Annotated in this window: 202 protein-coding genes and 3 tRNA genes (2 of these 205 cut by a window edge); 89 read left to right on the forward strand and 116 right to left on the reverse strand. The window is 44.2% G+C overall.

The features are described from left to right. The 3 genes from B7P33_RS02525 to B7P33_RS02535 form a co-directional block, all read left to right on the forward strand. On the forward strand, nt 1-401 hold the 3' portion of the coding sequence (locus tag B7P33_RS02525; protein ID WP_172435833.1) for a helix-turn-helix domain-containing protein. 313 nt of this gene lie to the left of the window's left edge; 401 of the gene's 714 nt are visible here — the last part of the coding sequence; its start codon lies off the left edge, out of view; the stop codon is at nt 399-401. A 99-nt stretch (nt 402-500) separates the two neighbouring features. After that, nucleotides 501-1,130 (forward strand): NAD(P)H-dependent oxidoreductase, encoded by a 630-nt coding sequence (locus B7P33_RS02530; protein ID WP_097440378.1) that lies wholly within the window; start codon nt 501-503, stop codon nt 1,128-1,130. A gap of 265 nt (nt 1,131-1,395) precedes the next feature. Continuing rightward, nucleotides 1,396-2,040 (forward strand): SanA/YdcF family protein, encoded by a 645-nt coding sequence (locus tag B7P33_RS02535; protein ID WP_097440379.1) that lies wholly within the window; start codon nt 1,396-1,398, stop codon nt 2,038-2,040. Between the two features lie 273 nt (nt 2,041-2,313). Here the strand turns inward: B7P33_RS02535 and B7P33_RS02540 are convergent, their stop codons facing one another. Then, nucleotides 2,314-3,381, reverse strand: a complete 1,068-nt coding sequence (locus B7P33_RS02540) for a Cj0069 family protein (protein ID WP_097440380.1) — start codon at nt 3,379-3,381, stop codon at nt 2,314-2,316. Between the two features lie 208 nt (nt 3,382-3,589). Further along, complete coding sequence (locus B7P33_RS02545) at nt 3,590-5,548, reverse strand: glycoside hydrolase family 3 protein (RefSeq protein ID WP_097440381.1); 1,959 nt, start codon at nt 5,546-5,548, stop codon at nt 3,590-3,592. Between the two features lie 63 nt (nt 5,549-5,611). On the opposite strand from B7P33_RS02545, the gene B7P33_RS02550 reads away from it, so the two are divergent. The 9 genes from B7P33_RS02550 (at nt 5,612) to B7P33_RS02590 (ending at nt 13,647) form a co-directional block, all read left to right on the forward strand. Further along, nucleotides 5,612-6,388 carry an NUDIX hydrolase gene (locus B7P33_RS02550; RefSeq protein ID WP_097440382.1) on the forward strand — a complete coding sequence of 259 codons (777 nt, stop codon included), beginning with the start codon at nt 5,612-5,614 and terminating at the stop codon, nt 6,386-6,388. 99 nt (nt 6,389-6,487) lie between these two features. Beyond that, complete coding sequence (locus B7P33_RS02555) at nt 6,488-7,003, forward strand: GNAT family N-acetyltransferase (protein WP_097440383.1); 516 nt, start codon at nt 6,488-6,490, stop codon at nt 7,001-7,003. A gap of 74 nt (nt 7,004-7,077) precedes the next feature. Beyond that, nucleotides 7,078-7,917: a glycosyltransferase family 2 protein gene (locus tag B7P33_RS02560; protein WP_097440384.1), complete on the forward strand. Its 840-nt coding sequence runs from the start codon at nt 7,078-7,080 to the stop codon at nt 7,915-7,917. Continuing rightward, the gene (locus B7P33_RS02565) at nt 7,907-8,467 is read left to right on the forward strand and encodes an L-threonylcarbamoyladenylate synthase (RefSeq protein WP_394341517.1); all 561 of its coding nucleotides are present in this window, start codon (nt 7,907-7,909) and stop codon (nt 8,465-8,467) included. The genes B7P33_RS02560 and B7P33_RS02565 overlap by 11 nt, the downstream gene beginning before the upstream one ends. Nucleotides 8,468-8,471: 4 nt before the next feature. Continuing rightward, the gene (locus B7P33_RS02570; protein WP_097440386.1) at nt 8,472-9,893 is read left to right on the forward strand and encodes a CCA tRNA nucleotidyltransferase; all 1,422 of its coding nucleotides are present in this window, start codon (nt 8,472-8,474) and stop codon (nt 9,891-9,893) included. A gap of 108 nt (nt 9,894-10,001) precedes the next feature. After that, on the forward strand, nt 10,002-10,967 hold the full coding sequence (locus B7P33_RS02575) for a glycoside hydrolase family 43 protein (protein WP_216359346.1): 966 nt from the start codon (nt 10,002-10,004) through the stop codon (nt 10,965-10,967). A 51-nt stretch (nt 10,968-11,018) separates the two neighbouring features. After that, nucleotides 11,019-12,041 carry a COX15/CtaA family protein gene (locus B7P33_RS02580; protein WP_097440388.1) on the forward strand — a complete coding sequence of 341 codons (1,023 nt, stop codon included), beginning with the start codon at nt 11,019-11,021 and terminating at the stop codon, nt 12,039-12,041. 19 nt (nt 12,042-12,060) lie between these two features. Further along, nucleotides 12,061-12,552 carry an IS1096 element passenger TnpR family protein gene (locus B7P33_RS02585; protein ID WP_097440389.1) on the forward strand — a complete coding sequence of 164 codons (492 nt, stop codon included), beginning with the start codon at nt 12,061-12,063 and terminating at the stop codon, nt 12,550-12,552. 36 nt (nt 12,553-12,588) lie between these two features. Next, nucleotides 12,589-13,647, forward strand: coding sequence for a nucleoid-associated protein (locus B7P33_RS02590; protein WP_097440390.1), 1,059 nt, complete (start codon nt 12,589-12,591; stop codon nt 13,645-13,647). Between the two features lie 277 nt (nt 13,648-13,924). On the opposite strand, the gene B7P33_RS02595 is transcribed toward B7P33_RS02590, so the two are convergent. Beyond that, entirely contained in the window at nt 13,925-15,007 is a 1,083-nt protein-coding gene (locus tag B7P33_RS02595) for a hypothetical protein (RefSeq protein ID WP_097440391.1), read from the reverse strand. Between the two features lie 77 nt (nt 15,008-15,084). Here B7P33_RS02595 and B7P33_RS02600 point away from each other — a divergent pair, with 77 nt between their 5' ends. From B7P33_RS02600 to B7P33_RS02620, 5 genes are all read left to right on the forward strand, one after another. Then, complete coding sequence (locus B7P33_RS02600) at nt 15,085-15,987, forward strand: ABC transporter ATP-binding protein (RefSeq protein ID WP_097440392.1); 903 nt, start codon at nt 15,085-15,087, stop codon at nt 15,985-15,987. A gap of 10 nt (nt 15,988-15,997) precedes the next feature. Next, entirely contained in the window at nt 15,998-16,831 is an 834-nt protein-coding gene (locus tag B7P33_RS02605) for an ABC transporter permease (RefSeq protein ID WP_097440393.1), read from the forward strand. A gap of 76 nt (nt 16,832-16,907) precedes the next feature. Then, nucleotides 16,908-19,301, forward strand: coding sequence for a T9SS type B sorting domain-containing protein (locus B7P33_RS02610; protein ID WP_097440394.1), 2,394 nt, complete (start codon nt 16,908-16,910; stop codon nt 19,299-19,301). Between the two features lie 137 nt (nt 19,302-19,438). After that, entirely contained in the window at nt 19,439-21,436 is a 1,998-nt protein-coding gene (uvrB, locus tag B7P33_RS02615; RefSeq protein WP_097440395.1) for an excinuclease ABC subunit UvrB, read from the forward strand. 127 nt (nt 21,437-21,563) lie between these two features. Further along, the gene (locus tag B7P33_RS02620; RefSeq protein WP_172435834.1) at nt 21,564-22,679 is read left to right on the forward strand and encodes a glycosyltransferase family 4 protein; all 1,116 of its coding nucleotides are present in this window, start codon (nt 21,564-21,566) and stop codon (nt 22,677-22,679) included. Nucleotides 22,680-22,846: 167 nt separating this feature from the next. Here the strand turns inward: B7P33_RS02620 and B7P33_RS02625 are convergent, their stop codons facing one another. The 4 genes from B7P33_RS02625 to sucC all read right to left on the reverse strand — a co-directional run bounded on the left by B7P33_RS02625 (nt 22,847) and on the right by sucC (nt 25,867). Next, nucleotides 22,847-23,260, reverse strand: coding sequence for an Hsp20/alpha crystallin family protein (locus B7P33_RS02625; RefSeq protein WP_097440397.1), 414 nt, complete (start codon nt 23,258-23,260; stop codon nt 22,847-22,849). Between the two features lie 111 nt (nt 23,261-23,371). Beyond that, nucleotides 23,372-23,773 carry a hypothetical protein gene (locus B7P33_RS02630; RefSeq protein ID WP_097440398.1) on the reverse strand — a complete coding sequence of 134 codons (402 nt, stop codon included), beginning with the start codon at nt 23,771-23,773 and terminating at the stop codon, nt 23,372-23,374. A 152-nt stretch (nt 23,774-23,925) separates the two neighbouring features. Further along, the gene (locus tag B7P33_RS02635) at nt 23,926-24,270 is read right to left on the reverse strand and encodes a hypothetical protein (protein WP_097440399.1); all 345 of its coding nucleotides are present in this window, start codon (nt 24,268-24,270) and stop codon (nt 23,926-23,928) included. Between the two features lie 403 nt (nt 24,271-24,673). Beyond that, nucleotides 24,674-25,867 carry an ADP-forming succinate--CoA ligase subunit beta gene (gene sucC / locus B7P33_RS02640; protein ID WP_097440400.1) on the reverse strand — a complete coding sequence of 398 codons (1,194 nt, stop codon included), beginning with the start codon at nt 25,865-25,867 and terminating at the stop codon, nt 24,674-24,676. A 310-nt stretch (nt 25,868-26,177) separates the two neighbouring features. Between sucC and lysA the strand changes: the two genes are divergently transcribed. Both lysA and B7P33_RS02650 read left to right on the forward strand, forming a co-directional pair. Then, nucleotides 26,178-27,416 (forward strand): diaminopimelate decarboxylase, encoded by a 1,239-nt coding sequence (gene lysA, locus B7P33_RS02645; RefSeq protein ID WP_097440765.1) that lies wholly within the window; start codon nt 26,178-26,180, stop codon nt 27,414-27,416. 153 nt (nt 27,417-27,569) lie between these two features. Further along, nucleotides 27,570-28,094, forward strand: a complete 525-nt coding sequence (locus tag B7P33_RS02650; protein ID WP_097440401.1) for a thioredoxin family protein — start codon at nt 27,570-27,572, stop codon at nt 28,092-28,094. A 107-nt stretch (nt 28,095-28,201) separates the two neighbouring features. Here B7P33_RS02650 and guaB read toward each other — a convergent pair whose 3' ends face one another. The 6 genes from guaB to B7P33_RS02680 all read right to left on the reverse strand — a co-directional run bounded on the left by guaB (nt 28,202) and on the right by B7P33_RS02680 (nt 33,903). After that, on the reverse strand, nt 28,202-29,674 hold the full coding sequence (gene guaB / locus B7P33_RS02655; RefSeq protein WP_097440402.1) for an IMP dehydrogenase: 1,473 nt from the start codon (nt 29,672-29,674) through the stop codon (nt 28,202-28,204). Nucleotides 29,675-29,738: 64 nt separating this feature from the next. Then, the gene (locus B7P33_RS02660; RefSeq protein WP_097440403.1) at nt 29,739-30,239 is read right to left on the reverse strand and encodes a hypothetical protein; all 501 of its coding nucleotides are present in this window, start codon (nt 30,237-30,239) and stop codon (nt 29,739-29,741) included. Continuing rightward, entirely contained in the window at nt 30,240-30,776 is a 537-nt protein-coding gene (locus B7P33_RS02665; protein WP_245871613.1) for an FMN-binding protein, read from the reverse strand. An 88-nt stretch (nt 30,777-30,864) separates the two neighbouring features. After that, complete coding sequence (locus B7P33_RS02670; protein ID WP_097440405.1) at nt 30,865-32,043, reverse strand: hypothetical protein; 1,179 nt, start codon at nt 32,041-32,043, stop codon at nt 30,865-30,867. Between the two features lie 345 nt (nt 32,044-32,388). Then, nucleotides 32,389-33,264, reverse strand: coding sequence for a hydroxymethylglutaryl-CoA lyase (locus B7P33_RS02675; RefSeq protein ID WP_097440406.1), 876 nt, complete (start codon nt 33,262-33,264; stop codon nt 32,389-32,391). Nucleotides 33,265-33,279: 15 nt separating this feature from the next. After that, entirely contained in the window at nt 33,280-33,903 is a 624-nt protein-coding gene (locus B7P33_RS02680; protein WP_097440407.1) for a LysE family translocator, read from the reverse strand. Nucleotides 33,904-33,977: 74 nt separating this feature from the next. Here B7P33_RS02680 and B7P33_RS02685 point away from each other — a divergent pair, with 74 nt between their 5' ends. Beyond that, complete coding sequence (locus B7P33_RS02685; protein WP_097440408.1) at nt 33,978-34,355, forward strand: Dabb family protein; 378 nt, start codon at nt 33,978-33,980, stop codon at nt 34,353-34,355. Nucleotides 34,356-34,457: 102 nt separating this feature from the next. Here the strand turns inward: B7P33_RS02685 and B7P33_RS02690 are convergent, their stop codons facing one another. Both B7P33_RS02690 and B7P33_RS02695 read right to left on the reverse strand, forming a co-directional pair. Further along, nucleotides 34,458-35,477, reverse strand: coding sequence for a quinone-dependent dihydroorotate dehydrogenase (locus B7P33_RS02690; RefSeq protein WP_097440409.1), 1,020 nt, complete (start codon nt 35,475-35,477; stop codon nt 34,458-34,460). 51 nt (nt 35,478-35,528) lie between these two features. After that, nucleotides 35,529-35,948, reverse strand: a complete 420-nt coding sequence (locus B7P33_RS02695; protein WP_097440410.1) for a hypothetical protein — start codon at nt 35,946-35,948, stop codon at nt 35,529-35,531. Nucleotides 35,949-36,007: 59 nt separating this feature from the next. Here B7P33_RS02695 and pepT point away from each other — a divergent pair, with 59 nt between their 5' ends. Then, a complete protein-coding gene (gene pepT, locus B7P33_RS02700) occupies nt 36,008-37,243 on the forward strand; it encodes a peptidase T (protein ID WP_097440411.1) in 1,236 nt (411 codons plus the stop codon). Continuing rightward, complete coding sequence (locus B7P33_RS02705; RefSeq protein WP_097440412.1) at nt 37,236-37,838, forward strand: YdeI/OmpD-associated family protein; 603 nt, start codon at nt 37,236-37,238, stop codon at nt 37,836-37,838. The genes pepT and B7P33_RS02705 overlap by 8 nt, the downstream gene beginning before the upstream one ends. Nucleotides 37,839-37,916: 78 nt before the next feature. Here the strand turns inward: B7P33_RS02705 and yajC are convergent, their stop codons facing one another. From yajC to nusB, 3 genes are all read right to left on the reverse strand, one after another. Beyond that, nucleotides 37,917-38,207, reverse strand: coding sequence for a preprotein translocase subunit YajC (gene yajC, locus B7P33_RS02710; protein ID WP_097440413.1), 291 nt, complete (start codon nt 38,205-38,207; stop codon nt 37,917-37,919). A 4-nt stretch (nt 38,208-38,211) separates the two neighbouring features. Next, nucleotides 38,212-38,703 (reverse strand): DUF1573 domain-containing protein, encoded by a 492-nt coding sequence (locus tag B7P33_RS02715; RefSeq protein WP_097440766.1) that lies wholly within the window; start codon nt 38,701-38,703, stop codon nt 38,212-38,214. Nucleotides 38,704-38,806: 103 nt separating this feature from the next. Further along, complete coding sequence (nusB, locus tag B7P33_RS02720; RefSeq protein ID WP_097440414.1) at nt 38,807-39,754, reverse strand: transcription antitermination factor NusB; 948 nt, start codon at nt 39,752-39,754, stop codon at nt 38,807-38,809. Between the two features lie 113 nt (nt 39,755-39,867). Here nusB and B7P33_RS02725 point away from each other — a divergent pair, with 113 nt between their 5' ends. The 3 genes from B7P33_RS02725 (at nt 39,868) to B7P33_RS02735 (ending at nt 44,697) form a co-directional block, all read left to right on the forward strand. Beyond that, the gene (locus B7P33_RS02725) at nt 39,868-41,631 is read left to right on the forward strand and encodes an ABC transporter ATP-binding protein (protein WP_097440415.1); all 1,764 of its coding nucleotides are present in this window, start codon (nt 39,868-39,870) and stop codon (nt 41,629-41,631) included. Nucleotides 41,632-41,703: 72 nt separating this feature from the next. Next, the gene (locus tag B7P33_RS02730) at nt 41,704-42,081 is read left to right on the forward strand and encodes a PUR family DNA/RNA-binding protein (RefSeq protein WP_097440416.1); all 378 of its coding nucleotides are present in this window, start codon (nt 41,704-41,706) and stop codon (nt 42,079-42,081) included. A gap of 84 nt (nt 42,082-42,165) precedes the next feature. After that, nucleotides 42,166-44,697, forward strand: a complete 2,532-nt coding sequence (locus B7P33_RS02735) for a M14 family zinc carboxypeptidase (protein ID WP_097440417.1) — start codon at nt 42,166-42,168, stop codon at nt 44,695-44,697. 27 nt (nt 44,698-44,724) lie between these two features. Here B7P33_RS02735 and B7P33_RS02740 read toward each other — a convergent pair whose 3' ends face one another. Continuing rightward, complete coding sequence (locus tag B7P33_RS02740; protein WP_172435835.1) at nt 44,725-45,768, reverse strand: 1-acyl-sn-glycerol-3-phosphate acyltransferase; 1,044 nt, start codon at nt 45,766-45,768, stop codon at nt 44,725-44,727. After that, the gene (locus B7P33_RS02745; protein ID WP_245871615.1) at nt 45,765-46,682 is read right to left on the reverse strand and encodes a bile acid:sodium symporter family protein; all 918 of its coding nucleotides are present in this window, start codon (nt 46,680-46,682) and stop codon (nt 45,765-45,767) included. The genes B7P33_RS02740 and B7P33_RS02745 overlap by 4 nt, the downstream gene beginning before the upstream one ends. Nucleotides 46,683-46,807: 125 nt before the next feature. Between B7P33_RS02745 and B7P33_RS02750 the strand changes: the two genes are divergently transcribed. Further along, nucleotides 46,808-47,368 carry a thioredoxin family protein gene (locus B7P33_RS02750; protein WP_097440419.1) on the forward strand — a complete coding sequence of 187 codons (561 nt, stop codon included), beginning with the start codon at nt 46,808-46,810 and terminating at the stop codon, nt 47,366-47,368. Nucleotides 47,369-47,380: 12 nt separating this feature from the next. Here the strand turns inward: B7P33_RS02750 and B7P33_RS02755 are convergent, their stop codons facing one another. The 6 genes from B7P33_RS02755 to B7P33_RS02780 form a co-directional block, all read right to left on the reverse strand. Continuing rightward, entirely contained in the window at nt 47,381-47,917 is a 537-nt protein-coding gene (locus tag B7P33_RS02755) for a YfiT family bacillithiol transferase (protein ID WP_097440768.1), read from the reverse strand. A gap of 687 nt (nt 47,918-48,604) precedes the next feature. Next, nucleotides 48,605-49,537 carry a peptidylprolyl isomerase gene (locus B7P33_RS02760; protein ID WP_097440420.1) on the reverse strand — a complete coding sequence of 311 codons (933 nt, stop codon included), beginning with the start codon at nt 49,535-49,537 and terminating at the stop codon, nt 48,605-48,607. A gap of 46 nt (nt 49,538-49,583) precedes the next feature. Next, nucleotides 49,584-50,654, reverse strand: a complete 1,071-nt coding sequence (locus tag B7P33_RS02765) for a BamA/TamA family outer membrane protein (RefSeq protein WP_097440421.1) — start codon at nt 50,652-50,654, stop codon at nt 49,584-49,586. A gap of 59 nt (nt 50,655-50,713) precedes the next feature. After that, a complete protein-coding gene (locus B7P33_RS02770; RefSeq protein ID WP_097440422.1) occupies nt 50,714-51,169 on the reverse strand; it encodes a GbsR/MarR family transcriptional regulator in 456 nt (151 codons plus the stop codon). 65 nt (nt 51,170-51,234) lie between these two features. Next, a complete protein-coding gene (locus tag B7P33_RS02775; protein WP_097440423.1) occupies nt 51,235-52,629 on the reverse strand; it encodes a M20/M25/M40 family metallo-hydrolase in 1,395 nt (464 codons plus the stop codon). Nucleotide 52,630: 1 nt separating this feature from the next. Then, on the reverse strand, nt 52,631-53,509 hold the full coding sequence (locus B7P33_RS02780) for a PPK2 family polyphosphate kinase (RefSeq protein ID WP_097440424.1): 879 nt from the start codon (nt 53,507-53,509) through the stop codon (nt 52,631-52,633). Nucleotides 53,510-53,781: 272 nt separating this feature from the next. Between B7P33_RS02780 and B7P33_RS02785 the strand changes: the two genes are divergently transcribed. Beyond that, nucleotides 53,782-54,480, forward strand: a complete 699-nt coding sequence (locus B7P33_RS02785; RefSeq protein WP_097440425.1) for a hypothetical protein — start codon at nt 53,782-53,784, stop codon at nt 54,478-54,480. 13 nt (nt 54,481-54,493) lie between these two features. On the opposite strand, the gene B7P33_RS02790 is transcribed toward B7P33_RS02785, so the two are convergent. The 9 genes from B7P33_RS02790 to B7P33_RS02830 form a co-directional block, all read right to left on the reverse strand. Further along, on the reverse strand, nt 54,494-55,657 hold the full coding sequence (locus B7P33_RS02790) for a sigma-54-dependent transcriptional regulator (RefSeq protein ID WP_097440426.1): 1,164 nt from the start codon (nt 55,655-55,657) through the stop codon (nt 54,494-54,496). Between the two features lie 96 nt (nt 55,658-55,753). Beyond that, nucleotides 55,754-57,091, reverse strand: coding sequence for an ABC transporter permease (locus B7P33_RS02795; protein ID WP_097440427.1), 1,338 nt, complete (start codon nt 57,089-57,091; stop codon nt 55,754-55,756). Further along, nucleotides 57,084-58,016 carry an ABC transporter ATP-binding protein gene (locus B7P33_RS02800; RefSeq protein ID WP_097440769.1) on the reverse strand — a complete coding sequence of 311 codons (933 nt, stop codon included), beginning with the start codon at nt 58,014-58,016 and terminating at the stop codon, nt 57,084-57,086. The genes B7P33_RS02795 and B7P33_RS02800 overlap by 8 nt, the downstream gene beginning before the upstream one ends. Before the next feature lie 177 nt (nt 58,017-58,193). Further along, nucleotides 58,194-59,318: a molecular chaperone DnaJ gene (gene dnaJ, locus B7P33_RS02805; RefSeq protein WP_097440428.1), complete on the reverse strand. Its 1,125-nt coding sequence runs from the start codon at nt 59,316-59,318 to the stop codon at nt 58,194-58,196. A 19-nt stretch (nt 59,319-59,337) separates the two neighbouring features. Beyond that, nucleotides 59,338-59,901, reverse strand: a complete 564-nt coding sequence (locus tag B7P33_RS02810) for a nucleotide exchange factor GrpE (protein WP_172435836.1) — start codon at nt 59,899-59,901, stop codon at nt 59,338-59,340. A 182-nt stretch (nt 59,902-60,083) separates the two neighbouring features. After that, nucleotides 60,084-60,992 (reverse strand): TIGR01777 family oxidoreductase, encoded by a 909-nt coding sequence (locus B7P33_RS02815; protein WP_097440430.1) that lies wholly within the window; start codon nt 60,990-60,992, stop codon nt 60,084-60,086. A 72-nt stretch (nt 60,993-61,064) separates the two neighbouring features. Then, complete coding sequence (mnmD, locus tag B7P33_RS02820; RefSeq protein WP_097440431.1) at nt 61,065-61,736, reverse strand: tRNA (5-methylaminomethyl-2-thiouridine)(34)-methyltransferase MnmC2; 672 nt, start codon at nt 61,734-61,736, stop codon at nt 61,065-61,067. Then, nucleotides 61,733-62,188, reverse strand: coding sequence for a hypothetical protein (locus B7P33_RS02825; RefSeq protein ID WP_097440432.1), 456 nt, complete (start codon nt 62,186-62,188; stop codon nt 61,733-61,735). Before B7P33_RS02825 ends, mnmD begins: the two co-directional genes overlap by 4 nt. A gap of 38 nt (nt 62,189-62,226) precedes the next feature. Next, the gene (locus B7P33_RS02830; RefSeq protein WP_097440433.1) at nt 62,227-62,754 is read right to left on the reverse strand and encodes a DUF4920 domain-containing protein; all 528 of its coding nucleotides are present in this window, start codon (nt 62,752-62,754) and stop codon (nt 62,227-62,229) included. A 106-nt stretch (nt 62,755-62,860) separates the two neighbouring features. On the opposite strand from B7P33_RS02830, the gene B7P33_RS02835 reads away from it, so the two are divergent. Beyond that, nucleotides 62,861-63,928, forward strand: a complete 1,068-nt coding sequence (locus B7P33_RS02835; RefSeq protein WP_097440770.1) for a branched-chain amino acid aminotransferase — start codon at nt 62,861-62,863, stop codon at nt 63,926-63,928. An 83-nt stretch (nt 63,929-64,011) separates the two neighbouring features. Here the strand turns inward: B7P33_RS02835 and B7P33_RS02840 are convergent, their stop codons facing one another. Then, nucleotides 64,012-64,401, reverse strand: a complete 390-nt coding sequence (locus B7P33_RS02840) for a pyrophosphohydrolase domain-containing protein (protein ID WP_097440434.1) — start codon at nt 64,399-64,401, stop codon at nt 64,012-64,014. Between the two features lie 59 nt (nt 64,402-64,460). On the opposite strand from B7P33_RS02840, the gene B7P33_RS02845 reads away from it, so the two are divergent. The 5 genes from B7P33_RS02845 to B7P33_RS02870 all read left to right on the forward strand — a co-directional run bounded on the left by B7P33_RS02845 (nt 64,461) and on the right by B7P33_RS02870 (nt 68,668). After that, complete coding sequence (locus B7P33_RS02845; protein ID WP_097440435.1) at nt 64,461-64,649, forward strand: hypothetical protein; 189 nt, start codon at nt 64,461-64,463, stop codon at nt 64,647-64,649. A 111-nt stretch (nt 64,650-64,760) separates the two neighbouring features. Further along, on the forward strand, nt 64,761-64,940 hold the full coding sequence (locus B7P33_RS02850; RefSeq protein ID WP_097440436.1) for a hypothetical protein: 180 nt from the start codon (nt 64,761-64,763) through the stop codon (nt 64,938-64,940). Between the two features lie 873 nt (nt 64,941-65,813). Further along, a complete protein-coding gene (locus tag B7P33_RS02860; RefSeq protein ID WP_097440771.1) occupies nt 65,814-66,152 on the forward strand; it encodes a P-II family nitrogen regulator in 339 nt (112 codons plus the stop codon). Nucleotides 66,153-66,170: 18 nt separating this feature from the next. Then, nucleotides 66,171-67,415 carry an ammonium transporter gene (locus B7P33_RS02865; RefSeq protein ID WP_097440438.1) on the forward strand — a complete coding sequence of 415 codons (1,245 nt, stop codon included), beginning with the start codon at nt 66,171-66,173 and terminating at the stop codon, nt 67,413-67,415. Nucleotides 67,416-67,546: 131 nt separating this feature from the next. Next, on the forward strand, nt 67,547-68,668 hold the full coding sequence (locus tag B7P33_RS02870; RefSeq protein WP_097440439.1) for an outer membrane beta-barrel protein: 1,122 nt from the start codon (nt 67,547-67,549) through the stop codon (nt 68,666-68,668). A gap of 200 nt (nt 68,669-68,868) precedes the next feature. Here the strand turns inward: B7P33_RS02870 and B7P33_RS02875 are convergent, their stop codons facing one another. Next, complete coding sequence (locus B7P33_RS02875) at nt 68,869-69,516, reverse strand: DUF1684 domain-containing protein (RefSeq protein WP_097440440.1); 648 nt, start codon at nt 69,514-69,516, stop codon at nt 68,869-68,871. A 222-nt stretch (nt 69,517-69,738) separates the two neighbouring features. Here B7P33_RS02875 and B7P33_RS02880 point away from each other — a divergent pair, with 222 nt between their 5' ends. Both B7P33_RS02880 and B7P33_RS02885 read left to right on the forward strand, forming a co-directional pair. Beyond that, the gene (locus B7P33_RS02880; RefSeq protein ID WP_097440441.1) at nt 69,739-70,962 is read left to right on the forward strand and encodes an MFS transporter; all 1,224 of its coding nucleotides are present in this window, start codon (nt 69,739-69,741) and stop codon (nt 70,960-70,962) included. Beyond that, nucleotides 70,959-71,711 carry a DJ-1/PfpI family protein gene (locus B7P33_RS02885; RefSeq protein ID WP_394341515.1) on the forward strand — a complete coding sequence of 251 codons (753 nt, stop codon included), beginning with the start codon at nt 70,959-70,961 and terminating at the stop codon, nt 71,709-71,711. The genes B7P33_RS02880 and B7P33_RS02885 overlap by 4 nt, the downstream gene beginning before the upstream one ends. A 3-nt stretch (nt 71,712-71,714) precedes the next feature. On the opposite strand, the gene B7P33_RS02890 is transcribed toward B7P33_RS02885, so the two are convergent. From B7P33_RS02890 to B7P33_RS02900, 3 genes are all read right to left on the reverse strand, one after another. Next, nucleotides 71,715-73,100, reverse strand: coding sequence for a hypothetical protein (locus B7P33_RS02890; protein WP_141402374.1), 1,386 nt, complete (start codon nt 73,098-73,100; stop codon nt 71,715-71,717). Between the two features lie 105 nt (nt 73,101-73,205). Further along, nucleotides 73,206-74,027: a mechanosensitive ion channel family protein gene (locus tag B7P33_RS02895; RefSeq protein WP_097440443.1), complete on the reverse strand. Its 822-nt coding sequence runs from the start codon at nt 74,025-74,027 to the stop codon at nt 73,206-73,208. Between the two features lie 58 nt (nt 74,028-74,085). Next, a complete protein-coding gene (locus tag B7P33_RS02900) occupies nt 74,086-74,529 on the reverse strand; it encodes an Lrp/AsnC family transcriptional regulator (protein WP_097440444.1) in 444 nt (147 codons plus the stop codon). A gap of 117 nt (nt 74,530-74,646) precedes the next feature. Here B7P33_RS02900 and B7P33_RS02905 point away from each other — a divergent pair, with 117 nt between their 5' ends. After that, nucleotides 74,647-75,033, forward strand: coding sequence for a hypothetical protein (locus B7P33_RS02905; protein WP_097440445.1), 387 nt, complete (start codon nt 74,647-74,649; stop codon nt 75,031-75,033). Nucleotides 75,034-75,039: 6 nt separating this feature from the next. On the opposite strand, the gene B7P33_RS02910 is transcribed toward B7P33_RS02905, so the two are convergent. Continuing rightward, nucleotides 75,040-78,486 (reverse strand): methylmalonyl-CoA mutase family protein, encoded by a 3,447-nt coding sequence (locus B7P33_RS02910; protein WP_097440446.1) that lies wholly within the window; start codon nt 78,484-78,486, stop codon nt 75,040-75,042. A gap of 143 nt (nt 78,487-78,629) precedes the next feature. Here B7P33_RS02910 and purU point away from each other — a divergent pair, with 143 nt between their 5' ends. After that, nucleotides 78,630-79,478, forward strand: coding sequence for a formyltetrahydrofolate deformylase (gene purU / locus B7P33_RS02915; RefSeq protein ID WP_097440447.1), 849 nt, complete (start codon nt 78,630-78,632; stop codon nt 79,476-79,478). Nucleotides 79,479-79,511: 33 nt separating this feature from the next. Here the strand turns inward: purU and B7P33_RS02920 are convergent, their stop codons facing one another. After that, nucleotides 79,512-79,910, reverse strand: a complete 399-nt coding sequence (locus tag B7P33_RS02920; protein WP_097440448.1) for an acyl-CoA thioesterase — start codon at nt 79,908-79,910, stop codon at nt 79,512-79,514. Nucleotides 79,911-80,259: 349 nt separating this feature from the next. On the opposite strand from B7P33_RS02920, the gene B7P33_RS02925 reads away from it, so the two are divergent. After that, entirely contained in the window at nt 80,260-80,970 is a 711-nt protein-coding gene (locus tag B7P33_RS02925) for a DUF4197 domain-containing protein (RefSeq protein WP_097440449.1), read from the forward strand. Nucleotides 80,971-81,362: 392 nt separating this feature from the next. Here B7P33_RS02925 and B7P33_RS02930 read toward each other — a convergent pair whose 3' ends face one another. Continuing rightward, on the reverse strand, nt 81,363-82,748 hold the full coding sequence (locus B7P33_RS02930) for a TlpA family protein disulfide reductase (protein WP_097440450.1): 1,386 nt from the start codon (nt 82,746-82,748) through the stop codon (nt 81,363-81,365). A gap of 51 nt (nt 82,749-82,799) precedes the next feature. After that, nucleotides 82,800-83,585, reverse strand: coding sequence for an alpha/beta fold hydrolase (locus tag B7P33_RS02935; protein WP_097440451.1), 786 nt, complete (start codon nt 83,583-83,585; stop codon nt 82,800-82,802). Nucleotides 83,586-83,980: 395 nt separating this feature from the next. On the opposite strand from B7P33_RS02935, the gene B7P33_RS02940 reads away from it, so the two are divergent. Beyond that, nucleotides 83,981-84,175, forward strand: a complete 195-nt coding sequence (locus tag B7P33_RS02940) for a hypothetical protein (protein WP_097440452.1) — start codon at nt 83,981-83,983, stop codon at nt 84,173-84,175. A 12-nt stretch (nt 84,176-84,187) separates the two neighbouring features. Here B7P33_RS02940 and pyrF read toward each other — a convergent pair whose 3' ends face one another. Next, a complete protein-coding gene (gene pyrF, locus B7P33_RS02945) occupies nt 84,188-85,003 on the reverse strand; it encodes an orotidine-5'-phosphate decarboxylase (protein WP_097440453.1) in 816 nt (271 codons plus the stop codon). Nucleotides 85,004-85,009: 6 nt separating this feature from the next. Next, nucleotides 85,010-86,086: a peptide chain release factor 1 gene (prfA, locus tag B7P33_RS02950; protein ID WP_097440454.1), complete on the reverse strand. Its 1,077-nt coding sequence runs from the start codon at nt 86,084-86,086 to the stop codon at nt 85,010-85,012. Nucleotides 86,087-86,543: 457 nt separating this feature from the next. Here prfA and B7P33_RS02955 point away from each other — a divergent pair, with 457 nt between their 5' ends. Next, entirely contained in the window at nt 86,544-87,191 is a 648-nt protein-coding gene (locus tag B7P33_RS02955; RefSeq protein ID WP_097440455.1) for an ATP-binding cassette domain-containing protein, read from the forward strand. Here the strand turns inward: B7P33_RS02955 and B7P33_RS02960 are convergent. The 17 genes from B7P33_RS02960 to B7P33_RS03040 all read right to left on the reverse strand — a co-directional run bounded on the left by B7P33_RS02960 (nt 87,188) and on the right by B7P33_RS03040 (nt 109,857). Further along, entirely contained in the window at nt 87,188-88,447 is a 1,260-nt protein-coding gene (locus tag B7P33_RS02960; protein ID WP_097440456.1) for a MutS-related protein, read from the reverse strand. The genes B7P33_RS02955 and B7P33_RS02960 overlap by 4 nt on opposite strands. 203 nt (nt 88,448-88,650) lie before the next feature. After that, on the reverse strand, nt 88,651-89,973 hold the full coding sequence (locus B7P33_RS02965; RefSeq protein ID WP_097440457.1) for a DUF3570 domain-containing protein: 1,323 nt from the start codon (nt 89,971-89,973) through the stop codon (nt 88,651-88,653). Further along, nucleotides 89,936-90,145 carry a DUF4266 domain-containing protein gene (locus tag B7P33_RS02970; RefSeq protein ID WP_097440458.1) on the reverse strand — a complete coding sequence of 70 codons (210 nt, stop codon included), beginning with the start codon at nt 90,143-90,145 and terminating at the stop codon, nt 89,936-89,938. Before B7P33_RS02970 ends, B7P33_RS02965 begins: the two co-directional genes overlap by 38 nt. A gap of 9 nt (nt 90,146-90,154) precedes the next feature. Then, nucleotides 90,155-91,150 carry an FAD:protein FMN transferase gene (locus tag B7P33_RS02975; protein WP_097440459.1) on the reverse strand — a complete coding sequence of 332 codons (996 nt, stop codon included), beginning with the start codon at nt 91,148-91,150 and terminating at the stop codon, nt 90,155-90,157. Beyond that, nucleotides 91,147-91,584 carry a thioredoxin family protein gene (locus tag B7P33_RS02980; RefSeq protein ID WP_097440460.1) on the reverse strand — a complete coding sequence of 146 codons (438 nt, stop codon included), beginning with the start codon at nt 91,582-91,584 and terminating at the stop codon, nt 91,147-91,149. Before B7P33_RS02980 ends, B7P33_RS02975 begins: the two co-directional genes overlap by 4 nt. Before the next feature lies 1 nt (nt 91,585). Further along, nucleotides 91,586-92,023: a QcrA and Rieske domain-containing protein gene (locus tag B7P33_RS02985; protein ID WP_097440461.1), complete on the reverse strand. Its 438-nt coding sequence runs from the start codon at nt 92,021-92,023 to the stop codon at nt 91,586-91,588. A gap of 98 nt (nt 92,024-92,121) precedes the next feature. Next, the gene (locus tag B7P33_RS02990) at nt 92,122-93,300 is read right to left on the reverse strand and encodes an AIR synthase related protein (RefSeq protein WP_097440773.1); all 1,179 of its coding nucleotides are present in this window, start codon (nt 93,298-93,300) and stop codon (nt 92,122-92,124) included. A 190-nt stretch (nt 93,301-93,490) separates the two neighbouring features. Beyond that, nucleotides 93,491-94,966, reverse strand: coding sequence for a carboxypeptidase regulatory-like domain-containing protein (locus B7P33_RS02995; protein WP_172435837.1), 1,476 nt, complete (start codon nt 94,964-94,966; stop codon nt 93,491-93,493). A gap of 40 nt (nt 94,967-95,006) precedes the next feature. Next, a complete protein-coding gene (locus tag B7P33_RS03000; protein WP_097440463.1) occupies nt 95,007-96,392 on the reverse strand; it encodes a CsgG/HfaB family protein in 1,386 nt (461 codons plus the stop codon). Nucleotides 96,393-96,398: 6 nt separating this feature from the next. After that, nucleotides 96,399-96,797 carry a curli production assembly/transport component CsgF gene (locus B7P33_RS03005; protein WP_097440464.1) on the reverse strand — a complete coding sequence of 133 codons (399 nt, stop codon included), beginning with the start codon at nt 96,795-96,797 and terminating at the stop codon, nt 96,399-96,401. 39 nt (nt 96,798-96,836) lie between these two features. Beyond that, complete coding sequence (locus tag B7P33_RS03010; protein ID WP_141402375.1) at nt 96,837-97,604, reverse strand: CsgE family curli-type amyloid fiber assembly protein; 768 nt, start codon at nt 97,602-97,604, stop codon at nt 96,837-96,839. 3 nt (nt 97,605-97,607) lie between these two features. After that, entirely contained in the window at nt 97,608-98,090 is a 483-nt protein-coding gene (locus B7P33_RS03015; RefSeq protein WP_141402376.1) for a hypothetical protein, read from the reverse strand. A 56-nt stretch (nt 98,091-98,146) separates the two neighbouring features. Further along, the gene (locus B7P33_RS03020; RefSeq protein WP_097440467.1) at nt 98,147-98,956 is read right to left on the reverse strand and encodes a hypothetical protein; all 810 of its coding nucleotides are present in this window, start codon (nt 98,954-98,956) and stop codon (nt 98,147-98,149) included. 581 nt (nt 98,957-99,537) lie between these two features. Continuing rightward, nucleotides 99,538-104,205: a glycosyl hydrolase family 18 protein gene (locus tag B7P33_RS03025; protein WP_097440468.1), complete on the reverse strand. Its 4,668-nt coding sequence runs from the start codon at nt 104,203-104,205 to the stop codon at nt 99,538-99,540. Between the two features lie 213 nt (nt 104,206-104,418). Next, nucleotides 104,419-105,909, reverse strand: a complete 1,491-nt coding sequence (locus tag B7P33_RS03030; protein WP_097440469.1) for a S10 family peptidase — start codon at nt 105,907-105,909, stop codon at nt 104,419-104,421. 108 nt (nt 105,910-106,017) lie between these two features. Beyond that, entirely contained in the window at nt 106,018-107,487 is a 1,470-nt protein-coding gene (locus tag B7P33_RS03035; protein ID WP_141402377.1) for an alkaline phosphatase D family protein, read from the reverse strand. A gap of 183 nt (nt 107,488-107,670) precedes the next feature. Beyond that, nucleotides 107,671-109,857, reverse strand: coding sequence for a glutamine synthetase III family protein (locus tag B7P33_RS03040; protein WP_097440471.1), 2,187 nt, complete (start codon nt 109,855-109,857; stop codon nt 107,671-107,673). A gap of 190 nt (nt 109,858-110,047) precedes the next feature. On the opposite strand from B7P33_RS03040, the gene B7P33_RS03045 reads away from it, so the two are divergent. After that, complete coding sequence (locus tag B7P33_RS03045; RefSeq protein WP_097440472.1) at nt 110,048-111,058, forward strand: glutamine synthetase beta-grasp domain-containing protein; 1,011 nt, start codon at nt 110,048-110,050, stop codon at nt 111,056-111,058. A 57-nt stretch (nt 111,059-111,115) separates the two neighbouring features. Here the strand turns inward: B7P33_RS03045 and B7P33_RS03050 are convergent, their stop codons facing one another. The 3 genes from B7P33_RS03050 to B7P33_RS03060 all read right to left on the reverse strand — a co-directional run bounded on the left by B7P33_RS03050 (nt 111,116) and on the right by B7P33_RS03060 (nt 114,073). Continuing rightward, a complete protein-coding gene (locus tag B7P33_RS03050; RefSeq protein WP_097440473.1) occupies nt 111,116-112,108 on the reverse strand; it encodes a WG repeat-containing protein in 993 nt (330 codons plus the stop codon). Nucleotides 112,109-112,243: 135 nt separating this feature from the next. Continuing rightward, entirely contained in the window at nt 112,244-113,029 is a 786-nt protein-coding gene (locus B7P33_RS03055; RefSeq protein ID WP_141402378.1) for a hypothetical protein, read from the reverse strand. A 105-nt stretch (nt 113,030-113,134) separates the two neighbouring features. Next, nucleotides 113,135-114,073 (reverse strand): calcium/sodium antiporter, encoded by a 939-nt coding sequence (locus B7P33_RS03060; RefSeq protein ID WP_097440475.1) that lies wholly within the window; start codon nt 114,071-114,073, stop codon nt 113,135-113,137. A gap of 425 nt (nt 114,074-114,498) precedes the next feature. Here B7P33_RS03060 and B7P33_RS03065 point away from each other — a divergent pair, with 425 nt between their 5' ends. The 4 genes from B7P33_RS03065 (at nt 114,499) to B7P33_RS03080 (ending at nt 118,812) form a co-directional block, all read left to right on the forward strand. Next, complete coding sequence (locus B7P33_RS03065) at nt 114,499-115,827, forward strand: SPFH domain-containing protein (RefSeq protein WP_097440476.1); 1,329 nt, start codon at nt 114,499-114,501, stop codon at nt 115,825-115,827. Between the two features lie 216 nt (nt 115,828-116,043). Continuing rightward, a complete protein-coding gene (locus B7P33_RS03070) occupies nt 116,044-116,403 on the forward strand; it encodes a BlaI/MecI/CopY family transcriptional regulator (protein ID WP_097440774.1) in 360 nt (119 codons plus the stop codon). Between the two features lies 1 nt (nt 116,404). Beyond that, entirely contained in the window at nt 116,405-118,381 is a 1,977-nt protein-coding gene (locus B7P33_RS03075; RefSeq protein ID WP_097440477.1) for a M56 family metallopeptidase, read from the forward strand. A 272-nt stretch (nt 118,382-118,653) separates the two neighbouring features. After that, entirely contained in the window at nt 118,654-118,812 is a 159-nt protein-coding gene (locus B7P33_RS03080; protein ID WP_097440478.1) for an SsrA-binding protein, read from the forward strand. On the opposite strand, the gene B7P33_RS03085 is transcribed toward B7P33_RS03080, so the two are convergent. Continuing rightward, the gene (locus tag B7P33_RS03085) at nt 118,806-119,318 is read right to left on the reverse strand and encodes an adenine phosphoribosyltransferase (RefSeq protein WP_097440479.1); all 513 of its coding nucleotides are present in this window, start codon (nt 119,316-119,318) and stop codon (nt 118,806-118,808) included. The genes B7P33_RS03080 and B7P33_RS03085 overlap by 7 nt on opposite strands. Before the next feature lie 167 nt (nt 119,319-119,485). Between B7P33_RS03085 and B7P33_RS03090 the strand changes: the two genes are divergently transcribed. Beyond that, nucleotides 119,486-119,559: transfer RNA gene (locus tag B7P33_RS03090), tRNA-Arg, on the forward strand. A 415-nt stretch (nt 119,560-119,974) separates the two neighbouring features. On the opposite strand, the gene B7P33_RS03095 is transcribed toward B7P33_RS03090, so the two are convergent. From B7P33_RS03095 to B7P33_RS03120, 6 genes are all read right to left on the reverse strand, one after another. Then, nucleotides 119,975-120,535, reverse strand: coding sequence for a helix-turn-helix domain-containing protein (locus tag B7P33_RS03095; protein WP_097440480.1), 561 nt, complete (start codon nt 120,533-120,535; stop codon nt 119,975-119,977). 96 nt (nt 120,536-120,631) lie between these two features. Further along, on the reverse strand, nt 120,632-121,075 hold the full coding sequence (locus B7P33_RS03100) for a heavy-metal-associated domain-containing protein (protein WP_097440481.1): 444 nt from the start codon (nt 121,073-121,075) through the stop codon (nt 120,632-120,634). A 19-nt stretch (nt 121,076-121,094) separates the two neighbouring features. Beyond that, nucleotides 121,095-122,867 (reverse strand): efflux RND transporter periplasmic adaptor subunit, encoded by a 1,773-nt coding sequence (locus B7P33_RS03105; RefSeq protein ID WP_097440482.1) that lies wholly within the window; start codon nt 122,865-122,867, stop codon nt 121,095-121,097. Between the two features lie 2 nt (nt 122,868-122,869). Next, entirely contained in the window at nt 122,870-124,060 is a 1,191-nt protein-coding gene (locus B7P33_RS03110) for a TolC family protein (RefSeq protein ID WP_097440775.1), read from the reverse strand. A 34-nt stretch (nt 124,061-124,094) separates the two neighbouring features. After that, complete coding sequence (locus B7P33_RS03115; protein WP_097440483.1) at nt 124,095-127,808, reverse strand: efflux RND transporter permease subunit; 3,714 nt, start codon at nt 127,806-127,808, stop codon at nt 124,095-124,097. Between the two features lie 106 nt (nt 127,809-127,914). Beyond that, nucleotides 127,915-128,331 carry an HYC_CC_PP family protein gene (locus tag B7P33_RS03120; RefSeq protein WP_449441370.1) on the reverse strand — a complete coding sequence of 139 codons (417 nt, stop codon included), beginning with the start codon at nt 128,329-128,331 and terminating at the stop codon, nt 127,915-127,917. Nucleotides 128,332-128,940: 609 nt separating this feature from the next. Between B7P33_RS03120 and B7P33_RS03125 the strand changes: the two genes are divergently transcribed. From B7P33_RS03125 to B7P33_RS03140, 4 genes are all read left to right on the forward strand, one after another. Then, nucleotides 128,941-129,261, forward strand: a complete 321-nt coding sequence (locus B7P33_RS03125) for a hypothetical protein (protein ID WP_141402379.1) — start codon at nt 128,941-128,943, stop codon at nt 129,259-129,261. Nucleotides 129,262-129,640: 379 nt separating this feature from the next. After that, on the forward strand, nt 129,641-131,239 hold the full coding sequence (locus B7P33_RS03130; protein ID WP_097440485.1) for a SulP family inorganic anion transporter: 1,599 nt from the start codon (nt 129,641-129,643) through the stop codon (nt 131,237-131,239). Further along, a complete protein-coding gene (locus B7P33_RS03135) occupies nt 131,239-132,093 on the forward strand; it encodes a universal stress protein (RefSeq protein ID WP_097440486.1) in 855 nt (284 codons plus the stop codon). The genes B7P33_RS03130 and B7P33_RS03135 overlap by 1 nt, the downstream gene beginning before the upstream one ends. A 23-nt stretch (nt 132,094-132,116) precedes the next feature. Then, on the forward strand, nt 132,117-132,743 hold the full coding sequence (locus tag B7P33_RS03140) for a carbonic anhydrase family protein (RefSeq protein WP_097440487.1): 627 nt from the start codon (nt 132,117-132,119) through the stop codon (nt 132,741-132,743). A 204-nt stretch (nt 132,744-132,947) separates the two neighbouring features. Here B7P33_RS03140 and B7P33_RS03145 read toward each other — a convergent pair whose 3' ends face one another. The 6 genes from B7P33_RS03145 to pflB form a co-directional block, all read right to left on the reverse strand. Then, entirely contained in the window at nt 132,948-134,930 is a 1,983-nt protein-coding gene (locus B7P33_RS03145; protein WP_172435839.1) for an SGNH/GDSL hydrolase family protein, read from the reverse strand. After that, nucleotides 134,923-136,338: a sialate O-acetylesterase gene (locus B7P33_RS03150; RefSeq protein ID WP_245871617.1), complete on the reverse strand. Its 1,416-nt coding sequence runs from the start codon at nt 136,336-136,338 to the stop codon at nt 134,923-134,925. The genes B7P33_RS03145 and B7P33_RS03150 overlap by 8 nt, the downstream gene beginning before the upstream one ends. A gap of 326 nt (nt 136,339-136,664) precedes the next feature. Next, nucleotides 136,665-138,650, reverse strand: coding sequence for a hypothetical protein (locus B7P33_RS03155; protein WP_141402380.1), 1,986 nt, complete (start codon nt 138,648-138,650; stop codon nt 136,665-136,667). A 57-nt stretch (nt 138,651-138,707) separates the two neighbouring features. Then, on the reverse strand, nt 138,708-139,967 hold the full coding sequence (locus B7P33_RS03160) for an L-lactate MFS transporter (RefSeq protein ID WP_245871621.1): 1,260 nt from the start codon (nt 139,965-139,967) through the stop codon (nt 138,708-138,710). A 20-nt stretch (nt 139,968-139,987) separates the two neighbouring features. Beyond that, nucleotides 139,988-140,743: a pyruvate formate-lyase-activating protein gene (gene pflA, locus B7P33_RS03165; protein WP_245871623.1), complete on the reverse strand. Its 756-nt coding sequence runs from the start codon at nt 140,741-140,743 to the stop codon at nt 139,988-139,990. Nucleotides 140,744-140,804: 61 nt separating this feature from the next. Continuing rightward, nucleotides 140,805-143,030 carry a formate C-acetyltransferase gene (gene pflB / locus B7P33_RS03170; RefSeq protein ID WP_097440492.1) on the reverse strand — a complete coding sequence of 742 codons (2,226 nt, stop codon included), beginning with the start codon at nt 143,028-143,030 and terminating at the stop codon, nt 140,805-140,807. Nucleotides 143,031-143,375: 345 nt separating this feature from the next. On the opposite strand from pflB, the gene B7P33_RS03175 reads away from it, so the two are divergent. Both B7P33_RS03175 and B7P33_RS03180 read left to right on the forward strand, forming a co-directional pair. Next, nucleotides 143,376-144,638 carry a hypothetical protein gene (locus B7P33_RS03175; protein WP_097440493.1) on the forward strand — a complete coding sequence of 421 codons (1,263 nt, stop codon included), beginning with the start codon at nt 143,376-143,378 and terminating at the stop codon, nt 144,636-144,638. After that, complete coding sequence (locus B7P33_RS03180) at nt 144,635-145,291, forward strand: hypothetical protein (RefSeq protein WP_097440494.1); 657 nt, start codon at nt 144,635-144,637, stop codon at nt 145,289-145,291. The genes B7P33_RS03175 and B7P33_RS03180 overlap by 4 nt, the downstream gene beginning before the upstream one ends. A gap of 2 nt (nt 145,292-145,293) precedes the next feature. On the opposite strand, the gene B7P33_RS03185 is transcribed toward B7P33_RS03180, so the two are convergent. From B7P33_RS03185 to B7P33_RS03220, 9 genes are all read right to left on the reverse strand, one after another. Further along, a complete protein-coding gene (locus B7P33_RS03185) occupies nt 145,294-146,055 on the reverse strand; it encodes a response regulator transcription factor (protein WP_097440495.1) in 762 nt (253 codons plus the stop codon). 61 nt (nt 146,056-146,116) lie between these two features. Next, the gene (locus B7P33_RS03190) at nt 146,117-147,229 is read right to left on the reverse strand and encodes a BamA/TamA family outer membrane protein (protein WP_097440496.1); all 1,113 of its coding nucleotides are present in this window, start codon (nt 147,227-147,229) and stop codon (nt 146,117-146,119) included. A gap of 110 nt (nt 147,230-147,339) precedes the next feature. Continuing rightward, nucleotides 147,340-148,845, reverse strand: a complete 1,506-nt coding sequence (locus tag B7P33_RS03195; protein ID WP_245871625.1) for a sulfatase family protein — start codon at nt 148,843-148,845, stop codon at nt 147,340-147,342. A gap of 127 nt (nt 148,846-148,972) precedes the next feature. Next, nucleotides 148,973-149,128 carry a hypothetical protein gene (locus tag B7P33_RS19305; RefSeq protein ID WP_172435840.1) on the reverse strand — a complete coding sequence of 52 codons (156 nt, stop codon included), beginning with the start codon at nt 149,126-149,128 and terminating at the stop codon, nt 148,973-148,975. Between the two features lie 236 nt (nt 149,129-149,364). Then, the gene (locus B7P33_RS03200; RefSeq protein ID WP_097440778.1) at nt 149,365-149,655 is read right to left on the reverse strand and encodes an ATP-dependent Clp protease adaptor ClpS; all 291 of its coding nucleotides are present in this window, start codon (nt 149,653-149,655) and stop codon (nt 149,365-149,367) included. A gap of 4 nt (nt 149,656-149,659) precedes the next feature. Further along, entirely contained in the window at nt 149,660-150,499 is an 840-nt protein-coding gene (prmA, locus tag B7P33_RS03205; RefSeq protein WP_097440498.1) for a 50S ribosomal protein L11 methyltransferase, read from the reverse strand. Nucleotides 150,500-150,505: 6 nt separating this feature from the next. Further along, nucleotides 150,506-151,255 (reverse strand): triose-phosphate isomerase, encoded by a 750-nt coding sequence (tpiA, locus tag B7P33_RS03210; RefSeq protein ID WP_097440499.1) that lies wholly within the window; start codon nt 151,253-151,255, stop codon nt 150,506-150,508. 6 nt (nt 151,256-151,261) lie between these two features. Then, the gene (locus tag B7P33_RS03215) at nt 151,262-152,353 is read right to left on the reverse strand and encodes a BT_3928 family protein (RefSeq protein ID WP_097440500.1); all 1,092 of its coding nucleotides are present in this window, start codon (nt 152,351-152,353) and stop codon (nt 151,262-151,264) included. Beyond that, a complete protein-coding gene (locus B7P33_RS03220; protein WP_097440501.1) occupies nt 152,350-152,907 on the reverse strand; it encodes a DUF1599 domain-containing protein in 558 nt (185 codons plus the stop codon). Before B7P33_RS03220 ends, B7P33_RS03215 begins: the two co-directional genes overlap by 4 nt. Before the next feature lie 111 nt (nt 152,908-153,018). Between B7P33_RS03220 and folP the strand changes: the two genes are divergently transcribed. Beyond that, nucleotides 153,019-153,843: a dihydropteroate synthase gene (folP, locus tag B7P33_RS03225; protein ID WP_097440502.1), complete on the forward strand. Its 825-nt coding sequence runs from the start codon at nt 153,019-153,021 to the stop codon at nt 153,841-153,843. Between the two features lie 302 nt (nt 153,844-154,145). Further along, nucleotides 154,146-154,937: a diadenylate cyclase CdaA gene (gene cdaA, locus B7P33_RS03230; protein WP_097440503.1), complete on the forward strand. Its 792-nt coding sequence runs from the start codon at nt 154,146-154,148 to the stop codon at nt 154,935-154,937. Nucleotides 154,938-154,996: 59 nt separating this feature from the next. Here the strand turns inward: cdaA and B7P33_RS03235 are convergent, their stop codons facing one another. Together B7P33_RS03235 and truA are read right to left on the reverse strand one after the other, a co-directional pair. Then, complete coding sequence (locus B7P33_RS03235) at nt 154,997-156,763, reverse strand: ABC transporter ATP-binding protein (RefSeq protein ID WP_097440504.1); 1,767 nt, start codon at nt 156,761-156,763, stop codon at nt 154,997-154,999. Then, a complete protein-coding gene (truA, locus tag B7P33_RS03240) occupies nt 156,753-157,514 on the reverse strand; it encodes a tRNA pseudouridine(38-40) synthase TruA (protein ID WP_097440505.1) in 762 nt (253 codons plus the stop codon). The genes B7P33_RS03235 and truA overlap by 11 nt, the downstream gene beginning before the upstream one ends. A gap of 175 nt (nt 157,515-157,689) precedes the next feature. Between truA and B7P33_RS03245 the strand changes: the two genes are divergently transcribed. Then, complete coding sequence (locus tag B7P33_RS03245; RefSeq protein ID WP_097440506.1) at nt 157,690-158,196, forward strand: metallophosphoesterase family protein; 507 nt, start codon at nt 157,690-157,692, stop codon at nt 158,194-158,196. A 498-nt stretch (nt 158,197-158,694) separates the two neighbouring features. On the opposite strand, the gene B7P33_RS03250 is transcribed toward B7P33_RS03245, so the two are convergent. Next, nucleotides 158,695-159,102, reverse strand: a complete 408-nt coding sequence (locus B7P33_RS03250; RefSeq protein ID WP_097440507.1) for a DUF4293 domain-containing protein — start codon at nt 159,100-159,102, stop codon at nt 158,695-158,697. A 177-nt stretch (nt 159,103-159,279) separates the two neighbouring features. Between B7P33_RS03250 and rho the strand changes: the two genes are divergently transcribed. Further along, nucleotides 159,280-161,001 carry a transcription termination factor Rho gene (rho, locus tag B7P33_RS03255; protein WP_097440508.1) on the forward strand — a complete coding sequence of 574 codons (1,722 nt, stop codon included), beginning with the start codon at nt 159,280-159,282 and terminating at the stop codon, nt 160,999-161,001. A 110-nt stretch (nt 161,002-161,111) separates the two neighbouring features. Continuing rightward, nucleotides 161,112-162,209: an SGNH/GDSL hydrolase family protein gene (locus tag B7P33_RS03260; protein ID WP_097440509.1), complete on the forward strand. Its 1,098-nt coding sequence runs from the start codon at nt 161,112-161,114 to the stop codon at nt 162,207-162,209. Nucleotides 162,210-162,369: 160 nt separating this feature from the next. Here B7P33_RS03260 and rpsT read toward each other — a convergent pair whose 3' ends face one another. The 4 genes from rpsT to proS all read right to left on the reverse strand — a co-directional run bounded on the left by rpsT (nt 162,370) and on the right by proS (nt 164,397). After that, on the reverse strand, nt 162,370-162,621 hold the full coding sequence (gene rpsT / locus B7P33_RS03265) for a 30S ribosomal protein S20 (RefSeq protein ID WP_097440510.1): 252 nt from the start codon (nt 162,619-162,621) through the stop codon (nt 162,370-162,372). A gap of 47 nt (nt 162,622-162,668) precedes the next feature. Continuing rightward, nucleotides 162,669-162,740: transfer RNA gene (locus B7P33_RS03270), tRNA-Glu, on the reverse strand. Between the two features lie 35 nt (nt 162,741-162,775). Then, nucleotides 162,776-162,847 (reverse strand) — tRNA-Glu (locus tag B7P33_RS03275). A gap of 74 nt (nt 162,848-162,921) precedes the next feature. Continuing rightward, complete coding sequence (gene proS / locus B7P33_RS03280) at nt 162,922-164,397, reverse strand: proline--tRNA ligase (protein ID WP_097440511.1); 1,476 nt, start codon at nt 164,395-164,397, stop codon at nt 162,922-162,924. A 95-nt stretch (nt 164,398-164,492) separates the two neighbouring features. Here proS and B7P33_RS19215 point away from each other — a divergent pair, with 95 nt between their 5' ends. Both B7P33_RS19215 and B7P33_RS03295 read left to right on the forward strand, forming a co-directional pair. Beyond that, nucleotides 164,493-165,833: a hypothetical protein gene (locus B7P33_RS19215; protein WP_141402381.1), complete on the forward strand. Its 1,341-nt coding sequence runs from the start codon at nt 164,493-164,495 to the stop codon at nt 165,831-165,833. A gap of 181 nt (nt 165,834-166,014) precedes the next feature. Further along, nucleotides 166,015-167,520, forward strand: coding sequence for an OmpP1/FadL family transporter (locus tag B7P33_RS03295; protein ID WP_097440514.1), 1,506 nt, complete (start codon nt 166,015-166,017; stop codon nt 167,518-167,520). 95 nt (nt 167,521-167,615) lie between these two features. Here B7P33_RS03295 and B7P33_RS03300 read toward each other — a convergent pair whose 3' ends face one another. Beyond that, the gene (locus B7P33_RS03300; RefSeq protein WP_097440779.1) at nt 167,616-169,022 is read right to left on the reverse strand and encodes a T9SS type B sorting domain-containing protein; all 1,407 of its coding nucleotides are present in this window, start codon (nt 169,020-169,022) and stop codon (nt 167,616-167,618) included. A gap of 265 nt (nt 169,023-169,287) precedes the next feature. On the opposite strand from B7P33_RS03300, the gene folE reads away from it, so the two are divergent. The 7 genes from folE (at nt 169,288) to B7P33_RS03335 (ending at nt 175,216) form a co-directional block, all read left to right on the forward strand. Next, on the forward strand, nt 169,288-169,968 hold the full coding sequence (gene folE, locus B7P33_RS03305) for a GTP cyclohydrolase I FolE (RefSeq protein ID WP_097440515.1): 681 nt from the start codon (nt 169,288-169,290) through the stop codon (nt 169,966-169,968). A gap of 12 nt (nt 169,969-169,980) precedes the next feature. Continuing rightward, nucleotides 169,981-171,465, forward strand: coding sequence for a cysteine--tRNA ligase (gene cysS, locus B7P33_RS03310; protein WP_097440516.1), 1,485 nt, complete (start codon nt 169,981-169,983; stop codon nt 171,463-171,465). A gap of 9 nt (nt 171,466-171,474) precedes the next feature. After that, nucleotides 171,475-171,696 carry a membrane protein insertion efficiency factor YidD gene (gene yidD, locus B7P33_RS03315; protein WP_097440517.1) on the forward strand — a complete coding sequence of 74 codons (222 nt, stop codon included), beginning with the start codon at nt 171,475-171,477 and terminating at the stop codon, nt 171,694-171,696. A 216-nt stretch (nt 171,697-171,912) separates the two neighbouring features. Beyond that, nucleotides 171,913-172,440, forward strand: coding sequence for a hypothetical protein (locus B7P33_RS03320; protein WP_097440518.1), 528 nt, complete (start codon nt 171,913-171,915; stop codon nt 172,438-172,440). A 105-nt stretch (nt 172,441-172,545) separates the two neighbouring features. Next, entirely contained in the window at nt 172,546-173,517 is a 972-nt protein-coding gene (gene lgt, locus B7P33_RS03325) for a prolipoprotein diacylglyceryl transferase (protein WP_097440519.1), read from the forward strand. A 1-nt stretch (nt 173,518) separates the two neighbouring features. Next, complete coding sequence (locus B7P33_RS03330; RefSeq protein ID WP_097440520.1) at nt 173,519-174,001, forward strand: DUF192 domain-containing protein; 483 nt, start codon at nt 173,519-173,521, stop codon at nt 173,999-174,001. 3 nt (nt 174,002-174,004) lie between these two features. After that, on the forward strand, nt 174,005-175,216 hold the full coding sequence (locus B7P33_RS03335) for an ATP-binding cassette domain-containing protein (protein ID WP_097440521.1): 1,212 nt from the start codon (nt 174,005-174,007) through the stop codon (nt 175,214-175,216). 4 nt (nt 175,217-175,220) lie between these two features. Here the strand turns inward: B7P33_RS03335 and B7P33_RS03340 are convergent, their stop codons facing one another. The 3 genes from B7P33_RS03340 to B7P33_RS03350 all read right to left on the reverse strand — a co-directional run bounded on the left by B7P33_RS03340 (nt 175,221) and on the right by B7P33_RS03350 (nt 179,574). Then, nucleotides 175,221-175,835 (reverse strand): hypothetical protein, encoded by a 615-nt coding sequence (locus B7P33_RS03340; RefSeq protein ID WP_097440522.1) that lies wholly within the window; start codon nt 175,833-175,835, stop codon nt 175,221-175,223. Nucleotides 175,836-175,905: 70 nt separating this feature from the next. Then, nucleotides 175,906-178,866, reverse strand: coding sequence for a protein translocase subunit SecDF (secDF, locus tag B7P33_RS03345; protein ID WP_097440523.1), 2,961 nt, complete (start codon nt 178,864-178,866; stop codon nt 175,906-175,908). 102 nt (nt 178,867-178,968) lie between these two features. Beyond that, complete coding sequence (locus tag B7P33_RS03350) at nt 178,969-179,574, reverse strand: hypothetical protein (protein WP_097440524.1); 606 nt, start codon at nt 179,572-179,574, stop codon at nt 178,969-178,971. Between the two features lie 58 nt (nt 179,575-179,632). Here B7P33_RS03350 and B7P33_RS19720 point away from each other — a divergent pair, with 58 nt between their 5' ends. After that, nucleotides 179,633-179,761 carry a hypothetical protein gene (locus tag B7P33_RS19720; protein WP_262508014.1) on the forward strand — a complete coding sequence of 43 codons (129 nt, stop codon included), beginning with the start codon at nt 179,633-179,635 and terminating at the stop codon, nt 179,759-179,761. A 396-nt stretch (nt 179,762-180,157) separates the two neighbouring features. Here B7P33_RS19720 and B7P33_RS03355 read toward each other — a convergent pair whose 3' ends face one another. Continuing rightward, nucleotides 180,158-181,084, reverse strand: a complete 927-nt coding sequence (locus B7P33_RS03355; RefSeq protein WP_097440780.1) for a malate dehydrogenase — start codon at nt 181,082-181,084, stop codon at nt 180,158-180,160. A 311-nt stretch (nt 181,085-181,395) separates the two neighbouring features. On the opposite strand from B7P33_RS03355, the gene B7P33_RS03360 reads away from it, so the two are divergent. The 5 genes from B7P33_RS03360 (at nt 181,396) to B7P33_RS03380 (ending at nt 186,586) form a co-directional block, all read left to right on the forward strand. Beyond that, nucleotides 181,396-181,752 (forward strand): hypothetical protein, encoded by a 357-nt coding sequence (locus tag B7P33_RS03360; protein ID WP_141402382.1) that lies wholly within the window; start codon nt 181,396-181,398, stop codon nt 181,750-181,752. Nucleotides 181,753-181,990: 238 nt separating this feature from the next. Then, nucleotides 181,991-182,584: a 3-keto-disaccharide hydrolase gene (locus B7P33_RS03365; RefSeq protein ID WP_097440526.1), complete on the forward strand. Its 594-nt coding sequence runs from the start codon at nt 181,991-181,993 to the stop codon at nt 182,582-182,584. Nucleotides 182,585-182,621: 37 nt separating this feature from the next. Further along, a complete protein-coding gene (locus B7P33_RS03370) occupies nt 182,622-183,998 on the forward strand; it encodes a Gfo/Idh/MocA family protein (protein ID WP_097440527.1) in 1,377 nt (458 codons plus the stop codon). Between the two features lie 154 nt (nt 183,999-184,152). Further along, nucleotides 184,153-185,544 (forward strand): arylsulfatase, encoded by a 1,392-nt coding sequence (locus B7P33_RS03375; protein WP_097440528.1) that lies wholly within the window; start codon nt 184,153-184,155, stop codon nt 185,542-185,544. Nucleotides 185,545-185,548: 4 nt separating this feature from the next. Continuing rightward, on the forward strand, nt 185,549-186,586 hold the full coding sequence (locus B7P33_RS03380; RefSeq protein WP_097440529.1) for a Gfo/Idh/MocA family protein: 1,038 nt from the start codon (nt 185,549-185,551) through the stop codon (nt 186,584-186,586). Nucleotides 186,587-186,747: 161 nt separating this feature from the next. On the opposite strand, the gene gyrB is transcribed toward B7P33_RS03380, so the two are convergent. Further along, on the reverse strand, nt 186,748-188,685 hold the full coding sequence (gene gyrB, locus B7P33_RS03385) for a DNA topoisomerase (ATP-hydrolyzing) subunit B (RefSeq protein WP_097440530.1): 1,938 nt from the start codon (nt 188,683-188,685) through the stop codon (nt 186,748-186,750). A 210-nt stretch (nt 188,686-188,895) separates the two neighbouring features. Then, nucleotides 188,896-189,759 carry a glycerophosphodiester phosphodiesterase family protein gene (locus B7P33_RS03390; RefSeq protein ID WP_097440531.1) on the reverse strand — a complete coding sequence of 288 codons (864 nt, stop codon included), beginning with the start codon at nt 189,757-189,759 and terminating at the stop codon, nt 188,896-188,898. Nucleotides 189,760-190,029: 270 nt separating this feature from the next. Here B7P33_RS03390 and B7P33_RS03395 point away from each other — a divergent pair, with 270 nt between their 5' ends. The 4 genes from B7P33_RS03395 (at nt 190,030) to B7P33_RS03410 (ending at nt 194,035) form a co-directional block, all read left to right on the forward strand. Further along, on the forward strand, nt 190,030-190,929 hold the full coding sequence (locus B7P33_RS03395) for a hypothetical protein (protein WP_097440532.1): 900 nt from the start codon (nt 190,030-190,032) through the stop codon (nt 190,927-190,929). Further along, nucleotides 190,929-191,348 carry a DUF3592 domain-containing protein gene (locus B7P33_RS03400; protein WP_097440533.1) on the forward strand — a complete coding sequence of 140 codons (420 nt, stop codon included), beginning with the start codon at nt 190,929-190,931 and terminating at the stop codon, nt 191,346-191,348. The genes B7P33_RS03395 and B7P33_RS03400 overlap by 1 nt, the downstream gene beginning before the upstream one ends. 144 nt (nt 191,349-191,492) lie before the next feature. Continuing rightward, entirely contained in the window at nt 191,493-193,409 is a 1,917-nt protein-coding gene (locus B7P33_RS03405) for a tetratricopeptide repeat-containing sensor histidine kinase (RefSeq protein WP_097440534.1), read from the forward strand. Next, on the forward strand, nt 193,406-194,035 hold the full coding sequence (locus B7P33_RS03410; protein ID WP_097440535.1) for a LuxR C-terminal-related transcriptional regulator: 630 nt from the start codon (nt 193,406-193,408) through the stop codon (nt 194,033-194,035). Before B7P33_RS03405 ends, B7P33_RS03410 begins: the two co-directional genes overlap by 4 nt. A 22-nt stretch (nt 194,036-194,057) precedes the next feature. Here B7P33_RS03410 and B7P33_RS03415 read toward each other — a convergent pair whose 3' ends face one another. Further along, complete coding sequence (locus B7P33_RS03415; RefSeq protein ID WP_172435841.1) at nt 194,058-194,360, reverse strand: DUF1330 domain-containing protein; 303 nt, start codon at nt 194,358-194,360, stop codon at nt 194,058-194,060. Nucleotides 194,361-194,646: 286 nt separating this feature from the next. Next, nucleotides 194,647-195,429 carry an SDR family NAD(P)-dependent oxidoreductase gene (locus tag B7P33_RS03420; RefSeq protein WP_097440537.1) on the reverse strand — a complete coding sequence of 261 codons (783 nt, stop codon included), beginning with the start codon at nt 195,427-195,429 and terminating at the stop codon, nt 194,647-194,649. Nucleotides 195,430-195,560: 131 nt separating this feature from the next. Here B7P33_RS03420 and B7P33_RS03425 point away from each other — a divergent pair, with 131 nt between their 5' ends. Beyond that, a complete protein-coding gene (locus tag B7P33_RS03425; protein ID WP_097440538.1) occupies nt 195,561-197,810 on the forward strand; it encodes a S9 family peptidase in 2,250 nt (749 codons plus the stop codon). A gap of 182 nt (nt 197,811-197,992) precedes the next feature. Here the strand turns inward: B7P33_RS03425 and asnB are convergent, their stop codons facing one another. Then, nucleotides 197,993-199,657 carry an asparagine synthase B gene (gene asnB / locus B7P33_RS03430; RefSeq protein WP_097440781.1) on the reverse strand — a complete coding sequence of 555 codons (1,665 nt, stop codon included), beginning with the start codon at nt 199,655-199,657 and terminating at the stop codon, nt 197,993-197,995. 229 nt (nt 199,658-199,886) lie between these two features. Between asnB and B7P33_RS03435 the strand changes: the two genes are divergently transcribed. Further along, complete coding sequence (locus tag B7P33_RS03435) at nt 199,887-200,414, forward strand: DUF2911 domain-containing protein (RefSeq protein ID WP_097440539.1); 528 nt, start codon at nt 199,887-199,889, stop codon at nt 200,412-200,414. 72 nt (nt 200,415-200,486) lie between these two features. Here the strand turns inward: B7P33_RS03435 and B7P33_RS03440 are convergent, their stop codons facing one another. Then, nucleotides 200,487-202,109 (reverse strand): amidohydrolase, encoded by a 1,623-nt coding sequence (locus B7P33_RS03440; RefSeq protein ID WP_097440782.1) that lies wholly within the window; start codon nt 202,107-202,109, stop codon nt 200,487-200,489. Nucleotides 202,110-202,349: 240 nt separating this feature from the next. Further along, nucleotides 202,350-202,976 (reverse strand): CatA-like O-acetyltransferase, encoded by a 627-nt coding sequence (locus tag B7P33_RS03445; RefSeq protein WP_097440540.1) that lies wholly within the window; start codon nt 202,974-202,976, stop codon nt 202,350-202,352. Nucleotides 202,977-203,116: 140 nt separating this feature from the next. Between B7P33_RS03445 and B7P33_RS03450 the strand changes: the two genes are divergently transcribed. Continuing rightward, nucleotides 203,117-203,692 (forward strand): Crp/Fnr family transcriptional regulator, encoded by a 576-nt coding sequence (locus B7P33_RS03450; protein ID WP_097440541.1) that lies wholly within the window; start codon nt 203,117-203,119, stop codon nt 203,690-203,692. Here B7P33_RS03450 and B7P33_RS03455 read toward each other — a convergent pair. The 3 genes from B7P33_RS03455 to B7P33_RS03465 form a co-directional block, all read right to left on the reverse strand. Then, entirely contained in the window at nt 203,689-204,786 is a 1,098-nt protein-coding gene (locus B7P33_RS03455; protein WP_097440542.1) for an OmpA family protein, read from the reverse strand. The genes B7P33_RS03450 and B7P33_RS03455 overlap by 4 nt on opposite strands. Nucleotides 204,787-205,702: 916 nt before the next feature. Then, nucleotides 205,703-207,454, reverse strand: coding sequence for a TonB-dependent receptor domain-containing protein (locus B7P33_RS03460; protein WP_097440783.1), 1,752 nt, complete (start codon nt 207,452-207,454; stop codon nt 205,703-205,705). 13 nt (nt 207,455-207,467) lie between these two features. After that, nucleotides 207,468-210,488, reverse strand: coding sequence for a tetratricopeptide repeat protein (locus tag B7P33_RS03465; protein ID WP_097440543.1), 3,021 nt, complete (start codon nt 210,486-210,488; stop codon nt 207,468-207,470). Between the two features lie 357 nt (nt 210,489-210,845). Between B7P33_RS03465 and B7P33_RS03470 the strand changes: the two genes are divergently transcribed. The 4 genes from B7P33_RS03470 (at nt 210,846) to B7P33_RS03485 (ending at nt 215,587) form a co-directional block, all read left to right on the forward strand. Beyond that, entirely contained in the window at nt 210,846-211,529 is a 684-nt protein-coding gene (locus tag B7P33_RS03470) for a cell division ATP-binding protein FtsE (protein ID WP_097440784.1), read from the forward strand. A 274-nt stretch (nt 211,530-211,803) separates the two neighbouring features. After that, a complete protein-coding gene (gene ppgK, locus B7P33_RS03475; protein ID WP_097440544.1) occupies nt 211,804-212,556 on the forward strand; it encodes a polyphosphate--glucose phosphotransferase in 753 nt (250 codons plus the stop codon). Nucleotides 212,557-212,674: 118 nt separating this feature from the next. Continuing rightward, complete coding sequence (locus tag B7P33_RS03480; RefSeq protein ID WP_097440545.1) at nt 212,675-214,120, forward strand: sulfatase; 1,446 nt, start codon at nt 212,675-212,677, stop codon at nt 214,118-214,120. 12 nt (nt 214,121-214,132) lie between these two features. Then, a complete protein-coding gene (locus tag B7P33_RS03485; RefSeq protein ID WP_097440546.1) occupies nt 214,133-215,587 on the forward strand; it encodes a sulfatase family protein in 1,455 nt (484 codons plus the stop codon). A 23-nt stretch (nt 215,588-215,610) separates the two neighbouring features. On the opposite strand, the gene B7P33_RS03490 is transcribed toward B7P33_RS03485, so the two are convergent. From B7P33_RS03490 to B7P33_RS03500, 3 genes are all read right to left on the reverse strand, one after another. After that, nucleotides 215,611-215,835 (reverse strand): uroporphyrinogen decarboxylase, encoded by a 225-nt coding sequence (locus B7P33_RS03490; RefSeq protein WP_097440547.1) that lies wholly within the window; start codon nt 215,833-215,835, stop codon nt 215,611-215,613. 107 nt (nt 215,836-215,942) lie between these two features. Next, the gene (gene typA, locus B7P33_RS03495; RefSeq protein ID WP_097440548.1) at nt 215,943-217,742 is read right to left on the reverse strand and encodes a translational GTPase TypA; all 1,800 of its coding nucleotides are present in this window, start codon (nt 217,740-217,742) and stop codon (nt 215,943-215,945) included. A gap of 318 nt (nt 217,743-218,060) precedes the next feature. Then, entirely contained in the window at nt 218,061-218,651 is a 591-nt protein-coding gene (locus B7P33_RS03500) for a hypothetical protein (protein ID WP_097440549.1), read from the reverse strand. A 72-nt stretch (nt 218,652-218,723) separates the two neighbouring features. On the opposite strand from B7P33_RS03500, the gene kdsA reads away from it, so the two are divergent. Further along, a complete protein-coding gene (kdsA, locus tag B7P33_RS03505; RefSeq protein ID WP_097440550.1) occupies nt 218,724-219,542 on the forward strand; it encodes a 3-deoxy-8-phosphooctulonate synthase in 819 nt (272 codons plus the stop codon). 29 nt (nt 219,543-219,571) lie between these two features. Further along, nucleotides 219,572-221,551 carry a DUF3857 domain-containing protein gene (locus B7P33_RS03510; RefSeq protein ID WP_097440551.1) on the forward strand — a complete coding sequence of 660 codons (1,980 nt, stop codon included), beginning with the start codon at nt 219,572-219,574 and terminating at the stop codon, nt 221,549-221,551. 5 nt (nt 221,552-221,556) lie between these two features. On the opposite strand, the gene B7P33_RS03515 is transcribed toward B7P33_RS03510, so the two are convergent. After that, on the reverse strand, nt 221,557-222,486 hold the full coding sequence (locus tag B7P33_RS03515) for a helix-turn-helix transcriptional regulator (protein WP_097440552.1): 930 nt from the start codon (nt 222,484-222,486) through the stop codon (nt 221,557-221,559). A 121-nt stretch (nt 222,487-222,607) separates the two neighbouring features. On the opposite strand from B7P33_RS03515, the gene B7P33_RS03520 reads away from it, so the two are divergent. From B7P33_RS03520 to B7P33_RS03535, 3 genes are all read left to right on the forward strand, one after another. Further along, a complete protein-coding gene (locus B7P33_RS03520) occupies nt 222,608-225,325 on the forward strand; it encodes a TonB-dependent receptor (protein WP_097440553.1) in 2,718 nt (905 codons plus the stop codon). 396 nt (nt 225,326-225,721) lie between these two features. Then, complete coding sequence (locus B7P33_RS03530) at nt 225,722-226,024, forward strand: hypothetical protein (RefSeq protein ID WP_097440555.1); 303 nt, start codon at nt 225,722-225,724, stop codon at nt 226,022-226,024. After that, on the forward strand, nt 226,024-228,090 hold the full coding sequence (locus tag B7P33_RS03535) for a PepSY-associated TM helix domain-containing protein (RefSeq protein WP_097440556.1): 2,067 nt from the start codon (nt 226,024-226,026) through the stop codon (nt 228,088-228,090). The genes B7P33_RS03530 and B7P33_RS03535 overlap by 1 nt, the downstream gene beginning before the upstream one ends. Nucleotides 228,091-228,157: 67 nt before the next feature. Here B7P33_RS03535 and B7P33_RS03540 read toward each other — a convergent pair whose 3' ends face one another. Next, nucleotides 228,158-228,520 (reverse strand): DUF1801 domain-containing protein, encoded by a 363-nt coding sequence (locus tag B7P33_RS03540; protein WP_097440557.1) that lies wholly within the window; start codon nt 228,518-228,520, stop codon nt 228,158-228,160. A gap of 108 nt (nt 228,521-228,628) precedes the next feature. Between B7P33_RS03540 and B7P33_RS03545 the strand changes: the two genes are divergently transcribed. Next, on the forward strand, nt 228,629-229,747 hold the full coding sequence (locus B7P33_RS03545) for an Sb-PDE family phosphodiesterase (RefSeq protein WP_097440558.1): 1,119 nt from the start codon (nt 228,629-228,631) through the stop codon (nt 229,745-229,747). Nucleotides 229,748-229,769: 22 nt separating this feature from the next. Here B7P33_RS03545 and B7P33_RS03550 read toward each other — a convergent pair whose 3' ends face one another. Further along, nucleotides 229,770-230,686, reverse strand: the 3' portion of a protein-coding gene (locus B7P33_RS03550; RefSeq protein WP_097440559.1) for an NAD(P)-dependent oxidoreductase. It continues 289 nt past the right edge of the window; only the last 917 of its 1,206 coding nucleotides appear in the window; the start codon falls outside the window, past its right edge; it ends in the stop codon at nt 229,770-229,772.

Raw genomic sequence — 230,686 nt, forward strand, 5'->3', positions numbered from 1 at the left:
TACCCTCACTTTCCGACCAGGATTATTATGCCTTTGAGGTTTTGGATGTGGCCATGAGCCAAAACAACCACGGGGTGTTTCCTAAAGATTTGGTCATTGGCAGTGTTGCCGAATTGGACAACTTGAATACTTCGGATTGGTATGTATGGATTTTGGAAGACCGTTACCTCATCCGTAAGTTCATAGCGATTACCGATGGTGACATTCAAATACAAGCCATACATAGGGGAATGCCGGAAGAACAGATCGCCATTTCGGAAGTATCCCGTCTTTTTAAGGTGAACAGTATCGTACGTCATAATTTCTCGTATGGCGAAACGGAATTGGAGACCCGACTACATCAATTGGAATCCTTGATCAAAGAAACCCCTCCCCCTAAAAAGACACCAACCCACAAATAGGGCTATCAATTCCGTTTATACCTGCCCAAGACATAAACAATCGTTAAATATGTAAAACAGCCTTTGGCCTAAACTATCTTTACACCAAAAAATAGATAGATGGGTTTATTGGAAAATCTACAATGGCGCTATGCCACTAAAAAATTCGACAACACTAAAAAAGTCTCTGAAGACGATATCACTTTTCTAAAAAAAGCCATATCGCTGGCGGCCACCTCATACGGACTCGAAGCCTACGAGGTACTTATTATTGAAAACCAAGACATCAAAGACCGATTAAAAGATGCTTCTTGGGGACAGGCCCAAGTAAGTGATGCTTCGCATGTTTTTGTGTTTTGCAACAATACCAAAATATCGAACGAATTGATCGACGCCTATATGGATCGTAAATCAAATGACCAGGGCATTGCCAAGGAAAACCTTCAGGGTTATGGCGATTTTATGAAAAACACCTTGTTGGCCCTACCCGAAGACGAGGCGGCCCACTGGACGCGGCGCCAAACCTATATTGCCGGCGGCAACCTTATGGTGGCCTGTGCCGAACTTCAAATTGACTCCTGCCCCATGGAAGGCTTTGAAGCCGAAAAATACAATGAAATCCTCGAGTTGGACAAAGATGGCCTTAACGCATGTTTGGTAGTCCCAGTAGGGTATCGTTCTGAAGAAGACAACAACCAGCATTTGCCCAAAACCAGAAAGTCGTTAGACCAAATGTTCCGTCACCTTTAAGAGACTGTTTTGAAATGTGTGATTGGAATTGTTTATAGGTCATTTTTCCTGCCTGTCGGCAGGCAGGGATGCCCTAGGAGGCAAAATTTTTAAGCATAGCAGCGTTACGGTCAAAAATTTTAACGAAATAGGGCGCAAACCTGCCAGCCGGCAGGCGGGAAGAAGTGTAAAAAAACAATTGACATATTTCAAAACAGTCTCTAAGGGCTAAATTTCTTGCAAGTAGTAATTGGAATACCGACCTTTAAGGGGTAATACCCAACGGATGCACAACTGGACAAAAAAGACACTAAAAGTACTGCTCTTCGGAGGGGTGCTTTTATTGCTTATTATCTTACTGTGCGACCGCCAAGTAAGTTCGAGTGCCAGCGGATTATTACATAACCGTATTGCCGAAACCCCAAAAAACAAGGTCGGTCTGCTATTGGGCACTTCCAAGTATTTGGTACAAGGCGGTATAAACCCCTATTTTGAATATAGGGTGGAAGCTGCCGTGGCCCTTTTCAATGCCCAAAAAATCGAGTTTATATTGGTCAGCGGTGATAATGGAAACAAAAACTATAACGAACCCCAAGCCTTTAAAGAAGAGCTCGTAAAACGTGGGATACCCGAAGACAAGATCATACTCGATTATGCGGGCTTCTCTACCTTGGATTCCGTGATACGGGCCCATAAAATTTTTGGACAGGATTCGTTTACCGTAATCTCACAGGCTTTTCACAATGAAAGGGCCATTTACTTGGCCCAAGGCCATGCCATACAGGCCATTGGTTTCAATGCCCAAGACGTACCGGCACAATACGCCCTAAAGGTTACCCTTAGGGAATATTTGGCCCGTACCAAAGCCTTTTTAGATCTCCAATTTGGCAGAGGACCTAAGTTTTTGGGCGACCCTATCGCCATACCTTAGTCTCGCGTAATCAACTTTTCGCACCCTTTAGTACATGAAAAATCCAGACAGGATAGCTATTGACTACCCCATCTGGATTCACCATCTATGGAACACTGTGTGTGTCTATTTATACCATTTCAATTTTGAGATTCAACCAATAAAAAAGCAGGGATTTTTTCTTTGGGCGAAAAAGAAAATTTAAGCATAGCCAAAGCTACGGTTCTATTTTATTTTGATGACCAAAGGTAAAAAGAACCATTTTTTATGTGGTATTTCAATGTTGAAATGGTATTATCTATTAAAGGCGGGCCAATTTTGGTTGACCACCGATTCTGCATCCAACAGGCTTAACACTTCATCCGCAATATTCTCACTCAGTTCTAAATGCGTAGTAAAACCAACACAAGAAGCATTGATCTCGCCCAATACATATTTATCTTCACCGGTTTTCTTATCGGTATCCAAGATAAAATCTGCGGTCCAGATCAAAGGCAGGTCGTAATTGCCCAACCTGCGCTGCATCATGGGCAGGGTGTTTTCGATTACCGCTACCAATTCGGGCCATTGGTCTGGCTTGTCGTAGCGGTATTTGGCACCTGAGAACAAGGTAGCGGAAAAAGCATCCGGCGTATCAGCAGGTTTTTTATGCACTACATTTACCGCCTGATCGCGCAACATCAACACACGAATCTCTCCTTCCTTGATCCTCTCCAAAAAAGGCATATCCAACAGCATGCCGTTTTCCCCCTCCAAATATTGGATACAGAACTCCAAGAACTCCTGAAGGGTCTTCTCTTCGGTATGGTTATCACGTGCTTCGGTCAGCTTTAATTTCGCCGTAAGCGGAATCGTCTTTTTGTACTTGTCGGCATCGATTACCTCTACACGCCAAATACCTTCGCCTGTAGAACCTCGGTTTTGCTTAAGAACGCGAACCCCTTTTAGTAAGCTTTTTGGAAAATTCTCTTTAAGGGCATCAAAATCATAATAGGTATACACATCTTCGGGTACCATATCGGTACCTTTTAGACGCTCTACCGAATTCTTGGCACCATAGGCCACCATGGCATCTGGGTGTGGTAGCCCCTCTACCCCATTGTTAACCAATTCGCGAAGCATTTGGAAATAACCTACCTCATTGGGCAAGTTACCCGGATTTACTCTACTGATATACGCATCGGCCTTGTTTTGCGTATGCCTATAAATTTCACCGCGATGTGCATCGTCATAAAAAACGATCTCGGCAGACCAGCCTCTCTTGTTCAACGATTCAATAATGGGTTTGGAGTCTCTGCGGTATCCATACTTCCCTTTGTCGGAACCTCCGCGAGCCTCAAAGATAACAACGTGTTTCTTCATGGTTTGATCTAAAAAAAATTACTGATTAAAGGTACCAAGCCTGCCCAATCTGAAACATGACAAAGGTCATATTTAACCCATAATTTACCTTCTGGTCACACAAAGTTTTCACACTTACCGACGATTCAAAAAGAAAGGTTGGCCCCAAGACCAACCTTCTCCACAAAAACCTGATATTCTTCAGGGTTTCAACTCATATTTTTAAGGCTCAATTGGGCAGGCCATGACCAAAGTCATACAAGGGTGCCTCTAAATCGAATGGTACATCTTCTTTTTGCGTTTGTACCGATTCCCAGCTTGAGGGTAATTGAAAGGGTAATTTACCTTCCGGTTCGCGTTTTCCGAACAATATATCGGCCAACACCCCCTCCGAGGTGCCAAATTCGGCCAGGACCGCAACGGCTTCCTTATCCAAATCGGTTAGTATCGCCGGACGCTCAAGGTTGGCCACCAGAACGGTAGGAACGGTTTCCATAACTCTCAGGTATTCGGCCTTTTCACCATCGGTAAAGAAAAGGCGCCCCTGATGAAAAAAGCGCTCTAAAAAACTATCGGTCCGTTCTTCAAATGGGGTACGTACCCGAACTAGGGCCATATCGGCTTCGGCAGGAGTCTCTACTAAGGTAGCCCAATTGGCATAGGGGCTTTTATCATCGACCCCATGTACATAAAGCTTTATGCCCGTACTCAAGGGTAGGGTTTGCCCGGAATTTTTTAATAAAACAGTAGATTTTGCTTGGGCCTTTAAACCAGCGACTCGAAAGTTCTCGGCACCAGCCACCTTTTCGGCCTTGTCCACGTCTACATATGGGTTATCGAACAAACCCAATCGGAATTTATCACGTAAAATACGGGCCACGGAAACATCGATACGCGATTCAGGTACCTCACCTGATTGTACCAATTCTACAATCATTTCTGGAATGGCTTCCCCTCCAAATTGATCGCAACCGGCATCCAACACCTTTTTTACGCGTTGTAATTCGGTTAAATGCTCTACACCCCATGCGCGCCCAGGCCCCATAAAGGTCTCGGTGATAATATTCCAATCGGTACACACCACGCCATCAAAACCTAAGGAATCCCTAAGAATTCCGGTGATAACATCTTTGTTGAAGCCAAAGGCAACATCTTCGGTGGTTTGCCCAACCGGAATACCGTAGTAGGGCATTATCTGGGCGGTTTTTGCCGGAAAGGCCCCATCTTCAAACGGAATGATATGATAGTCAAAATTATCTCCCGGATAGACCTGTTCCTTGCCATATTCGAAATGGGCGTCTTCGCCATCTTTCTGTGCCCCCCCTCCCGAAAAATGCTTGGTCATACAGGCCACACTGGTCTTGGACAAACTATCTCCCTGGAAACCCAAGACATAGGCCTTGGTCATTTGGGCCGACAGATGTGCATCTTCGCCAAAAGTACCATTATTACGACCCCAACGGGGTTCGGTTGCCAAATCGGCCATGGGATGCAGGGCCAATCTTAGGCCTACCGACAAATACTCTTGCCGGGCCATATCGCCAAACTCACGTACCAAAAGCGTATCGCGGGTGGCGGCCAAACCTAAAAAACTGGGCCACTCCGAAAAGGCCGGGGTATAAATGGCGGCACCCGGATTATTGGCCACCCCATGCCGTGGATCGGTAGCCAAGGTAACCGGTATGCCCAAACGGGTCTTTTCGGCCACCTTTTGAATGGTATTGTTGAATTTGGCCATGATGGCCGCATCGTAGGCATGAAAAGTATTAAAGCTGTTCATTTTCTTTTCCACCAACACTTCCGAAGCCCTAGGCATCATAAGCGACAACCCATCGAAAGGGGAACTGGGTATGAACGGCAAATCGACCAACTCGCCTGTATTTCGCATGCCCATCATATTAATGAACATAGTACCGGCCTTTTCCTCCAATGTCATTTGGGACACTACATCCTGAACCCGGTCTTCTATAGGGGCACGATGATCTTCATAAACATCCAAAACCCCATTTTTATTCAAATCGCGAAACGAGACCCCATCGATTTCAAGGGTAACCACCTCATCATATAACTCATCATATACCTGCCCAACCTTATAGGCACTAATGGCATAATACCCCAAAAAAAGTATCACTATCAACCCCAAGATCACCCCAAGGATCTTGGCTATTTTTTTAATGTATTTTCTCATTGTGTTTATTTTACACAATGATACAAAAAATATGGATATCCTTTTTTTATTTACTTTCGTTCCATGGAACCCTTAAACCCGTATCCACCGCGTTTTATGCTTAACGTAGACAAATTACTGCCCTGCCATTCCGTAGATTGTGTCATAATCGGTTATGATAAAGGCGCACTCAGCGTATTGGTATTGAAATGGAAAGATTTGCCCTTGTGGTCACTACCGGGCGGATTTATTAAAATAGATGAACACCTTGATGATGCCGCCCTGCGCATCTTAAAAGACCGAACCGGTTTGGATATGCCTTTCCTTACCCAGTTCCATACCTTTGGGCAAGCAGGCGGGAAACGGATGTCTGTTGAATCGGACATTAGGGAATTGATCAAAAGTAATTACCCTAGTATTGGCACATGGTTCGAAAACCGATTTATCACTACGGGCTATTTGGCCATGGTACAACCCTCGGAATGTCGTTTGGTTCCCGACGAGTTAAGTGAATCATGTGTTTGGATGCCTATTAAAGACCTACCCGAGCTGATATACGACCACAATGCCATTGTAGACCAGGCCATTGCCCATGTTAAACGACAACTGAACTACTTACCCGTTGGAAAATCATTGCTTCCGGAAACCTTTACCATGAAAACCTTCAAGTTGTTGTACGAAAGTATTCTGGGGCGAGAACTGGACCGGGCCAACTTCCAGAAGAAAATGCTCAAGTTAGGTATGCTTACACGCCGTGGTAAAGAAAACAAAGGTGGTGCCCATAAAGCCCCATATCTGTATAGCTTTGATCACGACAAATACCAAGAGCTACTCGAAAAGGGTATTGGGTTTATTCCTTAAACTTTAACCATTCAGTAGGGTAATTGGGATTTGGGTTGTTTCTGGTAAAAAACTAGACCTAATGGAGCAACGCTTGCCCAGTTATGCCATCTACTATTTGTGAGAACGAAACATTTGACTTTACGGGAACCTACTTCCGAAGATGCCCCCTTTATCCTTGAACTGGTTAACAGTGCGGGTTGGTTAAAATTTATTGGGGATAGGGGGATTCATAATCTTGAGGCCGCGCAGGGGTATATCGCGCAAATACGTAAAGACCATAAAACCCACGGCTTTGGTCTCCTGGTCATGGAAAAAACGGAAACCCGTCAGGCCATGGGGCTATGCGGTCTTTTACAAAGGGATTATTTGGAAGCCCCGGATTTGGGTTTTGCCATCCTTCCGGAGTTTAGCAAGCAGGGTTACACCTTCGAAGCCGCTACCCAAATTCTGGAATCTGAAAGAAGGAAAGGAAAACATCGCAGTATATTGGGTATAACGCTTTCTGGAAACAACCCTTCAAAAGCATTATTACGCAAACTAGGTTTTGAGGAAAGCTCCCCTGTTTGTGATCCTAAAACGGGTGATAAAAACTTGTTATATACCAAAAAACTAACATCTGACCACGAAAGCTAAACAATTGACAACATACTTTAAACTAACCCGTTTTATTGGGTATCTTTGTACAGTGCCTAGAAACACCGAACCGTATGCACGATCCTAACCGCAACATATCGGCAGTAATGATCACCTATAATGAGGTGGAACATATCGATGCCGTAATCGAAAACCTGGAGTTCGTCGATGAGATGATCATTGTAGATTCGTTCAGTAACGACGGCACGGTAGAGGCCATTGGCAACCACCCGAAAGTTACACTGATCCAACGTCCGTTTAAGAATTATACCGATCAAAAGGCCTATGCGCTATCGCAAGCCTCTAACGACTGGGTATTGTTTTTAGATGCCGATGAACGACTTACCGATGCCTTGCGCGAAGAAATTATCAAGGTCACTCAAAAACCGAACAATCCGGTGGCGGCCTACTATTTCTATCGCACTTTTATGTTTAAAAAAGAGCGCTTGCGTTTTAGCGGTTGGCAAACCGACAAGAATTACCGCTTGTTCCGAAAAAGCAAAGTACACTTCAAAGAAGATCTTATCGTACACGAAACCCTAGTGGTAAATGGTAAAAGTGCCAGCTTAAAGCATAAGCTTATCCACTTTTCCTATAAAGACTACGAAGACTACAAGGGTAAAATGCTGAAATATGGGCAAATGAAGGCGCGTCATACGGCTCATAAAAATGTGAGTCCGAACTTTTTCCATTTTTACCTTAAACCCGGCTTTAAATTTCTGTATAACTATATTTGCAGACTGGGTGTGTTAGACGGCAAAAAAGGAGTTACCATTTGTTATTTGAACGCCCTTGGGGTTTATGCCCGATATAAGGAATTAGAGCGTTTAAAGCAGCAACATGCCAAAAGCACGGAAAGCCGAGGGATCAAACCGATCCAAAAACAAAGAGACCTTAGCAGCACTGCTGCCTGAAATCCGTAAAACAGCCGAGATTATAAAGGAGGGAGGTATCGTACTCTACCCTACCGATACCGTTTGGGGTATAGGTTGCGATGCCACCAACCCGGAAGCCGTCGCCAAAATATACGCTCTTAAACAACGGGTACAGACCAAGGCCATGATTTGTTTGGTAGATAGCGAGGCGCTCTTGGAGAAACATATCCACCAGGTTCCTGATGCTGCTTGGGACCTTATTGAACTAAGTGAAAGGCCAACCACCATTATCTACGACCAACCTAAAGACCTAGCTACTAACCTCATTGGAGAAGACAACACCATAGGCATCCGGGTAGCCAGAAGCCCCTTTTGCCAATACTTGATCAATAGAATAGGTAAACCCTTGGTATCTACATCGGCCAACATTTCGGGCCAACCCACCCCAAAAACCTTTAACGATATAGATCCCGCCATTTTAAAAGGTGTAGACTATGTGGTAAATTTGCCCGACGATTCAAAAAACGCCCGCCCATCGGTTATCATTAAATTGACCAACGCAGGCGTGGTCACCATTATTAGGCAGTAGGCACATGCAGCAAGCGTTTAAAAAAGCCCTCGAAGGGCCCATATTTCAACTTATTTCCGAAGCCGCCCACGAACTTTCTTTAGACTGTTACGTGATTGGCGGATTCGTGCGTGATCTTATTTTAGAACGTGGCAGCCATAAAGATATAGATATCGTTGCCATAGGTAGTGGTATTACCCTTGCCAAAAAGGTAGCTGAAAAACTGCCTGGGCAACCCAAGGTGTCGGTTTTCAAGAATTTTGGCACCGCCATGATCAAATACCAAGATATCGACTTGGAGTTCGTGGGGGCCCGTAAAGAAAGTTACCAGCGCGATAGTCGTAAACCTATTGTGGAAGACGGCACCCTACAAGACGACCAAAACCGAAGGGATTTTACCATAAACGCCCTGGCCCTATCGTTGGGAAAAGCCGATTTCGGGGAACTATTGGATCCCTTTGATGGCCTGAAACATTTGGAAGAAAAACTGATCAAAACCCCATTGGAGCCTGGTATCACCTATTCCGATGACCCCTTACGTATGATGCGGGCCATACGTTTTGCCACCCAACTTAATTTTAACATCCACCTGCAATCTTTGCAAGCCATAACGGAGCACAAAGACCGCATAAAGATTATTTCCAAGGAACGCATTGTGGATGAGCTCAATAAAATCATTGCATCCCCTGTGCCTTCAATTGGGTTTAAACTATTGCACCAAACCGGTCTTTTGGAGTACATCTTGCCTGAACTTACCGCCCTTCAGGGTATTGAAGAAGTAGAAGGCCAACGCCATAAAGATAATTTTTGGCATACTCTTGAAGTGCTGGACAATATTGCCCCGAACACGGATAACCTTTGGTTGCGCTGGGCCGCCCTATTACACGATATCGGTAAGGCCCCAACCAAACGATTCGATAAAAAAATCGGGTGGACCTTCCATCAACATGAATTTATCGGGGCCAAAATGGTGTACAAGTTGTTCAAAAGGCTCCGACTTCCCTTGAACGACAAGATGAAATATGTGCAAAAGATGGTATTCATGAGTTCTAGGCCCATTGTTTTGGCCCAAGACCATGTAACCGATTCGGCAGTAAGGCGCTTGGTTTTCGATGCCGGGGAACATGTAGACGAACTGATGACGCTTTGCGAGGCGGACATTACCACCAAGAACCCCAAAAAACAGCGTAAATACAAGAACAACTTTAAACTGGTACGGACCAAAATAGTAGAAGTTGAGGAACGTGATCGTATCCGGAATTTTCAACCTCCAGTTAGTGGTGAAGAAATTATGAAAACCTTCAACCTAAAACCCTCCAGGGAAATCGGTTTGATCAAAGATGCCATCAAAGACGCTATTCTAGAAGGTATTATCCCTAACGAATATGAGGCCGCTCGTGAATTTATGCTTAAAAAAGGAAGAGAACTGGGCCTAGACGAAGGATAATTCCACCCAATAGGCTTTTGAGCCGTATTTTTGTTGGGAACTTTTCTAACGAGACACCCCATGAAATCCTCCTCCTTTATTTTTGTATGTGCCCTAATGGTTTTTCACATGGCCTTAGGACAACAAACGAATGACAGCATTGCCATTGCCGATATCCGTATTCGCGACCCTTTTATTCTTACCGACACGGTTAACCAACAATACTATATGTATGCCCAAACCGACAATCGCTTGGGGTTTCGTGGGCAAGACAACCAACTTAAAGGAGTAGAAGTTTACACCAGCAAAGACCTTAAAACCTGGTCTGCACCCAAAACGGTTTTACGATTACCCGACCCTTATTGGGCCAGGCATATGGTTTGGGCCCCAGAAGTACATGCCAATCAGGGCAAATACTATTTATTCGTTACCCTGACCTCTTCCGACACCCTACCTGCACCAAAAGGAATGGAGTCAAAAACCGGCTGGCCTAAATTCCATAAACGGGGCACCCAAATCTTTGTCTCGGATAGCCCTACGGGCCCATTCCGTGATTTTGAAAACAAACCCCACACCCCAACAGATTGGATGGCCTTGGATGGTACCTTGTTCGTAGAAGACGAAACCCCTTATATGATATTCTGCCACGAATGGGTGCAAATCGTAGATGGCAGCATGGATTATGTGCAACTTTCCCCCGACTTATCCACAACCATAGGGCAACCCATTAAAATGTTCAACGCCTCAGAAGCGGCTTGGTCTACCAGTAAAAAGAACAAGGTAACCGACGGCTGTTATCTGTACCGCACCAAAACCGGCAAACTGCTTATGATTTGGTCTAGTTTCGGTGAGGCCGGTTACGCTATAGGGATTGCCGAATCGGAATCGGGAAAATTGGCCGGACCTTGGAAACAACAACCGCAATTGTTGTTTCAGAAAAATGGCGGACATGGCATGTTGTTCCATAATCTTCAAGGGCAACTTACCCTGGCGTTACACCAACCCAATGGCCCAAGGGGCAAGGAACGTCTAAAACTATTCGCCATAACCAATCTAGGGGACACCCTTTCTTTAAAAAATAAGGCCAGCAACTAAAAAAACCCTGTAAAGGACGTATATTTGCCCGCGCTTTACCCCAATTGTTTTATGAACAAAAAAGACCACAAATACGTCATTTACTGGCTACTATCGGGTTGTGCCCTCATTTTTTTAATGGTGGTTATCGGTGGTATAACCCGACTGACCCATTCCGGACTTTCCATCTCGAACTACAAACTGATCTCGGGGGCCATCCCTCCTTTGAACCAAACCGAATGGGAAGCTGCCTTTGAGCTCTACAAGCAATACCCTGAATACCAAAAACTGAACTACCATTTTACCCTAGAAGACTTTAAAAGTATATTTTTCTGGGAATGGTTGCACCGTTTGATCGGTCGTGTCATCGGTCTCGTTTTCATTATTCCCTTTTTGTATTTCCTCATCCGAAAACAACTTACCAAGCCTACCCTACTTAAATCCTTGGTACTTTTAGGCATGGGCGCCTTTCAAGGCTTTATGGGCTGGTATATGGTAAAAAGTGGCTTGGTAGACCGACCCGACGTTTCCCATTTTAGACTGGCAGCCCACCTAACTACGGCCTTTATCACCTTTGCCTATAGCTTTTGGGTGGCTTTGGATTTGATCTTTCCGAACCGAAAAGAATCTACATTTAAAGGGCTTCGTAATCTTATTGGGGTGACCTTGCTCGTGCTTATGGTTCAAATTGTATGGGGTGCCTTTGTTGCCGGATTGGACGCAGGGTTTATACATAACTTTTGGCCTACCATGAGCGAAGGCCACTGGATACATGAAACCGTTTATACCGAACAAGAAGGCTTGTGGCAAAATTTCACCCAGGGCAAAAGCGGGGTACAGTTCGTACACCGATATTTGGCCTATATCGTAGTAGTATTGGTCGCCATGATAGCCTACTCGAGCAGAAAGTATGATTTGGATCGCTTACAGAAAAAAGGAGTACAGAGTGCCTTGGCCCTTACCGGACTTCAATTTGTTTTAGGTATATTCACCCTGGTATTTGCAGTTCCTTTACTCTTGGGCGTTGCCCACCAAATAGGCGCCTTTTTTTTATTGGCCGTACTAACGTTTAGCTTACACCGATTCAGTAAATAATCGGCAGAAAAATAAAAACATGATTTACAAAATACGCATCATATTAGACGCCCAGGAAGATATTTTCAGGGATATAGAAATCGAAGACAACAACACCCTGGAAGACCTACACAATGCCATTACCCAAGCTTTTGGCTTTCTTGGTCAGGAAATGGCGTCTTTCTACACTTGTGATGAAGCCTGGAACCAAGATGAAGAAATAGCCCTTTTCGATATGGGACCCAACGAAGGGGAAACCCGATTGATGCATACTACCGTATTAACCGATATCATCACCGAGGAGAGCCCGAAATTAATCTATGTGTACGACTTTTTAAGTATGTGGACTTTCTTCGTTGAGTTGGCCGATATCGTAGAGAAAGAAGACGGGCGCAGTTATCCGAACCTACTTTTTACCTTTGGTGAATTGCCCGATACCCCACCCGAGAGGCGTTTTGAGGCCGATAACCAATCTATGGAAGACCCCGACCTCGATTTTGACGAGGAAGACTTCGATGCCCAGTGGAATTAACAACGACTAGAACCCAATCAACATAGAACACTATCCATGATAAACCTGTACAGTACCCAAATAGACCATATCTCCATTCACCGTGTTGGTAACAAAAATCGCTCTGAGGGCGCTTTTCTCTCTAGCGAACCTTTTGGTTTGAATGACGAGACCACACAACTATTAAAAGAGTATTTCTTTCGTCCGTTTCGTGAAAAGGAAGAGAATTATTACCGATTCTCCCATGAGGCCGACCTCGAATTCAACGAACTTTTCCAGGCGGCTTCGGCCATTTTCCAAGATCCGGACCAGACCCATAACCAATCCAAAAAAATCGCTAGTTTTTTATACGAACAATCCAACCACCCGCATATTAAAAGTGGGGAGCTGTACGTAACCCACTTATCGAACGTAATGCTCGACAACGAAAAGGTCGATGCCATTGGTATTTTCAAAAGTGAATTGAAGTACGAATTCCTTCAGTTTGAGGAAAACGGGAATAATCTGGATATGATTATCCAAGAGGGGATCAACATCAACAAATTGGATAAAGGCTGCCTAATCTTCAATAGCGAAAAAGAAGAAGGCTATAAGGTATTATCGGTAGACAGCAACCGCTACGACACCAAATATTGGTTAGAAAACTTTTTAGGGGTCGAAGCCTTGGCCGATGAGAATTTCTACACCAAAAATTATCTGAAATTCTGTAAGGATTTTGCCAAGGACGTGGTATTACCGGCCGAAGACAAACAGCAAGAAGTTTTGTTTATGAACAAGGCGGTAAACCACTTTGCCATGAACGACAACTTTGAGGAAACCTCCTTTTTGAACGAAGTGATGGACAACCCGGAATTGATCCCCGAGTTTAAGCATTACAAAGTTGAAAAAGGGCCTAAATACAGTATTGAGGACATCTCGGAGTTCGATATCGCCAATAAAGCGGTTTCCGATGCCCGAAAGAAAATAAAGAATGTCATCAATCTGGATACCAACATCCAAATTAAAATGGATTTTATCAACCCAGAATCGGCTGAAAAATTCGTGGAAAAAGGTTGGGACGAAGAACGCCAGATGTACTACTACCTGGTGTATTTCAACAAAGAACAGAAAGATTAGGAGGTACAAGCTGCGAAGTTGGAAGTACGAATTACGAAATACCATTGCTCCTTTGGAAACCGGCATTTTAGCTTAATCCAAGATTACAACACTTCGTTTCTCCGGACTACGACTTATACCATTTCAATTTTGAGATACAACCAATAAAAAAGCAGGAATTTTTTCTTTGGGCGAAAAAGAAAATCTAAGCATAGCCAAAGCTACGGTTCTATTTTATTTTGATGGCCAAAGGTAAAAAGAACCATTTTTTAGGTGGTATTTCAATGTTGAAATGGTATTATTTTACATCTATACGATGCTCTATTATCTGTAGGGCACTTACGTTTTCATAATTGCGTTTTACAAAATCCAGGGCCAGCTCCATAATCTCGCCCATGTTTTGCGAACGCTTGAATTTCACATCGGAAGTAAGCTCGTAAATCTCTTTGCCCAATCTTTCGATATGTTCTGGCAAGGAGATTTCGTCTTCTTTACAGATTTTGATGAGTTTTGCGATACGCTTTTCATAACTCATGATCCTTTTGGCCACAATAGACCGTTCTTCCAATTTGTATTGGTCTACCGAATGCTTTTGAAGCTTTCCTTGCACCAATTGCACCATTTTCAGGTTCTCTTTAAAAAACTGTGGCCGATAGACCTTCAGCTTGCCTTCAAAACATTGCTGATCAAAATCAATCGCCCGTATCTTATATACCACATGATCAAAATCGTGGGTAGGTACTATTACATAATTATACGAACGCATATCACCCAAAAGTCGAATCATGGCCCGTTCGTTGAACTTTACGAATTCTTTGGCCAACTGGGCCTTTTCAGACTCAGAACATTTGGGTAGCATATTCTTAATGAACTCATCGCCAGGTATACCCGCAATATGCTCTTCAATCAAGGTGTCTTTATACACCAAAAAGTTCAGGTTATAAGGCGATAACATATGCTCCAATTCCAGCCCATATACCCGTGAAGCATCTGTTTTCTTTACGTAAAAATAGGTATAGTTATCATTAAGTATGTTTCGTACCTTAATGCGAAAAGGCTTGGAGTTACCAAAAGTACAGTAGTCAACAGCATCTACGTTCAGGTATTGGATAATCTCTTCCCCACCATTGGAATGCAAGATAGAATACACCTTTTTTAGACTAAGATCGATCTCTTCCCGTTCAAATTCAGAATAGTACACACGAATCCAGAGGGTATCTTCCCCTTCATCGTCATACACGGTAATGGCCCCTGCAAAACGCAATAGATCTTCATAGAATACCGGAATTTCGATTTTTCTGTTGTAATGCTCTAAATAATCATCAAGCTTAGCATTGACCGGAAAAGCCGGCTTTTTCTTGGACATTAACTTCTCTCCCATAACAAATCAAGTATTGCGCTGTAACAAATTTCGTAAATCTTCGTCAATTTGATAGGCCATTTAAAATCAACCTTATTTTGAAAACAATCTTAACGGTTAATAACCTCACAAAAAAATTCGGCTACCTAACGGCGGTAGATCGACTGACCTTTACCATTGAGAAAGGCAATGTTTACGGTATTTTGGGCCCGAACGGTAGTGGTAAATCGACCACCTTGGGTATCGTACTCAACGTAGTAAACCGTACCTCAGGCGAGTTCAGCTGGTTCGAAGGCAACACCTCTACCCATGAAGCCTTGAAAAAGGTGGGGGCCATCATTGAAAGACCCAATTTCTACCCGTATATGTCTGCCGAGCAAAACCTGAGATTGGTCTGCAAGATCAAAGGGGTCGGACATGAAAAAGTTCAAGAGAAACTGGAATTGGTCGGTCTATGGGAACGTAAAGATTCTAAATTCAAAACCTATTCGTTGGGAATGAAACAACGCTTGGCCATTGCCTCGGCCTTGTTGAACGACCCTGAAATCTTGATTTTAGACGAACCTACCAACGGATTGGACCCCCAGGGGATACACCAAATCCGGGAATTGATAAAAACCATTGCCGCACAAGGTACCACCATATTATTGGCCTCCCACCTGTTAGATGAAGTAGAAAAGGTCTGCTCGCATGTAGTTATTCTACGTAAGGGTAAAAAAATATACTCGGGCCGGGTAGATGAGATGGTAAAAAGCCATGGATTTTTTGAATTGAAGGCCAATGACACTGCCGGTCTTATGGACTGGTTACAGTCCCAAGATCGTTTTACCGCCGTAAAGCAAGAAAACGGACTCATTACCGCCAACCTTACCGGCGATTTGGACGCCCAAAGCCTAAACTCGGAACTGTTCGAAAAAGGCATAGTGCTCTCGCATTTGGTAAAACGAAAAGAAAGCCTAGAAAGCCAATTCCTTACCCTAACCGAAAACCAAGCCCAATAAAGATTCAGCCATGTTACGACTTTTACAGATAGAAGCCATTAAATTATGGAACAACAGGGCCAGCAGGGTCTTGATCATCGCCTATTTTGTTTTATTGACCACCATTGCCCTGATTGCGGCCATTAAATTCGATATCGGCCCGGTTAAATTCCACTTAGCCGAGCAAGGTATCTTCAATTTCCCTTACATCTGGCACTTTAACACCTTTATAGCCGCTTGGTTCAAATTGTTCTTGGCCGTGGTCATCGTTTCTATGATGGCCAATGAGTATAGCAACAAGACCATAAAACAAAATCTGATAGACGGATTATCTAAAAAGGAGTTTATCGGATCTAAATTTTTGACCGTACTGGTTTTTTCGGCAGTATCAACGGCTTTTGTCGCCATAATGTCCTTGATTCTAGGCTACGCCTATTCCGATTTTACCGAATTCAATGTGGTATTCCGCGACCTGGAATTCCTTTTGGCCTATTTTGTTAAGCATTTGGGCTTTTTCTCCTTTTGTCTCTTTTTGGGCATTTTGGTAAAGCGATCGGCGTTTGCCTTGGGCTTCTTGGTATTATGGCAATTTTTCGAAGGCTTCGTAAGGGGTATGGTCCGCTGGAAGGTTTTGGATTCCGATGGCACCGACACCCTGATGTCGTTCTTTCCGTTGCAATCTATGTTCAACCTGATCGACGAGCCCTTTACCCGTTTAGGCGCCGTTAAGTCGATAGCCGATCAATTAGACACTTCTTTGGAGCTCGATTATGCCGTAACCCCATTGAAACTCATTATCGTTTTGGCCTGGACTGCCTTTTTTATCTGGGCTTCCTACAAACTATTAAAGCGCAGAGATCTCTAAAGCACCCTATCGATTAATACATGTTAGTGGTCGTTTGACCCATGTACAATGGCAAGGATCCATTATCTTGTGGACCATGCCGACCAGATACTTGCTTTGTTTTTTATGGCTTTTTGGGCTACCTATCCTGTTATCTGCCCAAAGGTCAAATGATTGTATTAATGCAGTTACCGTATGCGGAAATAATGCCATTTCTTCGAACGTAACCGGTTATGGCACCCAAGAACTGAGTCAATTGACCAGTTCTTGTGTCTTCCCGGAAACCAATAGTATGTGGTTCGAGCTCAATATTGCGGAATCGGGTCAACTGGCATTTACCATTGAGCCCAATTCCAACGCCATTTCGGTAGATTATGATTTTTATATTTTCGGACCTAATCCGGAATGCGGAAACCTGAACAACCCCATTCGTTGCTCTACCACCAACCCGGAAGCGGCTGCACTCAACACCAACCATACCGGCCTTAGAAACGGGGAAAGCGACACCAGCGAAGGACCTGGGTCTGACGGCAACAGTTTTTTGGCCCCGCTTACGGTTACCTCAGGCGAGCGCTATCTGCTTCTAGTAAACCGGCCCCACGGGAACGGGGGCTTTGATTTGAATTGGTCCGGAAATCCTTTGTTTAACGATCCACCCGAAATATTGGGCGAACCTGACCCCTTGGATTTCTGCATTGCGTATGCAGGCATGGAAGTCGACTTGACCCAGAACAATCATCAAATGAGTGCCGACCCATCGTTTGCACCAGCCTTCTATACCAGCTATGCCGATGCTTTTGATGCCACCGACCCGATTGAAAACCCTAATGCGTTTATCTGGGAACATACAGCCATACAAACCATTTACATCAGAATAAATGCAGAGAATGGCTGTTTCGAAATTTTAGAACTCCCCCTAAACGCCCAAACTTTTATTTCACAAGTTTTTGCCTATAACAAATGTGACCTTAACCATAACGGCACCGAAAATTTCGAATTAAACCAAATCGCCATGGATATTGGTGCTGCACTAGCAGATGCCTCAAGTTTTCAAATTGAACTTTTTAGCGATTCCGATACAGCCGAGAACAACCTTAATCCCCTAACCCAAACGGCTTTGGAGACTGGCACTACTATCCTTTATGCCCGGATAAGCGCACAAAGTGACCCGAGTTGTTTTACTACACTACCCATTAATCTAAAGGTCATTGAAAGTCCGGTGCCGGCCGGGGCCGAACTAATACAATGCGATGTAGTCCCGAACAATTCTACCGACGGTTTAACCCAATCTGATTTAAATCAAATTTTCAAAGACCTGCTCGAACCCGACATCACCTACGAATTCTATACTTCGGATGCCAATCGAAACCAAGGCAACGTCATTGACCAGCCCCAAAACTTTACCAATACCCAGGCGTTTAACCAAACCATTTATTATCGGGTATACCTTAACGAATGTACCTTAGACGGCGACTTTATCCTAAACGTAAGCCCCACAACAGTCAGCCTAAACCCGGTGAGTCCGTTTTATGCCTGTGCTGAAAACCCATCGGAACCCGAGGCCCAAGCCACCTTTGATCTAGAGGAAATCAGAGCCCTGAACTACCCTAATCTTGAAACTTCTTTTTACACCTCCTTACACGATTTAAGTTTGGAGCAAAACGAGATTACAGGAAATCATTATAGTAGGTCCCGTACTGTTTATGTTCGGATCGAGGAAGCCAACCAGTGCCAAGGGGTAGAAGAATTCGAATTGGTGGTAAACCCAACGCCGACACCCGATTTCGCCGAACAACACATACTTTGCACCGACAACCCACCTTTACCCCTAAAAGCCCCAGCTGGCTATGATATTTACAGATGGTATAACGCCTCTAGAGAATTAATCTCGGAAAACGCCAAGGTAGAAATCACAGATACGGGTACTTATAGCCTAGAGGTAGGATATCGATATGACCAAAACAACAGTATCACCTATTGCACCACCCTTAAAGACTTTAATGTGGTGGGTTCGAACAAAGCCTTGATAAAGGATGTCGCCGTTAGCGACTTAACCGAAAACAATACCCTTTCGGTAATCGTGTCTGGTGATGGCGAATACACCTATTCGTTGGACGGTATCGTTTTTCAAAACGAACCGAATTTCGAAGATATGGAAGCTGGTATACACCGTCTTTACATAAAGGACGAACTGGGCTGTGGTATTAGTGAAAAAGATGTAGCCATTATCGGTTACCCCAAATTTTTCACCCCTAACAATGACAGTCATAACGACTTCTGGCGGATTTATGGTGTCAACAAAGATTTTAATGCCGATGCAGCCATTTATATTTTTAATAGATACGGGGCTTTGATCGCTGAAGTAAGACCTGATAGCGACGGCTGGAACGGCACTTTAAACGGCACCCCCCTGCCCGCATCGGATTATTGGTTTAAACTGCAGTTGCCCAATGGCCGAATCCATACTGGTCATTTTAGCTTGAAAAGATAAGCGGCCACCTACTTTCGAATTCCATAAGGTTTTGGTATTTTCACTATTCCTTGCCATTTTTAAGGAAATAAGGAACATCATCAAAAAACGGGACCATGGCTGTCTTTCCTATGGCCCGCGAATTACACGCTTAGCCCATGAAATTCAAGGTCGTATCTAAATTTAAACCAACGGGTGATCAGCCCCAGGCCATTGCCCAATTGGCCGAAGGTATTAAAAGTGAGGTCCCCCATCAGGTATTGCTAGGGGTTACGGGCTCCGGTAAAACCTTTACTGTGGCCAACGTAGTGGCATCGGTGCAACGCCCCACACTTGTGTTGGCACATAACAAAACCTTGGCAGCACAGTTATACTCCGAATTCAAGGCTTTTTTTCCGGAGAATGCCGTAGAGTATTTTGTTTCATACTACGACTATTACCAGCCCGAAGCCTACATTCCCACTTCGGGCACCTATATCGAAAAAGACCTTTCGATAAACGAGGATATTGAAAAATTAAGACTCAGCGCCACTTCTGCCCTATTATCGGGGCGGCGCGATGTTTTGGTTGTGGCCTCGGTTTCTTGTCTTTATGGTATCGGGAACCCTGTGGAATTCCAGAAAAATGTGATCCAAATCAAAAGGGACCAGGTAATCTCGCGCACCAAATTTTTGCATAAATTGGTCCAAAGCCTTTATGCACGCACCACCGCCGAGTTTAAAAACGGAAACTTTAGGATCAAAGGCGATGTGGTCGATGTTTTTCCGGGTTATGCCGATCATGCCTTTCGTATCCATTTTTTTGGAGATGAAATCGAGGAAATCGAAGCCTTTGACCCGTATAACAATAACGTAATCGAGAAGTATGAACAACTCAATATTTATCCGGCCAATCTGTTCGTTACCTCACAGGATGTGATGCAAAACGCCATTCATCAGATACAAGACGACATGATGAAACAGGTAGCCTATTTTAAGGAAATTGGAAAACACCTTGAAGCCAAGAGATTGGAAGAACGTACCACTTTCGACCTGGAAATGATCCGGGAACTGGGCTATTGTTCCGGTATTGAAAACTACTCCCGCTATATGGACGGCAGGGAGGCCGGCACCCGCCCCTTCTGTCTGCTCGATTATTTTCCGGATGACTTTCTTATGGTCATCGACGAAAGCCATGTCACCTTACCGCAGGTGCATGCCATGTATGGCGGTGACCGTTCCCGTAAAGAGAATTTGGTAGAGTACGGTTTTAGATTGCCGGCAGCCATGGATAACCGCCCCTTAAAATTCGAGGAATTCGAAATGTTACAAAACCAGGTACTTTACGTAAGTGCCACACCAGCCGACTACGAACTGGACTTGGCCGAAGGTGTTTTCACCGAACAGATCATTAGACCTACCGGCCTCCTGGATCCCATAATCGAAGTACGACCCAGTCTAAACCAAATCGATGATTTGATTGAGGAAATACAGCAGCGTGTTGAAATCGATGAGCGGGTTTTGATAACCACCCTTACTAAGCGCATGGCCGAAGAACTAGCCAAATACCTTACACGGATAGAAGTACGCTGTCGTTACATACATAGCGATGTAGACACCTTGGAACGGGTAGAGATTATGCAAGATTTAAGAAAAGGACTTTTCGATGTTTTGATCGGTGTTAACCTATTGCGAGAAGGACTTGACCTGCCCGAAGTATCGTTGGTAGCTATATTGGACGCCGACAAGGAAGGTTTTTTACGTAGTACCCGGTCCTTGACCCAAACCGTGGGCCGTGCCGCCAGAAACCTCAACGGAAAAGCCATTATGTATGCTGATAAAGTAACCCGAAGCATGCAAGAAACAATCGATGCTACCAATTACCGCCGGGAAAAACAGATTAATTACAATACTGAAAACAACATTACCCCAAAAGCCCTGGAAAAGGAACTGACCAACATCTTGACCAAAGAAAAGGCTGCGTATACCCCGATAGGTATGGAAAACCGTAAAGCGGCCGAACCCGACACGGCCTATTTAAGTAAGGAACAACTGGAAAAGCTAATCCGCGAAAAACGTAAACTGATGGAAGCCGCCGCCAAGGAATTGGATTTCATAGAGGCCGCCCGTTTTCGAGATGAAATCAAGCAACTAAAAGCCCAAGTAACCGAACTTTAACCTATAGGTATGCATTACGAATTCTAGCAACCGACATAAAAAGTTCATTCAAAACCGTTTTTAGTTACCCCCAAAAGTATTAGGTTTACCCCAAATTATGCGTACCCAATCTTTTAAGAATTACTGTATGAGAATTTGTATTACCCGGTCAGAAAAAAACGCCTATTCGGAAACCTTCATCCATAATCAAATAAAAACGTTTACTGAAAATGCCGATGTGGTGACCTTATATGGCGGCCGTTATCCTGAGCGAAAGGAAGATGGTTCCCTGATAAACTCTAGACTATTCTGGGCGCTTCATAAAATCGTAAAAACAGTTTTAGGACGGAACAATTTCTTTAGCGATTACGGCATGAAGAAATTCCTAAAGGAGAACAAGATCGATGTCGTTTTTGCAAATTATGGTATGCCGGCCTCCCATATGGTGGCCCCATGCAAGGCCCTGGGCATACCGCTGGTAGCCATCTTCCACGGACACGATGCCACCGATAAAAAGCTCATACAGCAATACAACAACTACAAAGATCTTTTTGCCTACGCTTCCCAAATAGTAGCCGTTTCTAGAGTAATGCAAGAAAAGCTTTTAGCCCTAGGGGCAAATCCCAAAAAACTTATCATGATACCTTATGGCGTCAAAACCGCATTTTTTAAACCAGGCCAAACCGACAAACAACCAAGTTTATTGGCCGTAGGCAGGTTTACCGCTAAAAAAGGACCTCTCTATACGATAAGGGCATTTCACCGCTTGGTACAGCAAAGGCCAGACGCCACCTTAACCATGGTAGGAAAAAAAGATGGTCTTTTTGAGGCCTGTGAAGAGTTGGCGAAAACACTTAACCTAGAAAAATCGATTCATTTTACAGGAGTGCTCACACCTGTCGAGATTGCCAATTTGATGCAAAAATCGATGGTTTTTGTGCAACACTCCCTTACTGCACCAAATGGCGACATGGAAGGTACTCCTTTAGGTATTTTAGAAGCCAGTGCGGCCGGTCTACCTGTCGTAAGTACCCTACACGGGGGTATCAGGGATGCGGTAATACATGGTAAAACCGGCTATTTAGTTGAAGAAAAAGACGAAATTGGAATGTACGAATACCTACTGGATTTGGTAAGCCACCCGGAAAAGGCAGCGGAATTCGGGGCAAATGGGCGTAAACACATTCAAGAAAACCACGAACAAGACGTACAATGGGGCAAAGTGTTGGAAGTAGTAAAAAATGCTGCCAAACCAACGGTTTAACCCTTACGAAAAAGCCCCTTTCCGATAGGAAAAGGGGCTACAACTAACTAACCAAACTAATCAATATGAAAAAGCCCTTTTCAGGGTTTTACCCATACCATCCCATTCTAAATGCCCCAACCGTATTGTAAACTGAGTAAAAAGATCGCATGGCTTTGTAGAAGTCCCTATCGCACTTCAAAAGTTCTTTTCGGCTGAACTAATTCCGCTTTTTTAGGCATATCCAACCTCAGGATACCCGCTTCATAGCTTACCCCGATTTTTTCAATATCCACGGAATCGGGTAATGAAAAACTACGTTTATATGCATAATGGGTAATTTCCCTTTTGGTATAGCGTACGCCTTCTTCGATTTTTTCCTTGTTGGCCTCCGTGGCCAGGGTCAACACCCCTTTATCTACGGTTACCTTGATATCTTCCTTTTTGCGCCCGGGCAACTCAACGGCCAAAGCAAAGGCGGAATCGGTCTCTGAAATATCCATTGGTGCCAATCGTGACTCGGTACCACCGAACCAATCCGGCTTGAACATTTCATCTAATATGGAAGGTAAAAACGCATCATTTCTCTTAACTATATTCATCTTTTGTTCTTTTAAAGGTTATACACCTCCATACAGACAAAGACAATACCATTTGAAAAACAATGTCATTATGGCATTTTTTGTATTGTGATTTATGTCATAATGACACTTTTAGTTGTAATGGGCCCGAAATATATCGATCAACACCTTGGGAGGGACAATTTTATTGGGGTATTTATGCATTATAGAAAGCACTTGGGAAATTGCTGAAGGAGGTAGCCCCATATGCAACCCCACCTGATGCAATCGCTCAACTTCTTCAGAAGAGGCATGCTCGTCTACATTCATTAAGAGCACCAATCGGTGGAAATGTAATATACGATCGGCTTGCGATTTTGGAATAACCCGTTTGGCTTCGCCATCCATAAGCTTGTTAAATGCTACTTTTGAAATACCCAAACCCTGGGCCACCCCAAGTAAAAAGTTGTATTCCGATTCTTTAATTCCCCGATCTACCCGGGCAAAGGCGATCATTTCCGAAAGTATGCCCAATTTTTCCTCATATCCATCCATAGCGATACCATAACCTATATATAACTACCTCCACTTGGTTTTCGTATACCGTTACCATACTTATCGAGGAACTACAACACCAATTCACCAGTAATGGACAAAAAAAATCCCGGCACATGACCGGGATTATCAGATTCCAAGGCTTGACTTCGTTAAGATTCCGCCGTAATCCTTACCGGTACGTTGAAAATACGACCTTCCTTAAAGTACTTTTGCTCTACCTTTTGGTAGTTAAGACGACCTTTGATAAAAGACTCTAAGGCATCATTTTCGGTATCTACGGACAAAACGACGATCTCGCGATCTTTGTTTACCGTCACCTTTACCATGGCCTTTAGGTCTTGATCTACATCAAAGTAATTGTCTTTGAGCAATTGCCCGATTTTGACACAAATACCTTTAGTGGGGCTGTTTTTTTCAATTTTACCATCGTTGGCAAAAAGACTTCCTGCGGAAAGTAGCATCGCAGCTACTAACATTAAACTAAACTTTTTCATGATTACTTGATTTAAGATTGATGTACACTAAAAAGACGTCCGTAAAACGAGATTGTTACATGAGTTTTTGCTTTTAACACAAACTTAATAACCCCCTCATTTTCAAAGTTCCAGGACAAATTTAGTAACGACCAACCGGTCACACCAAGCCATAAAACCAAGGTTAACCCAATTTTAAACCAGCTAATATTAAGCTAACAAAAAGAAGTCTAGCCCCCACTAAAACAGCGCCTTACGAATTATTGAACCAAAACCAAAGAACCCGAATAATTTTGATGGACACCAACCAAAAACCAAAACATATCATTACAAAAACAACATAGGTTTTGCGGAAATAAAAAATGGGAAACGTTAACAAAACGCTTCCCATTTATTTAAGATATTTTTAAGGTTTAACCTAGGCTTAACCTAGCACTTCCTTCACTTTATCGGCTGCTTCTTGGAACTGAACAGCTGAATGCACTTCCAAACCAGAGTTATCTATAATCTCTTTGGCCAATTCGGCATTGGTTCCCTGCAACCTTACGATAATAGGCACGTTGATCTCATCGCCCATATTCTTATAAGCATCTACAACACCCTGGGCCACACGATCACATCGTACGATACCTCCGAAGATATTGATCAAAATCGCCTTTACATTGGGATCTTTAAGAATGATCCTAAAAGCTTCCTCTACCCTTTTGGCATCGGCAGTACCACCTACATCCAAGAAGTTAGCAGGCTCTCCACCAGCCATTTTGATCAAATCCATGGTAGCCATGGCCAAACCGGCCCCGTTTACCATACAACCTACATTACCATCTAGATCTACATAGTTAAGACCCAAGGCACCTGCCTCAACCTCAATTGGGCTCTCTTCGCGTAAATCGCGCATTTCGGCATATTGCTTACGACGGTATAAGGCATTATTATCAATAGACACTTTGGCATCTACCGCCATAATCTTATCGTCAGAGGTTTTCAACACCGGGTTGATCTCGAACAAACTGGCATCACTCTCTTGATAGGCTTTATATAAAGAAGAAACAAATTTTACCATTTCCTTGAAAGCTCCACCAGATAGCCCCAAGTTAAAGGCCACCCTACGGGCTTGGAAAGGCAAAAGACCCGTAGCCGGATCAATCTCTTCGGTAAAGATCAAATGTGGGGTTTTCTCTGCCACTTCCTCAATATCCATACCACCTTCGGTAGAATACATGATCATATTCCTTCCCGTAGCACGGTTCAATAATACCGACATATAGAATTCCGATGTCTCTGAATCACCCGGATAATACACATCTTCGGCAACCAATACCTGGTGTACCTTTTTACCCTCGGCAGAGGTCTGCGGGGTAACCAAGTTCATCCCAATGATCTGTCCGGCCAAATCTTCAACCTCTTGCAGGTTTTTGGCCAACTTAACACCGCCTCCTTTACCACGGCCACCGGCGTGTACCTGGGCCTTGATCACATGCCAACCGGTTCCGGTCTCGGCAGTAAGTTGTTTAGCAGCCGTAACAGCTTCCTTAGCCGAGTGGGCCACGACACCACGTTGGATGCGTACTCCAAAACTGGCTAAAATCTCTTTTCCTTGATATTCGTGAAGATTCATATATCGCTTTGTAAAAAAGTTCGATTGCAAAAATAGCAAACCCCACCTAATTACCCTAATGATTCCGGTACAGAGGTTGCACAAATAAACCCCAAAACCGACACAACTCACAAAACCATTACATCTCAGCTATTTAACCCTTTCTAAAAATCGACTTACTTTTGATTTAATGCATACCAAGCCCCAACCCCTAACACCATCACCATAACTACAATTGTTGCATTTACAACTTTTTGTTATTTATTTATTGATGCGCCAGAAATCCTTGCAGTTCCCCTTTCGGAAAACTAGATTTGCAAAAAATATCCGCATGGAAAACAAGCAGCTTTTACAAATTGCCCAAGAATTCGGCGCCCCGGTTTATGTGTACGATGCCCATAAAATAGAAAGTCAGTTCAATCGATTAACTGCCGCCTTTAAATCGGTGAAACAGTTAAAGCTGAACTATGCCGTAAAAGCCTTGAGCAACATTAATATACTAAGACTTATGGACTCCCTTGGAGCCGGTCTCGACACTGTGTCGATCCAAGAGGTACAACTGGGACTAGCTGCGGGCCATAAGGCTGAGAATATCATTTTTACCCCAAACGGTGTTTCGCTGGAAGAAATAGAGATTGCTGCCAAATTGGGGGTTCAGATCAATATCGACAACCTTTCTATACTAGAGCAATTCGGAAGCAAATACCCAGATGTTCCGGTTTGTATCCGTATCAATCCGCACGTAATGGCCGGAGGCAACTCTAAAATCTCCGTAGGCCATATCGATAGTAAATTCGGTATCAGTATTCATCAAATCCCACATATTCTTCGCATTGTGGAATTGACCAAAATGCATATCAACGGAATCCATATGCACACCGGAAGCGATATTTTGGATGTAGACGTATTCTTATATGCCTCCGAAATTTTGTTTGAGGCGGCCAGCCATTTCGAGAACCTCGATTTTATCGATTTCGGAAGCGGATTCAAAGTACCTTATAAAGAAGGGGATATTCAGACCAATATCGAAGAATTCGGTAAAAAACTGAGTAAGCGTTTCAACGAATTCTGCAAATGTTACGGTAAGCCGCTTACCCTTGGTTTTGAGCCCGGAAAATTCTTGGTTAGTGAGGCCGGGCATTTCTTGGCCAAAGTAAATGTGGTAAAGCAGACCACCTCTACTGTCTTTGCCGGAATTGATTCTGGTTTTAACCATTTGATTCGCCCCATGTTCTACGGATCTAATCATGAGATACACAATGTATCGAACCCCAAGGGCCGGGAGCGTTACTATTCGGTGGTAGGTTATATCTGTGAGACGGATACCTTTGGTAGCAATCGCCGAATTGCCGAGATAACGGAAGGCGACATCCTTTGCTTTAAAAATGCCGGAGCTTACTGTTTTAGCATGGCCAGTAACTACAACTCTAGATACCGACCTGCCGAGGTGTTGTGGAAAGACGGTAAAGCTATCTTGATTCGTGAAAGGGAAACGTTCGACGATCTTTTACGTAATCAGGTCGATCAAGCGCATCTTTTTGAACCTCAACAGGTTGAAGCCACGAAATAAAAATCTTACATTTACGTTAGGTTTAATACCTTCCTTAGACCAAATAAGGAGCAATCAGGGCTACTAAAATCCCATGGTTGGTAACACAAAATGCCATAAAACCTATACCCAGTACGCGTATTTGTTTTCTAGGCCTAACGAAATTTCAAAAAGATGAAAAAGAAGCTACTACCTACCCTACTGCTCACCTTAATGGTATTTGTAGGTTGGCACACCCAAGCCCAAGAACTGGAATGGATGAGTTGGGAAGAGGCCGTTACCATGGCCACTACCGAAGAAAATCCGAAAAAGATTTTTGTAGACGTCTATACCGATTGGTGTGGTTGGTGCAAAAAAATGGATAAGGACACCTTTCAAAACCCCAAAGTGGCCGAGTATATGAACGCCCATTTTTATATGGTGAAATTCGATGCCGAAGGAAAAGACCCCATCGAATTCCAAGGCAAGACCTTTAAGTTCGTGCCTTCGGGCAGACGGGGGTACCACGAACTGGCCGCCGCATTGACCAACAACCGCTTGAGCTACCCCACCGTTGTGTTTTTAGATTCGAACCTAAAAATGCTATCCCCGGTACCGGGTTACCAAAAAGTTGAACCCTTTTTAAAAATCGCCAAATACTTCGGTGATGACATCTATAAAGACAAGGATTGGAACACCTACGAAAAGGAAAGTAAATAAGTTTAAACGCTAGACTATATATATTAGACCCTAGACATTAGAAATTAGAAAAAACGAAACCGCCTCAAGGGCGGTTTTTGTTTTTATCTATTTCTACTAAATTCGAATTACCTACTATAATTCGGCGATTCTTTGGTAATGGTTACATCGTGAGGGTGGCTTTCGTTGATACCACTGGCGGTAATCTTAACAAAACGCCCAGACTCTTTTAAGGTATCGACATCCTTGGCACCGCAATACCCCATTCCGGCCCTTAGTCCGCCAACGAATTGGTGTATACTCTCGTTCAGCTCGCCTTTGTAAGGTACACGGCCCACGATTCCTTCGGGAACCAATTTTTTGATATCGTCTTCCACATCTTGGAAATAACGATCCTTACTTCCTTTTTTCATGGCCTCTACAGAGCCCATGCCACGATAAGATTTAAACTTACGCCCTTCGTAAATAATGGTCTCGCCCGGCGATTCTTTGGTGCCCGCCAATAAAGAGCCCAACATTACGGTATCGGCGCCGGCCGCAATGGCCTTGGGAATATCGCCCGTATACCGGATACCGCCATCGGCAATCACAGGAACCCCACTGCCTTTTATGGCATGGGCCACTTCCAATACAGCCGAAAACTGCGGGAACCCAACCCCGGCCACGACACGTGTGGTACAAATGGAACCTGGACCAATACCTACTTTAACCGCATCGGCACCGGCCTCTACCAAGAATTTGGCTGCTTCCCCGGTCGCAATATTACCTACGACCACATCTAATTCAGGAAACTTCTTTTTAACCTCTTTTAATACGTTTACCACTCCTTGGGTATGGCCATGGGCAGTATCAATTATGATGGCATCTACCCCTGCGTTCACCAAAGCCTCGGCCCGTTCCACCGCATCACCCGTTACACCGATAGCTGCGGCTACACGTAAACGTCCGTACTGGTCTTTGTTGGCAATGGGCTTTTGGGTGAGTTTGGTAATATCCCTAAAGGTGATCAAACCCACCAATAGATTGTCGTTGTTGACCACGGGAAGCTTTTCAATTTTATTGGCTTGTAAAATATCCTCGGCCTCCGCCAAAGAAGTACCTTCGCTCACGGTAACCAAATTGGAATCGGTCATAACCTCTGAAATAGGACGCTCTGTATTTTTCTCGAACCTTAAATCGCGGTTGGTTACGATACCGATTAATTTTCCGGCATCGTCTACGATTGGAATGCCCCCAATACTATGCTCTTTCATGGCTGCTTGTGCATCTTTGACCAAAGCGTCGCTCGGCAAGGTAATCGGATCTAAGATCATACCGTTTTCGGCCCGTTTTACCTTTCGCACCTTGGCCGCCTGCTGTTCTATGGTCATGTTCTTGTGCAACACCCCAATACCGCCTTCACGGGCCATGGCAATGGCCATACGCGATTCGGTAACCGTATCCATAGCTGCAGAAATGATGGGTACGTTTAAAGTAATATTACGGGTAAACTTGGATTTGATATCCACTTCACGCGGTAAAACTTCAGAATAAGCGGGAACGAGTAGTACGTCGTCATAGGTGAGTCCTTCGCCTACGATCTTTCTTTGGTGAGCTTCCATGCAATTACGTATTAATTGCGGGCAAATATACGATTTTTAACACCACCTAAAGTTTATGGCACTGTTAATTCGAACCGGACTTCTTAAAAAGCAGTTGCCATAAGACCAAAGCAGCCGCCCACGTAAAACTCAGGGTCATTAAAAAGCCTGACACCATGACCACATACTTCATCCACCCTATACCCTTCCACATCAAATAGATACCCCCGAATGTAAACAACACTGAAAGAAGCGGCTCTATACTTAAAAATTTCTTTAGCCATAGCGAAGTATCGGATAGCCAAACCAGAACACCCATAAGCACAAAAACAAAGGAAAGTGACAAAATATGGGTATGCACCGTGGTAAGCATTTCCCGTTCACTCTTTTTGAATTTCATGACCTCGGCCTCTTCATCGGCTTCATTGCCCAGGTAGTTTTCATGAATACCTTGCGGACTGGCTTCGGTGGTTTCATTGACGAACAACAAACCAGTGAAAAAACCAACGGAAAGCACGAGGACGAAAACGGCCAAAAAACTTTTAACCCCTTTCGGAAAATTGGCCAAGCTTAAACTCCCCTCCATTTACAATACCTTATTTTCTTGAAGGATTTTAACGGATTGTAGCAGACCATCCAATGAACGGGTCATAGATCGCACGGAAATCGTCGCCCCGGAAATAGCATCTACGTTGGTATCGGCATCCAAACGATCGGCAGGTGTTTTTCCTAAAAACTGCTTTAACCAGCGTTTACTTCCAATTTCACCACCATATTCTTCCCGATAGATCAAGACCTTACTATGAACTATACTTAAATCGGCATCAAAAACCACCATATAATCGAAATCGGCCGTTTTACTAGGTGCCTTACCCAAAAACACATAGCCCGTGGTCTGGTCTTGGTCGGACATGGCGAAAAAATTCGTACTAGAAATGGTAAGTGGCAGATCTGCTTGCAATGCTGCCGGTATTTCCACCCCGGCCAGATTATAGGTAACCCCCGGATAAAGTTTACCCAACTCTTTATTTACTTTCTTCCCTAGCTTTCCTGGAATGGAAAACGCATATAACAAAGGTATGAGCACACATACCACTACCGACATACTTACGACACGCTTCATAGGACAAAAGTAATAATTTAGAATTGGTTTTAATAAAAAATGGCAACCGAATACCGATTGCCATTTTTAAACTCCATAGAAGTTGGTGCTAGAACCAAACCCCAATACCGAAGTTCAAACGATTTTTTACATCGGCCCCTTCCAAGGCATTGTCCCGGAATTGGTAATCTCCTTTTACAACGACCCCTGGTGCTATATGATAAGAAAGTCCTGTAGTAATATCGGTACGGTTATAAGCATCGTTTCGCTCTAAATCCCCGGCCGTACTTGCATGGGTATCGTATTTTTCGTAACGGGTAAAAGCGAACAGTTTCTGTTTTTTATCCTGGGGCAACAAATTATATCCGGCCTCTACGTACCAACCTTGAAGGGCACTACCTAAATCCCTTCCGGTAGCATTGTTATAGGCCTCGGTATCGGAAAGTGAAGCGTAGATAAACTGACCTCGCGCCGTGAACCTTTCGTAGGCGTAGCGAGCATCCAATCCTACCATGGCAACACCGATATTGGCGCCATCCATATCCTCGATATCATCTTCGGCCTGGGTATCGCCAAAGTAACCAGCCAACCCTAATCGCAGGCCTGGAATACCGTAATAATCGAATTTGGTAGAAAACGTCGGACTATCTACCGTAGACTTTATCCCTTTTTGACGGCCGCCGCGCAAGCCATTAGAACCTTTTAAATAGCCCGAGATACCACCTTCACCATCGGCGAAAGTAGACTTAAAGCCATTGAACACGTAAAACTGGTATCCCAAGTTCAAGTCGTTGAAACGACCATTAACCCCAATACCCAGTTCCCTCCAGGTAGTAGGAACGATTACGCCATCTACTGCTGGGCGCTCGGTTCCGTTAAAGGTGGTAGGTTCGTGAAACTCATTGATAATACCCATGGGCACCAACATAAGTCCACCCCTTAGATACACATTATCGGCCACATTATAATTTACAAAAGCTTGTTCAACGAAAACCTCCTCTACATGCTCGAATTCGATTTCCGTGAAAAACTGGGTCGATTCGCTGAATTTGTATCCGAACAACAGCACTAGGCGCTGAACATCCAACTCTCCATTATCCCCCTCTGGTTGATTGTACAACATTTCGCCATAGGCCCCTACAGTAACGGCCGAAGCATAATTACCGGAAAGAATACGCTGTGCGGCATTCATTTGACTTTGTGGATCAAAGGTTATACTATCGGTCTTGGTTTGGGCCCTCCCTACAAATACACAGATTATGGCCATTATACATACAAGCTTCTTCATCCTTAACTATTCTTATTTAGATTTATTTCAGTTAAAATGCGGCGCAAATGTACCACCCCATCTTTCTAATCCAAAGAAAAACTTAAATTAAATCTAAATAAAGGTAAAATTTAACATATTACGGATGGGTAAAAGATTGACTTTCCTCAACAGAAAACCATACACTACGCACAGCATTAAACTAATCTACAGACACTTACATCGCAGATACCCTCACCCCCCGCAATGCTGCGGGACAGGCCAACCCTCTCCCAGAGGGAGAGGGGGCTAGAAATCAGGTATAGTATAAAAATAGTTTGCTCAGGAAAATGACATGGCCTTGCCAACATATATAGCAAATGGCCATTAATGATAGGTGGTAAACAACTCGGTGGCCTTATTATAGGCTGCTTCAAAGGCCATGGGGCCTACCCCGGTCTCTACCTTATGGGTCGTAAAATAGGAAAGCATGCGTTCGGTGGGCATATTGCCCGTTAGTTCATCTTTGGCCATGGGGCAACCCCCAAAGCCTTGAACGGCCCCGTCGAACCTGCGACATCCGGCGGTAAATGCGGCATCTACCTTTTCGTGCCATTGTAAGGGATGTGTATGTAAATGGGCCCCGAATTCGATATGCGGATAGGTCGGGATCAAGCCTTCGAACAAATAGCTGATTACCTCAGGTGTGGAACTACCAATGGTATCGGACAAGGACAAGATAGACACCCCCATTTTGGATAAACGTTCGGTCCACTCCCCTACGACCTCAACACTCCAAGGGTCGCCATACGGATTACCAAAACCCATGGAAATATAGGTTACCACTTCTTTATTGGCTTCGGCCGCCAATTCCAATATCTCATTTAGAATCCCTACCGATTGATCTATCGTCTTATGGGTGTTTCGCATCTGGAAATTCTCCGAAATGGAAAATGGATAACCCAAATAATGTATTTCCGGATGTTGACAGGCATCTCGGGCACCTCGGGCATTGGCCACAATGGCCAAGAGTTTACTTTTGGTCCGACTTAGATCGAGTTGAGCCAAAACTTGGGCCGTATCCTGCATCTGAGGAATCGCCTTGGGCGACACGAAACTGCCAAAGTCAATGGTATCGAAACCACAGTTGAGCAAAGCCTGGATATACCGCACTTTTTCAGCCGTGGGAATCATGGTTTTGATCCCTTGCATAGCGTCGCGGGGACACTCGATAATCTTTACCATTTCGGAAGGCTGTTGCATAGACCAAATGTAGTGTTATTTGAGGGAAACCAACAAATACAGGGCGATACCGACAAAAACAGCTACCTGTACATATTTTAAAACCCATCCGGCACGGGCATTCCGCTTTAAATAGACCGCAATCTTTCCGGCCAAGAGGGCCAAACTACCAAAAACCAAAAAGGCCGAAAGCATAAACAACAGCCCCAATACATAAAATTGTAGGGGTTTGGGCAATGCATCACTGAACAAAAAACCAGGAAAGAAAGCGAGAAAAAACAAGGTCACTTTCGGGTTGAACACATTCATTAAAAATCCTTGCCGAAAAAGATGCCAACCACTTTTTTTGACCACTCCCTCGTTTATGGAAAAATCGGCCGGTGCCCGATACACCTTATAAGCCAAATATAAAAGATAGGCCGCACCAAAGCCGGTTATAACCCATAAGGCTATCGGACTCTTATTGATCAAGGCCGACACCCCAAAGGCCAACAGGCTGGTGTGGACCAAGCAACCTGACACCAAACCACTGACCACTGCCAAACCCGATTTTCTACCATGGGCCAAGCTTTGGGCCAATACAAAAAGATTATCAGGACCGGGAGACAAAGCCAATACGGTTGAAGCCAAAAAGAAGGAAAGCAATACTTGGTAATCCATAAAACAAAACTAGGGAATAGGCCGCACTTTCGCACCAATTCGTTTTTGACTACCTTTCGGAAAAAATTTATAGCATGCGAACCTTATTGACCCTAGTTGCCCTTTTTTCTTTTACCTTAAGCTTTGCCCAAGACGGGAAATCCCCGGCAAAAAAATTACGCCATGTAGTGCTTTTTAAATTCAAGGAAGATACCTCGAGAAGTGCCATAACCATGATCGAAAAAGAATTCGTGGCCTTGGGAAAACAATTAAAGGAAGTAAAAGAATTCGAATGGGGTCTGAACAACAGCCCTGAAGGATTGAACAAGGGCTTTACCCATGGCTTCTTGGTAACCTTTGCCAGCGAAGAGGATCGCGACACCTATTTACCCCACCCCAAACACCAAGCCTTTGTAGCCAAGCTAAAACCATATTTAGAAGACGCTTTGGTATTTGATTATTGGGCGTTTTAGAAAGCTAAATTAGAAGCACCTCCATTTTTTAACGTTAACCCCTCATCCTAAACCCTCTCAACGAGGTAATGGGGAATAATACGCTTTGGCAATTATTAAATGTTATCCCTTTAAAATGGCTTTGTTAATACGCTTTACCAAAGCTGGGCCTTCGTAGATAAAGCCGGTCCAGAGTTGTACCAAATCGGCTCCGGCCTCTAGCTTTTCCAAAGCATCTTGGGCCGAATGTATACCGCCCACCCCAATGATTGGGAAGGCTTTATTACTCTTTTCGGCCAGAAAGCGAATTACTTCGGTACTGCGTTGGGTCAATGGCTTACCACTTAGGCCTCCCTGCTGTTTGCTCAAGGCCTGGGGCGATTGTAACCCTTCCCTAGAGATGGTGGTATTGGTAGCAATTACCCCATCGATCTTGGTGTCGGAAACGATTTGTATAATATCGAGCAATTGGTCATCGGTAAGGTCCGGTGCGATTTTCAACAACAAGGGTTTCGCTTGAGGTTTTGTACCGTTAAGTACCATGAGCTCACGTAGCAGGGCGGTCAACGGTTCCTTATCCTGTAGTTCGCGTAGACCAGGTGTGTTGGGTGAACTTACGTTTACCACAAAATAATCGACATGTTCGTAAAGGGCATTGAAGCAGATACGGTAATCGTCCAAGGCATTTTCGTTTGGCGTAACCTTGTTCTTTCCAATATTACCACCAATCAACACCTTGTGTTTGGCCTTTAGGCGTTCTACGGCAGCCGCTACACCTTGGTTATTAAAGCCCATACGGTTTATAATGGCCTTATCGGCCTGTAAACGGAACAAGCGTTGTTTCGGATTACCATCTTGGGGTTTTGGGGTAAGGGTACCGATCTCTACGAATCCGAAGCCAAAATCGGACAGCTGATTGTACAAACGGGCATCTTTATCAAAGCCAGCGGCCAAACCTACCGGGTTTTTGAATTTGAGTCCGAATACCTCACGCTCTAAGCGTTTATCATTCACATTATAAATCGCCCTGAACAAAAATCCGAGCCCGATAGCTGAAAAGAAACGGATCATTCCAAAACTGAAATGGTGCACTTGTTCGGGGTCGAACAAAAAGAAAATGGGACGAAGGATAAACTTATACATGCTCAGGAAAAAATTTTAACAAAAATACGACCTATGTACAAACTACACTAGTTAATTATCTGTTTCCTCGGGTTCAGGCAAACGCAATGGTATACGCCCCACCTCTACGCATAATTTCATATAGCGTTCATACTGGCGCTCGTTCAAAATCTGTAGAAACTTTATGTCGTATTCCGCGGTAATCGTTTCCATACCTTCTACCAATAACTCGTGTTTCTTTCCCAACTCGGTCAATTGCTCAGGGGTTTCTTGTGGATGGCTGGCCAACAGATTATCAACTTTCTGTTGTTCACGCCGCAATTGGGTGTTCACCACTTCTTTTAAGGTTTTTAACTGCACCACTTGACCATGGTTCAATTGAAAAACCCCTTCTAAGGTTTTAAGCGGAGCCGTGGCTATGCCCAACGTACAGTCTTGGGCTGTCAACCCAAACGAAATAAACAGAAAAGCTACACTTACCAAAGTACGCATGCGGTTACATTTTATGGTGGTACCGCAATAATAACCCTATTTTTGAAAAAAAGACCCTTATGCAGCATTTGATCGATAGGTTTATCAGTTATGTAACCCTAGACACCGAAAGTGACCCCGATTCAAATAGTACCCCTAGTACCGAAAACCAATGGGTATTGGCCCGTAAGTTAGTGCAGGAGCTCAACGAAATAGGCTTAAGCGATGTTAGCATTGATGAAAACGCCTATGTTATGGCTATTTTACCGGCCAATACCCAAGGCGATATTCCTTCTATTGGGTTTATTGCCCATATGGATACCAGCCCCGATTTTTCCGGAAAAAACGTTTGCCCGCAAATCATTGAAAATTATGATGGTAAAGACATCGTGCTCAATGCGGAAAAGAATATTGTACTTTCTCCGTCCTATTTTGAGGAGATGACCCAATACAAAGGCCAAACCTTGATCACCACTGATGGCACCACTTTGTTGGGTGCCGATGACAAGGCCGGTATCACCGAGATAGTTAGTGCTATGGAATATTTAGTAGCCCACCCTGAAATAAAGCATGGCGAGATCCGTATCGCGTTTACCCCAGATGAGGAAATTGGTCGTGGCGCCCATAAATTCGATGTTAAAGCTTTTGGTGCCGCATGGGCTTACACCATGGATGGCAGTACCGTTGGCGAACTCGAATACGAAAACTTTAATGCCGCTGGGGCAACTATCGAATTTAATGGCCGAAGCGTTCACCCAGGTTATGCCAAGGGTAAAATGAAAAATGCCCTATTGGTCATGCATGAATTCATACAAGCCCTACCTGCTCACGAAGTCCCGGAGAAAACTTCAGGCAGAGAAGGTTTCTTCCATATTTATGAGACCCAGGGCAGTATTGAGGAAGCCCGTTTAGGTATGATCATACGCGACCACGACAAAGCCAAATTTGAAGCTAGAAAGGCATTGGTGACCTCTATATGTAAATCCTTGGAGGATAAACATGGCTTTCCTATCATCCTAAATCTAAAGGACCAATATTACAATATGGAAGAAAAGGTAAAACCTGTTTTCCATATCGTTGACATTGCTCGTGAAACCATGGAAGAATTAGGCATTACCCCTATAATTAAACCTATACGCGGTGGTACCGATGGTTCGCAATTGAGCTTTATGGGCCTACCTTGTCCTAATATTTTCGCGGGCGGACATAATTTCCATGGGAAATATGAGTATATTCCTGTTGAAAGCATGCAAAAGGCCGTAGATGTTATCGTAGGCATATGCGTGCGTACCGCTAAAAAATATGGTGATGGATAAAAAGAAACAAGCCAAACTTGAAGCCTATTACGAAAAAGATGGGCCATTTACCGAACAGCTGAACATCCTTCGGGCCTTGGCCTTGGAAGTGGGTTTTACCGAAACCTTAAAATGGTCGATGCCTGTTTATATGGTAGACAACAAAAACGTGGTCGGTATTTCGGCTTTTAAAAACCACTATGGTCTGTGGTTCTTTAACGGTAATTTCTTGAAAGACCCTAAAAAAGTGCTAACCAATGCCCAAGAAGGTAAGACTAAATCTATGCGACAATGGCGGTTCGAGGCCACGGACGATCTCAACAAAGCAGACCTAATCGCTTACCTAAAAGAAGCTATGGCCAACCAAAAGGCCGGACTAAGCCTAGCGCCTGCCAAGGCCGGAAGCAAAACCATTGCCATGCCCGAGGAACTACAAAAAGCCTTGGATAGCTCGGACACCTTACGAAAAGCCTTTGACACCTTATCACCTTTTAAACAAAGGGAATACATGGAACATATCGGCGGTGCCAAAAGAGAATCTACGCGGGTCTCGCGCTTGGAAAAATGTACCGCACTTATCTTGGAGGGTAAGGGGCTTAATGATAAGTATCGGTAGGTTTACCTTATGATCCTAAACAAAAAATCCGCCCTGGTTTAGAGCGGATTTCATTATTATATTCGAAAAAACCTAAGCTTAAGATTTCTCGGCCTTGGGTTGAAGTTTTTTACTCAACTCCATGGAAATAGCCGAACGATCGAACTTTAATTTCCCGGCCATGGTCTCAATAACACAGCTGGCATCTTTGTCGTTTAGATCGACAACCTTGCCGTGCAGACCACTTTTGGTAATTACACGATCGCCTTTCTTTAGGGCTTCGGCAAATTTTTTCTCATCTTTCTGACGTTTCATCTGGGGCCTGATCATAAAAAAGTAGGCCACCACAAAAATCAGTAATAGGGGCAAAAACGGATATTGTTCTAACATCTACTTATCCTTTTTTCAACGGAATAGAGGCCTGGGCCGCAGCATCCTTAGGGTTAACGAATGCTTTTATCTTTAAAAGCTCAGATCCGGCAGCCGTATTGGCATTTACGGTAACGGTCTTACTTACCGCACCATTACCCGCACCGTTAAACTTAACTACCATGGTACCTTTCTCACCTGGAGCGATCGGGGTGTTCTTTGGGTAGGTAGGTACGGTACATCCGCAGCTACTGCTGGCGTTGGTAATAATCAAGGGCGCCTCTCCGGTATTGGTAAAGGTAAAGGTATACTCTTGTGGGGTACCGTTAACGATGGTACCAAAATCGTGCTCCTTTTTATCAAAGCTCATTACCGGCAATTTCTTGGAAGCGGCATCGCGTTCGGCGGCTACTTCTACATTGCTCGCTTCAACTTTGGCCGAAGCTTTTTCTTCTTTACAAGAAAGATTCATTAGGACCATGGCGGCCCCCAATGCTAATACAAACGTTCTTCTCATGGTATTTTTATGTTTCATTACAAAAATAGAAAAAATGGTAATGCGTTCGGTTTTGAAACGTAGATACGACGGTAATAGTATAAAGAACAGTCTTTACCACCCTCTAAAGTAGGCCGCGGCCCATCTTTTTCATCTTTCCGTTGGTCTTGTATTCCTTCACCAATTTATCGAGTACCCCATTGATAAAAATGCTACTTTTCGGGGTAGAGTATTCTTTGGCGACTTCTAAATACTCGTTCAGGGTCACCTTTTCGGGAATGGATGGAAAGTACAATAACTCACAAATAGCCATCTTCAATAAAATAGCATCGATTTCAGCAATACGATCTTTGTCCCAATTCGGGGTCTTGGCCTCAAATTCCTTGGTTAACTCGGCATCTTTGAGCAGGGTCTTTGCCATAAGGTCCTTCGCATAGGTCATATCGGCCGTATCCTTAAGTAGCTTGGGCAAAAAGTAAGATTCCGGATGCTCTTCCTTCACCTGTTTCAATCGTTTTAACAAAAAGGTGTTTACGATCGGGATATCGTCTACCCAAGTGAGTTTATCATCTTCAAAATGCTCATAAATCTTTTCGTTGGGGGCGATAACCTCTTTAAAAAGCTGTACGACCAACGCTTTGTCGGTATCGTAATCGGTAGTTTCCTTGGCCATATAGGCTTCAAAAGCCTTATGGGTCAATATCTCCTTGTAAATGATTTTGATATAGTCTTCGTGCAGGTACCAATTGTTTAGCTTACGCTTTTCAACATCTTCCTTAAGACGACCATTTTGGGTCAACTGCTGTAACAAGGCATTGTGGGCAAAACGGGCAGGATCCGGATAATTCGCCCCGCCTTCGTTCAAGTATTTTTTAGAACCAAGCTCTAATTGCTCTTGGGCATAGGCCTGAAGTTCGACCAGTAGGGCCAACATCAACAGATAAAGCGAATACATATTCTCCATACTGCCCTTTAAGAACTTTTGCTGTTCCTCTAGGTTTCCATCCTTGGCCTGTACCAAGGCATAAATACACTGCATTACCTTTACACGGATGTGCCGTCTTGTTAACATTTTAAAGAACTTTTAAGAAGACTGATTTTTTTCCGCTGTAAAAGTAGTATTAATTTGCAAAGCGCATACCGCTTTGTTTAAATTTTAATACGGTATGGTTTTGCCGGCGGCCCATGAAAGAACTACAACATTTAAATAAATATTTTAAAAAATATTGGCTTCGATTGTTCGCCGGTATCATTATTACCATCGTGGCCAGGGTCTTTTCTTTGGTAATGCCGCCTTATGTAAACAAATCGGTTCGTGAGGTGGAGGCCTTTTTGAAGACCGAAGGGGCCTCGGTAGATGCCCTTGGCGGGGTACTTATTGAAAACATATTGATTATTCTTGGGGCCGCATTGTTTTCCGGTTTTTTTACTTTTTTGATGCGCCAGACCATAATCAATGTGAGTCGTTATATTGAATTCGACCTGAAGAACGAGATATTTCAGCATTACCAAAAACTACATCTGGCCTTTTACAAAAAGAACCGTACGGGAGATTTAATGAATCGCATCAGTGAAGATGTATCCCAAGTGCGTATGTATGCCGGGCCAGTAATCATGTACGGCATCACCACCTTTACCCTTTTTGCCTGTGTTATACCCATTATGTTCTATAAGGCACCGACCATTGCCGCCTATACGTTGTTACCCTTGCCCATACTCTCGGTTTTAATCTATCGGATCAGTAAGATTATTCATAAACGGAGTACGGTGGTACAAGAATTCCTGTCCGGACTGTCGACTTTTGCACAAGAAACGTTTTCAGGAGTTAACGTAATCAAAGCCTATGGTTTGGAACGAACCACGGCAGAACAAATGCAAGAATTGGCCCATGAAGGTCGCGATAAGAGCATGGACCTTGTTAAAGTGAACGCATGGTTCCATCCTATGATGACTTTGTTGATCGGGGTAAGCAACCTTTTGGTGATCTTTATTGGGGGGCAACAGTACATTAGTGGTAAAATAGATTCCTTAGGGATTATCTTGGAATTTATCATTTATGTAAACATGCTTACCTGGCCCGTGGCTATTGTAGGTTGGTTGACTTCGGTGATCCAACGTGCCGAGGCTTCACAAAAACGAATCAATGAATTCTTAAATGTGGCGCCCGAAATTGAAAATTCGATTGAAACGGACACCCCTATCACAGGAACCATCGAATTCAAAAATGTATCCTTTACCTATCCCGATACCGGCATACAGGCACTTAAAAATGTGTCTTTTACCATAAAAGCGGGCGAAACCCTTGCCATTCTAGGAAAGACCGGAGCTGGTAAGAGTACGATACTAGATTTGATTGCCCGGTTATACGATGTAGATTCGGGGGAGATTTTAATTGACGGAACCCCCTTACCTTCCCTCAACTTAAACAGCCTTAGAAATAGTTTAGGTGCCGTACCCCAAGATGCATTTCTGTTTTCGGACACCATTGCCAATAATATCAAATTCGGTAAGGAGGATGCCAGTTCGGCAGAAATAGAAACCGCTGCGAAAAATGCGGCCGTTCACGAAAACATTATTGGATTTAAACAGGGTTACGAAACCATTTTGGGCGAAAGGGGCCTTACCCTTAGCGGCGGACAAAAACAACGGGTATCCATTGCCCGAGCTTTGATCAAAGATCCCAATATATTCTTGTTCGACGATTGTCTTTCGGCCGTAGATACCGAAACCGAAGAAAAAATATTGGGCAACCTTCAGGAAGCCTCCTCTAGCAAGACCAGTCTGATCGTAAGCCACAGGGTTTCTTCTGCACGTACCGCAGACCAAATTATTATACTGCAAGACGGGGAAATCGCACAAAATGGCCCACACGAGCTATTATTGAGCGAAAATGGCTACTATAAAGAGCTTTACCACACCCAGTTAACCGATAAAGAAAACCCCCAATAAGTTGGTTGGGTGGTTTTTTTTTTCCATTTTTGAAAGAATAATTAAGCATTCTACCAACATACACACCAACACATGAGCGAGAGAAGTATACTGGACCAAGAGGAGATTTACTCCAAGGTTCTCAGGGCTGGGCGCAGAACTTATTTTTTTGACGTAAGAAGTACAAAGGCAGGCGATTACTACCTAACCATAACAGAAAGTAAAAAGTTCACCCACGACGATGGTACCTTCCATTATAAAAAACACAAGATTTATCTCTATAAGGAAGACTTTGCTTCCTTTAAGGAAATCATGAACGAAATGATGGATTATATTATCGATGAAAAAGGTTTGGAGGTCATCTCCGAAAGACATCAAAAAGACTTTAAAAAAGAGGAGGTAGCAGCATCGTCTACCAACACCGATTCGCCCTCCGATAACTTTACCGACGTTAGTTTCGACGACATCTAAAACCTTAACATTTTCTTAAAAAATTACAACGGCCCCAAGATCACGGGGCCGTTTCTTATTTTAGTAGCCTAACAGCTAACTTTTATGAGAACTTTCCGAATTACCGTTTTTCTGGTTTTTATCGGACTTTGGGGTTTTGCACAATCTTCCCAAACCGATCTATCCTATTATTTACCCAAAGGTGTTCAATACGACCCAAACATTCCGACACCTAAACAGATTATTGGCCATGAGGTGGGCGAATGGCATATTACCCACGACAAACTTATGTTCTATATGCAGGCCTTGGCCAAGTCTAGTGATCGTATTAGCATAGAGAACAGGGGCAGGACCTTTGAAGGCCGACCGATTTTGTTACTTACCATTACCTCGCCCAAAAACCATGGTAATCTAGAACAAATTAGACAAGACCACCTTAAGCTAACAGAAGCTGGGGGTAATAACATGGATCTATCCCAAATGCCCATAGTGGTGTACCAAGGTTTCTCTATACACGGAAACGAACCCAGTGGATCGAATGCCGCTTTGGCCTACGCTTATCACTTGGCGGCGGCCCAAGGTAGTGCCATTGACCAATTGTTGGACGATACCATTATTTTACTGGACCCTTCCTTTAATCCTGATGGATTACAGCGCTTTGCCTTTTGGGCCAATATGAACAAGGCACAAAACATGAACCCCGACCCAAACGATAGGGAATATACCGAAGTATGGCCCCGTGGCCGTACCAACCACTATTGGTTCGATATGAACCGCGATTGGCTTCCGGTTCAATTACCTGAAAGTAGGGCCCGTATCGCCAGTTTCCATAAGTGGCTACCGAACATACTTACCGATCATCATGAAATGGGTAGTAACTCTACCTTTTTCTTCCAACCTGGAGAACCTAGTCGTGTACATCCGCTTACCCCTAAATTGAACCAAGAACTTACGGCCGAGATCGGCACCTACCATGCGAAGGCACTGAACCAATTGGGCTCTTTATACTATTCCGAAGAAAACTACGACGATTACTATTACGGTAAAGGCTCCACCTTTCCCGATGTAAACGGTAGTATTGGTATCCTTTTCGAACAAGGAAGCTCCCGAGGTCATATGCAGGAAACCGAAAACGGATTGCTCACCTTTCCTTTTACCATCCGTAACCAATTCGCCACCGCGGTTTCTACGGTTGAAGCTGCCCAAAACATGCGCGGGAAAATATTGGAATACCAGAGAAGTTTCTATGCGGATACACGCAATGCCGCTGCCAAAAGTAAAAGCAAGGCCATCGTTTTCGGCGATGCCAAAGACCCTGCCAAGGCTTGGCATTTGGCCGAGATCTTAAAACGTCATAAAATACAGGTAAACGAGTTGGCCCAAGATGCCCGTCTCGATAATTCGGCCTATAAAAAAGGGGCTGCCTATGTAGTACCCATGAACCAAAAAAACCATAGGCTTATACAGGCCATGTTCGAAAAGCGAACCAGCTTTACCGACAGTTTGTTCTACGACGTTTCGGCCTGGACCTTTCCCTTGGCCTTTAACCTCGACTATACCCAAAATGCCACCATGGCCCAAGCGGGTGCCCGTATAGAAGAATTGAAACCCATAACAGGTTCGGTTAGCGCCAAAAGCCATTACGCTTATCTTTTCGAATGGAATGGCTACTATAGCCCAAAAGCCCTAAATGCCATTACCCAAAAAGGGCTTCGCGCCAAAGTGGCCAAGGGACCATTTAGCTTAGAGGGAAAAAATTATGGCTATGGCACCATTATGGTTCCCGTTCAAGGCCAAAAGTTAGCCCCGGATGCCTTGCATAAGTTTTTGCAAAAGGTAGCCCAAGAAAGTAAGCTCGAAATTACTGCGGTTTCTGGCGGACTTACCCAGGGCATTGACCTAGGGAGCAATGAATTTGACCCGGTGCGCAAACAGAAAGTGGCCCTTTTGGTCGGCGGGGGAGTTACCTCTTATGATGCGGGGGAAATCTGGCATTTGTTCGATACCCGTTTCGATATGAAACTCACTAAACTCGATGTAAGCTATTTTAACCGGGTAGACCTTTCAAAATATACCGACTTGATCATACCGAATGCCTGGGGAAACAATGGCCTTGACAAAAAGGCCGTAGCTAAGATCAAAAGCTGGGTAAAGAACGGGGGCACCCTTATCGCCTATAGAAATGCTACCCAATGGTTAAAACAGAACGAATTGATGGATATAAGCTTCAAAAAAGACTCTATGGTGGCCAAAAACCTGCGTTTTGACCAAAAAGGGGATTTCTATGGGGCCCAGGTCACGGGTGGTGCCATATTCAATACTAAAATCGACCGATCCCACCCAATCGTTTTTGGCTACAAAAATGACTATTTACCTATGTTCCGTAACACCAACCTGTATATGGAGCCCGGAAAGAACAGTTTTGACAATCCGATACAATACACCCAAAACCCTTTATTAAGCGGGTATATATCTGAAGAAAACCTAGAGCGTATTAAAGGGGCCGTGCCTTTTAAAACAGAATCTTTAGGCCGGGGAAGGGTAATCGCCTTTACCGACAACACCAACTTTAGGGCTTTTTGGTATGGTACCAATAAGTTACTGATGAATGCGATCTTCTTTGGGAGCAGTATGTAGTTGCACGATGTGCAGTAATTCACGATTTCAACGCACCGAAAAGGTTTTAACCAATACCAGGTTTACCAGAAAATGGGCCGAGGGCAATGCGAAAGCTAGTTCTGGGCCCATTGTGGTTAATAAGACCCCAAAACACAAGAGATACAAGAATGAATGCACCACCAGGGCATAGCCAAAGCGCATGGTATCCAAAAACTCTAGCTCTTTTACCTTGGGCTTTAGATACAAACGCCAAGGAAGCACACTGAGAAAGTTCCAAATAATGAGTATTACTTTCTGAAAGGATACCGACTTTTTTAGAGGGGTTTTTACAGCCTGTCCTTCGGTAAGGGTAGGCCAAAGGGCATTGACTTTTTCTGGTTGGGTAAAATCGACTTTTCCCATTTGTAATTGGGCTAGAATCCTTTCATATTCCGTACTATCGATATGGGTGGTTAAACCCGTTAGTTCTTGATGAACTTTGGATTTTAATTCGTTTACCACCATAATATTGTTTTCGTATTTGGCCATTATGCCATCCACAGATACTGGTTGACCAAAATACAGACTGGTACGATCAGGAAAGCTTCCGGCTTTTTGATAATTAACGCCAAAAGGCTGTAGGTATACGTCGGATTCTAGATGGTCTTCCTTAAACTTAAATACAATACGTGTAAACCCTTTGCTCAATGGCCGCACACGACGCTTTAAGGAATGGTTTCCCTCAGGAAACATAGCCATGGCCTCGCCCCTACCCAAAAGATCGGCGCATTTTTGAAATATGGCGGCATTGGCTTGTAAAGATTGCACCCCATCGCGTATACGATAAATCGGTAGCATACGGATAAACGTTAAAAACCGTTTCAATAAAGCATTGGCAAAAACATCGGAACGGGCCAAAAAATAAGGCTGACGCACACCGTGCAATACCAACTGTAATGAATCTAACAAGGCGTTTTGATGGTTCCCTAAAAAAAGTAGCGGCCCATTTTTAGGGATATTCTCCAAACCATGGATCTTACGGGAGCGATAATAGGCGAACATGCCCAGTTTTACCCAGGTGTACAATATGAGGTACCCTATTTTTTTCAAGCCAATCCTTCCTTTTTCACGGGTCTTAATCCCCAAAAACCACCTAAAATAAGACCCGAAACCAAATGCCATATGCCCCAAAAGGCCGTAAGCACCGCCATACCCCCCAAGCCGTCAAAAAAGCTAAAGATGAGCAATAGGCCCAAGCCCGAATTTTGAATTCCCGTTTCTATGGTAATGGCCCTTACGTCCCGTTTATCCAATCCCATTACTTTAGCTGCGGAAAAACCGGTAGAAAAGGCAACTAGATTATGTAACAAAACTATACCAAACACATAATGGATGTATTCCATAAACACATCTCTATTTACATACAAGGCAATACCCACCAAGGCCATAAAAAACACCAAAGACCCCATCTTAAGAATTTTGGCCGATTTTTGGGCAAATACAGGAAACCTATGGTTCACATAAATACCAGCTATCAAAGGCAACCCCAATAATAAGGAAACCAGTTTTACCATTTCCAAGGCATCGATGGATATAGAGCGCAAGATGGTTTCTGTAGGTTCGTACAACGAACCCCAAAACTGAAGGTTTACCGAAGTCATAAATACCGCCAAAAGTGTGGCAATGGCCGTCAAGCCTATAGATAGGGCTGAGTTACCCCCCGATAGATGCGTAAAAAAATTGGATACATTGCCCCCTGGGCAAGCGGCTACCATAAACATGCCTAAGGCCACACTGGGAATAGGATTTATAAAATATACTAACACAAAAGTTACCAAAGGCAACAAAACAAACTGACTGGCCACACCAGTTAGAATGGCTTTTTTGTTTTTAAACAGGGCCTTGAAATCATGGACCGATATCTCAAGGGCTATACCGAACATAACCAGGGCCAATACCCCGTTCAACACCCATTGGGCCTCGGCATCAAAATTTATACGGACAGTGTCCAGAACGGATTCCAAATACGGGTAGGTTTTTAAAAAAGCGATGCTTTTTAGATTGCGAGGCGATAAAGTAACAATAGTTTAACGAAGAAGCAACCAGATGCCATTTTATCTTTTATTTTTACGGTTACAAATTACACACTATGGCCCGTACACCGAGTAATATGTTGCCGCTGGGCACAGCTGCCCCAGATTTTGAATTATTGAATGTCGTAAAGAACGAAAAACAGGCGCTTTCTGCCTTAAAAGGTTCCCGAGGCACATTGATTATGTTTATCTGCAACCATTGTCCGTTCGTAATGCATGTCAATGCAAAAATTGCTGAACTCGGTCGCACCTACCCCGATAAAGGCATTGGTTTTATTGCCATTAGCAGCAACGATGTTGAAAACTATCCGCAAGACCGGCCCGAACTTATGGTGGAATTGGTTAAACAAGAAGGTTTTGAATTCCCATATCTGTACGATGAAACCCAAGCGGTAGCCCAAGCCTACGATGCTGCCTGTACCCCTGATTTTTATTTGTTCGATGCCGAGTTAAAACTAGTCTATCGCGGGCAGTTGGACGATTCCAGACCCCAAAACGGGAAACCCCTTACCGGCAAAGATCTCACCGATGCCATGGATGCCCTTTTGGATGGTCAACCCATATCCGACATACAAAAACCCAGTTTAGGTTGTAATATTAAATGGAAGGCCCAATAAATCCTTTCCCTTTTACCAAGCTTCCCGTTCGATCAATTTGGCAATATGGGCATAATGATGATTGCCGTGCCAAACATATTTACCGATATTCTCGGCCACGGAAACAAAGGTATTACCCTCTGGATGCACATAGCCCATGGCCATCTGCTCTTGCGACAAGCCTTTGAGCATTAGTACCATTTTAGCATGAAGCACCTTTAGGTAAGCAAGTGATAGATCGATGGGTGCCTGATCGCCATCGGGTAGTTTTACCCATTGGGTCTCATCATACACTTTTATCAGCGGTCTCTCTTCGGTAAGGGCCCAACGAAATCGGGTATAGCTGTTATGGTGACTATCTGCCAAGTGATGCACCACTTGCCTTACCGACCACCCTCCTGGTCTATAGGGGGTATCTAATTGGGCTTGTGATAAAGGTTTTACTAAATGGGCCAACCGATCAGGAAAGGTTTCCAGTTGGGCTATCCAATCCGTTATCAAGGCCTCTCCCTCGGTTTGAGGGCATTCAAACTGGCCAATGGGATATTTTAATGCTTCTAATGTTTCCATACCCAAAGGTAATGATTTGTCCACCCGATAGTATTGATTTTTAATCCACTCTATTCCACTGAAAAACAACGACAAAGCACTTTTCTTAAAAAAAACTCAAAAAAATACCGGTCTACACGCAACCATCGGTAATATTTACATCTAATAACTGTAAAACAACCTAACACTAAAGCCCACAAAACCGAATGGAACTGTTTTTGAGCATTTTAACTTTATTAATGGCCGTTAATTTTACGTTGCTTTTGTTGAGCGTAAACGGCCGCGGCAAGAAATTCAACAAATAATTTACTAACTCCCTTCTGGGAAATCCATAAAAAGAGGCTACTACTCAATAGCCTCTTTTTTCTTTTCCCCTATTTTGAGGTCGCAATTTGATTGCTTTGTTTCAGCCCCTCATCATGCGCCCAGGATTTCTTTTCCCTTTTTCGATCAATACGTATTTGACTAATTAAGCACCTACCAACATTCCGAAAATTTATGCAGGTTTCAGGTAGGGTTTTGGCCTTTTCAGGTGTTACTTAAACAACAACACTGTCCAATACCCGTCTTATGAGTTATTTCTTGTCCGTACTTACCGTATTACTAGCCATGAACATATTTTTGCTGTTAGTTAGTGTCAATCCCAGGCACAAAAAAAGAGGCCTGTAACGGGCCTCTTTTTTAAAGTATTTTATGGCAATCCAGTAACTATCCTACTGCAACCAACTCCACATCGAAGATCAAGGTCGCATTTGGTGGTATAACACCTCCAGCACCGGCACTACCATAGGCCAAATCGGAAGGAATTACGAATCGGGCCTTATCGCCTATCTTTAATAATGCGATACCCTCGTCCCAACCGGGTATTACCTGTCCAATACCCAAAGTAAAATCGATAGGTTGGTTTCTCTGGAAAGATGAATCGAATACTTGACCACTTAACAAAGACCCTTCGTAATGTACCGACACCTTTTTACCTTTCTCGGCTTGGGCACCACTACCTGGCTCCAATATTTTATAGCGTAATCCGCTGGCTGTTTTTTCAAAGCCTTCGGCGATTTTTTCCAGTTCCGCTTCCTGACGGGCCTTTTCGGCAGCCTTACGCTCTTCACCAGAGTTTTTGAAACTCTCGAAAGCGGCCAAAGCATCCCAAGCTTGGGCTTCCTCACCAACCCTCTCAATGACCAAACTTTCGATTACATCGCCTTGGGCAACCGCATCTACAACCTCTTGACCGGCATACACATGCCCAAAAACAGTGTGTTTACCGTCTAACCATGGGGTAGGTACATGGGTAATAAAAAACTGGCTCCCGTTGGTGGCTGGTCCGGCATTGGCCATAGACAATACACCTGGGGCATCGTGTTTTAGTTCGGGGTGGAATTCATCGTCGAATTTGTAACCGGCATCTCCGGTTCCGGTTCCCTGTGGGCAACCGCCTTGAACCATAAAATCGGCGATAACCCTATGGAACTTTAACCCATCGTAATAGGGTTGTCCATCGGCTTTGGCCGTATTTTTTTGTTTCCCTTCGGCCAAGGCAACAAAATTACCTACGGTACCTGGGGTTTTGTCATGGGTAAGTTTTACAACTATTTCCCCTTTTGATGTATTGAATTTGGCATAAATACCTGCGTCCATCGTACTGCTTTTAAATGAGGCGCAAAGGTAGGCAAATAGTTAGTATCTAGAAAGATTCCCCTATACGGAAGTACACGCCCCAATCGCCATCGCCAACAGCGGCATCTATACCCACATTGAAATTATTCTTTGGGAACGCGGCATACCTAAAGCCCGTACCCACGGCCGGAAGCAGTTTTCCGTTATGGCTATCGTTAATGGACTCGAATATGGTAGCCACACCACCAAAACCTACCAAGCCCCATTTTTCCGAAAGTTTATATCGGTATTCGCCCTGCCCGGCCAGCATATAATCGCCACGATAGGTTCCTTGGGTATAACCTCGAATGTCTGAACGGTTACCTACCACAAATTGCTGGTTAAACGTAAGTCCGCCGATACCAAGCCCCCCATAAAAACGCAAAGCCAACACATCTTTATCGTTACGATAGGCCCTGTAATGGTTTAACTCAATCTCAACCTTATTCGATGCATCTTCATTACCCAAAAAGTCAGCGAATGAAATCCATTTCACCTCATTTAACCAGCCGTGTTTTGGGTAATATTCATCATCCTTGGTATCCATAGCCAATGATAGCCCAATACCCTGAAGATCATCATCCGAAAACACGATTTCATCTTCCCCTATATCTGAGGTAAAATGTAGGTTTTGGTAATGCACCCCTAAAAACAACTTATCGGAAACCCTTCTTTGGAATTTAAGCATCACAAAATCCATGGTAGTCCTATAATCGATATAACCTACCGGCGGAAAATCGAGGAACATTTGAAAGTTATACACCCCTAGGCCTGCTACCCCCACGAAACGGTATCTATCTTCTGCAAAGAACATTTTCTGAAAGGCCATGCCAAACCAAGAACCGTTGGTGGTATAGACCCCCATGATGCCGGTTAGGGATTTTGGGGAAATGGTATCGGTAGCCTTTAATCGATACATGGCCATGGGCACGGCACCCAATGAAGCGCCAAGGGTACGGTCGTAATTTATATAGGGTATGGGCGCAATCTCTATTTTTTTCTCCTTCTTTTTGCTATCCTTTTGTTGGGCCATTCCAAAAAAGGTACTAAAAATCAGTATAAAAACGAATAGGAGTCTTGAGGTTGGTCTGAAAAACATAGTTTGTTTGTGAAGTCGGAAACAAAGTTATGGTTTCATGCCATGAAAACCAATAAAACTTAGGGGACATCGAAGCGTTGCTTTAACTCGGCCTCTAATACCTTATGCACCTTCGCATTCATTTCTGCCATATTCTTGAGGAACCCATCGAGTTCTTCATTTTCACCATTTCTAAAGCCCAAACACCTTTGATGCAACTCAATTTGGCGTTTAAAGGTCTGGATTAGATTGTGGTAATGAGCAATACTATTGGTTACATTCAAATAAAAATACCTTCGCCGTTTAATATCTTTTTTCAATTCAAAGGCTACCACCCCTATTTCTTGGACATATTTCAAAGCCTTACTTACTGAACCTTTGGTATAACCTAAAGTCTCGACGATTTCATCGAAGGTAAAATATTTCTGATCCGACACATAGAACATACCTACAATGCGCCCAGCCAAAGGCTGATAGCCCTCAATGCGCATTACTTCGGCAAATTCTTCAATGGTCTCGAGTTGTTGCTGGGTCATATCGTTGGTTGGAGTAACAATGCCCAAATATACCCTGAAATACTAGATGACCCAAACCTCCACAGCTAGTCTTTCAAGCTACGTGGCGGAACCACCCCATATTCATCAAACAGATAGACCAAAGATGCCATGGTCGCCGCTCCTAATTGCAATTCGCGCTGGTTTACATGTTCAAAGGTATCATTCTCGGCATGGTGATGGTCAAAATATCGTTGCGAATCGGGGCGTAGACCGGCCAAAACCATATCCGGATGCTTTAATGGACCAATATCAGCACCTGAGCCTCCTTTAACGAACATATGTATCAAATAAGGTTCGAACAATTTCTTCCAAGCCTGTACTTTTTCAAAATTGGCATCGGAACAATCAAAGGAAAACCCTCTTGGAGTAAAGCCCCCCGCATCACTCTCTAGGGCAAAAACGTGGTTCTCTTTTTTCTCTTGGGCCATTTTGGCATAGGCCTTACCTCCCCGTAAACCGTTTTCTTCGTTCATAAAAAGTACCACGCGAATAGTGCGCTTGGGTTTATGGCCGGTCGCTGCCAAAAGACGTAACACCTCCATACTTTGTACACAGCCGGCCCCATCGTCGTGTGAACCATCGCCTAAATCCCAAGAATCTAAATGCCCCCCAACGGTCATAATCTCATTCGGATAGGTGCTACCGCGAATCTCCCCGATTACGTTATACGATTCTACATCGTCTAATTGCTGGCAACTCTGATTAAAAAAGAACAGGGTATTCGGATTCAATTTCAAGGTAGTACTAAGCAATTCGGCAGCTTTGGTACTTATAGCCGCCGCAGGAATACGTTGATCTACAGCCAGATCGCCATAGGCCATGGAACCGGTATGCGGATAATCGTCCAACCTCAAATTCATAGATCTTACGATTACCCCAATTGCGCCATATTTAACCGCCTCGGCAGCCCCAGAATACCGTTGATCTACACAACCCGAATAGGCCGAAAAGGTACTGATCAGAGTGGGATCCATTGGCTTGTTGTAGAAAACGATCTTTCCTTTGATGTTACTTTCACCCAGTTGGGCCAACTCCTCTATCCCGTTTACTTCGATTACCGGAGCCTTTATACCACCCCGTGGGGTCGCAATAGATCCTCCCAAGGCACAAATCGGTACATTGGTCGTATGGCCGGGCTTGGTTTCAAAAAAGGCAAATTCAGTACCACCCCGTACCCATTTGGGCACCATTACCGGTTGCAGCCAAACCCGGTCTAGCCCTAATTTATCCAATTCTTTTTTGGTATAATCTACCGCTTGCTGGGCTTGAACGGAGCCCGAAAGGCGGCCACCGATCTGATTCGAGAGATAATTTAACCATTCATAACCTTGAGGTTCGGTCAAGGCGGTATCGAAAATAGACTTTATCTGCTTTTCGTCTTTGGTCTGGGCGAACCCAAAAAGGCCCACAAACAACAGGACCAGCACACATTTTTGCATCTTATTCGTTCTCCAATTGGTTTTTATAGGTCTCTAAATTACGTTTTATGTCAGAATCGAGCTCGGGTTCCCGTATATCTTTGTATTTCTTTAACGCCTTTAACAAAATAGAGGCCACAATATAGCGCGCTCCTTCTTTATTATCAGATGGAATGGCATACCATGGGGCATGATCTTTTGAAGTTCTGCGTATCGCATCTTCATAATACGTTTGATAACTATCCCACAGGGCACGCTCCTTAAGATCGCCAGGTGAGAATTTCCAATGCTTGGTCTCTTTTTCCAAGCGTCTTAACAACCGATGTTTTTGTTCGTCTTTGGATAGGTGCAGGAAAAACTTGAAAATCAGGGTTCCGTTTTCGGAAATATGTTTTTCGAAGGCATTGATCTGCTCGAAACGCTTTTCCCAAAATGTATCGTCGGCCATGGCCGGATCATCGAAATTGGGGAGGTTCTCGGATATCAAATACTCTGGATGCACTCGGGTTACCAACACATTTTCATAATGGGTACGGTTAAAAACACTGAATTTACCCCGTTCTGGAAGTGCAATATAGTGGCGCCAGAGATAATCGTGGCGGTGTTCGAGTTTACTAGGGGCCTTAAAACTATGAACCACAACACCCCGCGCATTAAAATCTTTAAAAACCTCTCGGATAAGGCTGTCTTTGCCCGCGGTATCCATTCCTTGCAGGCAAACCAATACCCCATATTTACCATGGGCATAGAGCGTATCTTGAAAATCGCCTAGATCTTCACGTACTTTTTCTAAATCTTTTTTAAGCTCTTTTTTGCTACGTTCAAAATCGTCGTGGGTTGGCGTTGCCGCAATATTAAAATCGGCCCCAACCTTATATTTTTCGATGTCAATTTTTTCCATAGGATGAATATAACCATTTCCGTAATCTATTGAAGCGCTTTTATGGGCAATCCCTTAATTCCCTGCCGATTATCGATATTGTGTCTGTAATCCTTATCTTACTTTTTAATTTAGTTAAACACTTGACGCCTTGATGTTTCCAGACCAAAAAACTACTGTATCACAACAAGTTACGATATGCATTTCATCGAAAAATTATCCGAAACCGCCATAAAAGCCGTTATCTTTAATGTGTAATTAGCCCTAAATATTACACTTAACCTATTATAACCATGAAACCACTTTCGCTGGCCTTATGTGCCATGTTCACATGTGTTTCCTTTTCTTTTGCCACAGACCCAGCCTGTGATGTGGCCCAGTCTAAAATAGAATTGGTGATCCAAGAGACCCAAAAGGCGCTTAAGGCCGACGATCTTAACAATGCCCGTTACCACACCTATAAGGCCATGAACACGGTGCAATTATTGGACGAGGACATGAAGTCTTGTGACTGTGTTTACGCCCAGGAACAATTTAAAGAAGGAGACCGCCTTTTAAAGAATGCCACCCGTACCTCTAACCTTCATAGTTCCAAAATTTTACTGGAACGTGCGCTTGAAGCCCTGACTTTTGGTGCCAAATCTTTACAAGAACACGAAAGCCACGGCCCCCACTATTCAGATAAAGTATTAGCCATGAACACGGCCAGTTCCCAAGATTCATTAGGCAAGCCAGTGGTTAGAAAACAACCCCAGGGCAAACAATTGGAAGAAAAAGTGGCGGGTACTTTAGATAATTTCAGGGATTCTTTGCAAAAGGTTGTGAATACGGTCCCTAAAAAGGAAGCCCAGGCCTTTGTCAAAAAAATCTATGAGAACTGCCAACAACAGCTTTTAAAGCCCAACCTTTCCGAAGCTAAAAAATACTACCACCTAAAGACCAAGGAGATTGCTTGGAGTGCCTTGGCCGATTTAGAAAAGCTGGAAGACTGATTTTAACTGTATGCTATTTACTGGCAAAAAGATCTACATCGGATTCGCTTATCTCGGCTCCACCAAGAATAATCAATCGTTCTACGACGTTACGTAGTTCACGAATATTACCTGTCCAGTCGAATGCCTGAAGTTTGGCAATCGCGCCAGCTGTCATGCTTTTTTCGGCACTGCCTTGTTCTCCCGATATTTTTTTAAGAAAGTGGGAAATCAATAACGGAATATCGTCGCGACGGTCGTTCAAGGCCGGTACTTTTACCAAGATAACGGCCAAGCGGTGGTATAGATCCTCTCGAAATTTACCCTCGGCTATTTCCTTTTTAAGATCTTTATTGGTAGCGGCAATTACCCGGACATCTACCTTAATATCTTTATCCGACCCTACCCTCGAAATTTTACTTTCTTGTAAGGCACGAAGCACTTTGGCCTGGGCCGATAGGCTCATATCGCCGATCTCATCTAAAAAGATGGTTCCTTTATTGGCCGCCTCGAATTTTCCGGCCCGATCTTTTACCGCCGAGGTAAAGGCACCTTTAACATGCCCAAATAATTCCGACTCGATCAATTCCGAGGGAATCGCGGCACAGTTTACCTCTATGAACGGGGCTTTTACCCGTTCGCTCTTTTCATGAAGTTGGTGGGCCACTAACTCTTTCCCGGTTCCATTGGGCCCGGTAATCAATACACGGGCGTCGGTCGGGGCAACTTTATCTATAATCTCTTTTACCGTTTCAATGGCGGCACTTTCGCCTATCATGCGGTAGTTTTTACTGATCTTCTTTTTAAGGGTCTTGTTCTCGACCACCAGTTCCTTTCGGTCTAAGGCATTACGCACCGTGGTTAACAAACGGTTCAAATCCGGTGGTTTTGAGATATAATCGAAGGCCCCCATTCGCATGGTATTTACAGCCGTATCCAAATCGCCATGACCCGAAATCATTACAAAGGGAATTTCCGGTTTAATCTTACGCACGGCCTCCAACACCTCGATACCATCCATCTTTGGCATTTTAATATCGCATAGTACCAGGTCAAAATCTTCCTTTTTTAAGATTTCCAGGCCTTCAACCCCATCTTGGGCTTCATTCACCTTATAGGAATCGCTTTCTTCAGAAAGAATTTTAACCAAAACCCTGCGGATAGCCGCTTCGTCTTCAATGACCAGAATTTTCGACATATGCTTTGTAATTTATATAGGCTACAAGATAACCAAAAACGGTGCCAAATCAGGTTTGGCCAAATGATGAATTAGCTTTTTTTGAGAATAGGTATTTTAATAACGTAACCATTTATACAACTCACGGTAACTTGGTTTTTTACCATACATTAAGATACCAACCCTGTATATTTTGGCAGCCAACCACACAATGGCCAAGAAACTGGCCAGCAACAGGAATATTGAGGTAAAGAACTCCCAATAGGCTACGCCACCCTCACCCAAACCAGCCGGTAAGCGCATTAACATAACTATGGGTGAGGTTAAGGGAATTAACGAAAAGATTACGGCAATGGGTCCATGCGGATTACTGAATACCGAGAAAAAACCAATATAAATGGCCAACATCAAGGGTAAGATTACAGGCAACATAAATTGCTGGGTATCGGTCTCATTATCTACGGCCGCCCCAATAGCCGCATAAATGGAACTGTAAATAAAATACCCAAGTACAAAATAGATAATGAAGGAAATTAGCATCAAGGCCCATGGCAGCTGCCAAATCTCCGCGCCGTATAACATAATTTTTTCATCAAAGCCTTCCATGCCTTGCAGCTCCATGGCTTGGCTTGCCATACCCGCACCCCCTTGAAGCTCCATAAGATCGAAGCCAAAAATTAATGAGGAAGCGAACAACAGAACACCACCAGAGACCACCCAAATCACAAACTGGGTAATACCTGCCATAGAGGTCCCAATGATTTTACCCATCATCAATTGAAATGGTTTTACCGACGAAATGATTACTTCGATAATCCGGCTGGTTTTCTCCTCGATTACCGAGCGCATTACAAAACTACCGTAGATAATGATGAACATCATGATTAAATAACCGAACATACCTCCAATAATGGCTTTGATCTCATTGATACCCTTAAGGTTCTGATGGCCACTAAAACTTTCGGTCTGCAATTCGAAATCGGCCTCTATATGCTCAAAATCACCTTCGGACACGCCCAATTTTTGCAAACGTCCCAAGCGTAACCGCTTTTGAAATTTTGCCTCCAATCCGGTAAGCACACCCGTATTTGGGCTTTCCCTGGTATAAAAATACGCCTGGGCCGCACTTTCCTCCATATCGCCATTACGGTTTGGGATATATAGTAAACCATAATAATCAAGGTTCAAGGTGGAGTCTTTGGCCGTTTCCAAATCCATTTGATCCAACACTATATACGAAAGCGCCTCGGTATTGTTAAAATCACCTTCGAAATAGCCGCTTTCGTTCAAAATGGTAATTACACGCTGCTCCCCTTCATTTACCTTGGCCAAATAGGCAATCAATACGATCATACCTACCATAAGCAGCGGACTTAGAAAAGTCATGACCACAAAGGAACGGTTGCGCACCTTGGCCATATATTCGCGTTTGATGATCAAGCCCAATTTACTCATTGCGTTCCGCTATTGTTTGAATGAATATCTCGTTTGCCGAAGGAACCACCTCAGTAAATCCGTTGACGTTACCCTTGGCCGATAAATAGGCCAATAAATCGCCCGTTTCGGTGGAGTTTAATTGCACCCTAAAATCGAGTTGGTTACGCCCCCTATCGAATTTGTGTGTTATAATTTTGGCCTTGCTTCCCATTTCGGATAACAGATTGTCAGTACCGGATGTAATGCCCAAGCCCACATCAAAAAGGTTCTGTTTATAGGTTTCTTTGATATCGGCCAATTTGCCATCCAAGATTTTATGCGACTTATGGATCAAAGCGATGTACTCGCACAGCTCTTCGACGGATTCCATGCGATGGGTTGAGAATATGATTGATGTACCATCTTCTTTTAGCTGTAATATCTCGTCTTTGATTACATTGGCGTTAATGGGATCGAAGCCACTAAAGGGCTCATCAAAAATCAAGAGTTTCGGTTTATGTAAAACGGTAACGATAAACTGTATCTTTTGAGCCATTCCTTTAGAAAGCTCTTGCACTTTTTTATGCCACCAATCCCCTATTTCAAGTCGTTCGAACCAATACTTTAAACGGCTTTTGGCCTCTGCTTTGGACAAACCCTTCAATTGGGCCAGATACAGGGCCTGCTCCCCTACCTTCATACTTTTATAAAGACCGCGTTCTTCGGGTAAATACCCAATCTGGGCAATATGATGTGGCTGTAGGGGCTCCCCGTCAAAAAACACTTGACCTTGGTCGGGGTAGGTTATTTGGTTTATGATTCGTATAAAGGTGGTTTTACCAGCCCCGTTTGGCCCCAACAAACCATAAATGGCATTTTTCGGTATTTCTAAAGACACCTGGTTTAAGGCGGTATGGTCGCCAAACCTCTTGGTAAGTCCGTCTGCCACCAATATATTACCCATAAACTGAATTTTTATAAATATAGTTGATTCGGAAAACCTGCGAACGGTTTTAAAAAGAAAACCCACCCTTAAGGGAAAATTAAGGATGGGAAAAAAATTGCTATGAAAAAGAAAATAATATTGGCGAACCAATATTGTTTCAAATATAGTTCTTTTTCTTTAATCCCGGATTTGGCACTATGAGAACATGTCTTTGACCTTCTCGAAGAACGATTTATCGGATTTTTCAGGCCTAGGCTCAAAATTATCTTGCCCCTGCATCTTTTCGAAAAACTCTTTCTGCTCCCTACTCAATTCCTTGGGTGTCCATACATTGATATGCACCAATAGATCCCCGCTACCATATCCTTTTAAGCTGGAAATTCCCTTGCCACGTAGTCGTAGGATCTTTCCAGATTGTATGCCGGGTTCTAATTTAATACGTACTTTACCACCTACGGCATCTATCTCTTTAGATGCCCCCAGAACAGCCTCAGGGAAACTGATATATAAATCGTAGTGCAGGTTATCGCCTTCGCGCTTTAAATTCGGATGTTCTTGGGTTTCGATAACGACTAAAAGATCTCCGCTTATTCCATTCCCTGGGGCATCGTGACCTTTTCCCGAAACCTTGAGCTGCATTCCATCTTCTACCCCAGCCGGAATTTTGATAGATACCGTTTCTTCTTTATGCACCAACCCATGGGCATCGGCACCCGCAGGTCTATGATCGATCATTTGACCGGCACCCTGACAAGTACCACAGGTAGCTGCGGTTTGCATACGACCCAAAATGGTATTGGTAATTTTGGTAACCTGACCCGACCCGTTACAAGTGGTACAGGTTTTATAGGTAACACCATCGGCCTTTACCTTCTTTTTAACCTTGATTTTCTTCTCGACCCCGTTGGCCACTTCCTCAAGGTTCAACTTAACACGGATCCTAAGGTTACCCCCTTTTACACGGGCACCGCCTCCGCCGCCAAAGCCTCCAAAACCTCCGAAACCACTAAAACCTCCGCCTCCGAAGATATCACCGAACTGACTAAAAATGTCGTCCATGTTCATACCTCCGCCGCCGAAACCTCCGGCACCGCCGCCTTCAAAAGCGGCATGCCCAAATTGATCGTAACGTGCCTTTTTATCCGGGTCGCTCAACACCTCATAGGCCTCTGCAGCTTTCTTGAACATTTCCTCGGCCTTGGAATCGCCCGGATTTTTATCGGGATGGTATTGTATTGCCTTTTTGCGGTAGGCCTTTTTGATCTCTGCCGCAGTGGCCCCTTTACCAACCCCTAATATGTCGTAAAAATCTTCTTTCAAATCGTTTTGCTTTACAGGGTTAATTGCCCACTACCACCTTGGGGTGTCGTACGATCTTTTCACCTAGGGTATACCCTTTTTCTACCGTATCTACGATCTTACCCTTCAAATCTTCGGACGGTGCCGGTATTTGGGTAATGGCATCGTGTTGTTCAGCATCAAAGGTATCGCCAGCATTTACTTCCATAACGGCCAAGCCTTTCGACTTTAACACCTCTCGAAATTTATTATGAATCAACTCGACCCCCTTGAACATTTCTTTGTCCTCCAATTTATCGAGCTCAGTCAAAGCCCTGTCAAAATCGTCAAGAACCGGCAATAATGACACCATTACCTCCTGTCCCGCAGTTTTGAAAAGCTCCATGCGCTCTTTACTGGTTCGTTTTTTATAGTTTTCGAATTCGGCAAATAAGCGTAGGAACTTATCTTTTTCCTTACCCAATTCTTCTTGAAGTTTTTCTTCGACACTTAGCTCTTCCCCTTGCTCCTCTTGGGTTTCTTGGGTTTCTTCGGCCTGTGCTTCAGCATTTACCTCCTGATCAAGGATTTCTTCTTTTGCTTTCTTCGTATCTTTTTTACTCATGGAATCTATATAATTAGACTGCTTTTGGAATTGCAAATCGAATGCCATTTTACAGCCCGTGTCAAAATGTCACACGCAAATAACGTCGGCAAATATAGGAAGTTACCCGAAGGAAAACACCAGTTGTTTTGGAAAGGATTATCAATTGGAATTTTGAAATAGACTGACACCCCTATTTATGATTACCCCAATAAATCGGTTAGGGCCCCGTTTAGGTTCGGATGCTTAAAATGATAGCCCTCAGATTCGATTTTTTTGGAACTTACCCGTTGGCTAGACAATAGCATTTGGGCCATTTCGCCAAGCATAACCCCCAATACCATTTTTGGCACTGGTGGAAGCCAATGTTTTTTATCCATTACCCGGGCCAGTTCCGCCATAAATTTTCTTTGGATTACGGGGTTTGGGGAAACGGCATTGTATACCCCGGTCAAGGCGTTTTGGAGCACGAATAAAAAGATACCGACCAAATCTTGGAAATGGATCCACGATTGCCATTGATTACCCGAACCAAAGGCCGCTCCCATATGCCATTGTACCGGGGCCATCATTTTAGGCAAAGCCCCACCTTCTTGGCTCAATACCAAACCTATCCGAATTTTGGCTACACCAACACCTAAAGTGTCAAACGCATCAGCCTGGGCCTCCCATTGGGCCACGACCTCACCTAAAAAACCGGAATCGAATTCGAGCATGGTCTCGTCATAATAGCCCGTTTTGGAATCTTTGTAAATACCAATGGCCGAAGCCGAAACCAGTTGTTTTACCTGATGGGATTTTATTTCGCTTAATCCTTTATATAAAACGGAAAGACTATCCAACCTACTTTTAAGTATATCGGTTTTGGCCGCTTTGGTCCAACGTTGGGCCACCGAAGCCCCGGCTAGGTTAATAATCGCATCGACCCCCTCAAAGCAGGTCGTATTGATTACGCCCTGGGCCGGGTTCCAAAAAAAGCCTTTTGCCCCAGACATACTATCTAATTGGGTTTTACGCGTACTGAGAAAATGTACGGACACACCATGAGCCAAGGCCTGCGAAACCAATGCACGCCCTACCAAACCTGTAGCACCTGTGATCAATACTTTCATCTTAAGCTAAAATTACGGAAAGAAATGGGTGAAACATTGGGGTTTACAAAAGCTTTAACAACCGACAATACCTTATTTTTTTGGCTTTACGGCCCGTAACATTTCGCGTTTGCCCGGCGGGCCCGGTAAGCGTTCCACTTCGAATCCACTGGCTTGCATGGCCCGCCGCACACTACCTTTTGCGGCATAGGTTACCAAAACTCCACCTGAAACAAGGGATGTAAACATTCGATCAAAGATTGCCTCCGTCCATAACTCGGGTTGTACCCGGGCACCGAAGGCATCGAAATACACCAAATCAAAGGCAGCCACATCATCGATTTCCTTAAAATCTTGCTGGCGTTTATGCAATTCAAAACTCTCGGATACGGCCAACGGCATTTCCCAAGGCATTTCATGCATTCGTTGAAAAACCGAATCCAGTTCCGGGCTTTGTAGTTGGTCAATATAATTCAACTGGGCCACTTCTTCAGAGGGTACAGGATAAGCCTCAACCCCAGTATAGGAAACGGTTTGTTTTTTATTGGAAGCCACTTTATAAGTAATCAAGGCATTTAGCCCCGTGCCAAAGCCGATTTCTAGAATGCGTACTTTTTCCTGTTTACCTAGAAAATCGAGCCCATACTTAATAAAAACATGATATGCCTCTTGAATGGCCCCATGTTTAGAGTGGTATTGCTCATTCCAGTCTTCCAGATGGATGGTGGTAGACCCATCGGCGGTAGTGACTACTTTTCTTTTCACGGTGTAATGCGAAGTTTTTCAATTCTAGAAATAGGCCCGGGACAGGAGTTTTTATGACAAGAAATACAAAGATCTACCGCGGTATTGTACCTTGCCGTTAATGGGGTATCTAAACTCGTATCGTAAATATCGCGATGGGCCTGTACGAACAAATCGGCAAAAACCTCAAATTCTTGCGTCCGTTTATCGGTATCGGTAAGTGTAGCCGTATGGATTCTTGAAAACCATTCCTCTGGGAATTCACCCAACGGCTCTCCTTCCAAAATCTTTTTTCTTACTTCGGCATCGAAGGCGTAAAAATCGTTCATAGCCACCGCCATTTCCGAGGGCTCGTGCAAATCTAAGAGCGAAGTATCAGGGGCCACCACCACGATTTTTGGTTTGGTCTGGACACTTTTTTCCTTACAGCCCCAAATTACCAAAGCGAACACTATAATCCACACATATTTCATAGGCCAACCTTTATTTATATCCAACCCAAAAAGGAAGCTTATTCCCCTTGGGCCACCTCCAATAAGACACCGTCGGCCAAGAACCCATAAGAAGTTTTAGGTTCGGTAATGGCAGCGATTTCTTCTTCCGACTTACCGGCGTCTTCGGCATAATGGCGTAATTCTTCAATGGACTGAGTGGTAACAAAGGCCTTACCATTTACCACTACCGTACTTCCGGCAATATTTTTGGGCATGAAAAAGCCGTAATCCTTAAAGCGTACCATGGCCTCTTGTCCATCGGCAAGTTCCAAACGCATCCAACAGCCTTTTTTACTACATACTTCTTTAACCTTGGCCGTAAACTGGGTTTTTAAAGAATCGGACCCTTGAATATTTTGATATTGGGTTCCCATGGCACCGGCCAAAAGCGGGTTGTCCTGCTCAAAAGCCTCACCAAAAGCGTTATAAGTAACCACTTTAGTTGCCTCCTCATGGATCGAATCGGCATTTTTATCGGTTTTAGGAGCCTCTTTACAGGCAACAATCAATACAAAGGCCGCAGCCAAAACGTTAAAAACTTTCATAATCCTTAATATTTAAACAAAGGAACGAAACTCTCTGCTTTTACTCAAAAAAACAACTGGGGCTATATCTATTATTATGTACTTTTATCGTGTTAAAAGCAAGATTATGGAGACAGCATCCAAAGATTTGATTATTGAGAAAACGGCAAATAGTAAGATTGCCCAGGTCGATTTTGACAACCTTCCGTTCGGAAAAGTGTACAGTGACCATATGCTGGTATGCGAATACAAAAATGGTGCTTGGCAAACTCCTAAAATACAACCCTTTGGACCACTTTCACTAGACCCTACCGCTAAGGTTTTCCATTACGGACAGTCTATTTTCGAGGGCATGAAGGCTTATAAGGATGAAAATGGAAAGGTATTTTTGTTTAGGCCTGAAGAGAATTATAAACGTTTTAATATCTCTTCAGAGCGTTTGGCCATGCCCGCCGTACCGGAAGAGGTATTTATGAACGGACTCAACGAATTGTTGAAACTGGATAGCGATTGGATTCCCACCACACCCGGAAGCTCTATGTATATTAGACCTTTTGGCTTTGCCTCTGGATCCGGGCTACACGCCTCCCCTGCCGACGAATATACCTTTGCCATCGTTTTGGCACCTTCCGGCTCGTACTTTGCCGGGAAGGTAAAGGTTAAGATCGAAGAACGTTATTCGCGCTCGGCCAATGGCGGGGTCGGTTTTGCCAAAGCAGGCGGAAATTATGCCGGTCAGTTCTACCCTACCCAATTGGCCGTAGACGAAGGCTACCAACAGGTAATTTGGACCGACGACACCTCTCACGAGTATATCGAAGAGGCCGGTGCCATGAACGTCTTTGTACGCATCAACGACACCCTGCTTACCTGCCCCACAAGTGACCGTATCTTAGATGGAATTACCCGTAAGAGTATCTTGGATATCGCCAAGGCGGAAGGTATTGCTACCGAAGTTCGAAAGATCAGTGTAAAAGAAATTATTGAAGCTGCAGAAAATGGTAGCCTTAAAGAAATGTTCGGGGCCGGTACCGCCGCAGTGGTATCGCCTATCAACGCTTTTGGCTTCCGTGGTACGGATTATGATTTACCCGAGTTAAATGACAGTTACGCCAATCGACTTAAGAAGCGTATGACCGATATTCAATACAATAAGTCCGAAGACCCCTTTGGCTGGCGTGTTGAAGTGAAGTAAGACAATAATACAGCATAAAAAAGGCCGTCTGTACTTTATAGACGGCCTTTTTTCATTGTTGTTCTTGTTTTTACTCAACCGCGTTATTCAATCCCCAACACCTTGGCGATATTGGGTTTAAAGTAGCCTGGCCCTTTGAGCACTTTACCGTCTTCTCGGTAAATGGGCTTACCGTCTGCTCCCAACTTACTCATATTACTTCGTTGTATATCTTCAAAAACCTCTTCTATCTTATGTTGTAGTCCATGCTCTAAGATGGTACCACATAATATATACAACATATCTCCCAAGGCATCGGCCACTTCTACCAAATCATTTTTCGAAGCAGCCTCGAGATATTCTTCATTTTCCTCGGCCATTAGGTTAAACCGTAAGGTGTTCTTCGCCTTCCCTAAATCTGACTTCATTTCGGTTGACACCCCTAAACCGAAGGCTTCGTGAAATTCTTGCACGGCAGCCAGTTTATTTTTCATAGTTGTAATGTTCTAATGTTCTTATTTATTCGCCGTAATTTTACAAAAAATAAGCACATATGTTCAGTACCGGACAAATCGTTTTTGCCATTTCTTTTGCCCTTGCCTTTGCCGGCATCATAATTTGGACCTATAGAAAAGATAGCGGTCTGCATCGAAAAAACTACAAAGGCGTTAAGTGGGTAGGTATTGGTTTTGTGCTGTTTATCATACTTTTATTCTTCTTAAAAACCTTCTTAAGGGAATAAGCAGTCCGTTTTTACAACAATTTAGACCATTTACACAACAAAGGCTGTTTTTTTAGCCCAACTTATAAGAAAGTACGTATTTTTGCGTTGTAGGAATATAAGTTTCAATCCATGATTTCCTTTTTTCTTTTATTGGCAGGTCTTTTGTTGGTTAACGGACTTTTATTAGTACTTAGCGTTAACAAAAAATCGGCCAAGACAACCAAACCGACAACATACATCTTTACCCCTAAATCCGGTAAGGTGTATGAACTGAATGCAACTACCAACAAACTGAAAAAGGCCATATAAACCTTTTTTCATCGCTTGGCATTGCTCTTTTCCATTACATTACAATAGGAAGCTGACCTAGAACCCCCTTGTTTTAACCTATTCGGGGGATTTTTTACCCTTTTTCCAACCCCTGTTGTCGACATCATTAGCCAAGCACAGGATCTAATACGCCCGACTTGTAATTCTTACATTACTTCTGCCCGTTGCCACCAAAGCTTCCAAAAGCAAAACCCTTCTTTTGAAAGTTGCTTTAAACGCCCATACAAACCCATGGTCCGTTTCGACACCTTATATATAATAGCGACATAGCCCTTTAAAAGTATAAACCATTGGCATTACTCTTTGTAATAGTACTCAGCCATCCGAATAATGATGGCTTAAGATAAAAAGAGTAAAGACCAATAACCCGAGATTGGTAATAGTCATGCGTATCAAGGGTTAACGTAATCTGCTGAAAACCAGACGCAATTTCTCTGTGTAACTCTGCGTATTCTCGGTATGCCTCCGTGTAACTTGAACCTTTTGTGTTGTTGCATAGAGTTTCACGGAGCAGCACAGAGAACCACAGAGAGTTCAACTCTTGATTCACGTTAATCACTTTAATACGCAATTCCCCTTTCCCTACATAGAACGCTCCACTGATGTTTACCCTGTAATTTGAAGCTAACCCCCTCAAATCCGCCCCCCCTTGTTCAAAAAAGCCAACAACAAACTACGCCATCCCCAAAAACACTAGGGGTGAAAATCATATTTTTATATATATAATTTTATTACACCCTATTTTTAATAGGGGTTAATTCTATTATTTGATAATTTTATAACACATACCCCTATTTTTTTAGGGGGTATTATTCAATTTATATAGATTTGACCCGAATCAATACCTTATTTATGAAAAAAGTAGAAGCTATCATCCGAAAGTCGAAGTTCGACAAGGTGAAAAAGGCCCTTCACCAAATTGAGGTGAATTTCTTTAGTTATTGGGACGTTACTGGCGTAGGTAACGAAAAACAAGGTCATGTCTATCGAGGCATATCTTACAGCACTACCGATATACAACGTAGGTATCTCAGCATTGTGGTTTCAGACGAATTTATGGAGCGAACGGTTCAAACCTTACTCGAATCAGCCTATACTGGCGAGGTAGGCGACGGCAAAATATTCATTTCTGAAATAGAAGATGCCTATCGCATTAGAACCAAAGAAAACGGTACCCAAGGTATTAACTAACCCACTAACACTTACATTATGGAAACTGGAATTTTTACGATAAACAATGTTTGGATGATGGTCTGTACGGCCTTGGTGTTCTTTATGCATCTTGGCTTCTCTTTCCTTGAAATCGGGCTTACCCGTCAAAAGAACACCATTAATATTCTATTTAAAAACGTATTTATAATCTGCACCGGACTAGTACTCTATTATATAGGGGGTTTTAATCTTATGTACCCAGGCGAGTTCAACGGTTTCTTAGGTTTTGCCGGTTTTGGCCTTCCTATTCCGGAAAACGGACTCACCCCAGACTATGCCGATGGCGGGTATACCTATTGGACCGACTTTTTGTTCCAAGGGATGTTCGCTGCCACAGCGGCAACCATTGTTAGTGGCGCGGTTGCGGAACGTATAAAACTGGGCAGCTTTATGCTATTCACCCTTATTTATGTAGGCCTCATCTACCCCATAGTAGGTTCTTGGCAATGGGGTGGTGGTTTCCTATCTACCCTTGGTGGCGAAGATGCCGGTTTTTACGACTTTGCCGGATCCACTTTGGTACACTCCGTTGGGGGCTGGGCCGCCTTGGTCGCCGTTTATCTTTTAGGCCCGCGTATTGGTAAATTCAGTGAAGAAGGCACCCCAAAGGCCATTCCCGGACACAACTTGCCCTTGGCCGCCTCCGGCGTGCTCATACTTTGGTTGGGCTGGTTCGGCTTTAATGGAGGCTCTGTATTATCTGCCGATCCCGCAACCACCTCTTTAGTGCTAACTACAACATGCTTGGCCGCTGCGGCCGGTGGTATTGGTGCCTTTTTTCTTTCTACCGTTCTATTTAAAAACTACGACCTTACCATGTTCTTGAACGGTATCTTGGGCGGATTGGTAGGTATAACAGCCGGCGCCGATTTAATGAGCCCCTTAGAAGCCATCGCCATTGGTATCATCGCCGGCGCTATTATCGTGTTGGCCGTAAGCGCTATAGACCGCTTAAAACTAGACGATCCGGTAGGTGCCATAGCGGTACATTTGGTATGTGGAATTTGGGGCACTTTAGCCGTTGGTATTTTTGGCGACAAGGCCGGATGGGCCCAATTCGGCTACCAATCCGTTGGGGTTTTCAGCACCGCCATTTTCTGTTCGCTTACTGCCTTTGGCATCTTATTCTTAATCAAGAAGACCAGTGGTATACGGGTTAGCGAAAAAGAAGAGCTTGAAGGACTTGATATTCACGAACACGGTATGGACGCCTATGCCGATTTCCGCATGAACCAACATTAATACATTCGCCCTAACAGGCCATAAATAAAGGAAAACGGAGCGTTTGGCAGAACGCTCCGTACAGTTCCTTTCCCTTTCAACATGAATCAAATCCGCACATTCCCAAAAGGAATGGCAAAAACATTGAAATTATGAGAAAGTCAACTTTCACAAAGAACGGAAAAATTTACGGGTTTGTCCTATGCTTTTTACTAAGCTTCATCGCCCTTGCCCAAGATAGTACCGAGACCAAATGGAAAATCAGTGGCGGGGTAGACACTTATTTTCGAACCAATCTCAACGGGTTGAACAAAGAAGTCCCCATCATTGAAGGAGGCGAACAAACAGGTAGTATCGATGCCGCGGCCCCAGCCTCTTCATTTGCCAATAGCCCAGGGTTTGCCCTAGGTATGTTTAACCTCATCGGCGCTTATGAAGGTGAAAAAGTTGGTGCCGTTGCCGATTTGGTTTTTGGCCCAAGGGGTGAAGATGCCGTTTTTGGGTCTCCCGAAGGGTCAACCAATATCATCAATCAGTTATACGTATACTATAAGCCTTCGGAAAACATAAAACTAACGCTTGGGAATTTCAACACCTTTTTAGGTTATGAGGTCATAAATCCTGCAGCCAACTTCCACTACAGCACCTCCTATTTATTCTCATATGGCCCTTTTTCCCATAGCGGCTTAAAAGCCGATTTTGAGTTAGGCAAGGGCTGGTCGGCCATGATTGGATTCTTGAGTGCCACCGATTTTACCGACAGCAACCCCTTTGGAGAGTTCTCGTTGGGCGCCCAATTGGGTTATGGCGGCCAATACATTAACCTACTTTATGGCAAACAAAGTTTTGGAACAGCCCTAATTGACGGAGTAAAAACCGTTGTTGATAATGAACCCCTCTTCCAAATCGATTATACCGGTGGTTTTGATTTGAGTGAGTCGATCTTCTTGGGCATAAATGCCAGTTACCAAGAGACGGATGGAAGCGGTTTTTACGGTGCCGCCCTTTACCCTGCCTATAAATTTTCGGATAATGCAGCCCTAGGACTGCGTGCCGAATACTTTAAAGAATTGGAAGACGGGGGCCCGGTATATGGTGCCGATATCGAAAGTATCGCCTTTACCCTAACGGCAGACCTCCATTTTAAAGACCTGAATATTAAACCCGAACTCCGATTGGATAGTATTTCGGAAGATGTGTTTGTAGATCCCGACCTAAATGCACAAGGACAATTGGCCTCTTTTTTGGTAGCGGCCATTTATACCTTCAATTAATTGAGTAATCTGTAGTAGTATTTTGAGTTTCAACAAATTTTAGGTTGGTCAAAGGGCCGTCAAAAAAGGAAATTTCGGTTGCCTCCCCAGGCAAGGGTATTCAAAAACAGCTTACACCCACTTCACCCAGAGAACCGAAACTGTTGCACCCTTTTTTAGATGGCCCTTTTTTTAGGGACACGATGACCCCCAAAGACAAGCTACTTCCCGTCTTTCACATAGGCCTTAACACCCGCCCTTACAGCAATATTCAAGGTATTGCGCACCGGAACTATAGGGCATGAAAAATCTTTGTTATACACACAAAACGGATTATACGCCTTATTGAAGTCAACAATTATAATATCCCCCTCGGGAATACGAAGATCGAGATAACGGCCTCCTTCATAGGTTTCACTGCCATTGGTGGTATCTAAAAAAGGCAGGAACAGATAATCTTCATAGCCCTTTTGTTGCATTAATTCGGGACTTTGGTACACCTCCAAACTATGGGTTTTCCCCTCCATATCAAATGAAACGATGCCATAAACCTTTTCTTCGGCCTCCCGTTCGGTGGTCGTTGGCATCATAAACGGCAAGGCATCCGGGGTACGCTGAAGCTTCGCCGCTACCCTAAAAAGCGTATCGGGCTCAAAATAAGCCAAGCCTTCAAAATCTTTTCTTCCCAAATCTGTCAATGGAGAGGTTTCAGGATTTCTAAATTCGGCATCTTTATTACGTTGCCATTCCAAAATATCTTTGATTAATTCCGGTTTTCCGGTCAAACTTGGCCGTAGATCGTCGTGGTATTTTTTTTCCTCTTTACAAGCCACGAACACAAAGAATACAATAGCTAAAAGAATTCGCATAGTTGGGTTTTCAATTTCTTAACACTGGGAAACAAGCCCTAAAGATACAACCAAACCTTTTTTTGTTTAGCTTTGGACTTCAATTATTGAGAACCATGTTTACAAATTCCATTTACTGCAACCAAGTGAAGCTTTCTTTCGAGAGCCTCCGGTGCTGAGTGGAATTCGTTTAAAGAATAATTCATAGGCCCGGCTTTCGTCGGGCCTTTTTTATGCGCTAAAATGAAAAAACTCTACACGAAATACATCGATTCTTTCAGAGGACTGTCTACAGAGGTTTGGTGGTTGTCACTCATTACCCTGGTAAACCGAACGGGTACCATGGTAATTCCTTTCTTGTCGTTATACCTTACCGAAGACCAAGGCCTAAGCCTGTCGCAAGTGGGTATTATTATGAGTTGTTTTGGACTAGGGTCTGTGGTTGGCTCATGGCTCGGGGGCAAACTCACCGATGCCATTGGCTACTACAAAGTAATGTGGGGCAGCCTGTTCTTTTCGGGGATTTTATTTATTGCCCTACAGTACATTGACGGGTTTGCTGGGCTATGTCTTGGAGTCTTTAGCCTACTTGTGGTCGCGGACACCTTTAGGCCCGCAACGTTTGTAGCCCTCTCGGCCTACAGCAAACCGGAGAACCGCACCCGGTCGGTAAGTTTGATACGCATGGCCATTAACCTTGGTTTTTCTGCAGGACCCGCTTTGGCCGGAATTATCATTGAGACCAGTGGCTACTCTAGTTTGTTTTGGATCGATGGCGGCAGCTGTATCGCTGCGGCATTTCTACTGATGCTCTTTTTACACCCGAAGAAAGCCAAGGCCACTGAAACCTATATCAACCCCAACCCCAAATCAGTATATACCGATCTGCCTTATTGGGTGTTTTTTGCCGCTATGGCCCTGTTCGCCTTTTGCTTTGTCCAATATTTTTCGACCGTACCCTTGTATTACCACCAAGACCGGGACCTGAGTGAGTTCACCATTGGTATCTTATTGGGAATGAGCGGATTCTTGATTTTTGTGTTCGAAATGCCCTTGGTAAAATATCTCGAAAAATGGACTTGGACCAAAACCTCGCATGTTATGACAGGCTTTGCCTTAACCGCTTTTAGCTTTTTGGTCTTGAACCTGGGCGGATGGATCGGTATGGTGGCCATTGGACTTATACTAATGGCCTTTGGGGAAATGATCGCCTTTCCCTTCTCCAATGCCTTTGCCATGGATAGGGCCAATCGAGGCAAACAAGGGGAATATATGGCGCTTTACACCATCTCTTTTTCCTTGGCCCATGTCTTTGCCCATAATTTTGGTACTTGGTCTGCCGATAAATTCGGATGGTTTACTACCTGGAACATTATTACAGGGGTTTGTATTATCGCCTTTTTGTTACTTTTATGGCTACAACATTTACTGAATTCCGAAAAAACCCAAAAGAGCGTATCACCTTGAGAAAAACATATATTTTACTAGGATTAGCCCTATCGCTAACCGCTTGCCAAACCAAGTCAAAACCAGAAAGCACTGAAGCACAAGCAATCGTTAAAAGTGAAAGGTACTTACCCAAATTAGACCCCAACGCATACAACGTGGCCTTTTTGATTATGGATGGCACCTTCAATACCGAATTAACGGCCCCGTTCGATATTTTTCAGCATACCGTTTTCAGGGATTCTATCAAACCTATGAACGTGTTTACAGTAGCCAACACCTTAGAAGCCATCACCACTTTTGAAGGTATGCGTATTTTACCGGATTATGACTATACCCAAGACGAGCTACCCAAAATCGATATTTTGGTCGTACCCAGTGCAGAACACCATCTAGATTCGGATCTAAAAGACACCGTAATGCTCGATTTTGTGCGTAAAATAGATAAAGAGGCCGAATTCGTAACCTCGCATTGCGATGGGGCTTTTGTTTTGGCCGAAGCCGGGTTATTGGATTCCGTCGCTTCGACCACCTTTCCCGGCGATTTGGAAACCTATAAAAAACGATACCCAAACCTAGAAGTACACGATGTGCTTTTTGTACACGACGGAAAATATATAACCTCGGCCGGGGGTGCCAAAAGCTTTGAGGCCGCCCTATACCTTTGCGAGTTTCTCTATGGAAAAAAAGTAGCGGATAGACTGGCCGAAGGCCTGGTAATCGATTGGGATCTGAGCGAAGTGCCGCACCATATAGGCCATGTAAAATAGCTCTTATTCCGACTTATATTTAGACAGAAGCTCGCGATACTCCTTCTTTATCCGGAATAGACCGGTATCAGGCAAACTGTCCAATCGATCGTAATCGGTAAAACCATTTATCAAAAGCTCTTCGAGATAAAAGAGGGCCGTTTCATGCTCTTCTACCTTGGCACTGTTCGCAATGATCTTTAAATAGGTATCATAGTCTTTCGGATCAGCCAAGACCTTGAGCATATGAAGTAACACCAAAGCCTCTTCATCTAATGGTTTTTCTTCTTCAAGTAACCGAATATTTTCGTTGAACAAGGCCTTGGTATACCCCTTTAATCGTTTACCGAGTTGCCTTTGGTGTTTTTTGTCGCTTCTAGCCAAAGAATCCATGCCTTGTATCTTATAATCCCACCAACCCAAATTATCGAAATTATACGAACTGATATCTTCCTCTAAATAAAAGATAAGGTCTTCTTTGGTAAGTGACTCCTTTAAGAACATATTCGATTCCATGCGCCGTTGCGCCTTAAACACCTTACTTTTCTTTAAGGCTTTCATTTTCTGGCTTACCGAATCCATAGAAAAGACAGGTCTATATCGCGAAACCACTTCCCCTAAAAGGGCATAGGCTCCAACAAAATCGCCCTTAGACTCCATAGTAGCCGCTTGGGCAAGTGCTATATCCAAACGTTGTTGCACATACAATGTATCGGTTTGGGTCATACCCTGTTTTACCAGATAATCTACTTGAAACATATCCAAACCTATATCCATCAACACACCGCGATCGTCGGGGGTATCTGAAAACAACAACTCGTTAGTTATCCGCTTCGCGTTAAGCATACGCTCGTTGACCAACATATTCGGATACTGATAGTCTTGCCTATCCAAAATACCTATATAATGGAATTTATTTTTACTTCCATATAAATCAGGGTTACCCATGCCACCGCCTACGGTCATAACACCCCTGACCCCTTTAATAAAAACAGGCACCAAAGTGGCCAAATTGGAACTATCGTCAAATGCCATAACATATATACGTTCCAAATCCAGCGAAAACAGATTTGCCGTACGCTTAAAAACACGGTCTAATGCCAGAATATTTTTACTCACCGATACACTGTCATGCAGGGCATTGGGCCCAATTACCACAATACCACGAGCTTCTGCCCTAGAAGTCAACATACCCACAGCCTGTTTACCCCTACCCTTATCGTCCAATACAAATATGGCCGGCCATTTCTGTTTGGGTTCAAACGCCTTAGGCAAAAACAGGGCAAAGGTTTCAGCAATGGTATCAGAAACGGGTAACCCATCGGAAATGCCTCCTTTCTTTAATGAAATAGGTTGTCCCATACCTGCAGCAAATACAAATATGGCAATGAAGGTAAATATATGACGCATACGGAACGGCTTGGTTATATAGCCACCAAATTTTAGGTATCGGTGCTTACATCCTACAATCAAAAACCCGGCCAAAAACGACAAATACTGCATCAATCTATCCAATTATTCCCCAATCGCCCCCATTTCAATGCCCTCGGAATACGCTACTTTGATTCCATGGCGATTAAATGCCGATTTGATAGCCTTGTTGGCCTGAAAGGTGGCTTCCCAAAAATCGTCTGGATATACATAGGGCCGCACCAATAATTCGATACTATGTGAATCGAAATTTTTGATACCCACCTCTGGTTTGGGACCTTTTAGTATCTTGGGCACCTCCATTAATTCGTCTATGATGATTTGCTTTATTTTCGGAAAGCTCTCGGCGTAGGGCACATGCACACTGAGTTCTAAACGTATCTGGCCCTTGTCGGACAAATTGGTGACCACGGAATCGGTTATCATCGAATTGGGAATATTCAATACCTTATTACCCGGTGTGATTACCTGGGTACTGAAAATACCGATCTCGCTCACCTTACCGAAATGGTCATCTACCTTGATCCAATCACTGATTTTATAAGGTTTTAAGGTCAAAATCAATATACCGGAAGCAAAATTGCCCAGACTACCCTGAAGGGCCATACCAACAGCAAAACCCGCAGCGGCTAAAATAGCCACCAAGCCCGTAAGATCGGCACCAAGAATGGTAGCCGCGGCAAACAGAATAGCCCCTTTGAATATGAAACCCATTAAAGAAGTTAGAAAAGGACGTAGGGAATCGGAAAAACCGGTCCGTTCGAGAACCTTATCGACCCATTTCACGACCTTATTGGATATTTTAAACCCCACCCAAACCACCAAGATCGCAAACAAGATCCGGGGCACATAGGTTATAAACTTATCTAGGGCAAGGTCACTGTATTGGTTTATCAGTTTTTCCATAACATTTGAATGGCATTTGGTATTCCAAGGTAACAAAACCAAATTGAAAAAACACTAGCTAAACCTTTGTTTTCACCTTGGCATTGGAAATCACCTCCGATAAAATAATATGGGTACGTACCTCACCATAAGTAATCAGTACATCGATAAACTTTTCCATATGTAATTGATCCTTAAAAACCACTTCCATAATTATATTCTCATTACCCGTAATACGATAGCAGTTCTGCACTTCGTTAAAGCTTTTCACTTTGGTTAAAAAAGGCTTTAATTTCCCCACAAAGGCCCGTAGCATGACCACTGCCTTTAACTGATAACCCGATTTGAGATATGATATCTTGGCATGATACCCTTCTATCAACTGCATTTCCTCCAACTTCTTTACGCGATCGGCCACGGCCGGAGGCGTTAACCCGATTTCCTTGGCCATTTCGACAAAGGAGATCCGGGCATTTTGCTGCAACATTTCCAGGATTCGGGTGTTAAGGGCATCCAACTTCATTTTATTAAGCAATAAGACATATTTACCTTGTAAAAATAATCATTTTAACCATAATGGCATTTTTAACAAACCTATAAACCAATAGCTGTTCGTATTTTTATAAAAAATTGCAACCCTATGTCGTATAGGCCATTAAGTGAACATTCGGTTTTTAAAAAGGCCCTGGAACTTTACCAAACCAGCCGTGCGTTGGTGTCTTATATTTCGCATAATAAAGATGTAATGGCCCTGTACCACAGCAATAGCCATCGCGATCATATTGCCGATGCGCTTTTGACCGATGCTACGCTGATCCCCGAAAAATTGGCCTTGGCAGCCACTGCCGAAAATCCGTTGGAGAAGCAATCGACCCTTTCCATGATCAAGATCATGACCCGAAACCTACAATCGTATTGTAACGGTCTCGAACAAGACGGGGTAAAGGAAAAAGAGTACCTGAATTTACTGCGTACGGAAATACAGCACTTCCGCTCCGCATTTAAATCGTGGCGTAAAGCGCTATAAGTCCCTTTACATATTTCTACGGTACTGCCCGCCGACCCTGAACAAAGCTTGGGTCATTTGGCCCAAAGAAGCCGTTTTGGCCACTTCCATCAGTTTTTCGAACAGATTCCCATTTTGGGTGGCTACCGTTTGTAACTCCTTTAAATTATTTTCCATGGCCGAAGCATTGGCCTTATGAAGGTTCTCCAGGGTTTTGATCTGACCAAGTTTTTCGTCCTCCGTGGCCCGAATGACCTCTTGGGGAAGAACGGTGGGGCTACCCTTGGAACTCAAAAAGGTATTTACCCCGATAATCGGGAATTCGCCCGTATGTTTTAAGGTTTCATAATACAGACTTTCTTCTTGGATCTTGGATCGTTGGTACATGGTCTCCATGGCCCCCAATACACCACCTCTCTCGGTAAGCCTATCGAACTCGACCAATACCGCCTCTTCTACCAAATCGGTAAGCTCCTCAATAATGAATGCCCCCTGTAACGGGTTTTCGTTTTTGGCCAAGCCCAACTCTTTATTGATGATCAACTGAATGGCCATGGCCCGCCTTACCGATTCTTCGGTCGGAGTGGTAATCGCTTCATCATAGGCATTGGTATGCAGCGAATTACAGTTGTCGTAAATCGCATAAAGGGCCTGTAAGGTCGTCCTGATATCGTTAAAATCGATTTCCTGGGCATGCAAACTCCTACCCGAGGTCTGAATATGGTATTTGAGCATTTGCGCCCGGGGTCCGGCACCATATTTAAGTTTCATGGCCTTGGCCCAAATCTTACGGGCCACCCTACCGATTACCGCATATTCGGGATCGATACCGTTTGAAAAGAAAAACGACAGGTTTGGCCCGAACTTATCGATATCCATACCCCTACTTAAATAATACTCTACATAGGTAAAGCCATTGGCCAAAGTGAAGGCCAATTGGGTTATGGGATTGGCCCCGGCCTCGGCAATATGATAACCCGAAATGGAAACGGAATAAAAATTCCGTACCGCATTTTCAATAAAGTACTCCTGTACATCGCCCATGAGTCGAAGAGCGAATTCGGTTGAAAAGATACAGGTGTTCTGTGCCTGGTCTTCCTTTAAAATATCGGCCTGTACCGTACCCCTAACTTGGGTAAGTGTCTTGGCCTTAATGTCGTCGTATATGGGTTGTGGCAACACCTGGTTGCCGGTAACCCCCAGCAACAACAATCCTAGTCCGTCGTTGCCTTCGGGCAATTCACCGGCATATTGGGGGCGTGCCACACCTTTATCGGCATAAATGGCCTCGATTTTCGAAGTCACCTCATTTTCAAGCCCCTTTTCTCTGATATACTTTTCACAATTTTGATCTATGGCGGCATTCATAAAAAAGGCCAACAACATAGGTGCCGGACCATTTATGGTCATACTTACCGAGGTGGTAGGATTACTGAGATCAAAACCGGAATAGAGTTTTTTGGCATCGTCGAGACAACAGATACTTACCCCGGCATTACCGATCTTACCATAAATATCGGGCCTATGATCGGGATCGTTACCGTAGAGAGTAACCGAATCGAAGGCCGTGGAAAGACGCTTGGCGGGCATACCCAAACTTACATAATGAAACCGTCGGTTGGTACGTTCCGGACCGCCTTCCCCAGCGAACATACGGGTAGGATCTTCGTTGGTGCGTTTAAACGGATACAAGCCCGCGGCATATGGGAAATTCCCCGGTACATTTTCTTGTAGGTTCCATCGCAACACATCGCCCCAAGCCGAATATTTAGGCAAGGCTATTTTAGGAATGTCGAGTTGTGAAAGGGATTTGGTATGGGTCTCGATACGTATCTCTTTGTCACGTACTTTAAAACTGTAAACAGGATCTTTATAACGCGATTTTACCGACTGCCAGCCCAATATAACATCCCAATTATGTGCATCTAGATCTTTTTTGAGCGTATTGAACTCGGCTATCAAAAGATCGATTATATCGGTTTTTCCCATGGTCTGGGCCACTTCGTTTAATCGGGCCTCTTCCAAGCCTTGGGACGATAGGTAAGTATCCTCCGTTTTGGCTTCCAATATGGTATGTATGCTTTTTGACAACCCATACAGTTTTTGGGCCACGGCCACCTGTTGGGCCACTTGGGTATCGTAACCCCTGTTGTTTTCCGAAATTTCGGAAAGATAGCGCGTACGTGCTGGCGGAATCACATAATTCTTGGTCCCGTCTTCAATGTTCAACTCCAATTTCGAGCCCCAATCCGAAGCCGTTTTGTCGTCCAAGGTCTGCATAACCGCCTGATACAAACGGTTCATTCCAGGATCATTGAATTGGGAAGCCATGGTTCCGAAAATGGGCAGCTGCTCGGCAGGGGTATCCCAGAGGTCATTATTGCGCATGTACTGCTTCTTTACATCGCGCAAGGCATCTTGGGCACCTCTTTTATCGAATTTATTGATGGCCACCAAATCCGCAAAATCGAGCATATCGATTTTTTCGAGCTGGGTGGCCGCCCCAAACTCAGGTGTCATAACATATAAAGAAAGATCCGAATGTTCGATGATCTCGGTATCGGACTGGCCAATTCCTGAGGTTTCGAGAATGATTAGGTCAAAATCGGCCGCCTTTAACACTTGAACCGCCTCGGCTATATGCTGGCTCAAGGCCAGATTACTTTGACGTGTGGCCAAAGAACGCATATACACCCTTTCGTCGTCAATGGCATTCATACGGATGCGATCACCCAATAAAGCCCCACCTGTTTTGCGTTTCGAGGGGTCTACCGAGATCAATCCGATATGGCGCTCGGGAAAATCCAACAAAAACCTACGGACCAGCTCATCGACCAAACTCGACTTACCTGCCCCACCGGTGCCCGTTATTCCCATTACGGGGATGTCGGATGAAATAGCCCCTGTATCGAATAGGGCCTCAAATTCGTCGTGCCGATTCTCGGCCAAACTTATCATTCGGGCAATACTATCTATACGCTTCTCTTTTAAGGCCTTCATTACTGCCGATTTTTCGGAAAAAGGCATGGCAGGTACCGCAAAATCGCTTTGGGCCACCAAATCGTTGATCATGCCCTGAAGCCCCAATTGCCGGCCATCGTCGGGGGAATAGATCCGGGTAATGCCATAGACCATTAACTCCTTAATCTCTTCCGGCAAGATGACCCCGCCTCCGCCGCCAAAAATCTTGATATGCCCGGCCCCATGTTCTTGAAGCAGATCGTACATATATTTAAAGTATTCCATATGGCCACCCTGATACGAGGTAAGGGCAATGGCATTGGCATCTTCCTGAATGGCACAATGCACCACTTCGGCCACCGACCTATCATGTCCCAAATGAATTACCTCGACCCCTGTGGCCTGGATAATACGACGCATAATATTAATGGACGCATCGTGACCATCGAACAAGGAAGCGGCGGTTACAATTCGAATTTTATGGATAGGTATATAGGCTTTCTGTTTTTGCATTGCTAACGAAAATGGAAATTACGGGTTGCAATTTACGGAATATCTAAAAAAAAGCAGGATTCACTAATAATTTTCAAAAAGAAAAATCAGTCTTCGTCCTGAGCTGTACTTTGAAATAACTTAGTTCACCAAAACCTTAAACTATGAGTCGTTTTACCTTTTTGATCCTTTGCCCCGACCAAGTAGGCATTATCGCCAAAACCACGGCATTCCTTCACCAGCGAAAGGGCAATATTGTGTATTTGGATCAATATGTAGACCCAGAGGCCCAAATGTTCTTTATGCGATTGGAATGTGATGGTATAGGTTTATCAAGCGATCAATTAAGAAGCGAATTTAACGAAGCACTGGCCATCCCCTTTCAAATGCAATGGCGTATGGATTCGGACGAAAATCTACCAAAAATGGCCCTTTTCGTTTCTAAATACGACCACTGTCTCTATGATATTCTAGGGCGCCATGCGGCCGGAGAACTTCAAGTAGAAATTCCGTTTATAATAAGTAACCACCCCGATTTGGCCCCTGTCGCGGAACAATTTGGCATTCCCTACCACCATATTCCCGTTACTAAAGACACCAAACCGGAAGCCGAAGCGGCCCAATTGGCCCTACTTGAGGCCCATAAAATAGACCTGATCGTTCTGGCGCGTTATATGCAGATCGTATCGCCTAAATTGATCGACCGCTACCCCAATAGGATTATTAACATACATCATTCCTTTTTGCCGGCATTTCCAGGGGCCAAACCCTATCATTCGGCCTATGCCAGGGGCGTAAAGATCATTGGCGCCACAAGCCATTATGTTACCGAAGACCTCGATGCCGGCCCCATAATCGAACAAGATACGACCCAGGTTTCCCATATACATTCGGTTACCGACTTTATCCGAAAAGGACGGGATCTGGAAAAAATCGTTTTGTCTCGGGCCATTAGGCAACATTTGGAAGGCAAGACCATGGTCTACGACAACAAGACCGTGATTTTTCATTAAAAAGTTTAGAAAACCGGGCCTTAAAGGAACCACTTAGTGTCCGGTTTGTGCCAAGCGATCTTTTACATATTCAATTTGGGTTTTCCCATGGGGTTTGGGTTCACCATCTTCACCCAAATTCACCATAACGATGTTGGCCACACGTATTATGCTTTCACGCGTCATTTTGTTACGCACCTCACAATCCAATACCAAGGAGGTCTTCCCAAATTTTACAGGTTCGATTCCTATTTCCACAATATCTCCTTCTTTGGCCGAACTTTTAAAATCGATTTCAGACATGTACTTGGTCACCACCTTTTTGTTCTCCAATTGAATGATGCTATAAAGTGCGGCCTCCTCGTCTATCCATGCTAACAATTTACCCCCAAAAAGGGTTCCGTTGGCGTTTAAATCTTCGGGTTTCACCCATTTTCTGGTATGGAATCTCATATACTATGCTTTTGGGTTGATTGAACTCATTTAGACCTTTTCAATTTGCTAAAAAATTGCTGTTTTCAACTCTGCTCTCGCCTTTTTCTCCTTCCGTAGCCCTGCTATGCAACTCAAAAAAGCCATTATCAGTGCAGAAAACATCTAATTTTCACTTAAACTCAAAATGTCTAAATGAGTTCATAGTAAAATTAATTCCAAAAGCCATATTCACACCAATTTATCGGGTGGTTTTGCCAATACTACCATAAGCCCGCTTTATACTTTATAGGCCCACAAAACCAAGCCCTAAAATCTATTAATCATCAAAAATGTACATTTGTGGCACTAAACATTAATTACCTAGACCATGTTCCGTAAAAGTTTACTGTTTTTCGCATTACTTACCCTTGCCAGCTGTGGCGAACTTCAAACCGTATTGGATTCTCTACCGCAAGGTACCACTTTAGGCAATGACCAAATTGCCCAAGGATTAAAACAAGCCTTGGATAAAGGGATAGACGAACAAGTAAGCCGCCTAACCCAAAAAGACGGCTTCTACACCAACCAGCTGGTTAAAATCGGATTGCCCGATGAATTAAAGACCGTAGACCAGACCCTCCGTAAAATCGGCCTGGGCAAATTGGCCGATGAAGGTATAAAAGCCTTGAACCGTACGGCCGAAAACGCAGTTAAAGAAGCTACCCCGATTTTTATAAATGCCGTTTCCGAAATCAGCTTCAACGATGCGAAAACCATCTTATTGGGCAATCAAGATGCTGCCACCCAATACCTGAAAGGGAAAACTACCCAACCCTTGTACGCCAAATTCCATCCGGTAATAAACGATTCCTTTAAGAAAGTGGGAGCGGATCAAGTATGGAGTAACCTAATCCAGAAATACAACACCATTCCTCTGGTTGAAAAAGTCAACCCAGACCTTACCGATTATGTCACCCAGGAAGCCTTGGAGGGAGTGTTTACTATGATCGCCGTTGAAGAAAAAGAGATCCGCACCAAAGTCTCGGCCCGTACTACCCAAGTCTTACAACAGGTCTTTGCTATGCAAGACGGTCATTAACCCAAAACCATTTTTCATTATAGAAATGGAAACCACCCTAAATCCTATGGCTTTATTTACCCCAAGAAGTAATACAACCCGTTATACTCGACGCAAATCAAGTTAAAGGAATGTGAAATTTTCAAAAATAAAACACAAATCTTAATTTTTAGACACCTATAGCTACGATTAAATAGCTTTCGTCTAAAACTTTACAATAAAAAACGTAAATTTGCGTTATTCATTTGTGGGAATAGGAACATAACGTATTCCTAATCTTTAATTAACCTCGACAACGGGTTATTATACGAATTTTGACCACAATTATTTGAGTTAGTAAATTTTGAGTTAGTTGTTTGGAAAACCGGTGGGAGCACCGGTTTTCTTTTTTTTATACACTTAACTTTACCCACTTACATTTCCAAACCATCGAAAACATCCCTGATTTCTGCAGAGGAAGGCCGGGGGGCATTGGAATTTATGATATTGCCTTCGGTATCGATTAGAATAAAGCGTGGAATACCCATGATTTTGTAATTCTTCACAAAGTCGGATTCAAAGGCATTAGGAGCGAACAACTGCACACCTTTCAAATCTTTGTCAGCCACCATATCACGCCATTTGCCATGTGATTTGGCCACATCTACCGAAATACTTACGAATTCGATATTCTTGGCATGATAATCCGTTTCCAATTTTTTAAGGGCCGGAATCTCACGAATACAAGGACCACACCAGGTAGCCCATACATCTATATACACATAACGCCCTTTTAAATCGTCCAACGAAGTCTTGCCCCCTTTAAAGTTTTCATAATCCACAAATTTTGGAGAAGGCTTACCGGCCGATACTTTTTCCAATTCGGTGTAAGATTGGGTGATTTTAGCCAAATACAAACTATCGGTAACAAGGTTTGCATAGGTATCATAATAGGTCTTCAAGTCTCCGGTATAAGTAATTTCGTAACGAGCCTTATTATAAATCAACGCATTACGAATCGTATCGTTCTTCACAAGCCCTAATACTTCTAGTCCGGCCAGGGCATAATCCTGGGTCGAATCTTTTTCCATCATGGTATTGACCTCTTCATTATAGTGATCTTCCAATAATCGTCTATACATGGCCGAAAAGTAATAATCATCCACACGGCCCATATCCATATCGGTTGTAGGATCGAACCAATTCTCTGAAACCTTAAAATCGGGCTTTTTGGCATAATGGGCATGGTAACGCGGGTACCTTTTCAAATACATCATGGTGGTATACCCTATATTCTTTTTCTCCAAACCCCTAAAAGTATCGGACACCTTACTGGAATCTAGTAGCCCGATAAAAGCATCTTCTATGGCATTTATCTTTCGCAAATAGGCCTCTTCTTCCAATTTATATATACTTGGCCCTTCCCCCCTAAGTCTTACTCCAAGGGTCGCCTTATCTTGTATATACTGATTTATATGGGCCGTGTTTCCACTAAATTCAATACTGGCATCGAAATTATCCAACTTATAATTTAATTCCAATACATCGCCATTTTCTAAATAAACACTAAAGGTATTCTTACCATCACGAATCCCATATATTCCCGAAACTTGTATAGTATCAGTGAATTGCCCTAGGGAATCTACCTCGAGTTCTTTTTCGTAACGCCACATTTTATCGGAAATAGTCACAGTGCCTTCGGTCTTACCCAAAATTTTTCCGGTAACCACCGCATATGGCTGCTTTCTATTCTCTTCTTGATGACAAGAGAACATGAATAACACTAGTACTGATACGACGAGAAGTTGGATTGGTTTCATATAAATAAATTGTAAATTAACCCAGGGATAAGATGGGTTTTAGATTGAACATTAAGATGGGCGAACCCCTAAATATTCCAATACCTGGGTATTGAAAACAGTGGGTTGTTCTACATTAACCACATGACCACATTCTGGCACCACGAACAATTCGGAAAAACGATGCGATTTGGCTACTTTTTCTATAGAAGGCAAGAAAAGATAATCTTCGCTACCCATTACATATAAGGTAGGTATTTTGATATCGGCTCCCCGAAAAAATCGTAACAACGGATTAATTTCTGAGGTAAGCTTAAACCAGCGGATAAACTCTTTTTGATACAACTTCTTGGCTTCCCTAACGAATAAGGACCTCGACTCTTTATGGTTCTTGTTGGGCATGATCACAAATGCAAAGAACTTATACAACCACAAATAAGGTACCAGTGACTTAAAGATAACCCCTAGGCGCATCAAAACCTGGGAACGGAAATTCAACTTTAAGATAGCCCCGCCCATAACCATTTTATCTACCCGGTGTTTGTGCTTTTCGGCTAGGTTACGAATTAAAATGGTTCCCAAAGATATCCCGATAAAATGCGATTTTTCGATTTTTTCATGGTCTATTACCTCAACGATATCGTCGGTAATGGAATCGAAGGTGTACTTATCGGCAAAGGCATCACGCAAATGGGTTTTGGAATCGCCGTGCCCCCTAAGATCAAGGAGCAACACATTGAAGTGTTTTCGAAACTCACGTACCTGTTTATACCAAATAGCACTGCTACCCCCTGCCCCATGGACAAAAGTGACCCATTTTTTAGCTTGGGCATGCCTATATATGGTATAATTAAGCAAGTACTGTTCGTTTTATCGAGGCAAATGTAGTTTTTTTTAGTGAGAGACAAATAGAAGGCAAGTGTTAAGTAATACCATTTCAACATTGAAATACCACCTAAAAAATTGTTCTTTTTACCTTTGGTCATCAAAATAAAATAGAACCGTAGCTTTGGCTATGCTTAAATTTTCTTTTTCGCCCAAAGAAAAAATCCCTGCTTTTTTATTGGTTGAATCTCAAAATTGAAATGGTATAAAGACGACACCCAGCAACTCGATATTTTCATACACAACTTCAAACAAGTGTCCGCCTGGTTACTTTTTAGACCAACTACCCATTTATTAGTTGTAGCTAAACACTGACATAACACAAAAACCCTTGGCCCGATGTAACTTTGCAGAAAAACCCACCAACTATGGAAAAACAGTATTGCCGTGTTGGAAGCAGCACCCCAATGGCGCAGCTTAACCAACCCTCCCATTTCTTACAAAGTCTTTATACCGATTTTAAAGACAGAGCCATGAGCCCCAACCCGGGTACTACGAATTTGGTCTCATTTTTTGAGCAGAAAGCCGAAAGAATCCAAAAGATGATTCAAGAATTGGCATAGGCCAATAAGACTTTATTTTTTTAACTCCGCAGCCATTTGCTGTTGCAACTCTTGGGCCTTGCGCCCAGCTGCTACGGCAAAATCTGTTCCGCTAGAGGCATAAATAATTCCACGCGACGAATTGACCAACAATCCTACTTGGTCCGTCATACCGTACTTGCAGACTTCCGAGAGACTACCGCCTTGGGCTCCTACACCCGGCACCAATAAAAAACTCTTGGGTGCCAATTCGCGTATCTCGGCCAAATATTCGGCTTTAGTGGCCCCTACCACATACATTAAGTTTTCGCTTCCTTTATAGCCTTGCGAGCAGGCAATCACTTCTTTGAACAACGGACGTGCTTCTAAAGTCTTCGTCTGAAAATCGAAGGCGCCCGGATTGGAAGTGAGTCCCAACAAAATAGTATGCTTGTCTTCAAATGCCAAAAAAGGCTCCACCGAATCGCGCCCCATATACGGTGCCACGGTTATGGAATCGAACTGCATGCCTTCTAAAAAGGCTTTGGCATAACGGGTAGCCGTATTTCCGATATCGCCACGTTTGGCGTCGGCTATGGTAAATTGTTCTGGATAGTTCTCGTTCAAATAGGCCATAGTACGCTCTAAGGAACGCCAGCCATCCAAACCATAGGCCTCGTAAAAGGCCGTATTGGGTTTATAAGCCACGCAATAGGCCTGGGTAGCCTCGATTATGGCTTTGTTGAATTCAAAAATGGGATCTTCGGTGGCCAACAAATGCGGAGGCACCTTTTCCAAATCTACATCTAAGCCCACACAAAGGAAGGATTGTTTTTTTTGGATCTGTTCCCAAAGAAAATCTGTTGTCATAGTGGTTTAAAAGATATCGGAAGCTTCTTTTAATTTTTCGGTATTCTGTACCAGCATCAATTCGTCAATGATCTTTTGCACATCGCCATTGATAATATTCTGCAAATCGTACAAGGTAAGTCCGATACGGTGATCGGTTACCCGACCTTGCGGATAATTATAGGTACGGATCTTGGCCGAACGGTCGCCACTACTTACCTGGGAATTTCGTTTGGCGGCATCTTCCTCTTGCTTTTTAGCCAATTCCAAATCGTATAGGCGCGAACGCAGTACGGTAAAGGCCTTGTCTTTGTTCTTATGTTGCGATTTCTGGTCTTGGCACTGGGCCACCAATCCGGTAGGGATATGGGTCAATCGTACGGCCGAATAGGTAGTATTCACCGACTGCCCACCCGGACCCGAGGAACAGAAATAATCGATTCGCACGTCTTTAGGGTCTATCTGCACATCGAATTCCTCAGCCTCCGGCAATACCATCACGGTCGCAGCCGAGGTATGTACGCGCCCTTGGGTCTCGGTCTGCGGCACCCGCTGTACGCGGTGCACCCCAGCTTCGAATTTCAAGGTGCCGTAAACATCGTTTCCGGTCACCTCGAACTGAATTTCCTTGAAACCGCCCGAAGTACCTTCACTAAAGTCCATTAAATGGGTACGCCATCCTTTAGATTCGCAATATTTGGTATACATACGATACAGGTCCCCGGCAAAAATACTGGCTTCATCACCCCCGGTACCTGCACGGATTTCCATAACCACGTTTTTGGCATCTTCCGGATCTTTTGGAATAAGCAACACCTTGATCTCTTCTTCCAATTGGGGCAATTGGGCCTTGGCCTCCTCCAATTGCATTTTGGCCATCTCTACCATTTCGGGATCCGATCCGTCGGCCAAAATCTCTTCGGCCTCTTCAAGGTTATTGGTCAGGGTAATATACTCTTCCCGCTTGGCCACCACCTCTTTTAGGTCGCTATATTCTTTATTCAGCTTTACATAACGTTTTTGATCGGCGATAACATCGGGCTGTATTATCAAGTCCGAAACCTCATCAAAACGCTGTTTTACTATGTTTAACCTATCTATCATGGGTATTGTTCATTGGCTGCGAATTTACGATAAATTTAGGCGTAATCGCCAATAATTCCCAATTGGATCAGTAGCCGCATATTCCCTTACATACTATTCAAATAATTGCATAACTCTGATTATCTTGTAGCGAAAAACAAAGCTGTTCTAACCAACAATCCATGCCAAATACCCTACCCCAATGGATCCCCTTGGGATTTCTATTTTACAAACGCCATCTGGCTATTTCGCTTTTAAGCACCTTAGTGCCCTTGGCATTTAACCTACCCCTGACCAATTTCGTCATTTGTAAAGTCGCTACTTTTCTCATAATCATGTTTTGGTATCGCAATCCCCCGAATTCGAACCGGTTGATTTTCTATCAGAACTTTGGGGTGCGGCCCAAATACCTTTGGATATCCTATCTCGCACTGGACCTCCCTCTTGCCGGCATTTTGTATTTAATCTCGAGTAACTTATGGAACTAAGACTTGAGAGTGTTAAACTTCGGTTTGGCCAAAAGCATCTTTTGAATTCCGTATCCATGCAAATGCAGAGCGGCCAAATTACCGGATTGATTGGCAGGAACGGGAGTGGCAAGTCGTCTTTATTAAAACTGATTTTTGGCCATATCAAAGGGCAACGCAAACTTTTAAAAATAGACCGAAGACCTATTCAGAAACCCTTATATGCCACAGGAAAAGCATTTCTACTGCCCCAATCCCATCTTTTCCCGAAGGAATTCACTGTGGAAAGAGCTTTAGGGTTCTACCACAAAACTTTTGCTGATTTTATGGATACTTTCCCGGAAACTGCCATAAAACCCGGGCAACGCTTACGTATTCTTTCTGGTGGAGAGTGGAAACTAATAGAATTGTTCTGCGCGGTACACTGTAACAAGGAAATCTTGCTATTGGATGAACCCTTTAACGGACTTTCGCCTTTGAACTCCGAATTGTTCATTACTGAGCTTCATCGCATAAAATCGAAGACGGTGATTCTGATTACCGACCATCGAATCCATGAGGTAATGGCCCTATCGGATCAGATGTATTTATTGGATAAAGGCAAAAGTAGTTTGATCGTAGAACAGGACGACCTTCGTGCGGCGGGGTATCCGGTTTAACCCAGCAACGCATCCAAGCCTTCTTTTTCAAAGAGTATACGCCCCACCTTAATATCGGACCAGCCAGCTTTCACCTTATAGGTAAATACGGGAATGCCCTCCATTAGATTGCAATCGACATAAATGGTTTTTACCTGGGCAACGGTCTGGGTTCTTAATTCCTCCAAGTGGGTCGAGATAAAGAAAAATGAATTTTTAAATCGCGACATGCCCAAAATGGTCCGCTGGCATATCTCAAGTGCATCGGTAGCATTGGTACCACTGAAAAGTTCATCAAAAACGGCAAAAGTGGCCTCACCGGCCTTGGCCTTTTCCAATACCGCTTTTAAATGCTTGATTTCCGTCATAAAATGACTGTAGCCATTTTGTAAATCGTCGCGATGATCGATCCCTATGGAAAAATGCGCCATTATCGGAAGCTCAGCTTGCTCGGCCGGAATGGCATACCCCAAATGCCATAGGTACATACACAGCCCCAATGCTTTTAAAAAAGTAGACTTGCCACTCATATTGGGGCCGTTAAGAACGGCAACGGGCACGGCCAATTCAAAGTCGTTTTTTACCGGATTCCGCAACAACGGATGGTACAGACCTTTGAGTGCTATTTTATTTTGCACTAGGGAAGGGAACACAAAACCTTGCTTTCGAATGCCCTTGGCCACCGACAAATACGCTTCGAACTGAAAAAGATCTTCCCAAAAGCGTGCTATTCTTTTCTCCCGTTTCAATTGGGCCAGGGTTTCGGATAAATGGATCATATCTTTTGCCTTCAGACCAAATTCCCTGACCTGTAGGGCGTAATACCCCAAATCGAATTCATTAAGAAAATCTGTGATTCGCACTAATTCCTTTTGATAGGCTTTTGGGAAAGCGGTGAGATCTAGACGTAAAAAATAATACTCCAATAAACGGTACAGCCACAAAATCGCCTGATTGAACTTGCCTTCCAATTGGCTTTTTACGTCTTTAGAGGCTATATAGCGAAAGCGGTTTTTCCCCTTTATGGGCAACTCCCAATCTTTCCCATTAAAAAATAGATGTACCTCGTATACATACATCACGGTATAGGAATACTCCAAAAGCTTGGGTTGTGCTAAAAAGCCTTTCAATATATGCTGACGGAAATCTATGGCTTCTCGTGAACCTAATGGGGACTGCATCATTTGCCACAGTTTTTCCTTGGCAAAACTATTGAGGGTATGGTCGAATAAAGGCAGAATTTCCTCTTGAAGACGAAGGTCTCGAATATTATTCATGGGTCGGTCAGATGGTGTCGGTTAAACCTACGAAAAACAGGGACTGCATTGCGTTAAGGAACTGCCAAAAAGAAATATGGGCGAGGTGGGAAGTACAAAGGGGGAAGGACGAAGTTTGTACAGTTAAAAAGAGGTGATTTGTTGATTTGAAAATTTGATAATCTGAAAATTTGACGACCTGAAAATGCAAAAACAGACCTACATCAATCGGCTACAAACGTCAGGGCCAAACTGGCGATATAGGCATCCAACCCATCGCTACGGTCGTATTTGGCCAAGCGGAAATCGGCATTTTTAAAACCGAACATAAAGATGCGGGTCTTGGTAAAAATATCGGTATAGCCCAAACCAAAACCATACCTATGGGCATCGAAGTCTGAAAGATCGTAATCGGAGGTATAGTAGTCCAAGCTACTCAAAGCCCCCTCCTTGGGATAAAAATAATCGGCCTGGGATTGGGTATAGTAGCGGTAATGCGGATAAACGGTAAAGCCATTGCCTAACTTCAAAGGAATTTCCAAACTTGCCGTATGTGCGGTAATCCCCCAATCGTCCCAATAAAACCTATAATAACTTCGGAATACCAACCAATCGTTAGCAAAGTAGTTCAAACGGCCCCCGACAGGAAGTTTAAAACGTTGGTCGGGTAGGCGTTCTACATCATCGGCCAATTGGAACTCATCAATAAAATAATTCGGGGTATCGCCGAAATACACCCGTTGATGCGGGGTAGACAATAGGCCTTGCTGAAAGGCCACATCTAAAAACAATGCCCCGTTCCAGCGCCTGCCCAAGATTTGGGTCAGCCCTAAGGAAAAGGAATAGGTGTTTCTGTTTTCGTCGGTAAAGGGATTAAAGTTAGGATCGTACTCCCCAGGACCTTCGATACGATCGTCGAAAAACCCGGGTCGGAGTTCTATAGGGTATTGCGGACTCCAACTATCGAAATACAATTGCAGGTCGGCAGAAAGACTGGTATTCTTTTCATTGAACCAGTGCGTAGCCCCAAAACCGAATCCGAACGAAAAGTAATCGTATTCCGCGGAAACTGAAGCTTGCGCCCTTAAGATGGTATTCCGATCGGCGCTGCTATGGGTATAACTCGGATTAAAATAGGCCAATACATCTTGGCGTGAGGCCCCAGACGAGGCCACCCAAGGACTCACCGGTTGATTGGGGTCGCCATCCAGCGGATTTATATTGCTCGATGAAGCCGAGGTATAGGCCGAAATACCGGCATCTACCGTAAGCACCCCATCTACCGAAACCGGAATACTGGCCACTATGGTCGCCGTGGCATCGGAAAGTTCTTCGGTACCGGCACCACCGGTTACCGCGGCATGTGTACCATCTTGGTCATAATAACTAAACAAAAGGGAGACTTCGGCAGCATCCAATACCGGTTTTTGATAGGCCAAGGAATCTTGGGCCAGTATGCTTTTTGAACCCAGCAAAACGACACACACGAATATCCAAACAACTGATTTATCAATTACACCCACAGCCACCTCCTGTTTTTCCTCCATTGGCTCCGGCCGCCCCTTCCCTGTACAAATGGGCCAAGGTCTCGAAGCGTTCGCATTTCTTTTTGGAGAGTTCCATTTCCGCATCATTTACATAGACCATATCGTAGCCTTTTACGGCCACACAGGAACCTAACGTAAAACAAATGGCGCTAAAAACAAGTATCGTTCGCATAGCTACAAGTTACGGATTCTTAGAAAAAGTTATGCCCCTGGTCTGGTGTATCTTATTAAAGGTATCTACAACAATAGCCTCGGTTCCGGGCAATTGTTCTATCATGGCCATTCCGGCCTCCTTGCCCATGATGAACACGGCCGTGGCCAAGGCATCGCACAATTCCGCCTTTTTGGCGAAAATGGTCACACTACTTATCCCATGGGTGGGATAACCTGTACGGGGATCAATAATATGGGAATAGCGTTTCCCCTTAAAAGTCACGAATTTCTCATAATTCCCGGAGGTAGCGACGGACGATTCCAACACCGGCATCCAGGTAAAGACCTTGTCTTTTTTTAACGGATTAGTGATGCCCACGAACCATTTTTTCCCGCTGGCCTGGGTACCCCAAGTGGTAAGGTCGCCCGAAGCATTGATGATGCCTCCTTTTACTTGCTTAGACACCAAAAGTGCTTTTGCCCTGTCGGCCGCGTAGCCTTTTCCTATGGCACCAAAGCCGATTTTCATACCTTCCTTTTTCAAGAAAACAGTAAGGGAATCTTTGTTAAGCTCTATATCTTGATAGTCTATCAAACGTACCGATTCACGTATGGCCTCGTCGGTTGGGGCATGGGTCATGCTGCCATCAAATTTCCAAATCTTGTCCATGGAGGCGTAACTGATATCGAAGGCCCCATCGGATATTTTGGAAATCTGCTTGGCCCTTTCGATCAAATCGAACAATTCCGCATCTACCTGAACCGGATGCTTACCCGCCTGACGGTTAATTTCCGAGGTTTGCGAATTGCGGTCCCAAGACGACAACAAGGCCTCTACCCTTTCGATCTCGGCTATGGCCTCTTCGATATAAATGGTTCCTAATTCGGTCGAAGGCGCTACCACGGTAATCTCGAACCGACTTCCCATAAGTTTGACCACTTGGGAAACGGTGGTATCTATCTTTTGCTGGCCGGAAACACTTAGGGTGAACCACAGCAAGAAAAGAAAGCGATGTGACCTCATCTTAGAAAACTGTTTAGATGTTCTATATAGGAATCCACCTCCATTTTCTTATAGGTGGTGGTACCCAATACCCTATCGGCATCCCGCAAAATAACCACTAAGGGGAAATAGCCTTTGGGGTTATATTTTTCAGCCAAAGAGGCATGTTTCTTTTGGAGATGCCCTGCTAATCGATTGGATTTCTTCCTAGGAAAATCGGCCTTGTACATTACATAATTCGACTTGGCATAGGTCTCGAACGAGGCATTGACCCAAATTTCCTTCTCGAGTCGAATACAAGGCGCACACCAATCAGAACCCGCAAACACCAAAATCAATGGCTTGTTTTGGTCTGCGGCCAATTTCATAGCTTGGTCAAAATCATTTTCCCAGACTTGCGCAGTGGCCAGCCCACAAAAAAGCAGTAAAACGACAAATACTAATCGCCTCAACATCTTATTCAAATATGCGTAATGTGGTACCGTTAACTTCGGTCTTGAAAATCTTTAAGGGATTGGAGGTAATACTATTCAAGGGTGTACCGGTTAAACTAAATCTGGCCCCATGGGTACTACATCTGAAAATATCGTCAGTGGCATTATAGGCCACGCCATCGGTCTGTTGATGACTACAAATTTGACTGGCGGCCACATAATCGCCACTCAGATTTTTAGCCACCACCACTTCATTTTTAATAATAAAAGAACCGTTGGCCGCAATTTGCTGTCCTTCGGAAGATTGGAGATCTATCGTAAAATCTATACCAGACGGTACTGTTTTGCCTCCACCTTCTTCGCCTTCCCCACTATCGGATGAACAACCATGTAGGCAAGGAAACGTAAGCGCGAAAGCCGCACCCGCCCCCAAGGTTTTGAGAAATTCGTTTCGTTCCATAGCAATGTTTACCAAATTAAACGGCTTAGACGGACAGTTCGTATAAAAACCCGACCAGCAGCACCGTTAAAATAGGTTAAAATTCCTACAGCTTCATGTTATTCGTAGTTAAAGGTGCCATTGGGGCCTGAAATAGTCAGTTTTTTGGAATTGGAAGGTTCTACCCTTCCCACAATCTGGGCATCTACCTCAAAAGAGGCCGCGATTGCGATCAAATCAGCTGCGATTTCCTCAGGCACGTACATTTCCAAGCGGTGTCCGCAATTAAATACCTGATACATCTCTTTCCAGTCGGTACCCGATTGTTCTTGGATCAACTGGAACAAAGGTGGTACCGGAAACAGGTTGTCTTTAACGACATGCAGGTTTTCAATAAAATGAAGGATTTTCGTCTGGGCCCCACCACTGCAATGCACCATACCATGAATTTGGTCCGAGCCGTATTTCGCCAACACCTTTTTTACGATCGGCGCATACGTTCGGGTAGGCGAAAGCACCAATTTACCAGCGTCCAAGGGGCTGTCGGTCGCTTCGGTAAGGGAAAGTTTTCCGGAATAGACCAACTCTTCCGGTACTTCGGGATCAAAACTTTCCGGGTATTTTTCGGCCAAGCCCTTGTGGAATACATCGTGACGGGCCGAGGTTAGCCCGTTACTACCCATACCACCGTTATATTCCGATTCATAGGTTGCTTTTCCGAAGGAGGCAAACCCAACGATTACATCCCCGGCTTTAATATTGGCATTATCGATCACTTTATCGCGACGCATACGTGCCGTAACGGTAGAATCGACGATTATAGTCCGTACCAAATCACCCACATCGGCTGTTTCACCTCCCGTTGAACGAATGGTTACCCCATGTTGGGCCAGGTCTTGGATCAATTCTTCCGAACCATTGATAATGGCCGAAATTACGGCTCCGGGGACTTTATTTTTATTCCTCCCTATGGTTGAAGACAACATAATATCGTCTACGGCCCCCACACAGATCAAATCGTCTATGTTCATAATCAAGGCATCTTGGGCGATTCCCTTCCAGACCGAAAGATCGCCGGTCTCTTTCCAATACATATAGGCCAGAGACGATTTGGTCCCGGCCCCATCGGCATGCATGACCAAACAATAATCGGGATCTTGGGTAAGGTAATCGGGCACGATCTTACAAAATGCCTTTGGGAATAGGCCTTTATCGATGTTTTTGATGGCATTATGCACATCTTCCTTTGCCGCGGAAACCCCACGTTTACTATACCTTTCGCTCGTATTGGATGCCATAGGATGGATTTTGGGCAAAAATAAGGAAATACATCTAGCCCCGGGCCACAACCTCAAAATTTGATTTTACCAGTAAGAAACAAATTAATCAGAATCGTGTATACTCTTGACAACTTGACATACATATCCTTAAATAAAAGAAGGGCCAACGACCGAAACCGCAGACCCTTCAACCCCGAAAAATTAAAGTTTAGTGCCATTCGATCATTATACCATCTATAAAATATTTGGTACGTTGATCTATTTCATTGTATCCCGTTATATAAATATCTTTTTTCGACACCCCATCATTCGAAGTGCTTATATAAATAACCGCTCCATCGTCTGGGGCATATTTAACATCTAAATCATTGTAACCTGCGGGTTTTTTAGTTAAAATTTCCCGCCGCGCCGATGTGGCAAGTTCAAACTCAAATATTCGAGCATCTAGCTGTCTATAGGCATCATTCTCATTGGCAGAAACATCGTAGGTAAAGAGCACCCTATTGCCATCTGCAGCATAATCTATACCTCCAATGGCACCAGGAAGCCCTTCTTGTACCATGTGTTTTTGTGATCCATCTGCCGGATCGATAACATACAATTTCGCAGCATAACCAAACTGGTCATTGGTTTTAAGGGCGATAAAGGAATTTACTGGATTCACGGCCACCTCGGAAATAAACTCCGTTGCTGGCGCCGCATAGACCAATGTGTTCCCTGTACCATCCGACTTGATACGGTATAACTTATTGAATTGAGGATAGTAGATATGTTCCCCATTAGAGGTCCAGCAATATTCCAATTCTTCTGGACGGAAGCCTAGTATGGGTTGGGCCGATGTAATCTGGACCAAATCAGTGCCTTTGGCATCCATACTAAAAACGTGGGTTTCGGCCCCAACGGTACGCAGAAAAGCAATCCGGTCATTTTTTGGGTTCTTTTTCGGTCTAAAACTATTTTGCCCTATATCGGTAAGCCGTACCTCGTTTGTGTTTTCTTGAGCGTTTTCCGCTAAGGGCATACCGGAAAAAATCACATTATTACCGTCTAGGTTACGAACATATAAAAACCGATTATCTACTGGGTTTAACGTAGAGAAACCAGAAAGTTCACTACTGACCTCATCATTTATGCCGTCGGAAACGGTCACCTGCCAAAAATAATTGGCGCCAATATCTAGATAATCAACACTTAAAATAGTGTCGGTCAATTTGGTGAAGGTTTCGATCTCATTGGTGAGTCCGTTCCTCAATTCTAAGGTATACAGGGTTTCATCATCATCGTTTTTTGAAGAAGACCAACTAAATTGAACGGGACTTTGGATACTTTTTGCCCCATCTGCCGGAAATAGAAGCCGAGGTACTTCTGGCACTTTGTTATCGACATTCTCATTTTGCATTTCAATTACGGCGTTTACCGTTTTGTCGGCCACCACCTTCGCCGCTTCAAAGGCCGTTTTATAGCCATCCAAATCGGCCTGTACAGAGTATTCCCCTACCTCAACCTCTGCTAAGGTATAATTGCCATCAACATCGGTAAAGACGGTATTGGTTACCGGATTGGTTGTAACTTTGACATTCTCCAAAGGAGTGTTCTCCCCTTCTAACACCACTTTTCCGGTTATGGTACCCAATTCTCCTTGCCCTATGGTATCTTCTTCGCAGGCCCATAATATAAAGACCATCAAAAAAATCGTTAGTATTTTATTATTCTTATGCTTCATTTTATCGACCTAATTTAAAGTTCAGACCTAACCCGAAATTGTAATAGAAATCTTTTCGTTTACCTTGAACTATATGTTCCAAGGCATCGGAATTGGTAAAGTTGTCTTCGGCATACAAGCGTAGGCCCATACTATTGTTGATTCTGAATTTTAGACCAACCCCTATTTGAAATTTAAAGGTAGATTTAGATATATCTAATTCTTCAGGAGGTTCGTGTAATGCCGTAAAGTACCCACCACCACCATAGAAATAAGGAGTTATACCGTCATAAGGCAGTATATGCAGTACCAAATTCAAATCTGCATTCATATATTCTTCGTAAAAAGATTTACCTCCAACCATATAAGAATAGCCTGTATTGAAATTAACCAAGAGGTAATCGGTCAGATTCCGGGTATAGCCCAGTCGCCCCCCGACACCGATATCTTTTTTACTGAAATCGCCGTTGAGGACCGGACCATTGATATCCATTTCCAACACCCCTTTATTCGCTATTGCATGCTTAGGCCTATTATACAAACCTTTTATCTCTTCTTCTTGTTTCTCGGCCTTGTAGTCTTTAACCAATCTTTCATCTAATCGTGCGCCATCTTTGGTTTTCCAAAGCCCTTCCTCAATGCCTTCGATGATAAGCCCTTCTACAGCCTTTTCTATAGCCTCTTTCATGGCCAATTGAATGGGCTCATTTTTGGTAAAACCCGTCTCAACCTCCAACAGACGTTTAAAGCTTACATACTTAAACAAACTGGCATCTAGGGCTTGGGACAAAATGGTCTTAGAAACATAAACCGTCTTAAGAATCTTACCATTTGAGGTTGATACGGCCCTGAGATAAATCGATAAACGATCTTGACGATACTGGGTAGAAGCCCCTAAACCAAAATAACGGGCACCAGCCCCACCAGTAATAATATTCGAATCATATGAAACCACCCCACCCTCTAGCAATATACCAGCAAACAACAGTGGAGGTAGCTGTGGTTGATTGGGTTGGTCTTGTCGTCTGTACTCATCGCGGGTGGAACGGATAATATTCCGTTCATTCAACAAATTCCCTAAATTCTCGCGTTCTATCGGGGTAAACCATTTTGAATCTTCCAGCGCCTTGATCAACATCGTAGTTGCCCCTTGTGGTATGGCCGTACTAAAGGTACTACCTGCCTGAACATTCTTGTACTGCCCTGTCTGGTCCTTAAAATTGTATACCCCCACCACAACTGGTTTATCGGGCAAAGGAAACTCGCGAAGTACATCTGTGGTATTGTCCGATTTTTCGCCAATACGTGCAGCCTCCGGCCCCAATGGTTGATTAAAATAAGTACCGCAAGATACCAGCAAAAGTATTCCTAGGGAAATAAGTCCCTTACCTACAAATCTCGTATTCATGCTACATTATTTTGGGACTATTATTTGGGTCTGTTCACCGGTATTGGTATCGAGAATATTGATCAACAAGCCTTCAGGGGTATCGAATATTTCCAACGAAAGCGTTCCTATGGTAAAGGTACCGGGCTGTAGCCCATCGCCTAACTGACTGTTAAATACACTACGGGTCAATTGACCTAGCAATTGCCTGTTCAAATCTTCTTGAAATTTTTCCAGTTCCGTTTGTTCCTCTTCTTGGGCATTGGGGTCCCCGAAGGTGTTTTGGGCGTTTGCCGAGCTTAAAAGCCATTGGTAATTAAAGGTATTGCCCCCAAAATTTGGGTTTTTAGGGGTATACACCAATTGTTGTCCATAAGAGGCATACGCCATTCCTACGAATAACATGGTCAAAAGTAATTTTTTCATTTTCGGGTTGTGCTATATGGTTAACTGGTACGTATTAAACTAGTACCGCTTTGGCCCGCTAGCAACGGACGCTTTTTTTTTGTAAAACATGTTTACCCTAAAGAGTGCCTGCTCTAACATTTGCTCCATATAGGCACGTCTTGGGTTAACTATAAACTTAAATATCAGTTCTTGATCGGATTTGATTTCTATTTGGGTAGTGTTTCCGAAAGATATTCCTTCCTCTATTTTCAGAATACCGGTTCCGTTAATCCCCCTAAGTCTGTATTTAGAATAAAAATCGGTATAAAACTCCCTACCCAATTTAGTCTTAGTGTCTTCAACCACCATGCCTCTTAGGAAAATGCCGTCTTTCTGCTTTTCAGCTTTTTGACTGGCATCGATTACCTGACCATCTACCCGTACTGGGTTTAGTCCTTCTTCTCCTTCATAACCATTGATCAGACGCCTGTTTTTGGCAACGAGTTCTTCTTCCTCATAGACTAACAACAGCACAATGACTCGTTCGTTCTCCTCAATTTGAATACGCTGGACACTAATTTCCCGCTTCTCTCCCGCCATTAGAACAAACCTGCCTTCTTGTTTAGAATTTGATTTATCTGAAGTACCCTTAATATTTTTATGGGTGGAGAACACATACCGTAAACTATGATTAACTAATTCATTGTTAGTCACCGTGGCAGTAAAAACAGCAAAACCATTTTCCTCCTTGGTATTGATATCAGCGGCTATGGAATTTGTTTCTTGTGCATAGAAGCCCTGAACCACTACACAAAACCATACCATTAACGAATAACGGCCAATCACAAATCAATTAAAATTACGGATTACCACACTTTGCGACTCCCCTGACATCTTGATCTTTAATCCATCTGACAGACTATTACGGTTGTGTATAATCAATTGTTGACCGGACCCCTCTTGGAGTAACTGGGTCTCGATAATTTGACTAGGGTTATTCATATATTCGCTAAAACGGTGCTGATTACCAATCTGAACAAACAATCCGTTATATGATCGGGCCACTACATTTAAGGCAAACTGATTATCAGCGCCTTTCTGTAATACGGTAATATTACTCTTATCCGTATCGGTAGTAACCTGAACCGTACTATTTTGACCTATCTGTTCTATATAAGTCTCATTGAAATATCCAGTGGATGGTTTTGCCGATGTAGGAACAATGGTCTCGAAAATATCCAATTCGGCCAAATCCTCGATACTATTGATCTCGACTTGGGCCAATCCCAGAGTACAGCAAAGAAACAGAATAAATACAAACCTAATTCTCATAATAATTCAATAAAAAAAGAGCTACCTTCGACAAAAAGGTAGCCCTTTAAATTATTTTACGGATTGAATTGAACAACCTCGGAATGGTTATTATAACCCGCTTGTAAGGTTGTGTTTACCTGACTACTTCCTCCTTGAAAAACACTACTGAAGTGCTCAGAACCTTCTTGCCAGGTCATATTGGCACTAAAATCGCTCCATTGCTCGGTTACGGAAACGTTGTTTTCTCCATACCCCAAAATATTTTGATAGGTGGTGTTTGAATTTCCGTTACCCCACTGATCTAGGTAGCTATAGTTAGACTCGCCTCCTTGGGCCGTCAAATTACCATTACCGTTACCCTCTTGAAGTACATAGCTGAAATTATGAGAACCTGCCTGGTAAACTTCGCTATAGTTCAAGTCACCCAACTGTTCAACGATACTCACGGCATCATGACCCGACTGCTGAACTATTGACAAGTTTACATTACCATCCTGGCTAACATAACTCTCGTTGTCATCTCCGGTTTGTTCAACACTACTTCCATTGAAAAAACCATTTTGATCAACTTCACTATACTCCATATAACCGCTTTGCATAACATCGGAACCGTTTGCCCCACCGTCTTGAGAAACATAGGACACGTTCATTGCGTTACTTTGTTCTACATTAGAGTAGTTTGCCGCACCAAATTGTTCCACTTCCGAATAGTTTGAATAATCAGATTGGGTTACCATAGAGGTCTGACCAGAATTACCATTTTGATACACATAAGATTCATGCTCACTACCGGTCTGTGTAGTGGTGTTTTCATTGTTGGGTGACTGAGCAAAAACTACTGCCCCGCTTAGGACCAACGCCATAGTTAACATTACTTTTTTCATAAAGTTTGGAATTAAAAATTAGACATAAAACTATCTTTAGCGAATCGCCTATATAAAGGCCATTTACTTTCGTGTTGATTAGGTTTTTTCGCTACTTCATGAAAAACCGCTGCATCGAAAAAACAACGACAAATTGGAAAAATCCAAAAAGTCGAAAAGCATAGCTTACAGCATCATCTAAAAACGGGGGGAACGGAAAACCTGGGGAAGGTCCTCACTCACAACAGACTTGTATTAATCTGTTTTTCAAAACTCTGTGACCAAATTACAAAAATATCGGAGGCATAAAAACAAGTCTGATTGGGAATTGTATTCGATAGACGAAATGAGTTTTATACATAAGGGGTATTCCCTCAAAATATGGTTGAAGTGACTAGAATGATCGGTAAACAACACTCAAAACCTGTATGTTAAAAAATTGTTAAACATGAAAACCATACCTAAACCAATCGATAACAGGCACTTATGCCAGAATATTTAACCCGTTTTTTCCTACCTTGTTGTTTTATTAACACCCACTAAAACAAAAAGGCCGCCCACCCCACAGCAAGCGACCTTTTCTTCACAGCATAAATCTATCTTTATTCCTTAATGAATTGTTTGCTTTCGTTAGTACCATCGGTATAGGCAATTTGCATCACCTTGGGCCCTTTGGCCAAATTGCCAATATTAACTTCCAAATCGGTGGTTTCCAACAATAAAATACCTGCCATATCGAATATCCTGATACCCAATACCGGTTTTTCCACTTGGACATTAATGACCGTAGTGGCCGGATTCGGATACAATACCGCAGTGTTCGTTGCTGCCCTGGCACCTTGGGCCACACATTCCTTTACATATTCCCAAGCGGCCGAAGTATCGGGGGTTTCCCCCTTAACCCACCATTTAGAGCGGTAGATTTTTTGTTGATAATATACTTCGGTGCCCGTAGTGGCATAGGCCTGGGTCTCGTTCCATACTTCATAGCCGCAACTGGCGTCCAAATTGGGCCCATCACCACAGTATTCCAAAAATTTCCACACTGATGCCGTACCAGGTATATCGGTAGCTTCGGCATACCATTGGTTTTCAAAAATTCGTCCGTCGTTGTAAACCTTGATTCCAGCACTTGAATATACTTGGGCCGACCAAACAGGAGTATTACAAGTATCATCTACCTCAGCCACAATAAAGTTTCCGGTATACACCGTTTGGTCACCTTCGGCATCAGTGGCTTCAATAGTAAGCCCGTAGGTTTTAAATGCGGTTGGGGTAAAGGCCACGGTATAGTTGTTTCCGTTAACTTGATGGGTTACCGTTGTGCCATCGACCAAGAAGCGAACGGTTTCCAAATTCGATTGGGCATCTGTGATCTGTGCCTCTATCGTAAGCTCACTTAATTGGGCCATGGGCAACTCCGCCCCGTTAGCCGGGCTTACTTCGGAAATCTCAGGTGCGGTATTGGACTGTGGTTGGTTAACTGTAAATACAAACTGACTACTGGTACTTAGACCCAATTCGTCGTCGGCGGTAATCTGTAGCGTATGGTTGCCATAGGCACTTGGCAGATAAGAAGCCGAATAGGTGTTTCCGGTTCGGGACAAGGTCAAGGATATACCGTCTACCGCAGCGGAAACACTTTGCAAATTGCCATCGGCATCCGTAACTGAAAAGGAGATTCCAATATTTTCAAATTGCGCTTGGGTAAAAGCACTTCCATCTGTTGGTACTACCCCACTAATGGCAGGAGCCGTATTGGTAGGACCGGAACCACAGTCTTTTACATATTCCCACACATCAGCATCACCAGGCACATCACCTTGGGTCCACCATTTGTTTTGATAGAGTTTACCTAGATACACTATTTTTTGACCGGCCTCGGCATATACCTGGGTGGAACTCCAATCCGATACCCCTTCGCAGCCTGTGGCCGTACTGGCATCGATAACCGTTACCCGAGCCACGGTCACCAACGTCTCGCCGCCATCTTGCGCCCTAGCCGTAAGTGTATACTCCCCAAAAGCCGATGGCACCCAAGAAGCGGTAGTACCATTTATGGTTTGGCCATCAAATTCGATTCGGATATTGCTTAAACTATTTAAAGGATCGGATACCCCCAAAACAATCGGGGTAGCCTCACCTGGGTTCAAAGCTAAAGTCTCTCCATCTTTCGGACTGGTAAAAACAATTCCCGTGATCACATTACATTCTTGGGAATCGATTTGGAAGGCGGGCATATTGGCGCAACCCAATTCTACCGGGTTATCGGAACCGTCTAAAGCCGGGCCAATACCCACAATATCGGTATAGCGCTTATAATGGTTGATCCTACCTACCACCTTTGGGTTTTCGGTACCGCTATTACATTCGATTCCGCCATTGATAATGTTCACGGTCGCACCCAGACCTGGAATCAATCCGGCGTCGCGTTGGGCCTGTGTGGGTTGCCAGTTACCCACCATAACATCGTGTGCGGAGGGTTTGGGGTATTGGGGCGTCATCCAGAACCAAATAGCCGTTTGAAAGGCCAAGGCCCCATCTTCAATCACCCGTTCCGGATTTTGAAGCAACACATCCTTATCTCCATATAAAAAGGCACTGACCTGACCGTAGTTATAGTTCCAACTCAACTGAATGGGTCCGCGACCATGATACGATTTACCAGCCACGGGCGGGTAAATGGCATGTCCTTCGTCCCTATACCCTAAATTGGAAGTACCTGCATAGCCTTGTTCTTCATTAAAGTATAAGCCATAGGCATATTGACCATCGGGTGCCGTAGGCCAACCTCCGGTGGTTTCTTGGGAGATGTTGGCCAAAAACGCCATCAGCTCCCTTTGTCTTTTCTCTAAATCGCCCGCATTGGCAAACGCTCCATAATCTACGGTAGTCTTTATAATGGCCGCAGTACTACTATCAAAACCCGCATCGTTACGGATGATTACAGTTGCTCCGGTACTTTTATCTTTTCGGGTAAGACGATACAGATTAGTGGCACATCTACGCTCGAACAACACCTCGATATTGGCCATGCGGTCCAAGGCCGTACGAAGGTTTTCGTAACTATAGAAATCTATCGTACCTTGGTTATTGCTACCCACCCCAAAACGATGTGGAAACAATTCGTTAAAGGATGCTTCGGTCAACAGTTCGGAAAAAGGGCCACCCGTAATCGGGGCCTTTATCTCAAAAGTCAATGTTGCGGAAGTGGTTTCCCCAGCATCATCGGTGGCGGTTACCGCTAGATTCACTGTACCATAAGCCGTGGGTAAAAAGTCAAACGTGTAACTGTCTCCGGTATTTGAAAAAGAAACCGTTTCCCCATCGATTTTGAATGCTGCACTGGAAACATCGCCATCTTCATCGGCAATCGTTACGTTAATAGCTACCACTTCAAAATCGGACTGGCTTATACTTTGTCCGGCCGTTGGGTTTACGAATGAAATCGAAGGCCCTTGATTTTGGGGTGCTACTACCGAAAATGTAAATTCCTTTTGGGTTTGGGCCCCTTCATTATCTGTCGCCGAAACTTGAAGGGTATTGGTACCATAGGCCGATGGTGTATAATCGAACACATAGGTATTTCCGTTTTGGGTAAAGGATACCGTGTTACCGTTTAGGGTAAAATCACTACTGGCGACATTACCATCGGTATCGGTAATTTTGACTTCCAAACGGATGTCCTCAAAATCGGCTTGTTCCAATTGCGCCCCATCGGTAGGTTGCTGCAAAGTAATGACCGGCGCTTGGTTGGGTAGGTTGGAATTTTCGGCAAAAACCTTGTTCAGTACATTGACCAATGGGGCTTTGGTTGCCGGCGCGTATGGCAATTTGTTGGCGTAGGTAGTGGTTATTGCGCCGGCATCCCAATCGCCGAATACTTGCCAAACGATGACCCCACCAATTTGATTGGAGTTTACGTATTGGGCCTTTTCGGTAATGGATTGGATATTATCATAACTCAAAAAGTAATTGTCTTTGGTCATATAGGGCACTTTGGCCTCATTGTCCCAATGTTGCTGCCAACCACTGTTGTTATCCATAATAAAATCGTAGTTCGGGGTACCGTCAAACGCCCCCCAATTGGTATAGTCTGAAGCCGTCATTACGGTACCATCGGGCGAAATATTCTTCGATACTTTTATGGTGGGGGCGTTTAGGGTAGCTGCCCCGTCGGTAACTACCCCGCGGCCGTAAAAACCGACCCCCATGTTAATCTGTGCCGGTGCCACGCCTTGGGAAACCAAATATTGAAAGGTATTGTCCCAAGAGGCCCCGTTTTCTTCTTCACCCGTATATGGGTACAAGGGTGAATTATGTCCGGCTTTGTTAGACCAACCCCCGTGCATATCGTAGCTCATCATATTAAAATAGTCCATGGTCGTGGACAAGGCGTTCCAATCGAAACCGGCCAGTTTCGTTGGTGAAGCGTTGAAGGCCGCCGTAATCAATTTATCAGTCCCGATTCCTTGACGTAATTCGGCTATCAAGGTGGTAAAGTTGGCATAATCGGCCTGGGTGCCCGTAAAGTTCATTCCTGAAAAAGGACCGGGAAACTCCCAATCGAGGTCGATACCATCAAATCCGTATTTCTGGATCAGATCTTGACAAGCGGTTACGAATTTGGCCCTTTTAACCGGGTCGGCCGCCATTTCTGGAAAATGCTTGCTCATGCTCCAGCCACCTATTGAGGCCATTACCTTCACCCCATGGTTTTGGGCCAGTTCCATAAGGCCTTTGGCACCGTTGGGTTTGGGCAAGGGTAACGGATAATCGCCCGTACGCCCATCGGTATGGACCCAGCCCGAGCCGTTTCCTTTATAGCCATGTTCGTTAAAGGCCCAATGCAATTCATGGGAGGTGTTCTGATCTAAATCGTCGGGTAAGTAATGGAGTACTTCCAACTCCCCCTCGAACAGCCAAAGGTCCCAAGAGGAATAAATATCGGTATTGAATACAGCAGCAGGTGCCTGTACTTGTCCGGGTTGATGGATCTGTTTATTCCTGAAATCGGCCGAATGCAGGGAACCATCCTCAGCCAGACCAAAAAACGACCAGTTCAATATGGTATACTGACTGTAATCTAGGTTAAGTTGATTAAAGAAGCCTTTGGCCACCCCTTGTTCTGCCCCTTTCCAGGCATCCCATTGGGTAAAGTATCCGATAATCTGTTTTTGATGTTGCCCCTTGGTATATTCATAAGGGGTGGTTTGGGCATAGGAAGCCCAGGCCGCCAAGCAGCCAAGTAGGAGTAATTTAAGTTTCATAGTGATTTGGGATTAACTATATAATTCTACGATGAAAGTATCTATTTCTTCGATTAAACGTAAATATTCGTAAGATTTTTCGATGAATTACGTGCTTTTTTCATGCTAAGCAACAGTTAAACCGACATTACGGTCGGTTTTTTGACCAATAGCAAAAAACAACCCTTCCGGGCTAAAACCGGAAGGGTTCTTTCTAATAAGGTATAATTTATCTTATTTCTCTAGGAACATCCGGATATCATCGGCCAATTTTATAAAATCGGGTTCGTGGGTATACATCATATGACCGCCTTCATAGTAAGTCATGCTAACCCTTTCCTTTACGATACCATTTCTATTAAAGGTATATTCAGCATCGAAGAAGGGCGTGATCAAATCGTAATAACCACTGGCTACCAGCACCTTCATTTGGGTATTGCGACGCATGGTCTCGCCCAAACGATCGGATACATTTACCGGGGTGGGCTCCCAATAACTGCCATCGGGACGCGTACGCCAACGCCATTTTTGACCGATTTGCCCATTGGAGGTCAAATAAGGCCTATCCATATCCACTTTTAAATCATGCAATAGATACTGGTTCAAAGCGGCTGTATAGGCGGCCCCGATTTGATAGGAGGACGGATCGCCCAAAGTAGGTCTATCGGCCACATCGTCTATCTCATCGCCCATAAACCGACCGTCTAACCGGCCAATGGCCATGCCTTGGTCTTCCAGTAACTTTTTCTGAAAGCGCGGCATAAGTACCCGAAGATCGCTGCGATGTATATACGCTTTGTCCAAGCCCGTGAAATAGGCCAATTTTTGAGCCAATGTTTCCCGTTCGGACGTAGTTAGCAATGCTCCTTTGTATAGTGCAGGCGCGTATTCGTTATAGGTAAAATCGCGACTTTCTTGTACAAAGGCCTCTAAACTTTTGCCTTGCCCTGCTTTTTTATGGTACCAGGCCGTGGCCGCCATACTGGGCAAATAGGTCAAATAAGAGGTAATATTATTAGGTATCGAGGTAGACCCATCGTAATCCAAGGCCTGTGAAATCAGAATCAACCCATTCATGGCCACATTTTGCCCACTACCCTCCAAAGCCTGGGTTACGGCTGCGGCCCTTGTGGTACCGAAACTTTCGCCGGCCATATACTTGGGGGCGTTCCAGCGTTTGTATTGGGTGATCCAAAGACGAATGAACTGGGCCACCGAAGCGGCATCTTCGTTCAGTCCCCAAAAATCTTTCTCCTTTCCTTTTCCGATTACCTGACTATAACCGGTGCCCACGGGATCGATGAATACCAAATCGGTAAGATCCATTAGGCTTTTTGAATTGGCCACAACCGCAAAAGGTGCGGCACCATCGTCTTGTTTGGCATCGGAATCTACTTTGACCAGTTTGGGTCCGAACAGCCCCATATGCAACCATACGGAAGCCGAGCCCGGTCCCCCGTTAAACACAAAGGTTACGGGTCTCCTTGAATCGGCACCCTCTTTAATATATGAAACCGACCACATGGCGGCAGTGGCCTCCCCTTTGGCATTCTTCAAATAGGTTTCTCCGGCAATTGCCTTGTATTTAATCAATTTACCTCCAGCGGTTATTTGGTGCGAAGTCACGAAAGACTTGGGCTCGGGAATGGGTTTTACAACCTCTTTTTTGTCTTGAGACCAAAGTACACAAGTAAACAGTACAGCTAGAAAGACTATCTTTTTCATGGGTAAATCATTTAAAATAGGTGCTACAAGATAAGGTTTACACCTGAACCGTTGCCCCCTTTTTCAGTTTTGCTGGCCGCCTATTCCCTATGTGAAGAAAAAAAGGGTTTACCTAAGAAAAACTTCTTGATGCTTCAGCTTGCCGTCCACATCTTTAAGTTCAAAACGAAGTTCAGGCCCAGCCGTGGTTTCAATCACCCGAACCAAAAGATAGCCACCCTTTACACGTAAGAACCGATGTTGCGGACGAACATCTTCGGGATCCCAACCCCCGGCATGTATATCGGCCCCAGACCCGGTGCCGAATTCCCAAAGGTTGGTGTTGGGTATTTGGGTAACAAACTGCCAATGGCGATCGCCGGTTACGATAAACACATCGTCAAATTGATTTAAGAAAGCCCGCACCTCATCACCCTCATGGGCATAACTGGAATTGGAGAGGTTATCATACTTACCCTTACCCCTATCCGGACCCAAAATGGGTGAAGGCGATACCACGATCTTATAACGGGCATCAGATGCCGACAAGGTACGAAACAACCATTCTTTTTGTTCAGCCCCCAAAATGGTTTTTGCAGCTCCGTCTGGATCCGTGTTTTTTGAGCGGTAATTGCGCCCTTCCAAAATCCAAAGCTCCAAATCTTTGCCCCATCGTAATTTTTTATAGGTCTTTTCGGCCGATGGAAACTGAACCTTATCAAAAATATCCAATCCCCTTTCAAAATCCACGGTACCATAGGTATTGCCCGGAAAGGCATCGTCTTTTAAGGTATCGTGGTCGTCTTTCATAAAATAGGTGGTATGTGAGGCATAGAAATCACGTTGGATAGGCAGTGCGAACAAACGGTTCCATTTATAATGCATCATGGATTCGGTCATCGCATAGGGATTCGGTTTGTCGTAATATTCGATATCGCCAGTATGGATGTAAAAATCAATAGAATCGGCCTCCATGGCCTGATAAATTTTATGTCCGCCCTGAAGGTCTTTGCGATTGTAATCATGACAACTTACCACAGAAAAAGCAATAGATTCTTGAGTTTCGTTTTCATCAGGGGCCGTTTTGAACTGTCCTTTAACTTTGGAAAAAACTTGTTTTGCGCCAATTGCCTTGGCCAGTATTTCTATTTCATATATGGTATTGGACTGCAAATCGGTCAGTTGCCATTGGAACGTAAAATCTTTCTCGGGGTCTACCCTAGCCCAATCGGTAGTTTTAGTTGCTCCCCCATTCTTGGGCCTATATGTCAATTTTACCTCACCTAGCATACCCGGACAAGCCCCTTGCATACTATCGAGAATAGCCCCTTGGGGTACTTGGGCACTCCATATTTGGGTAGAGTCCCCTGTTTTGGCCAATTGCTGTGCCTCTTTTTTGGATATTGGTATAAATTCAGGGCCATCGGCATTCATTTCAGGCATGGCCGTTAAGCGCGTCCAGATTACAGCCGAATGCTGGTCTACCCAACCATTTTTAAAGCCATTGCCAAAATAAGGACCTTTTTCGTCGGTTTCCGATTTACAAGCCCATAGACCAAGCCCTAAAAGCAATACCGCCAATACACCCGTTTTTTTCATAATAAGTATGTTGATTCCCTTCAAATATACGTCTTTCAATACAATTTCGTGTGCGCACACGTAAACCTCTCGAAAAAACGCCCTGTTCTCACAGAGCGTTCTACGCCAGCCCTTCTATACAAGGACTCAATTGTCAATTCATTGCTTTGACACCTAATTTCTTCTAAGGTTTAATCCCTCAGTTTACTTTAGGAACAACAGCTCCCTATATTTGGCCAATGGCCATAGATCATCGGCCACCAGGGTTTCCAATTTATCGCAATGGTACCGTATCTCATCAAAATGCGGTTTTACCTTGTCGCAATAGGCAGCCGCTTTCTTTTCTATATGCTCCAAGGCGTTTGCCGAGCGCCTTTCGGCAGTCATTTCGTCGGTCAATCTTTTTATGGCCTCTATATGCAACGAAACCTCTTCTACAATAGCCATTTGCGGACTCGCCATTTTCTTAAAGCCCGTACCGTATACCTCTTTTAGGGCTTGGATGTTTTTCAACAAACCGGTCTGGAAATCGACAGCGGCCGGTAAAATATGATTGTATATCAACTCATTAAAAACCCTACCCTCGATTTGAATATGGAACACATAGGCTTCCAACTCTACCTCCTTATGGGCCGTGGCCTCAACTTCCGTCATTACCCCCATTTCTTTAAACAGGGCCAAGCTAGCCTTATGGGTATACACGGCCAAGGCTTCGGGGGTATTCTTATTATTGCTCAGTTTACGCTTTTTGGCTTCCTTTTCCCAGGCTTCGCTATAGCCATCACCTTCAAAACGGATACGCTTCGAGCTTTTGATATACTCCCGAAGCACATTGAAAATGGCTTCATCCTTTTTAAAATCCTTGCCATCTACCAGCTTATCGACCTCTTTTTTAAAGTCTTTCAGTTGCTTGGCCATAATGGTGTTGAGCACCGTCATGGGTTTGGCACAATTGGCCTTGGAGCCCACCCCACGCATCTCGAATTTGTTTCCGGTGAACGCAAAGGGTGAGGTTCGGTTACGGTCGGTATTGTCCAATAAAATTTCAGGGATTTTCCCGACAACGTTTAGCTTTAACTCGGTTTTTTCCTCTGGGGACAATTTTCCTTTGGAAACCCCTTCGAGATCATCCAAAACCCCATTGAGCTGCTCCCCGATAAATATGGATAGAATGGCCGGAGGTGCCTCGTTGGCCCCCAACCTATGGTCGTTACTGGCCGAGGCTATGGAAGAACGCAATAGTTCTTCATAGGTATCCACCGCCTTTATGGTATTGACGAAAAAGGTAAGGAATTGTAGGTTTTTCATGGGGGTAGTACCCGGACTCAACAAATTCACGCCGGTATCGGTGGCCAAAGACCAGTTGTTGTGTTTACCAGATCCATTCACGCCAGCAAAGGGCTTTTCATGGAACAATACCTTGAAATTATGTCTATCGGCCACCTTTTCCATGATATCCATAAGCAATAGGTTATGGTCTACGGCCAAATTGGCCTCCTCGAAAACCGGAGCCATTTCGAACTGCATGGGTGCCACCTCGTTATGACGTGTTTTGACCGGAATGCCCAACAGCGTACATTCCCGCTCTAGATCTTTCATAAAATCGAGCACCCGACTATGGATTACCCCAAAGTAATGATCATCGAGTTGTTGACCTTTGGCCGAAGCTTTACCTACTATAGTTCGCCCTGCCAAGGCTATATCGGGCCGGGAATAGGCCAAAGCCTTATCCACTAAAAAATACTCTTGTTCCCAACCCAAAGTGGCCCATACTTTATTTACGGTCTTGTCGAAATAGCGGGCCACTTCGGTAGCTGCCTCATCTACGGCATGCAATGCCCGAAGCAAAGGCGCCTTATTATCTAAAGCTTCGCCGGTATAGGCTACGAAAATTGTCGGTATACATAAGGTTGACCCATATACGAATGCCGGGGAAGTGGGATCCCAAGCCGTATACCCACGGGCCTCAAAGGTGTTTCGTATACCCCCGTTCGGGAAGCTCGAAGCATCGGGTTCTTGCTGTACCAATTGTCCGCCGCCGAATTTTTCAACGGCCCTACCCTCTTTATTGATTTCGAAGAAAGCATCATGTTTTTCGGCCGTAGACCCGGTAAGGGGTTGAAACCAATGCGTATAATGTGTAGCCCCCATACTAATGGCCCAAGTCTTCATACCCTCGGCGATCTGATCGGCCACCTTACGCTCGATCTTGGCCCCTTTCATTATCGCCGCCTGTACGCTGAGATACGCATCTTTGGTAAGGTACTGTTGCATCTTCTCGTTATTGAATACATGGGAAGCGAACATTTCCGACCGCCGACCTTTTTCCTCAATGGGCATTTTGGGTCGATTACCGCTTTCTTTTAGGGCATTGAATCGTAAAAAGGACATAATCTTTGGTATTTGGTTGCAATACTTCAATTTGATTGGGGTAAAAATACAATTTCAAAAATTAACCCCCTAAAATTTTAGGGGTTGACGAAAAATATCGTGTATTTCTGCAATTCACCCCCTAAAAAACCATCCGTGAAATTATAAAACACTACTTTTGAAGCCGTAAGCAACAAAATAATTTATTGTCATGAGCAAAACTAAACTGGAGTATATATGGCTAGACGGCCATCAGCCCACCCAAGAACTGCGTAGTAAAACCAAAATCGTTGACGATTTCGACGGCAACTTGGATAGCTGTCCGATCTGGTCTTTCGATGGTAGTTCTACCGAACAGGCCGAAGGCGGAGCCTCCGACTGTTTATTGAAACCCGTTGCCATTTACCCCGATCCGGAAAGGGCGAAAGGCTTTTTAGTAATGTGTGAAGTATTGGATTCCGATGGTAAACCACACCCATCTAACGCCCGTGCCACTATTGATGACGACGATAATGATTTTTGGTTCGGATTCGAGCAAGAATACTTCTTAATGGATACCGAAACCGACCTTCCGCTTGGCTTCCCACGTGGTGGGTTCCCTGGACCACAAGGTAAGTACTACTGTTCTGTTGGTGGTCGTTATACTTGGGGACGCGATTTCGTTGAAGAGCATATGGACCTATGTATCGAGGCCGGATTGAACATCGAAGGGATAAACCAAGAGGTTGCCCCGGGCCAGTGGGAGTTCCAATGTTTTGCCAAAGGTGCCAAAAAAGCCGGTGACGAAATCTGGGTAGCCCGTTATTTACTGAACCGTTTGACCGAAAAGTATGGCTACTATATAGAGCTACACCCAAAACCGATCAAAGGAGACTGGAACGGTTCGGGTATGCACGCCAACTTCTCGAACACCACTTTAAGGACTTGTGGTTCCCAAGAAACCTATGAGAAGATTTGTGAGGCCTTCCGCCCAGAAGCCGAAAACCACATCGATGTCTACGGTGCCTTTAACGAAGAGCGTTTGACCGGATTGCACGAGACTGCATCGATTAAAGACTTTAGCTATGGTGTTTCCGACCGTGGTGCCTCTATCCGTATTCCGATCATTACCGTAGAAAACGGCTGGAAAGGATGGTTGGAAGATCGTAGACCTGCCTCTAACGGTGACCCCTACAAAATCGCCGCCCGTATCATTAAAACGGTTAAGGCCGTAGATAACTAAGAACAGTTACATTACTTTATATTAAAAGCGTCCTTTTGGGGCGCTTTTTTTTCATTATCAGAGGGCCATTTTACTTATCTTACCTTTCTCTTCCAACAAAGCCATGGCCCCATCTAAGCGAATATTATCATATCTACAGGCCAACACTTCTTTTCCTTCCAAGCTCCACAACCCCATTTTATTGTTTTTGGTTACCCAAGCATAGCCGCCATTTATTTCGACAGTATCGAAACGACAAGGCACAATGGTTTTTCCATCAAAATCCATTACCCCCATTTGATTGCGGTTGAAAACGGCCACCAAACCACCATCCACCTTAAAATTATCGTACTTGCAAGGAATGATCATATGCCCTTCTAGATCCCAAAGCCCCATTTTCCCCTTTTTGTACACCGCAACATAACCATCATCTACCTCTAAATGTTCAAACTCGCAGGGTACGATAACATTTCCTTCCAGATCGAATATACCCATGCGCCTGCCTTTGTAAACACCCACCAACCCATCATCAACCTCAAGGGCGTCGAAATCACAGGGAATGATTTCCTTCCCGCTTGTATTCCATAATCCTTTTTTATTGCCTTTCCTAACCCATACTAGGTGTCCGTCAATTTTAAATTCATCGAACCTCTCAGCAAAGAATGATGGCGGCATTTTTTTGGTAGTGACTAGGCCTACGGCATTTACTTTTGTCGGTGTTTGGGCTTCGGTTTTAAAAACATAACCGCTTACCAAAACGACGGACAAAACAACAATGGTCAATACGGATACTTTTTTCATGGTGTTGGTTTTAAGGTTTGTCACTTCTATCAGACTGGTAAAAAAGGATTTTTGACTTTCTTGCCGATAATCATGTCTGCTTTCGAAATAGTCCATACCCAAGGCGTCGGACAACAACCTAATGGTAGCATCCCTTGGAGTAACCTCCCCGGATTCGATACGTTGCACGGTGCGCATATTCAAATGGCACATTCCAGCTACTTCGGTTTGGGTCAACCCCTTGGCTTTTCGAATTCGCACTAAGGCAGCGCCAAAATCTTTTTTGGACATGTTCTAACATTTTCCAATAAAAGTACTGGCTATCACCCACTAATTCAAAGTAAAACCTCGTTTTTTCGTACGACATTCATACGGCATTGCCCGTTTTATCAACAATTTCAGCTGAATTATTTCGGAATCCGAAAACTAATCGTCGATCAAAGTAATCGGAATACTATTGGTTTCATTACTGAAATAATGATGTAAATACTTTTTTAGCGCCTTGTCTTGGGCCATTTGGGAATAGACTTCATTTTTAACATTGATCGTTTCCATTCCAGACTGCTTAGATTCCATACTTTTTAGCGCTTCTGAAAAATAGGTCCGTGCATTTTCAACAAAATCCGCATTAGAAGGTTTGGCCCTTTCCCTTTCGGTCGCCAACGCCTCATATACCATAGCTTCCAACAGAGCCCGATTACCCTTTATCTCAAGTCCACTAAAATCATTTCCAGTGCAAATTTTTAACCTATACTTACCTTTAACCCCCACTACTTCAAAAAACCTGGAAGCCACCTGCATCACCTCTTCCCAAGAAAATTTATTGCCTTCGGACATATCTTGCATGGCCAACAGGCTAAAAGTAGACCGAAAAGGTTGGTCATTTATGTAGTCTTTCAGCAATTCCCTTATTCTCAAAGTATCCGGATACAACTTCACGAAATCCTCCCTTTTAGAATAATGTGACGCCAAATAAATAAACCGGTTTGGATGCTGTTGGATAAAGTCACCAAAATTATCATCAACTTCGCGCAGTTTGAAATAACAATGGCTAAACGTACGGGCGCTGTCGTTTTTATGATAAAATACGAGATCTAAATAGGTACTTGGAAGCAATTTTTCTTCCTTCTTACACGATACAATGACGAACGCTAAAATGACTAAGCCAAAAACGCTACGGATGAGGCATTTTTGAGAATTTGGTTTTTGCATGATGGTTTCATTAAGTTCAGCCGAAACCTAAACACAACAACTATACCAAAGCACTCAAAAAGACGGAAGTTGACCACCAAGTACGAAACCCAAATCGCAGTTTTCCTAAACCAAGGTCAAATACACAAAAGAAGAATAGACCGCCAGCAATACTATACCATCGCGCCAGCCCAAGCGCAACCCTCGGGGTACGAATACCAATGGCAATACCAAGAAGGAAATTCCCAGCATCCAGAAAATATCATTGGAAAGCAAACCGGGATCGTTCACTTGTATAGGTGTTATCAAGGAAGTAATACCCAATACCGCCAATAGGTTAAAAATATTGGATCCGATCAGGTTCCCCAACGAAATCGCTTTTTCCTTTTTTAATACGGCAATAATAGAGGCGGCCAATTCCGGGATACTGGTTCCCACAGAAACCACGGTAACCCCGATTACCCTTTCGCTGACCCCTAAATTACTAGCTAAACCAACCGCGCCTTCAATCAAAAGCTCGCTACCGCCCCAAAGGGCCACGCCACCGATACCCAAAAAGAGCGCGGTCTTATAGTTGGGCAACAATTCATCGTCTTCGGGCATTTCGTCGGCTACGGCCTGCTTTTGGAATCGTAATAAATACACCAAAAACGCAAATAGTAGCACTACCATGATACCGCCCTCATATTGTTGTAATTCCCCATCGAAATAGATAAAGCCGAAAAAGAGCAGGGAGGCCAGCATCATAACCGGCCAATCGGTGGTATAGAAACTCTTCCGTACATCCATATGCCCTAAAATCACCGTAACCCCAAGTACTAGGCCCAAATTGGCAATATTGGAACCCACCACATTACCCAAGGCCAGATCTGGAAAACCATCCAAGGCCGACTTAATACTCACTATAAGTTCCGGGGCCGAAGTCGCAAAGGAAACCACGGTCATGCCTATTACGATTTTGGGGATATTCAAACGAAGTGACAAAGCCACAGCGGCTTTTAACAACCAATCGCCCCCAAATATCAAAAGGGTAAGACCTAGAACGATAAAAAGTAATTCTTGCATGGGTGTGTTTTAGATGGCCAAAGATATCCTTTTAGGGCAGCAGAAAAAAACGATGGACCAAACCAAAAGCCCAAAAATGCCCTTTTAAAAAATGAAAAGGCCCTTGCTTTTTAAAACCAACCCAAAAACCCCGCTACAAAACGAACAATTTTTCACCAGTAGAGCGGTATAGACTTACTATAAACAACCATTTTGTAGACTTAATCTATCTTGTTAAAACCTTATTCGTTTTTATACTTACAATTAACAAAGCAACTGTATCATTTTAACAAAAATTATTTGGCGGCATTTTCGACACTCCTGTATATTCAAAAAACAATCGAAAAATATTAGCAACCAATTTCAGTTTTATCAATGATAACTTTAATAAAAATCATTATTTATTACACTATTCTCATAATATTAACCTTTTTAATACTATAACCATGATCACAATTTTTGGAATTTTCATTGTTTTGGGTGGTATAGCCACCCTTTTTTTAAGACTATTCATAAAGAACAACCCCACTTTAAACTGGTTCAGTACCCGAAAAAGCATACAGATTATTCTGGTAGGTGCCGCCTTAAGTGTTATCAGCGGCATGTTCTTTTATGCAGAACCGGGAACCGCCTATGCGGTACAATATCCTTGGGGCGGACAAAAAGGTGTTTTCCGTCAAGGTATCAACACCAAAATGTGGGGACGTTTGATCCCTATCCAATTCGAATTGCCTATTAAGTATGTTATTCCGAATGGAGAAGGCGAAGTAGGTGAGCAGAGCAAATATGCCAATGTGGACATTGCCAAATATTGGGCCTTTAGCGATGCGGTAAAAGCGCGTATAGCGACCTCTGTGGTTATTTCTATTAATACCGAAGACGAGCACCAGTTTCTATCGGTGGCCGATCGCAACAAGACCGAACGTAACTTGATCCGTTCGCGTATTATACCCAATATAGACCAGGCCATAAAAAACACCTGTAAACTGATGGACGCCCAAGACTATATCTCGGGCCAGGCCGCCGATTTTGATCGATACTTTAAGGATCAACTTGAAAACGGCATGTACCAGCTAGAGGAGTTTACGCTGAACCAAAAACCTGATGTTATCGGCGACAGTACCACTATTAGAACCGTAGTTAATAAAGAGGCCAAACAAAAACGCTTTAAGATCAAGGTGCGTAACGGGGAAATTATCCGGGAAAGGGGCAACTCTTTAAAAGCCTACGGACTTACCGTGATACAGGCCGTGGTTACCGAAATCGATTGGGAAGAAACCTTTGACAAAAGACTGCAACTTCAAAAGGAGGAAGTAGCCCAAACCCAATTGGAAAAGCAACAGGCCGAGCGCGAGTTCTACCGGGCCCAAAAAGAAAAGGCCAAAGGTGAGGCCAACAAAGCCCAAGAACGCGCCCGTTTGGAAAAGGAACAAATACAACAAACTATTGAGGCCGAGACCAAGGCCAAAGTGGCCGAGTTCAACCTAGTTGAAGAACGTAAAAAGTACGAAGTGGCCCAGTTTCAGGCCAAGACCAAAAAAACCTTGGCCGATGCCGAAGCTTACCAAAACGCTAAATTGGTCTCAGCCGGACTTACCCCACAGGAGCGGGCCGAATGGGAATACAAGACCTCGGTTGGCGTGGCTCGTGAACTGAAGGAACTAAAACTGCCCCAGGTATATATGGAGGGCAGCCAAAAACAAGGTGAAGGCAACCTATTACAGTCACTAATTGGCGCCGAAATGGCCAAGAATATGGTGCAAAAAAGAGAATAGATCTGAAACAATAAGAGCGTTAGCCAATACCCTTGAACAGCCCCAGCGGTAACTTCAGCTATTTAAACTCTTGCCATCATAAGGCCCCGATTACTTGGGGCCTTTTGTTTTTTCGACAAGCTAACCACAAACAAAAACTAAAAATTACGTTAATTAACTGCTTTTATAGTTGCACAACTAAAAAAGCAGTTGTATGTTCGTATCAAAATCTTCGGTATGCAAAAACTAACGAACAAAGAAGAGGTGGTCATGAAAATCTTATGGAAGCTGCAAAAAGCCTTCGTAAAGGAAATCATGGCCGAGATCAGCGAGGGAAAACCCCATTACAACACCCTTTCTACCCTAGTCAGGAACTTAGAGGATAAAGGTTTTGTGGCGCATGAGTCATTTGGCAACACCCATAGGTATTACCCCATAATTTCCAAGGAAGCCTATAGAAAAACCTTTATTAACGAAGCCATATCGCACTATTACGAGAATTCGTATAAAAGTTTGGTTTCCTTCTTTGCCAAGGAAGAAAAAATTTCTGTGGAAGAGTTAAAGGAAATTATTGCACTTATAGAAAAAGGAAAATAATATGGATACTATTTCTTATTTGGCCAAAGTTGGACTAGTGCTTCTTATTTTTTATACTACCTATGGGTTTCTTCTTAAACGGCTCACTTTTTTCAAACTTAATCGCTTCTTTTTATTAGGTGGGCTTTATCTCTCTTTTATAATCCCACTTATAGAGTTTACCCGTACGGTCTATGTAGATAGCTATGCACTACAAGTACCCCTTACTGCCGTGTATACTCAAAATGATATTGCTACCACAACTTTTAACTTATTCGATATCATCTATTGGGTCTTGGTTATGGGAAGCTTGGTTATGGGAATTCGATTGGTGGCCCGTGTTATTGGATTGACCAAAATTCTTAGGGGTGCCCAGAAAATCAAGGTAGGCGCCTATGTTTTGGTGCACCCTAAAGCTACTATCGATCCTTGCTCTTTTTTCAACTTTATCATTATGCCGACCCAAAGCTATTCGGAATCGGAAACCGAAATGATCCTTACCCATGAAAAAGTCCATGCCAAACAAAAACATAGTATAGATCTCTTATTCTTGGAAATAGTTTCCTTGGTACTTTGGTGGAACCCCTTCTTTTGGTTGTATCGCAAAGCACTACAAGAGAACCTTGAATTTTTAGCCGATCAAGGCACACAAAATCAACTAACCGAAAACAAAACCTATCAATACCTCTTGGTAAAGTCGGTACACACCGGATTTAGTCCGGCGCTGACCCATTCATTTTTTAATCCATTAATCAGATTGCCGCTTCCCGACAAATGGTTGAGCCGTTTGTCTTTGGGCGGGCAAGTCAAAAAACGAATCGTAATGATGAACACAAAAAACAGTTCTAACAAACAAATCTGGCGCTATGCCCTTGTCGCACCCTTATTGGCCGCTTTTATGTTCATGTTCAACACTAAAGTAGTGGCACAGACCAAAGAAAATGCTAAGACCACGGAATATATTCTTGCGGCCGATGCATCGGATACCGATATCGCCCAGTTAAAATCGCAGATTAAAAAAGATGGTGGCCAGCTTACCCTTACCAACCTGACACGGGATGCCAAAGGCCATATCAGTGCCATGGATTTTGAATATAAAGGCAGCCATGGCGGACTTATGAAAAGTAACTTTACCAACTTAACAGAGCCCTTGGTTTTTGGGGAACACGCCAAAGGCGGTGTTTTTGTGAACCATGGGAAACCGCAATCCTTTTTCAAAACCACAAAAGCCACTAGCGGTAATACCTTTGTTTGGACCTCCAATGACGATGAGACCATTGAAATAAACAAAGAAGGGGACCAAGCGGTCTATACCGTCAATGGCAAAAAAATGGACCAAGACGAATTCAAGGCCTGGGGCAAAAAGAACGATCGCAATATAAAAATCCGGGAAACCAAGGGTGCCGAAGACATCATAGCCATAGAAAGTACAGATGGAAAAAATAACTCCATTCAGGTTTTTCAGGCTGCGACGGGTAACGACAATACCATTAAAATAAGACAGACCAAAGATAAGGATGCTTTCTTTTTTACACAGACTGATTCCGATGACAAGCCCTTAATCGTAATAGACGGTAAAATTAAACCCTACAGTTCAATTTCTACTTTACCGCCGAATCTAATAAAAAACATAAACGTAATTAAAGGGGAAATAGCAAAAGAGCAATATGGTTCTAAAGGTGCTAATGGTGTCATGGAAATTACTACTAAAGCTAATGGCTGGACCGTTAGTGCCGTAAAAAGCCCCAACATAGACCCAAGCACCACTACGGTTACCGCATTCCACAAGGCCATGGCCGAGGAAAACCCACAAATAGAATATTCGGATTTTAAAGGGCTTATTTTCGTCGATGGTAAAAAATCTTCTAAGCGCAAACTGAATAAAATTCCAGTGGATCAAATAGAATCCATTGCAATCTCTAAAGATGAGGCTGCCAATGTGGCCCAATATGGCAGAAAGGCTAAAAAAGGGGTTATTCATGTAACCACGCGAAAGTAAATACGAGATATAGACCATCAAAAAACGATCATCATCGAATACCCCTACATAACCATCTTTTTAAGATGGTTATGTTATTTAAATATTAAAACCCAAGGCCATACCCACTGTTTTCCATACATTTATACCACTAAAACCATTAGCATTATGATTACCCTTGTAAAAATAATCTTGGCGATTGTCTTATCAACTATGACGATTTTTATGTAGGCCCTATACTGGGATTTATTCCTTTTATAAACGGTTTTACATAAAAATATATCTTTGTGGTTATGGGAACCACTACGCTATTCCGCATACTCGCGAAAATAAACCGCATCTTTTTACCATCTTTCACCAAAAGCAGGCTTGATTTGGCCCAGGCCAAAAAATGGCAACTGGCCCTTATCGGTTGGAAATATTATGTTACCTGTAGGGCTGTGGATCAATAATCCAATAAAGCAGCAACGGGTACCCCCTGGAGTTTCCCGCGACCGTTTAAAAAACCAAGCTCCATTATAAAATTACATTGTACTACCTCGCCCCCCATGCGCTGGACCAGCTCGACCACGGCCGCCGCCGTACCCCCTGTGGCCAGTACATCGTCGTGGATCAATACCCTGTCCCCTTTTTTAATGGCATCGGTATGTATTTCCAAGACATCCGTTCCGTATTCCAAGGCATATTCGGCCTGTAAGGTTTGAGCCGGGAGTTTCCCTTTTTTACGAACGGGTACAAACCCAGCCTGTAGTTCCACGGCCATCATGGGTGCAAATACAAACCCTCTGCTTTCTATACCAATAACTACATCGATTTGGTGATTATCTACGAGTTCGAGTAGCTTTTTCCCTGCTTCTTTTAGGGCTTCTGGCGATTTCCATAGCGTAGTTAGATCTTTAAACAAAATGCCATCTTTCGGAAAATCAGGCACATCGCGAACAAACTTTTTTAAATCCATTTTTTTAGGGTCAGTTATTTTGTGGTAAATGTAAAAAGAAATATATTTGCCACCCGTTACAAAACGGTATTAAGGGCCTCGTGGCGCTCCCGATAGTTCCGATAGCTATCTGAATCGGGATGAATAGCGCAAGATTGAATGGAACAATCGCCGAAAATCCAGACAACGGCCTCGTGGCGCAACTGAATAGCGCATCTGATTACGGCTCAGAAGGTTGCAGGTTTGAATCCTGCCGAGGTCACATCAAGTAAGAAAGCTCACCAGTAGGTGGGCTTTTTGTTTTTTGGAAGAAGGGAAACCTTAGTTTCCAAAATCTGGAAGAAAACAAAATGCTTAAGGCCTTGGCCTAGCTTTCTTATTTGCAGGAGTGGGTACAAAGGATATGCAATCCTGCCGAGGTCACTTAAAGCACAAACCCTGTATGAAAATGCAGGGTTTTGTTATTTTATGGAGTGTCAAAAAACGACATTTTTTTGTAAACGAAATGAAATAACAAAACTGCAACGCAGCAGCGTTCAGGTTTGCATTTTCAGGAAGGAACTCAAAAGATATGCAATCCTGCCGAGGTCACATCAAGCAAGAAAGCTCACCGAAAGGTGGGCTTTTTGTTTTTTGGAAGATGGGAAACCTATCCTTTAAAAACGTTGAAGTTTTCCCTAAATCGTATCAATATTCTTCCGTTTGCCTTGGGTCTTGAATTGGGTTGGGGTAAGCCCCGTTACTTGTTTAAATTGCCTCGATAAGTGTTGCGGACTACTATAATCAAGGTCATAAGAGATTTGCGAAAGGCTAAGCTCACCATACCTTAAAAGCTCTTTAACTCTTTCGATCTTAAGATGGATCATGTATTTTTCAATGGTTCTTCCCTCTACTTCCGAAAATAGCTTGCTTAAATAGGAATAGTCCATACCCATAGCAGCGGTTAAAATTGAAGAAGTACTTTGTTGCGACCTTTTACCCTCTTGGTGGATTCGTTGGATCAACAAAGCTTTTATTTGACTGATGATATGCTTGTCTTTGTTTTTCAGCAATTCAAACCCTTCTTTGCTAAGTACCTTTCCAATTTTAGTTATGGTCAGATCAGTTACCTCTTCTTTAAAATGTATACTGCCCAAATTAACTTTATCGAAAGCTATCTTAAGCCGAACCAATTCATCGCCCACTACTTTTATGCAACGATTGCATACCATGTTTTTAACATATAGGATCTTAGTCATCTAAAGCTGATATATAGTTTAACAAAAAGGGAACCCCAACGCATAAAGAATGCTTCCGAAAACAAAATTAAATTCGCCTTCGGAAGCAAACACACTTTAGTGGTTATGGTCTGAATGATCTTGGGAAGTGCTTTCTCCCGACTGGTTCATCTGCATTTGGTGATCATACTGGCAACAGCCCGGCAAGTTTTTATAGGCCTCTTCGCTACCAAGTACTTTTTCCGTATCGTAACCCGATGCTGCAATGGCATTGTGTATGGCCATAAGATCGGTCTGGGCACCATTAAAAGAAACATCGATTTTCTTTTTATTCACGTCCCATACGGCCTTGGATACCCCGTTAACGGCCTTTGCGGCACTTTCGATGGTGTTTTTACACATGCCACAGTTTCCCCTAACCCCGAAACTAACTTCGGTCATGGCCAAGTTTTTCCCCGTTTCCGAATTGTCCGGAAGCCCTGCTTCTTTTTTGGGTTCCTGCTTACAGGCCGTAAAGGCCAATACCGTTAATACGAGCATACTTAAAACTATTCGCTTCATTTATTCTGATTTTAGGTTACTATTCGATAATCTGTTTAACTTCCCCACAACTGAGCATGGCATCTCCGAAATACGGGTTTAGCACTTTTTCTTCCGTACTCAACCAATACCCACCCTTATTCCCATTGGCCATAGGGCAATACTGTTGATACACCTTAGTGTTTATACCAAACAATGTTATGGCTTTGGTTAGATGCTCAGATAAGGTTTGGAATCGCGTCCGTTGCTCATTTATATCTGAGGTTGCAGCCATATCGTTGGCGGCAGACTTTATGTGTTTTTCCAAATACATCCACTGGGAGTGCCCTTCGTTATCGGTAATCAATGCCATTTCTACTTTTTGTAGACTGGACAACAACCCATTTGCCGAGTTGCCGACGGTTTTCACATCATCATCTATCAAAGCATCTTTTAGGTTTAGGTAATTTTTAAACAACTGTTTTAACTGACTTTGAAACTTTTCAGGCACTTGTATTCTATCCATAGTTGGCATACCGCTATCCTGCTCCGAAGGGCTCGTTTCGGCCATCCCTATATGTCCTTCATGTCCGGTCATGGATTTCCCCCCTTGTTTGTTCATCATCGATTTTTTACCCTGTAGCTGTGCCGCGGCATCGATGGTGAAGGTTCCATTGGTTACGATTTCATCTCCCTGCCGAAGCCCTTCCAAGATTGTATAATGACCGCCTATTTCATGGCCTAAGGTAACCTCTCGCATTTCGAATATGGCTTGATGCGGATCGGTCTTTACATAAACGACCGAACGCTCACCTGTCCATAAGACCGCTGATACGGGGATGGTTACCCCTTCTTCAACATTTAACCGATGGATTAAGACCTCCCCTTCTACGAACATTCCCGGTTTTAAAGTATTTTCAGGGTTTTTTAAGACCGCCCTAAGGGAAAGTGTTCTCGTTTTGGAGTTCATTACAGGGTCAATAAAATCTACTTGGCCCGTAAATGAAATATGGGGATAAGCATTGGTGGTAATGGATATGGCCTGACCTTTTTTAAACAACTCGATTTGATTTTCATAAACATCGAAGTTGGCCCAAACCGTATTTAGGTCGGCGATTTTAAAAAGGGGTTGCCCTTGGTTGATATAGTCACCTTGTTCTACCAACTTCTGGGTGACCGTACCCGAAACGGTTGCATATATTGGTACGGTTTCGTTTACCTTCCCCAACTCTTCGATCGCATTGATCTGTTGTTCGGAAAGCTTCCAAATCTTTAATTTTCTCCTTACGGCTTCGTACAGCTTCGGTTGTGTTTCCTTTAAGGATGATGCCGTTAGCAATTCTTGTTGGGCCGCATAGAGTTCGGGTGAATACACCTTGGCCAAAAGTTGGCCCTTGTTTACTTTTTCCCCAGTATAATTTACATTCAAACTCTCGATCCTACCGGACAAAAAACTGACCTGAACAGCATTGGCTTCTTCATTTTCCTCAATTTTCCCAGATAGTTTTACAGTGTTGCCCTCAGCACTTGAATTGCCGACAATGGAAGTTTGGATATTGGCCAAGGCCATGGCATTTGTTGAAAGTTTGAATTCTGTTGGCCGCAACCCACTTTCGGAGTTTTGGGCAGGAATTAGATCCATGCCGCAAATTGGACAATCGCCCGGTTCAGCTTGCATAATTTGAGGGTGCATAGAGCAAGTCCATTGCTGGTTGGCCCCGCCATGTTGTTCATGGTCTTGGATAACTTGGTTTTCTGAAGACCCCCCAAAAAACAGCCACCCTAACCCTAGTCCCAGCAATAACATAGCCATAGGTAAAATATATTTTTTCATCTTTATTTACTTAAATAGTTAATAATGGAAGTTTGGACATAATAGCTTTTAACAGCCTCTATTCGGTCTATTTGAAACTTTAATTGCAATTCTTGCACATCCAATACATCATTAAAATCAATCGTTCCGGTCTCATAGCCCTTGATCAATATATTCTCGGCATTTTTTGCCTGTTTTAAGTTTAACGATTGCGTATTATAACTGATCCTAGCCGCCGATCTATCGGTTACGGCCTTTTGGAACAAAGCCTCCAATTTGTTCAAACGCAACTGTTTTTCGGATAACAGCTCTTTCTGCAACAATTGGTTTTGCTTGGTTTTGGATCTATACTTTTTATTGAATATCGGGATGGACAAGGACACCATGGGCATGACCACATCTTTGCCGTTATCCGAAAAATCCATTTCAGGCCGCTCAGATACGGCAATATAATCTAGGCCAAAACCGAACATAGGACTGCTTTCTTTTTGGTTAAGCAACTCGGACTGTTCTACGGAATGGTACAGCTTGTCGTATTTCAAAAGTTCTGGATGCAGTGCAAGATCCTCTAAAGCAAACTCCATGTTATCTTCGGGAATCGGCAGCGAATCGGCTACCGTGACCTCAACATCAACCTGTCTATTTAGCAGTTTATTCAATACCGTGCGTTCGGCCACAAAATTCTGTTCCAACACCTTTTTCAACCGCTCCAATTCATTTTGTCGCATTTGTAACCGCAACACATCTACAGCAGATGCTTTCCCAACTTCAAGGGAATTTAACGCCAAAACCTCATAATCTTTAAGCAACTTAATATTCTGCCCCAAAACAATCTGTTTCGATCGTATGGCAAATAGCTTATAGTATGACTGCGAAACCGAAGCGATCAGTTTCCGTTTGGCGACTACGATATCTTCATACTTGGCATCTGCCAATGCGCTGGCGTAATTCTCCCTGGCCGTTATGGAGCCGAACCAAGGAAGCATTTGCTTGGCAGAAACTTTAAAGCGTTGCGGTCCTGTTCTTGTTTCGGGCTCACTTGCAAAATAGCCCATCCCAAACTCTGTATTGGGTAAGGTATTCACCTCATTGACCCGCTCGGAAGCTCGAGCATATTGCCATTCAAATTTTTGAATTTCAGGATTGCTATGCAATGCTTCTTCTACCAAGCTCCCCAACGATTGAGCTTTCAAAAAACACCCCCATAATAGCATGACGAGTACAAGCCCGAACCCTTTCCTTTTTAACTTATTTTTCATGACCGGCCCTTTTTAGTGTTAATTCCGCTTTCCAACTATACAACACTGGAACCACGAACAATGTAATCAATGCGATAAGCATACCCCCAAAACTGGGGATCGCCATCGGAATCATTATATCACTTCCCCTACCTGTTGATGTCAGGACCGGAAGCAACGCCAATATGGTGGTAGCGGTGGTCATTAAACAGGGTCGTATCCGTTTTTCCCCTGCTTCTACCACCGACGATCTAATTTCATTTGTACTTTTAGGTTTGTTCCTATCAAAGGTTTGGGTCAAATAGGTGGCCATAACCACACCATCGTCGGTGGCAATACCGAACAGGGCGATAAACCCAACCCAAACCGCGACACTTAAGTTTATAGGGTGCATCTGGAACAACTCGCGAAGGTTTTCTCCGAGAAAATCAAAATTCAAGAACCAATGTTGACCATAAAGCCATATCATAATAAAGCCTCCTGCAAAGGCTACGGCAATTCCGGTAAACACCATAAACGAGGTTGACACCGAGCGGAACTGAAAGTACAGGATCAAGAATATGAGCAGTAGTGCCAATGGTACAACTACAGAGAGGGTCTTCTCTGCCCGTAGCTGATTTTCGTAGGTTCCAGTGAATTGAAAATTTATTCCTTTGGGAACTACCAATTCGCCTTTGTCGATTTTCTCTTGAATGAGTCGTTGGGCATTTTCGACAACATTGACCTCGGCATACCCATCCAATTTGTCGAACAAAACGTAACCAACCAAAAAGGTATCCTCACTTTTAATAACCTGTGGACCTTGCTCATAACGAATGGTAGCCAATTCACTTAATGGTACAGGATTACCTCCGTCTACAGGCACATAAATCTGCCCAATATCGGTTGGCCCTGCCCTCAATTCCCTAGGATAACGTACACGTATGCCGTAACGTTCCCGGCCTTCTACGGTTTCTGTTAAGACCATACCCCCAACGGCCACTTGAAGCACATTCTGTACATCGTCAATGGCAATACCATAGCGCACGATCTTCTCCCGGTCAATATCGATCAACAGATACGGTTTACCCACGATACGATCGGCAAAAACAGCCTCGACCTTTACGCCTTCTACCTGTTTTAAGACAGTCTCCAATCCGATACCAAAGGCTTCGATCTGTTTTAAATCTTGCCCCTTAACCTTTATACCCATGGGTGCGCGCATTCCCGTTTGCAGCATAACCAAACGGGTCTCTATAGGCTGAAGTTTAGGTGCCGAGGTAACCCCAGGTAGTTTGGTGACCCGAACTATTTCGTTCCAGATATCATCGGGCGATTTGATTTCTGGCCTCCAATTCCGGTAGAATTCACCATCGTTATCCGGAATAAGTTGTGACCGCTTTACTTCTACGTATCCTTCCTTTTCAATATCGTTCGTATTCGAAACGAACCTACCATCTTTCAATTCGAACAAGCCCTGCCCGTTCACTTTATAGCGTTGGCGCTCTCCTTGTGCATTGCGCATGTATTCGGGTTTGTATAGAATAACATTCTCATACATTGATAAGGGTGCCGGATCCAAGGCCGATTCGGTTCTACCTGCTTTGCCCACCACTGTCTCTATCTCGGGAATACTTGCGACGGCCATATCCAATTGTTGCAGCACCCGCTTGTTCTCCTCAACACCGGAATGTGGCAATGATGTTGGCATCAATAGAAAGGAGCCTTCATTTAAAGATGGCATAAACTCTTTGCCTGTATTGTTAAGAATGATGAAACCGAGAACCACAATAAGGGTAGGCATGGATAGGAACAACAGTTTATTAGCAAGGGCCCATTGTAAAATGCGCGTATAGAACTTTCTGAACAAGGTAAATACACCTAAGAGGCCAAAACAGATGAACCCAACAAAAATAAGGTTCCAAAAAAGGCTTTTGTCCAAACCTAACGGCCTCCAATATTCGGCCAATAGAAATACGATAGCTAGGGTTGAAATCGCGATATTGATTACATTGGTCCGATTCTCGGTTATTCTCTTTTGAAGTTTTAATACGCCCGTGACCCCAAAGGCAACCGGTACGATCCCTAAACCAAACCCCGAGACCAAGCCAACGATACCAACTATTACCAGAAGGATATTAGAGCTAAACCTGAGCCCACGCCCAAAATTCTTTTTCTTAAACAGGAAAGCCGCAAAAGGAGGTATTAAAAACAGGGCCACCAAAATGGAAGCGACCAAGGCGAATGTCTTTGTAAAGGCCAGTGGTCTGAACAACTTACCTTCGGCCCCAATCATGGTAAATACAGGTATAAAGCTGATAATGGTGGTCAGCACAGCGGTAAGAATAGCCCCGGAAACTTCCGTAGTCGCTTTATAGACCACTTGATCGACACTTTGGTTTTCCGGGTTTTCGTCCAAATGCCTAATAATGTTCTCGGAGAGAATAACGCCAACATCCACCATGGTTCCTATGGCAATGGCTATTCCGGACAAGGCTACGATATTCGCATCGACCCCAAAGAGTTTCATGGCTATAAAAACCATTAAAACGGCCACCGGCAGCAAGCCGGAAATAAGTACCGAAGCCCTTAGATTGAAAACCATGACTATGATAACAAGTATGGTAATCAATATTTCGAGGGTTAGGGCCTCATGCAGTGTTCCCAAGGTTTCCTGAATTAATTCGGTACGATCATAAAACGGGACAACGGTCAATTGGGAGCGGGTTCCATCTTTCAATGTCTTGGACGGTAAGCCTGCACTTAGTTCCTGGAGTTTTTCCTTAACATTGTTGATTACTTCCATGGGATTTGCCCCGTATCGGGCCACAACAACACCCCCTACGACCTCGGCGCCCTCTTTATCCAAAACACCCCTACGGGTCGCCGGACCTAGAGACACTTTTCCGATATCCTTTATCCGAATTGCCGTAAACTCTTGAGAAGCAACCACGGCATTTTCGATATCGGCTATTGATTTTACATAGCCTAAACCCCGTACCAAGTATTCCGCTTGATTGATTTCCAAGGTCTGTGCCCCAACATCTTTATTGCTCTCTTTTACCGCCTTTACAATCTGTTGAAGACCTACATTATACTGGCGCATCAACTCGGGGTCGACATCTACTTGGTATTCCTGCACATATCCGCCAATAGAGGCTACTTCAGAAACACCACTGGCAGAAGCCAAGGCATACTTAACATAGTAATCTTGAACACTTCTTAGCTCATGTAGGTCCCAACCCCCGGTTAACTCTCCGTTTTCGTCCCTGCCTTCCAAGGTATACCAAAATATCTGCCCCAAACCCGTGGCATCGGGCCCTAGCGTCGGATTAACTCCTTGGGGCAACAGATTGCTTGGGAGGGAGTTTAACTTTTCAAGTATCCTACTTCTACTCCAATAGAACTCAATATCTTCTTCAAAAATGATATAGATACTTGAAAAACCGAACATCGAGGAACTTCGAATGGTTTTTACGCCAGGTATCCCTAACAATGAAGTGGTCAACGGATAGGTAATCTGGTCTTCGATATCTTGGGGAGAGCGGCCGTTCCATTGGGTAAAGACAATTTGCTGGTTTTCCCCAATATCGGGAATGGCATCTACGGCCACTGGATCAGGAGGTAAAAATCCAGTATTCCAATTAAATGGTGCATTTATGATACCCCATCCTAAAAAAAGGACAAGTAACAAAATAGCGACCAACTTGTTTTCAATAAGAAATTTTATGCTTTTGTTCAGCATTATAGACTTTTTAAACATTAGACTTTCGCATTAAAAAATGCAATACATACTGTAGCAACCCTTTAGGCCAGAGCCAAAGGGATACATTTGTCCATTGTTTAAAAAATCAAATCAAATAGGTCTCGTCAAGCTTGTAGATATCCTTGACGACCAGTGGGGGTTTATATTCTCTATATGGCGTTTGGTTCGTGACTTCATCAACGAACAACAGCCTATATGAATACACAAATGAGGTAACGAATAGCTGTTGAAAAAAGGTAAACGACGCATTCGAAACTTTTAGTTCGTCTTGACCATCAATGGCCAACTGTCGATCGCTACAACAATTTTTCTTTTCAACATTGCAGTCGGTATCCGGTGTTGAAACCTGCATATCCATACCACAAGACTTAGCCGCTTTAAAAATAGCCGTATCTACCAAAGTATCCCCACAAAAGTGCATCTCCAAGGTAAAAGACATCGTAGAGAACAAGACTACAATGGCCATTACAAAAGATGTTATTTTCTGTGGTATTCCCTTCATTACAATTGCAAAACTACAAAAAAACCAAACACAACGCATTCAACACCAGTAAGTTCAATCAAACCACACCAGTGAAAGCGACGCAAATTTACATGAAGAACCACAATAGTTTGTGCATAATTTTGGTTTATTCTTATATCTATAATTAACCATACTTTTTAGTTATTAACCCTTGAAATATATCTTGGCATAAGCCGAAATCATAATAGAAGCTAATGCCTTTCTATGTTTTAATTAATTCATCAGTCGATTTCTTGGCCACCTTTCCTGTACCGTAAGCATGAAAGCTCTCCGATTGGTGGGCTTTTTTATTTTAATATAAAATTAGCAGCCGATACTTTAGAATTCATCTAAATACCCTTATTTTCGCAAACGTTAATTAAGCTTATCGGACAGTCCTTTGACAACACTAAAGTATTCCCAACTCTATAACTTTCCTTACTCTAAGAGCCCCTTGGAAGTATTTGGTTATGCCTTATTATTAGGAATACAAAAGCAAGTAACCTACTACCCGAACCCCATTTCCCTGCAAGTATCCGGTAATCCTTATCGTCAAATCGTTAATTCGGCCGCAGACCTTAAACCAGCTGCCACTAAACCGTTTGGCATATGATTTTTAGAGCGAACAAAGACTTCTTAGGACAAATTTTCGGGTGCCTGGTCATGCTCTTTATGGCCGCTTCACCCATCCTTGAAAATACCTGGGATAATGAAGACAACCCCTATGAGTTATGTGAACAGAAAGGGAAAAAAGATAGCTCTGAAAAAGATTCTTCAGAAAAAGAAAAAGATATCAAGGAAACCAAACTGATTCCTTCTACTGACGTAGTTCGATTTCTGGCTATGGATTCCAAAACCATTCCTTTGGATATGGACACTTACTTTACCGACCATAGTCCGGAAATTCCTATTCCACCCCCTCGGGCCTAAAACACCTCTTCTAACACATTCGAAATCAACACCATAAAAACACCTTTTAGTTATAGAAGGTACAGGCATTTTTTTGTCATATGCCCAGAATTCACCTTCTACAAAATAGAGGACTGCAAAACGATTTCGACTGTGCCCTTTGCGTTTTCAAATGGGGTTAAATTATTGGGCCCTGGCCATCAAAAACGACCGTCCGTAGCCCTGACAAATACCCCTGAAGCCCATACAGCACTCAACTAGTTTACCCTATTGAATAATCTAGGGTTTAAAAGTGTTTATGGGGCCTAGGTAAAACCATGCCTTCGAAAACCAAAACAAAAAATCAATAGTAATTCTAAGGTGCCCCTATAAAATGGCACCAGTAAAAGTTATTAACCATATGAATCAAAATAAATCAAATCCATTTAAGCATTTAAAAGAAGACTTTCCAGCAAGTATTGTTGTATTCTTCGTAGCCTTACCTCTCTGTCTCGGTATTGCATTGGCCAGTGGTGCCCCGCTATTCTCAGGTTTAATTGCCGGAATCGTCGGTGGTATTTTGGTAGGGTCTTTAAGTGGCTCGCAAATTGGGGTTAGTGGCCCAGCCGCAGGTTTGGCCGCCATTGTATTAACCGCCATCGGTACCTTGGGTGGCTATGAAAACTTTTTATTGGCCGTGGTTCTAGGAGGGGTCATCCAAATTGTTTTCGGTTTTTTAAAGGCTGGGGTAATCGGATACTATTTTCCTTCTTCAGTAATTAAGGGTATGCTAACCGGTATTGGGATTATCATTATCTTAAAACAGATCCCACACTTTTTTGGCTATGACGAAACCCCTGGCGGCTTTACCTTCTTTGGGATGGACGAAACCGGCAATGTGGCAGAAATTTTTCAGGCCATTAACTTTATTAGTCCAGGTTCGGCCTTGATCGCCATTATAGGGTTGGCCATTTTGCTACTCTGGGATAAAGTTTTATCTAAAAAAGGTAAGATTTTCCAATTGATCCAAGGGCCATTGGTAGCCGTAGTCGTAGGTATTCTTTACTTTGCCCTTACCGAAGGTGACGAGGTTTGGGGAATAGCCAGCAAAAACTTGGTGAGTGTACCAATCCCAGAAGATTTCCAAAGCTTTATTGGGCAATTCCAATTTCCAAACTTCGCGGGCATTACCCAAGCAGATATCTGGATCACTGCTTTTACCATTGCTTTGGTAGCCAGTTTAGAGACGCTTTTATGTGTTGAAGCCACAGATAAGCTTGACCCCCGAAAGCGGGTTACCCCAACCAATAGGGAGCTATTGGCCCAAGGAACTGGAAACGTTGTTTCCGGACTTATCGGAGGTTTGCCCATTACCCAGGTTATCGTACGTAGTTCTGCCAACATACAGTCGGGTGGTAGAACCAAAATGTCGGCCATAATACACGGGTTTCTATTGCTTATCTCCGTAATATTGATCCCAAAACTTTTGAATAAGATACCATTATCGGTTTTGGCTTCCATTCTTTTGATCGTAGGTTACAAACTGGCGAAACCCGCTTTATTCAAGACCATGTACCAATTGGGATGGAAACAGTTCGTACCTTTTATCGTAACGGTATTAGGTATCGTTTTCACCGATTTACTTGTAGGTATCGGGCTCGGACTTGGGGTAGGTATTATCGTAATACTTTTGAAAAGTTACCAAAACTCGCATTTCCTGCACATGGAAGATAAAAGTAACGGGAAGCATCGTATTAAAATGACCTTGGCCGAAGAGGTAACCTTCTTCAACAAAGGGGCCATCTTAAAGGAACTGGATAGCTTACCGCGCGACACCTATTTAGAAATCGATGTTCGTAAGACCCGTTTCCTAGATAACGATATTATCGAAATTCTTGAAGATTTCTCCGAAAAGGCCGTAAACAGACATATCGATGTAAAACTGATTTCTGAAAGAGGAGAGGTAGAAAACCCTGAAAGTTATATCGAGTTCTTTAAATTAAAATCAAAATCGGCTTAATGGCTAACCCAGCCTTAATGCCAACATCGCCATTGAGGGCCAATTTCCACTATGTGGTTTTAATGGACCTTTCAAAAGCCTCGTATACCGCACTCAAGCAGGCGGTAAACATGGCCAAACGAACCTCTGCCCTTATTGAAATACTATATGTGGAGCGGCCCTTAAAGGTGGTGGGTAACGAAAACCAATTGTCTGCGCTACGCGAATTGGAAAGCGAAAGCCAGAACAGTAAACGAAAGCTTCAAAACCTGATAGAACTGGTAAGGGAAGAAGAACAGATCCAAACCATTTTCACCTATCGCGTAGGCCATCCGTTGACGCAAATCAAAGCCTATTTGAGTGAGACCAGGCCCCATTTGGTCTTTTATGGTAAAAAGAAAAGCAATATTGGACGCTGGTGGCCAGGAATTTCACAGTACTTATTACAAGCGTATCAAGGCGCTGTGTTTATCTCTAGGGAAAACGGAAGCAAACATTTAGACCGTAGTTCCAGTATTGGTTCTATAGGGAGCACAACCCGTTCTTGGTCATCGGAAGTCGTAAAAACCCTTAGCAAGAACCATAGGGGAAACCATGTGGTTTTCAAATTATCGGCTTTAAAAAAGAACCCGGTAAACGAAAACCATAACCGGTTTACTGAAGACCCCAAGGCCTTAAATGAGGCGACTACTTTTGAGTTCGAGGGAAAACATCACTTAACCCAAGGCATAAGCCGATATGCAGCCAAATGCAACATTGGTCTCTTTTGTTGGAAAAGACCCTTAGGTGAACTACGGCAAGACGACAAGAACATTCGTATAGAAAAACTGATAGAAAAATTAGATATGCCCCTTTTGATCACGGGGCAATCCTAGAAATTGTTTAAAAAGAATAATTTATGAAAGCACATACATCTGAAACCCAAGGTGCCATGACACCCCAACTCGCTTTGGAAGCATTAAAAAATGGTAATGAAAGATTCGTTTCCAACCTGCGTGCCAATCGAGACCTGAACGAACAAAGGCAAGATACCAGTACCGGTCAATTTCCGTTTGCCACCGTGTTAAGCTGTATCGATTCGCGTGTTTCTTCCGAGTTGATCTTTGACCAAGGTATTGGCGATATCTTTAGTGTTAGAATCGCCGGAAACCAAGTAAACGAAGATATCTTGGGGAGTATGGAATTTGCCTGTAAATTGGCCGGAACCAAACTGATCTTAGTATTGGGGCATACTAGCTGCGGTGCCATAAAAGGGGCCTGTGACCATGCCAGAATGGGGAACTTAACCCACCTGATTGAAAAATTAGAACCTGCTGTAGATTTGGTAAAAAGCCCAGAAGCCGAAGACCAAAGAACCTCTAAAAATCTAGAATTCGTAGACGAAGTTGCCGCTAAAAATGTGCAACTGGGTTTAGATCGTATTCGTAAAGAAAGTCCGATCCTAGCACAAATGGAAGCTGACCAAGATATTTTGATCCTGGGCGGTATGTACGATATTAAATCGGGTTCGGTTACGATCTTATAGTATTCAACTACTGGGGCAACCCAACTAAAAGCCATAGGACATTGCTATTGATGTACCTATGGCTTTTTTTATTACGATTCAACGTTCGATTTCAGCTTAGTAGTAATGCAAAACAATTAAAGATTCTATTTCTGGTTTGGCCAGTTGCCCCATACCCTTTACCATAAGTCGAGTACATGCCTTTAATACGACCGCCTCATAATCTTAGTGTTTTTTGAGGGCATCCATCGCTTCGCCATTCACAAAAAAATAGCGAATCCTACAGGTACTCTCCTTTCTTTCGTTTGTGGGATTGGCCATTAACCGAATTTCCAATTCATGGGTATCATCTTCCAATTCAGCGGCCAGGGTATAAAACCACGGCAGGTGTAAATGCTTACTCCAAGATGTGTATAAATCTTGTTTTTGCCAGCGGCCCCCGTCAATCCGAAACTCGATAATCCCGGCATCCGGCCCAGCGGCAATGGCAATACCTACGGCCTTACCTTTAAATCGGAACCTCAGTTTTGCCCCAGGTGTATTCGAAATCAACATAGGGACATGTACATAATTCGCCCGGGTACCCTTGGTATCGGTTGGTTGCCAATTTGGATCAACGGACCAACCTTTGCCCCTTTTGGCTTGTTCAATACCGATCAACTTTCCATATTGGTAATTAAAACGATCCAATGGTGGCGGCATGCCATAAGCTTGTACCTTATCGTCGGCATCTATATATCCTGTATAGGCGTCATCCAAAAGCCGGATTATTGATCTGGCAAACACCCCTTGTCCAAATGGCGAAGGGTGTAGGTTTTGAAAGTCTTTTTCCCAACTAAACTCGCCTTTATCGATTCTTTCGGTTACCTCTTTGGCCAAATTAAGACTAGGTACGCCATAATATTCAGCCACCTTTTCATGATTTTGGATTACTTCGGGAGTTTTTCCTTCCCGATATCGAGCCATTTTATCTGGGTCTACAAAATGCATCATAAGTATATCGGCCTCGGCATTGTTACGCCTTAGATTACGGACCAAACCTTCCATGGCCCGAACTTGTTCCTTAGCACTTCTACGGTTGGCCGCATCGTTAACCGCAGCCTCTACGAACAATAAATCTATTCGACCTGTACTCAAAACATCCCTTTTTAACCTAAAAGAGGAAGGTGTAGATCCCATGGACGGGATACCTGCTTCAATAAATTCGAAAACAGTTTGCGGAAAACGCTTTTTCAAATAGGTCGTAACACTATCGCGCCAACCCGGATTATAGGTAATGGAGCCGCCTAAAAAAGCCACCCTTCCCTTTTTACTTCTCTCGAAAACCAAGCGACTATTTTTAAGTCCGTTACGATGATTATGAAACTTGGCCGCACTTAAGGGCAGCTTTTTTTGGCTATGATATGTAATAAAATCTACTATATACCCTGGTTCGTCTATGGTAAAATGATGACCGTGTAACCTCAGATTTCTAGTACAGGGTACTATCGTAATCGGGCCACCCAATGCCACATAATCCGTTAGCAGTTTTTGGGTGTTCTCCTCATATGGTACCACCTCATCTACGGTACTTACGGTATGCAGTACGGGAATACGCGCTTTTGCCAAAACGGCTAACCCATTTAAGGGTATATCGGCATAGTCTAAAGCCTCCTTTTCAGTTTTAAATCCGTACTCCTGCTTTAATTTTTTCCAATCCGACGGACTACCTATGCCTTTTCCCGAACCTAACGGCCAACTTTTAAAATCGCAAACAGGGGCCTCTGCATAAATACAGGCTACCTTATCCGGATTCGCCTTTGCCCAATTATACACAAACAGTCCGCCTCGACTAACCCCAGAGAGAGCTACTTTTTCGTGCAACCCATAGCGTTGCCTAAGCTTGGCATAAAATTCGTCCCAAACCTTCATAGCCTTGGGTGAGCCATACATATCGTTGGTATTCACATAAGCGATGTGATAGCCTTGGGTTAACAATAAACTGTCTATCTGCGTATGCCAATCAGGAAAGCGGGCACGCCACAACCAAGGTTTACCCGGAGCTGCCTTCACAGGCTTGACCAGTCGGGCTTTATAACCCGAAACCGTAAAATCGATACGTTGAAAACCTTTCCAGCTATGGTTCTCCTTAGATTGGGTAAAACCCAGACCAACCCCTAAAAACCAAAGGAAACAAAAAAGCCAGCACTGGTACAGCCCCTTAATCATCGCTAAGGTTAATTTCCCAGTCGTCGGTTCTAAAGGCCGAGGCCGGAAGACCTTCGGCATTGTACAGGTTCGGTTGTGCCGTTGCCGAGAATGCAAAACGTACGGCTTTGGGTTGGGCCACTTTTTTAGACTGAACCCAAACCTTATCTCCCTTTATGATGGCCTTGGCCGGATAAAAGACCCGATCATCTGCCGCCATAAAAAAATCGGTCAAGTATTTCCCTTTCGATTGCAAACCATTTTGGGCATAATCAAACTCCAAAATCATTTGGTTCCCACTAGGGCTTGCCGACTTGTATATAGGTCCACTGGGCACTACCTCCTGCTTTTCGTAGGTTTTATTCAAGGCCCACAAGGCCAAGCGCCTACCCACTTCTTGTTTGTTTTGCGGATGTATATCTTTAAGGTTACCTATGTCGTTGGTAACTACGATTCCGGTATTGGCTACGGCCTTAAAAGTATGTAACTGGGCATCGCGCACTACCGCGGCCTTTAATCCGGAAGGGTCTTTATAGTCGAACGGGGCAATTTGCACAAAATAAAAAGGAACCTTTTGCTTTCTTTCGCTACGCCAGCTGTCTATTAAAAGCGGGAAGCTACGGTAATACGAATGGGCATTTTCACGATTAGATTCCCCCTGATACCAAATACAACCCGCAACGGAAAAATCGGTCAATGGGGCTATCATGGCATTGTAAGCCCTACCCGGTTCGTGAGGCCTCCATTTATTTGACCTCACCTTAAGGGCCTCTTCAGATAAATTGGCATCGGCCTTGATTTCAGATTCCTTTATCCATGTTTCAATGGGCGTACCGCCCCAACTAGAATTAATCAACCCAACAGGAACCTTCAGTTTTCCATGAAGTTCCCGACCAAAAAAATAGGCTACCGAACTAAATGCCTTAAAGTTTTTAGGGTTACAAACGACCCATTCGCCCTGTAGATCGTCTTGTGGGTGGTCGGCCACCTTTTTGCCTACACTAAAAAATCGAATTTCAGGGTAATTGGCCTGGGCAATTTCCGCTTCGGCGTTTAAAAGACCCCAAGTAGGCCGCCACTCCATATTCGATTGGCCCGAACAAAGCCACACCTCCCCCATAAGAATGTTAGTGATCAACAGGGTTTCATGACCTTGTATTCGAATACTATGGGTTCCACCCGATTTTGGGGTTTTCAATACAACCGACCATTTCCCATGTTTTGCCTCTATAGTAATCGGCTCGTTGTTCCAAGTAGTCGAAACCTCCAAGCGCTCTGCCGTTTGTGTAGTCCACCCCCATAGGATTACCTCTGATTGTTGCTGTAAGACCATATTGTCTGAGATAATCGAGGGGGTCCATATTTTCGCCTGAACCGCGGCCGCCCAGCATACAAACAGTACACTAATTATGGTTTTGATTGGTTTCATGATCCTTATTAATTCTAGAAATTATTCCCTAAATGTCAAACACTTATGTTCGCCCTTGCACTTACAACATCTCCATTTAAAAAACGGATAGGTGTAAATATAAAGGGAAGTTACAAGCCTTTCCTGCTCAAAACCATCAAAAAAATGCACTGTATTGTCCCAAGGCCAAGTTGAGGGATTTCCAACATTAGTTTTCTACCCTATTCCGTTAGCCCGTCGTAGAAAGCCGTATTTGTATCTAATACCATTTCAACATTGAAATGGTATTATGGTGTGCTTTTTGCTTTTTGCTTTTTGGGAGATTATAGATACTGGTTTTCAGCAACCTAGGGATGACGTTCCATAAACCTTTGGAACCTTCCTGGGGTCAAAACTTCCCAAATCGAGGCTACGGTCCAACCGACCGACATATGGGCATTCAGGAAGCCTTTACCGTTGGCCCCATAATCCCAAGTGGTATGCTGAATAATCTCGGGCATATAGCCCACCTTACCTACACCGACCATATGACCTTTATAAGGTAACATTTGATCTTTGATCGAGGTTTCAATAACGGTTGCCATTTGGGAAAACCTAGTATTGCCTTGCTCCTTTGCCAACCATATCAGAACATGCGGAAAATCGAAGGCCCATACATCTATGTGGTTATTTTCAGTGGACACATTGCCCCAGCCCCGGGTCTTTAACCCTGCCTTATACAGCAAGCTTTCTTTATCGAATGGCACATCGTACAAGTAATACCAGCTTAAGCCAAAAACGGCAGCTTTACCAGCCAAGGCTACATAATGATCGTACATATCACTTTCCGAGGCCAGGGCCAAATGATAGAATGAGGCCGCTGCAATGGCCGCGGCTTCCTTATCTTCACAATCCGCATCGAGAGTTGAGGAAAAGTAATCGGCCTTATCAATGATATTCTTTTTGGTATAAACCCCGGCTTTTTGGGCAACCTTTAAAAAACGTGGGTTTTTAAAGAACCGTGAGGCCATTACCATGGGCGTGATAATACTTTGGGTACTTCCTTTGGACGGGTCGGTAGTATCGAAATCTTGATCGAACTTTCTGGGAAAGCTTCCGTCGGCTTGTTGCATATCGACCAAGTTCAGCAACAATTTTTCGACTTTGACCTCAATATCTGGTCGTGGACTACCTGATTGTTGTCCATAGTCCAACAAAAACAATAGGTTTTTGATTCCCTCGCTTTGCTTGCGTAAGGAAAAAACCGTTTCGGCGTTGGAGCCGAACACCAATTCACGAATCAAGCCGTTTTCGGTAAACCCATTGGTATAATAAGAGGCGAGTACTTTTTTGGCCAAGGCTATATGGGCCTCATTTTGGGTCTTATAACCGTATTCTAGGAGATTATAACTATTAGCCAAAACCTTGCCGCAAAAGCCTACGGACAATACCCCGGTGGTCTCACAGGTTTCGGTATTGAACCATAATCCGGAAAAACCCTTCAGATCTTTGGTCTCCGCATAACTCCCATAAAAATAATTACTCAAAATGGCCTTGATTTCCGCATCGGTCTTGACAGTTGGTATGGGCTGTGGGTCAAACCTATCAAAAGCCTTGTTCCATTGTTGGTTCACCAAATCCGTAAAATCAGTGGCTTTTCCATAGGACAGTTCCCAAACCACTGTAACGGATGCTCCTTTTGACAACGGGAAAAAAGCCTGCCATGCGGGTTTTAAATCCAATTTGGACTGATAAGAATAGGGGGCTTCCACAAAAGGATACGCTCCGCGTAGTTGAATCGATTGCCCTGTATGTTCGCCAAAACCCAAGCTACCGATATCGGTTGCCGTAACTGTCTTACCTTCCAAGGTACTGGGTCTGGGGTCATTATTAAGAACATCCATCCTTGAAACACTGAACCAATCCCCCTTTTCGGGGTTAAAGCCCACCACAACTGGTGCACTCAGGCGGTCTTCCCGAAAAGACCAGTACTTTGCCTTTTTAAAAGAAGGTGCCTTTTCCGGGGATCGGGTATTGCGTTTATACCAAAAACCCGGGGCGTAGAATTGTGCCAAATCGGGATCTGCAACTCCCATACTCCATTGTTTTGAAATACTGAAACTTATATCGGCCAGGGCCGTTAGGGTGTAGGTATATCGCAACCCTTTATTTACTTGGGTTATCTTCTTTTTTAAGATGATGGTTGGGGGCAGTCCTTCTTCGTCATAGTTAAGGGTAGACTTGGCGTCGGCACCCAGCACCGTTATGTTAAGGGGATGCTCTGTGATATGCTTAGGCAGTATGGACCCATCTTGTGCTTCGACCGCCCCTAAGCTTGCTATCAGCATTGCCATACAACCAATAATATTCTTTCTAAGTGCCTGCATATCCATACCTTAATATTTCCCCTCTTAAGTCGCTGAAGGTTTTAGCGTTAGTTTCATCTTATGATGTGCCTTTGTCACTATACGTTTCATTAAAATGGAAACGATCAAGGCGACCACGAACATGGCGGCGAAAACACCCATAGTGGTTTCAAAGGAGCCCGTACTGCGCATTACCCAATCGTAAATACTGGGGCCAACCACACCGGCCAAGGCCCAGGCCACCAAGATCATACCATGAATGGCCCCCAATTGTTTGGTACCGAACAAGTCGCCCAAAAAAGCCGGAAGGGTAGCAAAGCCACCTCCATACATGGTAATCACTGTAAACAGCACAATCAAAAAGAACAGTTCGGCCGAAATTTGTGGTAAGAAGTAAAAAGCCAACACTTGAAAAGCAAAAAAGATGATATAGGTATTGGCCCTTCCCAGATAGTCGGACAGACCGGACCATAATATGCGACCAAGGCCGTTAAACACCCCTATCAAGCCCACAACACCTGCGGCCTCCAAGGGGGTATACCCCAAATTCTCCTGCATCATAGGGCTGGCCGCTGAAATTATGGCGATACCACAAGAGATATTAATGAACATCATGATCCACATATAGTAAAAACGAGTGGTACGCAATGCCGCATTGGCATCTATGTTGGAAATATCGGGTTTTATCTTTTTATCGGAACCCTCTTCAAATCCTTCGGGAACGTATCCCGCCGGTGGTTTTTCCATATAACTGGCCGAAGAAAGTATCAACACCATATAGACCAGTCCCAGTATGTAAAAAGCATTGGAAACCCCTACCCCATCGAACAAATATTGCATAAGGGGGCCAAAAATAAGGGCGGCGAACCCAAAGCCCATAATGGCCATACCCGTAGCCAAACCACGTTTATCGGGAAACCATTTTACCAAAGTACTCACCGGGGTTATATACCCCAGACCTAAGCCGATACCCCCGATAATACCGTACAACAGATAAAACAAGGGCAAAGAACCGAGTTGTATGGCCAAACCTGAGCCCAAAATGCCCAAACCATATAAGATTCCGGCCATGGTACCACTTTTTCGTGGCCCAACCCGCTCTACCCAACGGCCCAAAAATGCCGCCGAAAAGCCCAACAATAAAATAGTAATCTTAAAGGCCCATTTGACCACACTACCTTCGACCCCGAAAATATCCTTTACCGGATTGGTCATGACCGAATAGGCATAAACGGAGCCAATGGAAATATGAATTCCCACGGCGGCGGCAGCGATTAGCCATCTATTTTTCAGTTTTTGTTGCATCATCTTTTCATTTGCTAAGGTTAGTGTACTTTAACTTCCTTAAAATAAGGTTCCAAAAGGCTCCGGGCCTGTTCAATTTCTTGCTTGGTATGCTCCCGTTGGCCTGCTAAAGGGTAGCTCTTACCCAGTGCCTCCCACTTATGCACACCTAGGGTATGGTAAGGTAACAGCTCCAATCTCTCTATGGTCTTATACGTCTCAAAATAGCTGCCTAAACGATGTAATAATTCCGGCGTATCGGTAAGCCCCGGTATCAACACATAGCGTAACCACATGGGTTTACCACTGGCCTCCCTATGGGCCGCAAAGCGAAACGTGGTCTCTTTATGGGGCAAACCCGTAATTTCTTGGTAGCCGGTCTCGGTCATATGCTTGATATCTAACATGACTAGATCCGTATAGGTATCCAAAAGTTCCTCGGTAAAATGGTTCAACACCCTACCGTTGGTATCTACATTGGTATGGATGCCGGCCGCTTTTAACTTCTTAAAAAAGGGAATCAGGCCTTCGGACTGTAACAAGGGTTCTCCCCCGGATACGGTTACCCCGCCCCTTTTTCCAAAATAAGGTTTTAGATGGATTGCCTTTTCAAATAAGGCATCTACTGTCATTTCTTGCCCGGTGTGGGTATCCCAAGTATCGGGATTGTGGCAATACACACATCGCAACTTACAGCCCTGCAGAAAAACGACCATGCGTAGTCCGGGGCCATCATGCGTGCCCATGGATTCTATGGAGTGTACCCTGAGTATGTTCTTTTTGGTTTTGATAGGCAATGGTTTAAAGAAAAATGCCCGACCATCTTTGCAGACCGCCGGGCATCCATCAATCACAACATCACAATGAATTATGGAAGGAACGTGTTATCACTTCTTGTTGTTGTTCACGGGTCAGTCGAACAAAATTTACGGCATAACCCGATACCCTAATAGTTAGCTGCGGATACTCTTCCGGATGTTCTATAGCATCCATCAAAGTCTCTTTGTTCAGTACATTAACGTTAATGTGCTGGGCTTTTTTAGAGAAGTAGCCGTCCAGGATCCCTACTAGGTTTTCATTCTGTTCTACCCTATCAGACCCTAAAGATTGGGGTACGATAGAAAAGGTATTGGAAATACCATCTTGTGCGGTCTCATAATCGAGCTTGGCCACCGAATTCAAGGAAGCAATGGCACCATTGGCATCGCGACCATGCATGGGGTTGGCACCTGGGGCAAAGGGTATACCCAAGGCCCTACCGTCTGGTGTAGCACCAGTTTTTTTACCATAGGCCACATTAGAGGTAATGGTCAAAACAGACAAGGTGGGCGTGGCATTGCGATACACCCCAAGTTGTTGCAGCTCCTGGTTAAAATCGGCCACGGCTGCCTTGGCCAATAAATCTACCCTATCGTCGTCGTTACCATATTTGGGGAACTCGCCTTGGATTTCGAAGTCTACGGTTAGGCCATGTTCGTTGCGTATTGGGGTCACCTGGGCATATTTTATGGCCGATAAGGAATCGGCAACAATCGACAGGCCAGCGATACCATAGGCCATATCGATATGCGGATTGGTATCTATCAAAGCCATCTGCGCCTTTTCGTAATAGTACTTATCGTGCATATAATGAATGATATTCATGGTATCGTTATACACACGGGCAATTTCTTTGCTTGCCTTTTTAAAGTTGGCCATTACGGTATCGTAATCGAGCACACCTTCGGGCACAGGAGCAATACCATCGACCACTTTTTTACCACTTAACTCACAGCGGCCCTCGTTAAGTGCCAACAAAAGTGTTTTGGCCAAGTTGGTACGAGCACCGAAGAATTGGATTGATTTTCCCAGTTCTTGGTACGACACACAACATGCGATGCCATAGTCGTCGGAGCCCCTGCTTTCGCGCATCAGGGTATCGTTCTCGAACTGTATGGAAGAAGTATCTATGGCCACTTTGGCACAGAACTCCTTAAAAGCCTCGGGCAACTCATCGGACCAAAGCACGGTGAGGTTGGGCTCTGGCGATGGTCCCAGATTGTATAGTGTGTTCAAAAAGCGGAAGGAGGTCTTGGTCACCTTGGTCATACCATTGGCAAAAAGTCCGCCTATCACTTCGGTAACCCAGGTGGGATCTCCGGCAAATATTTCGTCATAAGCGGCCATACGCAAGTGGCGTACCACACGTAGTTTCATCACGAACTGATCGATCAATTCTTGGGCCTCATTTTCACTGATTCGGCCTTCTTCCAAATCTTTTTGGATAAAAATATCGAGGAAGGTAGATACATTGCCCAAAGACATGGCCGCACCGTCTTGTTCCTTTACAGCGGCCAAATAGGCCATATAGGTCCATTGTACGGCCTCTTGGGCGTTATTGGCCGGACGATGTAGATCCAATTCGTACTTGGCCCCCAATTCAATCATTTGTTCCAAGGCCTTGATCTGCTCACTTACCTCTTCGCGTAAACGGATAACCGCATCGGTCATAGGGCCCGTAATCTGGGCCAAATCGTCTTTTTTGGATTGGATCAAAAAGTCGATACCATATAGGGCCACCCTACGGTAATCGCCAATGATTCGGCCTCGTGCATAATTATCGGGCAGACCGGTAAGAATACCTAGCGAGCGGTATTTACGGATCTCATCGTTATAGGCATCAAAGACCCCATCGTTGTGCGTCTTAACATAATTCGAGAACATTTCTGTGAGGTGCTCGTTGGGCACGGCCCCATGTTCCGAAAGGGCTTTTTGTACCACCTTAAAGCCCCCAAAAGGTTTCATACTGCGCTTTAGCAGTTCATCGGTCTGTAAGCCAACGATTACTTCATTGGTACGATCGATATACCCCGGACCAAAAGCCGAAACCGTAGAAATGGTATCGGTATCGAGACTGCGTACCCCATTGTTTTGGCGTTCTTCGCGTAAGGCTTTCTTACAGATATCCCATAAGGCCTTGGTCTTCCCACTTGGCCCAACCAAAAAGTCGGCATTGCCATGGTAAGGGCTAATGTTGTTGATGACAAAATCACGAACATCGACCTTCTTGGTCCACGTGCCGTCTGTAAATTTTGTTTCCACCATGATATTGTGATTTATAGGTTTTCAGTACTTGGATTCCGAGTACTAAATTACACCACACCCTCAATTTGAAACGTGATAAATATCAGGAAAACAGAACTTTTACATCTTTTTAATACACTGTAATACTGCGAGTTACACAAACCCTGGAAGCTCTAACGTTTTCGTATGACAGAAGTTTGTTCCATAAAAATGCATAAGTATCTTTTGCCCGTTTACCTAGCCTCTTTATCACCTATAGAATCGTAAGATTACCATCCCTTTTTTCAAAACTACACCCGGGTGTAACCCTGGGTGCGGAACCACCAAGTAGATTTGTACCTGTTGAAACCATCAAACGTAATTGTGATGCAAACCATATTCCCTTACATCTTGGCATGGGCATTATCTTTTCTAAATGCAAACCCGAAAGAGGCTTATTTATCTCAAAATCGACAAGACCTAAATGCCACGACTTTCGAGTTCCCGAAGGAGGACTTTAACCTTATTGGTTTTGGGGCTTATCACGGTAGTCAAAAAACGGAAAAAGCCGAATTACGTTTACTGGACCACCTTACCCAAAAAGGCTTGATAGAATACTATATTATTGAGGCAGACTATGCTTTGGCACACTTCTTTAATGTATATCTGGAGTCTGGTGACGACGTTCTTTTAAAAGACCTTATAAAACACTATGGTATTATCATTGGTCAAGACCGCAGCGTGGCCACTTTTCAAAAATGGAAAGCTTTAAAAACCATGAACGATGCCTTGCCCCAACATCAGAAGATCAAGGTTTTGGGCACCGATGTTACCGTGAACTATAAATATGTCGCCAAACATATTCTAGACCTTTGCAACCCTGAGCTTACATTGCGCCCCGCTTATAGTAACATGGCCCGAATGGTGAAGAAGGACACTACCGACTTTTCGGCCCAATACGATAGTTATTCCAAAAAGCTACTCCGCGAATGGGTAGACGATTACGACCTAAACAAGACCCACTATTTCCGCAACAGCCAGCAACCACAGGTTCTAGAGCACCTGGTGCGTAACCTAAAGGCTACTTTTTCAGAATCTCATCGCGAAACCGAAATTTTCAAGAATTATATGGCCTTAGATCGTCTCTACGATTTTAAAAACCATAGACAATTCGCCCGTTACGGATTCTTTCATTTGGAAAAGGACCGGGAGGGTGCCGCGGTTCCCTTTTTCGCCCGCTTAATCGACCAAGGTGTTTATCCAAAAGAAAAGGTATTGAGTGTAATCGGGTATTTTATGGATAGTGAGGTATTATGGGATGTGAATTATGACGAAGAGGGGCACTATGTTTCACACACGAACGAAGGCGGGTTCGGAATTGGGGATTATGAAGACGAATACTTTCGGGGTATTGACCATTTGAAAAAAAGTAAAATATCGGACATGACCCTATTTAGGTTGAATCGCAAACAGTCTCCTTACCATGAAAAGTCACCCGATCTTATTGAAATAATAATGCCCGGAAAAAAATCGAACGGGGAATTAGTGAAGGGTAAGGCCACCACCGACTATTTGGACTATGCCCTGCTCATATCCGACTCTAAAGCCAGTGAACCCTTGGAAACCCTCAATCAAACCAACAAACCATGATGTTAGTCCACACCAAAGAAAAGCAGATCAACACCCAAACCAAAATAGCTACCAGACCCACCCTTCTGCTACCGTTCAATGACCAGTGCTTCACCTTTTTGGAGTGTGCCCTAGCCAGTGGGATAAACGATTATCACCTGATTACCCCTCAATTGGGATGCCATGAAATGCTCTATGCCAAGATTGCGCAGTTAAAAAAAAACTACAGGGAGGCCAACCTAAGCATTCAAGACGTTTCCGGACTGGATGCCATGGCGGTTACCCAAGCTATACTCGTACTTACGGAGCCACCAAATGTCCATATACCGTTGATGCAATTGGCCCTGAAACAAAAGGCAACCATCTTACTCGCACTGAGCTCAAAAGAAAGTGTTCTAGCTATGCTCTTCGACCCCAAACTACTGGAAACCCAGCTTTTTTTGGACAATCCCGATAACTGGACCCAGAAGGCCATTCTAAAATATATAATGGGCCACCATATTTTTTGGGGAAAATCGATCGGTTGGTCGGGCCAAGTTGGCCTAAAAGAAGAAGACATACCCAGTCGTTGGACCAAAGCTGCCTTGGCGGTTCAATTGGTATTGAGGTATGCCCCGGACACCCCTCTTAAACACTTTCCTGAACATTATGCTTTACAAATGCCGGAAATCTAAAACTATATCAATTTGTTATGGGTAGCATAAGACAAGGCCTCACTGATATTGGCCACCTCAAGTTTCTCGAACATTTTCCTTCTATGGAATTTTACCGTGTCGGGCGAAACGAAAAGGGCTTCCGCAATTTCTTTGATGCTAAACCCTCTGGAAGAGTACTGTAAAATTTCCTGTTCCCTTTCGGAGAGTTTTATCTTTTCCTGAACCCGCCAACATTCCGCATCAAAATCATAGAGCATTACCTCATCGGTACCTTGCTTATGTACTTTTACGTTACCCGCATGTTGTTCATTGGATAGGGAGATAACACATAAAGCCTTCCAAACCTGGCCGGTTTCGGTTAGAAAAAGGGGCGTCAGTTTTTGATTGATCATTAAATCTTTCCCCTCTTGGTTACGCAAGCGAAAATCGTAGGTAATGGAATATAGTAAGCGTTCTTCCAACGGCTGTTTTTCGTAAAGATCGAACCCTAAGGTATTTATGCGCAACAAAAGATCTAAATCGGTCTCGGGCACATATTTAAAGTAAAACCCATACCCCATTTGTTGTACTTCTTCGGGGGTATGACCGCAAAGGAACAAGGGGTTGGCCGATACATATTCAAAGCCCTTAACCTGGTAATCAATAATATAAATACTCTTATAGGTGGTTCGGGCAAAAGCCTTAATCGGCGCCAAATAATCCATGGTTTTTCCTTTGTCACTCTCTGACAAGGATCGCACCGTATTTTTCATGGAAAAAAAATCATCTATCTGCTTCGCCATAGATACATAGGAATTTTGAACAAAGCTAAAAAATGAAACCCTTAGACACAACCTGGGAAGGCTAGCGTAACCAAGACGAGCCAACGACCACATAAAAAGCCCAGTCTTCGGGCCCGCGCGCAATATCCATACCCATATCCAAGCCCAATAAGCGGGCAATTTTGTAACGCGCCCCTAGCCCAACGTTCCAAACCAGTTCTTCGGCCTTCATTTGGTCTACCGAGTCAAAGGCAGCTCCCATACCTGTAAATCCGACCAAGCCCCACCTTCTTCCTAATTTTAACGTTTGTTCGGTTTCGAGCATCATGGCCAATTCGCCTTGGTATCTCATAGCTGGCACTCCTCTCAACTCTACATAAGGTTTGGCGTAAAACGGAATTTTCCCTGTCGCCAATTTACCATCAACCCTAAAGGCAGACATCCAATTCGATGCGAATGGGATATATATCTGGTTCAAAACATTGAGTTTTCCCCAATCACGGTCACTTCCCAAAAGCTCTAAATTTTGATCGTATCCCAAATGAAACTTAACTCCTTTGGTAGGAGACAAAAAATTATCGAGGGTATCATATTCAAAATACAGCCCAAGGCCACTACTGAGCATGGACCACTCACGGGGGTCTATGAACTCCCTATCTTCAAACAAAGGAATTTTTGTCTTGTTCAGCCCATACTTGCCTCCTATGAAAAAATCGGAATCTTTAATACGAGTGGCTATTTGTTGTATAAACAAAAAAGTACCCAATCCAATTTCAACCGGTCTGTTTCCAAAGACATAGAACTCTAAGTTTAGATCGGCATAGCCCATTATACCCCTGTAACGAATACGATCTTCGTTCCAAAACCCGTTATAGCCACCACCTCCCAGCCAACTACCATTAGTAGTAACTCCACCTGCTAAAACTGCTATATCTGGCTGATATCCTGGCTTTTTCTTAGGTATGAAATAGAGCCCGGCCCCAATTAACCCATAACCAACGGCCGGTTCGGTCACAGGCACCAAAACAGGTAGTACCCCATTCCCCTTTAAAAGATAATTGCTTAAATCTATGGCACCATCTTCGGCATCACGGAATTTACTTACCGTTATAGTGGTATCTTGGGCGAACCCCAAGTTTATAAAGAGCCAGCAATATAGTATGGCCGTCCCCCACTTTATGGGTTGAATTTTCATTTGGTTTGTATAGGTAGGATAAATCTAATACAAATATAAGTTTCACAACTAAGAAACAAACTATTTGCGATAAAAAAACATCCATACCGATAAACCTTCTTCTGTTGTTATCAATCTTCGTCTATCAGGCGCTTGTATTCGGCCCAAAGCTCTTGTGCCTTAGCTGCTTGGCTAGGCGCTAAATTGTTTTGTTGGCCCGGATCCGATGGTAAATGATATAATTGCAGTGCTTTACTAAATCCGGTTTCCATATCTACACCCCAGGTAATTTTTTTAGGACCATTATGCGGGGGGATCAATACATAATCGCCTTTTCGCATAGCGGTCCTATGTCCTACAGCCTCGATAATAAGACTTTCGCGCCCCTGTTCCGAACGACCCATTAAGGCTTCTAAAATATCGATACTGTCCGTTTCCGGGTTCTGTACTTTTACAAGGGTAGCCAACGAGGCCAAAAGATCTACTTGGCTTACCAAGGCTTCGGATACCCCTGGTTCGACCGTACCCGGCCATGACACCAAAAAGGGTACGTGGGTTCCTGCTTCGAACAGGCTATATTTCCCGCCACGATAAGGCCCCCAAGGCGTATGGTCGCCCAATTGCTCTGCAGCTTGATCGAAATAACCATCGTCCAATACCGGACCATTGTCACTCGAAAAAATAATCAGGGTATTCTTATGGAGCCCCGCTTCCTCCAAATAATCTAAAAATTGACCTATACACCAATCGGCCTCCAAGATGGCATCGCCGCGTGGCCCCATTCCCGACTGGCCTACAAATCGCTTATGGGGTACTCGTGGTACGTGGGGCTGATGCAGGGCATAGTATAAAAAGAAAGGCCTGTCTTGGACCTTCTTTATAAAGGCAATGGATTTTTCCAAAAAAAGATCAGACATATCCTCATCAACCCATTGGGCGCTTTTACCACCTTTTTGAAAACCTATGCGGGACACTCCGTTATTGATGCTTCCATCATGACCATGACTATACTTTACCTTTAGCAATTCAGGGTTTTCCTTCCCAGTGGGTTCTCCCTCAAAGTTGGTCTTATAGCTGGTATACAGGGGGTCGTTGGCGTTTAGGCCTTCTACTTTACCATTATCGACATATACATTGGGCACCCTATCGTTGGTCGCTGCCATAATGTACGCATCATCGAAACCGATCTCGTTGGGTCCCGGGCCAATATTGGAGTTCCAATCTACCTGTCCATTTCCTAAACCTAAATGCCATTTACCTACGACCCCTGTTCGATAACCAGCTTGCTTTAAAAGTTTAGGAAGATTGATGGGTTCGGGATCGATTAGCAGTGGGGCATCGCCGGAGAGTACTTGGGCCTTTTGGTTTCGCCAAGGATATAAACCCGTTAAAAGGGAGTATCGACTTGGGGTACAGGTAGCCGAGGTCGCATAACCGTTTTCGAAAAGAATGCCGTTTTGGGCGATCCTATCGATATTGGGGGTTTGTAGTTTACCTTGGCCGTAAGCGCTTACATCGCCAAACCCTAAATCATCCATATATATTATTACGATATTCGGTTTTTGGTGAATTTGCTGTGCGGTAACACTTACAGATAACCCCAAAAGACTTAGTAATAAAAACAAATACGATCGCATACCCATATTTTTTCCAAAAAATAATGTATTCCATGGAATGCCATTACATTCTTAGCTAAACGACCCTTTTAAAACAACAAAACCCCGCTGTTACCAGTGGGGTTTGTCAATAGCATAGAAACAACAACTATTCCATTTCTTTTTGGAGGTACGTGTTATAGTGATGTAACATCATTAGGGCAAAAAGGCAGTGTACCGCAAAATGAAGCGCTCCATCCACTAAAAATTCGTTGGTCACACGAATATTCAATGCATCGCGCATGATCATAGTCGCTAATGACATAATACTTGTAAATACTATGGCATATATTGTAAAAAGAATTCTATTGTCTTTCAAGGCTCAAGAATTTTACACAACTAATATAGCGCAATAAAAACCATAACAGCCTCGCAAATAAATACGTGCGACAAACTAGGAATAAGTGTATGTGTTGAAGGAATTTTCGTTCCTAGTCAAAAAGAATATCTAACCATGTTAAACAAAAAACGCTTTTATAAAATACGTTATTCGTTTACAAACTACAAGATTTCCGCCGAAAGCCCGGCATCTAAAAGGGCACTACAGCGCGGCTTTAAATCGGTAAGCTCACCTGTTTTCACAGTACATTTACCTTTATAATGAACAATTATGGCACATTGTTCGGCCTGTTCAGGAGTATGCTCACAAACATATACCAAGGTTTCTATAACATGGTCGAAGGTATTAACATCGTCATTGAACAACACCAGTTCGTTCAAGTGTTTTTCATCGGTAAGTACCGCCGTTTCTTCTTGACCCTCCTCCTGATATCCAAAGCGTAACTTTTCCATACTGCTAAAATACATATTTGGCTCCAATCCAGTTGTTTCGTTCAAAGTTATGGTCCAAGGTTAGGCCATGTTTGGCACACTCCTCAGAAATCATAGGTATATCTTCACTATAAAAACCACTCAACAAAAGCACTCCTTTTTTGTCTAGAACTTGGGCGTACTTCGTAATATCGTTCAGTAATACATTTCTATTGATATTGGCAATGATCAAATCGTAGGTTTGTTCCCCCAATTTTTCGGCCCCGCCCAAAATCACTTCGGTCTTAGTGCAGGCGTTACGAGAAACATTTTCCTGTGAATTTTCGAAACACCAGTCATCAATATCGATAGCGTGTACCAATGAGGCTCCTTTTTTTTCGGCCAAAATACCCAAAACACCGGTGCCACAGCCCATGTCCAACACCGTTTTGCCCTGGAGATTCAAACCGAGTATCTGCTTGATCATTAAGTGGGTGGTGGCATGGTGCCCCGTACCAAAACTCATTTTGGGCTCTATAATCAAATCGAAGTCGAGGTCAGGTCTAGGATTATGGAAGGGCGCCCTAACCGAGCATTGACCAGCTACCTCTATGGGTTCAAAATTACTTTCCCATTCTTTGTTCCAATTCTGTTGGGGCACTTCTCTTTGAACCCAGGAAACAGAACAAAATCCGCCTTGGAGCAACCCAATACCCTTAAAGGCGGATTCTTGATATTCTTCTTTGGCAACATAGGCCAGAAAACCGGTATCGGTCTCCATAAAACTTTCAAAACCTATGGCACCCAATTCGGCCATGAGCACATCGGAACCCGGTTGTAGGGGCTCTACTTTAAAATCGAATTCCAGATAAATCGCGTCGGCCATATATGCTTAAATACTATCGACAATGGCTTTAAAATCGGCTACTTTCAACGAAGCGCCACCAATCAATCCACCATCTACATCGGGTTTGGAGAAAATTTCCTTGGCGTTGGCAGGTTTTACGCTACCTCCATATAGGATAGATACACCATTGGCCAACTCGGCATCATAGGCCTCGGTAAGACTCTTACGAATAAAGGCGTGCATTTCTTGGGCCTGTTCGGGGCTGGCCGTTTCGCCGGTACCAATGGCCCAAACGGGTTCGTAGGCCAAAACGATCTGCTTCCATGCGGCCGCATCTAATTTGTATAAGGCGTTTTTCAACTGGCTACCCACCACCTCGAAATGGCGATCGGCCTGACGCTCTTCCAATTCTTCACCAAAACAGAAGATTACCTGCATACCCTTGGCCAAGGCTTGGTTCACTTTCTTTTCCAATAAGGCATCGTCTTCACCAAAATAGGCACGACGTTCTGAATGGCCCAAGATTACAGTCTGCACCCCAATGCTTTGAAGCATATCGGCAGAAATCTCGCCGGTATAGGCTCCCGAATCGGCAAAGTGCATATTTTGGGCCGCTACTTCTATTGGACTATTTTCGGTCAATGTTACGGCATTGGCCAGATTTACGGCCGTTGGGGCGATAACCACCTGGGCATCGGTATTGGAAATCGCATCTACCAAACCTTGCGCCAAGGCTTGGGTCTCACCTGCATTGTTGTTCATTTTCCAGTTCCCGGCTACTATTTTAGCTCTCATAATTTTTTAATTGAGGTTAATATGGTCTATATCGTTATAATGTACTTTTTGAACTATGGTTCCCTTTTCCAAGACCAATATGCCCGGATTGGAACGCACAATGGTCTTTAAAGCGGTTTGATCGGTAAAATAAAAGGGGATACCCGTACTTTGGGTTACGGTCCCGGTGAGGTTCTCCCCAGATGCCGAGAGTCCGATTACCTTATAGCCTGCCGCTCTGGCTTTTTTCGCCAGTTGGCCCACCTCGGCAAAGGCCGCCTGCTCACTTTTGGCCATATCGTATGAGATTACGACCAGTAGTTTTTCCTCGGCCATAAAGACACTGGTTTTATCTTCCCCGTCTTCTTCCATGGTAAAATCGTGGATCGGGGGCTCATAACCTTTCTGGATCTCTTTGGTCTCTACCCCAACGAACTCCCCTGGAGATTCGGGATAGGCCCCATTGGTTACATATGATTTCTCGCCATCGGCTTCCTTAAAGGTCCATGTATATTCGAATACGGGCTCAGGTGCCCCTTCCGGTATGCTCATGCCGGCTTCTATATTGGCCCCGATTTTATAAGGTCTAAAATCTACACTGGGCAAATGGTTCAATACATGATAGGCGAAGAAGGCACAGCCTAAAAGACTGGCCACTACGATTCCTTTTTCCAATTTAGCGGGTAAAAATGGTTTGATATACGCTTGGCCCTTGACCAATATGAGTATCAACACCAGTAGGATTACATCTTTACCAAAAGACTCCCATGGGGTCAGTTTAACCGCATCGCCAAAACACCCACAATCGGTCACTTTGTTGAAGTAGGCGGAATAAAACGTTAAAAAGGTAAAGAAGACGATCATACCCAACAGGCTCCACAAAGTGAATTTCTTTTGGAACCCCAGTAACAGGAATACGCCCAAAACCACCTCAAAAATGACCACGAAAATACTTAAGGCCAAGGCATGGGGTTCCAAAAAAGGAATATCCAAAACCTGAGCACTGAAATATTCTTCCAATTTAAAGGAAAAGCCCAGCGGGTCGTTCAGTTTGATCAAACCACTGATGATAAACAGTACCCCGACAAAGACACGTGAAACCCCTACTAAATATCTCATGATTGCTGATTTTCTTCCGATTCGTTTAGGTGGATCATGGCAAATACGGCATAGTTGACCATGTCTTGATAATTGGCATCGATACCTTCACTCACCAAGGTTTTGCCTTGGTTGTCTTCAATCTGCTTTACCCGAAGTAGCTTTTGCAAGATCAAATCGGTAAGGGAGCTTACCCGCATTTCGCGCCAAGCTTCACCATAATCGTGATTTTTGGCCTCCATTAAACCTTTGGTAATGCTGGTCTGCTTATCGAAAAGGGCCACAGCCGCTTCAGTATCTAAATCGGGTTGTTCTACCACTCCGAGCTCCAATTGTATCAAGGCCATGATACTGTAGTTGATGATACCGATAAACTCGGAACGTTCGCCTTCATCAACCTTACGCTCTATATTTTCCTGTAAACCACGAATCCGTTGGGCCTTAATGAAAATCTGGTCGGTAAGCGAAGGCAAGCGCAGTATACGCCAAGCACTGCCGTAATCGCTCATCTTTTTTTCGAATAATGCACGGCAATGGTCTATAACCGCATCATACTGCTCCGAGGTACGTTGCATATATTGGAATTTGCGTAAATTTCGGTCAAAATTTCCAATTGGTCAACCACCCGCAACAGAAGTGGGGAATATGCAAACAAACGACCCAAAATTTACGAAAACAAACCACCTATGACCCTAAACTGCAACGGTTTTCTAATGGATCTGCAAGTCCCTAAGATCATGGGCATCTTAAACCTAACCCCAGATAGTTTTTACGATGGTGGTAAAGCCAAGGATTTGGATTCTTTATTAAAACGGGCCGAAGCTATGCTGAACGCCGGCGCCCACTTTTTGGATCTAGGCGCCTACAGTTCCAGACCTGGGGCCGATTTTGTCTCGGAAGATGAAGAAGCCCGCAGATTGTTAGGGGTGGTTGAAGCTTTGATGCAGCATTTTCCGGAGGCCTTATTATCCATAGACACCTTTAGGGCCAAAATTGCCCAAGAAGCCTTGGATCGGGGGGCCGCCCTGATCAATGATATTACGGCCGGCCATGGCGATGAAGCCATGCTGAGCACTGTAGGCAAGTACCTGGCACCTTATGTGATGATGCATATGCGTGGCACACCCCAAACCATGCAACAGCATACCGATTATGATGACCTTATGGGGTCGATCTTCAAGTATTTTAGCGAACGCATACAGGCGGCCTATCTGAACCAAATACAGGATGTGATCTTGGATCCCGGTTACGGTTTCGCCAAGACTTTGGAACAAAATTATAAGCTACTAAAGCACGCTAGCGAATTATTGGTTTTTGAAAAACCTGTCCTAACAGGAGTTAGCAGAAAATCGATGATTTACAAACTATTGGATACCGACCCAGAAAAAGCCCTGAACGGCACTACGGCCCTACATATGATCGCCCTACAGCAAGGCAGTAAAATCCTAAGGGTACACGATGTCGCGGAAGCGGCGGAGTGTATTCGGATTTATGAAATGTTGGGCCCCTAACCCCCAAAGGGGAAATTGAAAGTTCGAAGTTCGAAGTACGAAATTCGAAGATTCAACTTAAATTAATCGAACAAATGGTACTATTTTCGGTTCCCTAGGCCCTGAGCGGGAAAGGTTAGCAAAAGACAAGCATATTAATTGAAAAAACAGAATCAAAGGTTACCATCACCCCCAACCCCTCTCCCTGAGGGAGAAGGGAAAAAGCAGAATGGTACACCCAATAGTGTTTTCGAATAATAGTAAGAAAAAACTCTTCGGCCTATTCTTGAAAGTTTTGCTACTTTTACGAAAAGCTTACACTTTTGGAATTCCTCAATTTCCTGGATTTTCGGATTACCGATTTTATCGACATCTTTTTGGTGGCCCTGCTACTGTATTATATCTACAAACTGGTAAAAGGTACGGTGGCCATCAACATTTTTATTGGTATCGTTATCGTATGGGCCCTATGGAAACTGACCGAATTGCTCGAAATGAAAATGATCAGCAGTATGGTCGGGGCTTTTATGAATATCGGACTTTTGGCCTTGATCATCGTTTTTCAGCAAGAAATACGGAAGTTCCTTTTACTAATCGGTTCTACCAATTTTGCCAAAGGCCGGAATTTTGGCAAGTACTTTAAGTTTATCAAACCTCAAGACGGATTGGTTTCGGCACTAAACACCCAAGGTTTGGTGGAGGCCTTGAAGAAAATGGGGCAGTCGAAAACCGGTGCCCTTATGGTTATCGGGCGTACGCATTCCCTTGACTTCGTTAAAACCACGGGCGACCATATGAACATTGAGGTTACCCAGCCCATAATAGAGAGTATCTTTTACAAAAACAGTCCGCTACACGATGGGGCGGCCATTATAGAGAACAATCAGATCGTGGCTACCCGGGTCATATTGCCGGTTTCCAACGAAAGATCTATTCCGCTTAGGTATGGCCTGCGCCATAGGGCCGCTGTGGGTATTACCGAAAAAACTGATGCCTTGGCCCTTGTGGTCAGTGAAGAGACCGGAAATATTTCCTATATCAAAAACGGGGAATTCGTAGTCTTTAAAAATTACGAAGCATTGGAAGAGCAGCTCAAAAAGGATTTATTGGATTAGGGTTGGAATTGAGACTTTAGACTTTAGAAAACCAAACAATCCGAAATAAAGCAAAGCCTTTAGGCGGTTTCCTCTTCCATAAACTGGGCCTCGTAGAGCTTCTTGTAATAGCCCTCACCTTTTAACAGTTCGGTATGGGTACCCATTTCAACCACATTACCGGCTTCCATTACCAATATCTTATCGGCCTTTTTTATCGTTGCCAAGCGGTGTGCGATAATGATCGAAGTCCGGTCTTTGGTAATGTTCTCCGTGGCTTTTTGGATCAATTGCTCAGAGTAGGTATCTACCGAAGATGTGGCCTCATCAAGAATAAGGATACTCGGATTACTGACATAGGCCCGTAGAAACGATATTAACTGCCGTTGCCCACTGGAGAGCATACCCCCACGTTCCTTAACGTTAAAGTCGTAGCCGCCCGGTAGACTGTCTATAAAATCGTGTACCCCTATGGCCCGGGCGGCTTCCGCCACCATTTCTTTGGTAACCGTAGGGTTCTTTAACGAAATATTGTTCCCCACCGTATCGGCAAAAAGGAATACATCCTGTAATACCACTGCGATTTTAGAACGTAGGCTTTTCAATGAAAAATCACGTATCTCGGTACCGTCGATCAATATTTTCCCGGAATCTATATCGTAAAACCTATTGAGCAGATTGATTATGGTTGATTTCCCAGCACCTGTGGCACCAACAATGGCAATAGTCTCCCCCGCCTGCACATCGAACGAAATGCCGTGCAGCACTTCTTCGCCTTCTATATAACTAAAGCGTACGTCTTGAAAAGAAAACTGTCCTTTTAACTCCTTGGCCTCTACGCTTCCGGTATCGTTTATAAAACTATCGGTATCTAAAATGGTAAACACCCGATTTGCGGCCACCATACCCATCTGAAGGGTATTGAACTTATCGGCAATCTGTCGCAGCGGCCTAAACAACATACTGGAAAGCAGAATAAAGGAGAAAACCGCCCCAAAGGTACCCACATCGCCACTAGCCACACTTTGCCGGGCCCCAAAATAGACGATCAAACCTATGGTGATAGAGCCTACGATCTCGGCCACGGGAAAGAAAATGGAGTTATACCATACGGTGCGTAACCAGGCCTTTTTATGCTTTTCGTTAATTTCTTCGAACTTTTGGAATTCAATATCCTCGCGATGGAACAACTGTACGATCTTCATTCCGGTAATACGCTCTTGCACAAAGGAATTTATTTGGGCCACCTGCGCCCTTACTTCTATAAACGCCCCCTTCATAGCCCGTTGGAACAGTCGGGTAGCATATAAAAGAATTGGGAGTACCGCGAAAACGATGAGTGCCATCTTCCAATTCATATAGAGCATTACACCCATTACCACCAACATTTTCAGTAAATCGGCCACGATCACGAAAAAACCCTGACTGAATATTTCCCCGATACGTTGCATATCGCCCACGGCGCGGGTAACCAAAACCCCAACGGAAGAGGTATCGAAATACTGCATTTTAAAACGCATCATACGCTCGAACAAAGCAATACGGACATCTTTAATGACCGATTCGCCCAACCAATTGGCAAAATAGGTAAACAACACCTGACAAGTAACCTCGGCAAAATACACCGCTACCATAATCAAGACCAGGTTTAAAAGTAGTGTCCCATCTTTATGGGTTATGGCCTCGTCTACCACCCTACCCAGCAATACCGGATTGGCCACAGCGAAAACCGACAACAATATTGCCGCCAAGCTAACCCCATAGAAAGTGGCCCTATACGGTTTGGTATAGGTAACTACCCTACGCAGTAGTTTAAAATCGAAAGCTTTACCTTGGTTAGTGTCCATGTTCGTTTTCTAGATAGATGTGAGATGGGTAAGCCACCTCGGTCAAATATAAGCCTTTGGCAGGTACCGATACCCCTGCCCTACCTCGATCCTTCGAGGCTAAAATCGTTTCAAGATCTTGCAGCGACCACCTTCCCTTGCCAATTTCCAATAGGGTACCCACTACGGCCCGTACCATATTCCGTAGAAAACGGTCAGCCGAAATGGTAAAGATCAAGGTATGCCCTTCCCAACGCCAATAAGCCTCGGAAATGGCACAGATATAGGTTTTTACATCGGTATGGGCCTTGGAAAAACACTCAAAATCGGAATGTTTAAGCAATTGTTCCCCGGCCGCATTCATTAAAGCCACGTCCAATTCGGCCCTTAGGGTATAGGCCCCATCTTGTAAAAAAGGATCTTTGCGCATGCTTACCCAATACTCATAAGTACGTGAACTGGCATGAAAACGCGCATGGGCATCCGGTACTACCGGCCTTATATGGTATACCCCAATATCCTCGGGCAAAAAAGCATTTAACCTGTAGATGAAATGTTCCCAGTCGGTTTCCGTTTCCCAATCGAAATGGGCCACCATATGACGGGCATGTACCCCGGCATCGGTTCGTCCGGCACCGACCAAAGCCAATTCTTGCCCCAGGAGCTTGGACATGCGGTCTTCCAAAACCTCTTGAACGGTTATGGCATTAGGCTGTCTTTGCCAGCCATGATAGGCGCGGCCGTGGTAAGAAAAGGAAATAAAATATCTCAAGTGAATGCGTTACTTTTACCCGATAATCTTGCCAACTGACAAGTTTCGCGAGTTTTAAAATCCCGGCACAACAAATGCTCGAACCTTCGGGCCAGTCAGCGGGAGATTTATTACAAATATATCGGGATTACCGTATTTCTTGGTGCCAAACCAAAAATTTTAGATCTTTTTAAGAATGACGAAAATCTTACTGCTCTCCGATACCCATGGCCATATAGACGATGCCATTCTAAAGCATGCGGCTTGGGCCGATGAAATCTGGCATGCCGGGGACATTGGACAACTTGCGGTAACCGATGCATTACAAGCTATTAAGCCCCTGAGAGCGGTGTTTGGCAATATTGATGACCATACCGCCCGAAAGGAATTTAAAGAGAATCTGTTATTTTCCTGTGAGCAAAGCCAAGTTCTGATGACCCATATTGGGGGCTATCCGCCTAAATACAATCCGCGTAGCAGACCACTTATAGACCAACACCAACCCAAAATCTTCGTCTGTGGGCATTCGCATATTTTAAAGGTACAATGGGACAAAAAACGGAATCTACTCCATTTAAATCCGGGTGCCTGTGGCCATCACGGTTTCCATCAAATGCGTACTATGCTGCGTTTCGTAATCGAAGGGCCCAACATAAAAGATATGCAGATTGTTGAGTTGGGTAAGCGGGGCAGTTTGGGTTAATCTAACTTCAACTTCTTTTAAGGACGAAGTCGGAGGGACGATGTGGGAAGGCGGGAAGCATGAAGTCTTGAACCCTTCAAACTATATACCTGGTCAAACCATTAACTATAAACTCTACCAAGTACGAAGTACGAAGTAGAAACTTTAAAGTTGTATTACCCTACAACTCCAAACCCATAACTCGTTTATTTTCCTGTTTATGGCTCATAGTTGGCTGGTTTATAGCTCTATTCTTGATAGAATTCTCCGTAAAACCTGAGTGACGACCAAATTTATAACTAAAAACACGCGTTAAGATTGGCAAGGCATTATTGAAATTCGCGTCAGCTTTTGGAAATGATTCTATTTGAAAATCGGAATTTTGACACGAACATGCCGAGTGAGGAGTTCCAAATGTGCCATTTTTTTTGGCTACTCAAAGAACCCTAATTACCATCAAACAAAAAACCCGGACAAAAAGCCCGGGTCTTGCGCACTAATACTACTAAGATGTTAGGTTTAACGTAAGCGATCCACAGATTTTACAAGATCCTCATCCTTCTTGATGGCTCTGTTGGCCAGAACCAATAAAACGATAGAAAGTACAGGAATAAGCATCCCAATACCCTTCTCAGGGGAAGCCCCTCCGGATAAACTTAGGGATCGGTAAACGAAAAATCCTAGTAAAAAAAGGTTCAATATGATGTTCAAGCGGTTGAACACAAATTGGTTTTGTCTGTTTTTATACAAAAAGATAGTCCCCAAGGCCAATGCCGCAGAAACAAAGAACAACGCCCCCCAAGGCATCAAGTCCAAAGCAAAGGTAGCTGCGCCATCGGCACTGGACATCAAGGGAATAAATAGCGGTAATAGGGCCGAAAAAACGGCTGTTAAGGCTAGATATAGGGTTTGAATGCGTTGAATCATCTCTTTTTGAATCGGCCACAAAAATAAACCTCTTTTGAAAAATAACCCCTATTTATGGAAAATATTTTGTATCATTGCTTCGTTAATCACAGTAACGCTCACCGTTAAGGCCACTCGGCCCACACTTCCAGCGATTTTATTTACTTCTTTTAGAGAGCACATTTAACGATACATTTGATGTTTGAGATTTCGGAATTAAAAGCGAAAAAGCTTCCTGAATTGCAAGAGATTGCCAAAAATTTAAAAATACCCAAGTTTAGAAGCCTTAAGAAATTGGATTTGGTCTATCAAATCCTCGATTTTCAGGCCGCTAATCCAGATATGGCACCTAAAAAGGAACCAAAACCCAAGACTGAAGCCCGTGCGGAAGCTCCTGCTGAGAAAAAACAAAAACGTACCCGTGTAAAACGGGAGCCCAAAGCCGATGCCAAGCAAGAAGCTCCTGCCGCTGTAGAAACCGTTGGAGCGGAAGCCCCCGCTAAAGAAGCTCCTGCCAAAGAGACTCAAAAAGCAGCGGAAAAACCAGCCCAGACCCCTCAGAAAAACGAGGAAAATAAAGATGGTGGCGCCCATAAAAAGGAAAAGCAACACCACAATAAGCGCGACAACAACCCTAGGGAAGACCGCCAAGACAAGCGCGATAGGCAACAACATGGCCATCGCAAAGACGGGCAGCACAAAAACAACCAACAGAACCGCAATAAAAAAGGTCACCAGAACAAAATCGAAAAGAACAACTTCGACAAAGACCTTAAGAACAAATACAAGGAACCTGAATACGAATTCGATAGTATAATCGAAAGTGAAGGGGTATTGGACGTAATGTCTGACGGATATGGGTTTTTACGCTCTTCCGATTACAACTACCTCTCTTCGCCCGATGACATTTACGTATCCCAATCGCAAATCAAGCTTTTCGGACTTAAAAAAGGGGATACCGTATTGGGCAATGTACGTCCACCAAAAGAAGGTGAAAAGTACTTCCCATTGATCAAGGTTTCGAAAATAAACGGGCTCGACCCCCATGTGGTTCGCGACCGTGTAAGCTTTGAACACCTAACGCCGCTTTTCCCTCAGGAAAAATTCAACCTGGCCGAACGCCAAAGTAATATCTCTACCCGTATCATCGATTTGTTCTCCCCAATCGGAAAAGGACAAAGAGGTATGATTGTGGCCCAGCCGAAAACAGGTAAAACCATGTTGCTGAAAGATATCGCCAACGGTATCGCGGCCAACCACCCAGAGGTATACCAGATTATACTTTTGGTAGATGAGCGCCCTGAGGAGGTTACCGATATGCAACGAAACGTGCGTGGCGAGGTTATCGCCTCTACCTTCGATAAAGAAGCTACCGAACACGTACGTGTAGCCAATATCGTTATCGAAAAAGCAAAACGTTTGGTAGAATGTGGTCACGATGTAGTGATCCTTCTTGATTCCATTACACGTTTGGCTCGTGCCTATAACACCGTTCAGCCTGCCTCTGGAAAGGTTTTGAGTGGTGGTGTAGATGCCAATGCCCTGCACAAACCAAAAAGGTTCTTTGGTGCCGCCCGTAATATTGAAAACGGAGGTTCATTATCCATTATAGCCACAGCCCTTACGGAAACCGGCTCTAAAATGGACGAGGTTATCTTTGAGGAATTCAAAGGTACCGGTAATATGGAACTACAGTTAGATCGTAAAATTTCTAACCGTAGGATCTTCCCGGCCATTGACCTTACTTCTTCAAGTACGCGTAGGGATGATTTGTTATTGGATGAAAGTACCATTCAACGTATGTGGATCCTACGTAAATACTTGGCCGATATGAATCCGGTGGAAGCTATGGAGTTCATAGAACAACGCATCAAAACCACTAGAAGCAATGAAGAATTCTTGATGACCATGAACCAATAAGGTCGTCGTATATCAAATATTAAGACCGGAGCCCAGTCTCCGGTTTTTTTATACCCTTTAATCAGCAAAACGAAATGGATTAACTTTACGGGACAACCTTACTCCAAACCATGAGACGCGTTCTTTTTACCACCCTAATATTATTCGGCTTTAGTTTTTGCATGGCCCAGACACAATGGCAACAGGTAGACCCAGAACATATTCACGGACAAGGCTGGAAAAACGAACAAAGGCCTTTTAACCGCTTACCCCAAAAGGCAAAAAATCAGGTTCGGAAAGCCGTTTGGAATTTAGGTAAACACGCTGCCGGATTATCGCTGGAATTCACCTCAAATGCCTCCCTAATAGAATTCCGATATGTTGTGGAAAATGAATTGGCCTACCCACATATGCCTGCCACAGGCAAAAGCGGCATTGACCTGTATACCTATAACAACAAACAAGAGTTTTGGATCAAAGGGAATTACCAATTCAAAGACACCATTTATTATTCATTTAAAGGAATAGCCCCCACAGAACACATAGAAGACCCAAATAGAAAATACAAGCTCTACCTGCCGTTATACAATAGTGTAAAATGGATCGAGTTCCGCACAAACCCATCTACCTCTCTTAGTTTCGTACCACCAAGCAACACCCAACCCATCGTAATTTATGGCACTTCGATAGCCCAAGGGGCTTGTGCTACACGGCCTGGTATGGCATGGGGCAATATAGTCGCCAGACAACTGGAACAGCCCGTTATCAACTTAGGTTTTTCGGGTAATGGCCGCTTGGAAGCCCCTATTATGGACTTAATCAATGAACTGAATCCGGCTTTGGTCATTTTGGACTGCCTGCCCAATTTTTACTTGAACGGAAGACATACCTTGCCCCAAGTAAAAGAACGCCTTCTCCAATCCGTAGCACAAATAAGAAAACAACACCCGAACACACCCATCTTACTTACCCAACACATGGGTTATGCCGAAGCATTGATACAAACCAAAAAAGCGGAAGCAAACCAACCTTTAAACCAAACATTGACTGAAACATTTCAACAATTAATACAACAAGGCCATAACAACCTCTATATGCTAAGCAAAGAAGAAATCGGTTTAGACCACAACAGCTATGTAGACGGCACCCACCCTAACGATATGGGCATGTTACGCTATGCCGAAGCTTACCTCAAAAAAATAGCCGAGATTTTCCCAAAAAACCCTTAGCCCAATAACTGTTTCAAGACTTTTTGGGCCGATTGGGCCACTGTATGTACAGAATTGACCCTTCGGTATAATGGCTGTTCATTCTCTACTTTCCGATAATTTAAGACAAAAAAACGCCCCTCGATGAGGGGCGCTTACGAAACAGTAGAACTGTTATTTTTTACAAAGAAGCAACGCGTTTAGTCAAACCGCTCTTTAAGTTGGCAGCTTTGTTAGCGTGGATAATGTTACGCTTGGCCAACTTATCGATCATACTCACTACGCTTGGCAACATTTCCTCAGCAGCTTTCTTATCTTCCTCTAAACGCAATTTCTTGATTGCATTACGGGTAGTTTTGTGCTGGTATTTGTTACGTAAACGAGCAGCTTCGTTTCTTCTGATCCTCTTAAGTGCCGACTTGTGATTTGCCATCTTCTTCTTTTGTTTCGTTACAATATCCTATTACGGAAATCGATTTGTAGCCCGTAGGGGAATCGAACCCCTGTTACCAGGATGAAAACCTGGCGTCCTAACCCCTAGACGAACGGGCCATTATTTCAATAAACCAAGGCTAAAAACCTCTTAGTAGCCCGTAGGGGAATCGAACCCCTGTTACCAGGATGAAAACCTGGCGTCCTAACCCCTAGACGAACGGGCCATTGATTACTCAATTGCGGATGCAAAAATACAACTATTTTTAACTATTGCAACTAAGCAAGCATTTTTTTTGCATCAATATGCTTTAGCGAAGAGCACCTTTTTGTTCGATGGCTTGCCAGAATAGATACAACTACCCTGTTCCTCAGCGGCATCGATAGGAATACACCTTATGGTAGCCTTGGTTTCTTCTTTAATTTTTTCTTCGGTTTCCCCCGTACCGTCCCAATGGGCCGATACAAAACCGCCTTTTTCATCCAACACCTTCTTAAACTCATCGTAATCGCCCACTTCGGTAATATGGGCCGCACGATGGTCCAAGGCTTTTTTATAGATATTCTCTTGTATCTCGGTCATAAGCCCCTTAACGGTATCTACCACGGCATCGGCTGCTACGGTTTGTTTTTCCAAGGTATCGCGACGTGCAATTTCGTAAGTACCATTTTCCAGATCGCGCTGACCAATGGCAATACGAACAGGAACCCCTTTTAACTCGTATTCATTGAATTTGAAGCCAGGTTTATGGGTATCCCTATTATCGTATTTAACCGACAGCCCTTGAGCACGTAATTCCTTTACCAAAGGGTTTACCTTTTCCGAAATCGCATCTAATTGCTCCATTCCTTTATATATAGGTACGATTACCACTTGGATAGGCGCCAACTTTGGGGGCAACACCAAACCGTTATCATCACTATGAGTCATGATCAAAGCGCCCATAAGACGGGTAGACACCCCCCAAGAGGTCGCCCAAACATGTTCTTGTTTCCCTTCTTTATTGGCAAACTTTACATCGAAGGCCTTTGCAAAATTCTGCCCCAAGAAGTGCGAGGTTCCGGCCTGTAAAGCCTTTCCGTCTTGCATTAATGCCTCTATACAATAAGTCTCCACTGCCCCTGCAAAACGCTCGCTAGCGGTTTTAAGTCCTTTGATTACCGGTACCGCCATATGTTCTTCGGCAAATTCGGCATAGACATGCATCATTTGTTCGGCCTCGGCTATCGCTTCCGCTTCCGTGGCATGGGCCGTATGCCCCTCTTGCCATAAAAATTCGGCCGTTCTTAAAAATAAACGGGTACGCATTTCCCAACGCACCACATTGGCCCATTGGTTGATCAACAAAGGTAAATCGCGATACGATTGGATCCACCTTCTATAGGTATCCCAAATAATCGTTTCGGATGTTGGTCTAACGATCAATTCCTCCTCTAAACGGGCCTCGGGATCAACCACTACACCTTCGCCATCTTCGCCATTCTTTAAACGATAGTGGGTAACCACGGCACATTCTTTGGCAAAGCCCTCAACATGACTGGCTTCCTTACTTAAATAGGATTTTGGGATGAACAAAGGGAAATAGGCATTTTCGTGCCCTGTTTCCTTGAACATCTTGTCCAATCCGGCCTGCATTTTTTCCCAAATAGCGAATCCGTAGGGTTTGATCACCATACATCCCCTAACCCCAGAAGCTTCGGCCAAATCGGCCTTTACCACTAATTCGTTATACCATTTGGAGTAATCCTCCGCTCGCTTCGTTAATTTTTTACCCATCTAAAATAGTTTGGCACAGAACTTGTTAATTCTTTTAAGAAAATCGTTGGTAAAACTAACTATTTTTATATTGTCCAACAATTAAATTTAAACCGATGGCATATTCCTTACCCCTCAAAAAAATACAACTGGTCCTAGGTGGACTGGGCCTTGCCATACTTTCGGTTTCCTGTGGTTCATACCAAGCGGCCTCGGTATACGATTCCGACGGCATCTATGGCGATGGCGAACGGGTCACGGTAGTAGAAAAGCGTGTTGTGGAAGCACCAAGCCAACCCAACACCTATGCAGATTATTTCGGTCGTAACGCCGATGAGATTGACAGAGTCTTGGACGACGAGATTTTTACCGATGTCGAAAGTTACTCTAGCGTTCAAGACAGTACGGAACTGGCCCTGAACTACCAATACGACAGTGAGTTCAATGACTACGAGGGTTACGGAAGTTTTGGATCTAACCCAACCTCGGTTAGTATTAATGTTATCGACTATGGCTGGTACAGCCCTTTTTATATGGACCCATTCTGGTACCCTGGCTTTGGCTGGTACGGGCCTAGTTTTAGCATTGGCTGGGGCTGGGGAGGTTACTACGGACCCGGTTGGGGCTGGGGTGGCTACTGGGGCCCAGGATATTGCGGCGGATGTTATTGGGGGCCCGGCTGGGGTGGCTACTGGGGACCTGGATACCCTGGATATTATTACAACCCAAGATATTATTCCTATAATTCCGGTCGTAGGGGCTATTATGGTTCCGGTGGATCACGCGGTGCGGTCAATTCATCATATGCCTCTAGAAGCCGAGGGCGCTCCAATTTAAACAGTAGTGCTTCTAGAAGCTCACGAACATCTAGTACAGCGAGAAGCAGTAGGGGCCGATCTTCACGAAGCACCGCTAGCAGAAGTAGTTCTAGCCGTCGTAGCGTCGGTGTAGATGCCTTAAGCCGCAGTCGATCTTATAGTGGTCGTTCATCTAGTTCTAGAAGCTACGGGAATCGAACAAGTTCTTCCAATAGAAGTTATTCCTCAAGCAGAAGTGGTTCTAGTAGAAGTTATGGCCAGCGTAGTGGATCTTCGAGAAACTATTCCTCTACGAGAAGTGGCTCTACCTACAGAAGCCCATCTAGTAGAACGCGTTCTAGCTCACAAGCACGAAGAAGTGCACCTACCCGCAGTTATAGTGGCAGCAGGAACTCTTCTTCGAACTCCAGAAGCTATTCCAGACCATCTAGCTCTTCAAGAAGCAGCGGTAGTTCTAGAAGTTACCGATCTAGTAGCCCAAGCCGTAGTTCAGGCGGAAGCTATCGATCTTCGAGCCCTTCGCGAAGCTCGGGCGGAAGTTACCGCAGTTCCGGTGGCAGCTCTAGGTCTTCAGGTGCCAGTCGTGGCGGCGGTGGAAGAAGTAGCGGAGGTAGAAGTAGCCGTGGCGGTATCCGTTAAACAAAACAATAGATTTTGAAAAAGATTTAAACTAAGGTCATTAACTTTGGTTTACCGGGCAAACTATGTCCAAAACAAACAATTGCTATACAAGCCCGGAAGGGCGAAGAAAAAAGAAATCAACCATAACCCACAATTGAGTTTACACCTTTAGTATTGTGGGCAACGAAATTCTGTAGAGATGAAAAATTCATTGATAGTACTCCTGCTTTGTAGCGTATGGGGATTACAGGCACAAACCTTGGAAGATGTTATGCGTTATGGTACCGACCGTACCCAAGGAAGCACCCGTTTTCAGGCCATGAGTGGGGCAATGGGTGCCCTAGGTGGCGACCTTTCGGCCATTGGGATAAACCCGGCCGGGGCAGCCATTTTCAACAATACCCAAATCGGGTTTACCTTAACGAATTACCATCGTAAAAACGAAACCAGTTATTTTGATTCCCGTGTGAACAACACCATGGACAACCTCAAGTTCAACCAAATCGGCGGGGTTTTCGTTTTTAAAGACAATACCAACGATTGGCGAAAACTAGCGTTTTCATTCAATTACGACCTACAACGGAATTTTGAAAATGAGATATTCGCCCGAGGTAACAGTAGACAAGGACTAGACGGATACTTTTTGGCCCATGCCGATGGGGTTTTGTTAGGCGACCTTAGACTTCGCCCAAACGAAGACCATGTAGATGCTTATTTGGATATCGGACGTTCTTTGGGATACGGCCCACAGCAAGCCTTTTTGGGTTTCCAAGCCTTTGCCATAGAACCGGTTGACGACGACCCCGACAACGACCGCTATGTTTCGAACACCCCCTACGACAATGGAAGGGTTTCGCAGAACTATGCCGAACGCACTTTGGGCTATAACAGCAAGTTCGCCGCCAATTTGGCCGCACAATTCCAAGACAATCTGTATTTAGGGGCTTCCTTGAATTTCCATAGTATATTTTATGAAAAATACAGCCAAATGGACGAAGACGGCTACGACCCAGATGCCGACATCCGTTATATCGGATTCGACAACTTATTACAGACCCGAGGTACTGCGTTTTCATTTAACCTAGGGGCCATTGCCAAGCTGAACCAAAACGTTCGGATCGGCGCCTCGTACCAATCGCCTACTTGGTACGACCTACAAGACGAACTGGCCCAACGTATAAATAGTAATTTGGCCGAGCCCGGATTGAGCGATATCGATTTTCGTTACGTAAACGTATTTGAACGCTACCGAATCCAAATCCCATCGAAATACACGGGTAGCTTAGCCCTGATCTTTGGTAAAGTTGGCCTTCTTAGTTTCGATTATTCGTACCAAGACATGTCGAATGCAGAAATCAGACCTACGGGCGACCCCAATTTTGCCCAGGTAAACAACAATATTGCTGCAAACCTTCAAGCTGCATCTACCTATAAAGTGGGCGGCGAGATTAGATTAGACCGCCTAAGCCTTAGAGGCGGGTACCGCTTTGAGGAAAGTCCTTATAAAAACCCACTGGCCGGAGGTGACCTCGATGGGTTTTCTGCCGGACTGGGTTATTCTTTTGGTGTAAGCCGAATCGACCTTTCGTACAACCAATACACCCAAGACCTAGGCCATAGGCTTTATGAAGTCGGGTTTGACACTTTGGCCAACGTTTCCAGCACCAATAGCCATTTTAGTATAGGCTATGTGGTTAATTTTTAGACACCCCACAAACTCTTTTTTCATAAGGGCCGCCCAGCATTTTGTTGGGCGGTTTTTTGTTTGCAAGGCCAAAGACAGATAAGATTAATTAAAGCTTAACGCTTGAGGGTAAAATGGGTTTTTACCGTACTTGCCACCAACACCCCCTCTTCTTCCCGCGAATACTCGAAACGGAACCAATAGTCCGATGCCGGCATGGGTTTTCCGTTAAAGGTACCATCCCAACCCGTCGAATCACGGTTGAGCTGTTTCAGTAGTTTACCATAACGGTCAAAAATAGATATCTGGGCGGTAGTTAGGGTTTCAATACCCAAAACATGCCAAGTATTATGCAAAGGATCTCCATTGGGCGTAAAAAACTTAGGATACCCAACCATTAAAAACTCCTGTTCTGAGGTACCACATCCGTTTTTATCGTTTACGGTTACTGTATTGATACCTGGTGGAATATCGTAAAATGTATCCTCGTCCCGAAACGGACCACCATTTAATGAATATTCGTAATCGCTATTTCCTTCAACGATAATCCGAACATTATTACTATCAGAGATATCATCGAGGATCTCGGGCTCCAAAATAACGGGATCGCCATGGAAGGTGATTAAAATATCGTCGCGTGCAGGTTCCGGAAACACCGGATTACTCGATTGCACCTCTACGAAATACCGCCCACTGTTCGGACTCGATACCGTTAGTTCGAATTCCGTAGGCCCATCGGCTAAAACCTGATCAATGGTGCCATCTTCATCGAAATCAACCGACCAGGTTACATGAGCCACTTCTGGTCCAAAAGGCGTGCGCAAGGCACTCAACACAATATCAGGATCGCCTATACAGGCATTGATATCCAGTCCTAAAAACTCATCGCGGATCGTACAGTCCAAAATCCCGTTAGGGTCTCCATTGTCGGCATCACCGGTAAACCTTAAACTAAAAGGCTCGGCATTACCATCGAAGTTGGTCGCATAATTATTGATCAGTATGTAGTAGACTTCACCTTCCTGCACATCCAACCACTCGTCATAGGGGTTCTTATTCTGGGTCAACGAAGGCACCCCTTCCACACCGGTTTCCGGGTTTACGCCTAGGCCCGTAAAACGTGAATTGGTGTTAAATTCGTAATTACATCGAATAGGCTGGGCCTCGCCACTACTTATGGCCCCACACTCGGCATCGGGCCCGTAAACGGCAAAGTCCCATTCAGCCGTATCGCTTAAGGCCTCAATATCGAAACCTATGGTACCAGCTGCGGCAGCTCGAAACACGAACCAAGAGGTGTTATTTTCGATATTGGCATCGGCCAATGAACCTTTTTCCAAACAACCGGTACTGGTAATCACATCGGGATCAAAATCGTCTACATCGCCACGCCCATTGCTCTCGGCCAAAATAGGCACATCGGCACAGATGGGTATTGACGAGCGACAATCACCAGAGTTTTGGGCCCATAGCCCAGTAATACCCATGAAAAAGCATAGGGAAATCAGACGGGGTATCTTCATAGCATGTAAAAGGATAAAAGGTTCCTTTATTTGGGTACTATACCAACGATCGGGCCCGTGATTTAGTATAAAATACCGATAACACCACAGGTTTACCGCCCATTGGGTAGGTTGTGTATAAATACGCATCAAATACGTCGACGGATTTTTATATCCAGATTTTTCGATGAAATACCTTAACACTTTTTTAGCAGCTCGGTTGTTACCACCTGTCCGCAACTGCCATATAATGCCTATCTTTGCGGTTTGAAAAAAAACAAAAACCATGAAATTGGATCCCACAACAGCGGAAGGATACGAAGAAATGGGCAACGACCACATTTCTAGCTCGGAAGACACGCCTATGCGAGAAAATGCGTTCGCCATATCCGATAGTGAGAAGATCGACAAGATCCAAGATAAGGTCAAAGACATTATGGAGATTTTGGGGCTTGATTTGGAAGACGACAGCCTACAAGGCACCCCACATCGTGTAGCCAAAATGTTTGTAAAAGAGATTTTCGGCGGACTTCACCCCGACCGAAAACCCAACAGCTCTACTTTTGACAACAAGTATAAATATGGGGAAATGCTGGTTGAGAAGAATATCACCGTATATTCTACCTGCGAGCACCACTTACTACCTATCGTTGGTAGGGCCCATGTAGCCTATATTTCTAACGGTACCGTGGTGGGTCTATCGAAAATGAACCGTATCGTAGATTATTACGCCAAGCGCCCACAGGTACAAGAACGTTTGACCATACAGATCGTAAGGGAACTACAACAAGTATTGGGTACTGACGATGTGGCCTGTGTAATCGATGCGAAACACTTATGTGTAAATTCACGGGGCATCCGCGATATTGAGAGCAGCACGGTAACAGCCGAGTATGGAGGTAAATTCCAAGACCCCAGTGTACGTAAAGAACTTTTGAACTACATTAACCTAGACACAACTTTTTAAGCCAACCCAGCAATGGCCCTGTACAACACCCAAAACCTAAAGGTATACAATTCACTAAGTGGAAAAAAAGAGACCTTGGTCCCTGTAAACGAAGGCCAAATTGGCATGTATGTTTGTGGCCCCACGGTATATAGCTTTGTTCACTTGGGTAATTGCCGGACCTTTATGTCTTTCGACATGATTTTCCGTTACCTAAAACATTTGGGCTATAAAGTGCGTTATGTGCGAAATATTACCGATGCCGGTCATTTGGAGAACGACGCAGACGAAGGTGAAGACAAAATCGCCAAAAAAGCCCGTTTAGAACAGTTGGAGCCCATGGAGGTTGTGCAGCGTTATACGGTAGATTTTCATAACACCCTACAGAAATTCAATTTTCTACCACCTAGTATCGAACCTACGGCTACCGGGCACATTATTGAACAGATAGAAATCATAAAGGAAATCCTAGAAAAAGGGTATGCCTACGAGGTTAACGGTTCGGTGTATTTTGATGTAAACGCTTTTAACGAAAGCTACGAATACGGAAAATTGAGTGGCCGTAAGTTAGAAGACATGATCGCCAACACCCGAAGCCTGCAAGGACAGGATGAAAAGCGTAGTCCTCAAGATTTCGCCTTATGGAAAAAGGCGGAAACCCAACATATTATGCGCTGGCCTTCGCCATGGGGAGACGGATTCCCGGGATGGCACCTAGAGTGTACCGCCATGAGCACCAAATACCTAGGGGAAACCTTCGATATACATGGGGGCGGCATGGACTTAAAATTCCCGCATCACGAGTGTGAGATCGCCCAGGCCGAGGCCTCTAACGGAAAATCGCCCGTAAAATACTGGCTACATGCCAATATGCTGACCTTGAACGGCAAGAAAATGTCGAAATCAACGGACAACAACATCTACCCTAGTGAGATTTTCTCAGGGGACAACAACATTCTAAGCAAGGCCTACAGCCCAGCCATAGTGCGATTTTTTATGATGCAGGCCCATTACACCAGCATACTGGATCTTAGCGATGTGGCTTTGGCCGCCTCCGAAAAAGGTTACAACAAACTCATGGAAGCTTTGGCCCAACTGGATAAGCTTCCTGCAGGAGATACTTCTTCCTTTGACGTAAACACATGGTTACAGTCTTGTTACAATGCCATGAACGACGATTTCAACACCCCTATTTTGATTGCCCAATTGTTTGAAGGTGTGAAGCATATCAATTTGATCAAAGAAGGCAAGGAAACACTAACCACGGTAGATTTGGCCATTTTGGCCCAAGGTATGCGTTGCTTTACCCACGACATCTTGGGAATCGAAAACCAAAAAGGGGTTGAAGGCCAACAAGGCGAACAGTTGGACCAAGTAGTTCAATTACTTATTGAATTGCGAAACGAAGCCCGAACCAATCGTGATTTTGCTACCTCGGACAAGATTCGTAACCAATTGGCCGACATGGGCATTCAACTGAAAGACGGTAAGGACGGTACTACCTTCAGTATTCAATAACCCAATGGCATGAAAAAGATCTTGATCGCTCCTTTTGTTTTACTGGTCAGGGCGTATCAACTACTTATCTCACCGCTTACACCTCCTAGCTGCCGGTATTCGCCCACCTGCTCCCAATACACTTTGGAGGCCTTGCGTAAACACGGACTTTTCAAAGGAGGCTGGCTTGCATTAAAACGAATTTTTAGTTGCCATCCTTGGGGAGGTAGCGGGTACGACCCGGTTCCTTAACAGAGTTCCCATTGACATTGAGGTTCGATATGACAAAAACTATCGAAGCTCATTTCTTACCTTTTTCTTTTACTGGGATAATCTAAAGCAGCATCATAAAAACCCAACGCACTACATTTTAAACGGTTTACGAAGAAAACCTTGCAACCTATACCATTCCCTTACCATGGAATTCGTCAAAACCGTAACATTGCGCTAATTACAAACCATATTATGATGAAAAACACCCTATTCAAATCCTTTGGGGCCCTATTTATTTCCTTGTCCCTTCTGTCGTGTGATGAGGTCAAGGAACTGGCTGATGTTAAACTGGACACCAATCTTTCGGAAACCATTAGCTTGACCATTGACCCGGACTCCAACACCTTTAGTGCCACGGAGACTATTTCATTACTTAACGACGACTTGGAGACCTATGCCGATAAGCTTAAATCGGTAGAGATTACCAAAATCGTATGTACCCCAAAAAACATTCAGACCAGTGAAGATGTGGCGGGTTCCATTACCCTTAGCGAAGGGGGAATTGCCTTTTTAGATGAAAGTTTCAGTTTTTCCTCCGGGCAAACCACCGCAACAGCGTATACCGTTAGTAATACGGCAGCCTTACAGGCCATGGGCCAAAAGCTACTTTCGCAAAAGTCGATCAGCATGGGCGTTGCGGCTTCGGCCAATAATACCGAAACCCTCAATTTTGACCTTGAGATTACCTTATTCCTTAAGGTTGTGGCCAATCCTTTGGAGTAACCTTTTGTTTAGACCATAACAAGGTGGCCCAGGGTCGCCTTTTTTTATTTTGACCAAGTTCATTATGCGCTCAAATATGTATCTTAGGCCACCAAACTGTATACTATGCATTTTTTAGGAATAATCTGGAACCCCGACCAGACTTTGTTCACCATTGGTTTTTTACAAATCAAGTATTACAACCTCTTGTGGATTGCCGCCTTTGCCCTAGGTTGGTTTATCATGAAAAAGATTTTCATGAATGAAAAAAAGACCCTAGAGCAACTCGATAGTTTGTTCATTTATACCATGTTGGCCACCATGTTGGGTGCCCGTTTGGGCCATGTCTTTTTTTACGATTGGCCCCATTACAGCCAACATCTTACTGAAATTTTGTTACCCATACGGGAAAACCCGAACGAGAGTATTCTCTTTGGCATCATAAAAGGTTATGAATTCAGCGGTTTTGCCGGTTTGGCCAGTCATGGTGCCGCCATAGGCATTATCATTGGCATGTTTCTGTATTGTCGCAAATTTGATGACATGAAACCCATTTGGGTGCTGGATAGGGTGGTAATACCCGTAGCCATTGGTGGTGTTCTTATACGTTTGGGCAATTTCTTCAATTCAGAGATCAACGGTAAAATAACCTCGGCCAGTTCGTTTATGGCTACAAAATTCATTCGCGATTCCGACGATATGCCCCTGTCTAGGGCTTTGGCCATTACCAAACAGAAATCGGCTTCTAAGGCTTATGAAATGATAGAAAAAGATCCAGCATTTGCCAAGGTACTCGAAGAAATCCCATACCGCCATCCGGCCCAGTTATTCGAGGCCATGTGCTATGTTCCCGTTTTTGTAGCCTTGTATTATTTTTATTGGAAAACCGATAAAAAAGATCAAAAAGGATTTTTGTTCGGCTTCTTCTTGGTATCCCTCTGGACCATTCGTTTCTTCGTTGAATTCTTGAAGAAGAGTCAAGGTGGTTTCGAAACCGAGTTAGGCACCTCACTTTCTACCGGACAATGGTTGAGTATTCCGTTCGTGTTGATCGGTTTCTATTTTATGTTCTTTTTCGACAAAAAGAAAACCGCTTAAGATGATACGTCCCATACTTTTCGCCTTACTATGTTTAAGCCTTAGCTTGTCTTGCAAAGAGGAAAAACCAAAAGTACCCGTAAAGGCAAAAACCATTGCTTTTAACCACGAGGCACAACTGGACCTGCTTAAAGGAAAAGACAGTATAATCAAAAGCCTGGAAATTGAATTGGCAGAGACCGAATACGAACGCCAAACCGGTCTTATGTATCGCAGTAGCATGGCCCAAAACCGGGGGATGCTCTTTATTTTCGATAAAGACGAGTACCGTTCCTTCTACATGAAAAATACCGAAATCGGTCTCGATATCATCTACATCAACGATGCCCTGGAAATAGTGAGCATACAAGCCAACGCCGAACCCTTTAATGAAAGTAGCCTGCCCTCTAACGCACCAGCCCGGTATGTCTTGGAAATCAATGCCGGACTTGCAGCAACTTGGGGTGTTGCGGTTGGCGATAAAATCCGATTTAGCCGATTATAAGCTATGGGGCGACATTGGGCCATTTTTACCACCAACGAAAGCAACAAAAAAGGTTTTCTAAAACTACTGGTACAAGGCAAGATCGATGAACTTGAAATCGACCTCTCTAGACCCGCATTGTATTCCCGAGCGCAAATTTTAAAAGCAATCCAAGAAGAAGAAATACACGATGACCCTACCTACCTAAAAGCGTATGGTCAAAGCTTGGGCTCTATGTCTAGTGGCGAACGCAAGAAACGGTTTTTAGAGCAGCTTCTTAGCCAAAATATTAGCTGCCTGATTCTCGATAATCCTTTCGACCATTTGGACCTCGAAGGACAACAAGCCTTGAGACAACAGCTGGAAACGCTTGAAAAAACTCCCACCATTTGCCTGTTATCGCGCAGATCAGATGCCCTTAGCATTACCACGAACACAGCGCTATTAGAGAACACCTCTTTAATTGAAGCCCCCGAAGAAAGGGAACCGCAATTCGTTTGGACAAGCCCTCTGCCCAAGCCCATTCACAGCCCGGCACCTTTCAAAAGTTTATTCGCTTTTAAAAATGTTAATGTCGCCTATGAGGACAAGCCGGTGCTCCAAGACATTAGCTGGGAAGTAAAACAGGGGGAATTTTGGCAACTAAAAGGCCCGAACGGTAGTGGCAAATCTACTATATTAAGCATGGTAAGTGGCGACAACCCCAAAGGCTATGGCCAAGAGCTGTACTTATTCGGACATAAAAAAGGAAGTGGGGAATCGGTTTGGGAACTAAAAAAACATATCGGGTACTTTACCCCTAGCCTACTCGACAGCTTTAAAGGCTACCACACCTTAGAGAACATGATTGTTTCGGGACTAACGGACTCGATAGGTTTGTACACCCGACCCAAGGACACCCAAATACGAAAGGCCAAAGAATGGCTGTCTTTTTTGGGCTTGGCCGATAAGGCCGAACGATATTTCCATGAGTTAAGCCTAGGTTACAAACACCTGATTATGATCGCCCGGGCCATGACCAAACACCCACCCCTATTGATCCTGGACGAACCCACGGCCGGATTGGATGACGAAAGCTGTAGACTCTTTACCAGCATGGTCAATAAAATATCGGCCGAAAGCGATACGACGATCGTGTTCGTTTCTCACCGCAACGAACCAGGTCTGGCACCTAAAAAAATCTACGAATTGACCCCTGGCCCATCTGGTGCCACAGGTAAGACAACCTTAGTGTAACCCGCTAAGGATTATCCTTTTTCCACAAGGCGGAAAATACGGCTTCACCCGTGGCCACAGTAAGTTCGAAATCGCCTAGGTACAGATAATTGTCGAACCTTACCGACCAAACCCCATCCTTGACCTCTTCGGCATAATATCGCGCCGCTGCTATGGAATTCATCATACTAAATTGTACCATGGGATCTATGCCCAATTGCCCGATTACCATATGCATTTGTGCCGTGATATACATTTCGGTATCCAACCGCACATACTGTAACAAAGCTTCCGGCATACCATCGAACTCACGGCGTAGATCCATAATATCGATTTCATCCACTGGTGTATAACCTTCGATTTTTGATTCGGAAAATGGTGCCATTTGCTGCAGTTGCCACTGCCTTCGCTCCACAATAACATCGGTGTTATCCAATACGAACCGCCCTGCCCTTTCAGAAATGGTATCATTACTCAAATACGTCATTTGGCGCATCCGATCTACATCCATACGGGCGAGATCGGCATTTAACCCATACCTAAAATCGGCTAAGGTCTTTTCGAACTTTTGAATGCGCTTCGACTGGGCAAAACCAAACTGAAGCGCTCCCATCAGCAAAAACAAAATCACATTTCTCATACTGCTATGTTTAAAAGCAAAAGACCCCGGAACATACCGAGGTCTTTCGCAATTCTTATATAAAGTACGCTTAGGCTTCTTTATCGTTAAGCACCTTCTTTTTTAAAGCATCGAACATAATCGGGGTAGCGATGAATACCGATGAATAGGTACCTACCAAAACACCGATGATCATAGCAAACATAAAGCCTCGAAGCGACTCCCCTCCGAAAATGAAGATAGCCAATAATACCACTAAGGTAGTCATGGAAGTATTCAAGGTACGGCCCAAAGTTGAGTTCAAAGCCAAATCTACGTTCTGACCGGCTTTCCAACCACGTTCACCAACTATTTCACGAATACGGTCGAAAACTACCACCGTATCGTTCAATGAGTAACCGATTACCGTTAGGATAGCCGCGATAAAGGCTTGGTCGATCTCCATATTGAAAGGCATAATGGCACCTACCAAGGAGAAGATACCCAATACGATCATAACATCGTGGAATACCGCCGCTACGGCACCCAAAGAGAACTGCCATTTACGGAAACGGAACAAGATGTAAAGGAATACCACTGCCAAAGATCCAATAATGGCCAAGAAAGCGTTGTTCTTGATATCATCTGCAATGGTTGGTCCTACTTTACGATACTTCAACACCCCGAGCTCATCATTGCTGCCTCCTGGTTTAAAATCGTCGTAAGTGGTTCCTTCTGGAAAATACTTCTGCAATCCGGTATACAAAATATCCAAAATCTCATCATCGACTTCAGTACCGGTAACATCTACCTTGTATTTGGTGGTAATCATTACCTGGTTGGCATCCCCGAAAGTCTTGGCATTTACGTTACCCAAAGCTTCGGAAAGCTCGCCGGAAATCTCTGCCGGACTTACCGGATTCTCGAAACGAATCTGGTAGTTACGCCCACCTACAAAGTCAACACCAGACTCCAATCCTTTGGTGAATAAAGAGAAAACCCCAACCGCTACCAAAATACCTGATATAATATAAGCCACTTTGCGCTTGGCCAAGAACTTAATGTTCATGTTACGGAACAAATTCTTGGTGGCCGGCGTAGTAAAGGCCAATTGGTTACCCTTGCGAGATGCATACCAATCGATCAATAAACGGGTGATGAAAATAGCCGTAAACAAAGAGGTAGCGATACCGATCATAAGGGTAGTCGCGAAACCTTTGATAGGCCCAGAACCGAAAATATAAAGAATTACCGCAGTAAGACCCGTGGTAATGTTCGCATCGAGAATAGATGACAAGGCATTACCAAAACCATCGATAATGGCGGTTGCCTGGTCTTTTCCTTTAGCCAACTCTTCTTTTATGCGCTCAAAGATTAGCACGTTGGCATCTACCGACATTCCAATGGTCAAGACTATACCGGCAATACCTGGTAAGGTAAGTACCGCACCAAGGCTAGAAAGTACCCCGAAGATCAACAAGATATTCAAGATCAAGGCTACATCGGCGAACCAACCGGCACGACCGTAGTAGAATACCATCCATACCAATACGAAGGCCATAGCGATCAAGAATGACATCAGACCACTGTCGATAGCTTCCTGACCCAAAGATGGCCCAACAACGAAAGAGTCGATGATCTCGGCAGAGGCAGGTAGTTTACCCGCACGCAATACGTTGGCGATATCTTTGGTTTCGTTTACGGTAAAGGTTCCGGTAATCTCTGAACGACCCCCAGAAATTGGTCCTGAAGAAACCCCAGGGGCGGTATATACCTTATTATCCAATACAATGGCGATACCGGTCTGGTTGGTAAAGGCATCTCCGGTCAATTCTTCCCACTCCTTGGCACCCTTGGTATTCATACTCATGGTAACCGCAGGCTTCTGAAACTGATCGAAAGTATCTTGGGCATCGGTAATGATGTCGCCGCTCATACGAGGGGCATTCTCACGGTTCGATTTCAAGGCGAAAAGGTCTACTACCTCAGCATCCTTAACCGGACGTTTCCAAACGAATTTGGCGAACTGTATTTCATTAGGCAATAACCTTTTTACTTCGGACATTCTAAGATATCCGCCCAATTCGGCCGTATCTTTTATGGCTACTCGGGCAATGGCGAAACCTTCGCCTGCACCTTGGATCAAATCGAAAATGGGGTTCACCTGGTTGGCGATATCCAAAGAATCTTGGGACACGTCGCTCAATAAAGAATCGATCTCTGATTCTGGTGATGCTTCTTCTTGGGCAGTTTCTTCTTTAGGCTGCACCTTGTCTTTCAACAAATCGTTGGCAGCGATCAAGAAACTGGTAATATTACGGTCTTGTGGGGTATAGGTTTCCCAAAACTGTAATTGTGCCGTACTACTCAATAATTCCTGGGCACGGGCTATATCCTTGGCGCCGGGCAACTGTACTACGATACGACCCGAGTTGCCTTCCCTTTGGATACTAGGCTGGGTTACCCCGAAACCATCGATACGCTTACGCAATACTTCAAAAGCAGAAACTACCGACTCGTCTATCTTTCTACGGATGATGGGTTTTACTTCATCGTCACTCATCTGGAAGTTGATTTCGTCGCTTAGGGCCTTATTGGCAAAAATCTCAGGTGAGGCCAATTTGGTATCTCCCTTGATACGGTCAAAGGCAGTGAAAAACAACTCTAAATAGGTGTCTTGGCTATCGGTAGAAGCTTTATCGGCTTCAGTTAGTGCCGTATTGAACACCGCGTTTTTCGAGTTATTGGCCAAACCTTTCAAGATGTCCTTAACTGAAATCTGTAGGGTTACATTAATCCCCCCCTTAAGGTCGAGACCTTTGTTGAGTTCTTTGGTCTTGGCCTCGTTATAGGTGGTATACCAAACGGATTCGTTTCCGATAGAATCGAGGTAACGTGCCTCCAAAGCTTCGCGCTTGGCTACATACCCTTCTTCGGAATCGGCTACACTAGATACGGCAAATGCCTCAGCTTCCGACTCTACCTTATTGGTGATAAAGGTATACGACAGCTGATAGATGCTCACGATTCCAAACAAAAAAGCAAAAAGCTTTATAAGTCCTTTATTCTGCATTCTAAAAAATATTTAAATTAAGTTGATTGTATTGTTCTGGTGGTCTTAAAGTGAGACCTGATACTATGGCAAAGATTTTTGCCTTGGGACACTAATTACAGATTAGCTGATTCCCCGAACATAAGGTCCTGCCCTTACTTCCGGAATTTGACATGAAGTAGTATCAATGACCTCTTGGTCATATGGGGTAACTTCAAGCTCCTTTAGAACGGATACTTGAAGCTCGAAAGTTTGTGCGGAGAGGATGGCTGAAAAAGGAAAATATCCCAGCGTTTGTTCTTGGTCAGAAACCAATGGGCCGTTTACAAAAGCATGTACATCGAAGGGCTGAAGTAGTTCAGACACCTCCAATTGGTAGCTTTCCGGACTATTACCCTCAGGCGAACTCGGGGCGGGATCATTTTGGTCTGCCAAAAGATTCTCCTCTAAAAGAAAGGCCCTAACCTGATCGGCATTTACGTTACTATAATAACGAATATGAAGTTGCTGGGTATCTTGGGCCACGATTTCGATCGTATCGACACCCAAGACCTCCAATTTTTGCTTGATAATAGCCAAGACCTCATCATGGGCCGCTTCGGAAGACCACTCTACATCAGCAAATTGTAATGAAATCTGCTGATTGGAAGCTTCCTTTCGCTCACGATTTAACCCGGCCAGTAAAGCCAGAAAAATAAATAAAGTACTTACGTACCATTTTCCGTTCATGCCGCAAATATAAAAAGAAATAGACGCTAGGCTATATTTTTTTCAATATACCCGCCTGATGCCCTTCTTATTATCCCTCAAAACCATCTCCATCTTAATGGCTTCAGACAAAAAGAAGAAAGAATATAGAAAAAAGACCACTAAAAACCCCATACAACTTTTATTTACGGAAGCTTCCTTTTTATAAGGTAAATATCTTTTCACTTTTCATGAGAACCCACTTAACCAAACTCGTTACCAATGCGAAACGAGGGTTCATATAATCTATCGAAAACCAGACGCAATTTCTCAGTGTAGCTCTGCGTCTTCTCAGCTTGCCTCTGTGTAACTTGAGCCATATAAATTGTTGCACAGAGTTTCACAGAGTAGCTCAGAGTACCACAGCATGTTCAACTCTTGATTCACCTTACTAACGATTTAATAACAGTACTTTACCCCTCACTCCCTGGAAGAGAAACGTCCCTATAGTTCCGATAATCGGGATTACACCTTAACTATCGGACACTTGTGATTATCCCTAAAAAGAACAACCCCCGAACGGCATGGCCATTCGGGGGTTGTATATTTCTATTTGGCTAAACGCCTACAATTCCAAAAGTCCGTTGGTCTTTTTAACCCCTTCGGCACTGGTGTGTAGCTTGGTCTTTTCGGCCTCGCTCAATTCGATCTCAACGATTTTCTCGATACCGTTCCTACCCAAGATCACGGGAACACCGATACATAGATCGTTCAAACCAAACTCGCCTTCCAACAAGGCAGAACATGGGAACATTTTCTTTTGATCGCAAGCAATGGCCTGTACCAAAGCGGAAACCGCGGCACCTGGCGCATACCAAGCCGAAGTACCCAATAATTTGGTAAGGGTAGCCCCACCTACTTTGGTATCTTCCATAACCTGGTTCAAACGTTCTTCGCTCAAGAATTCAGAAACCTTAACACTGTTACGGGTAGCATGGGCCGTTAAAGGAACCATACCTACATCTGAGTGTCCACCGATTACCATTCCGTCTACATCAGAGATAGGGGCTTCCAAAGCTTCGGCCAAACGGTACTTGAAACGGGCCGAATCCAGAGCACCACCCATTCCAATAATCTTGTTCTTAGGAAGATCAATGGCTTTATGGGCCAAATAGGTCATGGTATCCATAGGGTTACTAACCACGATCAATATCACATTTGGCGATTCAGCTACCAAGCTTTCGGCTACCGACTTTACGATTCCGGCATTGATCCCGATCAACTCTTCGCGGGTCATACCTGGTTTTCTTGGAATACCAGAGGTAATAACGGCAATATCACTACCGGCCGTTTTAGAATAATCGTTGGTAACCCCTGTAATTTTCGTGTCGAACCCGTTTAAAGAGGCACACTGCATTAGATCCATGGCCTTTCCTTCGGCATATCCTTCCTTGATGTCCAACAAAACAACTTCAGAAGCAAAATCCTTGATGGCTATGTACTCTGCACAACTGGCGCCAACGGCACCGGCCCCTACTATGGTAACTTTCATCTGTACGTATTTTAAAGTGTTATTACTAGCCCCAAAATTACTCAATTTAGCTTGAACCACCTTGGTAAAACACACTTATTAATAGCCCTTTAAAAAAAGCCCGATGTCTTTGCGAATTGTTAAAAAAAAGAGCCTTTCATCGAAAAATGGCCTTGAGGCATGCAGTTCATCGATTTCTTACAATAGCGCAAGAAAAACTTCCGTTCTCCCAATCCCAAATCTTAGCATACACGAAACCCACAAAGGGATTACCTACCCCCTTTTCAGGCTTTATCGCTGGTGTTTCATGCTTGCTACAAAAACATAAGCGTGTGAAAAGGAGGCTATGGCTTTTAGCCGCAATGACGGTGATGCTGTTGATTAATTGTTCTGAAGTCCCCGAAAACAACGACCCTATTCTGGGCACTTGGCATAAGGAACTTTCGGATACAAGTATTCAAAAGCAGGAATGGATCTTTAACGATGTGTACCTAGGTAGATATACCGAATATGGCACTAAAGGGATTCTGTTTGAAACGGATTTTAAATGGGAGTTGAGCGAAACCGGATATACCTTAAGTTATCCCGGAACCGATAGACCCCCTATTTGGGTAACCTTAGAATCTTTGGAGTCGGGAAGTACCGCCCTAATGGCCTCGAAAACCATAGTGGCCATCCGATCGAACTGACAATAGCGCAGTAAAAAGTATAAAAGTCGTCTGGAACTTCCGGACGACTTTTTTTATGCCACAATTTCAAATACAGAACGGAATGGACTGTACTTACTAGATTTATCGTGTCCGCACACTAAGGAGACCGCCATCCCCTAAAAAATAATACTGTGTTATTTTGACGCAGAAACAATTTTTACTATCTTTTCCCTCGAAAACAAACCCTTTAGGGCCATACTCGAAACATTCCTGCACTATGAAATTTCACAAATCCACTGCGCTTTTTATCGCACTGCTCCTTTGTACGACCGTTGCTACCGCTCAAGAAACCGAAACTTTGTTCGACGGCTCCAACTTAGACGCTTGGCAACTGCCTACCGACACCGATCATTGGTCTATAGATAAAGGTGTACTTACCGCCAGAAATGACCCCGAACAAAAGGGATCCATTCTATGGACAAAAAAGACCTATACCGATTTTGTGATCGAAACCGATTTTCTTTTCGGGCATGGTCGGGTAGATTCCGGGATATTCATCCGTACCGACCGCCAACAGATCCAATTGGGTAATTCGGGGTCTAAAAAGCGCGATATGACCGCCTCACCTTATATTCCAGGCAAAGGCTATCCGGTTGAGGCCGTTGGCGTTGAAAAGTTACTTAAACTGCGCGATTGGAACCATATTAAAATAGAGGCCAGAGGCAAACAATATGAAGTTTGGCTCAATGGTGAACTGGTACTTTCATTCCATTCCGAAGATGCCATTGAAAAAGGCCCAATAGGCTTACAGCTTCACCCCAAACGCGACATGTGCGTAAGCTTTAAGAATATTACCGTTACCGAACTCTAAACAACCAAAATAATTCACTAAACGATTTATCCACATTATGGAAGACAGAAGAAATTTTATCAAAAAAACCACCTTGGGTGCCACAGGGGTAGCCCTCGGGGCCACGGCATTCTCGGCCAAATCCTATGGAAATATCCTTGGGGCCAACGACCGTGTCGTACTTGGATCTATAGGTATCCGTGGCAGAGGAAAGGGATTAATGGATGCCTTTTCTAAAATGTATAGTAACGGAGTCGAGATTAAAACCCTTTGCGATGTAGACTCTTCCCTATTCGGAGAGCGTCTTAAAATCGCAGCGAACAACCAAAAAGGAAGAAAACCAGGCACCGAAACCGATATGCGTAAAGTTTTCGACGACAAGGATATCGATGCCGTAATTATCGCCACCCCAAATCATTGGCACGCCCTATCAACTATCTGGGCCTGCCAAGCCGGAAAAGATGTGTATGTAGAGAAACCTAGCTCGCATAATGTCTGGGAAGGTCGTAAAATGATCGAGGCCGCCCGTAAGTACAACCGTATCGTACAGGTCGGTTTCCAAAACCGCTCTATCAGTAATGTAATGCAGGCCATGGATTTCTTGCACAACGGCGGTATCGGTGAGGTATATATGGCCAAGGGAACTTGTTACAAACCAAGGGACTCGTTTGGTATTAGCCCAGACACCGCTCCACCGGCCCATCTCGATTATGACAAATGGCTAGGCCCGGCGGCTTACCGTGCCTATAATGAAAAACGTGGCCATTATAATTGGCACTGGCATTGGAATACCGGAAACGGTGATACCGGTAACCAAGGCCCACACCAGTTCGATGTGGCCCGCTGGGGATTGAACAAAAACGAACACCCAATCAAGGTTCAGTCCATGGGCGGAATTTTCGGCATTGACCCAAGGGAATGTTCCCAGGAGACCCCCAACACCCAAACCTCGGCCTTTGAATATGCCGATGGTAAAATATTGGAGTTCGAGACCCGTGGCCGTTATACCCCGGGGGAAAACAGCCTTCAAAGCAAAATCGGTAATACCTTTTTTGGAACCGAAGGGTATCTCGAATTGAACGGCTCTACCTGGAAAGCCTTTAAAAAACGTGATAAAGAACCTTTTGCCGGTTCTGGTATGGCCGAAGGTGCTGCCGTTGGTGGTGATACTTCATTTAGAAAAGCTCCGGATAGTAAAGGTCATTTCGGGAACTTTATAGATGGGGTGCGTTCCGGTAGCCGTTTTGACCTGAATTGTGATGTGGAAGAAGGCCATATGTCGACCGTATTGCCATTGATCGCCAATATCGCATACCGTTTGGGGGAAACCTTAAAATTCAATGGGGAGTTCGAACAATTTATCGATAATGAGGCGGCCGATCTAATGCTTACACGTAAGTACCGCTATCCGTATGTGGTACCGGAAAATGTGTAACACAAACAACTTTGAGTCCACAATCATGGTATTTTCTCAGTCTCTAAATGCAAATACCTGATAAAAAAGACTAAAGCAAATCAGTTAGTAACGTGATTTTTATAAACGGGAGTTGTTCCTAAACGGTTTCAGCTCCCGTTCTTTAATACGATTTATGAAAAATAATCTTCTCCTATTAGCCCTACTTCTAACACTCGGCCTTGGTGCCCAAAACCAAAAAACGGAACGACCAAATATTATCTTGGTCATGGTAGACGATCTGGGTTACGGTGATTTGGGTAGCTACGGACAAAAAGTGATCCAAACGCCCCATCTGGATCAAATGGCCCTCGAAGGGCTTCGTTTTACCCAGTTTTATGCAGGATCGCCGGTTTGTGCCCCTTCGCGATCCGTGCTAATGACCGGACTCCATACCGGACATACGACAGTTAGGGGAAATACAGGTATAGGTGGCGTACGCGGACTTGGCGGAGCCAAGGGTCGTATTCCGTTAAAAGCGGACGACCTTACCCTAGCCCAAATTTTAAAACAACAAGGCTACCATACGGCCATGACCGGGAAATGGGGTCTGGGCGAACCCAACACTACTGGCCTGCCCAATGACCATGGTTTTGACGATTGGTTCGGTTTTTTAAACCAACGTAGGGCCCATCATCACTATACCGATTATTTATGGCGAAACCGAGAGCGGGTAGATATTCCCCACAGCAAAAAACATGACCCCGCCTATTATTCCCATAATCTTTTTACCGGCTTTGCCTTAGATTATTTGGCCAAAAGGAAAAAAGACGGAAAACCCTTTTTCTTGTATGTTCCCTATTTGTTACCGCATGCGGAATACGAAATCCCTGAAATACACCCAGACTATGTCAACGAAGATTGGACCTATGACGAAAAAGTACATGCTTCCATGGTACGCTTAATCGATTCGGATATGGGGAAAATCCGTAAAAAACTGGAAGCGCTGGGCATGACCGAAAACACCTTGATCCTATTTACCTCCGACAATGGCGCCGCATTACGCTGGGAGGGTCGTTTTGATAGTTCGGGGCCACTAAAAGGCCGGAAACGCGATGTGTACGAAGGAGGTATCCGCACTCCCCTATTGGCCGTGATGCCGGGCACCGTTCCCCAGGGAAAGGTCTCGGAATTCGTGGGCTACTTCCCCGACATTTTTCCCACCCTGGCCGAAATGGCAGGTGCCAAGGCCCCAAAAGGCTTGGATGGTATTCCGTTTACCTCAATTTTAGAAGGGAAAGATTTAAAACCTATAAAAAGGTCTCTGTATTGGGAGTTCCACGAACAAGGAGGCAAACAGGCCGTACGTTTGGGCAAATGGAAAGGGGTACGATTAGAAATTGACAAAAAAGGCTTTCATTCAGACCTTGAACTCTACGATCTAGAAGCAGACTCTTCGGAAACCCATAATTTGGCCACAACCCATCTGAAAATGGTAAAACGTATACTGAAAATCATGAAAAAGGAACACCGGCTATCCACATCCTTTCCGTATCCGCATGAAAAAACTAAATTGAACACAAACTAGCGGCATGACAAAAGAAACAAACCTCGGCTTTGGCGTTATCGGACTCGGCAGTATCGCCAACCATCATATACAAGCCATTTTACATAGTTCGAACGCCCATTTGGTCGCTGTCTGCAGTCGAAATGAAGACAAACTGGCTCAGGCCGAAAAAGAGTTTGGCGTCTCCACCTATACCGACTTTACCGAAATGATGCAGCATCCGGAACTAGATGCGGTATGTATCTGTACCCCAAGCGGGTTCCACCTAGAACCCACTTTGACTGCCGCCCAGGCCGGGAAACATGTATTCGTAGAAAAACCCTTAGAGGTTAACTTGGATCGAAGCCTGCAAATGATCACCGCCTGCGAAACTGCGGGTGTTCAATTGGAATGTGTTTTCCAAAACCGCTTCCAACCCGATTTCCTTAAAATGAAAAAAGCCCTAAACCAGGGTCAATTGGGCAAACTGGTTTTGGGCAATGCCTATATCAAATGGTTCCGCGACCAAGCCTACTACGACAGTACCGATTGGCGGGGTACCTTTAAGGGAGATGGCGGGGCAGCTTTGATAAACCAGTCGATACATACCATTGATTTGCTGCTTCAGCTCATGGGGCCCGTAAAGTCAGTTATAGGTAAAATTGCCACCGTGGCCCATGATATAGAAGGCGAAGACTTGGGGTTAGGTATTCTAGAGTTTGAAAACGGGGCCTTGGGTACCATTGAAGGCAGTACGGCCATACACCAAGGCTATCCCGAGAAATTGGAAATACACGGCACCCTAGGCAACCTTATTTTAGAAGGTGGTCGCATTACCCAATGGCAAATCAAAGGACAAGAAGGAAACAGTAACGAAGCCCCAACCGAAACCGATTCTGGTAGCAGCGACCCCATGGCTATTGGCTATGGGTTACACCAAAAACAGTTGCAAGGTTTTGTAGACAGTATTTTAGATGGCTCAAAAGCTGAAGTAGACGGCCAGTCGGCCCTAGCTTCCATAAGGGTAATCCGAGCTATTTATGAATCGTCACAAAGCGGGAAACGGGTGGTTTTGGCCCCTTGACCCCCCAAAAGGGATATTGTTTAAGCTATAGAAAAATGCCCTCCTTTTGCGATTTAGTTACGTTGAACCTTCGTTTTCTCAGTCGCGCACTCCTTCGAAATGACAAATGGGTATAAAAAAACGCCCTCGAGGGGCGTTTTTTCTTTCTTATCCTACCTTACTTACGCATCGATATTCGCGTATTTGGCGTTCTTTTCTATAAACTCCCTACGCGGTGGTACTTCATCTCCCATAAGCATAGAGAATGTACGATCCGATTCAGTGGCATTATCGATATCAATTCTTCGTAGTGTCCTGAATTCCGGATTCATGGTGGTATCCCATAATTGCTCGGCGTTCATCTCACCCAAACCTTTATATCGTTGGATATTTACGCTTCCGCCCATGTCTTCGGCAATGGCATCACGCTCTTCATCGTTCCATGCATATCGTTTTTTGGCCCCTTTCTTCACTAAATATAAAGGAGGGGTTGCAATGTAGACATGACCATTTTCAATAAGTTCACGCATGTATCTGAAAAAGAATGTCAATATCAGCGTTTCAATATGGCTACCATCGACATCGGCATCACACATAATCACTACCTTGTGATAACGCAGCTTATCCAAATTCAGAGCTTTACTATCTTCTTCGGTACCAATGGTTACCCCAAGGGCCGTATAAATATTTTTTATTTCCTCATTTTCGAAAACCTTGTGCTGCATGGCCTTCTCTACATTCAAAATCTTACCACGCAATGGTAAAATGGCTTGGAAATTACGGTCGCGCCCTTGTTTGGCGGTTCCACCAGCCGAATCTCCCTCAACCAAGAAAACTTCACAATTTTCTGGATTCTGATCGGAACAATCGGACAGTTTTCCGGGTAAACCACCAATGCTCATTACGGTCTTTCGCTGTACCATTTCACGGGCCTTGGTAGCTGCATGACGGGCTTGGGCGGCTAAAATTACCTTTTGAACAATGCTCTTGGCATCGTCCGGATTCTCTTCCAAATAGTTGGTCAGCATTTCAGCTACGGCCTGACTTACGGCCGAAGACACCTCACGGTTACCTAATTTGGTCTTGGTCTGTCCCTCAAACTGAGGTTCTGCCACCTTAACCGAAACAATGGCCGTTAAACCTTCACGGAAATCATCACCCTGAACATCGAATTTCAACTTATCGAGCATACCCGAACTATCGGCATACTTTTTCAAGGTACCGGTCAGCCCCCTTCTAAAACCAGAAAGATGGGTACCACCTTCGTGGGTATTGATATTGTTTACATATGAATGGAGGTTCTCGGTATACGAGGTATTGTAGATCATCGCTACCTCAACAGGTATACCATTTTTCTCGCCTTCCATAGAAACCACCTTTTGGATCAATGGCTCACGGTTGCCATCGAGGAACTTGATAAATTCCTTCAAACCTTCCTCAGAGAAGAAAGTCTCACTGACAAACTCCCCTTTTTCGTCTTTTTCACGCTTATCGGTCATGCTTATGGTAACCCCCTTATTCAGATAAGCCAACTCGCGCATACGATTGGCCAAGGTTTCATAACTATACTCCGTAGTTTGCGTAAAAATGGAATCGTCTGGCACAAAGGTTACGATGGTTCCGGTGATATCGGACTCGCCCACACTTTTTACCGGATAAAGGGATTTTCCCCTTTCGTATTCCTGCTCCCAGACCTTTCCATCGCGATGTACGGTGGCCTTTAAATGGTTCGAAAGGGCGTTTACACAAGAAACCCCTACCCCGTGCAAACCACCGGATACTTTATAGGAATCTTTATCGAACTTACCCCCGGCACCGATTTTGGTCATGACCACCTCTAGAGCCGAAACCCCTTCTTTTTTGTGGAGACCTACCGGAATACCTCGCCCGTTATCTTGTACGGTTATGGAATTATCTTCGTTAATGGTCACGCTTATGTTATCGCAATGCCCACCCATGGCCTCATCGATAGAGTTATCGACTACTTCATAGACCAAATGGTGAAGACCGCGTACACCAACATCACCGATATACATTGACGGACGCATACGTACGTGCTCCATACCCTCCAGGGCCTGGATACTGTCCGCTGAATAATTTTTCTTAGCTTCTTCGCTCATGGATTTGAAAACTTAAATATGCCCGAACCCCTTTCAGAACAAGGGATTTCACCGGACAACATCAATTCTGTAACAAACAAAGATAACCTAAATATAACGGCCAGCCAGCCCTAAGCCGACTTAAAACTAACGGAGTTATCAACAATACCCATTTTACACAAAACCTTCTTAAAAGGCCGAAAAACAGCCTTAAATCGAATTTTACGTTTTTTAGCGTTTTGCCTTCATTTCCAAATAAGCTAAAAGTGCCTTAGGAAGATCCGTTTGGATAACATTGGCCCGCGGGTATCGTTCCAATTGGGAAAATCCCTGGCCTGGATCCGCTTTTTCGGCCCTATCGATGTCGCCCAAACTGTTCAACCACAAGCGTATCCCACGGGCCCGCATCTTTTGGGCAAATGGTTCTGAGTACACCTTTTTGTCGATATGAAGTATGGTTTGCGGAAAAGTACGCATGAGCCTTCGGGCCTGCCGACGTGTATATACCCTGGGCATGATCTTTATCGCCGGGTACATTTGGTGCAGGGCCAAGGCTTCCTTTCTCTCGTACAGAAAGAAAAGCACTTGGCTTTCCATCTCCAGACCAACGATCTCTTTGGCCGCTTCTAAAATGGCTGGCATGCCTTCCAACTTAAAATCGACATCAATCAAAATAGAGTCCCGCGCGGCATTCAAGGCCTGGGCAAAGGTGGGGATCTTTTCTTGGGTGGGTCGCCCTTTATGTGTTAAGCGTAGCTGTTGTAACTGTGCCCAACTGTGTTCGGCTACCAAACCACTTCCGGTGGTGGTACGATCCAAACTCTTATCGTGCATCATTACCAAAACCCCATCACTGGTGGCCCTGATATCCAATTCCACGATATCGGCGCCCAAGCGGATGGCCTCCTGAATGGCTGCCAGCGAATTTTCGGGATGGTATTCGTGAGCCGCCCTATGGGCTGCTACCAGTACTTTTTCCGGTTTATGCGTAAAATCGTAAAGTATACTATCCGCCCGGGTCTGTTGCGACCAAATATATGAGGATAGAAAAATAAAAAAGAGCACGGCACCCTTCCCTGCGACATTCATATTCATAAGCTTGGTTTGGTAGGCACAAGATAAATATACCCCACAACTTTTAGCATGTTTTGAAGATTACGGAATGGTTATGCCTTGGTGAAGGCCCTACCTTCTGGAATAATAGGCTATAATCTATATCACGTAAAAAATCACCTTTCGATTCGTTTGTTGACAGGGGCTATCCATATAAAACTTAGGGTTTCCCCTAGGTTTTAAAAACCCGTACAAACGCTCATGTATCACATGACCTAATGCTTCAATTTTGTGGATATAAATCCTAATCCTATGAGAACCCTAATCATTTTAGTATTCCTAGTTTGCTTTTCGGCACCCCAATGGGCCCAACAACGGGCGCAGGGCATGGCTATTTCATATGAACTGCCCCAAGGCTGGAAGGTAATGCAAGAAGAATATGGCACCCTACTTCTAGGCCATGAGACCATTCCGGGATTCATCTTACTTCAAGAACACGGGTATAACGGACAAGATATGGTGGTAGCCGAAATGGCCGAAGGCGTGCAGGAAGAAGGTATTTTACTTAGCCCAACCCACGGCATCCGACAATTGGATAATGGCGACTACTTTGCCGAATACCAAGGGCAGGTACAAGGCCAGGCCGCCAAGGCCGTGGCGGTAACCTCTATGAGCAAACTCTGGCAGATTGGTGGTGTTATGGTAATGACTATGGTAAACCGGGACTTGTTTACCCCACAACATCAAGAATTGGCCATTCGGATCGCCCAATCGATACAATACCACCCCTTTATGGATGCCCAGGCCCAACAGTGGGCCCAATTGGTAAAAGGACGCATGCTCGTTTACCTAGATAGTTACAGTTCTAGCACGACGCTAAGCGGCAGTGATGGTGACTATGCCGGCGAGAATTCCGTTTCCATGAGTACACGTGAAGAGGTGCACCTTTGCAGCAACGGGCAATTCGCGATCCAAAACGATTCCAGTTCAAGTTTAAGTATGAGTGGCCCCATGGGTATGGGCAATACCGATCGCGATCAAAGCCAGAACCAAGGTTTGTGGGCCCTAATGAACATTAACAATACCCCGGTATTCCGATTGTTATATACCGATGGAAGTGTGGAGTACCATGCCGTTGAAGATTATCGCGAAGACAAGATTTACATTGGTGGCAAGGCCTATACCATTGCTGCCGGAAACCGTTGTCAATAATGGTCGGGTTTTATATTTTCTTAGGCCTCGCACTTGTAGGTATGGCCGGATTTTTCTACACCTACTTCCAAAGCAAAACCTTTAAGGAAAGCGCCAAGAAGGTAAAAGCGTCAGTAATCAAGGTAGAACGACAGGTTTCTTACGACCGCGAGAACAATACCGAAACGGTAAGCTATTATCCCGTTTTCCGAGTGCGGTACAACAACAAAAATTATCAGCAGCGATCTAATGTGGGGCAAAATCCGCCCCGATATAAACAAGGCGACCAGCCGGTGGTGTGGTTCCACCTAGAACCCACTGGGGATTATAGGATTAAAGAGACCGGCTGGTTCAGCCTTAATTTTGGCTGGGTACTCTGCCTGGCCGCCACCGCCATCATGCTGCTGTTCGCCTATTATTTTTACGCCCAATTGCCCTAAATCCACTAGATCTATTGGTATTCAGAACGAAGTCAAAAGGGTTCAGGACAGCTTTTAAAAACTAAAAATTACCACCATATCGGTTTACCGGTTTTCGGGATCTAAGGACATCCCCTATATTTATCTCCCAAACCAAAGTACAGCATGAGAATACTGGCCTGCGCTTTTTTTTTATCGCTTATTGGCTATACCCAACCACCCTCCGATTCTTTGGCCATAGCCCAAAAAATACAAGAAGGGAGACAATTAGCGACCACGGGTGAACTGCATAGCGGCGATTCCCTCTTACATGTGGCCTTGGTTGAGGCACAAGGCATAGCCTCACTGCCCTTAGAGCGAATGGCGTTACAAAACCTAGGGGTTGCGGCCCGCTTTGCCGGCAAACCGAGTTTAGCGATAAGCTATTACGAAAAAGCCGCCCAAATCTCGTTACGTTTACAAGACACCCTAACCACAGGGCGTCTCTATTTTAATATCGCCTTGGAACGGCACCAAAACCAAGGCCATTTCCCCGGAGCCGTACAAGGCTATCTGAAAGCCCTGGCCTTTATGAAGGTGGCCCAAGATACGCTGGGCCGTATGAGTGTATACCAAAATCTGGGTAATGTTTACGAAAGTATGGCCGATTGGCAACAAGCTAAAAGTTATACCGAAAAAGCCATGGCGGCCATCCAACAATTTCCGGACGCTCCCGAACGCAGCCTGGCCATTCAAGGGCTGAACATTAACTTGATCAACCTCGACCTCGAAACCGCCAATTTTGAACACGCCAATTCAATGATTGCCGTGGGGGATTCCTTGGCACAGCTTTCTACCGACCCCGAAAACAACTACCATTTCTACCGCCTAAAATCAGAGTATTATAGGATACATCCGAACGAAAAAGACTTGGACAGGGCCTTACATTTGGCCCAAACCGCTTTTGACTATGCCCAACAGGTCGACTTTCATTACCAGCGCTCCGGGGCCCACCAGATGATGGCCGAAATCTACCTAGACCGCAACCAGCCCAAAAAAGCTTTTTCTCATTTACAGCAAGCCCAGGCCCTTTACGATGCCGCTCCGGATTTACAGCCCGATGGCGACCTATACCAACTTTTCGCCCTGTATTACAAAAAAAACAGCCAAACCGGCAAGGCCTTAACCGCCTTGGAGTACGCCCAACAGATTCAAGACAGTGTTTTGAATGAAAGGATCCAACATCGGGTAAACCTGTTGGATATCCAATACCAAACTGCCGAAAAAAACCGACAGATCAGTGAACAAAACCTAGAAATACAGGCCCACCAAAATCGATTGCTTCAACAAAAACAAAAACTGTTTCTGGCCCTCGGGGGCGGTATCCTCTTTTTCGTAGCTGCGGTAGGCATATGGTTTTTCTTTAGACAAAAACACCAATTGGCCCTTCAAAAAATAAAAGGTTTGGAACAACAACGGGAAATTGCCGAACTCGAGGCCGTAATACAAGGTGAGGAACAAGAACGCCATCGTATCGCCAAAGAATTGCACGATGGTATCAACGGTGACCTGTCCGCTTTAAAATTCCAGCTGGGGGCCATACCAGGGTCCGATACCACAGGAATCGTGGATAAAACAATGAACATGTTGGACGATTCCATTGAAAGTATACGTAGTATTGCCCACAACTTGGCGCCACCTGCCATAACCCAATTCGGACTCATAGAGGCCATACGTCAATTTGGCCATAAACTGGACAAGAATAATAGCCTCGAGGTGGTTTACCAGCACTATGGCAACCTACCCCAACTGAGCCCTTCGGTAGAAACCATGATCTATCGTATAGTTCAGGAATTGAGCCAGAACACCCTGAAACATGCCCAAGCCAGTGAACTTTTGATACAAACCAATGCCAGCCCAACCCATTTTCAACTTACCGTTGAGGATAATGGTCAAGGGTTTGCCCCAAAGGCTGCGGCCGGACTCGGTTTAAAGAACTTAGAATCCCGAATCCAATTCTTAAACGCCCAAATGGAAGTCGATAGCAGCCCCGAAGGTAGTAGTTACCATATTGAAATACCCCTAAACACCAAACCATCATGATTCGCATCGCCATCACCGACGACCACCCCCTAATCTTAGAGGGACTTAAAACCCTATTGGCCCATGAAACACATATTACTTTGGTTGGCACTTATGGTTCTTTGGCCGAAACCGAAGCTGGCTTGGCGGTCGATTGCCCCGATGTGTTGCTTTTGGATATTAACCTACCCGATGGTAACGGGGCCAGCAACTGTAAGCATTTTGTAAAAGCCTATCCCGATTTAAAGGTAGTTGCCCTTACCAATTTTGAAGAATCGGCCTTTGTGCGCCAGATTATACAAAACGGGGGCAAAGGGTATCTTTTGAAAAACACCCCAAAAGCCGAGCTCTTGGAAGCCATTGATACCATTATGGCGGGCGACACCTATTTACCGAAAAAAATCAAGCAACAATTGCTCAACGAATCTTTGGGTAGCCGTACCTCTTATTTTATTCCCAAGCTCACCCGAAGGGAAAAAGAGGTGTTGGCCTTGATCGTTAAAGAACACACCACCGAAGAAATTGCCGAAAAACTCTTTATCTCGGTAAAAACCGTAGAAGCCCATAGAAGTAACCTTATCCAAAAACTTGGGGTTCGCAATACCGCAGGCCTAGTACGAATGGCCGTGGAAAAAGGGTTGGTGTAGGTTTATTTGAAAGCAGATTTGGTTACTCTAGAGGCAAACCTTCCATAATTATTCCATTGAACTGCCCTGAAGTTTGTCGAAGTTCCTTTAACGGTCTATAAGCCTCTGAATTATACCAGTTGTTGGCATGCTCCATACTTGGAAACTTGATCATCACTAAAAAAGAGGGATTCCAATTCCCCTCTATAGTTTGGATATTATCGCCGGCCACTACATATTCTCCGCCATATTTTTCAACAATGGAAAACACCTCTTTTTTGTAGGCTTCCATTTTTACCGTATCAACAATCTTAACATTTTCAAATAGGCAATACACTGTTTTCATTTTCTTGGATGTTTTTGATGAACAAGAAAATAAAGCGCACAAAACCATTATACAGGGTAGCAGATAATTTGCAGACAGAATTTTCCTTTTCAAGATTGATATTCTTTTCCGCAAAGATGTTACCCATCAATTCAACAAAAAATAAACTAGCTTAAGAAAGCGATCATTTTTATTTCATAAAGAAAATCAGAGATAATTCTCTCACTATTAAAACATTAAACACTTACAACCTTTACTAATAACACGGCAAATGTAGTTTTATAACCTTTGCTTGCCGTGCCCCCAGTTAATACGACTTCGGTGTCTCGGCCAACAGCACCCTTTCGCGAACCCAATCTGGCATTATGCGCCCTAATCGACTCAACAAAGCCGTTGAGGGCGGAAACACATTGGTCTTCATTTCCTTTTCAAATCCGCGTAAGACATAGTCGGCCGCCTTTTCTTCACTGATCTCGTTGGGTGCCGGTATACCATCGTTACGAACGGCCTCGGTATCTACAAAGCCCGGGTGTATGGTCTGTAGTTTTATATGGCGTATCCCAAAATGTTTCAATTCCATACGGGCGGTTTCCATAAAAATACGCACAGCCGCTTTGGCTGCCGTATAATCGCCCTGCATAGGGATGCCAAACCAAGTGGCCTGAGAATTCATATGGGCGATCATACATGAGGTCGTTTGCGATTTCATCTGGGCCATTAAGGGTACGTAAAAATGGATAAAGGAATCGAAGTTGGCGCGCATACAGTAGGTTATGGTATCCGACGATGCCGTGAGACAATTGGAGGGCGGACCTATACCCACATTTAACAAAGCCAAATCGATACGACCATGTTTTTTCACGATTTCGGCCACTACTTTAGGGCCATGTTCAGGATTGGTGGCATCGCCCACATAATAATCACAAGTCGACCCCAAGGTACGAATCTGATCGGCTAGGGCCATTAATTTTTCTTCACGCCGGGCCGTGATGATCAAAATGTTATCGGATTTGGCCAGCTGTAAGGCGGTAGCAGCCCCAATTCCGGAAGATGCCCCGGTAATTAGAATGACCTTGTGCTCACATTTCATAGGGTTGGGTTTGGAAGGGAAAAGATACCCAAAATCACCTCATCTTATGCATAAATTGTCCAAGATCGGCCTAATTGCATAAAGACAGGCCTAGCTTTTGTATTTTCATAGGCCTTCAAAAAACGATTACCATGAAAAGCTATTTCCTTTATTTACTCTTATTCTTCGGAATTACCATTACCACCCAGGCCCAAACCTTGGATGATTATAAAAGGGCCGTGGCTTTCCGCTATAATAACTATAACAACAAGACCGCCTTTAACCTGCGTACCGATGTACACTGGTTTAAAAACGGTAGCGGTTTTTGGTATGAAGACCATAACCCCGAAGGGAAAAACTTTATGTGGGTAGACCTAAAGAAAGGGAAAACCGCACCCGTTTTCGACCAAGACCAATTAGCCGCCGAATTGGCAAAATTGACCGAAACCGAACAAAAAGCCCAAAACCTTGCCCTGACCGACTTGGAACCCCAAGGAAAATCGTGGCAGTTTTCATCTAACGGTAAAACTTTTGTTTGGAACCCAAAAACCAAAACACTGACCGAAAAAGCGGAAAAACCAAAAACCGAACAGACCGAAAACGAAAGTAAATCGCCCGATGGTAAGTGGATCGCCTTTACCAAAGATTTCAACCTGTTTTTACGAAATACCGAAACCCAAGAAGAAAGCCAACTGACTTTCGACGGTACCCAAGGCTACGAATACGCCAGCTGGTATGGTTGGTACGATACCATGGTCGGTGAGAACGCTGAACGGCCTGCCCATTTTTATGTGGACTGGTCCGAAGATTCGAAGTACCTAAAAACGGCCGTGGTCGATTTGAGACAGGCTGAAAAAATGTACCTGTTGGATCATAGTATCGACTCTCTTTATCGCCCTAAGCTGCTTTCCTATTACCGCGGTTCACCAGGCGACACCACTATGGTGCATACCCGACCGGTATTCTTTGATGTAGCCGCTCGCCAAGAAATTCCAAACGCCCTTCCCAAAAACACCCATATTAATGGGGTTGATACCGATTGGGGGGCTGAATCACATCTGGTCTGGGCCAGTTGGGCCGAAAGGGGCTATCAAAAACAATATGTAGTACGTTTTAACCTGCTCAACCGAAAAACCGATACGTTGATTACAGACAGTAGTCCTACCAATACCGATGGATTCGATTATAGGATGATCGAGGGGAAAAACACCTTAGTTTTTTTATCGGAACGTTCCGGATGGCGCCAACTGTACAAGGTAGATACCGAATCGGGCGTTACCCAAGCCTTGACCCAAGGGGATTTTTATATCGATGCCATTTCGCATATCGATAAAAAAAAGGGCCTGATTTATTTTACCGCTGGAGGCAGGGAACCCGAAGCCAACCCCTACCATTTAAAATTGTACGTGGTCGACCTAGAAGGTAAACTGCGATCATTAACCCCAGAACCCATCCACCATGTGGTAGATTTTTCGAAAGACGGTGACTTTTTCGTCGATAATATGTCCACGGTAAACCAACCTACCCAAACCGTGCTCCGCAGGGCCAAAGACGGTAAAATCGTGAACCGCTTGACCCAAGCCAACGTGGCCGCATTAAAGCAAATGGGCTGGCTAGAACCGGAAACCTTCACTTTTACCGCCAAAGATGGGAAAACCACCCTGTATGGCGCGCTTTGGAAGCCCACGAACTTTGACCCCAACAAGACCTACCCTATTGTAGATAACAGTTATACCGGTCCGCATACCCAGCGTTTTCCACGAACTTACGGCTGGGGGCCTTACAGTCAAAGTTTGGCCGAATTGGGCTTTGTGGTACTTCAAGTCGATGGTTTGGGCAGTGCCAAACGCTCGAAAAGCTTTCACGACCATTCCTATAAGAAAATGGGGGATAATTTGCGTGACCATACCTTGGCCATTGCGCATTTACGCGATAAATACGACTGGATCGCCAAGGATCGGGCGGGTATTTACGGACACTCGGCCGGTGGTTACGATGCGGCCCATGCCCTAATGGTGTTTAACGATACGTATACCGTGGCCGTGTCGAGTTCGGCCGATCACGATTTTCGAATGGAAAAAGCCTGGTGGCCCGAAATGTATATGGGATGGCCCGTAGATGATACCTACCACGAAGTTTCGAATATTACCTTGGCGCCCAAACTTAAAGGAAAATTGCTGTTGACCCATGGTGGAATAGACGAAAACGTAAACCCTTCGGCCACCTTTAAATTGGCAGAGGCCCTTATCAAAGCCGATAAGGAATTCGACTTATTGATCCTACCCAGTCAGCGCCATGGTTATCGAGGCACACATAACGATTATTTCATTAAAAAAAGATGGAATTATTTTGTGGAACATCTGTTGGAAGGTAATCCTATTTGGGATTTTCCGATGGAGTGACACCAATTCAGATAATGGATAATAGAGGATAGAAAAAAGACGCCCATAGGTATCGGCACATGGTCCAAACAAACTTTCCGGATAGTACATTAAAAAACCCCCTGCTTTGCAAGGGGTTCTGCTAACTAATACAAACACTACCCAATCCTGTTACAGATATATAGGTATCTTTAATCAAATCATCAATAGGCGTCTTCGTGCACATTGGCCACCGCCCTACCCGATGGGTCGTTCATGTTTTTAAAGGCCTCGTCCCATTCCAATGCGATTTTGGTGCTACAGGCCACAGAGGCTTCTTGGGGCACCGAGAGCGCTGCCGTATCCGAAGGAAAATGCTCCTCGAATATGGATCTATAATAATATTCTTCTTTGTTCGAAGGGGTTTGGATCGGGAAACGGAACTTGGCATTGGCCAACTGCTCGTCGCTAACCGCTTCTTCAACGATCTCTTTCAAGGTATCTATCCAGCTATAGCCCACCCCATCGGAGAATTGTTCTTTTTGGCGCCAGGCTACCTCTTCGGGTAAATAGTCCTCAAAAGCCTTACGTACCACCCATTTCTCCATTCGTTCAGGCGTGATCATCTTGTCTTGCGGGTTAATGCGCATGGCCACATCCATAAACTCCTTATCCAAAAAAGGTACCCGGCCTTCAATACCCCAGGCCGCTAGTGATTTATTGGCCCTAAGGCAATCATACATATGTAATTTGCTCAATTTACGCACCGTTTCCTCATGGAACTCTTGGGCGTTCGGGGCTTTATGAAAGTAGAGATACCCTCCGAAAAGTTCATCTGCCCCTTCGCCAGACAATACCATTTTTATCCCCATCGATTTAATGACACGGGCCATAAGGTACATAGGGGTCGATGCTCTAACGGTAGTAATATCGTAGGTTTCCAACTTATAGATTACATCGCGAATAGCATCTAGGCCCTCTTGAATGGTGAATTTGATTTCGTGGTGAACCGTACCGATGTGGTCTGCTACTTTTTGGGCGGCTGCCAAATCGGGCGACCCTTCCAAGCCCACTGAAAAAGAGTGGAGTTGGGGCCACCAAGCTTCTTTGGTATCACCACTTTCTACCCGCATTTGGGCGTATTTTTTAGCTATGGCCGAGGTTACGGAAGAATCGAGTCCGCCGGAAAGCAATACCCCATAAGGCACGTCGGACATTAACTGACGGTGCACAGCATCTTCCAAGGCTTGTCCCAAATCTTCAATACTGGTCGCATTATCCTTTACGGCATCGTACTCCATCCAATCGCGTTGGTACCAACGAGTCAACTCGCCGTCGGCACTAGAGAGATAATGTCCGGGAGGGAATAATTCAATTTTACCACAAATACCTTCCAAAGCCTTTAATTCGGAAGCCACATAAAAAGTACCGTGTTTGTCCCAGCCCATATATAAAGGGATGATACCCATATGATCACGGGCAATCAAATATTCGTCTTTTTCCGCATCGTATAAGGCAAAACCGAAGATACCGTTCAGATCATCTAGAAAATCCGTTCCTTTTTCCCGGTATAAAGCCAAGATAACCTCACAATCGGACTGGGTTTGAAAGGCATAATCCGTTTTCAATTCCTTTTTTAGCTCCCTATGGTTATAAATTTCGCCATTGGCCGCCAACACCAATGACCCATCGGCACTATACAGGGGTTGTTTACCCGAAGCCGGATCTACAATGGCCAAACGCTCATGGGCCAATAAGGCCTTTTCACCTGCATAAATACCATTCCAGTCGGGCCCCCTATGGCGAATGGTTTTAGACATTTCCAGCAACTGGGGCCTTAGGGCCTCACTAGATTGTTTTATATCGAATGCACATACAATTCCACACATATCGTTCAATTTTAAGGCAAACATGAATTTATACGCATCAAAACGAAACCCTTATACTCTTTTTGGTTTCGATTTATTATCAATTTCGGTGATTTATTCAAAATATTCACACATTCAACCAAAGCAAACAAATAATTTGAAAGTTATGTAAGGGCCAAAAAATTTAACGACTTTTTAATCGTACCTTAGAAAAATCGAAGGTAGATTTACAACACTAAAAACAACTATCATGAAAAAATTCGTAGCAGGCGCCGCTTTTGCATTGGCCCTTTTGGTAAGTGGACAACTAAGTGCCCAAAAATTCAATGGTTTGGATAAAAGTCCGGCCGATATCGCCTCTTTTCCCTCTAGTTACAAAGTAGCCGATAAGGCGGTTCGTGTTATTTACAGTCGTCCGCAGTTAAAAGGACGTTCCGTTGAAAGTTTGGCCCCGTCCGGAAAGGTATGGCGTACCGGTGCCAATGAGGCCGCCGAAATTACGTTTTACAAAGATGCCATGTTCGGTACCGAAAAAGTAAAGGCCGGTACTTATGCCCTGTTCACCATTCCCGGGGAAAAAGAATGGACGGTTATCTTGAACACCAAAGTAAACCAATGGGGGTCGTACTCTTATGATAAATCTGCCGATGTGGCCCGTACCACGGCCAAAGCCAGCACGGCCTCTGAATCGTTGGAAGCTTTCTCCATCGCCTTTGACGATGCCGGCAACCTTCATATGGGTTGGGGTAATGTACGTGTAGAAGTACCCGTGAAATAAGAACTCGTTAAGTTAGAATACTAAAAAACGCCCGGTTAAGCCGGGCGTTTTTTGGTTTCAGTGTTTCGTTGACTATTTTACTTGCTCCCCAGCCACATAGGTAGCCTCGGCCTTAATATTTGGGATATCGACGGCCGATACTTGCATTATATCTTCGCTGAGTATTACAAAGTCGGCCCATTTACCTGCTTCGATACTACCCTTTTCGTTTTCCTCAAAATTGGAATAGGCCGCCCAAATGGTCATGCCTTTTAAGGTTTCTTCCCTACTTAGGGCATCCTTCATCTGAAAACCACCCTCGGGATAATGCTCGGTATCCATACGGGCCACGGCAGCATAAAAGGTTAAAAACGGACTTACCCGTTCTACAGGAAAATCGGTTCCTAAAGCTACCATGCCTGCTTGGTCCAAGAGGGTTTTATAGGCATAGGCCCCTTGTACCCTATCATGCCCTAAGCGTTCATCGGCCCAATACATATCGGAAGTAGCGTGGGTGGGTTGTACCGAAGGGATGATATTGTTCGAAAAATAATCGAAATCGGCCGGGGCGATTACTTGGGCATGTTCCACTTTCCAGCGTCTGTCGCCCATATTCTCCAAAGCTTTTTTATAGGCCCTTAGTACGACCACATTGGCCGAGTCGCCAATAGCATGGGTATTCATCTGGTAATCGGATGCCGCGATACGGTCGGCCAAATATCCGATTTGGTCTACTGGCGTGACCATGGCCCCGAAATGGCCTTTTTTATCACTGTATGGTGCTTTTAAGGCGGCCCCTCGCGATCCCAAGGCCCCATCGCCATACACCTTAACCGAACGTATGTTGAGCCAATCGGTCTTTACGATGCCCTTCTCTAAATAATAATCCAAGTTTTCCTTGGTATTGGCCACCATACCGTATACCCGTATTTTTAAATCGCCGGTTTGTTGTAGGCTATCGATTAGCTCTAAAACACTGCGATCCAATCCGGCATCGTTTACGGTGGTTAATCCATAGGAATGACATATATCTTGTGCCGCTAACAAACCTTCTATTTCCATGGCACGTGTGGGTGGTGGTAAAACGGCACGTACCAACTCCATGGGATTGTCTACTAGCACCCCAGTTGGCTGTCCGTTTCGCAACACGATCTCCCCGCCATCTACTCGGGTACTACCGTCTATACCGGCCATATCAAGGGCTTTTTGGTTGACCCATAAGGCATGCCCGTCTATACGGGTCAGGGCTACAGGAATATCGGGGAATAAGGCGTCCAATACTTTTTTGGTGGGGAATTCCTTCACCTCCCAATCGTTTTGGTCCCATCCCCTACCTAAAATGGCCGTTGGTTTTTTATCCGCTACAAAGTCCTTAACTCGAGTAACTACCTCATCAGCGCTTTTTGTGCCCACCAGGTCTACCACTTGCTGGTTCATACCCAGACCATAAAAATGGCAATGCCCATCTATTAAACCGGGAACAATAGTCTTGCCCTGGGCATCGAGGGTATTTTTGGACTCGTATTTCTTCGATAAATTGGCAGCACTACCTACAGCCAAGAATTTACCATCCTTAACCACAAAGGCTTCGGCCTTACCAAATTCGGTATCAACGGTGTATATATTGGCATTGGTCACTAAAAGATCGACCCCTTCTTTTGGGGATTCACAGGCCAAGGCCCCTACTAAAATCAGGAATAGGAAAAAATGTTTCATGGTATGATTACTTATCCTAGGCAAGATACAATTCATTACCCAATTTTATAGCAAGTACAAAGCCTCCAAAAACAAAAAAAAGCCTTGGCCGAAGATTTGGGAAAATACTCAACTACCAACCCAAATGTAATCGTACCAAGGCTATTCCTATATACTCCTTCAAAGCCCTCCGAATCTTCCTGGTTTCAGACGAAAAGTACAAAGACAAAAGACACTGGGTTTAACCTCTTACATTAGCATCTATTGATCAAGATAATATTGAAACCGTTCAAAAAACTGGCCCACATGCAAACCATCCATTAAGGCATGGTGTACGTGCATACTCACTGGCATTTTCCATTGGCCGTTTTCTTCATATAATTTCCCGAAAGTCATTTTTGGCACACTATCTTCGAGTGGAAAATGCCTAGCGTGGGAGAGGCCCGTAAACTTGACCCATGGAATGGTGGAGACATGCATGACATTTTCAGGACAGGGTACCTGTAACAAGGGGCCTTTGGTAGTGCGGACCCGTTGCATTTCGGCCTGTACCCCTTTGTTGAATTCCGAATAGTTGGCATGGAAAGGCATATGTGTAAAGCCGAAAAGGCCATCTTCGCGGGCAACGGTGGCAGATGCCCCGATTTCGGCATAATGATACACTTCGCCAGATTCAATACGATACCCAAAATTTTCTATATCGCCGGCCGCCCTTAGGGCGCAGTGCAAATAATAGGAAAAGAGGGAATAGCCCTTCTGCTTGGCCGTTAGTTTGGCCTTGCCCATGTTAACTTCGGCCTGAAGCCCCCAAAAAGGCTCACTGAAAACCTTAAAAAAGTTAAAGTGCTCGGTCCGGATCCAGGTCTCCAAATTTACTTTCGTGCGCATGTTCTATCTTCTTTCCCCGCAAAAATAACACCCTCATCGTTTTCTTTACTTTACAATTGTTAAGTATGTGTTCTGTTTGTGTGTTTATTTTTGGAAATTGAACTCGTTTAAACGAGTTCATTATTATACCTTGCCTTTATATGAACGGTATTTTAGAAGCTTTAGATCGTTATTACCCACTGTCGGATAGCTCAAAAAAGTTACTCGCAAATCAATTGCAACCTTTATCGCTGGCCAAGGGACAAACCCTTATGCATGAAGATGAAGTATCGGAACACATTTATTTTATAGAAAAAGGGGCCTTGCGCACCTTTTTTTTCGATGATAAGGGCAACCAGACCGTAGTTTGGTTCGGATTTGAAGGGGATATCTGTTTTTCGCTAACTGCCTATTTTAATCTAGATTACAATTATACCATTCGCACTGTATTGTATGAAGACTGCCAGTTATATACCATGCCCATGGACCATTTTTTAAAATTGTACGAAACACATTTAGATTGGGCCAATTGGGGTAGGCGATTTGCCGAGACCCATTTATTGTATAATTATACCGAAGTAGATTCGTACCGCCCTTTGAATGCCACGGAACGCTATTTGGATTTTATGGAACGGAACCCGGAAATCGTGAAAAGGGTTCCCCAAAAGGACATTGCTTCGTATTTAGGGGTAAGTCCGGTTACTTTAAGTAGGATACGAGGTAAAAAGTGGCCTTAGAAGCCGCCTTCTTCAACATCGGCGTCATCGAATTCAGTGATTACGAACTCTACCCTCCGGTTGGTTTTACGGCCTATTTCAGTATTATTGGTATCTACGGGTTTGTCGTTCCCATAGCCCTCCCATTGGATACGCCCTTTATCGATTCCCAATTTGATCAAGTAATCGGAAACGGCTTTGGCCCTTTTTTGTGAAAGCTCATGATTGTAGTCCGAGCCGCCCACATTATCGGTATGTCCCATAATGGCTATATGGTACCTAGAATCTTGTTTGAGGTATGAATGTAATCGCTTTAACTCTTTTATGGCCGGCCCTTTGATTTCGAATTTATCGGTCTCAAAATTCAAATTATCGAAGACATGGGTAACACCCAAAGAAAAGTCGGTCAAGGCTTCAACGTGTACATTATCTATATAATAATAACTGGCCTTTTTGGCTCCTTGAGCTTGGGTTTCCATCAGATCGGTCCGGTCGTTTTTGTGATAGTTACCGATTACCATATAGCGTTCGTAACCCTTGGCTACAAACTCACCACTAATCTTCACCCATTTCTCTTGTTCAATGGTTTTTTTGATATTGAACAACTCAATAAAATGAAAGCCATTATATAGTTTGGTAACCAGTTCTCCTTTGGTCAACACCTGACGTACCGAAGATTTTAGTTCGTCTTTAGCGAACAATACCCCGAACTTCTTTACCCCATAATAGCTTTTATCGGACAGGCTTACATAAAAACTAACCTCATAGGAAATACCAGGCTTTAGGGGTTCGGCAAGTTTAGTTTGCACATACTCCCTATAATCGTTAGGAGCATACATATAAAAACCGGCATAAGCATCGCCATCTTGCGGCTCTTGATCTCCTATAAAATTACTAACGCCCATAGAGGTACTGCAGACGTTAAAATAGTCTGTAGACCCTTCTGTTGGGGAACCCCAATGCGGAATGTCCTCCGCAAAGGTGCCGTGCTCCTTCGGACAGTCGTTATACACTTCAAAACTGGGGTTTTGAATCAAATTTTGGGAAATACCCTGTACACCAATCGCCATCATCATCAAAGCAAGCAGCGTATTTCTATAATTATCCAAACTCATGTAACCTTACATTAAATGTAACTTTCAAACGGTTTAACCATTTGGGATCGTTCCATTTTCATGTTGCTATAAAACAAGGTGTTCGCGTAAGAAGAACGCTACATATAGCCATATATTGCAAGTACCTTATACAGAAGACTGTAAATCAGCACTAAACAACCCGAACACATAGACCAACAGGCTCTCTACCAATAAAATAGCCCAAAAACACAAATCGTATTATTCATCGTTATAATGTGTGTTTTTATCGTTAAAATGCATTACCGTGAATAAAAACATTATGTAAAAAACGAAGACCATAACCATAAAACGGCAACACCCTACACTTGAACTATTTTTCTTACTTATTTGTAGTTTAGCTAACGGTTGAATGAAAAAAAAGGATCCAATGCACCCAAAACATCCCTAATTTCGAATCTTTTGGCCCTTTTGGATTTTGTTTCAGTTCTAGTGTCGCACACCAAACCAAATTTGGTTGGGTTTTGCAAATTGTTGTATAAAAAAACAACTAAAGCGGGTCTAGAACACAAGCAGGAATAGAAAAAAGTAATGCATTCTATAATCAAAACACCACTTAAGAAAAGATTTGCTCTTAAGACCGTTAACCAAGGTATAAGGAAAGTCGTCCCTCGGTAATATCGATTACAACCGCTACCCCTTAAACCATTTCAACATTGAAATACCACCTAAAAAATGGTTCTTTTTACCTTTGGTCATCAAAATAAAATAGAACCGTAGCTTTGGCTATGCTTAGATTTTCTTTTTCGCCCAAAGAAAAAATTCCTGTTTTTTTATTGGTTGAATCTCAAAATTGAAATGGTATTATTAAATCCTACCCATTGCCCTTATAATAAAAGCCTGGCCAATGAGCCATTCTTTTGGCAGGTATCTTTTAAGTTTTCCTATTTAATCAAGATTATTGAAACATATCAAACTTATAGGTGGCCCCCGCCAAAACCTGTAAACCTTGGGTAGGAAATCGGGCCCATTTTTGATAGTCTCCGGCCAAATTACTTCCCTTAACGAAAATGGAAAGTTGGTTATTGAAGCGGTAGCCTGCATGCAGATTGGCATCTAAATAGGCGTCCAATGTTATGATGTTGGCCGGGAATTCGGCCGGGTTGCCACTTTCTACAACTACAGCCTCCAAATCGTCGCGTTCGCCTACATAGAACAACTGTCCGCCAAAGAACCACTGCTCACCCATTTGATAGTCGAACCATACTTTGGCCTGAATCTCGGGAAGGTTCCAAGCCGGATTATCGGTCTCGGTATCATAGGTATTGTAATCTACCTGCGCGCCAAGGGTAAAATCGCGGGCCACATCTAAACTTAATGCCCCGCGTACCCCAAAGGTGCGTACATCGTCGTAGAATACCTGGAACGAATTGCCAAAAGTGTATTCCTCGGCCGGCTGTCTAAACGCATTGGTCGGATTCAGTAAAAACAGGGGCTTCCGGTTTTCGGCACTGTACGACCCACGGACGTCATAGGAAAGGTTAGGCAATAACTGTCCTTTTAACCCGGCATAACCCAAATATTGCCTATCGGTCGGGCTCATGGTTAGGGTGGGCGAAACATAAGGGTTTTCATTTACATAATCGAAATAGGAATTCTGTTCCAAATCGCCCTGTAAGCCACCATAGGCAATTACGTTATCACCCGAGATACGGAATGAGGCCGTAATATCGGGATAGATATAAAAACCTCCGCTTTCACCAAAACTATCGTCGCCATATAGTAGTTTGGCGCCAAGGTTCAAGGTAAGTTCATCGCGGAGAATGGTAATACCCGGACTTACCCCAAACTGCATGGCGTGGTAATCTACCGTACCCAGATTTTCGCTGGCGTTCAAGGAGTTCGCTCCCATTTGTCCGCCCACATAGTCGGCCTTTACTTCTATGGTAAAAAGTTCATCGGCAATGGGCAATTCAAAAACCGGAGCTATCATGGCCCGGTTCTCGCCCGACTCACTACCATCCCAAAACCGGCGCAATAGTACTTTGCCTTCTTTGATTACGGCATCGTCCCATTTAAGATTACCACCCAATTGGGCATTATAATACGATTGTTTGCCACTGACTCCATCGAGGGTGCCCTCAGGAAAGGTGTCGTCCAACACCCCATACCAATGGTATATCTTATGGGTAAAGCCCCCTTCGATACCCCAGCCCATATAGCGGTCTTGGCGGGCATAGGCGGCATTGAGAGAGGTATTGTAAAAGTCGTTATCGAGTACTACCCCGTCTACCGCCCCACGTGAGGAGTGGTGGTTAAGGCCCACATCTAACCTGGAATCGCGATCTATGGCGGCCGAAGTATAAAAATCTACTAAGGCATTATTGTAATTGCCCAAGCCAACCGAGGCATAGGAATCGTACTGCTTTTCGGGTCGGCGTTTTTTAACACCACTGGCCTTGCCCTTGGCCGGGGTAAATGTCGAGGCCACCGGAACCGAGAAAATACTGTATTGTACCGGCTTCTTTTGCAGGGTAACCGAGTCGCCCACCTGAGGGGTCGATTTAATTTTTACGGCATCGCCAACGGTAGGGCTATAGGCCTTTACCACGTTTACCGTTTGGGTACCTATGGGGTCGTCTTCTTGGGCCTGGGCCGAGAAAATACTGAAACAGATCCCCAAGAAAATAGCAAATGGCTTATAATTCATTTTCCTTTCCATATTAGTTCTCATTGGGGTTCACGGAGGAATTGGTCATCGCCTCCTTGGTTTTGATCTTGGACAGTTCGGTCTGTGCCTTTTCGGTGATTTCTTGATAGTCGGCAAAATTCTTGATGACACTTTCCAAAATATAGGTTGCTTGAAAAGCATCGCCCAGGGCATAAAAGTTCTGGGCCATTAACACCAAACCTTTACCACCCCATTCTTTATAACCGGAATATTCCTTGGCCAATTTTTGTACGGCCGCATTAGACTCTTCAAAATCTTGATGCTGGTTTTTAAAATAGGCATCATAGTATAAGGCCTCTGCAGCCTCGCCTCCTTTGGCGAATTTCAATACTTCGGTGTAGGCTTCACGGGCGCGGGACATATCGCCGGTTTCCCGGGCCGAACGGGCGATCATGGTATGGGCATCGGCCTTGATCCGGTCGTCTATTCCGGGACTGGCCAATACCTTTTGGGCATACTCCAAGGTTTTGTCGTACTGTTTTTGACCGTAATACCCTTTCATTAGGTTGGATTGGGCAAAACTGACATTCTGCGGGATTAATGCCGTAGTCTCCAACTGATGTAAATAAGGCATGGCCGCGCCATAATCTTCCTTGCCAATATAAATCTCACAAGTTCTTGTTAAGGCCTGTTCGCTATATTCATTAGAGCTATCGCCCACCAACTTAAAATGAGTCAAGGCTTTGTCGTATTCACCTTTTCCGAAATAGAGTTGCGCCAGGTTAAAACGGGCCTCCATGGCATGCAGTCCATTCGGAAATTGCGCCACATAGGCCTCCATTTGTTTAATAGCTGTTTTTTCCTTGCCTTCGGCCAAGGCCCTATTGGCAGCCTCAAAACTGGCCTCGTCCAATTCGGCATCGGAGACTTCTACAAAATCGAGCCCTTTGGCCCAATCGGCATATTCGCCTACCCGTCCCAGGTCTACATAGACCAATTTGGCCGACGATACTGCCTGAACGGCCTCTTGGGTACCCGGATATTTAGCCACAACTTGTTTAAAGGTGTTTAATGCCGCCTCGTTTTGGTTGGCATTGTATTGGGTCAAGCCTTTTCGCATCAATGCCTTGGGGGCCACCTTACTTTTCGGGAACTGACGCACGATTTTGTCATAAATCTGTAGGCCTTGTCCGCGGTCGCCTTTTTTAATATAGGTATTGCCCAACTCGAAAAGGGCTTCTTCCTTAAAGCGCGATTTCGGATAGCGGGCATCAAATCCTCGTAGTTCCCCTATTTTTTTCTCCACCCGGTCTACAAAACCATAGGAAAGGGCTTTTTGGTAGGTGGCATAGTCTTTGCCCGAAGCCCCCGGTTTTGACAGCACCAGATTATAGGTCTCCAGAGCAGGCCAATATTTGCTGGTCACAAAATAACAATCGGCCAAGCGCATGAGCCCGTCATTTTGCAGGTCGGCCAAGGCCGCATTGCGGTCGGTAAAATTTTTAAAAGCGTCCCCGGCCTCGGCATAGGCTTTTTGTTTGTAATGGGCATAGCCCAGCTGATAGTCTACCTGGGCCCATTCTTCCAACCCTTGGTCCCCGGCTCGTTTAAAGCCCTCAAAGCCATTTACCGCCTCGGGGTAACGGCCCAACACATATAAAGACTCGGCCTCCCAATATTGGCTACGTGCGGTGTAGGTAGGATCGGCCGCAACCGCTCTTGCCTTTTCGAAATAGGTGAAAGCGTCCAGATAATTATTCTCATAAAACAGTTCAGAGGCCCTTAAAAAGGCTACTTTTTGGTACACGGCATCCGTGGCGAACCCTCTGTTCTTATCCAACAGTTCCAAAGCGCCCTCGTAGTTGCCCGAGCTTACATAACTATCTACCAACAGTTCTTTGATCTTATCTTCTTGGGGGTCGTCTGGATATTTTTTTAAATAGGCCATCAAGGTCTCCGGAACCGATTCGTACGGATTCCCAACTTCGTAGCCCAATTTGGCATAATTCAGATGGGCATCTTTGGTAATCTCCGCAGAAAAATCCATCTGGCTCGCATTTCGAAAGGCGTTCAAAGCCTCCTGTTTTTTATCGAGCTTTAAATAACACTCGGCCAAATGGTAATAGGCATTCTGGGCCACCGCATTGGTACCGCCCACAATTTTATTGAACTGACCAATGGCCCCGGCATAATCGCCTTGTTTGTAATGCGAATATCCCAAAAGGTAGTAATCGGTATTGCTCCATTTACCCCGTTTTCCTTTGTATTTTTCAAGGTAAGGCACAGCCTCACCATATTGTTTTAGGTTAAAATAACTTTCGCCTATGATTTTATTGAGCTCTGAGATTTCCTTGCGATCGGCCTTGGGTAAATGTTGTTTGGCCAATCGAATGGCTTCTTCAAACTTACCCAGTTTAAAATTCATGTCGGCCTGGTAGTAGGAGAGCTTTTCCTCTAAAAGTTCGGGATCTTGTATTTGGTCGAATCGCTGGTTGGCCGTATCGTAATCGTCTTGCTCATAAGCCATATAGCCCAAATAATACTTGGCCTGGGAACCATAGGTCTCGGTATGCGAGACCTTATTGAAGTATTGTTCGGCCCCTTTGTAGTTTTTCCCGTTAAACAGGGCGTAACCATTATTGAAATCGAAACGTTCACGATCTTTTTGACCCAACGAACGTACATCGGCCTTGCGATACCATTTTAAGGCATACGGATACTTGCCCGTCTCAAAATAATAGTCGGCCACATCCATAAAGGCGGTATTACGTTTGGTGGAGGTCGGATAGCGTTCAACAAAGCTTTCCATAAGTTTATCGGCGCCGGTCTGGTTTAAGCGTATGGCCGCATTGGCCACATAATAGGCACTATTGGCCTGAACCTCGGGATCTTCAGAGACAGCCCCTACCCTTCTAAAAATGGCTTGGGAAGCTTGGTACTGCTTGTTGTTGTAAAGATCAAGGGCCTTTTGGTAGTCTTTATCGGCATGGGTATAGATTGCGGTCTCTTGCCCATGGGCCCAATGCAGAAATCCCGTTACTAGGAACAGGATAACCGTGGCAAAGTGTTTCATGTATAGCTATCTTTTCAAATAGGCTGACAAACCTACCATACCTGGGCCAACATCTTTGGCCAGAATATTGCCGGTTTATAGCGTTCTCATGGTTAATATTAACGGCTCGGTCTTATAACGGAAAGATACCCCATTAAGTATGCCAAGGCCTATTTTCACAACTATTTTAAGAAATTGTTAACAAAGCCTTGGCGCTATAAGATAGTTTCCTAAAACAACCAAAAATCCGCAATAACATCAAAATTTAAGCCATTGGTTTAACGGGCAAGCACAGCTGATCTACAAATGCCGGGCAACCTACTTTTTACAGATGGAAAAACACCCTATATTAGCACATACAAACCTCAGCGTACCAGCATGTCCGAAACCATTGTCCGATTAGACCAAGCCTCGATTTTTCAGAAAGACAATCTTATTTTACAGGATGTCAATGTAGAAATGCGCCAGGGTGAGTTTGTGTACCTTATCGGAAAAACGGGAAGCGGAAAAAGTAGTTTTATGAAAACCCTTTATGCCGATATTCCGCTGCAGGAAGGAACAGGACAGGTAGCCGGGTTCGATTTGGAAAAACTACCGGAGTCCGATATCCCTTTTTTACGCCGAAAGCTGGGGGTGGTCTTTCAAGATTTTAAACTGTTACCCGACCGTAATATCGATCAAAACCTGCGCTTTGTTCTTAAGGCCACTGGCTGGAAGGACAAAGAAAAAATGGATGCCCGTATCAAGGAGGTCTTGGAAAAGGTGGCCATGGACACCAAAGACTTTAAATTCCCGCACGAGTTATCAGGTGGTGAACAACAACGGGTGGCCATTGCCCGGGCCTTGCTGAACGACCCGGAATTGATCATTGCCGATGAACCCACCGGAAACTTGGATCCACAGACCAGTGTAGAAGTAATGAAGGTGCTGCAAGAAATACACCAAAGCGGCCGGAGTATTCTAATGGCCACCCACGACTATGCCTTAATACTGAAGTTTCCGGCCAAAACCCTGAAGTGCGATGAAGGCAAGGTATTCGAGGTCGTTCAAAAAAGTGTTTAGGCATTCCAATTAAAGATAAAAGACCGCTTCGCTCATTGATATTAGAACAAAGACAAAGAGGTTTATCCGAAAATCATGTGTTTTCACCTTGATCGGACTCGGCCATCCCGCCCAATGATCATAAAGCCTTCTAAGTAAGACTCCAAAGCATTAGCGATACCTTTCAAATTAAAAACCCTAAACACTATAGCCTCAAAAAGCTATGTTTTACCCCAAACCAGTGAAATAAGGTTTCCAAAACTTTTTCGTTTCTTTGAGGGCAAAACAACCGACCATGAATATTTTGGGAATCGATATAGGGGGCAGTGGTATGAAGGGCGCCTTGGTAGATATTATTACAGGCGAACGTGTTTCTGACCGCTTTAGGGTACCCACGCCCGAAACCCGTAATCCCGAAGGCATGGCTGGCGCTATAAAAGAAATTGTTGACCATTTCGATTACCATGGCCCCGTGGGTTGTGGTTTTCCAACCTCCTTGAAAAAAGGGGTCTGCAACTCGGCAGGCAACCTAGACCCAAGCTGGGTGGGCCAAAATGTAGCCGAGGTGTTCAATGCGGCCACAGGCTTACCTTTTACCGTGGTTAACGATGCCGATGCGGCCGCCTTTGCCGAAATTCGCTATGGTGCCGGACTCGATGTAGATGGCTTGGTGGTTATGATAACCATTGGAACCGGATTGGGTAGCGGGGTATTTTGGAACGGTGAATTGATACCCAATTTTGAATTGGGACAATTACCTTACAAGGAATATTCGAAAATAGAGCTCTGGGCCGCAGGATCGGCCAAAGACCGCGAAGGCCTCAGCTATAAAAAATGGGTGAAACGCTTCAATAAATTTTTACAGTATATAGACTTGATCGTATCTCCTGATCTTATTATCGTAGGGGGTGGCGCCTCTAAAGATTGGGCCAAGTTTGAAGCCGGGATTACCATTCCTACCCCGGTGGTACCTGCCCAACTAAAGAACCATGCCGGAATTATCGGTGCCGCGGCCATGTGCCCTCCTGGTGAGTGGCCTGTGAAGTAATGCATAGGCGCTAAAAAAAATTCTTTACATCCTTAAACCTTTGGTCATTTTCAGTGTCAAACGGACACAGTTTTGATAAATCAGTTATATTTATCCAACCCCTAATCCGTATGACCCTATGAACCAATTTGCTTCCAGAATACTATCTAGTTGTTTAACACTCCTTTTTGTCTTAGGGCTTTATAGTCAAAATTCCGAACGACCCAATGTCATCTTTATCATGGTCGATGATATGGCCTGGGCCGATGTGACCCAAGTTGCGGCACAAAACGGATTTTACGAATTGCCCAATATGCTGCAAATGGCCCAAGAGGGTATGACTTTAAACCGTTTCTATCCTGGCGGTCCCAATTGCGCGCCAAGTAGGGCCTGTTTGGTCAGTGGTATGTATACCCCGCGTACCAAAATCTACCAACCCAGCGGTTGGGCCAAAGGTCCAGCAAATGCCATGCGATTTGCAGCCCCCATGAAATCGAACGGGAAAAATAACTTTGGGATGGACATCCGCACCCAACTCGACCCCAAAACCATTTCCATTGCCGAGATGCTGGAAAATGCCGGATATGCCACCGCCCGCATCGGCAAATGGCATTTGGGTCCGAATAAGCAAGGCTTTGGCCTATCGACCCAAGACGGGGTAGACTCCTCCGAAAAAAGATATTATAACGATACTACGGCCACAGACCGTATGGTACAAGGTGCTTTCGATTTTATGGAAAAGCATCAAAAGCAACCCTTTTTCCTGTATTTCCCCCTTTGGGAAGTACATACCCCCATTGTGGCCAAACCCCATTTAGTAGCCAAATACAAAGCCAAATGGCAGCAATGGCCCGACAAATCGATCCGTTGGAACCCTACCTATGCAGCCATGCTCGAAGAAGCCGATACGGCCATTGGGGCTTTACGGCAAAAAATCACCCAATTGGGACTCGCCAGCAACACCTTGGTCGTACTGACCTCCGACAATGGTGGGGCCGGACACATTACCTCAAACGCCCCTTTACGCGGAGCCAAGGGAAGTCTATACGAAGGAGGCATCCGAACCTTTGCCGCAGCAGTTTGGCCATCGGTTATAAGACCGGGTAGCCAAAGCGACGATCCGATCACCGGGGTGGACCTAATGCCGAGTCTGGCCGAATTAGCTGGTGCCGAATTACCTAACACACAACCCATAGACGGACAGTCTTTCGTGTCCACCCTAAGAGGTGAAAAAAGAGAGGAGCGGGCCATTTTCTGGCATTACCCCCTTTATCTTGAAGGAAAGGATACCAGCAAACAAGGTTGGCCATCGGACCGTGTTTTACCCATTTATGGTTCAAAAGAATTACTATGGCGCGCCGTACCCGCCAGTGCGATCATGAAAGGCGACTGGAAGTTGATCTATTACCATGAATACGGTTCGTATGAACTATTCCATATCGGAAAAGACCCCAACGAGACCCAAGAACTTTCGAAGAGCAAGCCCAAACTGGCAAAAAAGCTAAACCAAGAACTTCAGCATTGGTTAAAAACGACCGATGCCGATATTCCTTCCGTAACCAACCCTCATTTTAAATCCCGATAAGCCGTCCGCACTATGAAATATGTTATTACCCTTGCTGTATTCTTGAGTACCCTCTCCATTTCCCAGGCCCAAGAAAAAGCTGAAAGACCCAATGTACTTTGGATCTATTTGGAAGATGTCAGTGGCTGGTTCAGTAGCTATGGCGACACCCTGATCCAAACCCCGAATATGGATGCCTTGGCACAATCGGGTATTCGGTTCGACCGCTATTATGCCACGGCCGGGGTATGTTCCCCCTCCAGATCTGCCGTGGTCACCGGGATGATGCAAACCAGTATAGGGGCCCATCACCATAGATCGGCCCGATCGAATTTCCGAGGGTTACAATATGACGAATACGATAAAAATGAACTGCCCGACCATGTGGTTCCCCTACCTATCCGTTTTAAACAGGCCGGTTATTGGACCTTTAACGATGGTAATAAAGATGACTATAACTTTGAATGGGATGCCAAAGCCTTTTACGACTATTACAACCCAAAACCATGGGGGCTTCAAAAATTCATAAACGGGGAATGTCTGGCTGGGAATACCGACGGCAAACCCTTTTTCGGGCAGATTCAGTTAGGTGGTGGTAAACTTAGAAATAGGGCTCCAAAAATAATTGACCCCAGTACCGTTAGCGTTCCACCTTATTATCCAGATGTTGCTGAGGTCAGAAAAGAAATCGCCCATCATTACGATTGCCTTCTGGAAACCGACAAACAAGTGGGTCAAATTATTGACTACCTCAAAGAAAATGGACTCTATGAGAATACGGTAATCTTTATGTTCAGCGACCATGGCATGAAACTGCACCGTCATAAACAATTCCTATACGAAGGCGGTATCCGTTTGCCATTCGTCTTAAGTGGCCCAGGTATTAATGGGCAACAAATCAACAGCGATTTGATCAGTGGCATTGATATCAGTGCAACCTCATTGGCCGTAGCGGGTATTGGCATTCCGGCAAGTATGGAAGGCCGCGATATTTTAAGTGCTACATACCAAGAAAGAACCCATGTTATCGCGGCCCGCGACCGCTGCGACGAGACCATAGATAAAATTAGGGCCGTTATAACCCCTAAGTACAAATACCTTTTAAACTATTACCCCGAACGCCCCTATATGCAACCGAGCTATAAAGACCCTTGGCCAGTAAGTAAAAAATTCAGGGCCATGATGGCCGCCGGGGAAATGAATACCACCCAATTGTTGTTCTTCGGTCCAACCAAAGCCCCGGAGGAACTATACGATCTCGAAAATGACCCCCATGAGATACACAATCTGGCCCAAGACCCCAACTACAAAAACGAACTGGAGCAACACAGAAAGCTTTTGTTCCAATGGATCGCCGAAACAGGGGATCAAGGTCAAATACCAGAATCGGACCTGGCCTTAAAATGTGTTATGGAAAGGCGCGGGGCCCATAAATGTATAGCCCCGGAATACGATAGGGTAAAAGCCAGCATGGATTCTGAAAAATAACAACGGTTTGATCAAACAACTGATCACCCCTTCAAAAAATAATACCCATTCACCCCCAGAATGGCCAAATTGGTGATGACCACGGGCCATGAGATATCAAGCATAAAACCGTAGGCCACGAAAAGGGCACAACCAACCGAATTTACCATGCGTAGCTTTTTGATATCCTTCATTAAAAAAGAAAGCAATACCCCCAAGGAGGCTGCATAACCGACCCATTCGGTTAACGTGATTCCAAATAGTTCCATTTCCACCAAATTTTGCCGTTAAGAACGGGCTTTTTGCATTGTTAAACTAAGTCGTAAAAAAAAGGGAATCTATACAGACTCCCTTTTTATAAAACTTCTATTGTCTCTTAGGTTATCTTATTACGTTTGCGATCTACCTCCTTTAAAAAAATCTTACGCAAACGCAAGTAATTCGGGGTAACCTCAACATATTCATCTTTTTGGATGTATTCCAAGGCCTCTTCCAATGAGAATTTTATGGCCGGTACGATTTTGGCCTTATCATCGGCCCCGGCAGAACGTACGTTGGATAGTTTTTTGGTCTTGGTAACATTAACGGTCATATCATCGCCTCGTGAGTTCTCACCGATTACCTGACCTTCGTAAATATCTTCTCCCGGATCAATAAAAAACTTTCCGCGCTCTTGAAGTTTATCTATGGAATACGGAATGGCCTTACCGTTCTCCATACTTACCAAAGATCCGTTGATACGTTGCGGAATATCGCCTTTTAAAGGTTGGTACTCCAAAAAGCGGTGGGCCATAATGGCTTCACCAGCAGTTGCGGTAAGCAATTGGTTTCGTAGACCTATGATACCACGCGACGGAATCTCGAACTCGATCAACATACGGCTGCCCTTGGCCTCCATACTCTTCATCTCACCCTTACGTACCGATACCATTTCTACGGCCTTACCCGATACTTCCTCAGGCAAGTCAATGGTCAAATGCTCAACGGGCTCACATTTAACACCATCTACCTCCTTAATAATTACCTGGGGCTGTCCGATCTGTAGTTCGTATCCTTCCCTACGCATGGTCTCGATCAATACCGAAAGGTGCAATACCCCACGGCCAAACACCATAAAACGATCGGCGCTATCGGTTTCCTGTACCCTTAGGGCCAGGTTTTTCTCCAATTCTTTTTCGAGCCGTTCCTTTATATGTCGCGAGGTCACGAACTTACCGTCCTTTCCAAAAAACGGACTATCGTTAATGGTAAACAACATACTCATGGTAGGCTCGTCTATGGCTATGGTCTTTAAACCTTCCGGATTCTCTAGATCAGCAATGGTATCACCAATTTCAAAGCCTTCCAATCCTACCACGGCACAAATATCGCCTACGGCTACCTCGGTCACTTTTTTACGGCCAAGGCCTTCGAAAATATGTAGTTCCTTAATCTTACTTTTTACCTGCGAACCATCCCTTTTTATCAAGGTCACCTGTTGGTTCTCCTTCAAAGTTCCACGGGTCAAACGCCCAATGGCGATACGCCCGGTAAAAGAGCTATAATCCAAAGAGGTAATCAACATTTGGGTATTGCCCTCCTTGGCTTCAAAACTGGGTATATGCTCCAAGACCATATCCAATAATGGTTCAATGGAATCGGTGGGTTTCTGCCAGTCTTCGCTCATCCAATTATTCTTGGCCGATCCGTACACGGTCGGGAAATCGAGCTGCCATTCTTCGGCACCCAACTCGAACATAAGATCGAACACCTTTTCATGTACCTCTTCCGGGGTACAGTTCTCTTTATCTACCTTGTTTACCACCACGCAAGGCTTTAACCCAAGGTCTATCGCCTTTTGCAGTACAAAACGGGTCTGTGGCATGGGCCCCTCAAAGGCATCTACCAACAACAACACCCCATCGGCCATATTCAACACCCGCTCTACCTCGCCTCCGAAATCGGCGTGACCAGGGGTATCGATAATATTGATCTTGGTGTCTTTATAGGTTACCGAAACGTTTTTCGATACAATGGTAATCCCACGTTCACGTTCCAAATCGTTATTGTCCAAAATCAGGTCGCCGGTATTCTCGTTCTCACGGAACAAACGACAGTGGTATAAAATCTTGTCTACCAGGGTAGTTTTCCCGTGGTCTACGTGCGCGATTATGGCAATATTCTTGGTAGTTGACATACTTCCCTTCTATTTATCGGCCCTTAGGCTATTTCTGACAAGCGACAAAGATACGGCTATTTTCGGCTTGGCAAACCCTAAAAACATTTTTTTAAACACCTGTATTCCTGCTACTTACACCAGCACAACCATAGAAATCATCATATAAGGTATCTTTTGGGCGTTCCCCTCAACTAGTTCGGGTCGGGCTTTCCGTTCCAAATCCTCGGCCCGTCCAAAAATGGCCGGTCCTGTGGGTTTTCCACTTCAATCCCTAACGCAACTACCTTTATGACATCGAATGCTTAATATTCAGATAAAAAATCCCAAATTGCATTATCACTCCAAACTACTCGGGTCAAAATCGGGCTTGCGTTTTTTCTGCTTGGTGGCCAACCACCCCATTTGAATACTGATCATGGGGCCCCAGCCCGAATCTACCCCATCGCCCTTATAATAGCCCGCACCCAACTCTACATTAAAATTGAATCCTTTCGGGTAGGCCCGCTGTATACCATAGGTGATTCCATAAAACCCAAGATTAAAGTCGTCTGGCCCTTCTATATTGGTTGATAGCCGCACTTGACTAAAGAAAATGGCTTGGGCCGCGGCGATATAGTTGCCCGAATTACCTCCAATGTTCTTACCTCGGTTCAATCGGTGCTGAATATTATGGTAGAAACGTACCCTATTGTTCATGGCCAAACCCAAGGCATAACCTTCTTCGTATAGGGCATTGCCCAAACCGAGGGTAGTAGAGGCACTTAGGCTACCCACAATGCCGATCTCGTACCGAAAGCCCGGACTAATAAAATCGAAACTGACTTGATGGGCTTCGATATTCAGGCGGTTCGAACCGCGTTTTTCATATTGTGCCTGGGACAATAGGCCAAAACAACAGGCCGTAATCAGGAGTAATTTTTGGATCATAGGTCAATTTGTTTCCCTTAAAACTAAAAAGGATACCCGGCCGAAACACTATCTTTGTGCAAATTTTAAGATATGCAGCTTTCACGCATCCCCAAACTAAAACATTCCGATAGTGACAATTTTTTCCTTTTGGCCGGGCCTTGCGCCATAGAAGGCGAAGACATGGCCTTACGCATTGCCGAGCGCATTGTCCCTATCACCGAAAAGCTGCAGATACCCTATGTCTTTAAAGGAAGTTTTAAAAAAGCCAACCGAAGCCGTATCGATTCCTTTACTGGAATTGGGGACGAAAAAGCCTTAAAGATCCTAAAAAAAGTATCGGACACTTTTGGGGTACCCACGGTAACCGATATTCATGAGGTTTCCGATGCCACCTTGGCCGCCGAATACGTTGATGTACTGCAGATTCCGGCCTTTTTGGTGCGCCAGACCGATTTGGTCGTGGCCGCCGCAAATACCGGTAAGGTGGTCAACCTTAAAAAAGGGCAGTTTATGAGCCCGGAGAGCATGCAACATGCCGTCAAAAAAGTGACCGATTGCCAAAACGAACAGGTATGGGTGACCGATAGGGGTACCATGTTCGGCTACCAAGATATGGTGGTCGATTTTAGGGGCATCCCTACCATGAAACAATTTGCCCCAGTAGTATTGGACGTGACCCACTCCCTACAACAACCCAATCAAAGTTCAGGGGTAACCGGTGGACGACCCGATATGATAAGTACCATAGCCAGGGCCGGAATCGCAGCCGGAACCGATGGTTTGTTCATAGAGACACATTTTGATCCGGCCAACGCCAAAAGCGATGGGGCCAATATGTTGCATTTAGACCATCTCGAAAAATTATTGACCGACCTTACCGCTATTCGTAAAACTATAAACGGGCTTTAGGCCCTAACCCAACTTAGCCTAACCAACGTATGTACAAAACAGTTTTGCTGCTTTTTTGCGGCCTTGTCTTAACTTCCTTAAAAATAACTGCCCAAAAAGGTTGGGACCGCCCTTTTGGAGAACCCACTATTCAAGAAAAAGAATATACCGCTACCCCAACTGACAGCCTTTCACATGCCGTGGTGCTTTACGAAAGAGGGGACCATCATTTCGAACTAAGACATTCGAGAATACAACTCATAAAGAACTATCATGTTCTCATAAAAATACTGGATAAAGAGGGGTTTAAAGAGGCCAACATTAGCATTCCTTTGTACCATAATAATGGGAGTTCCGAATCGGTAATAAAAATCAAGGCCATCGTACATAATGGAGCGTCGAAAACTTTTCTCGATATAGAGAAGGTCTATGACATTGACGTAAACGAACGCTGGAAAGAAAAACAATTTACCCTCGGTAATGTTAAACCGGGTAGTATTGTAGAGTATAGCTATGAGATTGCCTCCCCTTTCTATTATAACTTTTCGGGTTGGGATTTTCAATCGCACCTCCCTAAACTATACTCCGAATTTAATGCCAAAATTCCTGGAAACTATAAATACAACCGGGTATTGATCGGCAGTCTACCCCTATCGCGAAACGACGCCACTATTAAACGAGAGTGTTTCAGTCTTCCCGGCTATTCGGGGGTGGCCGACTGTGAGGTTTTGCATTATGCCATGAAAAACGTATCGGCCATAAACGACGATGAACCATTTATGCTATCGGCAGATAACTATAGGGCCCGTCTTGCTTTTGAAATGGCGTACTACGAAGGTTTCGATGGACTTAAAGAGGACTACACCAAAAGCTGGAAAGATGTAGACAAAGAATTGCGCAACGATGAGGACATAGGACGGCAAATGCGCAAAAACGCTTACTTCAAAGCCTTGTTTCAAAAAAAACACCCAAATAACCCGCAGCCCGACCTGCAACTGGCCCAAGACATTTATAAAGAAGTGCAACGCCATTTTGTCTGGAACGGTAAATATGGGATTTTTAGGGACACTAGGGTTAAATCTGCCTATGAGAACCAATTGGGCAATGTAGCCGAAATAAACCTTTCTTTGATCAATTTTTTGAAAGCAGCTGGGTTTAACGTAAAACTCGTCTTGCTATCGACACGCAATAATGGGTTGCCCAAAAAAGATCACCCGGTAATGTCCGATTTCAATTATCTCATTGCCCATGTAGATATTGACGGAAAGGCGTATTTACTAGATGCTACGGAAGATATTCTGCCTTTTGGCATGATTCCCTTTAGAGCCTTAAATTATCACGGTCGTATCATGGATTTTAAGACGGAAAGCCATTGGTTACAAATCGTAGAAACCGAAAACAGCAATATGGCCGTTCGTCTTACGGCCGAAATTGACCCTGAACTGGGGTTGATCAAAGGCAAAGGCCAAAACTTCTATAAAGGATATCCCGGACTCAATTTCTTGGCTATCATTGAGGGTACAGGGGAAAAAAGTGGTTTGGAAAAACTCGAAGCCAAATTAGGGGAAAACTTTTCGATTGAAGCCTATAAAGTCGAAGATGGTTTTAAGGACAACCGAAGGGTCTCGGAATCTTTTACTTATGAATTCGACGATTTAGATGATGGCCCAGTAATCGTAATTAACCCAATCTTAATTCCATTTTTCGAGCAAAACCCCTTTCAAGCCCCAGAACGTAATTTTCCAGTGGATTTTGGCTATACCCGAAACTATAAATATTTAGCCGACTTAAAACTACCGGAAAACTACAGCTTGGAATCGCTACCACAAAACGTTTCCTTTAAAACCTCTGATGGCGGCGCCCTTTTCACCCTAACATTTATGGAGAGGCAAGGTCACTTGGTCGTAAATAGTAGCCTTATGATCCGTAAGTCGAATTTTAAAACTGAACTATACGGTGAACTTAAAGCCTTATTCCAGAAGGTCACTGATTATCACTTAAATTCGGCCATCACGCTTATTAAGAAATAGATCACCTATTTCACATTCCTGTAAAGTTTAGGCGTAACCCCTTCCCGCTTCTTAAAGGCAGCCGTAAAATGGGTAGCGTTTTTATAGCCAACTTCTTCGGCTATCTCATAGACCGGTTTTTGGGTAGTACGCAACAAACGTTTGGCCAATTCCATACGGCCATGGGCGGCATATTCGAACAAGGTGGATTGAAATATACGCTTGAATTCTTTTTTTAGCACGAACTCATTCAAATTCACTTGCCGGGCCAAATCGGGTATATGCCATTGTTTTTGAGGTGACCCATCCAATAGATCACGTACCTGATGTACTTTATGGATCAATGCCTCTTGTCCTTGATAATCGACTTCCTTTTTTTCCAAAAAACCCGATAACAACTCCAATATCTTTGCTTCTAAAAACAACCTTTTTCCCTTACCTTTTTGTTCTATTTCCATGAGCTCCCCCAAAAGTCGACGACAGTGAGGCTCCATATATCGAATTAAGGGTTGCTGGGCCTTCTCCAAACTTAACAGCCGGTCTAATTGATATCCCTCTTTAAGGCGATGTTTGGCCAAAAACCCCTCTCCTAGCCTTATTTTAATCTCTTTATACGGTTTACCTGACCCATAATAAAAAGTGCCCGCAATTTCCGATAGATAGACCGCATAACATTGACCACTGCCATAAACGATTTCTGAATTGGTAGGGTGATCCATTTGAACCGAAAGTTCGCCTTCCATCAAAAACGACATCTCGAGTGCATCGTAACGCTGCTTGGCCTGGAAGCGAATGTCTTCCTTAAGTTGAATGTGCCCTACCCCGAGATAAACATCATCAAAAAAATAATCGTAGTAGATACCACTACCCATTTCCGGATTGATATCGAACTTGCGATACAACATATCGGTCTGACTTCGAAACACTTCCTTGGTCAATCGTTGAAAAAAGCCCATTGGCTGCTTTGCTTGGTTTTATCCTGCGTCTTTTTTAATCCCGTTCCCGTCTTTTTATCGAGTCATGGGGAATTACTTTTGCGCTTTGAATTTTATTTAGACCAAATATAAATTAAATAGCATGAGATTAGCATTACTCGCTACTTTTTTATTGTGTTTCTCGCTAAGTTGGGCCCAAAATGCCTCGGTCAGTGGAAACATAACAGCTCCAGACGGAGAGGCCTTAACCGGCGTAACCGTTCAGATCAGCGCCCTATCCAAAGGTACGTTTACCGACGAACAAGGCGATTTTACCTTAACGGGTTTGCCTGCCGGAAATCACAGCCTAACTTTAAGCTATATCGGATTCAAAAACAAGGAAATAGCCATAGCCCTTAGCGAAGGCCAGCAATTACAACTCGAGGCCCAAACCTTGTTCGAAGGAAACGAATTGTTGCAAGAAGTAGTTCTGACCGGAGAACGCCAGAACAAGTTTTCCCGTAAAGAAACCGCCTATGTGTCGAAACTTCCGTTAAAGGACATCGAAAACTCGCAGGTGTATACCACCATAACCTCAGAGATCCTGGAGTCGCAAGTAGTAACCAACTTCGACGAAGCCTTGAACAATGCGACCGGTGTCGGTAAACTTTGGGAAGCTACCGGTAGGGCTCCCGGTAACGGAACAGGGTACTTTTCGGCCCGTGGTTTTGCTACCCAGCCCCGTTTGGTCGATGGACTGCCCGGTTTTACCTTTAGTGCGGTTGACCCTTCTTACATAGAGCGTATCGAGGTGATCAAAGGACCATCTGCCACCCTTTTTGGAAGTACTGAAACTTCCCTCGGAGGCTTGATCAATGTAGTGACCAAAAAGCCATACGAAGGTTTTGGCGGTTCAATTACATATACCGGAGGGTCTTTCAATACCCATCGTATTTCTGCCGATGTGAATACCCCAATTAGCACTAGTGAAAAGACCTTTTTTAGGGTAACCACCTCATTCTTGACCAAAGATAGTTTTCAAGATGCCGGGTTTACCGAGACCTTCTTTGTGGCCCCTTCCCTAACCCACCGTTTCAACAATAAATTGACCTTGAAACTTGGGGTTGAGTATTCTAGGACCAAGCAGACCAACCCTTCTATGTTGTTCCTTAGACGTGGTGCCCCAATGGTATCCAGAAACATTGAGCAGATGAATGTTGACCCTAATAAATCCTTTACCTCGGACGACATTCACCTGACCAGCCCTATACTGAATACCCGTGCCGTTGTAGATTACAAACTAACCGATCGTTGGACCTCACAAACCGTGGCCGCTTTAAACTATTCTGAAGCTAAAGGATATTATCAGTACAATATCGATGGTGGCCCCATGGCCATTCTATTCTTATCGCAATTGACCACCAACCCGGCCTTAGAACCCTTACAACCCATACTCGGCCCCATGGTAAACCCCATGTTGCTCGAGGCCAACGCCTTATTACAGCAAGATGCCTTTACCCGTATCTTTGATAAACGCGATGCCAATGCTACCAACTTCAACATCCAACAGAACTTTGTGGGCGATGTAAAAATCGGTGATATGCGTAACCGAGTAGTATTCGGTCTTGACTATTTGAGTAAAGCCGAACATTCGCGCAACCAAAGCGGAAACCCGGTTTTGACCACTACCTCTAATTTCCCCCAATTATTAGGGTTCTTCGCTAATCCGCCTTCACCTCCAGTACCAGCTGAATTTGTACCGACCTTACAGGCTTTGGGACAACAAACCGAGGCTACCTATCAAGGCCTTCCGTATTTCGATGCCTTTATAGATCCGCGTGGCAACGTTATCGAAAGTACCTTTACCCCTGGGGCCACATACACACCTAACAAAGCAAACCTAGATCAGATTTTTGCCCAGGTTCCGGTAAACGATATCAAAGTAGGATCACAGGTTTTGGCTGCCTATGTTTCTGATGTTATCAATGTAGCCCCAAACTTAACCGTTAACGTTGGCTTGCGTTTGGATCACTTTATTCAAGACGGGAATAAGGCGGTTGAAGTTGACGATTATACCAAAACCAACTTTTCGCCCAATGCCGGTTTTGTTTACCAACCTATCATGAACCGTTTGTCGGTTTTTGGAAATTACCAAACTGGTTTCTTGAACCAAAACCCAATTATCAACCCTGCTGGCAGTATCAGGCCCGATGGTACCGTTGCACCAGAACCTTGGGTAACCACCTTAGATCCGGTAAAAGCCAATCAATATGAGGCTGGAATAAAGACTAATTTGGTAGGTAACAAGCTAAATTTAGGCGTAAGTTACTACTATATCAATGTTAAAGACAGGGCCACATCCGACCCAAGGGTACCCTTACTACCTCAAACCGTGGATATCGCCGAGACCGTGAGTAAAGGTATAGAGCTCGAAGTGAACTCAAACCCATTCCCAGGTATGAACCTAAGAGCATCCTATTCGTATAACGACAGTGAGGTAACCGACGCCTATAGTAAATTGGCCGGGGAGGTCATTACCCCTATTCAAGGCTATAGACCCGAAGAGGCCGGGCCTGAAAAGGTGTACAACTTCTGGGCCGATTACCGTATACAGTCTACCAATGATTTCTTGAGTAGGATCGGTATTGGTGCCGGATTCAATGGTGCCTCGGAACACTATACCTTAAACAACGCCATTTCTGGTCAGTTCGAGTTACCTAGCTATACCATTTTTAACGCCTCGTTATACTATGATGCCGAGAAATTCAGAATCGGTATCAAAGCCAATAATATTTCCGATGAGGAATACTATAGAGGCTGGAGTACCATTAATGCCCAAGCCCCTTTTAATATGTTGGGCACCGTGTCTTATAAGTTTTAATCATTTCATGCTATCCGTAAAACTCCGAAGTTGTTCCTTCGGAGTTTTGTGGTTAATGTCAACCCTATGGTAACTATCTTGGTTTTATTGGTCTTTTTGGGAAGTATTGGGCTTTTATACGGTTCGAAAAAAGCAATCCTCCCAACAAAATACAACTATCAAAGCTGGCTGGCCCGCAATCCTTTTCGGACTAAAATGCTAGGATGCCTGCTTTGTGTATTGAGTCTTATAGGTGCCATAATGTATTTGGGATTAGGTAGCGGGTTCTTCTTTTGGCTGGTATCTTTTATGACCAGCTTAAGTCTGTTGGTGCTTTTTAACCCAATCAAATTAGTATCCCATAACCAGCTATTGCTTTTGTTCTTGATTTGTCTCTGCATCGAAATCCTTTAGACCATGCCCGCCAACCCTAAACATTTAAATCCAAACCCCTGGCACCAATTTGCCAAGATAACGGCCGGAATAATCGGTGGCTATATCATCGCTGCCTTGTTTCACATGTGCCTACCCTTATGGTTACCTAGCCCAAAGAAGGTTCTGATTACTTCCATCTATACTTTGTACATGCTTTGGGTAGCCCTCTTGATCGTTCCTTTTCTTTTCAGAAACGGATGGAAAGCTTGGGGCCTGTACCTAGTAATTATCGCCATATTATTCGGCCTGTTCTATTTGGGCAGCCCTAGAAATCCGTTTGTGTAATGAATAAAAGGAACTACAACGTATTTTTTAATACACATACTGTAAGTGGTATTGTTATCAGTGTGGCCTTATATGTGATCTTCTTTGCCGGTGCCTTTGCCCTGTTCAAGGAAGAAATAGCTGTTTGGGAAGAAAACACCCCGCAACACTATGTAGAACGAGCCGCCATTGATTACGATTTTCTTCTAAACGATATCGCTCAAGAATACGAACTGCCAGGAAGGGATATCCGTTTTAATTTAGGTCATACCAATTTAGATAAAATTTATGTACTCCTCAACCAAAGCAAGGACACTGTAAATATTTCGGAAGAAGACAGGGGTTACGAATATTTCTCCATTGACATTCACAATGGCCTCAAAAAGACCTATGAGGAAAATTATAGCTTGGGCGAATTTTTGTACCGTTTACATTTCTTTCACCAAATCCCTTATGTGGGCCTATATTTATCCGGATTTATCTCACTTTTCTTCCTGTTCGCCATTGTTACCGGGGTAATCGTACATTGGAAAAAGATCGTTTCCAATTTCTATCATTTTAATCCCAAGGTGACCTTAAAGCGAATTTGGACGGACGCCCATACGGCACTGGGTGTTATTGGCTTACCCTTTCAGTTTATCTATGCTATAACCGGAACCTATTTCGGACTGAGTATTTTGGTCTTGCTACCTGCCAATTTCCTTTACAACAACAACCAAGATAAATTGATGCAGGACCTAAGGCCAGAACGTGTGGCCGCAGAATGGGTGGCACCTACCGCTGACCCCATGCCCAGTGTAAATGAATTCGTTACGGCCAATGCCAATACTTGGGACCGTTTTCACCCGCAATATGTGTATCTGAAAAATTACGGTGGTGTTAATGCCGAGTACCAATTGATAGGCGAACTGGACGATTCTGAAAAATACTTAAATGCCGGAAGCATTACCCTGAACACCCAATCCGGAAAAACCAAAATAGACAGAGACCCGCATGTGGCCGACTATTTGGGCGATATACAATTATCGTTGGGCCGTCTGCATTTTGCAAATTTCGGCCCACTGTGGGTACGGGTCGTGTATTTTATTCTGGCACTGATTACCTGTTTTGTGATAATTTCCGGGGTTTTGATCTGGATCGAGGCACGAAACAAAAAAAGTATGTCCCTCAATCAGCGCTTATATACGGCAAAAGTGGGGCATATCTATATGGGTATCTGCCTATCGCTTTTCCCCATTACCGCCCTATTCTTTTTGGTAATCAAATTGTTGCCCGCCCATCTCATGGATCAGCGTATGACCCTACTTTATGTAGGTTTCTTTGGCCTTTGGCTTTTGGCCAGCATTTTCTACCGCTATAAAAGAGATAATTATTTTACCAATAAATCGACTTTATTACTGGGCAGTATACTCGGATTCTGTATACCCTTGGCCAATGGCCTTGTAAGTGGGCAATGGCTATGGAAAACCTTTGGAACACAATATGAAATCTGTTTGGTAGATGCCTTGTGGCTAGGTTTGGCCACGGTTGGTCTTTTCGCCTACTGTAAAATCAAACCAAACATCAAAGCACAAAGCGCCTTTAGCAAACACCCCATAGATTATAAAAACCGGAAAGCCCTTCTCCAAAAAGAAGCGACTTCTGAAAAGCCACTTAACCCCATCGATATAAACTTTAATGAATCAATCGAAGAAGATATGAAAGCGAAAATCGCCCTATTATGGCTATTCTTGGCCATCGGATTTATCATTCACCATGTTTACGGTCTGGCCACGGTATATACCTCCGAATCCCTTTATATTGAGAGTACCCACGGCGAAACCCCTATGGCATGGCATGTGTACCGAATACTTTTTGAAGGCCTTGCCCTGGTATTCGCCCTGTTGAGTTTACAGTTCAATAAAAAAGGGTTTTGGACCACAGCCTTGGTTTTTGCCATCGTATTAGGCCTCTACAATACCTACCATTTCGTAGCTGCCCTTTTACACGAATTGGGTAATCTTTCGGAAATCGTGGTACTGGCTTGGATGGTAGCCGTATCTGTCATTTTAACCCTAAGCTTGAGCCAAATGCGAAAAAGTCTTTAAGAATTACGTTTTTTAGTTGCAATGTCGGGGCCGTTCCTTGTAGTGGGGAACGGCCCCATTGTTTTGCCTATTTCTTATAAAACGATTTGTCGATATAAACCAAAGCTTCCTCCAAAACCTCAGTTAACACGGTATCATCTATGGCTTCCAAATCCCTATAGCGTAGTGACCGTACTACTTTTCGGCCGGCGGCTTCCATTTTATCTAGGTGTTTCGACATATGGGCCGAGTGCCAAAAGGCCACATCTACATAATCTTTACTCTGGTTGAGATAGCATAAAGGCCGATCATCCACATAAAAAAACGAGATCTTGTATTTGAACCGCATCTCTGCCTTGGGAACCACGGCCTGTATCTTAAACTGTATATGAAGTAATATAGAACGAAAAGGTTCTGGTTGTGATAGGATATAGGTTTCAGCTGGGTTCATACAACTAAATTAATAGAATTAGAAGACTTGAATGCTACGGTACTAATTGTTCAATCAAGTTCATATATAAACCATCTTTTCCCTACCTTTAAGCAAAACCAAACCAGTATGAAACCCTGTATTTTGGCGATTAGCCTATTCGTCGGCCTGACCGTTTGGGCCCAACAACCCAGTCATTCCCATAGTGCGAAACGCGCTTTCGACTTTCCCGATATTCCGGGTTATAAAACCTTAAAGACCGATTTTCATCAGCATACGGTTTTTTCAGACGGAAAAGTATGGCCTTCTATCCGCGTTATGGAGGCGTTGCGCGATAATCTCGATGTGATTTCCCTGACCGAACATATCGAATACCAACCCCATGCCGACGATATTCCGCACCCCGACCGTAACCGGGCCTATGAAATTGCCCTTGAAGAAGCCAAAAACCACGATTTATTGATCGTGAACGGCTCGGAAATTACGCGGGACAAACCCGTGGGCCATAACAATGCCATCTTTGTGACCGATGCCAACAAATTAGTGGCCGACGACCCAAAAGCGCCCTTTGCCGAGGCCAAAAAACAGGGCGCCTTTGTTTTTTGGAACCACCCGGCCTGGTTCCCCCAATCCCCAACGGGCAATCCTATATTTAGTGAATTTCAGGCCGAGCGCGTTAAAAAGGGGGAGTTACACGGCATCGAGGTCATCAATGAATATGATTATGCCGAGGAAAGTCTGGCCCTGGCGCTGGAACACAATCTTACTATTATGGGCACCAGTGATATTCACGGACTCATCGATTGGCACTATACCGAAAAGGGACACGAAAGACCTATTACGTTGGTTTTTGCCAAAGAACGGAACCTTGAAGGGGTAAAAGAAGCCCTTTTTGCAGGTAGGACCGTAGCTACTTTCAATAATCTTTTCGTAGGCAGAAACGAATATCTAAAACCCTTATTGGAGGCTTGTATTTCGGTGGCTAGTGCCAAATACCGGAAAAACACCAGTATTCTCGAACTTACACTTAAAAACAGTTCGAGCAGTGACCTTTGGTTGGAAAACAACATGGACTATACCTTTTATAACCACGGCCCGGTATTCGAGATTCCGGCCCATGGCGAAGTAACCTTAAAGGTCAAAACCTTGAAAAAATTGAACACCCTGGAACTAAACCTTAAGGCCATTAAAGCCTTTATAGCCCCTAGGCAAAATCCGGAACTATCGTGGCAGATCAATATCGAATGATATCGTTCTTTATTTGTGCTAATTATTCTGATATATAATCCTCCAAGTAAGAAAAGCGTGAGGTCAATTTTCCATCTCGGGTCATTCGCGCCCGTTCTAAAACCCCTTGGGCATCATTGTCGAAAAAAGCCGGAATAACGTGTTCCATGAACTGTTCGCCAAATCCAACACTGGCATCACGGGGCAATTCGCAAGGTAGGTTGTCTACCGCCATAACGGCTATGGCCTTATCATTACGATAATCTATTTCCGATTCACTTTGGGCATCGTAGCCGTAAATAGGGTCGGCGATGGTAGAAGGTCTAATTGTACTGGCCACCGGACCATCGATATCACAACTGATATCGGCTACTACAGAGATGTTGAAATCATCGGATTTGGCATCCTCACGTGTAAATAAAAAGGGCGCACCATCGCCAAAAAAATGTCCGGCGATATAGAAATCCGAAACCTGGGCAAATCGCATAAAGTTGGATTGATAGGCTTCTGCACGGGAATAAAAATCTTTTTTATCCAATTGCTGACCGTCTTTGCGCTTGTTATAATCGAGTACATCAATCTGGCAAAAGACCGGTTCCGTAACCCTTTGGTTCAAATAGGCATTTACATCCAGTTCGGTAAGGCCCATGCCCACCAACATTTCACGGGCTCCGTTACCCACCTTGCCCTTGCCGGTCAATACGATCTTACAGCCACCTAGTTTCTCCTTAATCTGTCTCAGGGCGTTGATCAGGGCTTGCTGGTCTGGCAGGGTTTCGGCCTTGGGCAATTCGAACAACCCATGTTTTAATCCGTACGCCCGAAAACCATTGTAGGCCCCAACTATACCGGCATAACGACCAAAGGCCACGACGCGTTGTCCCGCTTGGTTTACGATAACCTCGTGGTCGTACAATTCTATATGCTTGGCCAAAATGGCCTGCAACAGCTTTTTGTTAT

This window comes from Sediminicola luteus (genome assembly GCF_002514735.1).
Lineage (GTDB): Bacteria > Bacteroidota > Bacteroidia > Flavobacteriales > Flavobacteriaceae > HQA918.

What these genes read in the sequence shown, in the direction of transcription:
- B7P33_RS02530 (WP_097440378.1), top strand. Translation starts at nt 501, where the DNA reads ATGGGTTTATTGGAAAATCTACAATGGCGCTATGCCACTAAAAAATTC.
- B7P33_RS02535 (WP_097440379.1), top strand. Translation starts at nt 1,396, where the DNA reads ATGCACAACTGGACAAAAAAGACACTAAAAGTACTGCTCTTCGGAGGG.
- B7P33_RS02540 (WP_097440380.1), bottom strand. Translation starts at nt 3,381, where the DNA reads ATGAAGAAACACGTTGTTATCTTTGAGGCTCGCGGAGGTTCCGACAAA.
- B7P33_RS02545 (WP_097440381.1), bottom strand. Translation starts at nt 5,548, where the DNA reads ATGAGAAAATACATTAAAAAAATAGCCAAGATCCTTGGGGTGATCTTG.
- B7P33_RS02550 (WP_097440382.1), top strand. Translation starts at nt 5,612, where the DNA reads ATGGAACCCTTAAACCCGTATCCACCGCGTTTTATGCTTAACGTAGAC.
- B7P33_RS02560 (WP_097440384.1), top strand. Translation starts at nt 7,078, where the DNA reads ATGCACGATCCTAACCGCAACATATCGGCAGTAATGATCACCTATAAT.
- B7P33_RS02570 (WP_097440386.1), top strand. Translation starts at nt 8,472, where the DNA reads ATGCAGCAAGCGTTTAAAAAAGCCCTCGAAGGGCCCATATTTCAACTT.
- B7P33_RS02575 (WP_216359346.1), top strand. Translation starts at nt 10,002, where the DNA reads ATGGCCTTAGGACAACAAACGAATGACAGCATTGCCATTGCCGATATC.
- B7P33_RS02580 (WP_097440388.1), top strand. Translation starts at nt 11,019, where the DNA reads ATGAACAAAAAAGACCACAAATACGTCATTTACTGGCTACTATCGGGT.
- B7P33_RS02585 (WP_097440389.1), top strand. Translation starts at nt 12,061, where the DNA reads ATGATTTACAAAATACGCATCATATTAGACGCCCAGGAAGATATTTTC.
- B7P33_RS02590 (WP_097440390.1), top strand. Translation starts at nt 12,589, where the DNA reads ATGATAAACCTGTACAGTACCCAAATAGACCATATCTCCATTCACCGT.
- B7P33_RS02595 (WP_097440391.1), bottom strand. Translation starts at nt 15,007, where the DNA reads ATGGGAGAGAAGTTAATGTCCAAGAAAAAGCCGGCTTTTCCGGTCAAT.
- B7P33_RS02605 (WP_097440393.1), top strand. Translation starts at nt 15,998, where the DNA reads ATGTTACGACTTTTACAGATAGAAGCCATTAAATTATGGAACAACAGG.
- B7P33_RS02610 (WP_097440394.1), top strand. Translation starts at nt 16,908, where the DNA reads ATGCCGACCAGATACTTGCTTTGTTTTTTATGGCTTTTTGGGCTACCT.
- uvrB (WP_097440395.1), top strand. Translation starts at nt 19,439, where the DNA reads ATGAAATTCAAGGTCGTATCTAAATTTAAACCAACGGGTGATCAGCCC.
- B7P33_RS02620 (WP_172435834.1), top strand. Translation starts at nt 21,564, where the DNA reads ATGAGAATTTGTATTACCCGGTCAGAAAAAAACGCCTATTCGGAAACC.
- B7P33_RS02625 (WP_097440397.1), bottom strand. Translation starts at nt 23,260, where the DNA reads ATGAATATAGTTAAGAGAAATGATGCGTTTTTACCTTCCATATTAGAT.
- B7P33_RS02630 (WP_097440398.1), bottom strand. Translation starts at nt 23,773, where the DNA reads ATGGATGGATATGAGGAAAAATTGGGCATACTTTCGGAAATGATCGCC.
- B7P33_RS02635 (WP_097440399.1), bottom strand. Translation starts at nt 24,270, where the DNA reads ATGAAAAAGTTTAGTTTAATGTTAGTAGCTGCGATGCTACTTTCCGCA.
- sucC (WP_097440400.1), bottom strand. Translation starts at nt 25,867, where the DNA reads ATGAATCTTCACGAATATCAAGGAAAAGAGATTTTAGCCAGTTTTGGA.
- lysA (WP_097440765.1), top strand. Translation starts at nt 26,178, where the DNA reads ATGGAAAACAAGCAGCTTTTACAAATTGCCCAAGAATTCGGCGCCCCG.
- B7P33_RS02650 (WP_097440401.1), top strand. Translation starts at nt 27,570, where the DNA reads ATGAAAAAGAAGCTACTACCTACCCTACTGCTCACCTTAATGGTATTT.
- guaB (WP_097440402.1), bottom strand. Translation starts at nt 29,674, where the DNA reads ATGGAAGCTCACCAAAGAAAGATCGTAGGCGAAGGACTCACCTATGAC.
- B7P33_RS02660 (WP_097440403.1), bottom strand. Translation starts at nt 30,239, where the DNA reads ATGGAGGGGAGTTTAAGCTTGGCCAATTTTCCGAAAGGGGTTAAAAGT.
- B7P33_RS02665 (WP_245871613.1), bottom strand. Translation starts at nt 30,776, where the DNA reads ATGAAGCGTGTCGTAAGTATGTCGGTAGTGGTATGTGTGCTCATACCT.
- B7P33_RS02670 (WP_097440405.1), bottom strand. Translation starts at nt 32,043, where the DNA reads ATGAAGAAGCTTGTATGTATAATGGCCATAATCTGTGTATTTGTAGGG.
- B7P33_RS02675 (WP_097440406.1), bottom strand. Translation starts at nt 33,264, where the DNA reads ATGCAACAGCCTTCCGAAATGGTAAAGATTATCGAGTGTCCCCGCGAC.
- B7P33_RS02680 (WP_097440407.1), bottom strand. Translation starts at nt 33,903, where the DNA reads ATGGATTACCAAGTATTGCTTTCCTTCTTTTTGGCTTCAACCGTATTG.
- B7P33_RS02685 (WP_097440408.1), top strand. Translation starts at nt 33,978, where the DNA reads ATGCGAACCTTATTGACCCTAGTTGCCCTTTTTTCTTTTACCTTAAGC.
- B7P33_RS02690 (WP_097440409.1), bottom strand. Translation starts at nt 35,477, where the DNA reads ATGTATAAGTTTATCCTTCGTCCCATTTTCTTTTTGTTCGACCCCGAA.
- B7P33_RS02695 (WP_097440410.1), bottom strand. Translation starts at nt 35,948, where the DNA reads ATGCGTACTTTGGTAAGTGTAGCTTTTCTGTTTATTTCGTTTGGGTTG.
- pepT (WP_097440411.1), top strand. Translation starts at nt 36,008, where the DNA reads ATGCAGCATTTGATCGATAGGTTTATCAGTTATGTAACCCTAGACACC.
- B7P33_RS02705 (WP_097440412.1), top strand. Translation starts at nt 37,236, where the DNA reads ATGGATAAAAAGAAACAAGCCAAACTTGAAGCCTATTACGAAAAAGAT.
- yajC (WP_097440413.1), bottom strand. Translation starts at nt 38,207, where the DNA reads ATGTTAGAACAATATCCGTTTTTGCCCCTATTACTGATTTTTGTGGTG.
- B7P33_RS02715 (WP_097440766.1), bottom strand. Translation starts at nt 38,703, where the DNA reads ATGAGAAGAACGTTTGTATTAGCATTGGGGGCCGCCATGGTCCTAATG.
- nusB (WP_097440414.1), bottom strand. Translation starts at nt 39,754, where the DNA reads ATGTTAACAAGACGGCACATCCGTGTAAAGGTAATGCAGTGTATTTAT.
- B7P33_RS02725 (WP_097440415.1), top strand. Translation starts at nt 39,868, where the DNA reads ATGAAAGAACTACAACATTTAAATAAATATTTTAAAAAATATTGGCTT.
- B7P33_RS02730 (WP_097440416.1), top strand. Translation starts at nt 41,704, where the DNA reads ATGAGCGAGAGAAGTATACTGGACCAAGAGGAGATTTACTCCAAGGTT.
- B7P33_RS02735 (WP_097440417.1), top strand. Translation starts at nt 42,166, where the DNA reads ATGAGAACTTTCCGAATTACCGTTTTTCTGGTTTTTATCGGACTTTGG.
- B7P33_RS02750 (WP_097440419.1), top strand. Translation starts at nt 46,808, where the DNA reads ATGGCCCGTACACCGAGTAATATGTTGCCGCTGGGCACAGCTGCCCCA.
- B7P33_RS02755 (WP_097440768.1), bottom strand. Translation starts at nt 47,917, where the DNA reads ATGGAAACATTAGAAGCATTAAAATATCCCATTGGCCAGTTTGAATGC.
- B7P33_RS02760 (WP_097440420.1), bottom strand. Translation starts at nt 49,537, where the DNA reads ATGGACGCAGGTATTTATGCCAAATTCAATACATCAAAAGGGGAAATA.
- B7P33_RS02765 (WP_097440421.1), bottom strand. Translation starts at nt 50,654, where the DNA reads ATGTTTTTCAGACCAACCTCAAGACTCCTATTCGTTTTTATACTGATT.
- B7P33_RS02770 (WP_097440422.1), bottom strand. Translation starts at nt 51,169, where the DNA reads ATGACCCAGCAACAACTCGAGACCATTGAAGAATTTGCCGAAGTAATG.
- B7P33_RS02775 (WP_097440423.1), bottom strand. Translation starts at nt 52,629, where the DNA reads ATGCAAAAATGTGTGCTGGTCCTGTTGTTTGTGGGCCTTTTTGGGTTC.
- B7P33_RS02780 (WP_097440424.1), bottom strand. Translation starts at nt 53,509, where the DNA reads ATGGAAAAAATTGACATCGAAAAATATAAGGTTGGGGCCGATTTTAAT.
- B7P33_RS02785 (WP_097440425.1), top strand. Translation starts at nt 53,782, where the DNA reads ATGAAACCACTTTCGCTGGCCTTATGTGCCATGTTCACATGTGTTTCC.
- B7P33_RS02790 (WP_097440426.1), bottom strand. Translation starts at nt 55,657, where the DNA reads ATGTCGAAAATTCTGGTCATTGAAGACGAAGCGGCTATCCGCAGGGTT.
- B7P33_RS02795 (WP_097440427.1), bottom strand. Translation starts at nt 57,091, where the DNA reads ATGAGTAAATTGGGCTTGATCATCAAACGCGAATATATGGCCAAGGTG.
- B7P33_RS02800 (WP_097440769.1), bottom strand. Translation starts at nt 58,016, where the DNA reads ATGGGTAATATATTGGTGGCAGACGGACTTACCAAGAGGTTTGGCGAC.
- B7P33_RS02810 (WP_172435836.1), bottom strand. Translation starts at nt 59,901, where the DNA reads ATGAGTAAAAAAGATACGAAGAAAGCAAAAGAAGAAATCCTTGATCAG.
- B7P33_RS02815 (WP_097440430.1), bottom strand. Translation starts at nt 60,992, where the DNA reads ATGAAAGTATTGATCACAGGTGCTACAGGTTTGGTAGGGCGTGCATTG.
- B7P33_RS02825 (WP_097440432.1), bottom strand. Translation starts at nt 62,188, where the DNA reads ATGAAATATGTGTGGATTATAGTGTTCGCTTTGGTAATTTGGGGCTGT.
- B7P33_RS02830 (WP_097440433.1), bottom strand. Translation starts at nt 62,754, where the DNA reads ATGAAAGTTTTTAACGTTTTGGCTGCGGCCTTTGTATTGATTGTTGCC.
- B7P33_RS02835 (WP_097440770.1), top strand. Translation starts at nt 62,861, where the DNA reads ATGGAGACAGCATCCAAAGATTTGATTATTGAGAAAACGGCAAATAGT.
- B7P33_RS02840 (WP_097440434.1), bottom strand. Translation starts at nt 64,401, where the DNA reads ATGAAAAATAAACTGGCTGCCGTGCAAGAATTTCACGAAGCCTTCGGT.
- B7P33_RS02845 (WP_097440435.1), top strand. Translation starts at nt 64,461, where the DNA reads ATGTTCAGTACCGGACAAATCGTTTTTGCCATTTCTTTTGCCCTTGCC.
- B7P33_RS02850 (WP_097440436.1), top strand. Translation starts at nt 64,761, where the DNA reads ATGATTTCCTTTTTTCTTTTATTGGCAGGTCTTTTGTTGGTTAACGGA.
- B7P33_RS02860 (WP_097440771.1), top strand. Translation starts at nt 65,814, where the DNA reads ATGAAAAAAGTAGAAGCTATCATCCGAAAGTCGAAGTTCGACAAGGTG.
- B7P33_RS02865 (WP_097440438.1), top strand. Translation starts at nt 66,171, where the DNA reads ATGGAAACTGGAATTTTTACGATAAACAATGTTTGGATGATGGTCTGT.
- B7P33_RS02870 (WP_097440439.1), top strand. Translation starts at nt 67,547, where the DNA reads ATGAGAAAGTCAACTTTCACAAAGAACGGAAAAATTTACGGGTTTGTC.
- B7P33_RS02875 (WP_097440440.1), bottom strand. Translation starts at nt 69,516, where the DNA reads ATGCGAATTCTTTTAGCTATTGTATTCTTTGTGTTCGTGGCTTGTAAA.
- B7P33_RS02880 (WP_097440441.1), top strand. Translation starts at nt 69,739, where the DNA reads ATGAAAAAACTCTACACGAAATACATCGATTCTTTCAGAGGACTGTCT.
- B7P33_RS02890 (WP_141402374.1), bottom strand. Translation starts at nt 73,100, where the DNA reads ATGCGTCATATATTTACCTTCATTGCCATATTTGTATTTGCTGCAGGT.
- B7P33_RS02895 (WP_097440443.1), bottom strand. Translation starts at nt 74,027, where the DNA reads ATGGAAAAACTGATAAACCAATACAGTGACCTTGCCCTAGATAAGTTT.
- B7P33_RS02900 (WP_097440444.1), bottom strand. Translation starts at nt 74,529, where the DNA reads ATGAAGTTGGATGCCCTTAACACCCGAATCCTGGAAATGTTGCAGCAA.
- B7P33_RS02905 (WP_097440445.1), top strand. Translation starts at nt 74,647, where the DNA reads ATGTCGTATAGGCCATTAAGTGAACATTCGGTTTTTAAAAAGGCCCTG.
- B7P33_RS02910 (WP_097440446.1), bottom strand. Translation starts at nt 78,486, where the DNA reads ATGCAAAAACAGAAAGCCTATATACCTATCCATAAAATTCGAATTGTA.
- purU (WP_097440447.1), top strand. Translation starts at nt 78,630, where the DNA reads ATGAGTCGTTTTACCTTTTTGATCCTTTGCCCCGACCAAGTAGGCATT.
- B7P33_RS02920 (WP_097440448.1), bottom strand. Translation starts at nt 79,910, where the DNA reads ATGAGATTCCATACCAGAAAATGGGTGAAACCCGAAGATTTAAACGCC.
- B7P33_RS02925 (WP_097440449.1), top strand. Translation starts at nt 80,260, where the DNA reads ATGTTCCGTAAAAGTTTACTGTTTTTCGCATTACTTACCCTTGCCAGC.
- B7P33_RS02930 (WP_097440450.1), bottom strand. Translation starts at nt 82,748, where the DNA reads ATGAAACCAATCCAACTTCTCGTCGTATCAGTACTAGTGTTATTCATG.
- B7P33_RS02940 (WP_097440452.1), top strand. Translation starts at nt 83,981, where the DNA reads ATGGAAAAACAGTATTGCCGTGTTGGAAGCAGCACCCCAATGGCGCAG.
- pyrF (WP_097440453.1), bottom strand. Translation starts at nt 85,003, where the DNA reads ATGACAACAGATTTTCTTTGGGAACAGATCCAAAAAAAACAATCCTTC.
- prfA (WP_097440454.1), bottom strand. Translation starts at nt 86,086, where the DNA reads ATGATAGATAGGTTAAACATAGTAAAACAGCGTTTTGATGAGGTTTCG.
- B7P33_RS02955 (WP_097440455.1), top strand. Translation starts at nt 86,544, where the DNA reads ATGGAACTAAGACTTGAGAGTGTTAAACTTCGGTTTGGCCAAAAGCAT.
- B7P33_RS02960 (WP_097440456.1), bottom strand. Translation starts at nt 88,447, where the DNA reads ATGAATAATATTCGAGACCTTCGTCTTCAAGAGGAAATTCTGCCTTTA.
- B7P33_RS02965 (WP_097440457.1), bottom strand. Translation starts at nt 89,973, where the DNA reads ATGGAGGAAAAACAGGAGGTGGCTGTGGGTGTAATTGATAAATCAGTT.
- B7P33_RS02970 (WP_097440458.1), bottom strand. Translation starts at nt 90,145, where the DNA reads ATGCGAACGATACTTGTTTTTAGCGCCATTTGTTTTACGTTAGGTTCC.
- B7P33_RS02975 (WP_097440459.1), bottom strand. Translation starts at nt 91,150, where the DNA reads ATGAGGTCACATCGCTTTCTTTTCTTGCTGTGGTTCACCCTAAGTGTT.
- B7P33_RS02980 (WP_097440460.1), bottom strand. Translation starts at nt 91,584, where the DNA reads ATGTTGAGGCGATTAGTATTTGTCGTTTTACTGCTTTTTTGTGGGCTG.
- B7P33_RS02985 (WP_097440461.1), bottom strand. Translation starts at nt 92,023, where the DNA reads ATGGAACGAAACGAATTTCTCAAAACCTTGGGGGCGGGTGCGGCTTTC.
- B7P33_RS02990 (WP_097440773.1), bottom strand. Translation starts at nt 93,300, where the DNA reads ATGGCATCCAATACGAGCGAAAGGTATAGTAAACGTGGGGTTTCCGCG.
- B7P33_RS02995 (WP_172435837.1), bottom strand. Translation starts at nt 94,966, where the DNA reads ATGGTCTTTATATTATGGGCCTGCGAAGAAGATACCATAGGGCAAGGA.
- B7P33_RS03000 (WP_097440463.1), bottom strand. Translation starts at nt 96,392, where the DNA reads ATGAATACGAGATTTGTAGGTAAGGGACTTATTTCCCTAGGAATACTT.
- B7P33_RS03005 (WP_097440464.1), bottom strand. Translation starts at nt 96,797, where the DNA reads ATGAAAAAATTACTTTTGACCATGTTATTCGTAGGAATGGCGTATGCC.
- B7P33_RS03015 (WP_141402376.1), bottom strand. Translation starts at nt 98,090, where the DNA reads ATGAGAATTAGGTTTGTATTTATTCTGTTTCTTTGCTGTACTCTGGGA.
- B7P33_RS03020 (WP_097440467.1), bottom strand. Translation starts at nt 98,956, where the DNA reads ATGAAAAAAGTAATGTTAACTATGGCGTTGGTCCTAAGCGGGGCAGTA.
- B7P33_RS03025 (WP_097440468.1), bottom strand. Translation starts at nt 104,205, where the DNA reads ATGAAACTTAAATTACTCCTACTTGGCTGCTTGGCGGCCTGGGCTTCC.
- B7P33_RS03030 (WP_097440469.1), bottom strand. Translation starts at nt 105,909, where the DNA reads ATGAAAAAGATAGTCTTTCTAGCTGTACTGTTTACTTGTGTACTTTGG.
- B7P33_RS03035 (WP_141402377.1), bottom strand. Translation starts at nt 107,487, where the DNA reads ATGAAAAAAACGGGTGTATTGGCGGTATTGCTTTTAGGGCTTGGTCTA.
- B7P33_RS03040 (WP_097440471.1), bottom strand. Translation starts at nt 109,857, where the DNA reads ATGTCCTTTTTACGATTCAATGCCCTAAAAGAAAGCGGTAATCGACCC.
- B7P33_RS03045 (WP_097440472.1), top strand. Translation starts at nt 110,048, where the DNA reads ATGAGCAAAACTAAACTGGAGTATATATGGCTAGACGGCCATCAGCCC.
- B7P33_RS03050 (WP_097440473.1), bottom strand. Translation starts at nt 112,108, where the DNA reads ATGTCCAAAAAAGATTTTGGCGCTGCCTTAGTGCGAATTCGAAAAGCC.
- B7P33_RS03055 (WP_141402378.1), bottom strand. Translation starts at nt 113,029, where the DNA reads ATGCAAAAACCAAATTCTCAAAAATGCCTCATCCGTAGCGTTTTTGGC.
- B7P33_RS03060 (WP_097440475.1), bottom strand. Translation starts at nt 114,073, where the DNA reads ATGCAAGAATTACTTTTTATCGTTCTAGGTCTTACCCTTTTGATATTT.
- B7P33_RS03065 (WP_097440476.1), top strand. Translation starts at nt 114,499, where the DNA reads ATGATCACAATTTTTGGAATTTTCATTGTTTTGGGTGGTATAGCCACC.
- B7P33_RS03070 (WP_097440774.1), top strand. Translation starts at nt 116,044, where the DNA reads ATGCAAAAACTAACGAACAAAGAAGAGGTGGTCATGAAAATCTTATGG.
- B7P33_RS03075 (WP_097440477.1), top strand. Translation starts at nt 116,405, where the DNA reads ATGGATACTATTTCTTATTTGGCCAAAGTTGGACTAGTGCTTCTTATT.
- B7P33_RS03080 (WP_097440478.1), top strand. Translation starts at nt 118,654, where the DNA reads ATGGGAACCACTACGCTATTCCGCATACTCGCGAAAATAAACCGCATC.
- B7P33_RS03085 (WP_097440479.1), bottom strand. Translation starts at nt 119,318, where the DNA reads ATGGATTTAAAAAAGTTTGTTCGCGATGTGCCTGATTTTCCGAAAGAT.
- B7P33_RS03095 (WP_097440480.1), bottom strand. Translation starts at nt 120,535, where the DNA reads ATGACTAAGATCCTATATGTTAAAAACATGGTATGCAATCGTTGCATA.
- B7P33_RS03100 (WP_097440481.1), bottom strand. Translation starts at nt 121,075, where the DNA reads ATGAAGCGAATAGTTTTAAGTATGCTCGTATTAACGGTATTGGCCTTT.
- B7P33_RS03105 (WP_097440482.1), bottom strand. Translation starts at nt 122,867, where the DNA reads ATGAAAAAATATATTTTACCTATGGCTATGTTATTGCTGGGACTAGGG.
- B7P33_RS03110 (WP_097440775.1), bottom strand. Translation starts at nt 124,060, where the DNA reads ATGCTATTATGGGGGTGTTTTTTGAAAGCTCAATCGTTGGGGAGCTTG.
- B7P33_RS03115 (WP_097440483.1), bottom strand. Translation starts at nt 127,808, where the DNA reads ATGCTGAACAAAAGCATAAAATTTCTTATTGAAAACAAGTTGGTCGCT.
- B7P33_RS03120 (WP_449441370.1), bottom strand. Translation starts at nt 128,331, where the DNA reads ATGAAGGGAATACCACAGAAAATAACATCTTTTGTAATGGCCATTGTA.
- B7P33_RS03125 (WP_141402379.1), top strand. Translation starts at nt 128,941, where the DNA reads ATGATTTTTAGAGCGAACAAAGACTTCTTAGGACAAATTTTCGGGTGC.
- B7P33_RS03130 (WP_097440485.1), top strand. Translation starts at nt 129,641, where the DNA reads ATGAATCAAAATAAATCAAATCCATTTAAGCATTTAAAAGAAGACTTT.
- B7P33_RS03135 (WP_097440486.1), top strand. Translation starts at nt 131,239, where the DNA reads ATGGCTAACCCAGCCTTAATGCCAACATCGCCATTGAGGGCCAATTTC.
- B7P33_RS03140 (WP_097440487.1), top strand. Translation starts at nt 132,117, where the DNA reads ATGAAAGCACATACATCTGAAACCCAAGGTGCCATGACACCCCAACTC.
- B7P33_RS03145 (WP_172435839.1), bottom strand. Translation starts at nt 134,930, where the DNA reads ATGATTAAGGGGCTGTACCAGTGCTGGCTTTTTTGTTTCCTTTGGTTT.
- B7P33_RS03150 (WP_245871617.1), bottom strand. Translation starts at nt 136,338, where the DNA reads ATGAAACCAATCAAAACCATAATTAGTGTACTGTTTGTATGCTGGGCG.
- B7P33_RS03155 (WP_141402380.1), bottom strand. Translation starts at nt 138,650, where the DNA reads ATGGCAATGCTGATAGCAAGCTTAGGGGCGGTCGAAGCACAAGATGGG.
- B7P33_RS03160 (WP_245871621.1), bottom strand. Translation starts at nt 139,967, where the DNA reads ATGCAACAAAAACTGAAAAATAGATGGCTAATCGCTGCCGCCGCCGTG.
- pflB (WP_097440492.1), bottom strand. Translation starts at nt 143,030, where the DNA reads ATGGTGGAAACAAAATTTACAGACGGCACGTGGACCAAGAAGGTCGAT.
- B7P33_RS03175 (WP_097440493.1), top strand. Translation starts at nt 143,376, where the DNA reads ATGCAAACCATATTCCCTTACATCTTGGCATGGGCATTATCTTTTCTA.
- B7P33_RS03180 (WP_097440494.1), top strand. Translation starts at nt 144,635, where the DNA reads ATGATGTTAGTCCACACCAAAGAAAAGCAGATCAACACCCAAACCAAA.
- B7P33_RS03185 (WP_097440495.1), bottom strand. Translation starts at nt 146,055, where the DNA reads ATGGCGAAGCAGATAGATGATTTTTTTTCCATGAAAAATACGGTGCGA.
- B7P33_RS03190 (WP_097440496.1), bottom strand. Translation starts at nt 147,229, where the DNA reads ATGAAAATTCAACCCATAAAGTGGGGGACGGCCATACTATATTGCTGG.
- B7P33_RS03195 (WP_245871625.1), bottom strand. Translation starts at nt 148,845, where the DNA reads ATGCGATCGTATTTGTTTTTATTACTAAGTCTTTTGGGGTTATCTGTA.
- B7P33_RS19305 (WP_172435840.1), bottom strand. Translation starts at nt 149,128, where the DNA reads ATGTCATTAGCGACTATGATCATGCGCGATGCATTGAATATTCGTGTG.
- B7P33_RS03200 (WP_097440778.1), bottom strand. Translation starts at nt 149,655, where the DNA reads ATGGAAAAGTTACGCTTTGGATATCAGGAGGAGGGTCAAGAAGAAACG.
- prmA (WP_097440498.1), bottom strand. Translation starts at nt 150,499, where the DNA reads ATGGCCGACGCGATTTATCTGGAATTCGATTTTAAAGTAGAGCCCCTA.
- tpiA (WP_097440499.1), bottom strand. Translation starts at nt 151,255, where the DNA reads ATGAGAGCTAAAATAGTAGCCGGGAACTGGAAAATGAACAACAATGCA.
- B7P33_RS03215 (WP_097440500.1), bottom strand. Translation starts at nt 152,353, where the DNA reads ATGAGATATTTAGTAGGGGTTTCACGTGTCTTTGTCGGGGTACTGTTT.
- B7P33_RS03220 (WP_097440501.1), bottom strand. Translation starts at nt 152,907, where the DNA reads ATGCAACGTACCTCGGAGCAGTATGATGCGGTTATAGACCATTGCCGT.
- folP (WP_097440502.1), top strand. Translation starts at nt 153,019, where the DNA reads ATGACCCTAAACTGCAACGGTTTTCTAATGGATCTGCAAGTCCCTAAG.
- B7P33_RS03235 (WP_097440504.1), bottom strand. Translation starts at nt 156,763, where the DNA reads ATGGACACTAACCAAGGTAAAGCTTTCGATTTTAAACTACTGCGTAGG.
- B7P33_RS03245 (WP_097440506.1), top strand. Translation starts at nt 157,690, where the DNA reads ATGACGAAAATCTTACTGCTCTCCGATACCCATGGCCATATAGACGAT.
- B7P33_RS03250 (WP_097440507.1), bottom strand. Translation starts at nt 159,102, where the DNA reads ATGATTCAACGCATTCAAACCCTATATCTAGCCTTAACAGCCGTTTTT.
- rho (WP_097440508.1), top strand. Translation starts at nt 159,280, where the DNA reads ATGTTTGAGATTTCGGAATTAAAAGCGAAAAAGCTTCCTGAATTGCAA.
- B7P33_RS03260 (WP_097440509.1), top strand. Translation starts at nt 161,112, where the DNA reads ATGAGACGCGTTCTTTTTACCACCCTAATATTATTCGGCTTTAGTTTT.
- rpsT (WP_097440510.1), bottom strand. Translation starts at nt 162,621, where the DNA reads ATGGCAAATCACAAGTCGGCACTTAAGAGGATCAGAAGAAACGAAGCT.
- proS (WP_097440511.1), bottom strand. Translation starts at nt 164,397, where the DNA reads ATGGGTAAAAAATTAACGAAGCGAGCGGAGGATTACTCCAAATGGTAT.
- B7P33_RS19215 (WP_141402381.1), top strand. Translation starts at nt 164,493, where the DNA reads ATGGCATATTCCTTACCCCTCAAAAAAATACAACTGGTCCTAGGTGGA.
- B7P33_RS03295 (WP_097440514.1), top strand. Translation starts at nt 166,015, where the DNA reads ATGAAAAATTCATTGATAGTACTCCTGCTTTGTAGCGTATGGGGATTA.
- B7P33_RS03300 (WP_097440779.1), bottom strand. Translation starts at nt 169,022, where the DNA reads ATGAAGATACCCCGTCTGATTTCCCTATGCTTTTTCATGGGTATTACT.
- folE (WP_097440515.1), top strand. Translation starts at nt 169,288, where the DNA reads ATGAAATTGGATCCCACAACAGCGGAAGGATACGAAGAAATGGGCAAC.
- cysS (WP_097440516.1), top strand. Translation starts at nt 169,981, where the DNA reads ATGGCCCTGTACAACACCCAAAACCTAAAGGTATACAATTCACTAAGT.
- yidD (WP_097440517.1), top strand. Translation starts at nt 171,475, where the DNA reads ATGAAAAAGATCTTGATCGCTCCTTTTGTTTTACTGGTCAGGGCGTAT.
- B7P33_RS03320 (WP_097440518.1), top strand. Translation starts at nt 171,913, where the DNA reads ATGAAAAACACCCTATTCAAATCCTTTGGGGCCCTATTTATTTCCTTG.
- lgt (WP_097440519.1), top strand. Translation starts at nt 172,546, where the DNA reads ATGCATTTTTTAGGAATAATCTGGAACCCCGACCAGACTTTGTTCACC.
- B7P33_RS03330 (WP_097440520.1), top strand. Translation starts at nt 173,519, where the DNA reads ATGATACGTCCCATACTTTTCGCCTTACTATGTTTAAGCCTTAGCTTG.
- B7P33_RS03335 (WP_097440521.1), top strand. Translation starts at nt 174,005, where the DNA reads ATGGGGCGACATTGGGCCATTTTTACCACCAACGAAAGCAACAAAAAA.
- B7P33_RS03340 (WP_097440522.1), bottom strand. Translation starts at nt 175,835, where the DNA reads ATGAGAAATGTGATTTTGTTTTTGCTGATGGGAGCGCTTCAGTTTGGT.
- secDF (WP_097440523.1), bottom strand. Translation starts at nt 178,866, where the DNA reads ATGCAGAATAAAGGACTTATAAAGCTTTTTGCTTTTTTGTTTGGAATC.
- B7P33_RS03350 (WP_097440524.1), bottom strand. Translation starts at nt 179,574, where the DNA reads ATGAACGGAAAATGGTACGTAAGTACTTTATTTATTTTTCTGGCTTTA.
- B7P33_RS19720 (WP_262508014.1), top strand. Translation starts at nt 179,633, where the DNA reads ATGCCCTTCTTATTATCCCTCAAAACCATCTCCATCTTAATGGCTTCA.
- B7P33_RS03355 (WP_097440780.1), bottom strand. Translation starts at nt 181,084, where the DNA reads ATGAAAGTTACCATAGTAGGGGCCGGTGCCGTTGGCGCCAGTTGTGCA.
- B7P33_RS03365 (WP_097440526.1), top strand. Translation starts at nt 181,991, where the DNA reads ATGAAATTTCACAAATCCACTGCGCTTTTTATCGCACTGCTCCTTTGT.
- B7P33_RS03370 (WP_097440527.1), top strand. Translation starts at nt 182,622, where the DNA reads ATGGAAGACAGAAGAAATTTTATCAAAAAAACCACCTTGGGTGCCACA.
- B7P33_RS03375 (WP_097440528.1), top strand. Translation starts at nt 184,153, where the DNA reads ATGAAAAATAATCTTCTCCTATTAGCCCTACTTCTAACACTCGGCCTT.
- B7P33_RS03380 (WP_097440529.1), top strand. Translation starts at nt 185,549, where the DNA reads ATGACAAAAGAAACAAACCTCGGCTTTGGCGTTATCGGACTCGGCAGT.
- gyrB (WP_097440530.1), bottom strand. Translation starts at nt 188,685, where the DNA reads ATGAGCGAAGAAGCTAAGAAAAATTATTCAGCGGACAGTATCCAGGCC.
- B7P33_RS03390 (WP_097440531.1), bottom strand. Translation starts at nt 189,759, where the DNA reads ATGAATATGAATGTCGCAGGGAAGGGTGCCGTGCTCTTTTTTATTTTT.
- B7P33_RS03395 (WP_097440532.1), top strand. Translation starts at nt 190,030, where the DNA reads ATGAGAACCCTAATCATTTTAGTATTCCTAGTTTGCTTTTCGGCACCC.
- B7P33_RS03400 (WP_097440533.1), top strand. Translation starts at nt 190,929, where the DNA reads ATGGTCGGGTTTTATATTTTCTTAGGCCTCGCACTTGTAGGTATGGCC.
- B7P33_RS03405 (WP_097440534.1), top strand. Translation starts at nt 191,493, where the DNA reads ATGAGAATACTGGCCTGCGCTTTTTTTTTATCGCTTATTGGCTATACC.
- B7P33_RS03410 (WP_097440535.1), top strand. Translation starts at nt 193,406, where the DNA reads ATGATTCGCATCGCCATCACCGACGACCACCCCCTAATCTTAGAGGGA.
- B7P33_RS03415 (WP_172435841.1), bottom strand. Translation starts at nt 194,360, where the DNA reads ATGAAAACAGTGTATTGCCTATTTGAAAATGTTAAGATTGTTGATACG.
- B7P33_RS03420 (WP_097440537.1), bottom strand. Translation starts at nt 195,429, where the DNA reads ATGAAATGTGAGCACAAGGTCATTCTAATTACCGGGGCATCTTCCGGA.
- B7P33_RS03425 (WP_097440538.1), top strand. Translation starts at nt 195,561, where the DNA reads ATGAAAAGCTATTTCCTTTATTTACTCTTATTCTTCGGAATTACCATT.
- asnB (WP_097440781.1), bottom strand. Translation starts at nt 199,657, where the DNA reads ATGTGTGGAATTGTATGTGCATTCGATATAAAACAATCTAGTGAGGCC.
- B7P33_RS03435 (WP_097440539.1), top strand. Translation starts at nt 199,887, where the DNA reads ATGAAAAAATTCGTAGCAGGCGCCGCTTTTGCATTGGCCCTTTTGGTA.
- B7P33_RS03440 (WP_097440782.1), bottom strand. Translation starts at nt 202,109, where the DNA reads ATGAAACATTTTTTCCTATTCCTGATTTTAGTAGGGGCCTTGGCCTGT.
- B7P33_RS03445 (WP_097440540.1), bottom strand. Translation starts at nt 202,976, where the DNA reads ATGCGCACGAAAGTAAATTTGGAGACCTGGATCCGGACCGAGCACTTT.
- B7P33_RS03450 (WP_097440541.1), top strand. Translation starts at nt 203,117, where the DNA reads ATGAACGGTATTTTAGAAGCTTTAGATCGTTATTACCCACTGTCGGAT.
- B7P33_RS03455 (WP_097440542.1), bottom strand. Translation starts at nt 204,786, where the DNA reads ATGAGTTTGGATAATTATAGAAATACGCTGCTTGCTTTGATGATGATG.
- B7P33_RS03460 (WP_097440783.1), bottom strand. Translation starts at nt 207,454, where the DNA reads ATGAATTATAAGCCATTTGCTATTTTCTTGGGGATCTGTTTCAGTATT.
- B7P33_RS03465 (WP_097440543.1), bottom strand. Translation starts at nt 210,488, where the DNA reads ATGAAACACTTTGCCACGGTTATCCTGTTCCTAGTAACGGGATTTCTG.
- B7P33_RS03470 (WP_097440784.1), top strand. Translation starts at nt 210,846, where the DNA reads ATGTCCGAAACCATTGTCCGATTAGACCAAGCCTCGATTTTTCAGAAA.
- ppgK (WP_097440544.1), top strand. Translation starts at nt 211,804, where the DNA reads ATGAATATTTTGGGAATCGATATAGGGGGCAGTGGTATGAAGGGCGCC.
- B7P33_RS03480 (WP_097440545.1), top strand. Translation starts at nt 212,675, where the DNA reads ATGAACCAATTTGCTTCCAGAATACTATCTAGTTGTTTAACACTCCTT.
- B7P33_RS03485 (WP_097440546.1), top strand. Translation starts at nt 214,133, where the DNA reads ATGAAATATGTTATTACCCTTGCTGTATTCTTGAGTACCCTCTCCATT.
- B7P33_RS03490 (WP_097440547.1), bottom strand. Translation starts at nt 215,835, where the DNA reads ATGGAACTATTTGGAATCACGTTAACCGAATGGGTCGGTTATGCAGCC.
- typA (WP_097440548.1), bottom strand. Translation starts at nt 217,742, where the DNA reads ATGTCAACTACCAAGAATATTGCCATAATCGCGCACGTAGACCACGGG.
- B7P33_RS03500 (WP_097440549.1), bottom strand. Translation starts at nt 218,651, where the DNA reads ATGATCCAAAAATTACTCCTGATTACGGCCTGTTGTTTTGGCCTATTG.
- kdsA (WP_097440550.1), top strand. Translation starts at nt 218,724, where the DNA reads ATGCAGCTTTCACGCATCCCCAAACTAAAACATTCCGATAGTGACAAT.
- B7P33_RS03510 (WP_097440551.1), top strand. Translation starts at nt 219,572, where the DNA reads ATGTACAAAACAGTTTTGCTGCTTTTTTGCGGCCTTGTCTTAACTTCC.
- B7P33_RS03515 (WP_097440552.1), bottom strand. Translation starts at nt 222,486, where the DNA reads ATGGGCTTTTTTCAACGATTGACCAAGGAAGTGTTTCGAAGTCAGACC.
- B7P33_RS03520 (WP_097440553.1), top strand. Translation starts at nt 222,608, where the DNA reads ATGAGATTAGCATTACTCGCTACTTTTTTATTGTGTTTCTCGCTAAGT.
- B7P33_RS03530 (WP_097440555.1), top strand. Translation starts at nt 225,722, where the DNA reads ATGCCCGCCAACCCTAAACATTTAAATCCAAACCCCTGGCACCAATTT.
- B7P33_RS03535 (WP_097440556.1), top strand. Translation starts at nt 226,024, where the DNA reads ATGAATAAAAGGAACTACAACGTATTTTTTAATACACATACTGTAAGT.
- B7P33_RS03540 (WP_097440557.1), bottom strand. Translation starts at nt 228,520, where the DNA reads ATGAACCCAGCTGAAACCTATATCCTATCACAACCAGAACCTTTTCGT.
- B7P33_RS03545 (WP_097440558.1), top strand. Translation starts at nt 228,629, where the DNA reads ATGAAACCCTGTATTTTGGCGATTAGCCTATTCGTCGGCCTGACCGTT.